At 66.9% G+C, this 223,196-nt stretch carries 228 protein-coding genes and 3 pseudogenes (2 of these 231 cut by a window edge); 120 read left to right on the forward strand and 111 right to left on the reverse strand.

Translation table 11 applies throughout. The features are described 5' to 3' along the window. From CKY28_RS05910 to CKY28_RS05920, 3 genes are all read right to left on the reverse strand, one after another. Nucleotides 1–383 carry the beginning of an IS481 family transposase gene (locus CKY28_RS05910; RefSeq protein ID WP_007406365.1) on the reverse strand. 1,279 nt of this gene lie to the left of the window's left edge, so 383 of the gene's 1,662 nt are visible here — the first part of the coding sequence; the start codon lies at nucleotides 381–383; its stop codon lies beyond the left edge, outside the window. Next, on the reverse strand, nucleotides 380–1,042 hold the full coding sequence (locus CKY28_RS05915; RefSeq protein ID WP_007406363.1) for a recombinase family protein: 663 nt from the start codon (nucleotides 1,040–1,042) through the stop codon (nucleotides 380–382). The genes CKY28_RS05910 and CKY28_RS05915 overlap by 4 nt, the downstream gene beginning before the upstream one ends. 183 nt (nucleotides 1,043–1,225) lie before the next feature. Further along, nucleotides 1,226–1,621, reverse strand: coding sequence for a MerR family transcriptional regulator (locus tag CKY28_RS05920; protein WP_007406344.1), 396 nt, complete (start codon nucleotides 1,619–1,621; stop codon nucleotides 1,226–1,228). Nucleotides 1,622–1,736: 115 nt separating this feature from the next. Between CKY28_RS05920 and merC the strand changes: the two genes are divergently transcribed. The 4 genes from merC to CKY28_RS05940 all read left to right on the forward strand — a co-directional run bounded on the left by merC (nucleotide 1,737) and on the right by CKY28_RS05940 (nucleotide 4,181). Continuing rightward, on the forward strand, nucleotides 1,737–2,162 hold the full coding sequence (merC, locus tag CKY28_RS05925; RefSeq protein ID WP_133177339.1) for an organomercurial transporter MerC: 426 nt from the start codon (nucleotides 1,737–1,739) through the stop codon (nucleotides 2,160–2,162). A gap of 77 nt (nucleotides 2,163–2,239) precedes the next feature. Further along, nucleotides 2,240–2,569, forward strand: a complete 330-nt coding sequence (locus tag CKY28_RS18560) for a mercuric transporter MerT family protein (protein WP_007406366.1) — start codon at nucleotides 2,240–2,242, stop codon at nucleotides 2,567–2,569. Then, entirely contained in the window at nucleotides 2,569–2,790 is a 222-nt protein-coding gene (locus CKY28_RS19260) for a GDCCVxC domain-containing (seleno)protein (protein WP_082450164.1), read from the forward strand. The genes CKY28_RS18560 and CKY28_RS19260 overlap by 1 nt, the downstream gene beginning before the upstream one ends. Before the next feature lie 44 nt (nucleotides 2,791–2,834). Next, nucleotides 2,835–4,181, forward strand: coding sequence for a dihydrolipoyl dehydrogenase family protein (locus tag CKY28_RS05940; protein ID WP_007406355.1), 1,347 nt, complete (start codon nucleotides 2,835–2,837; stop codon nucleotides 4,179–4,181). A 264-nt stretch (nucleotides 4,182–4,445) separates the two neighbouring features. On the opposite strand, the gene CKY28_RS05945 is transcribed toward CKY28_RS05940, so the two are convergent. The 3 genes from CKY28_RS05945 to CKY28_RS05950 form a co-directional block, all read right to left on the reverse strand. After that, entirely contained in the window at nucleotides 4,446–4,796 is a 351-nt protein-coding gene (locus CKY28_RS05945; RefSeq protein WP_095997399.1) for a helix-turn-helix domain-containing protein, read from the reverse strand. Nucleotides 4,797–5,220: 424 nt separating this feature from the next. Then, entirely contained in the window at nucleotides 5,221–5,781 is a 561-nt protein-coding gene (locus CKY28_RS18565; protein WP_176472973.1) for a hypothetical protein, read from the reverse strand. Nucleotides 5,782–5,864: 83 nt separating this feature from the next. Beyond that, entirely contained in the window at nucleotides 5,865–7,040 is a 1,176-nt protein-coding gene (locus CKY28_RS05950; RefSeq protein ID WP_095997400.1) for a tyrosine-type recombinase/integrase, read from the reverse strand. Between the two features lie 394 nt (nucleotides 7,041–7,434). Between CKY28_RS05950 and CKY28_RS05955 the strand changes: the two genes are divergently transcribed. Genes CKY28_RS05955 through arsH (CKY28_RS05980) form a run of 6 tightly spaced genes read left to right on the forward strand, consistent with a single transcriptional unit; the run spans nucleotide 7,435 to nucleotide 11,315 of the window. Next, a complete protein-coding gene (locus tag CKY28_RS05955; RefSeq protein ID WP_095997401.1) occupies nucleotides 7,435–8,010 on the forward strand; it encodes a recombinase family protein in 576 nt (191 codons plus the stop codon). A 60-nt stretch (nucleotides 8,011–8,070) separates the two neighbouring features. Next, a complete protein-coding gene (locus CKY28_RS05960) occupies nucleotides 8,071–8,403 on the forward strand; it encodes an ArsR/SmtB family transcription factor (protein WP_095997402.1) in 333 nt (110 codons plus the stop codon). Between the two features lie 11 nt (nucleotides 8,404–8,414). Then, nucleotides 8,415–8,843, forward strand: a complete 429-nt coding sequence (gene arsC, locus CKY28_RS05965; RefSeq protein ID WP_095997403.1) for an arsenate reductase (glutaredoxin) — start codon at nucleotides 8,415–8,417, stop codon at nucleotides 8,841–8,843. Further along, nucleotides 8,843–10,129 carry an arsenic transporter gene (locus CKY28_RS05970; RefSeq protein WP_095997404.1) on the forward strand — a complete coding sequence of 429 codons (1,287 nt, stop codon included), beginning with the start codon at nucleotides 8,843–8,845 and terminating at the stop codon, nucleotides 10,127–10,129. The genes arsC (CKY28_RS05965) and CKY28_RS05970 overlap by 1 nt, the downstream gene beginning before the upstream one ends. Next, a complete protein-coding gene (gene arsN2 / locus CKY28_RS05975; RefSeq protein WP_245841627.1) occupies nucleotides 10,126–10,560 on the forward strand; it encodes an arsenic resistance N-acetyltransferase ArsN2 in 435 nt (144 codons plus the stop codon). The genes CKY28_RS05970 and arsN2 (CKY28_RS05975) overlap by 4 nt, the downstream gene beginning before the upstream one ends. Further along, nucleotides 10,560–11,315: an arsenical resistance protein ArsH gene (gene arsH / locus CKY28_RS05980; protein ID WP_095997405.1), complete on the forward strand. Its 756-nt coding sequence runs from the start codon at nucleotides 10,560–10,562 to the stop codon at nucleotides 11,313–11,315. The genes arsN2 (CKY28_RS05975) and arsH (CKY28_RS05980) overlap by 1 nt, the downstream gene beginning before the upstream one ends. Here arsH (CKY28_RS05980) and CKY28_RS05985 read toward each other — a convergent pair. Further along, a complete protein-coding gene (locus CKY28_RS05985) occupies nucleotides 11,306–11,713 on the reverse strand; it encodes a MerR family transcriptional regulator (protein ID WP_095997406.1) in 408 nt (135 codons plus the stop codon). The genes arsH (CKY28_RS05980) and CKY28_RS05985 overlap by 10 nt on opposite strands. Before the next feature lie 63 nt (nucleotides 11,714–11,776). Between CKY28_RS05985 and CKY28_RS05990 the strand changes: the two genes are divergently transcribed. The 3 genes from CKY28_RS05990 to CKY28_RS05995 are packed head-to-tail and all read left to right on the forward strand — an operon-like array spanning nucleotide 11,777 to nucleotide 13,166. Continuing rightward, nucleotides 11,777–12,529 (forward strand): MauE/DoxX family redox-associated membrane protein, encoded by a 753-nt coding sequence (locus CKY28_RS05990; protein ID WP_095997407.1) that lies wholly within the window; start codon nucleotides 11,777–11,779, stop codon nucleotides 12,527–12,529. Between the two features lie 37 nt (nucleotides 12,530–12,566). After that, nucleotides 12,567–12,899, forward strand: a complete 333-nt coding sequence (locus CKY28_RS18170; protein WP_141243861.1) for a hypothetical protein — start codon at nucleotides 12,567–12,569, stop codon at nucleotides 12,897–12,899. A gap of 45 nt (nucleotides 12,900–12,944) precedes the next feature. After that, nucleotides 12,945–13,166, forward strand: coding sequence for a hypothetical protein (locus tag CKY28_RS05995; RefSeq protein ID WP_095997408.1), 222 nt, complete (start codon nucleotides 12,945–12,947; stop codon nucleotides 13,164–13,166). A gap of 32 nt (nucleotides 13,167–13,198) precedes the next feature. On the opposite strand, the gene CKY28_RS06000 is transcribed toward CKY28_RS05995, so the two are convergent. The 9 genes from CKY28_RS06000 to CKY28_RS06040 all read right to left on the reverse strand — a co-directional run bounded on the left by CKY28_RS06000 (nucleotide 13,199) and on the right by CKY28_RS06040 (nucleotide 20,047). After that, entirely contained in the window at nucleotides 13,199–13,639 is a 441-nt protein-coding gene (locus tag CKY28_RS06000) for a DUF411 domain-containing protein (protein WP_245841629.1), read from the reverse strand. Nucleotides 13,640–13,698: 59 nt separating this feature from the next. Beyond that, the gene (locus tag CKY28_RS06005) at nucleotides 13,699–14,079 is read right to left on the reverse strand and encodes a DUF305 domain-containing protein (RefSeq protein WP_095997409.1); all 381 of its coding nucleotides are present in this window, start codon (nucleotides 14,077–14,079) and stop codon (nucleotides 13,699–13,701) included. Nucleotides 14,080–14,153: 74 nt separating this feature from the next. Next, nucleotides 14,154–14,753 (reverse strand): DUF305 domain-containing protein, encoded by a 600-nt coding sequence (locus tag CKY28_RS06010; protein ID WP_217989544.1) that lies wholly within the window; start codon nucleotides 14,751–14,753, stop codon nucleotides 14,154–14,156. A 47-nt stretch (nucleotides 14,754–14,800) separates the two neighbouring features. Beyond that, nucleotides 14,801–15,538 (reverse strand): PepSY domain-containing protein, encoded by a 738-nt coding sequence (locus tag CKY28_RS06015; protein ID WP_095997659.1) that lies wholly within the window; start codon nucleotides 15,536–15,538, stop codon nucleotides 14,801–14,803. Then, nucleotides 15,529–16,665, reverse strand: a complete 1,137-nt coding sequence (locus CKY28_RS06020) for a copper resistance protein B (RefSeq protein WP_217989565.1) — start codon at nucleotides 16,663–16,665, stop codon at nucleotides 15,529–15,531. Before CKY28_RS06020 ends, CKY28_RS06015 begins: the two co-directional genes overlap by 10 nt. 65 nt (nucleotides 16,666–16,730) lie before the next feature. After that, entirely contained in the window at nucleotides 16,731–18,704 is a 1,974-nt protein-coding gene (locus CKY28_RS06025; RefSeq protein WP_095997411.1) for a copper resistance system multicopper oxidase, read from the reverse strand. A 67-nt stretch (nucleotides 18,705–18,771) separates the two neighbouring features. Then, the gene (locus tag CKY28_RS06030) at nucleotides 18,772–19,341 is read right to left on the reverse strand and encodes an RNA polymerase sigma factor (protein ID WP_041043254.1); all 570 of its coding nucleotides are present in this window, start codon (nucleotides 19,339–19,341) and stop codon (nucleotides 18,772–18,774) included. Then, nucleotides 19,338–19,778: a periplasmic heavy metal sensor gene (locus tag CKY28_RS06035; protein ID WP_041043253.1), complete on the reverse strand. Its 441-nt coding sequence runs from the start codon at nucleotides 19,776–19,778 to the stop codon at nucleotides 19,338–19,340. Before CKY28_RS06035 ends, CKY28_RS06030 begins: the two co-directional genes overlap by 4 nt. Further along, entirely contained in the window at nucleotides 19,775–20,047 is a 273-nt protein-coding gene (locus CKY28_RS06040; RefSeq protein ID WP_093008121.1) for a hypothetical protein, read from the reverse strand. Before CKY28_RS06040 ends, CKY28_RS06035 begins: the two co-directional genes overlap by 4 nt. A gap of 120 nt (nucleotides 20,048–20,167) precedes the next feature. On the opposite strand from CKY28_RS06040, the gene copC reads away from it, so the two are divergent. Both copC and copD read left to right on the forward strand, forming a co-directional pair. Continuing rightward, nucleotides 20,168–20,539, forward strand: a complete 372-nt coding sequence (gene copC, locus CKY28_RS06045; protein ID WP_095997412.1) for a copper homeostasis periplasmic binding protein CopC — start codon at nucleotides 20,168–20,170, stop codon at nucleotides 20,537–20,539. 1 nt (nucleotide 20,540) lies between these two features. Then, nucleotides 20,541–21,470, forward strand: coding sequence for a copper homeostasis membrane protein CopD (gene copD / locus CKY28_RS06050; protein ID WP_095997413.1), 930 nt, complete (start codon nucleotides 20,541–20,543; stop codon nucleotides 21,468–21,470). A gap of 36 nt (nucleotides 21,471–21,506) precedes the next feature. Here the strand turns inward: copD and CKY28_RS06055 are convergent, their stop codons facing one another. The 8 genes from CKY28_RS06055 to CKY28_RS06090 all read right to left on the reverse strand — a co-directional run bounded on the left by CKY28_RS06055 (nucleotide 21,507) and on the right by CKY28_RS06090 (nucleotide 30,431). Further along, a complete protein-coding gene (locus tag CKY28_RS06055) occupies nucleotides 21,507–21,830 on the reverse strand; it encodes a four-helix bundle copper-binding protein (protein ID WP_245841631.1) in 324 nt (107 codons plus the stop codon). A gap of 335 nt (nucleotides 21,831–22,165) precedes the next feature. Continuing rightward, nucleotides 22,166–23,083, reverse strand: a complete 918-nt coding sequence (locus CKY28_RS06060; protein WP_095997414.1) for a cation diffusion facilitator family transporter — start codon at nucleotides 23,081–23,083, stop codon at nucleotides 22,166–22,168. Then, a complete protein-coding gene (locus CKY28_RS06065) occupies nucleotides 23,080–23,688 on the reverse strand; it encodes a cation diffusion facilitator family transporter (protein ID WP_066779375.1) in 609 nt (202 codons plus the stop codon). Before CKY28_RS06065 ends, CKY28_RS06060 begins: the two co-directional genes overlap by 4 nt. Next, nucleotides 23,685–26,912: an efflux RND transporter permease subunit gene (locus CKY28_RS06070; RefSeq protein ID WP_095997415.1), complete on the reverse strand. Its 3,228-nt coding sequence runs from the start codon at nucleotides 26,910–26,912 to the stop codon at nucleotides 23,685–23,687. The genes CKY28_RS06065 and CKY28_RS06070 overlap by 4 nt, the downstream gene beginning before the upstream one ends. Before the next feature lie 3 nt (nucleotides 26,913–26,915). Then, a complete protein-coding gene (locus CKY28_RS06075) occupies nucleotides 26,916–28,088 on the reverse strand; it encodes an efflux RND transporter periplasmic adaptor subunit (RefSeq protein WP_095997416.1) in 1,173 nt (390 codons plus the stop codon). Continuing rightward, nucleotides 28,085–29,350, reverse strand: coding sequence for a TolC family protein (locus CKY28_RS06080; protein ID WP_095997417.1), 1,266 nt, complete (start codon nucleotides 29,348–29,350; stop codon nucleotides 28,085–28,087). The genes CKY28_RS06075 and CKY28_RS06080 overlap by 4 nt, the downstream gene beginning before the upstream one ends. Nucleotides 29,351–29,413: 63 nt before the next feature. Further along, nucleotides 29,414–29,749 (reverse strand): hypothetical protein, encoded by a 336-nt coding sequence (locus tag CKY28_RS06085; protein WP_141243862.1) that lies wholly within the window; start codon nucleotides 29,747–29,749, stop codon nucleotides 29,414–29,416. Between the two features lie 19 nt (nucleotides 29,750–29,768). Next, a complete protein-coding gene (locus tag CKY28_RS06090; RefSeq protein WP_095997419.1) occupies nucleotides 29,769–30,431 on the reverse strand; it encodes a cation efflux transmembrane domain-containing protein in 663 nt (220 codons plus the stop codon). Between the two features lie 68 nt (nucleotides 30,432–30,499). Between CKY28_RS06090 and CKY28_RS06095 the strand changes: the two genes are divergently transcribed. The 10 genes from CKY28_RS06095 (at nucleotide 30,500) to CKY28_RS06140 (ending at nucleotide 39,801) form a co-directional block, all read left to right on the forward strand. Continuing rightward, nucleotides 30,500–30,901, forward strand: coding sequence for a MerR family transcriptional regulator (locus CKY28_RS06095; protein WP_245841633.1), 402 nt, complete (start codon nucleotides 30,500–30,502; stop codon nucleotides 30,899–30,901). A gap of 608 nt (nucleotides 30,902–31,509) precedes the next feature. Beyond that, the gene (locus CKY28_RS06100; protein WP_095997421.1) at nucleotides 31,510–31,791 is read left to right on the forward strand and encodes a type II toxin-antitoxin system Phd/YefM family antitoxin; all 282 of its coding nucleotides are present in this window, start codon (nucleotides 31,510–31,512) and stop codon (nucleotides 31,789–31,791) included. A gap of 82 nt (nucleotides 31,792–31,873) precedes the next feature. Further along, nucleotides 31,874–32,185 carry a hypothetical protein gene (locus CKY28_RS06105; RefSeq protein ID WP_245841635.1) on the forward strand — a complete coding sequence of 104 codons (312 nt, stop codon included), beginning with the start codon at nucleotides 31,874–31,876 and terminating at the stop codon, nucleotides 32,183–32,185. A 162-nt stretch (nucleotides 32,186–32,347) separates the two neighbouring features. Further along, complete coding sequence (locus CKY28_RS06110; RefSeq protein WP_095997422.1) at nucleotides 32,348–33,118, forward strand: hypothetical protein; 771 nt, start codon at nucleotides 32,348–32,350, stop codon at nucleotides 33,116–33,118. A 27-nt stretch (nucleotides 33,119–33,145) separates the two neighbouring features. Continuing rightward, on the forward strand, nucleotides 33,146–34,108 hold the full coding sequence (locus CKY28_RS19330) for a TIGR02391 family protein (RefSeq protein ID WP_095997423.1): 963 nt from the start codon (nucleotides 33,146–33,148) through the stop codon (nucleotides 34,106–34,108). Next, nucleotides 34,108–34,590, forward strand: a complete 483-nt coding sequence (locus CKY28_RS06120) for a hypothetical protein (RefSeq protein ID WP_095997424.1) — start codon at nucleotides 34,108–34,110, stop codon at nucleotides 34,588–34,590. Before CKY28_RS19330 ends, CKY28_RS06120 begins: the two co-directional genes overlap by 1 nt. Before the next feature lie 9 nt (nucleotides 34,591–34,599). Continuing rightward, a complete protein-coding gene (locus CKY28_RS06125; RefSeq protein WP_217989545.1) occupies nucleotides 34,600–38,052 on the forward strand; it encodes a type ISP restriction/modification enzyme in 3,453 nt (1,150 codons plus the stop codon). A 511-nt stretch (nucleotides 38,053–38,563) separates the two neighbouring features. Further along, the gene (locus CKY28_RS06130; RefSeq protein ID WP_141243863.1) at nucleotides 38,564–38,950 is read left to right on the forward strand and encodes a hypothetical protein; all 387 of its coding nucleotides are present in this window, start codon (nucleotides 38,564–38,566) and stop codon (nucleotides 38,948–38,950) included. Next, nucleotides 38,950–39,405 carry a hypothetical protein gene (locus CKY28_RS06135; protein ID WP_095997426.1) on the forward strand — a complete coding sequence of 152 codons (456 nt, stop codon included), beginning with the start codon at nucleotides 38,950–38,952 and terminating at the stop codon, nucleotides 39,403–39,405. The genes CKY28_RS06130 and CKY28_RS06135 overlap by 1 nt, the downstream gene beginning before the upstream one ends. A 6-nt stretch (nucleotides 39,406–39,411) precedes the next feature. After that, nucleotides 39,412–39,801: an HNH endonuclease gene (locus CKY28_RS06140; protein WP_217989546.1), complete on the forward strand. Its 390-nt coding sequence runs from the start codon at nucleotides 39,412–39,414 to the stop codon at nucleotides 39,799–39,801. Between the two features lie 500 nt (nucleotides 39,802–40,301). Here CKY28_RS06140 and CKY28_RS06145 read toward each other — a convergent pair whose 3' ends face one another. Further along, nucleotides 40,302–40,862, reverse strand: coding sequence for a recombinase family protein (locus tag CKY28_RS06145; RefSeq protein WP_056383868.1), 561 nt, complete (start codon nucleotides 40,860–40,862; stop codon nucleotides 40,302–40,304). Between the two features lie 138 nt (nucleotides 40,863–41,000). Between CKY28_RS06145 and CKY28_RS06150 the strand changes: the two genes are divergently transcribed. Beyond that, a complete protein-coding gene (locus tag CKY28_RS06150) occupies nucleotides 41,001–43,958 on the forward strand; it encodes a Tn3 family transposase (RefSeq protein WP_056383870.1) in 2,958 nt (985 codons plus the stop codon). 172 nt (nucleotides 43,959–44,130) lie between these two features. Continuing rightward, nucleotides 44,131–45,192, forward strand: coding sequence for a glycosyltransferase (locus CKY28_RS06155; protein WP_095997427.1), 1,062 nt, complete (start codon nucleotides 44,131–44,133; stop codon nucleotides 45,190–45,192). Here CKY28_RS06155 and CKY28_RS06160 read toward each other — a convergent pair. Next, entirely contained in the window at nucleotides 45,108–45,599 is a 492-nt protein-coding gene (locus CKY28_RS06160; RefSeq protein WP_095997428.1) for a DoxX family protein, read from the reverse strand. The two genes, CKY28_RS06155 and CKY28_RS06160, sit on opposite strands and share 85 nt — an antisense overlap. Before the next feature lie 5 nt (nucleotides 45,600–45,604). After that, complete coding sequence (locus CKY28_RS06165) at nucleotides 45,605–46,345, reverse strand: hemerythrin domain-containing protein (RefSeq protein WP_095997429.1); 741 nt, start codon at nucleotides 46,343–46,345, stop codon at nucleotides 45,605–45,607. Between the two features lie 119 nt (nucleotides 46,346–46,464). On the opposite strand from CKY28_RS06165, the gene CKY28_RS06170 reads away from it, so the two are divergent. Beyond that, on the forward strand, nucleotides 46,465–46,794 hold the full coding sequence (locus CKY28_RS06170; RefSeq protein ID WP_095997430.1) for a PadR family transcriptional regulator: 330 nt from the start codon (nucleotides 46,465–46,467) through the stop codon (nucleotides 46,792–46,794). Beyond that, nucleotides 46,772–47,971: a chromate efflux transporter gene (gene chrA, locus CKY28_RS06175; protein ID WP_095997431.1), complete on the forward strand. Its 1,200-nt coding sequence runs from the start codon at nucleotides 46,772–46,774 to the stop codon at nucleotides 47,969–47,971. Before CKY28_RS06170 ends, chrA begins: the two co-directional genes overlap by 23 nt. Nucleotides 47,972–48,089: 118 nt before the next feature. Here chrA and CKY28_RS06180 read toward each other — a convergent pair whose 3' ends face one another. Together CKY28_RS06180 and CKY28_RS06185 are read right to left on the reverse strand one after the other, a co-directional pair. Continuing rightward, nucleotides 48,090–48,848, reverse strand: a complete 759-nt coding sequence (locus CKY28_RS06180; RefSeq protein WP_245841636.1) for a phosphoribosylanthranilate isomerase — start codon at nucleotides 48,846–48,848, stop codon at nucleotides 48,090–48,092. A gap of 3 nt (nucleotides 48,849–48,851) precedes the next feature. Beyond that, nucleotides 48,852–50,210, reverse strand: coding sequence for a DUF4403 family protein (locus CKY28_RS06185; protein WP_245841638.1), 1,359 nt, complete (start codon nucleotides 50,208–50,210; stop codon nucleotides 48,852–48,854). A gap of 346 nt (nucleotides 50,211–50,556) precedes the next feature. Between CKY28_RS06185 and CKY28_RS06190 the strand changes: the two genes are divergently transcribed. After that, a complete protein-coding gene (locus tag CKY28_RS06190) occupies nucleotides 50,557–51,126 on the forward strand; it encodes a DUF4142 domain-containing protein (protein ID WP_095997433.1) in 570 nt (189 codons plus the stop codon). Here the strand turns inward: CKY28_RS06190 and CKY28_RS06195 are convergent. The 6 genes from CKY28_RS06195 to CKY28_RS19340 all read right to left on the reverse strand — a co-directional run bounded on the left by CKY28_RS06195 (nucleotide 51,123) and on the right by CKY28_RS19340 (nucleotide 56,817). Next, nucleotides 51,123–51,614: a MarR family winged helix-turn-helix transcriptional regulator gene (locus tag CKY28_RS06195; RefSeq protein ID WP_245841640.1), complete on the reverse strand. Its 492-nt coding sequence runs from the start codon at nucleotides 51,612–51,614 to the stop codon at nucleotides 51,123–51,125. The genes CKY28_RS06190 and CKY28_RS06195 overlap by 4 nt on opposite strands. Before the next feature lie 106 nt (nucleotides 51,615–51,720). Then, the gene (locus CKY28_RS06200; RefSeq protein ID WP_095997435.1) at nucleotides 51,721–53,142 is read right to left on the reverse strand and encodes an efflux transporter outer membrane subunit; all 1,422 of its coding nucleotides are present in this window, start codon (nucleotides 53,140–53,142) and stop codon (nucleotides 51,721–51,723) included. Further along, the gene (locus CKY28_RS06205; RefSeq protein ID WP_095997436.1) at nucleotides 53,142–54,668 is read right to left on the reverse strand and encodes a DHA2 family efflux MFS transporter permease subunit; all 1,527 of its coding nucleotides are present in this window, start codon (nucleotides 54,666–54,668) and stop codon (nucleotides 53,142–53,144) included. The genes CKY28_RS06200 and CKY28_RS06205 overlap by 1 nt, the downstream gene beginning before the upstream one ends. Then, on the reverse strand, nucleotides 54,668–55,906 hold the full coding sequence (locus CKY28_RS06210) for an HlyD family secretion protein (RefSeq protein WP_095997437.1): 1,239 nt from the start codon (nucleotides 55,904–55,906) through the stop codon (nucleotides 54,668–54,670). The genes CKY28_RS06205 and CKY28_RS06210 overlap by 1 nt, the downstream gene beginning before the upstream one ends. Before the next feature lie 33 nt (nucleotides 55,907–55,939). Then, the gene (locus CKY28_RS19335; RefSeq protein ID WP_095997438.1) at nucleotides 55,940–56,344 is read right to left on the reverse strand and encodes a PaaI family thioesterase; all 405 of its coding nucleotides are present in this window, start codon (nucleotides 56,342–56,344) and stop codon (nucleotides 55,940–55,942) included. Continuing rightward, nucleotides 56,341–56,817, reverse strand: coding sequence for a PaaI family thioesterase (locus tag CKY28_RS19340; RefSeq protein WP_095997439.1), 477 nt, complete (start codon nucleotides 56,815–56,817; stop codon nucleotides 56,341–56,343). The genes CKY28_RS19335 and CKY28_RS19340 overlap by 4 nt, the downstream gene beginning before the upstream one ends. 54 nt (nucleotides 56,818–56,871) lie before the next feature. Here CKY28_RS19340 and CKY28_RS06225 point away from each other — a divergent pair, with 54 nt between their 5' ends. The 4 genes from CKY28_RS06225 to CKY28_RS06240 all read left to right on the forward strand — a co-directional run bounded on the left by CKY28_RS06225 (nucleotide 56,872) and on the right by CKY28_RS06240 (nucleotide 61,071). Further along, a complete protein-coding gene (locus CKY28_RS06225) occupies nucleotides 56,872–57,816 on the forward strand; it encodes an MlaD family protein (protein WP_095997440.1) in 945 nt (314 codons plus the stop codon). A 125-nt stretch (nucleotides 57,817–57,941) separates the two neighbouring features. Further along, the gene (locus CKY28_RS06230) at nucleotides 57,942–58,619 is read left to right on the forward strand and encodes a TetR/AcrR family transcriptional regulator (RefSeq protein ID WP_229664696.1); all 678 of its coding nucleotides are present in this window, start codon (nucleotides 57,942–57,944) and stop codon (nucleotides 58,617–58,619) included. Then, on the forward strand, nucleotides 58,607–60,217 hold the full coding sequence (locus CKY28_RS06235) for an ABC1 kinase family protein (protein WP_229664697.1): 1,611 nt from the start codon (nucleotides 58,607–58,609) through the stop codon (nucleotides 60,215–60,217). The genes CKY28_RS06230 and CKY28_RS06235 overlap by 13 nt, the downstream gene beginning before the upstream one ends. A gap of 176 nt (nucleotides 60,218–60,393) precedes the next feature. Continuing rightward, nucleotides 60,394–61,071, forward strand: coding sequence for a sigma-70 family RNA polymerase sigma factor (locus CKY28_RS06240; RefSeq protein WP_229664698.1), 678 nt, complete (start codon nucleotides 60,394–60,396; stop codon nucleotides 61,069–61,071). Nucleotides 61,072–61,302: 231 nt separating this feature from the next. On the opposite strand, the gene CKY28_RS06245 is transcribed toward CKY28_RS06240, so the two are convergent. Then, on the reverse strand, nucleotides 61,303–61,842 hold the full coding sequence (locus CKY28_RS06245) for a TetR/AcrR family transcriptional regulator (RefSeq protein ID WP_095997442.1): 540 nt from the start codon (nucleotides 61,840–61,842) through the stop codon (nucleotides 61,303–61,305). A 67-nt stretch (nucleotides 61,843–61,909) separates the two neighbouring features. Between CKY28_RS06245 and CKY28_RS06250 the strand changes: the two genes are divergently transcribed. Genes CKY28_RS06250 through CKY28_RS06260 form a run of 3 tightly spaced genes read left to right on the forward strand, consistent with a single transcriptional unit; the run spans nucleotide 61,910 to nucleotide 66,166 of the window. Then, nucleotides 61,910–63,577 (forward strand): MFS transporter, encoded by a 1,668-nt coding sequence (locus CKY28_RS06250; RefSeq protein WP_217989547.1) that lies wholly within the window; start codon nucleotides 61,910–61,912, stop codon nucleotides 63,575–63,577. Between the two features lie 19 nt (nucleotides 63,578–63,596). Further along, entirely contained in the window at nucleotides 63,597–64,763 is a 1,167-nt protein-coding gene (locus CKY28_RS06255; RefSeq protein ID WP_217989548.1) for an HlyD family secretion protein, read from the forward strand. Further along, nucleotides 64,760–66,166: an efflux transporter outer membrane subunit gene (locus tag CKY28_RS06260; protein ID WP_095997443.1), complete on the forward strand. Its 1,407-nt coding sequence runs from the start codon at nucleotides 64,760–64,762 to the stop codon at nucleotides 66,164–66,166. The genes CKY28_RS06255 and CKY28_RS06260 overlap by 4 nt, the downstream gene beginning before the upstream one ends. Nucleotides 66,167–66,246: 80 nt before the next feature. On the opposite strand, the gene CKY28_RS06265 is transcribed toward CKY28_RS06260, so the two are convergent. The 4 genes from CKY28_RS06265 to CKY28_RS06280 all read right to left on the reverse strand — a co-directional run bounded on the left by CKY28_RS06265 (nucleotide 66,247) and on the right by CKY28_RS06280 (nucleotide 69,506). Continuing rightward, the gene (locus tag CKY28_RS06265) at nucleotides 66,247–67,071 is read right to left on the reverse strand and encodes an SDR family NAD(P)-dependent oxidoreductase (protein ID WP_095997444.1); all 825 of its coding nucleotides are present in this window, start codon (nucleotides 67,069–67,071) and stop codon (nucleotides 66,247–66,249) included. Next, on the reverse strand, nucleotides 67,068–68,054 hold the full coding sequence (locus CKY28_RS06270; protein WP_095997445.1) for an aldo/keto reductase: 987 nt from the start codon (nucleotides 68,052–68,054) through the stop codon (nucleotides 67,068–67,070). The genes CKY28_RS06265 and CKY28_RS06270 overlap by 4 nt, the downstream gene beginning before the upstream one ends. A 70-nt stretch (nucleotides 68,055–68,124) precedes the next feature. After that, nucleotides 68,125–68,589, reverse strand: coding sequence for a DUF892 family protein (locus CKY28_RS06275; protein WP_229664700.1), 465 nt, complete (start codon nucleotides 68,587–68,589; stop codon nucleotides 68,125–68,127). Between the two features lie 242 nt (nucleotides 68,590–68,831). Then, nucleotides 68,832–69,506, reverse strand: coding sequence for a phosphoribosylanthranilate isomerase (locus CKY28_RS06280; protein WP_141243865.1), 675 nt, complete (start codon nucleotides 69,504–69,506; stop codon nucleotides 68,832–68,834). Between the two features lie 348 nt (nucleotides 69,507–69,854). Here CKY28_RS06280 and CKY28_RS18175 point away from each other — a divergent pair, with 348 nt between their 5' ends. Beyond that, nucleotides 69,855–70,076: a hypothetical protein gene (locus CKY28_RS18175; RefSeq protein WP_141243866.1), complete on the forward strand. Its 222-nt coding sequence runs from the start codon at nucleotides 69,855–69,857 to the stop codon at nucleotides 70,074–70,076. A 396-nt stretch (nucleotides 70,077–70,472) separates the two neighbouring features. On the opposite strand, the gene CKY28_RS06285 is transcribed toward CKY28_RS18175, so the two are convergent. Genes CKY28_RS06285 through CKY28_RS06335 form a run of 11 tightly spaced genes read right to left on the reverse strand, consistent with a single transcriptional unit; the run spans nucleotide 70,473 to nucleotide 79,453 of the window. Then, complete coding sequence (locus CKY28_RS06285; RefSeq protein ID WP_095997447.1) at nucleotides 70,473–71,228, reverse strand: substrate-binding domain-containing protein; 756 nt, start codon at nucleotides 71,226–71,228, stop codon at nucleotides 70,473–70,475. A 50-nt stretch (nucleotides 71,229–71,278) separates the two neighbouring features. Next, the gene (locus tag CKY28_RS06290) at nucleotides 71,279–72,241 is read right to left on the reverse strand and encodes a c-type cytochrome (protein ID WP_095997448.1); all 963 of its coding nucleotides are present in this window, start codon (nucleotides 72,239–72,241) and stop codon (nucleotides 71,279–71,281) included. Next, the gene (locus CKY28_RS06295) at nucleotides 72,238–73,125 is read right to left on the reverse strand and encodes an MBL fold metallo-hydrolase (protein WP_095997449.1); all 888 of its coding nucleotides are present in this window, start codon (nucleotides 73,123–73,125) and stop codon (nucleotides 72,238–72,240) included. The genes CKY28_RS06290 and CKY28_RS06295 overlap by 4 nt, the downstream gene beginning before the upstream one ends. A gap of 21 nt (nucleotides 73,126–73,146) precedes the next feature. Continuing rightward, a complete protein-coding gene (locus CKY28_RS06300; protein WP_245841642.1) occupies nucleotides 73,147–73,758 on the reverse strand; it encodes a DsbA family protein in 612 nt (203 codons plus the stop codon). Between the two features lie 32 nt (nucleotides 73,759–73,790). Continuing rightward, nucleotides 73,791–74,426 (reverse strand): DsbA family protein, encoded by a 636-nt coding sequence (locus CKY28_RS06305; RefSeq protein WP_095997451.1) that lies wholly within the window; start codon nucleotides 74,424–74,426, stop codon nucleotides 73,791–73,793. Beyond that, complete coding sequence (locus tag CKY28_RS06310; protein ID WP_229664512.1) at nucleotides 74,423–75,202, reverse strand: TlpA disulfide reductase family protein; 780 nt, start codon at nucleotides 75,200–75,202, stop codon at nucleotides 74,423–74,425. Before CKY28_RS06310 ends, CKY28_RS06305 begins: the two co-directional genes overlap by 4 nt. Before the next feature lie 29 nt (nucleotides 75,203–75,231). Beyond that, entirely contained in the window at nucleotides 75,232–76,017 is a 786-nt protein-coding gene (locus CKY28_RS06315) for a sulfite exporter TauE/SafE family protein (protein ID WP_095997453.1), read from the reverse strand. Further along, nucleotides 76,014–77,675 (reverse strand): bifunctional protein tyrosine phosphatase family protein/NAD(P)/FAD-dependent oxidoreductase, encoded by a 1,662-nt coding sequence (locus CKY28_RS06320; protein ID WP_095997454.1) that lies wholly within the window; start codon nucleotides 77,673–77,675, stop codon nucleotides 76,014–76,016. The genes CKY28_RS06315 and CKY28_RS06320 overlap by 4 nt, the downstream gene beginning before the upstream one ends. Continuing rightward, the gene (locus CKY28_RS06325; protein WP_095997667.1) at nucleotides 77,653–78,114 is read right to left on the reverse strand and encodes a DUF6691 family protein; all 462 of its coding nucleotides are present in this window, start codon (nucleotides 78,112–78,114) and stop codon (nucleotides 77,653–77,655) included. The genes CKY28_RS06320 and CKY28_RS06325 overlap by 23 nt, the downstream gene beginning before the upstream one ends. After that, a complete protein-coding gene (locus tag CKY28_RS06330; protein ID WP_095997455.1) occupies nucleotides 78,111–78,548 on the reverse strand; it encodes a YeeE/YedE family protein in 438 nt (145 codons plus the stop codon). Before CKY28_RS06330 ends, CKY28_RS06325 begins: the two co-directional genes overlap by 4 nt. Continuing rightward, nucleotides 78,548–79,453: an MBL fold metallo-hydrolase gene (locus CKY28_RS06335; RefSeq protein ID WP_373284572.1), complete on the reverse strand. Its 906-nt coding sequence runs from the start codon at nucleotides 79,451–79,453 to the stop codon at nucleotides 78,548–78,550. The genes CKY28_RS06330 and CKY28_RS06335 overlap by 1 nt, the downstream gene beginning before the upstream one ends. A 99-nt stretch (nucleotides 79,454–79,552) precedes the next feature. Here CKY28_RS06335 and CKY28_RS06340 point away from each other — a divergent pair, with 99 nt between their 5' ends. The 4 genes from CKY28_RS06340 (at nucleotide 79,553) to CKY28_RS18180 (ending at nucleotide 81,693) form a co-directional block, all read left to right on the forward strand. Further along, nucleotides 79,553–80,173 carry a peroxiredoxin gene (locus CKY28_RS06340; RefSeq protein WP_229664514.1) on the forward strand — a complete coding sequence of 207 codons (621 nt, stop codon included), beginning with the start codon at nucleotides 79,553–79,555 and terminating at the stop codon, nucleotides 80,171–80,173. Then, entirely contained in the window at nucleotides 80,170–80,547 is a 378-nt protein-coding gene (locus tag CKY28_RS06345; protein WP_095997457.1) for an ArsR/SmtB family transcription factor, read from the forward strand. The genes CKY28_RS06340 and CKY28_RS06345 overlap by 4 nt, the downstream gene beginning before the upstream one ends. Nucleotides 80,548–80,561: 14 nt before the next feature. Further along, nucleotides 80,562–81,107: a DsrE family protein gene (locus CKY28_RS06350; RefSeq protein WP_095997458.1), complete on the forward strand. Its 546-nt coding sequence runs from the start codon at nucleotides 80,562–80,564 to the stop codon at nucleotides 81,105–81,107. Nucleotides 81,108–81,168: 61 nt separating this feature from the next. Then, on the forward strand, nucleotides 81,169–81,693 hold the full coding sequence (locus CKY28_RS18180) for a hypothetical protein (protein ID WP_085811202.1): 525 nt from the start codon (nucleotides 81,169–81,171) through the stop codon (nucleotides 81,691–81,693). Nucleotides 81,694–82,445: 752 nt separating this feature from the next. Here CKY28_RS18180 and CKY28_RS06355 read toward each other — a convergent pair. Then, nucleotides 82,446–83,651, reverse strand: a complete 1,206-nt coding sequence (locus tag CKY28_RS06355; protein ID WP_425442488.1) for a tyrosine-type recombinase/integrase — start codon at nucleotides 83,649–83,651, stop codon at nucleotides 82,446–82,448. 351 nt (nucleotides 83,652–84,002) lie between these two features. Between CKY28_RS06355 and CKY28_RS06360 the strand changes: the two genes are divergently transcribed. From CKY28_RS06360 to CKY28_RS06380, 5 genes are all read left to right on the forward strand, one after another. Beyond that, nucleotides 84,003–84,245, forward strand: a complete 243-nt coding sequence (locus CKY28_RS06360) for an AbrB/MazE/SpoVT family DNA-binding domain-containing protein (RefSeq protein ID WP_095997460.1) — start codon at nucleotides 84,003–84,005, stop codon at nucleotides 84,243–84,245. Then, nucleotides 84,242–84,628: a type II toxin-antitoxin system VapC family toxin gene (locus CKY28_RS06365; protein ID WP_095997461.1), complete on the forward strand. Its 387-nt coding sequence runs from the start codon at nucleotides 84,242–84,244 to the stop codon at nucleotides 84,626–84,628. The genes CKY28_RS06360 and CKY28_RS06365 overlap by 4 nt, the downstream gene beginning before the upstream one ends. Nucleotides 84,629–84,667: 39 nt before the next feature. After that, nucleotides 84,668–85,960, forward strand: coding sequence for an abortive infection family protein (locus CKY28_RS06370; RefSeq protein WP_245841644.1), 1,293 nt, complete (start codon nucleotides 84,668–84,670; stop codon nucleotides 85,958–85,960). Between the two features lie 40 nt (nucleotides 85,961–86,000). Further along, entirely contained in the window at nucleotides 86,001–86,738 is a 738-nt protein-coding gene (locus tag CKY28_RS06375) for a hypothetical protein (RefSeq protein WP_095997462.1), read from the forward strand. A 135-nt stretch (nucleotides 86,739–86,873) separates the two neighbouring features. Further along, the gene (locus tag CKY28_RS06380) at nucleotides 86,874–87,704 is read left to right on the forward strand and encodes an HNH endonuclease (RefSeq protein WP_095997463.1); all 831 of its coding nucleotides are present in this window, start codon (nucleotides 86,874–86,876) and stop codon (nucleotides 87,702–87,704) included. 57 nt (nucleotides 87,705–87,761) lie between these two features. On the opposite strand, the gene CKY28_RS18925 is transcribed toward CKY28_RS06380, so the two are convergent. The 4 genes from CKY28_RS18925 to CKY28_RS06395 all read right to left on the reverse strand — a co-directional run bounded on the left by CKY28_RS18925 (nucleotide 87,762) and on the right by CKY28_RS06395 (nucleotide 90,389). Beyond that, entirely contained in the window at nucleotides 87,762–88,010 is a 249-nt protein-coding gene (locus tag CKY28_RS18925) for a hypothetical protein (protein ID WP_217989549.1), read from the reverse strand. After that, nucleotides 87,998–88,600, reverse strand: a complete 603-nt coding sequence (locus CKY28_RS06385) for a hypothetical protein (protein ID WP_217989550.1) — start codon at nucleotides 88,598–88,600, stop codon at nucleotides 87,998–88,000. The genes CKY28_RS18925 and CKY28_RS06385 overlap by 13 nt, the downstream gene beginning before the upstream one ends. Nucleotides 88,601–88,656: 56 nt before the next feature. Beyond that, complete coding sequence (locus CKY28_RS06390; protein WP_095997464.1) at nucleotides 88,657–89,673, reverse strand: SMEK domain-containing protein; 1,017 nt, start codon at nucleotides 89,671–89,673, stop codon at nucleotides 88,657–88,659. 251 nt (nucleotides 89,674–89,924) lie between these two features. Continuing rightward, the gene (locus CKY28_RS06395; protein ID WP_176472976.1) at nucleotides 89,925–90,389 is read right to left on the reverse strand and encodes a hypothetical protein; all 465 of its coding nucleotides are present in this window, start codon (nucleotides 90,387–90,389) and stop codon (nucleotides 89,925–89,927) included. A gap of 107 nt (nucleotides 90,390–90,496) precedes the next feature. Between CKY28_RS06395 and CKY28_RS18575 the strand changes: the two genes are divergently transcribed. After that, nucleotides 90,497–90,658, forward strand: a complete 162-nt coding sequence (locus CKY28_RS18575; protein ID WP_176472977.1) for a hypothetical protein — start codon at nucleotides 90,497–90,499, stop codon at nucleotides 90,656–90,658. Between the two features lie 48 nt (nucleotides 90,659–90,706). Next, nucleotides 90,707–91,546, forward strand: coding sequence for a GIY-YIG nuclease family protein (locus CKY28_RS06400; protein ID WP_095997466.1), 840 nt, complete (start codon nucleotides 90,707–90,709; stop codon nucleotides 91,544–91,546). 10 nt (nucleotides 91,547–91,556) lie between these two features. Here the strand turns inward: CKY28_RS06400 and CKY28_RS06405 are convergent. Together CKY28_RS06405 and CKY28_RS06410 are read right to left on the reverse strand one after the other, a co-directional pair. Further along, nucleotides 91,557–91,982, reverse strand: a pseudogene (locus CKY28_RS06405) (hypothetical protein); the annotation flags it as partial. 33 nt (nucleotides 91,983–92,015) lie between these two features. Beyond that, a complete protein-coding gene (locus tag CKY28_RS06410; protein WP_095997670.1) occupies nucleotides 92,016–94,985 on the reverse strand; it encodes a Tn3 family transposase in 2,970 nt (989 codons plus the stop codon). A gap of 158 nt (nucleotides 94,986–95,143) precedes the next feature. Here CKY28_RS06410 and CKY28_RS06415 point away from each other — a divergent pair, with 158 nt between their 5' ends. Next, nucleotides 95,144–95,770, forward strand: a complete 627-nt coding sequence (locus CKY28_RS06415; RefSeq protein WP_095997467.1) for a recombinase family protein — start codon at nucleotides 95,144–95,146, stop codon at nucleotides 95,768–95,770. Nucleotides 95,771–95,826: 56 nt separating this feature from the next. Here the strand turns inward: CKY28_RS06415 and CKY28_RS06420 are convergent, their stop codons facing one another. Then, entirely contained in the window at nucleotides 95,827–99,123 is a 3,297-nt protein-coding gene (locus tag CKY28_RS06420; protein ID WP_176472978.1) for a PAS domain-containing protein, read from the reverse strand. 334 nt (nucleotides 99,124–99,457) lie between these two features. Between CKY28_RS06420 and CKY28_RS06425 the strand changes: the two genes are divergently transcribed. Beyond that, a complete protein-coding gene (locus CKY28_RS06425) occupies nucleotides 99,458–100,141 on the forward strand; it encodes an NAD-binding protein (protein ID WP_245841646.1) in 684 nt (227 codons plus the stop codon). Next, nucleotides 100,117–100,791 (forward strand): OmpA family protein, encoded by a 675-nt coding sequence (locus tag CKY28_RS06430; protein WP_245841648.1) that lies wholly within the window; start codon nucleotides 100,117–100,119, stop codon nucleotides 100,789–100,791. The genes CKY28_RS06425 and CKY28_RS06430 overlap by 25 nt, the downstream gene beginning before the upstream one ends. On the opposite strand, the gene CKY28_RS06435 is transcribed toward CKY28_RS06430, so the two are convergent. Then, nucleotides 100,776–101,141 carry a PRC-barrel domain-containing protein gene (locus CKY28_RS06435; RefSeq protein ID WP_095997470.1) on the reverse strand — a complete coding sequence of 122 codons (366 nt, stop codon included), beginning with the start codon at nucleotides 101,139–101,141 and terminating at the stop codon, nucleotides 100,776–100,778. The two genes, CKY28_RS06430 and CKY28_RS06435, sit on opposite strands and share 16 nt — an antisense overlap. A gap of 319 nt (nucleotides 101,142–101,460) precedes the next feature. Here CKY28_RS06435 and CKY28_RS06440 point away from each other — a divergent pair, with 319 nt between their 5' ends. From CKY28_RS06440 to CKY28_RS06470, 7 genes are all read left to right on the forward strand, one after another. Beyond that, the gene (locus CKY28_RS06440) at nucleotides 101,461–101,943 is read left to right on the forward strand and encodes a DUF421 domain-containing protein (RefSeq protein WP_095997672.1); all 483 of its coding nucleotides are present in this window, start codon (nucleotides 101,461–101,463) and stop codon (nucleotides 101,941–101,943) included. Next, a complete protein-coding gene (locus tag CKY28_RS06445; protein WP_141243867.1) occupies nucleotides 101,943–103,202 on the forward strand; it encodes a DUF2254 domain-containing protein in 1,260 nt (419 codons plus the stop codon). Before CKY28_RS06440 ends, CKY28_RS06445 begins: the two co-directional genes overlap by 1 nt. Nucleotides 103,203–103,266: 64 nt before the next feature. Continuing rightward, nucleotides 103,267–104,208, forward strand: coding sequence for a mechanosensitive ion channel family protein (locus tag CKY28_RS06450; RefSeq protein ID WP_217989551.1), 942 nt, complete (start codon nucleotides 103,267–103,269; stop codon nucleotides 104,206–104,208). After that, a complete protein-coding gene (locus CKY28_RS06455) occupies nucleotides 104,183–105,079 on the forward strand; it encodes a YihY/virulence factor BrkB family protein (protein WP_095997472.1) in 897 nt (298 codons plus the stop codon). The genes CKY28_RS06450 and CKY28_RS06455 overlap by 26 nt, the downstream gene beginning before the upstream one ends. Next, complete coding sequence (locus CKY28_RS06460; RefSeq protein ID WP_095997473.1) at nucleotides 105,076–106,104, forward strand: potassium channel family protein; 1,029 nt, start codon at nucleotides 105,076–105,078, stop codon at nucleotides 106,102–106,104. The genes CKY28_RS06455 and CKY28_RS06460 overlap by 4 nt, the downstream gene beginning before the upstream one ends. Before the next feature lie 214 nt (nucleotides 106,105–106,318). Continuing rightward, nucleotides 106,319–107,185, forward strand: a complete 867-nt coding sequence (locus tag CKY28_RS06465; protein WP_095997474.1) for a bacteriorhodopsin — start codon at nucleotides 106,319–106,321, stop codon at nucleotides 107,183–107,185. A gap of 6 nt (nucleotides 107,186–107,191) precedes the next feature. Further along, nucleotides 107,192–108,136: a Brp/Blh family beta-carotene 15,15'-dioxygenase gene (locus CKY28_RS06470; RefSeq protein ID WP_095997475.1), complete on the forward strand. Its 945-nt coding sequence runs from the start codon at nucleotides 107,192–107,194 to the stop codon at nucleotides 108,134–108,136. A gap of 15 nt (nucleotides 108,137–108,151) precedes the next feature. Here the strand turns inward: CKY28_RS06470 and CKY28_RS06475 are convergent, their stop codons facing one another. From CKY28_RS06475 to CKY28_RS06490, 4 genes are all read right to left on the reverse strand, one after another. Then, entirely contained in the window at nucleotides 108,152–108,886 is a 735-nt protein-coding gene (locus CKY28_RS06475; RefSeq protein WP_095997476.1) for a bacteriorhodopsin, read from the reverse strand. A 492-nt stretch (nucleotides 108,887–109,378) separates the two neighbouring features. Then, nucleotides 109,379–110,593, reverse strand: a complete 1,215-nt coding sequence (gene nhaA, locus CKY28_RS06480) for a Na+/H+ antiporter NhaA (protein WP_095997477.1) — start codon at nucleotides 110,591–110,593, stop codon at nucleotides 109,379–109,381. A 362-nt stretch (nucleotides 110,594–110,955) separates the two neighbouring features. Then, nucleotides 110,956–111,354 carry a type II toxin-antitoxin system VapC family toxin gene (locus tag CKY28_RS06485; RefSeq protein WP_176472979.1) on the reverse strand — a complete coding sequence of 133 codons (399 nt, stop codon included), beginning with the start codon at nucleotides 111,352–111,354 and terminating at the stop codon, nucleotides 110,956–110,958. After that, on the reverse strand, nucleotides 111,347–111,595 hold the full coding sequence (locus CKY28_RS06490; RefSeq protein ID WP_095997674.1) for an AbrB/MazE/SpoVT family DNA-binding domain-containing protein: 249 nt from the start codon (nucleotides 111,593–111,595) through the stop codon (nucleotides 111,347–111,349). Before CKY28_RS06490 ends, CKY28_RS06485 begins: the two co-directional genes overlap by 8 nt. A 246-nt stretch (nucleotides 111,596–111,841) precedes the next feature. Between CKY28_RS06490 and CKY28_RS19060 the strand changes: the two genes are divergently transcribed. The 3 genes from CKY28_RS19060 to CKY28_RS06505 all read left to right on the forward strand — a co-directional run bounded on the left by CKY28_RS19060 (nucleotide 111,842) and on the right by CKY28_RS06505 (nucleotide 113,934). After that, complete coding sequence (locus tag CKY28_RS19060) at nucleotides 111,842–112,411, forward strand: recombinase family protein (RefSeq protein WP_095997479.1); 570 nt, start codon at nucleotides 111,842–111,844, stop codon at nucleotides 112,409–112,411. Between the two features lie 175 nt (nucleotides 112,412–112,586). Then, on the forward strand, nucleotides 112,587–113,192 hold the full coding sequence (locus CKY28_RS18930) for a type 1 glutamine amidotransferase family protein (RefSeq protein WP_217989552.1): 606 nt from the start codon (nucleotides 112,587–112,589) through the stop codon (nucleotides 113,190–113,192). Nucleotides 113,193–113,664: 472 nt separating this feature from the next. Further along, on the forward strand, nucleotides 113,665–113,934 hold the full coding sequence (locus CKY28_RS06505; protein WP_095997480.1) for an HU family DNA-binding protein: 270 nt from the start codon (nucleotides 113,665–113,667) through the stop codon (nucleotides 113,932–113,934). Between the two features lie 220 nt (nucleotides 113,935–114,154). On the opposite strand, the gene CKY28_RS06510 is transcribed toward CKY28_RS06505, so the two are convergent. Continuing rightward, complete coding sequence (locus CKY28_RS06510) at nucleotides 114,155–115,060, reverse strand: NYN domain-containing protein (RefSeq protein WP_095997481.1); 906 nt, start codon at nucleotides 115,058–115,060, stop codon at nucleotides 114,155–114,157. Nucleotides 115,061–115,469: 409 nt separating this feature from the next. Here CKY28_RS06510 and CKY28_RS18580 point away from each other — a divergent pair, with 409 nt between their 5' ends. Further along, the gene (locus tag CKY28_RS18580; protein ID WP_176472980.1) at nucleotides 115,470–115,643 is read left to right on the forward strand and encodes a hypothetical protein; all 174 of its coding nucleotides are present in this window, start codon (nucleotides 115,470–115,472) and stop codon (nucleotides 115,641–115,643) included. A 237-nt stretch (nucleotides 115,644–115,880) separates the two neighbouring features. After that, nucleotides 115,881–116,222, forward strand: a complete 342-nt coding sequence (locus CKY28_RS06515) for a YunG family protein (protein ID WP_095997482.1) — start codon at nucleotides 115,881–115,883, stop codon at nucleotides 116,220–116,222. Nucleotides 116,223–116,671: 449 nt separating this feature from the next. Here the strand turns inward: CKY28_RS06515 and CKY28_RS06520 are convergent, their stop codons facing one another. Beyond that, nucleotides 116,672–118,675 carry a hybrid sensor histidine kinase/response regulator gene (locus CKY28_RS06520; RefSeq protein WP_095997483.1) on the reverse strand — a complete coding sequence of 668 codons (2,004 nt, stop codon included), beginning with the start codon at nucleotides 118,673–118,675 and terminating at the stop codon, nucleotides 116,672–116,674. After that, on the reverse strand, nucleotides 118,675–118,884 hold the full coding sequence (locus tag CKY28_RS06525; protein ID WP_095997484.1) for a type II toxin-antitoxin system ParD family antitoxin: 210 nt from the start codon (nucleotides 118,882–118,884) through the stop codon (nucleotides 118,675–118,677). Before CKY28_RS06525 ends, CKY28_RS06520 begins: the two co-directional genes overlap by 1 nt. Nucleotides 118,885–119,023: 139 nt before the next feature. Between CKY28_RS06525 and CKY28_RS06530 the strand changes: the two genes are divergently transcribed. After that, the gene (locus CKY28_RS06530; protein ID WP_095997485.1) at nucleotides 119,024–119,413 is read left to right on the forward strand and encodes a response regulator; all 390 of its coding nucleotides are present in this window, start codon (nucleotides 119,024–119,026) and stop codon (nucleotides 119,411–119,413) included. Nucleotides 119,414–119,591: 178 nt separating this feature from the next. Here CKY28_RS06530 and CKY28_RS06535 read toward each other — a convergent pair whose 3' ends face one another. The 4 genes from CKY28_RS06535 to CKY28_RS06550 form a co-directional block, all read right to left on the reverse strand. After that, the gene (locus tag CKY28_RS06535; RefSeq protein ID WP_095997486.1) at nucleotides 119,592–121,025 is read right to left on the reverse strand and encodes a sensor domain-containing diguanylate cyclase; all 1,434 of its coding nucleotides are present in this window, start codon (nucleotides 121,023–121,025) and stop codon (nucleotides 119,592–119,594) included. A 322-nt stretch (nucleotides 121,026–121,347) separates the two neighbouring features. After that, a complete protein-coding gene (locus CKY28_RS06540) occupies nucleotides 121,348–122,178 on the reverse strand; it encodes a hypothetical protein (RefSeq protein ID WP_095997487.1) in 831 nt (276 codons plus the stop codon). Nucleotides 122,179–122,429: 251 nt separating this feature from the next. After that, the gene (locus CKY28_RS06545) at nucleotides 122,430–123,650 is read right to left on the reverse strand and encodes a serpin family protein (RefSeq protein ID WP_245841649.1); all 1,221 of its coding nucleotides are present in this window, start codon (nucleotides 123,648–123,650) and stop codon (nucleotides 122,430–122,432) included. 112 nt (nucleotides 123,651–123,762) lie between these two features. Continuing rightward, nucleotides 123,763–124,515 (reverse strand): META domain-containing protein, encoded by a 753-nt coding sequence (locus tag CKY28_RS06550; protein ID WP_095997489.1) that lies wholly within the window; start codon nucleotides 124,513–124,515, stop codon nucleotides 123,763–123,765. A gap of 874 nt (nucleotides 124,516–125,389) precedes the next feature. On the opposite strand from CKY28_RS06550, the pseudogene CKY28_RS06555 reads away from it, so the two are divergent. After that, a pseudogene (locus CKY28_RS06555) lies at nucleotides 125,390–125,740 on the forward strand (YciI family protein); the annotation flags it as partial. Nucleotides 125,741–125,862: 122 nt separating this feature from the next. After that, nucleotides 125,863–127,125: an RNA polymerase sigma factor gene (locus tag CKY28_RS06560; protein ID WP_095997490.1), complete on the forward strand. Its 1,263-nt coding sequence runs from the start codon at nucleotides 125,863–125,865 to the stop codon at nucleotides 127,123–127,125. A gap of 281 nt (nucleotides 127,126–127,406) precedes the next feature. On the opposite strand, the gene CKY28_RS06565 is transcribed toward CKY28_RS06560, so the two are convergent. From CKY28_RS06565 to CKY28_RS06580, 4 genes are all read right to left on the reverse strand, one after another. Further along, nucleotides 127,407–127,973 carry a cytochrome b gene (locus CKY28_RS06565; protein ID WP_245841651.1) on the reverse strand — a complete coding sequence of 189 codons (567 nt, stop codon included), beginning with the start codon at nucleotides 127,971–127,973 and terminating at the stop codon, nucleotides 127,407–127,409. 13 nt (nucleotides 127,974–127,986) lie between these two features. Further along, complete coding sequence (acs, locus tag CKY28_RS06570) at nucleotides 127,987–129,921, reverse strand: acetate--CoA ligase (protein ID WP_095997492.1); 1,935 nt, start codon at nucleotides 129,919–129,921, stop codon at nucleotides 127,987–127,989. 20 nt (nucleotides 129,922–129,941) lie between these two features. Further along, nucleotides 129,942–131,387: a porin family protein gene (locus CKY28_RS06575; protein ID WP_095997493.1), complete on the reverse strand. Its 1,446-nt coding sequence runs from the start codon at nucleotides 131,385–131,387 to the stop codon at nucleotides 129,942–129,944. 94 nt (nucleotides 131,388–131,481) lie between these two features. Next, on the reverse strand, nucleotides 131,482–132,435 hold the full coding sequence (locus CKY28_RS06580; RefSeq protein ID WP_095997494.1) for a PQQ-dependent catabolism-associated beta-propeller protein: 954 nt from the start codon (nucleotides 132,433–132,435) through the stop codon (nucleotides 131,482–131,484). 172 nt (nucleotides 132,436–132,607) lie between these two features. On the opposite strand from CKY28_RS06580, the gene pedF reads away from it, so the two are divergent. The 5 genes from pedF to CKY28_RS06605 all read left to right on the forward strand — a co-directional run bounded on the left by pedF (nucleotide 132,608) and on the right by CKY28_RS06605 (nucleotide 136,886). After that, nucleotides 132,608–132,997 (forward strand): cytochrome c-550 PedF, encoded by a 390-nt coding sequence (gene pedF, locus CKY28_RS06585; protein WP_342747145.1) that lies wholly within the window; start codon nucleotides 132,608–132,610, stop codon nucleotides 132,995–132,997. 3 nt (nucleotides 132,998–133,000) lie between these two features. Beyond that, entirely contained in the window at nucleotides 133,001–133,849 is an 849-nt protein-coding gene (locus CKY28_RS06590; RefSeq protein WP_095997496.1) for a substrate-binding periplasmic protein, read from the forward strand. A gap of 95 nt (nucleotides 133,850–133,944) precedes the next feature. Continuing rightward, nucleotides 133,945–135,711, forward strand: a complete 1,767-nt coding sequence (locus tag CKY28_RS06595; RefSeq protein ID WP_095997497.1) for a methanol/ethanol family PQQ-dependent dehydrogenase — start codon at nucleotides 133,945–133,947, stop codon at nucleotides 135,709–135,711. A gap of 89 nt (nucleotides 135,712–135,800) precedes the next feature. Next, nucleotides 135,801–136,448, forward strand: a complete 648-nt coding sequence (locus tag CKY28_RS06600; protein WP_095997498.1) for a response regulator — start codon at nucleotides 135,801–135,803, stop codon at nucleotides 136,446–136,448. Between the two features lie 54 nt (nucleotides 136,449–136,502). Further along, a complete protein-coding gene (locus CKY28_RS06605; RefSeq protein ID WP_217989553.1) occupies nucleotides 136,503–136,886 on the forward strand; it encodes a DUF1232 domain-containing protein in 384 nt (127 codons plus the stop codon). 7 nt (nucleotides 136,887–136,893) lie between these two features. Here CKY28_RS06605 and CKY28_RS06610 read toward each other — a convergent pair whose 3' ends face one another. The 4 genes from CKY28_RS06610 to adh form a co-directional block, all read right to left on the reverse strand. Then, nucleotides 136,894–139,119 (reverse strand): hybrid sensor histidine kinase/response regulator, encoded by a 2,226-nt coding sequence (locus CKY28_RS06610; RefSeq protein ID WP_095997500.1) that lies wholly within the window; start codon nucleotides 139,117–139,119, stop codon nucleotides 136,894–136,896. Next, the gene (locus tag CKY28_RS06615) at nucleotides 139,113–140,294 is read right to left on the reverse strand and encodes an FIST N-terminal domain-containing protein (RefSeq protein WP_095997501.1); all 1,182 of its coding nucleotides are present in this window, start codon (nucleotides 140,292–140,294) and stop codon (nucleotides 139,113–139,115) included. Before CKY28_RS06615 ends, CKY28_RS06610 begins: the two co-directional genes overlap by 7 nt. Before the next feature lie 3 nt (nucleotides 140,295–140,297). Further along, entirely contained in the window at nucleotides 140,298–140,684 is a 387-nt protein-coding gene (locus tag CKY28_RS06620; protein ID WP_095997502.1) for a DUF779 domain-containing protein, read from the reverse strand. A 109-nt stretch (nucleotides 140,685–140,793) separates the two neighbouring features. Further along, nucleotides 140,794–142,314 (reverse strand): aldehyde dehydrogenase, encoded by a 1,521-nt coding sequence (adh, locus tag CKY28_RS06625; protein ID WP_095997503.1) that lies wholly within the window; start codon nucleotides 142,312–142,314, stop codon nucleotides 140,794–140,796. Between the two features lie 158 nt (nucleotides 142,315–142,472). Here adh and CKY28_RS06630 point away from each other — a divergent pair, with 158 nt between their 5' ends. Together CKY28_RS06630 and CKY28_RS06635 are read left to right on the forward strand one after the other, a co-directional pair. After that, a complete protein-coding gene (locus CKY28_RS06630; protein WP_095997504.1) occupies nucleotides 142,473–142,907 on the forward strand; it encodes a pseudoazurin in 435 nt (144 codons plus the stop codon). 11 nt (nucleotides 142,908–142,918) lie between these two features. Beyond that, nucleotides 142,919–143,218: an EthD family reductase gene (locus tag CKY28_RS06635; RefSeq protein WP_245841653.1), complete on the forward strand. Its 300-nt coding sequence runs from the start codon at nucleotides 142,919–142,921 to the stop codon at nucleotides 143,216–143,218. 12 nt (nucleotides 143,219–143,230) lie between these two features. On the opposite strand, the gene CKY28_RS06640 is transcribed toward CKY28_RS06635, so the two are convergent. Next, complete coding sequence (locus CKY28_RS06640) at nucleotides 143,231–145,288, reverse strand: TonB-dependent receptor (RefSeq protein ID WP_095997505.1); 2,058 nt, start codon at nucleotides 145,286–145,288, stop codon at nucleotides 143,231–143,233. Next, the gene (locus CKY28_RS06645) at nucleotides 145,285–145,866 is read right to left on the reverse strand and encodes a rhodanese-like domain-containing protein (protein ID WP_095997506.1); all 582 of its coding nucleotides are present in this window, start codon (nucleotides 145,864–145,866) and stop codon (nucleotides 145,285–145,287) included. Before CKY28_RS06645 ends, CKY28_RS06640 begins: the two co-directional genes overlap by 4 nt. A gap of 66 nt (nucleotides 145,867–145,932) precedes the next feature. On the opposite strand from CKY28_RS06645, the gene CKY28_RS06650 reads away from it, so the two are divergent. Together CKY28_RS06650 and CKY28_RS06655 are read left to right on the forward strand one after the other, a co-directional pair. Next, entirely contained in the window at nucleotides 145,933–146,715 is a 783-nt protein-coding gene (locus CKY28_RS06650) for a quinoprotein dehydrogenase-associated SoxYZ-like carrier (RefSeq protein WP_245841654.1), read from the forward strand. Next, nucleotides 146,712–147,656, forward strand: a complete 945-nt coding sequence (locus CKY28_RS06655) for a quinoprotein relay system zinc metallohydrolase 1 (RefSeq protein WP_095997678.1) — start codon at nucleotides 146,712–146,714, stop codon at nucleotides 147,654–147,656. Before CKY28_RS06650 ends, CKY28_RS06655 begins: the two co-directional genes overlap by 4 nt. Here CKY28_RS06655 and CKY28_RS06660 read toward each other — a convergent pair. Further along, nucleotides 147,653–149,998 carry a TonB-dependent receptor gene (locus tag CKY28_RS06660; RefSeq protein ID WP_095997507.1) on the reverse strand — a complete coding sequence of 782 codons (2,346 nt, stop codon included), beginning with the start codon at nucleotides 149,996–149,998 and terminating at the stop codon, nucleotides 147,653–147,655. The two genes, CKY28_RS06655 and CKY28_RS06660, sit on opposite strands and share 4 nt — an antisense overlap. A gap of 168 nt (nucleotides 149,999–150,166) precedes the next feature. Then, a pseudogene (locus CKY28_RS06665) lies at nucleotides 150,167–150,532 on the reverse strand (DUF1223 domain-containing protein); the annotation flags it as partial. 518 nt (nucleotides 150,533–151,050) lie between these two features. Here CKY28_RS06665 and CKY28_RS06670 point away from each other — a divergent pair. Together CKY28_RS06670 and CKY28_RS06675 are read left to right on the forward strand one after the other, a co-directional pair. Then, entirely contained in the window at nucleotides 151,051–151,569 is a 519-nt protein-coding gene (locus CKY28_RS06670) for a hypothetical protein (RefSeq protein ID WP_217989554.1), read from the forward strand. Between the two features lie 152 nt (nucleotides 151,570–151,721). After that, entirely contained in the window at nucleotides 151,722–152,996 is a 1,275-nt protein-coding gene (locus CKY28_RS06675) for an ImmA/IrrE family metallo-endopeptidase (protein ID WP_095997510.1), read from the forward strand. A 257-nt stretch (nucleotides 152,997–153,253) separates the two neighbouring features. On the opposite strand, the gene add is transcribed toward CKY28_RS06675, so the two are convergent. Further along, entirely contained in the window at nucleotides 153,254–154,207 is a 954-nt protein-coding gene (add, locus tag CKY28_RS06680; RefSeq protein ID WP_095997511.1) for an adenosine deaminase, read from the reverse strand. A gap of 67 nt (nucleotides 154,208–154,274) precedes the next feature. On the opposite strand from add, the gene CKY28_RS06685 reads away from it, so the two are divergent. Together CKY28_RS06685 and CKY28_RS06690 are read left to right on the forward strand one after the other, a co-directional pair. Continuing rightward, nucleotides 154,275–154,835, forward strand: coding sequence for a non-canonical purine NTP pyrophosphatase (locus CKY28_RS06685; protein WP_095997512.1), 561 nt, complete (start codon nucleotides 154,275–154,277; stop codon nucleotides 154,833–154,835). Continuing rightward, a complete protein-coding gene (locus tag CKY28_RS06690) occupies nucleotides 154,828–155,643 on the forward strand; it encodes an SIR2 family protein (protein WP_095997513.1) in 816 nt (271 codons plus the stop codon). Before CKY28_RS06685 ends, CKY28_RS06690 begins: the two co-directional genes overlap by 8 nt. Before the next feature lie 197 nt (nucleotides 155,644–155,840). On the opposite strand, the gene CKY28_RS06695 is transcribed toward CKY28_RS06690, so the two are convergent. Next, nucleotides 155,841–156,974, reverse strand: coding sequence for a hypothetical protein (locus tag CKY28_RS06695; RefSeq protein ID WP_217989555.1), 1,134 nt, complete (start codon nucleotides 156,972–156,974; stop codon nucleotides 155,841–155,843). A 239-nt stretch (nucleotides 156,975–157,213) separates the two neighbouring features. Here CKY28_RS06695 and CKY28_RS06700 point away from each other — a divergent pair, with 239 nt between their 5' ends. The 8 genes from CKY28_RS06700 (at nucleotide 157,214) to CKY28_RS06735 (ending at nucleotide 164,076) form a co-directional block, all read left to right on the forward strand. Next, on the forward strand, nucleotides 157,214–157,813 hold the full coding sequence (locus CKY28_RS06700) for an RNA polymerase sigma factor (RefSeq protein WP_095997515.1): 600 nt from the start codon (nucleotides 157,214–157,216) through the stop codon (nucleotides 157,811–157,813). Further along, nucleotides 157,810–158,202: a hypothetical protein gene (locus CKY28_RS06705; protein ID WP_095997516.1), complete on the forward strand. Its 393-nt coding sequence runs from the start codon at nucleotides 157,810–157,812 to the stop codon at nucleotides 158,200–158,202. The genes CKY28_RS06700 and CKY28_RS06705 overlap by 4 nt, the downstream gene beginning before the upstream one ends. Further along, nucleotides 158,202–158,987, forward strand: coding sequence for a hypothetical protein (locus CKY28_RS06710; RefSeq protein WP_095997517.1), 786 nt, complete (start codon nucleotides 158,202–158,204; stop codon nucleotides 158,985–158,987). The genes CKY28_RS06705 and CKY28_RS06710 overlap by 1 nt, the downstream gene beginning before the upstream one ends. Next, complete coding sequence (locus CKY28_RS06715) at nucleotides 158,980–160,158, forward strand: hypothetical protein (protein WP_095997518.1); 1,179 nt, start codon at nucleotides 158,980–158,982, stop codon at nucleotides 160,156–160,158. The genes CKY28_RS06710 and CKY28_RS06715 overlap by 8 nt, the downstream gene beginning before the upstream one ends. A gap of 20 nt (nucleotides 160,159–160,178) precedes the next feature. After that, complete coding sequence (locus CKY28_RS06720; protein ID WP_095997519.1) at nucleotides 160,179–162,068, forward strand: ATP-binding protein; 1,890 nt, start codon at nucleotides 160,179–160,181, stop codon at nucleotides 162,066–162,068. Between the two features lie 382 nt (nucleotides 162,069–162,450). After that, the gene (locus CKY28_RS06725; protein ID WP_095997520.1) at nucleotides 162,451–162,717 is read left to right on the forward strand and encodes a hypothetical protein; all 267 of its coding nucleotides are present in this window, start codon (nucleotides 162,451–162,453) and stop codon (nucleotides 162,715–162,717) included. A 263-nt stretch (nucleotides 162,718–162,980) separates the two neighbouring features. After that, the gene (locus CKY28_RS06730) at nucleotides 162,981–163,778 is read left to right on the forward strand and encodes an endonuclease/exonuclease/phosphatase family protein (protein ID WP_217989556.1); all 798 of its coding nucleotides are present in this window, start codon (nucleotides 162,981–162,983) and stop codon (nucleotides 163,776–163,778) included. A 76-nt stretch (nucleotides 163,779–163,854) separates the two neighbouring features. Next, nucleotides 163,855–164,076 (forward strand): hypothetical protein, encoded by a 222-nt coding sequence (locus CKY28_RS06735; protein ID WP_141243868.1) that lies wholly within the window; start codon nucleotides 163,855–163,857, stop codon nucleotides 164,074–164,076. A 45-nt stretch (nucleotides 164,077–164,121) separates the two neighbouring features. Here the strand turns inward: CKY28_RS06735 and CKY28_RS06740 are convergent, their stop codons facing one another. The 8 genes from CKY28_RS06740 to CKY28_RS06775 all read right to left on the reverse strand — a co-directional run bounded on the left by CKY28_RS06740 (nucleotide 164,122) and on the right by CKY28_RS06775 (nucleotide 172,715). Next, nucleotides 164,122–164,748, reverse strand: coding sequence for an SOS response-associated peptidase (locus CKY28_RS06740; protein ID WP_095997523.1), 627 nt, complete (start codon nucleotides 164,746–164,748; stop codon nucleotides 164,122–164,124). A gap of 13 nt (nucleotides 164,749–164,761) precedes the next feature. After that, on the reverse strand, nucleotides 164,762–165,103 hold the full coding sequence (locus tag CKY28_RS06745; RefSeq protein WP_095997524.1) for a hypothetical protein: 342 nt from the start codon (nucleotides 165,101–165,103) through the stop codon (nucleotides 164,762–164,764). Then, nucleotides 165,100–165,357 (reverse strand): hypothetical protein, encoded by a 258-nt coding sequence (locus tag CKY28_RS06750; protein ID WP_245841656.1) that lies wholly within the window; start codon nucleotides 165,355–165,357, stop codon nucleotides 165,100–165,102. The genes CKY28_RS06745 and CKY28_RS06750 overlap by 4 nt, the downstream gene beginning before the upstream one ends. A gap of 29 nt (nucleotides 165,358–165,386) precedes the next feature. Continuing rightward, entirely contained in the window at nucleotides 165,387–168,653 is a 3,267-nt protein-coding gene (locus CKY28_RS06755; RefSeq protein WP_095997525.1) for an error-prone DNA polymerase, read from the reverse strand. Then, nucleotides 168,653–170,449: a Y-family DNA polymerase gene (locus CKY28_RS06760; protein ID WP_095997526.1), complete on the reverse strand. Its 1,797-nt coding sequence runs from the start codon at nucleotides 170,447–170,449 to the stop codon at nucleotides 168,653–168,655. The genes CKY28_RS06755 and CKY28_RS06760 overlap by 1 nt, the downstream gene beginning before the upstream one ends. Next, the gene (locus CKY28_RS06765; RefSeq protein WP_176472981.1) at nucleotides 170,364–171,134 is read right to left on the reverse strand and encodes an ImuA family protein; all 771 of its coding nucleotides are present in this window, start codon (nucleotides 171,132–171,134) and stop codon (nucleotides 170,364–170,366) included. The genes CKY28_RS06760 and CKY28_RS06765 overlap by 86 nt, the downstream gene beginning before the upstream one ends. Before the next feature lie 184 nt (nucleotides 171,135–171,318). Then, nucleotides 171,319–171,972 carry a S24 family peptidase gene (locus tag CKY28_RS06770; RefSeq protein WP_245841657.1) on the reverse strand — a complete coding sequence of 218 codons (654 nt, stop codon included), beginning with the start codon at nucleotides 171,970–171,972 and terminating at the stop codon, nucleotides 171,319–171,321. Nucleotides 171,973–172,091: 119 nt separating this feature from the next. Beyond that, nucleotides 172,092–172,715, reverse strand: a complete 624-nt coding sequence (locus CKY28_RS06775) for a lytic transglycosylase domain-containing protein (RefSeq protein WP_095997527.1) — start codon at nucleotides 172,713–172,715, stop codon at nucleotides 172,092–172,094. Nucleotides 172,716–172,844: 129 nt separating this feature from the next. On the opposite strand from CKY28_RS06775, the gene CKY28_RS06780 reads away from it, so the two are divergent. From CKY28_RS06780 to CKY28_RS18590, 11 genes are all read left to right on the forward strand, one after another. Next, a complete protein-coding gene (locus tag CKY28_RS06780; protein WP_245841659.1) occupies nucleotides 172,845–173,735 on the forward strand; it encodes a DUF7146 domain-containing protein in 891 nt (296 codons plus the stop codon). Nucleotides 173,736–173,803: 68 nt separating this feature from the next. Then, entirely contained in the window at nucleotides 173,804–178,087 is a 4,284-nt protein-coding gene (locus CKY28_RS06785; RefSeq protein WP_095997529.1) for a strawberry notch family protein, read from the forward strand. Between the two features lie 33 nt (nucleotides 178,088–178,120). After that, nucleotides 178,121–178,354, forward strand: a complete 234-nt coding sequence (locus tag CKY28_RS06790; RefSeq protein ID WP_176472982.1) for a type II toxin-antitoxin system Phd/YefM family antitoxin — start codon at nucleotides 178,121–178,123, stop codon at nucleotides 178,352–178,354. Further along, nucleotides 178,351–178,809 carry a PIN domain-containing protein gene (locus tag CKY28_RS06795; protein WP_095997531.1) on the forward strand — a complete coding sequence of 153 codons (459 nt, stop codon included), beginning with the start codon at nucleotides 178,351–178,353 and terminating at the stop codon, nucleotides 178,807–178,809. Before CKY28_RS06790 ends, CKY28_RS06795 begins: the two co-directional genes overlap by 4 nt. Nucleotides 178,810–178,889: 80 nt before the next feature. Then, a complete protein-coding gene (locus CKY28_RS06800) occupies nucleotides 178,890–181,292 on the forward strand; it encodes a ParB/RepB/Spo0J family partition protein (protein ID WP_217989557.1) in 2,403 nt (800 codons plus the stop codon). A gap of 127 nt (nucleotides 181,293–181,419) precedes the next feature. After that, nucleotides 181,420–182,340 (forward strand): ArdC family protein, encoded by a 921-nt coding sequence (locus CKY28_RS06805; RefSeq protein WP_095997532.1) that lies wholly within the window; start codon nucleotides 181,420–181,422, stop codon nucleotides 182,338–182,340. Nucleotides 182,341–182,389: 49 nt separating this feature from the next. Then, nucleotides 182,390–182,767: an antitoxin Xre/MbcA/ParS toxin-binding domain-containing protein gene (locus CKY28_RS06810; protein WP_095997533.1), complete on the forward strand. Its 378-nt coding sequence runs from the start codon at nucleotides 182,390–182,392 to the stop codon at nucleotides 182,765–182,767. 22 nt (nucleotides 182,768–182,789) lie between these two features. Next, nucleotides 182,790–183,464, forward strand: a complete 675-nt coding sequence (locus tag CKY28_RS06815; RefSeq protein ID WP_245841660.1) for an RES family NAD+ phosphorylase — start codon at nucleotides 182,790–182,792, stop codon at nucleotides 183,462–183,464. A 65-nt stretch (nucleotides 183,465–183,529) separates the two neighbouring features. Beyond that, nucleotides 183,530–184,174 carry a hypothetical protein gene (locus CKY28_RS06820; protein ID WP_095997535.1) on the forward strand — a complete coding sequence of 215 codons (645 nt, stop codon included), beginning with the start codon at nucleotides 183,530–183,532 and terminating at the stop codon, nucleotides 184,172–184,174. Nucleotides 184,175–184,402: 228 nt separating this feature from the next. Then, nucleotides 184,403–185,362: a DUF2493 domain-containing protein gene (locus tag CKY28_RS06825; RefSeq protein ID WP_095997682.1), complete on the forward strand. Its 960-nt coding sequence runs from the start codon at nucleotides 184,403–184,405 to the stop codon at nucleotides 185,360–185,362. A gap of 277 nt (nucleotides 185,363–185,639) precedes the next feature. Then, entirely contained in the window at nucleotides 185,640–185,777 is a 138-nt protein-coding gene (locus tag CKY28_RS18590) for a hypothetical protein (RefSeq protein ID WP_176472983.1), read from the forward strand. A 112-nt stretch (nucleotides 185,778–185,889) separates the two neighbouring features. Here the strand turns inward: CKY28_RS18590 and CKY28_RS06830 are convergent, their stop codons facing one another. Continuing rightward, the gene (locus CKY28_RS06830; RefSeq protein WP_095997536.1) at nucleotides 185,890–186,243 is read right to left on the reverse strand and encodes a glycine zipper 2TM domain-containing protein; all 354 of its coding nucleotides are present in this window, start codon (nucleotides 186,241–186,243) and stop codon (nucleotides 185,890–185,892) included. Between the two features lie 528 nt (nucleotides 186,244–186,771). Between CKY28_RS06830 and CKY28_RS06835 the strand changes: the two genes are divergently transcribed. Beyond that, nucleotides 186,772–187,188 (forward strand): single-stranded DNA-binding protein, encoded by a 417-nt coding sequence (locus CKY28_RS06835; protein ID WP_095997537.1) that lies wholly within the window; start codon nucleotides 186,772–186,774, stop codon nucleotides 187,186–187,188. A gap of 43 nt (nucleotides 187,189–187,231) precedes the next feature. Here the strand turns inward: CKY28_RS06835 and CKY28_RS06840 are convergent, their stop codons facing one another. Next, a complete protein-coding gene (locus CKY28_RS06840; RefSeq protein WP_095997538.1) occupies nucleotides 187,232–187,453 on the reverse strand; it encodes a hypothetical protein in 222 nt (73 codons plus the stop codon). After that, a complete protein-coding gene (locus tag CKY28_RS06845; protein ID WP_095997539.1) occupies nucleotides 187,446–187,745 on the reverse strand; it encodes a DUF6437 family protein in 300 nt (99 codons plus the stop codon). The genes CKY28_RS06840 and CKY28_RS06845 overlap by 8 nt, the downstream gene beginning before the upstream one ends. A 557-nt stretch (nucleotides 187,746–188,302) precedes the next feature. Between CKY28_RS06845 and CKY28_RS06850 the strand changes: the two genes are divergently transcribed. From CKY28_RS06850 to CKY28_RS06860, 3 genes are all read left to right on the forward strand, one after another. Next, nucleotides 188,303–188,548, forward strand: coding sequence for a hypothetical protein (locus CKY28_RS06850; RefSeq protein ID WP_245841662.1), 246 nt, complete (start codon nucleotides 188,303–188,305; stop codon nucleotides 188,546–188,548). A 408-nt stretch (nucleotides 188,549–188,956) separates the two neighbouring features. Next, nucleotides 188,957–190,156, forward strand: a complete 1,200-nt coding sequence (locus CKY28_RS06855; protein ID WP_095997540.1) for a tyrosine-type recombinase/integrase — start codon at nucleotides 188,957–188,959, stop codon at nucleotides 190,154–190,156. Beyond that, nucleotides 190,153–191,334 carry a tyrosine-type recombinase/integrase gene (locus CKY28_RS06860; protein ID WP_095997541.1) on the forward strand — a complete coding sequence of 394 codons (1,182 nt, stop codon included), beginning with the start codon at nucleotides 190,153–190,155 and terminating at the stop codon, nucleotides 191,332–191,334. Before CKY28_RS06855 ends, CKY28_RS06860 begins: the two co-directional genes overlap by 4 nt. Before the next feature lie 26 nt (nucleotides 191,335–191,360). Here CKY28_RS06860 and arsH (CKY28_RS06865) read toward each other — a convergent pair whose 3' ends face one another. The 8 genes from arsH (CKY28_RS06865) to CKY28_RS06900 form a co-directional block, all read right to left on the reverse strand. After that, nucleotides 191,361–192,104: an arsenical resistance protein ArsH gene (arsH, locus tag CKY28_RS06865; protein ID WP_095997542.1), complete on the reverse strand. Its 744-nt coding sequence runs from the start codon at nucleotides 192,102–192,104 to the stop codon at nucleotides 191,361–191,363. Next, entirely contained in the window at nucleotides 192,104–192,538 is a 435-nt protein-coding gene (arsN2, locus tag CKY28_RS06870; protein ID WP_342747148.1) for an arsenic resistance N-acetyltransferase ArsN2, read from the reverse strand. Before arsN2 (CKY28_RS06870) ends, arsH (CKY28_RS06865) begins: the two co-directional genes overlap by 1 nt. After that, nucleotides 192,535–193,602, reverse strand: coding sequence for an ACR3 family arsenite efflux transporter (gene arsB / locus CKY28_RS06875; protein WP_217989558.1), 1,068 nt, complete (start codon nucleotides 193,600–193,602; stop codon nucleotides 192,535–192,537). Before arsB ends, arsN2 (CKY28_RS06870) begins: the two co-directional genes overlap by 4 nt. Continuing rightward, nucleotides 193,602–194,027, reverse strand: a complete 426-nt coding sequence (arsC, locus tag CKY28_RS06880; RefSeq protein ID WP_095997545.1) for an arsenate reductase (glutaredoxin) — start codon at nucleotides 194,025–194,027, stop codon at nucleotides 193,602–193,604. Before arsC (CKY28_RS06880) ends, arsB begins: the two co-directional genes overlap by 1 nt. Continuing rightward, complete coding sequence (locus tag CKY28_RS06885) at nucleotides 194,024–194,554, reverse strand: arsenate reductase ArsC (RefSeq protein WP_095997546.1); 531 nt, start codon at nucleotides 194,552–194,554, stop codon at nucleotides 194,024–194,026. Before CKY28_RS06885 ends, arsC (CKY28_RS06880) begins: the two co-directional genes overlap by 4 nt. Continuing rightward, on the reverse strand, nucleotides 194,554–194,907 hold the full coding sequence (locus CKY28_RS06890; protein ID WP_095997547.1) for an ArsR/SmtB family transcription factor: 354 nt from the start codon (nucleotides 194,905–194,907) through the stop codon (nucleotides 194,554–194,556). The genes CKY28_RS06885 and CKY28_RS06890 overlap by 1 nt, the downstream gene beginning before the upstream one ends. 59 nt (nucleotides 194,908–194,966) lie before the next feature. Further along, nucleotides 194,967–195,353 carry a hypothetical protein gene (locus tag CKY28_RS06895; protein WP_095997548.1) on the reverse strand — a complete coding sequence of 129 codons (387 nt, stop codon included), beginning with the start codon at nucleotides 195,351–195,353 and terminating at the stop codon, nucleotides 194,967–194,969. A gap of 94 nt (nucleotides 195,354–195,447) precedes the next feature. Beyond that, nucleotides 195,448–195,864, reverse strand: a complete 417-nt coding sequence (locus tag CKY28_RS06900; RefSeq protein WP_245841663.1) for a MerR family transcriptional regulator — start codon at nucleotides 195,862–195,864, stop codon at nucleotides 195,448–195,450. 69 nt (nucleotides 195,865–195,933) lie between these two features. On the opposite strand from CKY28_RS06900, the gene CKY28_RS06905 reads away from it, so the two are divergent. From CKY28_RS06905 to CKY28_RS06955, 11 genes are all read left to right on the forward strand, one after another. Beyond that, the gene (locus CKY28_RS06905; protein WP_095997684.1) at nucleotides 195,934–196,596 is read left to right on the forward strand and encodes a cation efflux transmembrane domain-containing protein; all 663 of its coding nucleotides are present in this window, start codon (nucleotides 195,934–195,936) and stop codon (nucleotides 196,594–196,596) included. Between the two features lie 19 nt (nucleotides 196,597–196,615). Further along, nucleotides 196,616–196,957, forward strand: a complete 342-nt coding sequence (locus CKY28_RS06910) for a hypothetical protein (RefSeq protein ID WP_095997550.1) — start codon at nucleotides 196,616–196,618, stop codon at nucleotides 196,955–196,957. Nucleotides 196,958–197,020: 63 nt separating this feature from the next. Continuing rightward, nucleotides 197,021–198,430: a TolC family protein gene (locus CKY28_RS06915; RefSeq protein WP_245841665.1), complete on the forward strand. Its 1,410-nt coding sequence runs from the start codon at nucleotides 197,021–197,023 to the stop codon at nucleotides 198,428–198,430. An 11-nt stretch (nucleotides 198,431–198,441) separates the two neighbouring features. Further along, a complete protein-coding gene (locus CKY28_RS06920) occupies nucleotides 198,442–199,635 on the forward strand; it encodes an efflux RND transporter periplasmic adaptor subunit (protein ID WP_095997551.1) in 1,194 nt (397 codons plus the stop codon). A gap of 166 nt (nucleotides 199,636–199,801) precedes the next feature. Continuing rightward, nucleotides 199,802–203,050 (forward strand): efflux RND transporter permease subunit, encoded by a 3,249-nt coding sequence (locus CKY28_RS06925; protein WP_095997686.1) that lies wholly within the window; start codon nucleotides 199,802–199,804, stop codon nucleotides 203,048–203,050. A gap of 52 nt (nucleotides 203,051–203,102) precedes the next feature. Continuing rightward, a complete protein-coding gene (locus CKY28_RS06930; protein WP_095997552.1) occupies nucleotides 203,103–203,462 on the forward strand; it encodes a DUF190 domain-containing protein in 360 nt (119 codons plus the stop codon). A 52-nt stretch (nucleotides 203,463–203,514) separates the two neighbouring features. Next, nucleotides 203,515–204,036, forward strand: a complete 522-nt coding sequence (locus CKY28_RS06935) for an SRPBCC domain-containing protein (protein ID WP_095997553.1) — start codon at nucleotides 203,515–203,517, stop codon at nucleotides 204,034–204,036. A gap of 84 nt (nucleotides 204,037–204,120) precedes the next feature. Then, the gene (locus CKY28_RS06940) at nucleotides 204,121–204,519 is read left to right on the forward strand and encodes a hypothetical protein (RefSeq protein ID WP_342747149.1); all 399 of its coding nucleotides are present in this window, start codon (nucleotides 204,121–204,123) and stop codon (nucleotides 204,517–204,519) included. A gap of 59 nt (nucleotides 204,520–204,578) precedes the next feature. Next, nucleotides 204,579–204,992 carry a hypothetical protein gene (locus CKY28_RS06945; protein ID WP_245841667.1) on the forward strand — a complete coding sequence of 138 codons (414 nt, stop codon included), beginning with the start codon at nucleotides 204,579–204,581 and terminating at the stop codon, nucleotides 204,990–204,992. Nucleotides 204,993–205,006: 14 nt separating this feature from the next. Next, nucleotides 205,007–205,612, forward strand: a complete 606-nt coding sequence (locus CKY28_RS06950; RefSeq protein ID WP_095997555.1) for a cation efflux transmembrane domain-containing protein — start codon at nucleotides 205,007–205,009, stop codon at nucleotides 205,610–205,612. 2 nt (nucleotides 205,613–205,614) lie between these two features. After that, nucleotides 205,615–206,538: a cation diffusion facilitator family transporter gene (locus CKY28_RS06955; RefSeq protein WP_095997556.1), complete on the forward strand. Its 924-nt coding sequence runs from the start codon at nucleotides 205,615–205,617 to the stop codon at nucleotides 206,536–206,538. A 22-nt stretch (nucleotides 206,539–206,560) separates the two neighbouring features. Here CKY28_RS06955 and CKY28_RS06960 read toward each other — a convergent pair whose 3' ends face one another. Together CKY28_RS06960 and CKY28_RS06965 are read right to left on the reverse strand one after the other, a co-directional pair. After that, a complete protein-coding gene (locus CKY28_RS06960; RefSeq protein WP_095997557.1) occupies nucleotides 206,561–206,797 on the reverse strand; it encodes a hypothetical protein in 237 nt (78 codons plus the stop codon). 107 nt (nucleotides 206,798–206,904) lie between these two features. Further along, complete coding sequence (locus CKY28_RS06965; protein WP_095997558.1) at nucleotides 206,905–207,084, reverse strand: hypothetical protein; 180 nt, start codon at nucleotides 207,082–207,084, stop codon at nucleotides 206,905–206,907. Nucleotides 207,085–207,233: 149 nt separating this feature from the next. Here CKY28_RS06965 and CKY28_RS18185 point away from each other — a divergent pair, with 149 nt between their 5' ends. Further along, complete coding sequence (locus CKY28_RS18185) at nucleotides 207,234–207,479, forward strand: hypothetical protein (RefSeq protein ID WP_141243869.1); 246 nt, start codon at nucleotides 207,234–207,236, stop codon at nucleotides 207,477–207,479. 261 nt (nucleotides 207,480–207,740) lie between these two features. Continuing rightward, entirely contained in the window at nucleotides 207,741–208,502 is a 762-nt protein-coding gene (locus CKY28_RS06975; protein ID WP_095997560.1) for a hypothetical protein, read from the forward strand. Between the two features lie 93 nt (nucleotides 208,503–208,595). Here CKY28_RS06975 and CKY28_RS18190 read toward each other — a convergent pair whose 3' ends face one another. Beyond that, nucleotides 208,596–209,519 carry a hypothetical protein gene (locus CKY28_RS18190; protein ID WP_141243871.1) on the reverse strand — a complete coding sequence of 308 codons (924 nt, stop codon included), beginning with the start codon at nucleotides 209,517–209,519 and terminating at the stop codon, nucleotides 208,596–208,598. Then, nucleotides 209,516–210,223, reverse strand: coding sequence for a HipA family kinase (locus CKY28_RS18195; protein WP_176472984.1), 708 nt, complete (start codon nucleotides 210,221–210,223; stop codon nucleotides 209,516–209,518). Before CKY28_RS18195 ends, CKY28_RS18190 begins: the two co-directional genes overlap by 4 nt. A gap of 764 nt (nucleotides 210,224–210,987) precedes the next feature. Here CKY28_RS18195 and CKY28_RS06985 point away from each other — a divergent pair. The 3 genes from CKY28_RS06985 to mobF are packed head-to-tail and all read left to right on the forward strand — an operon-like array spanning nucleotide 210,988 to nucleotide 216,535. After that, the gene (locus tag CKY28_RS06985; protein WP_095997562.1) at nucleotides 210,988–211,278 is read left to right on the forward strand and encodes a hypothetical protein; all 291 of its coding nucleotides are present in this window, start codon (nucleotides 210,988–210,990) and stop codon (nucleotides 211,276–211,278) included. Then, nucleotides 211,268–213,586: a type IV secretion system DNA-binding domain-containing protein gene (locus tag CKY28_RS06990; protein ID WP_095997563.1), complete on the forward strand. Its 2,319-nt coding sequence runs from the start codon at nucleotides 211,268–211,270 to the stop codon at nucleotides 213,584–213,586. Before CKY28_RS06985 ends, CKY28_RS06990 begins: the two co-directional genes overlap by 11 nt. Before the next feature lie 9 nt (nucleotides 213,587–213,595). Continuing rightward, a complete protein-coding gene (gene mobF, locus CKY28_RS06995) occupies nucleotides 213,596–216,535 on the forward strand; it encodes a MobF family relaxase (protein ID WP_095997564.1) in 2,940 nt (979 codons plus the stop codon). Between the two features lie 191 nt (nucleotides 216,536–216,726). Here mobF and CKY28_RS07000 read toward each other — a convergent pair whose 3' ends face one another. Further along, on the reverse strand, nucleotides 216,727–217,548 hold the full coding sequence (locus tag CKY28_RS07000; protein WP_095997565.1) for a class I mannose-6-phosphate isomerase: 822 nt from the start codon (nucleotides 217,546–217,548) through the stop codon (nucleotides 216,727–216,729). 2 nt (nucleotides 217,549–217,550) lie between these two features. Then, the gene (locus CKY28_RS07005) at nucleotides 217,551–220,310 is read right to left on the reverse strand and encodes a TonB-dependent receptor (protein ID WP_095997566.1); all 2,760 of its coding nucleotides are present in this window, start codon (nucleotides 220,308–220,310) and stop codon (nucleotides 217,551–217,553) included. Nucleotides 220,311–220,501: 191 nt separating this feature from the next. Here CKY28_RS07005 and CKY28_RS07010 point away from each other — a divergent pair, with 191 nt between their 5' ends. Next, nucleotides 220,502–221,251, forward strand: a complete 750-nt coding sequence (locus tag CKY28_RS07010; protein WP_095997567.1) for an IclR family transcriptional regulator — start codon at nucleotides 220,502–220,504, stop codon at nucleotides 221,249–221,251. On the opposite strand, the gene CKY28_RS07015 is transcribed toward CKY28_RS07010, so the two are convergent. Then, nucleotides 221,242–223,196, reverse strand: the 3' portion of a protein-coding gene (locus CKY28_RS07015; RefSeq protein ID WP_095997568.1) for a beta-mannosidase. 514 nt of this gene lie beyond the right edge of the window; only the last 1,955 of its 2,469 coding nucleotides appear in the window; its start codon lies beyond the right edge, outside the window; it ends in the stop codon at nucleotides 221,242–221,244. The two genes, CKY28_RS07010 and CKY28_RS07015, sit on opposite strands and share 10 nt — an antisense overlap.

Genomic DNA, 223,196 nt, shown 5'->3' on the forward strand with positions numbered 1-223,196 from the left:
GTGAGCAACCCGGGCGCGAGCTTGCGATGGCCATCGGGCGTGTGGACCCCATGCTCCTCGACCAGCCTGAGCGCCCGCGCGGTCGAGAGGTGGCGGCCCTTCCTGTTGGTGGTGCTCTTCTTCACCGCAGCGACGATCTCGCACCAGTGTTCGATCTCGCCGTCGCCCATGACGCGCGCGTGCCCGCGATCGGAGCGGTGCGCGTCGCGGGGACGGTGCTCGCCGCGTAGCGCACGGTACAGGGTGGCGCGCGACACGGCGTAGAGCCGGCAGGTCGACGCCATCATCTCCTTGCGGTCGGGGTGCCGGGGCGGCAGCGCCGCGAGGCGTCGTTTCAGGGTCGCGAGCGCCTCGGCTGGAACGGGCGCTCGCCAGACGGTCACGCCGCTTGTCGCTCTTCGCGAGCCCGGGTGGGAGGTTTGGGCATCGCCTTCCCGTCGAGGAGCGCCTGGCCGGGGGCCTTGGGCGTGCCGTCGCCGTTGATGTAGTGGTAGAGCGTCGTGGTCGTGATGCCGAGCCGCTTGGCCACCTCAGCCGCGACCGCCTTCCGGTCGCTCATCGCCGCCATTGCCATTTGCAGCGTCGAGCGGTCCATCTTGCGCGGGCGCCCGCCCAACCGGCCCCTGGCGCGCGCTGCAGCGAGCCCGGCGCGCGTACGCTCGGTGATCAGCTCGCGCTCGAACTCGGCAAATGCGGCGAAGATGCCGAACGCGAGCCGGCCATTGGCGGTCGTCGTGTCGATCTGCGCGCCGGCACCCGTCAGCACCTTCAGCCCGATCCCGCGCGAGCGCAGATCCTCTGCGGTGATGACGAGGTGACGGAGATCACGGCCGAGCCGGTCGAGCTTCCAGATCACCAACGTGTTGCCGGGCTGGAGCGCCTTCAGGCACGCGGTCAGGCCAGGCCGAGCATCGTGCCGACCCGATGCGAGGTCCTCGTAGATGCGGCTCGGGTCGACGCCGCCCGCGAGCAGCGCGTCGCGCTGCGGCTCCAGCGTCTGGCTGCCGTCGGCTTTCGAGACGCGGACGTATCCGATCAGCATGAGAAGGCCGGTTCACCCGCAAGGAAAGACAGCTACCACCCTGCATTCTGACGCTGGTTTCCGCAACGGCTTTTCTCGTTCTGAACGGCCGCGATCGGGTGGCCGATTGCGACCACAAGGAAACCGGACGTATTTCTTGCGAGCCGCGCGCGCTGTTGGGAGAAGCGGTAATGCACTGCCGTCTTAGGCAGGAGACAGGGCTTCAAGGATGCCGCACTCGGCAACGGTGCCGTGTCCGCATCGGTCGATGATACGCGCCAGCTCGCCATCCAGGGCTGCCAAGTCGGCGATCTTGCGCTCGATCGCCGCCCTGTGCTCGCGCGCGATCGTCTCGACCGCGGCACAGGACCAATCGCTATGGTCGGCCAAGCCCAGCAGCTCTCGCACTTGGTCGAGACTGAAACCAAGGCCGCGCGAGCGGCGAATGAATGACAGCCGGCGAAGGGTCGCCGAAGCATAGGTCCGGTAGTTGCCTTCGGTGCGCGCCGGCGCGGGCAGCAAGCCGATCTCCTCATAATAGCGGATCGTCTGCACCTTTGTGCCGGTCGCCTTGGCGAGGTCGCCGATTTTCAGAGCCACGGCCCTTGACCCTACAGTTGCTGGAGGGTGCATATAAGGTTTCGACTATGATCCTGTCGAGGAGCCAAGGCGAGCGCGGTGAGTCGCTGCGGCGGAGCGGGTGAAAGGAACGGCTGTGCCTACTGAGGACTCCCTAACGCGAACGGCCGATAAAACGGGTGTGATCGGCGCGATCATCGCCTCGTTCGGCTGTGCGGCGTGCTTTCCCGCCCTTGGCAGTCTCGGTGCCGGGATCGGCCTGAGTTTTCTGAGCCAGTATGAAGGCCCCTTTATCCGATACGTTCTGCCGCTCTCCGCGCTCATCGTATTGGCGGCGAACCTCCGCACCGGCCTTCGTCACAAGACCTGGCTGCGCCTAGCGTTAGGCGTCACTGGACCTGTGCTTGTTCTCATCGCCGCCCTGCTGATGTCGCTTCGCGGCGTTCGGGCGGAATGGGTGCTGTATGCGGGGCTGGTGTTGATGATCGGGGTGTCGATTCTCGATCTTGTTTCGCCTCCGGGGCGGCGGTTCAGCAATCCGATCCCATCGAGGAACAGATAATGACGGATACCGTCGCAAGGCAACCCTCAACACCGGGTGGGCCGCCCGTCCGGGGTGTCGCATCAATAGCGGCTGCGTTGGGCCTGGGCGCGGTCACGGCCGCCGCGGCCTGCTGCGTTCTGCCACTCGCGCTCGCCTCGCTCGGCGTGGGTGCTGGGCTCGCCGGCAGCTTCGTAGGGCTGGCGAGCATTCGCGCGCCGCTTCTGGTGCTGAGCGCGGTCGCGCTCGTGGTCGCTTGGGCCATGTGGTGGCGCAAGCGCGAGACGGCCTGTGCGCCGGGGGACGCCTGTGCGGTTGATGTCAGGTCGCGCCGGATCGTCGGCCTCCTGATTGCGGCAACTGTGCTGGTCGGCCTGGCCGCTATCTGGGGCTCGATCGAGCCTATCCTCATGAATTGGGTGTTGTAATGCTGCTCACCTCCACGTTGACCTGCCCCAAGTGCGGCCACCAATCGACCGACACCATGCCGACCGATGCGTGCCAGTTCTTCTACGACTGCAAAGGCTGCGCCGCGGTGCTTCGCCCCAACGCCGGGGACTGTTGCGTTTATTGCTCCTTCGGTGACGTGCCCTGTCCCCCGATACAGGAAGCGCGCGCGTCGGGATCAACGGCGAGCTGCTGCGCCTGACGGCACGCCAGCCGGGGAACCTGAACCACGCCAAGGAGAAGCTCGTGCCCGACACCTATGATCTGGTCGTCATCGGCGCGGGAACTGCCGCGCGGGTAGCGGCCATGCGCGTTCGCAAGGCCGGCAAGAGCGTCGCCGTGATCGACTGCCGACCCTATGGCGGCACCTGCGCCCTGCGCGGCTGCGATCCGAAAAAGATGCTACGCCACGGGGCCGCTGTGATCGACGACGCGCGCCGGATGCGGAGCAACGGCGTGGTGGGAAAGGACTGCATCGACTGGCGCGAGTTGATGGCGTTCAAGCGCACCTTCACTGATCCGGTGCCGGGGAAACATGAACGAAGCTACCATGAGGCCGGGGTGGATACCTACCACGGCCCGGCTCGCTTCACCGGCGCGAACAGCCTCGTCGTGGAGGGAAAGACGCTGGTTGGCGGCCATTTCCTTGTTGCCAGCGGTGCCGAACCGGTCCCGCTCGGCTTGCCCGGCGAAGAGCACGTCATCGACAATGAGGCGTTCCTGGCGATTGAGAGCCTGCCCCGGCGCATCGTGATCGTCGGGGGTGGATACATCGCGGCGGAGTTCTCTACAATCGCGGCGAACGCCGGGGCGCAAGTGACCATCCTCCAACGCGGGCCGCGCATGTTGACCGGCTTCGACCCCGATCTGGTCGGCTGGCTGATGCCCCGCCTGCGCGATGCGGGGATCGACGTGCAGCTCGATACGGAGGTCGAGGCGATCGACAAGACAGGCGACGGCTTCTCGGTTCGCGCCTCCACGGGCGGGGTGAGCAAGAGCTTCGCGGCCGATCTGATCGTCCATGCTGCCGGGCGACGCCCGGCGCTCGAAGCACTCGACCTCGATGCGGCGGGGATCGCACACGAGCGGGGCCGCCTCACGCTCAACGAGCATCTGCAAAGCGTCTCCAACCCGGCGGTGTATGCTGCCGGCGACGCGGCCCAGATGGGGCCTCCGCTGACGCCGGTATCGAGCCATGACGGCAAGGTCGTCGCCGGCAACATGCTCGAAGGCAACCACCTCCGCCCGGACTATCGGGGTATCCCCAGCGTCGCCTTCACGCTTCCTCCCATCGCTTCGGTCGGGCTCAGCGAAGCCGAAGCGCGCGAGCGGGGCCTGCGCTTCCGCGTGAAAAGCAATCTGGTCCCCAACTGGTACTCCGCGCGGCAAGCGGCCGAACCGGTTTATGGGTTCAAGGTGATGGTCGATGAAGGCGACGACCGGGTGCTCGGGGCTCACCTGGTCGGACCGCATGTGGACGAGGTCATCAATCTGTTCGCGCTCGCGATCCGGCATGGTCTGACGGCCGACGATCTGAAATCGACCATGTTCGCTTATCCGTCCGGGGCTTCGGATATCGGCTACATGCTGTGATTAAGCGGTCCAATGAACACCAATTCAGTGGGTCCGAAGGCGATAGCCGCTAACTCGGCGTCACATCAATGGGGCTCTCACGATCGTAACATGCGCACAGTCCAGCGACGGATGCGCGTCGCCGGTGCCGATTTGAAGGTCTCACAAAGCGTGCGCTGACTGATGACCGTCTCGCGTCCGTCTCAAAGATCGTACGCTGGTTCTCGAATAACGTGCGCCCAAGCACCTCGACGGTCTCACAGACTATGCGCCAGAGTGCGCCCTTTATCTCGCGTCGAACCGATCATCATTGCAGGCCGTCACACTTAGGTAGTACTGGACCTGGCGGACGCTCTTGCCGAGCTTCTCGGCCAGCTCCTCGTTGCTCGGCCAGACGATCGGTTCGTGCGCCGCTTGCCAGTCGGCATCCTGGGTATATCCGAAGAGCACATCCACGAGCATCACGACCCTGAAGTCAATCCCGAGCGAGGACGCTGCGCCCTTAAGCGCTGCCAGGACCTTACCCCTCGTGACCCCTTCTGGCAGGCCACGAAAGCCCTGTGCGAGCTGGTCAGCAGCGACCGCGGCGGCATCGTGCCGACGCAATCCGCGGCCTGGATTCAAGGCGCGACCCATCGTTCGGTTCTCCCCAATCGGAGCCCGTTCGGACGCAACGATCGGTGGCGTGAATCACGCGTCGATCTTGCTATCTCAGGTGAGACCGACTAGCTGTTGGTTTCCTACGCCGCTGCTAGTCAGCGCCACGAGAGCCCGGCTTCGGCCGGGCTTTTTGTTTGTCCGTTCGAGCGTTCCCCTGTTCAGTGCCACCAGGCCGATCGGCGTGGCGGGGACGGCGCCGTCGACTCCATGGTCGATCGGGACGCGCTCCCGAGTGGGAGCCTACGCGAACATCGCCGCAGGCGGCGGCAGGTTTGACTCGTGCTATCGCCGACAACGTGGGTGAAAATCTCGTGCTATCGCTGACAACGTGCCTGGGTGCGGCTCGTGCTATCGCCAACAATGTCGGCTTTTGAGCGAGACTCTCCGACGCCGATGAAACTCAGTCGTGTCGATCAGGTCGCCAGCTCGCGCGCAAAGCGGCCGACTCCGCCGCCTGACGATCTCGCTCGTCACGCCACCGGTCGGTCCTAAGTTCTCTCAGGACCAAGCTCATCGCGCGCGCCTTACGAGCGACGGTTTCGCTCCACTTACCGTGAGCGTTCTTGCGGATCGTAGTCGCCGTGTCCCAAGGCAGTTTAAGCATCGCGCTCAGAAGCCATACCCATCCGGCAAGAGACGCCGGGACTATGGCATCAATCGACGTCAGACTTAGATCAGAGAATGCGCGCTCAAGCGGCTTGGCAGTTACGACGACCATTGGGATCATGATCGCCGGTGCAAGACTTGCCCAGAACACTCCCTGGTATGTCGTCGTCCTTTCTCCTAGCGCGCGAAAGCGCCCGCCGAACTCTACAGACGTAATGGTCATTGCAACAAGGCAAGTGATCAGCAGGAGAAAGCGCCACCATCCAGTTGAATGTACGGTCAGCCAAGCGAGGCACTGCAAAAATGCCAACCACGTCACAAGCATCAACATGATGCTCAGGACCCAACCGTCCATAGGCTGTAGAAAATGCGTTCTATAGAAGCGAGCGAATCGTCGCCACCTCCGTCTACCGACGATCCTGATCACCCGCGTGAAGCTCACATAAAGGCCTTTCCGGCGTGATCGCGGTAGCGCTCGGTATCGCGGACGTACTCCGCAACCATGTCGATCGATGCGTGTCGGCTGTGCTCGCGCATCTTGAATAGATTGGCGTTCTGTCGCCCTGCCTCGGTGAGAAACCCTGCGCGCAACGAGTGCCCGGAGAACGCTTCGGGCGGATAGCCTGCCGCAGCTGCGGCCGCCTTGACCACCAGCGCCACTCCCTTGGTGCTCATTGGCTTGTCGGTAAGGCGCCCCTGGGGTGTCAGCTTGCGGAACACCGGCCCCTCGGTGATCCCGGCGATCGCGATCCACGCCTCGTAATGACGAACCGGCTCTAGCCGCGGACCGTCCAGCACGGCCACGCCCTGGCCCTCGCCATATTGGTCGGTCTTTGACGATTTGACCCTGACCGTCAGTCCCTCGCGGTCTCGCGTCACCTGGGCGACGGTGATCGCCACCAGCTCCGAGCGCCGGAATGCGCCGCCCATCCCGATCGCGAGGAGCGCGCGGTCGCGGTGCGCACGGAGGTCGTCGCCGGCGATTGCGCGGAGCATGTCGCGCAGGATGTCGCCGTCGGCCGCGCGCTTCTTCTTCTTCTCCTCGCCAGCCTTGGTGCGCCGGATGCCTCCCATGACCAGGTCGAGATCGCTGGCGCCGGGTTGCGACGTCGGCGGCTCGACCTTTGCCATCCGGTGCGCGAACACGATCGCGGCGAGGCGTCGCTCGATCGTCGACCGGGTCAGCTTCCGGGGAGCGCGGGGTGCGCGCAGCTTGCCCGTCTTGGTGCGCTGCTCGGCCGCGGGGGTGAAACCGGTGGTGGCGAGCTCGCTCAGGAACGCCGCGACCGTCGCCGGCGACGCCGGCAGCGGCCGGTATCGCCGTTCGAGGCACCAGGCCACAAATAGGTCCCAGTCGGACTTGTAGGATTGGAGCGTCGCCGGCGCGCGGCCGCGCTTGGCAAAGCCGTCGACGCGCTCCTGATCGGTGGGTGCAAGCTCCGGGAGATAAAGGTCCTGCGGCTCGGCACGATCGAGGACAGTGAGTGCGCCCGCGATGATCGCGTCGAGGTCGGCCGAGCCGCTGGCGACATCCGGAACGCGACCGCCAGCCAGCTCGTCGCCTTGCCCGCCAGTCTCATCAGCCGTGACAGAAATCTCATCGTCGGTGACCATCGGCCGTTTCGTTCGTCATCGTGGTTGAGACTCGTTGCACTGGCGTGAGACTGGTCTCGCATTTCAGGCAAAATCCGTAGCCGGAACGTTGTCGGTTTCCCCAAAAGGGTGGACATTCTGCCCCGAGCGATCGTCACCTGAAACGGTGGACTTGCACCTGAAACAGTGGACGACGGAGCCGTCTAACCCACCCGCGACATGCTCGCAGTCAGCCACGGGCGCCGATTGAGCCGCGCGGCTCCCTTTGCGCGAGCGCAACCGCATTTCTCGCAAACGATCGATTTTGATGCGCTACCATGTGAGAACGTCTAGCAGGGGATACGGGCGTATCAAAACACATTCTCGATTGCAGGGGCTCGTGCTAGGCACGCGAGATGAGTTTTGAGAACCTTTCATGCTGATCGGCTACGCCCGGGTCTCGACCCCCGAACAGGATCTGACGCCCCAACTCGACGCTCTGCGCGAGGCGGGTTGCGAACGAACCTTCAGCGACAAGGCCAGTGGTGCCAAGGCGAACCGGGTTGGCTTGGCCGACGCGCTGTCGCACGCGCGCGCCGGCGATGTTCTGGTGGTGTGGAAGCTCGATCGTCTCGGCCGAACGATGAAGGGGCTGGTCGACCTGGCCGCTGATCTGGCCGAACGAGGAATCGGGTTCCGATCCCTGACCGATGGGATCGACACCGCAGGCACTGCCGGCAAGCTCGTCTTCCATATCATGGCCGCGATGGCGGAAATGGAACGCGACCTTAATCGCGAGCGCACGACGGCCGCCCTGATGGTGGCGCGGCGGGAGGGCAGGGTAGGCGGCCGGAAAACGGTGATGACGCCCAAGCGGCTCGAGGCGGCTCGCAAACTTCTGGCGTCCGGCATGCCAATGCGTGAGATCGCGCCAGCGATCGGCGTCTCGGTGCCAACCTTGTACCGCCACCTTCCGGCACCGGAACAGGAGTCCTTCGTCGCGGAAGGGTAAGGTACGGAAGCACAGACCAGGGCGACTAGCCTACCCCCATATATCCGCTATGCTCGATATATGGAAAACGAGTCGGCCATCTCCGCTTTGAGCGCGCTCGCGCAAGCGACACGCCTCGATGTGTTCCGCCTGCTGGTGCGGCATGAACCCAACGGTATGGCAGCCGGTGACATCGCCCGTCAGCTCGACGTGCCGCAGAATACCATGTCCGCACACCTCGGCATCCTTGCACGCGCGGGCCTCGTGCGATCCGAACGTCGCAGCCGATCCATCATCTACTGCGCTGACCTGGACGGCCTGCGTGCGCTCACCCTCTTCCTCGTCAAGGACTGCTGCGCCGGCAATGCCGAGCTGTGTGCGCCGCTTGTCGCGGAACTCGCCCCCTGCTGCTGAAAGGACGCTTCGTGCCTGTCGATATCGTCATTTACCACAATCCCGAGTGCGGCACGTCCCGCAACGCACTGGCCATGATCCGCAATGCCGGCATCGAACCGCATGTGGTCGAGTATTTGACGACACCGCCCTCGCGTGCCCTGCTGGTCGAGCTGATCGATCGTGCCGGCATAGCGCCCCGCGAGCTCCTGCGAGAGAAGGGCACGCCCTATTCGGAGCTGGGCCTGGGTGACACGTCGCTGTCCGACGACGCACTGGTGGACGCGATGATGGCGCATCCGATCCTCATCAACCGGCCTCTGGTCGTCTCGCCACTCGGCGTGAAGCTGTGCCGGCCCTCTGAAGCCGTTCTCGATCTGCTGCCAAGCGATCAGCTCGGCGCGTTCACCAAGGAAGACCGTGAGCAAGTGGTGGACGCTTCGGGCCAGCGCGTCGCCTGATGCTCCTGGCCGTCCTGATCTTCGCCGCCACGATCGCGCTCGTCATTTGGCAACCCAAGGGCCTTGGCATTGGGTGGAGCGCCATGGGCGGGGCGGTCGTGGCGCTGCTAGCGGGCGTCGTCACGATGTCCGACGTGCCTGTGGTGTGGGGCATCGTGTGGAACGCGACCGCGGCGTTCGTTGCCATCATCGTCATCAGCCTGTTGCTAGATGAAGCCGGATTCTTCGAATGGGCTGCGCTCCATGTCGCGCGGTGGGGCAGGGGGCATGGTCGCCGGCTGTTCGTCCTGATCGTGTTGCTGGGCGCGGCGGTGTCCGCGCTGTTCGCCAACGACGGCGCAGCGCTGATCCTGACGCCGATCGTCATCGCGATGCTGCGCGCGCTGGGAGTCAAGGACAGGGCGACGCTGGCGTTCGTCATGGCGGCCGGGTTCATCGCCGACACCGCCAGCCTGCCGCTGGTCGTGTCGAACCTCGTCAACATCGTGTCGGCCGACTTCTTCAAGATCGGGTTCGGCGAATATGCGGCCGTGATGGTGCCGGTCGATTTGGTGTCGATCGCGGCCACGCTAGGCGCGCTGCTGCTGTTCTTCCGGCGGGACATACCCGCCGACTATGACGTGGGAGCGTTGCGTGTGCCGCATGACGCGATCCGTGATACCGCGACGTTCCGCGCAGGCTGGATTGTTCTCGCGCTGCTGCTCGCCGGCTTCTTCCTGCTCGAACCGCTCGGCGTGCCCGTCAGCGCCGTCGCCGCTGCCGGCGCGATCCTGCTGCTGGTGATCGCCGGACGTGGGCACGTGATCGAGACGCGTAAGGTGCTGCGCGGCGCACCTTGGCAGGTCGTGATCTTCTCGCTCGGCATGTACCTGGTGGTCTATGGCCTGCGGAACGCCGGCCTGACCAATCATCTGGCTGCGCTCCTCGATCGCACGGCACTAGGCGGTGTCTGGGGTGCCGCCTTGGGAACAGGCGTGATCGCAGCCGTCCTCTCCTCGGTGATGAACAACATGCCGACCGTGCTGGTGGGCGCGCTGTCGATCGATGCGGCCCATGCCACGGGCGCAATCAAGGAGGCGATGATCTACGCCAACGTGATCGGCTGCGACCTCGGTCCCAAACTCACGCCGATCGGATCGCTCGCGACGCTCCTGTGGCTTCACGTTCTCGGCCAGAAAGGCGTGCGGATCGGGTGGGGCTATTATTTCCGCGTCGGCGTCACGCTAACCGTGCCGGTGCTGCTCATCACGCTTGCGGCGCTCGCAATCAGGATCAGCATCGCATGATGGCGATGACGGCTACACGTCTTGAAGCAAGTGAACTGGCAGGACTGGCGTGGTTCCTTGACAACGCGAACCTGCCGAGCGCCGATCTCGCGGAGCCTGATCGCGTGTTCTTCCGGTTCGATGCAGATAGACTCGTCGGCTATGGCGGTCTGGAAGGCGGGGGAGCCGACCGCCTGCTCCGCTCCGTCCTCGTCCTCCCCGAGCGTCGTGGTGCCGGCATCGGCCACGCGCTGGTCGCGGCGCTCGAACAAGAAGCGCACGCACTCGGCGTGCAGCGGCTGCATCTGCTGACCACGACCGCGGCCCCGTTCTTCCAAACGCTCGGCTATGCGGCTGCCGATCGGCATGCGGCACCCTCAGCTATTGCCGCCACGCGCGAGTTCAGCTCCCTCTGCCCCGCCTCGGCGAACTACCTCGTGAAAGCCCTCTGATGCCGCTTCGCACCCTTGCCGATCCGTATGTTCTGCCGGCGCTCGACCCGTCTTATATTCGCCAATATCCTGCCGAGGGTCTTGGCCCGACCGAGCCTGCCCCGCGCATCCTGTTGCTCTATGGGTCACTGCGCGAACGCTCGTTCTCGCGCCTCGCCGTCGAGGAAGCCGCCCGCCTGCTGCGGCTGTTCGGCGCTGAGACGCGCATCTTCGATCCGTCCACGCTGCCACTGCCCGACCAGGTCCAGGGCGACGATCACCCGGCCGTCCACGAGCTACGCGAGCTGGCGATGTGGTCTGAGGGCCAGGTCTGGTGCAGCCCTGAGCGGCACGGCCAGATCACCGGCATCATGAAAGCGCAGATTGACCATCTGCCGCTCGAAATGAAGGGAATGCGCCCGACGCAGGGGCGCACGCTCGCTGTCATGCAGGTGTCGGGGGGATCGCAGTCGTTCAACGCGGTCAACACGCTGCGCCTGCTCGGCCGCTGGATGCGCATGTTCACGATCCCGAACCAGTCCTCGGTCGCGATGGCCTACAAGGAGTTCGATGAAGCGGGGCGCATGAAGCCGTCGAGCTATTACGACCGTATCGTCGATGTAATGGAGGAGCTGGTGCGCTTCACCGTCCTGCTGCGCCCATATGCAACCCAGCTCGTCGACCGCTATTCCGAGCGCAGGCACGCCGGCGTGCCGGTCGACGTCAGAACCGATCTGTCGAGCATCGCCATCGCCCGAGCTGACGCTCAAGCGTGATCGAAAGCCGCCAGAATAGGGCACGGTCCCGCTGATCCGTTTCCGCACTCGTGTGCGAGATGCCGCAGTGACGCGCGTACCCGCTCAAGCTCCTCGATTTTGGCGTCCAGCACCGTAATCCGCTCGCTGGCAAGCTCGCGTGCGCGTGCGCGATCGTCGGTCGCGTCGAGCGCCAGCAGCTCGCCGATCTGCTCCAGCGTGAAGCCGGCGCCCTGGGCCGATCGGATGAAGCGCAGCCGGCGAACATCCCCCGGGCCATAGCGGCGGATACCGCCCCCGGACCCGGAGTTTATCGGCCTGTCGGGCGTGTCGAGAAGACCTCGGCGCTGGTAGTAGCGGATCGTTTCCACGCCCACATCGCCTTCTCGAGCGAGCCCTGCGATCGTCATGCCGGTCATGCCTTGACTCCGTACTATAGTACGGATGCCATATAGGTCGGGCACAGAGGCCGGAGAAGACGAATGGCGACGTTCGCGCCCAAGAAGGCGACGATCTATCGGATGGTGATGCCGACCCACACCTGTCCCTACGGGATCAAGGCGAAGGATCTGCTGCGCCGGCAGGGTTATGAGGTCGAGGACCATTGGCTACGCACGCGCGAGGAAACCGACGCGTTCAAAGCCGAGCATGGGGTCAAAACGACGCCGCAGACCTTCATCGGTGGCGAGCGGGTAGGAGGCTACGACGATCTCCGCCGGTTTTTCGGTAAGACCGTGGCCGACCCCACGGCGGTGACCTACCGGCCGGTCGCGGTTGTGTTCGCGATGACGGCGTTGATGGCGCTCGCGGCCAGCTATGCCGTGCTCGGCACACCCTTCACGGTACGCGCGGGTGAGTGGTTCATCGCTTTCTCGATGTGCGTGCTGGCGCTGCTGAAGCTCCAGAACGTCGAGAAGTTCGCGACCATGTTCCTCAACTACGACCTGCTCGCGAAGCGCTGGGTGCCATACTCCTATATCTACCCCTATGCGGAAGGGGCGGCGGGCGTGCTGATGGCGGCCGGCGTGCTGTCCTGGCTGTCAGTGCCGATCGCGCTGGTGATCGGGACGATTGGTGCGGTCTCGGTGATCAAGGCTGTCTACGTCGACAAGCGCGAGCTGAAATGTGCGTGCGTGGGGGGCGACAGCAATGTGCCGCTGGGCTTCCTGTCGCTGACCGAGAACGTGATGATGGTCGTCATGGCAATCTGGATGGTGCTGGGCGTCGCGCACTGATCTGGCGCGGCGGCCCGGCGCACCCTAGAAGACCCGCATGAGCATCGGGCGCCTTCTCCGCACGCTGACGCTTGCCCTATTGGGCACGATGCTGCTCGTGCGGATGGGGCCGATGTGCGAGGCCCTGGCGCAGGCGGCTCCGCTCGCCGAGGCGCATTCCGCGATGGCTGATTGTGATCGCGCGCCGCCCAACCCGATAAAGAAGACCCTTGCGATGGACTGCGTGGGTGCCTGCATCGCGACCGCACCCGACGTCCATGCGTCTCCCGCATCGGAACTCGCCGCGCGAGAAGACCCGCCCGCACGCGAGCATCGTGCCCTCGATGGCCGCTCGGGCGGCCCTGCGCCGCCACCTCCCCGAACCGCCTGATCGACCTGGATTCCGATCAATCAATGCATTCGAGGCCAATAAGACATGAAGACCATCAGGTTCATCGGCGCGGCCATCGCGCTCGCGCTCGTTCCCGCCACGGCCTTTGCCGCCGCTGACTGCTGCGCGGGGAAGGAGTGCTGCAAGGACGGCGCCGACTGCTGCAAAGACAAGGACGGCGCAAAGAAGGACTGCTGCGCCGACATGAAGGACATGAAGCACGGCGAACATGCCGGCCACGACATGTCGGGCATGCAGAAGAAGTAACGACGGGAGGGGAGGCGTCCGCGCCTCCTCTCTTAGTGGTGAGCAAACACCCTGCGGCCGCTCGGCCCGAACGCGATCACGTCATAGGACTGAGCCTTCATGCCCGGCATCTCCATGCCGGGTGAGCCCATGGGCATCCCAGCGACGGCGAGACCGGTGACGCCCTTCGGGTGCGTGGCCAGCGCGCGCTTCATGTCGGCGATCGGGACATGCCCTTCGAAGGTCATGCCATCGATGATGGCAGTGTGGCACGAGGCGAGGTCTTGAGGCACGCCGCGTGCCTTCATGAAAGTTGGCCGGTTCGCATCGTCGACCACGCGCACGGCACGGCCGAACTGCGCCTTCACCTGCTGCGCCCATTTCTCGCAACACGGGCAACCCGGATCGCGATGCATCAGCACCGGTCCCGCGGCGACTGCTCCCACAGGAAAAGCGAAGGCCAGCGCGGCAGCAACAAGGCGGAGGTGGGTCATGGCTATATTCCCGGGTGGCCGTCCCCCCGCAATGTGACGGGGGGAGGGACGGAAGTCGATTACTGGACGCGCTTGCCCATCTTACGAAGCATCGCATTCAGCGTCGCGATCTCGCGGTTCTGGCTGGCGATGGTCTTCTGCGCCTCGCGCCGAATTTCCGCGTTCTGGGTGCTCCGAAGCGCTGTCTGCGACATGGCGACCGCGCCACGGTGATGCTCGATCATCTGGCGGATCCACGTCTCGCCAGCATCGGCACCCTTCGCCGCCATCATGCGCTCGTGCATCTTCATCATGTCCGGGCCGTAGGGATCAGCCGCCGTCGGCTGCATCATGCCGGCATGATTCATGCCCTGGTGGTTCATGCCTTGGTGACCGGCTTGCTGCGCCAGAGCCGGCGAGGCAGCAAGCAGGGCGGCGGTCATGGTCGCTATCATCTTCATCTGGGTTCTCCACGTGGCCCCCGCCCGTGAGGATGATACGCGCCCCGAAGCGTCATCCCTCAGGGCGGCCGGATTTACCGGATCGGCTGAAGCGTATTCACGCCGACGCTTTCATCCGTTTCCGGCGGAGGGGGCGCCGCCTGCTTGTCGCGGTAAGAGGGGAGGTCGGGGGCATCGTCGCGCGTGGGCTGCGCCTCGAGCCGAGCGATGTAGCGCTTCATCTGCGCGATCTCGCGAACCTGAGCGTCGATGATCCCGTCCGCGAGTTTGCGCACCTCCGGGTCTTTGATGTGCGCGCGTTCGCTGGTCATGATCGCGATCGAGTGATGCGGGATCATGGCCCTCATATAGGCGACGTCGCCGACCGTTTCCTGGCTGCGCACGAGCCACAAGGCGCCTGCGAACACCGCGATCGATGCGGCCACGATGCCGAGGTTGGCGCGCCGGTTGGGGTACATGCCCCACATGAAACCAAGCATGATGATCGCCATCACAGCACCCATGACGATCGCCATCCACGTCCGGGTCTGGCTGTATTCGACATGGGAGAGCGCGTAGGTGTTGAGATACATGAGGCCGAACATCACGACCGTCGACGTCGCGATCATCGCGGCGAAGCGCCCGTAGCTCATCCCCATAGAGCCGCCCTGTTTGGAATTGGGGTCGTGGTCCATCTCGCGCTCTCCTGTTCGGCCCCACCCACTGAAGGATACGCGGCTCTCTAGCGGACCCCTTGAGCTTTCCTGCGGCGTCGACGGGGCCAGCGCATGAAGAGCAGGATCGCGCCGGCGACAGCGAACACGAGACCGCCCGCGGCGAAGGCGTTGAGCCATGGCGTGTTGAACCGTTCGTGCTCGGTCCAATCCATGATGTGGAGGCCCCAGAAGAAGTCGTAGAGCCGCCACGTGCCGGTTCGCACCGAGGTCAGCCGCCCGGTCTCAGCCGCCACGTAGATACGGGTCCCGTCAGCATCGGGGAAGGAAGCCCACCAGGCAGGGAGGGCACCGCGGTACTCGGTGCTCGGGCGCTCGATCCGCTCAACGACGGGCGCCGAGCCGGGATCGCCGCGATACGCCTGCCTTGCGATCAGCGCGCCGGCCGCTCGGTCGACCGCGGGCAGCGGCTTCGCGGTGCGGGCGTCCAGCAAACGCACCTTGCCGTTGTCAAGCTGGGCTTCGACTATCGGCCGCCCCAGCAGCATCCGGTGCTGGAGCTGACGCACCGGCGCTCCGGCCGATGCGAGAAGGGCAGGGACCGGCGCGAAGTCCTGGCTCGCCACCAAGGCTGGTTCGACGTTTCGGTCAATCCGGTGATCGCCGTGCACCGTGTCGATCGGCAGCAGGCTCATGATGAGCCCGCTGGTGAACCAGACGATCGCCTGCGCTCCGATCAGGAGCGCGAGCCAGCGGTGGACCTTGCTCGCACCGACATGGAGGCGGAGCCGCGGGCTCAGAACCAGGTCCTCACGCCCGCAACGAAGCTGAAGCCGCCCGTACTGTCGCCGCGTGCGCGGGTGAAGCGCGCGGTGTCGCCGAACTGCCGCTCCCAAGACACGCCGATGTACGGGGCGAACTCGCGCCGGCCCTCGTAGCGAAGCCGAAGCCCGGCCTCGAGGTCGGTGAGACCGGAGCCGGTGCCGGTTTCGGGCACGTCCTGCGCGGAAAAGTTGGCCTCCACCCTGGGCTGCAGCACGAACCAGTTGGTGATGCGCTGGTCGTAATAGCCTTCGGCACGGCCAAGCACGTCGCCCTTGTCAGAGAGAAACACCGCGCCCTCCACCTCGAACCAACCGGGGGCCAGCCCCTCGATCCCTACCGTTGCATAGGTGCGTGAGGGGTTGGGCTTGAAGTCGTAGCGAACGCCAGCTTGGAGGTTCCAGTAGGGATCGAGAGCGCGGCTGTAGAGCGCCTGCACCTCGGCTTGTTCGAGCGGCTTGCCGAACGTGCCTTCGCCCTCGGATTTCAGCGTGAAGCGATTGATGTCGCCCCCGATCCAGGCCTCTCCGTCCCAGCGATAGCCGTCGCCGCCCTTGCGTGCCTGATATTCGGCGAGGTTGAAGAGGATCTGATAGACGGTCATCCCGCCATGCTCGCGGCGCAGATCGTTCTCGCGCGAGCTGGCCATGGCGTCAGCGCCCCAGAAGCGATCGGCGAGGTGGTCGCCGGCCGGGGCGGGAGCGGGCTTGTTGCCGGGGGGAAGGTCGGTTCCGACCTTGGCAGCGGGCTGAGCGCCAGGCATCGCCATGCCCGGCATCGTGCTCATGTCGTGGCCGGCATGCGGATCCTGGCTCGCATCTGTCGATGCGGCCATGCCGGGCATAGCGGACATATCGTGCCCGGCGTGCGGGTTCTGGGTGGGCGCAGCCTGCTGCTGACCGCCCATATCCATCCCCTGCATTCCGCTCATGTCATGCCCGGCATGAGGGTCGGCAGCCTGCGCCTTCGCCGGTTGCGCGCGGCGTGGCGCGGTGCGTCGGACGGGGGCCTTACGCTTGGTCGCGGGCTTGGCCGCAGCCTTCGCTTTCGGTTTGGCCGCCGGCTTTGCCGGCATCGTCATGCCCGGCATGTTGTGCATGGAATGGTCCATGGTCTGCCCGAGTGCTGGGGTCGCAAGGGCGAGCGGCGCTATACCGGCGAGAAGAAACGCCCGGATCACGCCGCGGCCTCCCCGGCCTTGCGGACCTGGACGACACGCATCATGCCCGCGTGCATGTGGTAGAGCATGTGACAGTGGAAGGCCCAGTCGCCTTCCTCGCCGGTCACGTCCCAGCTCACCGTCCCTCCTGGCTGCACCAGCACCGTGTGTTTGCGGGGCGCGTAGGGGCCCTTGCCGGTCACCAGGTCGAAGAAGTGGCCATGGATGTGGATCGGATGGCCCATCATCGTGTCGTTGATGAGCGTTACCCGCACGCGCTCGCCGTGGAGGAGCGTGATCGGGTCGGGGTTCTCCGACAGCTTCTCGCCGTCGAAGCCCCACATGTAGCGCTCCATGTTGCCGGTGAGGTGGAGCTTGATCTCCCGCTCCGGTGCACGCGTGTCCGGGTTGCGATCGAGCGCCATCAGGTCGCGGTAGGTGAGAACGCGGTGTCCGACGTTCTCCAGGCCCTGCCCGGGATCGCCGGTGCGATCGACCGGCATCGGCGAAATGGTCTGCACGCCCGGTCCCTTCTTCACCTCGGGGGCATTGCTGAAGTCGCGCATGGAATGGCTCATGCCACCCATGTTCATCCCGCCCATCTGATCGCCGGTCGTCGTCGACATCGTGCCGGAACCGTGATCCATTCCGGCCATGGCGCCGCCCTCGGGCTGGCCGTGGTTCATGCCCGCCATGCCGCCGCCCGCAGCAGCGCCAGAGGCGCCATGGTTCATCTGGGAATGGTCCATGCCCGGCATCGTGCCGACGCTTGCACCATGCCCCATTGCAGCATGGTCCATGCCGGCCATCGATCCCGCGGCGGCGCCCGTCGCGCCATGGTTCATGGCGCTGTGGTCCATCGTACCATGATCCATCCCGCCCATGCCCATGTCCTTCATGGTCGCGAGTGGGCGCTTGCGGAGCGGGGGCACCTCGGCCGCCATGCCCTCGCGCGGAGCAAGCGTCGCGCGCGCCATCCCGGAGCGGTCGACGCTCTCACCTACCAGCGTATAGGCGCGCAGGTCGGGCGGGGTGACGATTGCGTCATAGGTCTCAGCCGGGCCGAACTGGAACTCGTCGATCTCGACCGGGCGCACGTTCAAGCCATCGGCCGCGACGATCGTCATCGGCAGGCCTGGAATGCGGACGTTGAAGGTGGTCATCGACGAGGCGTTGATGAAGCGCAGCCGCACCCGCTCGCCGGGGCGGAACAGCGCGGTCCAATTGTCCTTGGGGCCGTAGCCGTTGACCAGGTAGGTGTAGACCGAGCCCGTGACGTCGGCGACGTCGGCGGGGTCCATCCGCATCTTGCCCCATTCCACCCGCTCTTTCAGCGACTGATCCTTGCCGGCGAGAAGCCCGGCCAGGGTCTGGCGCTGGCGGTTGAAGTAGCCCGACTCCTTCTTCAACCGATCGAAGAGGTAGTGCGGGTGGTGGAAGCTGTGGTCGGACAGCACGATCACGTGCTCCCGGTCGAACTTCACCGGATCGGGGTTCTTCGGGTCGATCAGGATCGGGCCGTAATGTCCCTCCTGCTCCTGAAGCCCGGAATGGCTGTGATACCAGTAGGTCCCGCTCTGGATGATCGGGAACTCGTAGGTGAAGGTCGAGCGCGCCGGAATGCCGGGGAAGGCGATCCCCGGCACCCCGTCCATCTGAAACGGCAGCAGCAGCCCATGCCAGTGGATCGAGGTTTCCTCGTCGAGCTCGTTGACGACGTGGAGGCGGACGTTCTGTCCCTCGCGCAAGCGGATAAGCGGCGCGGGCACGGTGCCGTTGATGCCGATCGCGTGGCTCTGCCGCCCGTCGATCATCATCATCTGATGGGCGACCTTGAGCGTGATGTCCTCGCCCGACACCGTGGGCAACGGCTTGGCGATGCCGGCGGAGACGGGCTGTGCCCATGCCGGCATATAGGCCGACAAGGCGAGGCCGCCTCCTGCCAGACTGGCACCGCGCAGCACCTGGCGGCGGTCGAGAACACGCGACATGCAAGCTCCTAAGAATGGGGCCGTGAAAGGGCCGTCGCTTCTTCTACGCGGCCGATCCGTCCAGCCCTCAGCGGTTCCCTAGTTTTTCGAGCAGCCGTGCTCGCGCGCGATAGAGGCGGGTTTCGACCGCCTTCTGGCTGATCCCCAGCACCTCGGCCGTCTCGGCCTGGCTCAGGCCTTCTATCGTCCGAAGTACCAGGGGCTCCTTCAGGTTAGCCGGCAGGGTCGAGATGGCGCGGGTCACGCGGTCGAGTTCCTGCCGATCGCCGGCCGCGTCGTCGATCGGCACCTGTTCGTCAACGATGCTCTGGACCTGTTCGTCGTTCGGCAGCGCGAACGACAGAAACCGGCGCACGGCACGCTTACGCGCCCAATCGCGGCATTTGTTGACGGCGATGGTCGTGAGCCACGCCTGCATCGATCGGTTTGGGTCGTAGCGCGACAAGGCCTGATGCGCGGCCACGAACGCTTCCTGCGTCACGTCCAGCGCTTCGTCGGCATCGCCGAGGAAGGCGCGCGAAAGCCGGAACATCGGCTGCCGATAGCGTCGCACGATCTCGGCGAAAGCGGCTTGTCGGCCGGCGATGCTGAGCGTCGCCAGTTCGCCATCCGACAGCGCGGTCCAATCGAGGCTCACCCCTGGCCGTCGGTGAGCGCCTTCACCACCGCGTCATCGAATTGAGAGGTCTGATCGGGCCGGAGAAGCTGACGCATGGCGAAGATATGCGCCAGCGTCGCCTTCTGCAGCTCGCCCATCGCGGCATGGCTCTGGTCGACCGCAGCGGCCACCCGCGGACCATTGCCGTGCTCGGCCTCGATCGCCTCGGCAAGGCGGGCATTGGCGGCACGCATCTCCAGCTCGAGGGCGCGGCGTTGCACCGCGAACCGGTCTTCGAGCACCTTCAATCGGGCCTGCTGGTCGCCATCGAGCGCGAGCTTGTGGTGCAGCACCTCGTGGAGCGCCGCACCGGGTTGCTTGGGCTGCGGCAGCAGCGCGCGCCCGATAAAGACACCACCAATCGCTGCCAGGAAGGCGAGCAAGGCGCACAGGACAACCCGCTTGGTCGAGGTCATGGCTCGCCGATCAGCAACGCGGAAGGAGCGAGGGGGGAGGCTCCGCCGAGCGGCGCGAGCGAGACAGCAGGGCTTGCCGTCGCGGGCAGCTCGGCACCGACGATCCCGATACCGAGCGCCGCGGCGGTTATCACACCGATCCCGAGCCCGGCCCCGCGCACGGCGGGGCGGCTGCCGATCCGTGCGAGGATCTGGTCCTCGATACCCTCCAACGCGGCCGGAGCGGGTGCGCCCGCTAGTCGCGCCAATGCTCTGTCTAGATCGTCCATGCTTTCCACTCCGCCCCTCTATCATCGGATACGCATCGCTGCCCATCATCCCTCAACCGCTGGTGAGGGGTCGGGCAGCGCGCCGCGTAGAAGGGTGCACGAACCTCGTCGGAGTAACCCATGCATAGTCTCGCTCTTCCTGCCGCCCTCGCTCTCCTGAGCCTCGCCAGTGCGGCGCAGGCCCACCCGAAGCTCGTTGTGGCCTCCCCCGCGCCCAACACGACCGTTGCCAAGCCCGCGCGTGTCGCTTTGCAGTTCAGCGAGAAGCTGATGCCGAAATTCTCCGGCGCGGACCTGATGATGACGGGGCATGGCGGCGCCACGCACTCCCCGATGAAAGTAGCAGCCACCACCCAGGTTGCATCCGACGGTCGAACGCTGGTCGTGGTGCCCAAGTCGCCGCTCGGTGCGGGCCGCTACAGCGTCGCATGGCACGTCGTCTCGGCCGACACGCATCGGGTGTCGGGCAACTTCGCCTTCGCGGTGAAGTGAGGTGGACGCCGACTGGCCGCTGATCGGGGTCCGCTTCGCGCTTTATGCGACGTTGAGCGGGCTGTTCGGCCTGTCGGCGTTCAGCCTCTACGGGCTCAAGGCCGGGGAGCGCGCAGACGCACTCGCCTTGCGCCCCTGGCTGGTGGGGACCGGGCTGCTCGGCCTTCTGTTTTCCGGCATCGCGCTCGTCCTCCTCGCAGCGGCGATGGCCGGCGCGCCGGCATGGCCGATCGATCGGGAAGCGATCGGGATGCTGCTTACCGGGTCCGCGCCGGGCACGGCGTGGGAAGCGCGCATGGTCGCGCTGATTGTGGCCGTGATCGCGGCGCTGATCGCGGCAGGACGTACTGCGCCGCTCGGCCTGGTGGTGCTCGCGGCAGGCATTGCGCTCGCGACGCTCGCCTGGACGGGCCATGGCGCGATGGATGAGGGCGCGACGGGCTGGGTCCATCTGCTGGCCGACATCCTGCACCTGTTGGCGACCGGAGCCTGGGTCGGAGCATTGCTCGGCTTGACGCTGCTCGTGGTGCGGCCGGCAGCTCGTGTCGACGTCGCCCATCTCAAACTGACCCATCGGGCACTGCACGGCTTCGGTCTGGTCGGCACGATCGTGGTCGGCACCATCGTTGTGACGGGGCTGGTGAATGGCTGGCTCCTGGTCGGCGCCGGCAATCTGCCGAGACTTCCCACCAGCCTCTACGGCCAGCTCCTCCTCGCCAAGCTGGCGCTGTTCGGCGCGATGCTCGGGCTGGCATCCCTCAATCGCTTCCGGCTGACGCCGGCGTTCGAGCGCTCGCTTGCCGCGCGCGATCATCGGGCTGCGCTCGGTGCGCTGCGGCGCAGCCTCGCAATCGAAGCGAGCTGTGCCGTCACGATCCTGGCGCTGGTTGCTTGGCTGGGAATGCTCGAGCCTCCCGCAACGGCGATGTGAGAAGCGGGCGGCCGACCGCCGCCCGCCCGTCGCCGATCAGGCGGCCATCTTCTCGCATGCATCAGCACAGCGCTCGCACGCGGCGACACAGTCTTCCATGCCGTCGAGACCCCGGCAGCTCTCCGCGCAAGCCCGGCAGATCCGGGCGCAGATGCCGCATACGAGCTTATGCTGGTCGGACCCGCGCGCCATGAAATCGAGTGAGGTGGCGCAAATCTGCGCGCAGTCGAGCATGATCTTGATGTGGTCGGGCGCGGCATGTGCGCCGCCCACCTGAAGGCAATGCTGCGTGGTCATCGAAAGGCAGGTGACGTGACAGTGGTGACAGGCGTCCATGCAAGCCTGCATCTCGGCGCTCATATGATCGTGCATCGGTGATCTCCACGTGAGCCCCCGCTCATGGAGGAGTACGTGCGGCGCCGGCTCGTCCCTCAGCCGGATGCCTTCATTCGTCACCTTTAGCCTGATCCTTCATCGGCTTCGGCGCAGGCCCCCGCTTCACTGTTTCACGCCAGGGCCGCGTAGGAGACGGAAGAGCGACCCGCAGCGCAGCCGCCCTCCCCCGAACGCCATCCATCGTTCTATCCATCTCCCTCGCGATCGTCGCCAATGGCTGTTTCGCGACGATCCGCTGGCGAAGCTCTGCGTCGGCTTCTTCCGTCCAGCGCCGCGGCTTTCTCATGGCCACCGCGCGTTCACGGGTGCAGGTGCCCTGTGTCCTCGCACAGCTCGGCCGCTGCCTCGGTCTGGATCGTACAATGCTCGATCCCAAACCGGCTATCGAGCATGTCCGCGACCCTCTTCCTGACCGCATCGGCATCGGCACCCTCGGCAAGCGTGACGTGTGCGGTGCAGTTGATGTCGTCCGAGGCCATCGACCAGACATGGAGGTCGTGGACGCCAGCCACGCCGGACAGGCCGGCGATGCCGGCACGCAACTCGGGCAGCTTGATCCCTCCAGGAACGCCCTCGAGCAACACGTTGGTCGTGTCCCGGAGCAGCACCCATGTTCGGGGCAGCACCCATAAGCCGATCCCCACCGCGACGATCGGATCGACCCACGTCCAACCGGTGAACCGGATCGCGAGCGCACCCGCGATCACGCCTACCGACCCGATCATGTCGGCCCAGACCTCAAGGTAGGCGCCCTTGACGTTCATACTCGCATCCTTGCCCGACGTGAGCAGCTTCATGGATATGAGGTTCACCACCAGGCCGATCGCGGCGACGATCATCATCCCGGTCGACTGGACCGCCTCGGGCTGGCGGAAGCGCTGCACCGCCTCCACCAGCACGTAGATCGCCACACCGAAGAGCAGCAGGGCGTTGAAAGCAGCGGCCAGGATCTCGAACCGCTTATAGCCGAACGTCCGCTTGTCGTCGGCCGGCTTCTGTCCGAACCGGATCGCGAGCAGCGCAATCACCAGTGCTGCCACGTCTGTCAGCATATGAGCTGCGTCAGATAGAAGCGCGAGGCTGTTGAAGACGAACGCACCAACAACCTCGGCAACCAGATAGGCGGTCGTGAGCGCCAGCGCCCAGCTCAGCATCTGGGCATTCGCGCCATCGGTGTGGTCGTGGGCATGCCCCCCATGGTCATGGCCTGCGCTCATTGATTGGCTCCTTTCGTGCCCGCGTCCGAGCGAGCGTCTCGCAGGATTTCGAGGCCGCCTTTCACCGCGATAGCGGCAACAGCGATGCCGACGATAAGGTCAGGCCAGTTCTGGCCCGTCCAAACGACGATCACGCCGGCTAGAATGATGCCCCCATTGGACACGAAGTCGTTGAGGCTGAAGGTTGTCGCAGCGCGCATATTCACATCGGGCTCGCGCAATCGCTTCAACAGCCACAAGCAAAGCCCGTTAACGACCGCCGCGATGATCGCCATCCCGATCATAGTGGGGCCGAGCGGCTCGCTTCCCGAGAAATAGCGCCGCCCGGCATCGAGCAGCACACCCGCGGCAAAGAGCAGCAGCAGGATGCCCGATGTCACCGCGGCCCCCCGCTTCCACGCCTGTGAGCGCGAGAGGGCAAGCAAGCTGATGATGTAGACGATGCCATCGGAGGCGTTGTCCAAGCCGTTTGCGATTAGGGCGCTGGAATCCGCCATGACGCCGGACACCCCGAAGCCTGCCGCCAGGCCCAGATTGAGCAACAGGACTATCCAAAGCGTCCGGCGCTTCTCGGCCGTGTCGAGGTCGAAGCTCTCTTCGCTCATGCCGGCACCTTCTCGTCAGGAGCGGCAGTTTGCCGATCGCTTTCCGGGACCGGCAGCTCTCGGCTGCCGAAACGGGCATAGAGCGTCGGCAGCACGAACAATGTGAGCAGCGTCGCGGATATGAGGCCGCCAATAACCACGGTTGCGAGCGGTTTTTGCACCTCGGCGCCCGCTCCATGTCCCAGCGCCATCGGTACGAAACCGAGTGAAGCCACAAGCGCAGTCATCGCGACAGGCCTGAGCCGGGCCAGCGCGCCTCGATGCGCCGCAGCCGCGCGATCCATGCCATCGCGCATCAGGTCATGGATGGACGTCACCATGACCAACCCGTTGAGAACTGCGATGCCGGATAGCGCAATGAAGCCGACGGCCGCGGAAATGGAGAAGGGCATCCCGCGCAGCACAAGCGCGAGCACCCCTCCCACCAGCGCCAGCGGGACGCCGGTGAACACAATCAGCGCATCCCGAACGGAGCCGAGCGCCCCGTAGAGCAGCAGCATGATGACCACGAAACAGATCGGCACCACGATAGCGAGCCGATCCCGAGCGGACGCCAGGTTCTCGAACTGGCCGCCCCATTCAAGGTACGTCCCTGCCGGCAGCTTCACCTGGGCGTCGATCGCCGCCCGGGCATCGGCAACGACGCCCGCCACGTCGCGGTCACGGACGTTCGCCTGCACCACCACACGCCGCTTGCCATTCTCGCGGCTGATCTGGTTTGGTCCATCTACGACGGCGATATCGGCCACGGTCGAGAGCGGTACGAAACCGCCGCTCGCGGTCGGCACCGGCACCTGGGCGACCGCCGTCAGGTCGGACCGGGAGCTTTCCGCCATCCGGATCATGACGGGGAAGCGGCGATCTCCCTCGAAGATCACGCCGGCCTGTCGGCCGCCGATGGCGGCGGCGACCGTGTCCTGCACGTCGCCGGCGGTCACGCCGACGCGCGACATAGCGGTGCGGTTCGGCCGGATGTCGAGCATCGGCAGGCCCTCGGTCTGTTCGACCCGCACGTCTGCGGCACCCTGGGTCCGGCGAAGGATGCCGGCGATCCGATCCGCGGTCGCATTCATCTCGCCGAAGTCGTCGCCGAACACCTTGATGGCGATGTCCCCGCGCACGCCCGCGATCAGCTCGTTGAACCGCATCTGGATGGGCTGGGTGATCTCGTAGGCGTTGCCGGGGAGGGTGGAGAGACGCTTTTCCAGACGCTCCACCAGCTCTTCCTTGGAGAGACCGGGATCGGGCCACTCCGCCTTCGGCTTCAGGATAACGAAGGTGTCCGTGGCGTTCGGCGGCATCGGGTCCGATGCGATCTCGGACGTACCTGTCCGCGAGAAGGCAAAGCGGACCTCCGGTGCCTTGGCCAACGCCTTCTCAACCTGAAACTGCATCGCCTGGCTTTGGTCGACCGACGTGCCGGGGATGCGCACGGCCTGCACAAGGACATTGCCCTCGTCGAGCTGCGGCAGGAACTCCTGCCCCAAGGTGGTGAAGGCGACACCGGCGAGCGCCAAAGCGCCGATCGCGACGCCGATGGTGAGCGTCGGACGACGCATCGCCGCATCGAGCCCCGGCTCGTAGCGCTGCCGGAGGAAGATGACGACCCGGCTTTCCTTCTCCTCCACCCGCTTGCTGAGCCAAATGGCGATCGCCGCGGGCACGAAGGTCAGAGACAGGATGAAGGCGAACACGAGCGCGATGATGACGGTGAGCGCCATCGGCTCGAACATCTTGCCCTCGACACCGGTAAAGGTGAGCAACGGCGCATAGACCAGGATGATGATCGCCTGCCCGTAAACTGACGGGCGGATCATCTCGCGGGCGGACGCGGCGACCAGCCCGAGCCGCTGTTCCGTCGTCAGCTCGCCGTCCCGGCCATGCTGGGCTTCGGCAAGGCGCCGCAATGCGTTCTCGACGATGATGACGGCGCCGTCCACAATCAGGCCGAAGTCGAGCGCGCCGAGGCTCATCAGATTGGCCGAAACGCCCGCCTCCAACATACCGATGCTGGTGAGCAGCATCGTGATCGGGATGACGAGAGCTGCGATCAGCGCCGCCCGGAAGTTGCCGAGCAGGGCAAACAGGACGACGATGACCAATAGCGCGCCTTCGGCGAGATTGCGGGCGACCGTCGATATGGTGGAGTTCACCAACTCGGTGCGGTTCATCACCGGCTTCACGACAACGTCGACCGGCAGCGAGCGGCCGATCTGGGTCAGCCGTTCGGCGACCCCGGTCGAGACGGTACGGCTGTTCTCGCCGATCCGCATGACGGCGGTCCCGACGACCACCTCATGGCCGTTTTCGGACGCGGAGCCCATGCGCAGAGCCTGGCCGGTCCGAACGGTTGCGATCTGGTTGAGCAGGATCGGCACACCCTCGCGGGTGGCGACGACGGTTCGGGCAAGCTCGTCGGCGTTACGCACGCGCCCATCGGAACGGACGGCGAGACCTTCGCCGTTACGGTTGACGACACCGGCGCCGGCACTGGTGTTGTTGCGCTCCAGGGCCGTGGTGAGATCCTGCAGCGTCAGCCGCATTGCGGCCATGCGCTGCACGTCGGGGACGACGAGATATTCCTTGGTGTATCCGCCAAGGGAGTCGACCCCCGCCAGTCCCTCCGTGCTCTTGAGCTGCGGCGTGACGATCCAGTCCTGGACAGTGCGCAGGTAGGTCGCCTTGTCGGCCTCGCTGACGAGGTGATCGCCTTCCGGCGTGATGTAGCTGCCGTCGCGTTGCAGACCGGGCTCACCGTTGCGGTGATGGACCTGATCCAGTTCACGGTACTCGACCGTCCACATGAAGATGTCGCCGAGCCCGGTCGCGATCGGCCCCATTTCAGGGTTTATGCCCTCGGGAAGGTCTTCCTCCGCAGTCCGCAGCCGCTCCGCCACCTGCTGACGGGCGAAGTAGATATCGGTCTTCTCGGTGAAGACGGCCGTGACCTGGGCGAAGCCGTTGCGGCTGAGTGAACGGGTATATTCGAGGCCAGGGATGCCGGCGAGCGCGGTTTCGACCGTGAACGCGACCTGTTTCTCGATCTGGTCGGGGGAAAGGGCAGGGGCGACGACGTTGATCTGCACCTGGTTATTGGTGATGTCGGGAACGGCGTCGATCGGGAGTTGGCGCAGCGCGCCTATCCCGAGCAGCGCAGCGGCGACGGTGAGAAGCAGGACTAGCCAACGCTTCTCGACGGAGAGGGTGACGATGCGGCCGATCATGGTTCAGTCCTCGTCCCCGCCTTCGCCCTTGCCGAGTTCGGCTTTGAGCGTGAAGCTGTTGGTGGAGGCGATCCGCTCCGAGCCGGTGAGCCCGGAGGTGACGACGACCTGGCCGCCGTTGGTGCGCCCCAGTGTCACCGGGGTCGCCCGGAACCCCGTCGGGGTCCGCACGAAGACGAACGACTTGTCCTCGATCATCTGGACCGCGGCCGATGGCACGGCGACCGTGCGATCCCCGCTGGCCGGCACCAGGATCGAGACATTGACCGTCTCGCCAACGCGCCAGTTGCTGCCGTCATTGTCGAGCGTGACGATGACCGGCACCAAACGTGTCGTCTCGTCCAGAATGGGTGAAACGAACGTGACACGCCCTTCCTGACGGCGACCCGCTGCTGTCACCTCGACGCGGGCACCGGGCTTCACCCGGCCCGCATCGCTGGGCACCAGCGAGGTCGCGACCGTGACCTTGGAGAGGTTGGCGACCCGGAAAAGCTCGGCGTCGGCGGCAACCGTCTGCCCGAGCGTGGCCGAGCGCGCGATGACCTGACCGGCAATCGGCGAGCGCACTGCGATGCGGTTGAGCGCACCGCCCCCGCTGCCGGTCGCGGACAGTTGCTGCTGCGCTAGGCGGAGCGCGATGCTGGCTTCCGTCGCGGCGGTCCGCGCCGCGACAAGATCCTGTTCCGGCGAGACGCGCTCGGCGAACAGGCGCTGCTCACGACGAAGGTTCGTTTGCGCGAGGGCGGCACGCGCGCGAGCGGCCTCCACCTCTGCCTTGAGGGAGGTTGCTTCGCGGCTCTCGATAACGGCGAGCGGATCGCCGCGACCGACAGGCTGGCCGAGATTGCGGGTCAGCGAGACGAGCCGCCCGCCCACCGATGCCGATACCACCTGCACGCCTTGCGGATCGCCTTCGATCGTTGCCGAAAGCTCGATCGCACCAGCCTCCCCGCCGACCGTTGGCCGCGTGACCTCGATCCCGGCGTCCGCGATCTGCTGCGCAGACAGCGTGACGGCATCCTTCGGACCTTCCTTGGCCTCGCTGGCCTCGGCACCTTCGGCCGTCTCGGCTCCGGCCTTCTCGCCGGCGTCACCGCCGCTGCCGGTCCCGCCGCATCCCGCAAGGATGAGGGCCAGGGTCACGGGGGCCAACGCCCGCATGATGATCTTCGTCATTGGTTGTTTTCCTCAGGAGAGGGCGCGGCGGCAACGAGCCGTTCCAGGCGTGCCTTTGCGTCATGATAAATGGCGAGCGCGTCGATCGCGGCGGTGCGCGTCTCGGACAGGGTCCGCTCGGCATCGAGCAAGTCGAGCTGGCTGAACTTGCCCTCGCGGTAGCCGATCCGGGCAATGCGCGCGGCCTCAGCTGCGGAGGCCAGCACCGGACCGCTCGCATTGCGTGCGGAGGTGGCGGCATTCGCCACCTCGGCCTGGGCGTTCGCGATGTCCTGCGCTGCGTCCAGCTCGGCGGCACGCCGAAGGGCCTGCGCCTGATCGCTCTGCGCGCGCGCCTGGGCGACGGCTGCCTTGCCGTTGTTGAAGACGGGAAAGGGAATGGACACCCCGAACACCGCAGCAACGTCATTGGTCGCCTCGAGCCGCCGCGCGCTGGCGCTCAACGTCACATCGGGAACGCGCTGCGATCGGGCGAGCCGGACCTGTGCCTCGGCCGTCGTCGCGTCGGCCCGGGCGGCCGCCAGGGCGAGCGTACCACCCGGCTCGATCGGCCTTGCCGGTCCAAAGCCCTCGACACGATCATACCATGCGAGGTCCAGCGGCCCGGTTACGGACTGGCCGATCCGGCGCGCGAGATTGTCCCGCGCTACCTCGGCAAGCCGCTGCGCACGTTCCACGGCCGTCTCCGCGTTGATGCGCAGCACATCGGCACGCTGCTGTTCGAGCGGTGACGCTCGCCCCGCCTGCACGCGGACACCGGCTGCGCGTAGCGCCTCCCGCGCGATCCCGGCCTGTTCGCGGGCTGTCACGAGGCGGCGTTCCGCCGCTGCTGCTTGGATGTAGAGCTGCGTGACGGCGAGCCGGAGATCGGCCTCGGCCAACGCCGTTCCGATCCGCGCGCGATTGCCGATAGCATCGGCGACCGCGATCCGGGCCGACCGTTTGCCGCCTAGCTCGATCGGGAGCGCCACGCCGGCGGTCGTCTCCGCACTGCGCAGGCCACGATACTGGCCGCTTCCGGCGATGTTCTCGGTTTCGGCAACGATCGAGGGGTTGGGGCGGTAGCCGGCGACGGTCCGCGCCGCCTCAGCTGCCCGTACCCCTGCCGTTGCGGCTTCGAGGGTGGGCGCGGTTGCGCCGGCGAGCGCCAGCGCCTGCTCGAGCGTGAGCGAGGGACTGGTCGAGGCCGGCTCGGATGATTGCGCGTGCGCGATCGACGCGCACGACGTCACGGCCAATAAGGCCGCGAGAAAACGGGACATGGTGACGAACTCCTGACGAACCTGGATTACCGCGCGGGAAGCTTCCGGCGGATTAGGCGCTTGTCAGGCTTGGGGAGGTCGCAGAGCTGGGCCCGATGACATCCGTGCCATCGGATCGTCGTTCCACGCGGCAGGCGCCATGGGCAGCCCGCTCACGGAGGCGACACGACCAGTCTCGAACGGAACCCCGATATGATGGCCATGGCAACCGCCATGATGGTGCGGATAGGCCTTATCGGCATCAGCCGGCACCTGGTCGGCGTCGCCGTCACTATGTTCGAGCGAGCTGGCAGCGGTGGTATCGACGCAGCCCACCGCCTCGGTCGCATGCGCGACCGATCCTAGCCCAAGCGACAGCATGAGCATGAGACAGAGGAACAAGGCGGAAAGCCGGTGCATCGGCCTACGCCTTAGCATCTTACCGGCTGCCATGTAACGGCTGCCTGTAAGTGGAGGGGGCCGACGCGTAACCGGATCGCAATTCGGCCTGCGCCTGCCGCATGATCTGGAAGCCACCTGACAAACCGAGCATGGCCATCAAGGCGGCCACCGCAAGATCGGGCCACGCGCTATTCAGGCCGAACACACCGCCTGCCGCCAGCACCACGGCGATATTGCCGACAGCATCGTTGCGCGAGCAGATCCACACCGAGCGCATATTCGCGTCTCCGCTGCGAAAGCGGTACAACATCACTGCGACCACGACATTCGCGATCAGCGCCGCAACGCCCACCACACCCATGACCTCGGCATGGGGCACAGCGCCGTGGAGCGCACCCCACCCCGCCGCGAGCAGGACATAGAGCCCAAGCAGGGCAAGCGTCGCTCCCTTCAGCATCGCCGCACGCGCGCGCCAGGCTATCGCCATCCCAGCGACACCCAGGCTGATCGCGTAATTGGCAGCGTCACCGAAGAAGTCGAGCGCGTCGGCCTGGAGCGCCTTCGAGCCGCCCGTGATCCCTGCGACGATCTCGATCGCGAACATGCCGCCATTGATCGCGAGCGCGATCCACAACGCGCGCCGCCACTTGGGGTCATTGAGGGTGCCCGCCTTGTCGGATGCGCAGCTCGTGCAGGCCATTTCGCCACCTCGATAGAATCGATCTGGCAGCCTATATGCACCCTCTAGTCGCTAGAGGGTCAAGCGCTGTGTCTGAAAAACTGACGATCGGGAAGCTGGCCTCGGCGACGGGCACAAAGGTCGAGACGATCCGCTATTACGAGCAGATCGGCTTGCTGCCGACGCCAGCGCGGTCGGCCGGGAATTACCGGACCTACGAGGGCGAGCATCTGCGGCGCCTGTCCTTCATCCGTCGGGCGCGCGACCTCGGCTTCTCGATCGAACAGGTTCGGGAGCTGATGGGGCTCGCCGATCGTCGCGAACAATCCTGCATGGCCGTGGACGTGATCGCCAACCAACATCGAGATGCCATCGCGCGAAAGATCGCCGACCTGACGGCGCTTGCAAGCGAGCTGGACGCGCTGATCGACTCCTGTAGCCGCAACACCGTGGCCGACTGCAGGATTATCGAAGCCCTGGGTCCAAGCTGATTGTCTGATCCTTGGCCTCTGGCGGTTACGATAACAGAAGCCTTTCTCGAAACGCTTTCTCGAAATCGATAGTTTGTGTCGCTGCGTGGGGCAGGACACGGCAAACCCCGCGATCTGACGTGCCGCATCGATCCACCTTAGCGACCCTCAATCCGGCAGGATCCTCCACGCCTCGCGCGATCCGCTCGTTTGAAAGATTGTCCACTGTATTAGTGATCAGGCGCTCAGACAGGGGCACGGGACCAATGTCCAGCAGTTCGAGAATGCCGACAAACGTGCCCGATCCGGCTACCTTCTTTTTTCCAGGAAATAACATTACTGGAATAAACAATGTGCATCCTTGCCGGGTGAACCAGGTCTTGACGGCTTCCCGGATTATCCGCATGATCCGGCCTGTCAGCCTTTCAGGCTGGCTTGCTCCAGGTAACGCTCGGAAACAGACAAACGCAACGCAACAAGACCGCCATACACGCTGAAGACGTCCCGATGTGCAAAGAGAACGGCCGCTAGGCCAAGCGGAGATCCGCAACGCACTGAAGGACAGCCCGCGGGCAGGCGGTTCAAACAGATCCTACCACGGTAACTGCGACAAGATTGGAGCGCCGCTCATGGCGAAGAGCATGGAAATCGTGCCGTCCGGCACGCTGCAGAAGCAGTTCGGCCATTATTCCGACGAGGCGATGATCCGCCCTGTCGGCGTCAGCCGCAACGGCCGGGTGCGCTTCATCATGGTTCCTGTGGACGAATATGAGCGCCTGCGACGCCGTGAACGGGTCGCCGGGCGCACGGAGGATCTGGATGAAGAAACCCTCGACGCGCTCCGTGCCGTCAAACCCGGGCCAGGCAGCGAAGAAGCCGAAAGGCAGTTCCAAGCTGCCGGAGCCGGGTGAAGTCCTTAACTACAGCTATCTTTGGGAGCGTGAGTATCGCGAGGGTCGCGACGAAGGGATCAAGGACCGACCTGTCGCCGTCGTGCTGATGACAGTCAGCCGCGATGGTCTTCCCCTCGTCCATGTCGTTCCCTTCACGACCAAGGAGCCCGGCGCCGACGACGTCGCGATCGAGATGCCGCAAGCTGTTCGCCGGCAGCTCGGGCTTTCCGGCGAGCGGTCGTGGATCGTGGTCAGCGAGTGGAACCGCTATGCCTGGCCGGGCTACGATACGCGGCCGATCCCCGGGCGCGAGCCGTCCACCAGCTACGGCTTCCTGCCGTCCAGCCTGCTCCAGCGCGTCCTCGATACGATGGTGGCGGTCGGGATCGGTCGGCCGGTCGACCGCGACTGAATAGTCAGGTGGCTTGTCCCCGTACCGTCGAGATGGCCTAAGGCGATCCGTTGTAAATGGGCGAATAGCTTGTGTTGGGGGAAGGCACAGATGCGAACACGGAACATCGCTTGCATAGTTGGGCTGGCGGCCCTTGCGGCCTGCTCGGGATCACCGGAGTCGATGCTTCAGAGCGGTGATCCCAAGGTTTGTGTCTCTGATGCCATTCTGTCTCAGGCGTATGACGTCGTCCGAGAGAACGCGCAGGCGCCCCGCGACGAGCTTCTCGCCGAGCGATATGACGAACTTAAAGCCGGGTGGCTGGCCAAGCTTTCCTTCGTTGCTGGCGACGTGACCAGTACCTCTGTGGACCGTGCAAACCAGAGCGTCGAATGCTCGGGCACACTTCATATCTCTGCTGAAGGGGTGGAGGGTAGCGAAGATGCGCCGTTCGCATACCAGGTGAAGGCGAACCTTTCGGATCCTCGCAGCCCAATCATCTCCGTCGACGTGTCAGCACTCCGCGGCCCGCTGGCTACAATGCTTGGCAAGGTTGCTCGGCCGGACATTGTAAACGCCCAGTCGAGCCGCGACGAAAGCGATGATGCCCTGACCAAGCTGGATGAGGATGAGGTGAGGAATACGCCGGGTGCGCTCGAAAAGCTGCAGGCCCGGTCCCGAGAGAACTTGGTCCAAAACAATTTCAGCGCTTCGGAGCTGGCGCTGGTGGACCGTGTCTACTCCTCCCACATGATGTGTGCTGCCTCGGACGCACGCAATCGTGATGCCCACTGCCGCAAAGAGCGGCGTCTCGAGCAAGAAGCGAAGGCGATCGACTTGTGCCGAACCGCGGGCAACGAGTGGTATCATTGCTCACGCGAAGCCGAGCTCCAGGAACAGAGGGACGCGCTTCGCGGGACCAGAAATGATGATGTCGTCGAAGGCGCGTTCTGACCCACCGCAGGAGGCGAGGTCCAGCAAGTGTCTATAAGATCCTACGTAACCAGACAGTTCCGCGCTTATGCCTGGGCCGTTCTCGTTGGGGAGCGAGGTAACGACACCGGGCAACCCCGGTATATAGGCGGCCCTACATGCGACGAAGCTATCGGCGATCTGCTTGCTCTTCTAGGTACGTGCTCCAGGCCTCTAAAAGCTTGGATCGTCTCGGATCTCGATACGTTCGGGCACGGTGACCACGCGCTCTTGATCGAAACAACTGACGGTGCCGTTGTTGTACGCGGCGGGCTCACCTCTGGTTACAACGGCCAAGGTGCTCGAGCACTAGCGAGTTCAATTAAGCTTCTGGTCGATCGCGACTGCTACCCCGAAGATGCGGTTGTAAGGAGAGACGTCCTTTTACGCGCGAGACACTGTGCGCTCTTGGATGAGGATATCGAGCTCATTCGCAATGGTGGTGACGTACGACGGAGGCAGCACTTCACTCATTACCTCGACGCGCCTTACTTTCGTGAGAGAAGTACTTGGGAGTACGGCCGACCCGTCCTGCCCTTATCCTTGCTTCATCCTTCTCTACGCTCAACCGCGCAAGAGTTCTTTGTAAAGCCAGGCCAGGTTCTGCGTGACGTCGCTCGAGACATCGAGCATCGAGTGAAGACGCAGCTGCCCAAGGCCAGGTCAAGGGGTCAGCGCGAGGGTGCATTTTGGAACAACGCCTTTTCTGAGGACAACGCACCTCTCGTATGGCCCGACTTAGAGAAGGGCGAGGTAATCGCGCGGGTGAAGCTCTTTGAGGGAGCCTTTGGCACGATCAGGAACCCCCGTGCGCATCGACCGGATGTACCAGACGATCACGCGTTCGAAGAACTTCTACTCCTGAATATGCTATTGAGCTTTGTCGATGAGGCCGAACCACGACAGATGGACGGGACCAGCGGAACGATGGAAAACGGAGTCCCTCCCGCTTCCGAGGAACGCACTAGCTGATGCCTGACGACATCGTGCCAGCGTACCCGGGTTCGGCGGCGAGCGCCTGGCAGATCCTCAACCTCGCACACGAGTTTCGCGGTAGCTGCTTGCATCTGATGGCGCGGTCTCACGGATCGGAGCCACACCAGCTCGCTCCGGCCCGCGTTTTAGCGATCCACGCGATCGAGCTCTACCTGAACGCGCTGATGCTTGATGCTGGCGAGACACCCCAAGCAGTCCGTGGGCTGCAGCACGACCTCGGGGCGCGCGCGAAGCGAGCGGGAGAGTGCGGTCTCGTCCTGCGCCAGCGGACGGCCGATCATCTGCACCGGCTTACCAGCGGGAGGGAGTACCTGACAGTCCGCTATGGACCAGAGCTGTCAGGGACGCTGTCGCAGCTCAACAGGTTGACGGCGACGCTTGAAGAAGTCGCGCAAAAGGTCACGCAGCTTGTTAACAGGAGGATCGAGGCACGGTTCGCAAGCCGGGTGTCAGCGTGAAGGGGCAGCGTGGCGTACAATCCTGAACAGATCGCGGAGGAGTTCTTCGAGGCCGTCCGCCGGGTCCATGCTTTAGGGGCCGGCACGCCAGAGACCGCCTACTACCCTGCGCTGAACACACTGTTCGAGCGCGTGGGGGCTTCCCTCCGGCCCAAGGTGCTGCCCGTTTCGCAGCTCGCCAACACCGGCGCCGGCAGCCCCGATTTCGGTCTGTTTGCAGCGCGGCAGATTCAGAAGGGCGCACCGCGGCCGGGGCAGGCGCCCGAGCGCGGGGTGGTAGAGGTCAAGGGCGTCGCCGATGACAGCCTGTTCAAATCGACACCCAAGCAGCTGACTAAATACTTCGAAGGCTATGGACTAGTCCTCGTGACCAACCTGCGCGCCTTCCAGTTGGTCGGACGCGGACCCGACGGCCAGGCCGCACGTCTCGAAGCGTTCGCGATCGCGCAGAGCGCGCCCGAGTTCTGGTCTCTCGTTCAGGAGCCGGCTGAAGCCGCCAAGTCAGTCGGCCGCGCGTTCGTCGAGTACCTCCGGCGCGCCTTCACGCAGAATGTCGCTCTCGTTCAACCCAAGGACGTTGCCTGGTTTCTGGCATCCTATGCTCGCGACGCACTGGCGAGGGTCGAGGCCGCTGGTGATCTGCCGGCGCTCAAGACGATCCGTACCGCGTTGGAGGATGCCCTCGGGATCACCTTCGAGGGCGAGAAGGGTGATCATTTCTTCAGGTCCACCCTCATTCAGACGCTCTTCTACGGGCTGTTTTCGGCATGGGGCATCTGGGCGCGCACCACACCGCGCAACCCTGCGCGGTTCGATTGGCATTCGGCTGCATGGACCCTCCATGTGCCGTTCGTGGCGACACTGTTTCAGCAGCTCACCGCTCCAAAGCACATCAAGAAGCTGGACCTCGTCGAGGTGCTCGACTGGACCGGCGAGACGCTCAACCGGATCGACGCCAAGGAGTTCTTGAAGCGCTTCGAGGAAGGGCGGGCGGTCCAGTATTTCTACGAGCCCTTCCTCGAAGCGTTCGATCCCAAGCTCCGGAAGCAGTTCGGGGTCTGGTACACGCCGGTCGAGGTGATCGACTACATGGTCGCGCGCGTCGATCGCGCACTGAAGCACGATCTGGGCATTGCGGATGGGCTCGCTGACGAGCGGGTCTATGTCCTCGACCCGTGTTGCGGGACCGGGGGCTTCTTCAACTCCGTGCTTCGCCGGATCGAGGCGAACCTGGCGGCACATGGGCTAGGCTCTGCCGTCGCCGACCGGCTCCGAAGTGCCGCCTGCAACCGCGTTTTCGGCTTCGAGATCATGCCGGCGCCCTTCGTCGTCGCCCACATGCAGGCGGGCATCACGCTCTCGAACATGGGCGCGCCGCTACCCGACGATGCGCGGCCGGGGATCTACTTGACCAACGCTCTCACCGGGTGGGAGCCGCACACGAACAAGCCCCTGCCCTTCGCGGAGCTGGAGGAAGAGCGGGCCTCGGCCGATGCCGTGAAGCAGACCAGGCCGATCCTCGTCGTGCTTGGAAACCCACCCTATGACGGCTTCGCCGGCGTGTCCTCCAACCCGGAGGAGCGGGCGCTCTCGAATGAGTACCGTAAGGTCAAGAAGGTCGCGCCTGCTCAAGGCCAGGGTTTGAACGAGCTCTACGTCCGCTTCTTCCGAATGGCTGAGCGGCGCATTGCCGAGAAGACAGGCCAGGGCGTGGTGTCGTTCATCTCCAACTACAGCTGGCTGGACAGCTCTAGCTGTTCCGGCATGCGGGAGCGGTATCTGGAGGCATTCGACACGATCAACGTCGATTGTTTGAACGGTGACAAGTACAAGACCGGAAAGCGCACGCCGGACGGCTTGGCCGACCCGTCAGTGTTCGCCACCACGGCCAACCCTGCGGGCATCCAGGTAGGCACGGCGATCGTCACGATGGTGCGCCACCAGGATCATCAGCCGACCGATGTGATCGGCTTCCGTAACATCTGGGGCGCCGGCAAGAGGGAGGCGCTTGCCGCGACGGCGGAAGCCGACCCGGCGACCCTCTACGAGTCCGTGGCTCCGACCTTGCCGATGCGATTGCAGTTCATGCCGTTCGACGTCGATCCGGCGTACTTTGAATGGCCTCTGCTACCCAGCTTGCTGCCTGTCGGGTTTCCGGGCGTCAAGACGAGTCGGGACGAGTTCCTGGTCGACGTCGATCGGGACGCGCTTGAGCGCAGGATCGAGCGTTATCTCGACCCGAAGACGACGGACGCCGAGCTCGCGAAGTCGCACCCTGCTCTCGTGAACACGACCGAACGGTACAACGCGGCAACCACGCGCAAAGCGCTGATCGAGCGGAAATATCAACTCGGCCAGATCGTGCGCTATGCCTACCGGCCCTTTGACGTTCGTTGGGCATATTGGGACCCCGACACCAAGCTGATTGACGAGAAACGCCCCGAGTTTTTCGCCAATGCAGAAGTAGGAAACCGATTCCTCACGGCCGGCGTCCGGAACCGCATGGGGGTCTATTACAAGCCCCAGTCCGTCAGCGTTCTCGGCGATCACCACCTTGTCGAGAGCAACGTGTCGATCTTCCCGGCCCGGGTTCGTCAGGACACCCAGAATGTCGAGCCGAACCTCGCCAAGTCGGTGAAGACGATGCTGGCCGAGCGGGATCTCACGAGTGACCAGCTGTTCGACCACGTTCTCGCCACCCTGAATGCGCCGGTCTACGAGGCCCGGTACATCGATGCCCTGCGTGTCGACTGGCCGCGTATCCCGATCCCGGCGTCGAACGAGACGTTCGCGCGCTCTGCGGCGCTGGGGGCGAGACTTGCGGCGCTCCTCGACGTCGAGGTGGGCGTGGATGGGGTCAGCCGCGGGGCGCTGTTGCCGGGACTGTCCTCGATCGGATTGCCCTACGGCTCGTCCTACGAGGTCACCGCGGGCTGGGGTTCGGTACAGCGGAAGGACAGCGGAACGCGACTGATCATGCCCGGCGCGGGCATGGCGACAGAAAGGGAGTGGACCGAGGCGGAACTGGAGGCTCTGCGCCAGATCGCAAACCGGCACGGCCTTTCGTTGGCTGCATTGCTGGACGTCACCGGTGATCGAGCCGTCGATATCGAGATGAACGGGACGGCGGGTTGGCGGGCTGTGCCGTCCAAGGTGTGGAGCTACACTGCGGGCGGCTACCAGGCCCTCAAGAAGTGGCTTTCGTACCGCGAGACGGCGATCATGGGGCGGCCGCTTCGTGGTGAAGAGGTGCTCCACTTCGCACAAACGGTGCGTCGGATCACAGAGATCCTCGCTATGGGACCGGCGCTGAATGCGACGCATGACGAAGCGCGAGCGGACGCGATCGTCTGGACCGCGGGGGATGAAACGGGCCAGGTCGTCGTCGATGACAGCGAGGTGGAGCAGGTCGATGGTGAGGAGGAGGCTCTCGTCACTGACAATGCTTCGGAGGCGCCGTGAAGCACGCGCCGCTGGCCGCCCTACCGGTTGCAGCGATCCTGGTCGTGGCGGGTGTGTATGGAGCCGTAGAAAGTCGGCGCTCTGAGGCACCTTTTGCGGAAGCCCAGTCGCGAGCAAGGCAGGCGGCTCCGCAGACAATCTTCGTCAAGCCGTGGGACAAGTACATTGAGTGCGGTGTTCAGCAACGCGATTTGCGTGAGTGCCGTCGGGAATACTGGCCGGGGCAGGTCTACCCGGATGAGGCAATCCCGGGCGAGAGGGAGCCCGGTCTAGTCTGGCGATGCGAAAGCAAGCGCGGTGACAGGGGATCTCCACCCCGGAAGGTGTGCTACGCCGATGCCAGCGACGCGCGCAAGCGTGCATACCCCTGCCCTCAGACCGTCACCGGCCCCCGCCTCTCGATGGACGAGCCGGTCTGCGCCCCGGCGAAGTCCGTTCGCAATGGTGGGAAAGCCTGACGAGCAGCACTGGATAGTGCTACGCTAGGCTCGAAAAACGGGGAGACGGCAGGGTGAAGGCAGTGTTGCTGATCGCGTTGGCGGTGGTGCCGCAGCCCGCGTTGGCGAAGGCGAAATCCGATGTCACGGGCTTTACCTGTACCGCGGGTAACGGCGAAACCAAGCGGCTTAATGTGGATCTGAAGCGCGGCCGGTACGACCAGGGCGAGGGTGAAAAGCGGCTCGCGCGCGTGACCGACGGCACGATCGTGATCGACGGCCCGAACCCGGACCTGATGCGGACCCCGATGGGCCCGGTACTGCGGACCGTTTCGCTTGATCGCACGACGCTCGTCCTTACCGATGAAACCCTGATCCCCGATCGCTCCATCAACCGCACCGCCAGCTACCAGTGCGCCATGGGGCCGGCTGTCGACTTTACCGCCGGTCGACGGTTCTAATGGCTGTGGAGCAGGCGCATAGCCCCGATGGCAGCGCTTCGAACGACAGCCACACTCTCACGTGGTCCGTCGACGGCTCAAGGTTCGAGCTGCAGGTTGGCAGCGACGCGGCGCGGCTCTGCCTGCCGGACGGGCAGCTGATCGATCTAACGAACCGGGAGTGGGCGGGTCTCGCCAACGCGATCGGGATGGTCGTGAAGACGCCCAAGCAGGTCACAAAGCCGGTCGCGAAGAAGCAGTCCACCCAGGAGAAGGGGACCAACACCGGCGTCCGCTGGACCGAGGGCGACGATGCGGACCTGCTGCAGCGCTGGTCGAACGGGGCCACGCTCTCCGAGCTGATGACCCGCTTCGACCGCAACGAGGGTGGCATCACGTCGCGCTTGGTCAAGCTGAAGGCGGCACCGACCCGGGAGGACATCCGCGTCGAGGACGAAAGGCGCCGGAAGGGCTGAACCCGCGTGAACGTAATCACGCCCCCGCTTTCGCCGGCCGGACCGGTCGGAGACGCGCCGGCAGCGTCGACCTGGGCCGAGACGCGCCGCGTCGTCCACGCGCGCGACGGTTACCGCTGTACCAGCTGCGGCTGCGAAGTCGGCCGCGATGCCGATGTTCACCACTTGCTGCCGCGATCGATGGGCGGGACCGACGAGCTCGCGAACCTCGTGACGCTCTGCGACGGCTGCCACGCAGCACACCACCCGATGCTCGCCGGTGGCCTTGCGCGGCGCGTGATCGAGCGCTGGGCCGTCCGTATCGCGCGCCTGTTCGGGGGCGCACACGAGCTCGATCAGGCAACCGAGTATCTCGGCCCGGGACTTCGCCTACTAGGGGTGACTACACGAAAGTGAGTTTTACGTACGCGATATACGAACGAATGCAGTACGATGCGGGGGAAGGCTGCTGCAGGCGCCAGCGCTCCGTAACGCAGAAGGTTTTGCGGGCCAAACGAACGGTAGCGAGCCTAGGATAAAGCCCAAGAACGTTGCCTGAAGCGGCACCGAAAAGCCAAATGCCGGAATGCCTAAGGCTACCAGAGCGTAGGTGTTTGCAGCGACGTCACCGATCATAATAGACGCGGCCAAAACCAATCCTGCCCGTTTGAAACGCGAAAGAAGTAGCACAATAGCAAGCGCGTCCAAGAATATCAGTGATGTCCAGAATAGTTCGAGTTGAAACGGCCCCCAATCATAGGGCCTCCATCCGTATGCTACAAAGTCTCGCGCATGATTGAAAAAACCGAACCCAAAGCAGGCTATGTAGATTCCTATGATAACCCGAATGCGTGCGTCTGCGCGGGATCGCGCTGGTGTAACGTGGTGACGGATCTGATCGATATTTGGTGCCATAGCTATTCCGCCGTTGCGCCTTCCAACGCCTTATAAAGGGCGGTTTTCCCGATTTTTAGGCGGGCGGCGGCCTCCCGCACAGTAAGGCCTGCTGCGATGTGCGCCCGGGCCTTGCGCAGCTTGTCGGGAGTGACGACAGGGCGGCGGCCACCCTTGCTGCCGCGCTCGCGCGCGGCTCGCAGACCCGCCTGGGTGCGCTCACGGATCAGATCGCGCTCGAACTGCGCGAGGGAGCCGAAGATGTTGAACACCAGCATTCCCCCCGGCGTGGTGGTGTCGATGTTCTCGGTGAGCGAACGGAACCCGATGCCACGGGATGCCAGTTCGCCGATCTTGTCGATGAGGTGGCTCATCGAGCGGCCGAGCCGATCGAGCTTCCACACGACCAGCGTGTCGCCGGCGCGCAGATAGGCCAGCGCTTCGGCGAGGCCGGGTCTGTCGGTCCTGGCGCCCGAAGCCTGATCGTCGAAAACACGTTCGCATCCCGCCCGCTTCAGAGCGTCATGCTGGAGCGAGAGCTTCTGGTCGGGGGTGGAGACCCGCGCATAGCCGATCAGCGCCATGTGCTGCCCCGAAGTGTCCGTTTTCCCATCATCATGCGATCTTGTCCGAATCGCCATCGAAGGTCCAGAATTAACGGACACATTCCCGGTGGCCGTCCAACGGACGTCTGACGGACAGCGACATGGAGGGGTTCGACCTTGGCAAGAAGACACCTGCTGACCCGCGAGATGCTGGCTGGTCATTATGATCCTTCGCTCGATGAACGGGAGATCGCCCGCCACTTCACCCTTACCAGGGATGACCTCGATCTGATCGCGTCCCGGCGCGGCGACGCAACCCGCCTCGGCTATGCCATGCTGCTCCTCTATCTCCGCTGGCCGGGGCGCGTGCTGGAAGCCGGCGAAGCACCGCCCATGCCGATCCTGGCGTTCGTTGCCCGCCAGTTGAATGTGTCGCCTATGTCATGGCGCGACTATGCGAGGCGCGACGAAACGCGGCGAACTCACCTCGCCGACCTGTCGCGGCGCTTCGGTCATGTCGTTTTCGGCCGCGCGGATTTCTACGCGCTGGTCGCGTTTGCCATGCCTATCGCGCAGACCGTCACCCAGCCCTCGCGGCTTGCCGGCATCGTCATGGATGAGATGCGGCGCCGGCGATTGCTGCTACCGCCCGTGACAATTGTCGAGGCGATCGTGCGGCGGGCCCGACAGCAAGCCGGCGATCTGGTCCATGACGTGCTCGCCGGAGATCTCGGCGAACCTGAACGCGCACGGCTCGATGCCCTGCTGTCGCGCAGGGATGAGAAAAGCGCGACCTGGCTCTCATGGTTGCGCAACCCGCCCCTGTCGCCCGCGTCGCGCAACGTCCTGCGATTGATCGAACGGCTCGACCACGTTCGTGCCTTGGGTTTCGCGGCGACACGCGCCACGACGATCCCGCAGGCTGCATTCGACCGGATCGCGGACGAGGCGGCGCGCATCACACCCCAGCATCTGGCGGAACTACCGGACAGACGCCGCCATGCGATCCTTGCCGCAGCCGGCATCCGGCTTGAGGAAAGCCTGACAGATGCGGTGCTGACGATGATGGACAAGTTGCTTGGCAGCATGATGCGCCGGGCCGAAAACCGCACAAAGGACAAGGCGATCGGCACGATCCGATCGCTTCAGGCACAGCTTCGCCTGCTTACCGGCTCGTGCCGGACCCTGCTCGACGCGCGGGCGCGGGGCGTCGATTCCCTTGCCGCCATTGGTTCGATCGATTGGGAAAGGCTGGGGACGGCGGTCGTGGACGCCGAGCTGTTGATCGCGCCAGAAACGATCGATCGCACAGCCGAACTGATCGAGCGGCAGCGCTCGCTGCGCTCCGTGATCGGGCCGTTCCTCAACGCCTTCGAGTTTCGCGGCACCGGCGCGGTGCAGGGTTTGCTCGATGCGGTTCGGCTGATCGCTGATATCTATCGCATGGGTCGACGGCGACTGCCCGACAAGCCGCCGCTCCGCTTCGTGCCGCCGTCATGGCGCCCGTTCGTGCTGCGCGATGGCGAGGTCGTCCGCGCTGCCTATGAACTGTGCGTGCTGACACAGTTGCGGGACCGATTGCGCGCCGGCGACATATCGGTGGCGGCAAGCCGTCAGTATCGCGCCTTCGACAGCTATCTGTTGCCGCCTGCTACCTTCGATGCGATGCGCGCGCGGGGACCGCTGCCACTGGCGATCGACACCGATTTCGACAGCTTCATCGCCGGACGCCGCGCCAGCCTCGACGCCGCGATCGAACGCGTGACGGTCCTGGCCCGCCAAGGCGAGTTGCCTCAGGTGCGCCTCGACGGCAACGGCCTCGTCATATCGCCACTCAAGGCCCTCACGCCGCCCGACGCAGAGGATATGCGCCGCGTCGCCTATGAGCGGCTACCACGCGTGAAGATCACCGATCTCCTTCTGGAGGTCGATGGCTGGACCGGCTTTTCCGAGTGCTTCACCCATCGGCGCTCCGCTCGCGTGGCGGATGACCGCAACGCGCTGCTGACCGTAATCCTGGCAGACGGCATCAATCTCGGGCTAACGCGCATGGCCGAGACCTGTCAGGGCGCGACGCTGCGCCAGCTCGCCCATCTGCACGACTGGCATATCAGCGAGGCAGCCTATGGCGAAGCGCTGGGACGGTTGATCGACGTTCACCGCACCGTGCCGCTGTCCGCGCTGTGGGGCGACGGCACCACCTCGTCGAGCGACGGCCAGCTCTTCCATGCGGGCGGACGAGGCGCCGCGATTGGCGACATCAACGCGCGCAACGGCAACGAGCCCGGGGTCAGCTTCTACACCCACGTCTCGGACCAATATGATCCGTTTGCGAGCCGAGTGATCGCGGCGACCGCCGGCGAGGCACCCTATGTCCTCGACGGGCTTCTATACCATGCCACCGGCCTGTCGATCGAAGAGCATTATACCGACACCGGCGGCGCGTCCGATCATGTGTTCGGCCTGATGCCGTTCTTCGGCTACCGCTTTGCGCCGCGCCTGCGCGACCTGAAGGACCGGCGCCTGCATCTGCTACCGGGCCAGGAAGCCGGGCCGCTGCTGGCCGGCATGACCGGCGATCCGGTCGCCATCGGGCATGTCGCCGCCCATTGGAACGAACTGCTACGCCTCACCACCTCGATCCGCAGCGGCACCACCACAGCGTCGGCAATGCTGCGCAGATTGTCCGCCTACCCTCGCCAGAACGGACTGGCGCTCGCCCTGCGCGAGGTTGGGCGGATCGAGCGTTCGATCTTCATGCTCGACTGGCTGCGCGACCTCGACCTGCGCCGACGCACTCAGGCCGGGCTCAACAAGGGCGAGGCTCGCAACGCGCTCGCCCGCGCGCTCTTCTTCAACCAGCTCGGCGAGCTGCGCGACCGGCGGTTCGAGAACCAGACCTATCGCGCCTCCGGTCTCAATCTGCTCGTGGCTGCCATCATCCTATGGAACACCCGCTATCTCGAACGGGCGGTCGGGGCGCTGGCGATCCCGGACGACGTCGCGCGCCACATCGCCCCGCTGGGATGGGAGCATATCTCGCTCACCGGCGACTATCGCTGGAATGTCGAAAGCCGCCCCGATCCGGGCCAGCTCCGCCCGTTGCGCACGCCTTCATCGCTCTTGGCCGCATGATGGCGCATGCCCGCGTTCACGAGAGGTTCTCTCTTAGCGTACGTAAAATGCACTTTCGTGTAGTGACCCCTACCTGACGCTGGCCGCCAGCCTGCGCCACGGGCAAGGGCTCACCATTTTCGAGCCGTTCCTCGGCATCACCACGCGCGCGCTGTTTCCGCCGCTCTATCCCGTGCTGCTGGCGGGGTGGAGCATTGCGTTCGGCTTCTCCACGCCGTCGCTGCTCGCATTCGGCACCCTGACCGACCTCGCCACGGCCGCGATGATCGCGGCGCTGGGATCCCGCGTCGGCCGCGCCGGGGCTGGGCGGGGCGCGGCGTGGCTCTATCTGATCTGGCCGTCGGCGCTGTTCTCCGCTCCGCTCGCGCAAAAGGAAAGCCTGTGCGCGCTTCTGGTCGTGATCATCGCGACGGCGTGGGTGTGGAGCGATCTGCCCGGCTGGAAGCGTGTCTCCGTCATTGGCGTCGCCGCCGGCCTGCTGGCGCTGACGCAGCCGGGTGAAGCGCCGCTTGCCGGGCTGTTCGGGCTGGTCTTGGCGGGTCGCCTCGGCCTCGTCCGGCTGCTGCGGACCGGGGTTCCCGCAGCCGCCATCGCCTGCCTCGTGCTGCTGCCGTGGTGGGTCCGCAACTGGCTCACGTTCGGCGCCTTCGTGCCGCTCACCACGTCGAGCGGCGTGGGCCTGTGGATCGGCAACAACCCCGGCGCGACCGGCAACTGGATGGCGCCGCCCGCCTCGCTGCGCGGCCTACCCGAACTGGAATATAGCCGCCAAGCGGGGCTGATCGCGCGCGAGTGGATCACGGCCCACCCCGTCGCGTTCGTGCGGCTGACGCTCGCCAAGCTCGCCCGGTCCTGCGGCGTCGCTGACTTTGGACTGGTGCGGCTCGCGGCGATGCGCCCGGCGGTGTCTGCTTGGATAGCGGCGCTGCTGCTGCCGCTCTCCCAGGGCGCGCACCTTGTCATGCTGGGCGGCGCGGCCGTCGCTGCCCGGCTCCGCGCTGATCGTGCGCTCGAGACGGTGCTGTTGCTGGTTGCCGCGTGCGGGCTGCAGATTGCGGTGTTCGGGGTCTGGTTCGAGTTCGCGGAGCGGCATCGCGAGTTCGCGACGCCGTTCCTGCTGCTCCTGCTCTGCCTTGGGCTGGACCGCGCTCAGCGCGGGCGGTCGTCGCCCGTCGCCCCGCGGTCAAGCAGGGCATCGATCGACCATCGGCCGCTGCCGACGATGAACACGTAAAGGCAGCTCAGCAACATGGTCAGGTCGGCGCGCGCTTCGTGCTGCGCGCTCCAGAAGCCGTAGCGCTTGAGGTCAGGCAGGCTGAACGGTCCTACCCCGTGGCCGACGAGGACAGGAAGCTTGGTCGAGACGAGCGCCACGATCATGGTGATGACAAGCGGGATCGCCGCCGCCCTCGTGAACAGCCCGAGGACGATGAGCGCGCCGCAGACGGTCTCCACAACGCCGACGAACGGCCCTAGTGCCTCGGGCCAGGGTATGCCGATCTTGGCGAACCGGCCCGCTCCCAGGATGGCGGGGAAGATCAGCTTCTGGATGCCTTCGGGGAAGAATACGGCGAGCCCGACCGCCAGCCGGATCAGGATCGTCCAGGGGCTCGCATCGCTGTTGACCACCCGCCGGAGCATGACGCTCAGGCCGTCGCCGGGGGCGGGGCCGCGGTGAAGCGGGCGAGGTCGGCAAGCCCGAGCGCGCCTTCGATGTTCGTGACCTTGTCGAGCGCCATGTCGAAGCCGTCGCCCCCGAACTGCTTGCGCTCGATCTCCTCGAACTGCTCGCCCAGCTCCTTGTATTGCTTGCCGAGCGCCTTCTTGAACGAAGGGAACACGATCGTGTCCTCCCGCGCGGCATGGGCCTCATACATGCGCGAAAAGCCCGTCATCGCCTTCGCCAACCCCTCGGCCTGTCCGGTCGCGATACTGCCGCCCTTGGTCTGGTCGATGATGTAGTCGGTGAGCTGTCGGCCGCGCTCGTGCTGGGCGACCAGCAGGTCGGGATAGCGCGCCGCGTCGCCCCCCGCCTTGCGGACGGCCGGGAAGACATGGCCCTCCTCCAGCAGCTTCTCGTGATATTGCTCGCCGAACGTCCTGAACAGCGTTGCCGCCCGATTGAGTGCGGCCGCATCCACCTTTGCCGATGAAGCGACCAGCGGCGCGGCTTCGCGATAGACGATCAGGATGCGGCGCAGCACGCCATGCTCGCGCATCAGGTCTTCGTTGGCGGCAACCTCCTGCTCCTCACCGCCTTCCTTCTCGTCCTTGTCATCGCCTTCACGCGAGCACGCGGTCGCAACCAGCAGGGTGGGTACGACCAGGCCGACCGTCGCCAGCAGCGCGCGGCGGTTGACGTTCGGATCGTCCGCGGGTGAAGCCATGATCCATCTCCTGCCGGCCGGGCGCCCAGGGCGACAACGGGGCATTTTAGGAAACCGACCGGCTCACTATCGGTTCCCGATAGCGAAAGCCGTTCCTATAGTTTCGGGGATGCCGGATAATGGACCACCGCGAACTGCTGTCGGGCTTCGTGCGGCTGCACATCCTGCTCCACGCCGCCGACGCGCCGATCTACGGCCAATGGATAACCGAGGAGCTGGCGCGCCACGGCTACCGGCTTTCCGCCGGCACGCTCTACCCCATGCTGCAAGGGATGGAAAAGAAGGGCTACCTCTCCTCGCACACGGAGCGCCACGGCCGAGCGGTCCGCAAGCTCTACGTCGCGACCGACCTCGGTCGCGAAGCGCTCGCGCTCGTTCGCGACAAGGCGCGCGAGCTTTTTGGCGAACTGGTCGAGGGGCACGGGCGTGAACGCATCCCGAAAGGCTGAGCTTATCGGGACCCCGGGGGAGGTCTTCGGCGCTTTTCTGAAACTCGGCATCACCTCGTTCGGAGGACCGATCGCGCATCTCGGCTATTTCCGCGACGAGCTGGTGATCCGACGACGCTGGGTGAACGAGCCGGCCTATGCCGAGCTGGTCGCGCTGTGTCAGTTCCTGCCCGGTCCCGCGTCGAGCCAGGTCGGGTTTTCGCTCGGCCTGGCGCGCGCCGGGCCGCTCGGCGCGCTGGCCGCCTGGGTCGCGTTCACGCTTCCCTCGACCGTGCTGATGCTCGTACTCGCGCTCGTCTCCGCGCAAGTCGACGGTCCGGTCGCGGGCGCCGTATTCCACGCCCTCAAGCTCGTCGCGGTGGTAATCGTCGCGCAAGCGGTCTGGGGCATGGCGCGCAGTCTCACGCCCGACCTGCGCCGGGTGCTGATCGCCGTCGCCGCCGGGCTGATAACGGGGGTGATGGGGGGTGCGTTGGGGCAGGTTGCCGCCATCCTGCTCGGCGCGGGGGCGGGGGTCGTCGCCTGCCGCCACCTCCCGATCGCGCCCGGCGATTGGGCACCGATCACGGTCCGACGCCGGGTCGGCGCGATGTGTCTCATCTTTTTCGCACTGCTGCTCGTGATGCTGCCGCCCATCGCAGGGGCGCTGGGCTGGCGCGAACTGCGGCTGTTCGACCTGTTCTACCGCGCGGGCGCGCTGGTGTTCGGCGGCGGCCATGTCGTCCTGCCGCTGCTGCACGCCACGTTGGTGCCGATCGGCTGGATCGACGACGGTCGCTTCCTCGCCGGTTATGGCGCGGCCCAGGCGCTGCCGGGGCCGCTGTTCACAATCTCCGCCTATCTCGGGGCGTTCGCGGGCAAAGGCGTCGGCGGGGCCGTTGTAGCATTAGTCGGAATATTCCTGCCAGGGTTCCTGATCCTGGTCGGTGTGCTGCCCTTCTGGACGGCGCTGCGCCGGAACGCGCTGGTTCGCGCCGCGATCGCTGGCGTTAATGCGGCTGTGGTCGGCATTCTGGCGCTCGCGCTCTATGATCCGCTATGGACGAGCAGCGTCCGGTCCTGGCGCGATACGCTGCTAGTCGTGGTCGCATTAATCGCGTTGCTGCGGTGGCGCCTCCCGCCGCTTGCAATCGTCACCGGGATGGTGGGGGGGGCGCTCGGCCTGCTAGCTCTCTGACGTCGGTCCCGCATCGGCTCCTGCGGGAGTTGTAGGCGGCAAGACTGCCGTGGCGGCGGCCTAGCCCACATCCACAGGACACCGGCAGCAACTGGAGTTCACGCCGGTGCCAGTGCCGTCATGTCGCCCGCGCCGATTCTCCGTCGATCTGCTGGACCGCGCTGACGAAGGCGAACAGCTTCTGCGGGTCGAGATGACCGCCCGTCCGGACGCCGGAGCACAGGTCGACCCCATAAGGGCGGACCTGCCTGATCCCTCCCGCAACATTCGCGGCGGTCAGGCCCCCGGCAAGAAACACCGGTTTTTCGGTCGCCCGCACGTGAGCGGCGCTGACCGCCCAGTCATGCGCGCGGCCGGTTCCGCCCAGCCTCGCCACCGGGGCGTTGGGCCTGCCCGAGTCGAGCAGGAAAGCATGAACGCAAGGCTCATAGGCCGGGATTAGCTGTAGCGCGTCCGGCCCTTCGACGTGGATGACCTGGAGGTGGCGGTCGTGCGGCTCCAGCGCCGCCAGCTTCCGCGACTCCGCGGGATCGATGTGCGACACGATCTGGACCGCTGACGGAGCGGTCGCGCGGACATGGGCGGAGATGGCGTCCGCGGTCGTCTCGGATGTCAGCAGGAAGGTGGCTACCGGCGGTGGCACGAGCGCCGTCACCTCTGCGATCGCCCTGTCGGAGATCGGACCGGGGCCAGAGGGCATGCGCGCCACCAGCCCCAGCGCATCAGCCCCCGCCGCGATCGCGATTTGCGCTTCATTCGGGGAGGCGATGCAGCAAACCTTGATCCGCGTTCTCATTGGAACGAGACATGCCGCCATGCCGCCATGCCGACGCGAGGGCAATGCGGTCCGTGCTGGTACCGTCGCGAGGTCGGGCATTCTCTATCGTGGCGCAAGGCTGATCGTAGCCGTGCCGCGCCCCCATACGGGCAGGTAAACGCCTTGCCCGGCCGCCTTCAGCTGGCCTGTGCGCACGTCCGTGATATGGGCGCGCACGACCACATTGCCGATCCGCTTCTCGTCGATCGCACGGGTGATCTTGCCGAACAGCTTGTCGAAATCCTTTTCAAAATTCTGGGTCAGTGCGGCGGACACGGTGCTTGAAATGCCGGGGGCATTGGCGAGCTTCAGGAGCAGGCTTGTCCGCACCGAGTCGGTCACACCGGCGACGGTGAGATCGTCAAACGCGACCCGGCGATCGTTGACGGCGTTGCGCGGCGTGGCGGTAAGCCAGATCGTGCCCCGCGATGGCTCCCCACCATCGGCCGCCGCGCTGAAGCGAAGCCCGACCGCGATCTTGCCGCCGGTCGTGCCGTAGATGGTCACCTGGTGAAACTGCGCTCGCACGGCACCGACACCCGGCACCTCGAAGGCGCGGCGGGAACGCTTCACCAATGCCTTGGCGAGCACCGGCTCCAGCTGACGATAGTCGGCGATGACGGGTATGGCGAACAGGATGCGGCTGGGTCCGGGCTGCGTGCGCGTCATGTCGGGGAGCGGCTGGCGCTGCGGATCAGGGGGCCGATCGCCGACAAAGGTTTCCGTCCCCGCCGTCAGCCCCAGCGCCAAGGTCACCCGGTTGCGCGAGATGGTGTAGCCTCCGTAGCTTAATTGCCGAGGCGTGATCCGCATCCACACCGGCGGGTTCGCCCGGTTCAGTTGCACGGAGGAGAACGCCGCGCCCCAGACCTGCGCGACCTGCTCACGCAGCTGCAATTTGGCGAGCTCCTGCGGCAGCGTACGTTCCAGGCGCGCGACGACGCCGGCGAGCTTGGCGTCGGCCTTGCTGGTGAACTCGATGCGCTGGCCCAGGAAGTCGACGTGCGGCTCGTCGGTCCAGTCGTAGGCGATCGATACCGTGCCGCGCGGCGACCAGTCGCGGGCGATGTCGAGCCTGATCGCGGCCCGGACGCGGGCGTCCGCTTGCGCCGTCTCCCGGCTGAGTACGCCTCCCACGTCGCGAGCGCTGATCGCGGCGTGAAGCGGCATGGTGACAATGATCGTTTTCCCCGAGCCTTCCAGCACCAGCGGCCCTCGGACGACGGTGCCGGTGATGCGGCACTGGATGGCGGGCGTCTTTGTCTTCGCGAAGAGGATCTTGACCTTCTTCGGCGGGAGGCAGGTCTGCCCCGGCTTGTCGATCGACCAGAGGCGACGCGGAACCGCCCGTTCGAGGGTCGCCGCCAGCTTGCCCAGGTCCGCGACGATCGGCACGTCGATGGTGGAGGTCTGCGCGGGCACGCTGATCGTGTCCGTCGCTCGCGGAGGCGCCTCGCGAGGAGTTCGGTCGCAGCCACTAAGGCATGCGACGCAGAGCAGCCCGGATACGATCAAGACACTGGAGAGTTCGTCCCCGCGCAAGAGAGCCCCGGCAATCTGGCCTGCCGCTTCAGCTATCGCTCCAACCGGCCTGGAGAAGGTTGCCCGAGCCGTCGTGTTCTTCATCGCCGCGCATCTCCAGCCGTCCGAGCGGCGTCCCATCCGATAGGTTTACCAGACGAGTTTCGTAAAAGGGAACCGTTCCGTTTCCTTATCGTTCGACCCGTTGATTTCGGTCAGTGCCCGACAACACCAACGGAGGACCTCAATGAAGACCGCGATAGTTGCTGCGCTGCTCACCCTGGCGCCGGTACCAGTGTTGGCGCAGGCCGTTTCGCCCGCCACTTCGGGAACGATGACCAGCGCCGACGTCGGCGTCTCGCCGATTGCGAGCCAGAGCGGGCCCAATTACGTGCTCGCGGCGGCCGACGCCAACCTTTACCAGATCAAGGCCGCGCAGCTCGCCGCGACGCGCGCGCAGCGGGACGACGTCAAGGCCTATGCGAAGCGCGTGCTGGCTGAGACGCAGAGCAGCCACAAGGCGCTGTTGGCAGCGCTGAAGAATGATCAGCGCACAATCAAGGCGCCGTCCGCGAACCTGTCCGCAGACCGCGCTGCCCTGCTCAAGCTGCTCCAAAAGGCTCCCAGGAGCGCCTTCGACAATCTGTATCTGACCCAGTCGGCGCAGGTCCAGCAGGCCGCATGGGCGGTGAACAAGGGCTACGCGCAGGACGGGACCGACCCCGCGCTGCAGCAGGTCGCCGGCACCGCGGTTCCGATGCTGGAGAACGAGCTCACCACCGGCAAGTCTCTCACTCCCTCCGGACTTGCAGGCTAAGGTGACCCTTGTCGGACCAGGCTGCTACTCCCGTCGGCCTGGTCCGACACCCTTGTTCTCATGGCGGCCCGGAGTCGGCTGAACTGGTCGCGGGCTTCGCCGTTCATGAGGTGCTGCATCAGGATCCAGTAGCCTGTCACCGCAGTCTCACCGGCTTCGTGGTACGCCCTGGCCATGTTGCGCTTCAGGTCGTCGAACAGGTTCGCTTCGAGTTTCTGCCCTTCAGGTGTGAGTGCCAGAAGACGTCGGCGCCTGTCCTGCGTTCCCGGTCGGGCAACGATCAGTCCCCGCTCGATCAGGTCCTTCATTACACGACCGAGCGACTGTTTGGTGACCCCGAGAATTTTCAGCAGGTCGCTTACCGACAGGTCAGAGTATCTGCCGACGAAATACAACAGCCGATGGTGCGCCCGTCCCAGACCACGCGCCGCAAGTTCGGCATCCGCATGGGCAAGGTGAGATCGGCGAGCGAAGAACAGAAGGTCCATTCCGCCTCTGATCGCGTCATCCCGCAGGTACTGGGCAGGCGGGGGCCGCAGCGGCATCGTCATGCGTGTCGTGTCCTGTGACGGACTGAGCGCCAGCTTCTCACCACTATTCCCATCCCAACCCGATGGATTTCTGCAAGGCGATGAAGGCGCGATCAAGCTCGCCGGTCGCCTCCAGCACCGACTGATCGGCCGCAAGGGCCGCGCGCTCCGCATCCAGGGATGTTGTCAACGGTACGGCGCCGCGACTGAAGCGCTGCGCCGCATACGCCGCGGACTGCCTCGCTCCATTGCGGCTCTGGACGCTGGAGGCGAGGTTCTTCCGCTGGTTGCCGAAGCGCGTCAGGCTGGTCTCCGCGTCCGACAGGGCCGACAGGACCGCCTTGCGGTACTGCGCTTCCGCCTCGTCCCGGTCGGCCCGCGCCTGCTCCACCCGCGCCCGATTGCGGCCGAAATCGAGGAAGCTCCAGTTGATGCGCGGGAGCAGCAGGCTGGAGACGTTGTCGGGATCAACCACGTCGCCGATGTCGGGACCGCCGAGGCCGACGATCCCCATGATGCTGACCGATGGAAACTGCCGGGCGACGTTGACGCCGATCTGCGCGTTCGATGCCGCCAGCTGCCGCTCGGCGGCGCGGATGTCTGGGCGGCGCCGCAGCATGGCGGCGGGATCGCCGATCGGAACCGCTGCCGGGATTGTCGGAATGGGGGCGGGCGCGGAGAGCGCCGCGTCGTGTGCGCCCGGCTCGTCGCCGGTGAGCAGGGCCAACTGGTCCAGCGTGGTCGCGATCTGTCCCTCGAGCGGCAACAGTTCGGCCTCCGTGCGGGTCAGCTCGGTCTGGAGCCGGACCACCTCGTCGCGCGACGATGCCCCGCGCTGCTCGCGCTGTTGCAGCAGGGCGAGTGATCGCTGCTGAAGCTGCGCGGAGCGGCGGGCCAGGATCAGGCGCTGCTGGAGTTCGCGCAAGGTCACATAATTCTGGGCCACCTCCGCCGAGAGACGAACCTGCGCATCAGCTCTATTGGCTTCGGCTGCCTGAGCCTGGGCCTCGGCACCTTCGGCGGCGCGGCGCCGTCCGCCGAACAGATCGATCTCCCACGACGCATCAAGGCCGGCATTGTAGAATTCGGCCCTGATACGATCGGATTGCTCGCCCTGCGTCGGCAGCGCGAGCGAGCCTGCGGGAAGATCGGCGACGATCGCAGTGCCCGACGCCGATACGGTGGGAAGCTGGTTCGCGCGCTGTTCGCGCAAGCTGGCGCGCGCCTTGCGGATGCGCGCCTCCGCGATCGCCACGTCGGGATTTGAGGCAAGCGCGCGGTCGATCAGCGTCGTGAGCTGCGCGTCGCCCATGCCTTCCCACCAGCGTGCGACAGGGGGCTGCGGTACCGTGACTGCCTGATCTGCGCGGCGAAATGTCGACCCGGGACGCTCGCCGCTCGCGACGCCCGGCGGGCCTTCATAGTTGGGTCCGACGACGCAGCCGGTCAGGAGGGCGGGCAGAATGGTCCAGCTAAGTCGCTTCATCAGTGCATCGCCATCTGCGTGTCGGAGGAGATCGGGCGGAGGAACAGCGCCAGCGGTGTGGTGATCGCGATCGCGACGCCAAGGGCGAAGAACAGGTCGTTATAGGCCATGACGGTAGACTGTTCGAGGAGTTGCCTGGCGAGCTGCCGATAGGCGCCGGCTTCGCCGGACGGCATGGACATGGCCTTCGCGAACCATTCCTGCGTGGTCGCCGCGTTGGCCGACACCGTTTCGCCCAGTCGGTTGAAATGAAGAAAGGTCTGCCGGTCCTGGAGGGTCGCCATCAGCGCGAGGCCGATCGATCCGCCAAGGTTTCGCCCCGCGTTGAACAGCGCGGACGCGTCGCCGGCATCCTCGGGTGCCACGGCGCTGATCGCGGCCTGGTTGAGGAACATCATGGCAAAGATCTGCCCGAAGCCGCGGACGAGCTGTGAATTCGTCAGGTCGCCCCCGGCTGACTGCGCGGTGAGGTGCCAATCCATCGCGCAACTGACGCCGATCAGCGTCATGCCGACAAAGACAGCCAGGCGAACGTCGAGATATTTGAACGCGAGCGGAAGGAACGGCATCAGCATCAGGGCAGGGATGCCGGAGACGAAGACCACCTTGCCCGATTGCAGCGCGCTGTAGTCGGCCATCGACGAGAGGAACTGCGGGATGAGGAAGGTCACGCCGTAGAGCACGACGCCGATGATGAGGCTTAGGACGAAGACGCTGCCGAATGAGCGGCTGAAGATCAGCGATAGCTTGAGCACGGGGTGCGACGAGCGGACCTGGCCCACGGCAATGAGGGCAAAGCCGAACACCGTTGCGATCGCGAGCTTCACGATCATGGCGGACTCGAACCACATCTCGCGCTGCCCCTCCTCCAGCATGACGGTGAGGGCACCCAGGCCGATCGCGAGCCCCGCGATCCCGAGCCAGTCGGCATGACGTAGCTGGTCGAGCCGCAAGTGCTCGTGCTTGAGCCCCAGAAGCAGCAGAAGCACGAGTCCGGCACACACTGGCACGTTCAGAAAGAAGGCGTAGTGCCAACTGTAATTGTCGGTGAGCCAACCGCCGATGATCGGCCCGAGCACCGGACCGAGGATCGCGGTGCCGCCGAACGCGGCGGTCCCGATCGGCTGCTGTGACGGCGGCAGCCGTGTGGCGATGATCGTCATCGCGGTCGGGATCAGCGCACCGCCGGTGAAGCCCTGGCCCACACGGCCGGCGATCATCATTGGCAGCGTCGTCGAGATGCCACACACGACGGAAAAGCCGGTGAAGCTGACCGCCGCGCCCAGCAGAAAGTTGCGCAGGCCGAACAGGCGCACCAGGAACGGGCTCAGCGGGATCATGACGATCTCCGCCACGAGGTAGGCGGTCGCGACCCAGGTGCCCTCGGTTCCGCTCGCGCCGATCTCGCCCTGGATGGTGGGTAGAGCCGCATTAACGATCGAGATGTCGAGCAGCGCCATGAACGACCCGATCGTGCCCGCCGCAACGGCGAGCCACTCGCGCAGGCCGGCGCGTTGGGCCGCCATCAGCGCGCGCCCTGCGTCTCGCCGCGCTTCAGCCGCTCGGTTTCCTGCTTGATTTGCTCCCGGCTTCCCTTGGCGCTGATCGTGTCGACCGTGACCTCCACCGAGAGGCCGGGACGCAGCACCCGGCGCGCCTCCGGACCCGCTTCGATGCTGACGCGCACGGGCACCCGCTGGACGATCTTCGTGAAGTTGCCTGTGGCGTTCTCGGGCGGGATGAGTGAGAACTGTGCGCCCGTCCCCGGAGAGAAACTGGCGACCCTGCCGCGCAGCTCGGCGCCGTCCAGTGCATCCACCTTGATGGTCACAGGCTGCCCGACGCGCATCAGCGCGACCTGCGTTTCCTTGAAGTTCGCCTCGATGTAGAGTTGATCGACTGGCACCACCGACATCAGCCGGGTCGCCGGTTGGACATATTGCCCGGCTCGGACCGCCTTGTCGGCGACCACGCCGTCGATGCTACTGCGGATCTCGACCGCGCCGAGGTCCGTCGAGGCGCGCGCAAGCTGGGCCTGCGCGGTGCCGCGCTGGGCCTCCGCCTGGCCGATGCGAGCCGATTGGGTCGCAACCCCGCGACGGGCGGCCAGGTAGGCGGCGCGCTGCGCGCGCAGCTCCGCGGCGGCTCGATCGCGCTGCAGGACGAGGCCGGCGAGGCGCTCGCGCGATTCCGCACCGGAGCGGGCGAGCGGCTCGTAGCGCTGGACCTCCCGCTCGGCAGCGACCGCTGCTGCCTCGGCGCTCGCGACCTGGGCAGCAGCCTGTCCGACCCCGGCCTGCTGTTCGTCGAGGGTCCGCTCAGCGGCCCGGATGTTGGCGGCGGCCGCGGCGATCTGCGCCTGCGCCTGCTCCACGTTGGCGCGGTAGTCGCGTGGGTCGAGCACGGCCAGCAACTGGCCCCGGCGGACAGGCTGATTGTCCGCGACGAGAACACGCTCGACATAGCCGCCGACCTTCGGCGAAACGGTCACGAAATCCGCGCGCACATAGGCGTTGTTGGTCGACTGCAGGTATTGGCCGCTCGCGCGGTAGTTCATGTACCAGACGACCGCCGCGACGATGCCGGCAACAAGTGCGGCGATGAGGACGTAGCGGATGATCGGAAAGCGCTCGAGAAGCGACGGCTTCTTTTCGCCGCTCTGCTCCTCGGAACCGTCCTCCGATCTGGCTTCTGTCTGGGAATTCGCGTCCGGGTCGCTATGCGGCGCGTCGCCGCCTCGATCTTCAGCCTGCTCGTCAGCCACCCAGCAACCCTATCGTATGTAAACCAAGCCGTATCATAGTGTTCGGCGGTCGGCATTTCCACCCACTCTGATGGGCTCGTGCACCGCAAACTCGAGCTGCGCGAAACACACAGCCGCTGGATCTCCGCGGTGGAATGCTTCGGCATGAACGACTGCGATCCGACGTCCGACACGCCTGACCTTCGGCGTCGTGACAAGTGCATCCAGCCGCGCAGTGGCGAGAAATTGTAGGTTCACACTGATGAGCTGCGAGGGCTGCCCTGGCGAAAGTCGGCGGTGAAGCGCACGCTTCGCGGCCACTTCGAGAAAGGATGCCACAGCTCCGCCATGCAAGGCGGGAAGGAGAGGGTTGCCGATCAGGTACTCTACTGGCGCCAAAACAAAGGCGTCACCGCTCTCTGAAATCATGGGGCCTAGCAGCTGCGCGAAGCCGCTCATGGCCCGACAGCGCGATTGATCGAAAAGACGCCTTGGGCAGTCGCGATCAGGTGAGACGGATCGGTATCCCAGACTTCGGTCCGTACGAACGCACGGTGCTCGGTAGCGTCGTAACAGTGTGCCCACGCTGTCGCGGAGCATCTCGCCTCGGCAGATCGCACATGGTCCACCTTCAGGTTAAGGGTCGAGATTGCCAACCGCCTTCCCAGTCGGGACATTACGGCAACGCCGCAGGCCTGATCGATAAGGCTCGTCAACACGCCCGTTGCTAAAGTCTCGTCCTCGTCAGCCAACTCCTCACGCCAACCGACACGTAGCGAGCTGAGGCCATCGCCGATCGAAACCAGCTCCAGGCCAAGCCTGTTGCCCCACGGTATGTCGCCCGGTTGTAGGCTCCAGTTTCCAGCCACGGTTCCATCCTTGTCCTGATCAGGCCTCGCCACCGTCGAAGGTCGCCTTTGCTCCGGCCACACGGAAACGGTACGGTTTACATATAAGGTCCGGTCTCTTAATGGTTATGGTCTCGCATGGAAACGCGGTCGAACAAATTCCTGGTGCTCGTAGTGACCGGCTTTCTGCTTGGCACGCTCCTGATCTTCACCCTGTGGCTGTTCGACGCACGCGATGGAGACGGCAAACCCTATATGATCCGCTTCACCGGGAGCGTCGCCGGCCTGGAGAAGGGGTCGCCGGTGACCTTCTCGGGTGTACCGGCCGGTCACGTCACGTCGATACGGTTCGACAAGGAGGACCCGTCAGCGGTTCTCGTCACCGTCAGCCTTGAACCGCGGATCCCCATCGTCGCAGGCGTGAAAGCGTCGATTGCAAGATCGGCACTGGCGGGCACCGCAAACATCAGCCTCGACGGTGCAACATCTGGGGCGCCCCCGATCGTTGCGGCGAACGACGGGGAGGTTCCCGTCATTCCCGCCAAAGAAGGCGGGCTCCTTGGCGGCGGAGGGGACCCGGTCGCACTGGTCGAAAAGATCAGCCGCACCGTTGATTCTGTTTCTCGCAACCTTGATGCCGCTCAGCAGCAGCGGACCAGCGATCGGCTTGCGGCGCTCGCGGAGAGTTCCGCGAGCTGGGCAGACAAGGCTGGCGCGACGTCTGACGCGCTTACCGGCGCGCGCGGGCGTGTCGTGGCCGTGGGAATCGCCTTGCAGCGATCCGGCGACAGCGCCGAACGGTTGGGGGGCTCTCTGGAGGAAAGCCGCGCGACCATTCTCGCCAAGGCGAACCGTGCGTTGCTGAACGCTCGTGACGGAGCCGAGCAGCTTACGGCTCGCATCGAGGCTGTTCGACCCACGATCCGCGGCGCGACCGCGAAACAGGCCCAACTGCGTGAGACCGTTCGTTCAGCAAGGAACAAGGTGGGCGCTGTCAGAGATACGGCCGTTCGCCTCGATCAGGAGGGGCTGGGTGTGGGTGCCCCGTCCCTCCCGACCTACAAGCCGGGGTCACGGCATTGATCGACCGCGATACGATAGGTCAGCTCTTGGCCGAGAGCGGGCTGGCAGGCGAGCGACCGACCGTCCCGGCGTGATTTCTCGTCAACCGGTCCGGATCGCGCTACCCTCGATCGGGGAGAACGAGATTGAGCGATGACGAGAAGAAAAGCCGGCGCCCGGGGAAGATGGGCAGACCGACGACCGAGGACGCGCTCCGCCTAACCTCGCACATCCTCAAGAGCGCCCGCGAGCTGTTCTTCCAACACGGGTTCGACGGCGCCAGTGCCGACATGATCGCCGAACAGGCGCGCATCTCGAAGCGGACGTTGTACGCGCGCTTCGGCAGCAAGGCGCGCGTGTTCGAGGCGGTCATCCTGGACGAGATCGACACGCAGCTGCGCGCGCTCGAACCCTCCGGCAGCGACGAACCCGACATCGCATCGCGCCTTCGCGTCATCGCCGATCGCCTGCTCGAGTGGCTCCTGACGCCTCGGATCGCCTCGATGGAGCGCGTCGTCATCGCCCAAGCCGTGCGCTTCCCCGCGCTTGCGGCGAACATCCACGACTTCGGTTACCAGCGGGCCGTCCAGTGGGTGGCATCGATCCTCGCCCACGCCAATGCCAAGGGAGAGCTGTCGCTAGCCGATCCGGTGTTCGCTGCCGAGCAGTTCGTCACGCTCGTCGTGGTCGCGCCCATGCGCCGTGCAGCGCTCGGGCTGTCTCCTCCTGCGTACGATGAGGCAGCGCGCGATCGTATCGCGCGCGGTATCGACCTGTTCCTCAATGGCTGTCGCCCGCGAGAGGCGGATGGTTGCAGCGCCTGATGTCCAACGCGGTCGACGAGCCTCAAATCGGTGAGCGCACGCGCCTGGCCGAACTCATCCAGATCATGAGCCGCCACGGCCTGAACGGGCTCGCCTCGCGCCTGGGCTTGCTGCCCGGGCGCTCGGAGCAGCCCGTAGACCTCGGTACGCCCGAGCGGGTCGTCGCGCTGCTGCGGGACCTTGGACCCGTCGCGGTCAAGCTGGGGCAGGTGCTCGCCACCCGTGAAGACCTGCTCGGGCCGGAATGGGTGCGCGCGCTGTCGGCGCTGCAGGACCAGGTGACCCCGCTGCCGTTCGAGGCGCTGGAGCCGACGATCCTGGCCGCGCTCGGCTCCCCGATCGAGGACGTGTTTGCGAGCTTCGACCGCGACCCGATCGCGGCGGCCTCGATCGCGCAGGTTCATGCTGCATCCTTGCGCGACGGAACCGAGGTTGTGGTCAAGGTACGCCGGCCGGGCATCGCGGAACGCGTCGATGCCGACCTGCGGCTGCTCCGCCGCATCGCGCGGCTTGCCGCGAGGCACTCACCGGAGATCCGCCGTCTGAAGCCCGACGAACTGCTCCGGTTCTTCGCGGAGAGCCTGTCGCAGGAAATGGACCTCAGTGCGGAAGCGGCAGCCTGCGAGAGCATCGGCGCGTTCCTGCAGCCGCTCGGAGTCCGTACGCCGGCCTTCTACTGGGATCAGGTCGGCCGTCGGATCAACGTGCAGGAGCGGCTCGACGGCATGCCCGTCCGCGCGATCCTCGACGGGGCGGGTAGGGGCGGTGCGGATGTCGCCGGCAAATACGCCGATGCAGTGCTGCGGATGATCATCTTCAACGGCCGCTTTCATGCCGACCCGCACCCCGGCAACGTCTTTATCCTGACCGATGGCTCGCTCGCGTTCATCGACTTCGGCGCGGTCGGCGTACTCAGCCCCGCCCGGCGGAACGAGGTGGTCACGCTCGTACTCGCTATCGCCGGCGAGGATACGCGATCGGTGACGGACGTGCTGCTGCAATGGTCGGGCGAGACCGACGTCGATCGCCAGGCGCTGACCCGCGACCTCGACGCGCTGATCGGCCAGTTTCGCGGTGCGGTGCTCCAGCAGATCGATCTCGCCGACATCTTCGGCCGCGTCTTTACGCTGCTGCGAACCTACCGGCTGGCGCTGCCGCCCGATCTCGCCCTGCTGCTGCGCACCCTCTTGATCGCCGAGGGGTTCGTGCGACGGCTCGATCCCGGCTTCGACATCGCCGCGCGCGCCGCACCGATCGCGCGCGAACTGCTACGGGAGCGAATCGGCCCGGCCGGCCTCAAGCGGGGTGGACGGCGGCTGGCGACGAGCCTTGGCCGTCTGGCCGCGGCATCGCCCGAGTTGGTGACCTTCGCGGAGCGGGTCGCACGGTCGGGCGCGCTGCCGATCGAGTTGCAGAAAGGCGCAGTCTCCTCACCCCCGGCCTTGCTCCGGCGCGCCGATCCCAACGTCCTGTCTGCCGGAATGCTGGTCGCCGGCGCGATCCTTCAGCGCGACCATGATGTCGTCGGCACGATATTGATGGCGTCAGCGGTACTGCCCGCGGGCTGGGCTTGGTACGCCAACCGGCAGCGGCGCTGACCTCTTGTTGTCAGGCGATCAGTACCCGGTTCCGCCCTTCCTCTACCGCGCATCCGTTTCGCCACTGATATTTCATTCCCAAGGTCCGGAACAAGCCAATCGAGTTGACGTTTTGCAGAAAGTAAACCGGTCAGTACCAGAAACATCTGCCTGGTTCACTGAACGAGGAGTTATGCGTGTCCGAACAAACGGTTTACGAGCCGCGTCTATCACCTGAGGACTCGTCGGACTTCGGTGTGGCGCTCAGCAAGCTTATGCCCAGTCTGGCGAGCTATGCGCGATCGCTGGCCAGGAATCCCGATACTGCACAGGACCTTGTTCAGGAAACCGTGCTGAAAGCATGGCGCAGCCGGGCATCCTTCGAGGCCGGTACCAATTTGAAGGCGTGGACCTTCCGGATCCTTCGCAATACATTTCTGTCGCAGGTGCGTCGTCGAGGCGCGGAACAGGCGGGCGGGACGGCCGAACTAAGCGATGTTCCGGTGGCGGCAAATCAGGAATGGGTCGTGACAATGAGCGATGTCCGCCGCCTGTGGCCGCGCCTGACACCCGAGCAGCAGCGGTGCATTCAATTCGTGGGGATCGAGGGGCAAAGCTACGAGCAGGCGGCCACGATCGAGCAGGTCCCCGTCGGCACGATCAAGAGCCGCGTGGTGAGAGGACGGCAAATGCTCCGCGCACTCCTGGATCAAACCAACAGCGCACCAGCCAAGGTCGTAGCACCCCGGATCCTGTCGCTCGATACGTCACCTCGGTATGAACCATCGCCCGTCGATGATGCACACTCCAAACAGATCGAACTTCTGCGAATCTGGCGCGCGAAGCGCGCCGCTGCTCGCTGCGCCGTTGAATGACTTTCTTGTAGTCCGCCTGATCCCATTTGTGGGCCTTTCGTTTTCAGCTCTACACTGGACTGTCATGCCCCTACGAGTTGGCGATGGCACGACGAACTCTTCGTGCGGCGTCGCCAGTGTTATCGGTCCCAAACTGGCCGGACTGCCTCCAATTGAACCCCTCTGCCAGCGTTCACCGCCAATCGTTGCAACGTGGTGACAGTGGCAGAAGAGCGCGGACTGCCACGGCCTTCATCCAAAGCTTCGAAGTCCGCTGGCGACGATCCTCATGGCGCGATCCAGCATATCGTCCTGATCGCCATCGAGATAAGCGGCAACACCAGCAATCATCCTTGCCGCAAGCTGGACATCTTCAGTCGAAATACTGCTTGGAAGCGCATTACAAGCGATCGCGTGAGACAGCATGTGCTCCATGACTTCGTCAGCTTGCGATCTTAACCTCGACACTTCCCTGTCAAGCAACTCGCTGCCGATCCCTATGCTGGCTTTGGCGTGAAAGGCGGCCACTCCGCCATAGTGCTTGATGAACTCTTCGAACAACCGGGGTTCATCGGCAAGCTCCGAGACCACGGCTCTGAGTTCATCAAGGCGACTCTCGAGGACTGCCACGATCATCGCGTCGCGGTCGGGAAAGTTGCGGTAGAGCGTTCCTCGGCCAACACCGGCACGTTGTGCAATCTGCTCGAGTGCAACGCCGTACCCCTCCTCCCGGAAGGCATTCGCAGCCGCGGCGATAAGGCGGTCGCGCCGCGCTCGAGCATCTTTCCGCATACTTGTTCCGCTCCAACCTGAACGATATAACCGGACAATCAATGTCCGGTTAGGTTACGCTCGCTCGATGAGTTCGTCCACGGCACGTCCGGGGCCGGTCCTGCTGGAGCGTACGCCTGAATGGCACCCCGATGAGGTGCCGATGATTCCAGGCTCGCCGGCGTCTATCCGGCATCGGCCGTCCCTCCGTGTCGCTTACCTCATCGTCGGGGTACTCATCACGATCACCAGCGGGCTCGCCAACGCGCTTGTTTCGGCGAATCTGCCGCAGATCCAAGGAGCGCTGGGTCTGACCCCCGTCCAGGGGGCATGGCTGCCGGCGGCGTACGTGATGGTGAACCTCTCGGCGAACCTCATCCTGTTCAAGGCACGTCAGCAGTTCGGCATCCGGCGGTTCGCGGAGGTCGCGCTTGCGGCTTATCTCGCCATCACCGCGCTTCACCTGTTCGTCGATGATTATCCCACCGCAGTGCTTGTCAGAGCCGCGTCGGGCTTCGTCGGCGCCCCACTGAGCTCGCTCGGCTTCTACTACGTGATGCAGGGCTTTCCAAAGCATCTGATGGGCAAGGCGATCGTTGTCGGCTTCGGCTTGACTCAGCTGGCGTTGCCCTTGGCGTGGTTGCTGTCACCAGCCCTTCTGGACCTGGGTGACTGGCATACGCTCTATACCTTCGAGTTCGCCCTCGCGCTGTGCACGCTCGCGGCAGTCATCTCGCTCAAGCTGCCGCCGGGGATCAGGATAAGGGTCTTCGAGAAGACAGATTTCGTGACGTTCCTGCTACTGGCCCCGGCATTTGCCTTGATCGCGGGTGTTCTGGCGCAGGGACAGCTGCAATGGTGGAGCGAGCAGCCGTGGATGGCTTGGGCCCTCCTCGTCTCCCTCGCGCTGTTGCTGCTGGCGTTCTTCGTTGAGCATCATCGTGCCAATCCGCTCATCCAGACCCGCTGGATCGGTACCGGCGAGGTCATCCGGTTCGTGGTCGCAGCCCTGGCCTTCAGGCTCATTCTTTCAGAACAAAGCTACGCTGCAGCCGGCCTTCTGCGAACGTTGGGGATGGGGCCCGACCAGTTTCGGCTCTTTTACCTGGTGGTGATCGCAGGCGTCCTGTCGGGAATAGCGATCGGCGCGGCGACGTTCGGACCCAAGACGATGATGCCGATGGCGATTGCTGCGGTGGTCCTCGTCCTGATCGCCAGTCTGCTCGACAGCGATGCCACGAGCGAGACAAGGCCGAACAACATGATGGCAAGTCAGGCGATGATCGCCATGGCAGGGGCACTCGTCATGGCGCCGCTCATCCTCCATGGTGTCATGGGAGCGCTCAAGAGAGGTGCGGACCACATCGTCACGTTCGTGGTTCTGTTCACCATGACGCAGAGCGCCGGCGCCCTGCTTGGACCAGCGATCTACGGTACCTTCCAGCAATACCGTCAGCATGAGTATTCCGGGCAGATCACCAGCCACGTCGACCCGACCAACCCCGTTGTAGCGCAAAGGCTGGGGATCCAGCGCAGCATCTATGCAGCGCGTGTTTCTGATCCTGTGCTTGGCCAAGCCGGTGGTATGGCCCTGTTGCAGCAAGCCGCCACGCGCGAAGCGAGCATCCGCGCCTACAATGATGTCTTCCGGCTGAACGCAGTAATCGCCTTTGCCTTCCTTCTGTGGTGCCTATGGCGTGTCACCGTCCAGCTGCGCGCCGCTCGCCAAGCTCCCTCGCCACCTTCGGCGGCTTGATCCATAGCATGAGAACTCGATGACGCAGCCAGAGCAGACCCAGGATCGACCGCCTTCGACCGATCGGGCAGATCAGGACCCGGCAACCGATGCAGGCATTCCGGACACGCCCCCGCCCGCCAAGACCATCAAGGCCCGGCCGCGCACGCTCGCGATCATGGCAGCGATCTTCGTGGCGGGTAGCTTGCTGATCCTCTACGCGTGGCGATTGTGGCCGTTCACCAGTGCGATGGTGCAGACTGAGAACGCCTATGTCCGCGGCCAGATCACGGCCATGGCGCCGCAGGTCGCGGGATATGTCGTTGAGGCGAACGTTCGAGATTTCGCGCATGTGCGACGCGGGCAGGTGTTGCTGCGCATCGATGACCGAATATACCGCCAGCAGCTGGACGCGGCACTGGCGCAGCTCAAGGTGGCAGAGGCCGAACTGCGCAACTGGCCGCAAACGGTGGCCCAGAACGAGGCGGCGCTGCGCACCCGTCAAGCCGACCTGGCGCAAGCCAACGCTGAACGTGCGCGCGCCCGCGCCGACATCGCGCGCGTTTCGGAGCTGGCTTCCAAAGGATCGGTCAGCGTTCGCGAACGCGATCAGGTGCTGGCTACCGAACGCACGTCAGCGGCGGCTATCGAGCGTGCACAAGCTGCCATTGAAGGGCAGCAACAGGTAATCCTTGCAAACCGCGTGTCCCGCGGTGCGCTGGAGGGCCGCGTTGCACAGGCACAGGCTCAGGTCGATCTTGCCCGGATCAATCTTGCCAATACCGTGATCCGTGCACCGCGCGATGGACAGATCAGCGAAGCCTCGGTTCGTGTCGGCCAATATGCACAAGCCGGTACCCAGCTTATGTTCCTGGTGCCCGAGCAGCTCTGGGTGGTCGCGAATTTCAAGGAGACCCAGACCAGCCGGATGCGACTCGGTCAGCCCGCTACGTTCACCGTAGACGCTCTCGACGACGCCAGGTTGACCGGGCGTATCGAGGAGCTTGCTCCGGCAACGGGATCCGAGTTCAGCGTTTTGCGGCCGGACAACGCAAGCGGGAACTTCACGAAGATCGTCCAACGCATTCCCATCCGTATCCGCATCGATCCGGAGCAGCCGCTCGCCCGGCGGCTTCGTCCCGGCATGTCAGTGGTGGCACGGGTGGATACGGCCGGGACGTCATCTCCGAAGGAAGTCGCGCCATGAAGCTCGCGGGCTGCCCGGCGCTAGCGCTGCTCGCTCTCGTCGCGGGATGCGCACCTGCGTATCTGCCCGCGCCGCCACGATCGAGCGTGACACCTCCGGAGCAATGGCGCGATCGAGCGGGAATCGATGGTAGCGCGATCTCGAACGACTGGTGGAAGCAGTTCGCCGACCCGGCGCTGAGCGCTGCGATCGTCCGGGCGATGGCGAACAATGCGGACGTTCTGGCAGCCGCGGCTCGGATCGGCGAGGCAGAGGCACAGGTACGGCTTGCGAGAGCCGCCCGGGCACCCACGCTGAGCGCGGGCGCCGGTATAGCCTACGACCGCGCTCTGAGCCAGGTCACCGGGCGACCAACCGAGGTTCTTGCCATACAGCCGCAGCTCGGCGCGAACTGGACGCTCGACCTCTTCGGCCGCCTGCGGGCGCTGAGCGACGCGGCCCGCGCGAATTACGTCGCCAGTGCGGCCGACTATGGTGCCGTCAGGCTCTCTGTCACCGGCGCGACGGCGCAGGCCTATCTCACCCTGCTGTCGATCGATGCGCAGCTCGATGTGACCCGGAAAACGCTGGCTCTGCGCACCGAAGCGCGGCGGATCGCGGAGGATCGCGCGAGGCTGGGCTACAGCTCGCAGCTGGAGCTGACGCAGGCGCAGTCGGAGTATGAGGCAGTGGCCCAGGCCATCCCCCAGCTTGAACAGGCCAGGCGGTTGCAGGAGAACGGCCTGCGCTTGCTGACCGGCGACCTGCCGGGAGCGGTAGCGCGGGGCGAGCTTGCGAACCTCTCCACGCCGGGAGTTCCAGGGCTGATGCCGTCTGAACTGATGCGGCGGCGACCAGACATTGCGGCCGCGGAAGCCCGCCTGGCCGCCGCGGATCGGACTATCGCCTCGAGGCGCGCCGAGTTCATGCCGGATGTCGCGCTGTCCGCGGCTGCGGGTGCGCTGATCGTCGATCAGCTGGACTATGATCCAGTTTCCATCTGGAACATCGGGGCGAGCATCCTCGCGCCCCTCTTTCAGGGAGGCCGCCTGACCGCTCAGGTCGATCAGGCGAATGCGCGCCGCGATCAGGCGGCGTATGCCTATCGCGATGTGGTCCTGCGCGCATTCGGCGAGGTCGAGAACGCTCTCACCAGCGAGCAGCGGTTGCGGGAACAGATTGTCCACGTATCGGCTCGACGGTCGATCCTGCAGCGATCGCTGAGTCTCGCTCGCGATCGTTACCGTGGAGGATATGCCTCGTATCTCGACGAGCTTGACGCTCAGCGAAACCTCTTCGCGGTTGAGCTCAACGCCATCACTGTCCGGGAGCAGCAGCTGAATGCGCTGGTCCGCGTCTGGGCATCGCTCGGGGGAGGGTGGGGCGATCGGCCAATCGCGGAGCGTTCGGCGCTGCAACGCTAGGCACTGCTCGTCTGGCCGATGCTGCGATCGTGAAAGGGCGGGGTCCCGGCTGGTCAGGCGAGTGCTGCTTCGTGGCTGTCCTACCAGGCGACATTCTCGAGCGCGTCATGCCCCGGCGCGCCCGCCGGCTGCGGCCCCGTCCACCGCCGGGCATCCAGCCGTTTGCCCGTGACCGCCGCGGCAGCATCGGAACAGAGCCAGAGCAGCGGCGCGACCACGATCTCGGGCGACAGCAGGCCGGCGCGCGCGCCGTCCGGCAGTTTTTCGGGGATCATGCCGGTCAGCGTCGCGCCCCCTGGCAGGAGCGCGTTCACCGTGATGCCGCTGCCCTCTAGGTCCTGCGCCCAGATCGCGGTTTCCGATTCCAGCGCCGCCTTGGATGGGCCATAGGGCGAGAAGCCGCGCCGTCGCATCGTCTCGCGGTTCATCGACATGTTGACGATCCGGCCCGATCCCGCCTCCAGCATGGCGGGCACGGCGGCGCGCGCCATCAGGAACGGTCCGCTGACATTGGTGTCGATCACCATGCGCCAGGTGTCAGGGGCGACCTCCCAGAACCGGGTAGGTTCGGTCAAGAAGGTGTCGCTCACATACTTCATGCCGCGCCCGGCATTGTTGACCAGGATGTCAAGCCGGCCGAAGGCCGCGACCGCCTCGCGCACGACCGCGGCACAGTCCTCCGCCCGCGTCACGTCGGCGAGCAGCGGCCGTACCCGGTCGTCGCCGCATGCACGCTCCGCCTCCTGTGCGACCGCCTCGACCTCGGCGAGTTCGCGCGCGGCGGTGGCGACGAGCCGCACGCCGGCGTGCGCCAGCCCGAGCGTCATCGCGCGACCAAGACCGCGGCCGCCGCCCGTCACGATCGCGACCCGGCCGGCAATGCCGTGTCCGTCGCCCCCGCTCATCGGTTCAGCGCCTGCATTTGCGGCGCGGCGTAGCGCTCGCCCGCCGTTGCTCCCTTCGGCGCCGCGCGATCGAGCCGCTCCAGTTCCTCGCGGCTGAGCGTCACGTCGAGGACGCCGACATTCTCCTCCAGGTAGCCGCGGCGCTTGGTGCCCGGGATGGGTACGATGTCCTCGCCCTGCGCCAGCACCCAGGCGAGCGCCAGCTGGGAAGGGGTGCAGCCCTTCTCCCGCGCAAGCGCCTCGACTGCCGCGACGAGATCGAGGTTGCGCTGGAAGTTCTCGCCCTGGAAGCGGGGGCTGTGCCGGCGATAGTCGTCAGGCGCGAGATCCTCCACCCGCCGGATCGCGCCGGTCAGGAAGCCGCGGCCGAGTGGGCTGTACGGCACAAAGCCGATGCCGAGCTCGCGCACCGTGTCGAGGATCTCGCCCTCGGGATCGCGGCTCCACAGCGAATATTCCGTCTGCAGTGCCGCGATCGGATGCACGGCTTGCGCGCGCCTGACCGTGGCGGGCGCCGCTTCGGAGAGGCCGAGGTGGCGCACCTTGCCCTCGCGGACCAGCTCCGCCATCGCGCCCACCGTGTCCTCGATCGGCGTGTCGGGATCGACCCGGTGCTGATAGTAGAGGTCGATCGTCTCGACGCCGAGCCGGCGCAGGCTGGCCTCGCAGGCGGAGCGGACGTAATCCGGCCGGCCGCACACGCCCTTGAAGCTTCCGTCTTCGCCGCGGACGTTCCCGAACTTGGTCGCGAGCACCACCGCGTCGCGCCGATCGCGGATCGCACGCCCGACCAGTTCCTCGTTGCGGCCGACGCCGTACATGTCGGCGGTGTCCAGAAACGTCACGCCGAGATCGATCGCCCGGTGAATGGTCGCGACCGCCTCGGCCTCGTCGGCCTGCCCGTAGAATTCGGACATGCCCATGCAGCCGAGGCCCAGCGCGGACACACGTAGCTCGCCGCCCAGCGTTCGTTGCTCGACCATCAGTTGTTCCTCTGTTGTTGGATCATGCCGGTTGGCCCGTCGTCGATGGCGACGACGGGCCGGCACCGGTTCAGGCTTCCGACAGCAACTGCTCGGCGAGCTGGTTGTGCTTCTCGTCTGCCTGCTTGGCCTCGTCCGCGCACGCCTTCATGTCGCGTGCTGCATCGTCCATGCCGGTCTGCCGGCAATAATTGGCCATTGTCCCGAACGAAGCGATCCAGTAATGGAGCGCGAGCTGCCCGCTGGCGATGATGCCGAGGTCGCGTGAAGCATCGTCCGGAGCTGCTTGCCGGATTTTCTGGCTTACCTCGTAATGCGCTTCCAGCACGGGATTGCCCTGCTGTTCGGCCGGGCCCGCCTGCTCAGCGGCGCGGCGGATGCGATCCGCCCATTGGCGGGACGTCCGGTTGCCCTCCTCGAGCGCAGATCGCAGCGCCGGGTGGCGCGCGTCGTTGTTGATCTCGTCCGTCGCCTTGGCCGCAATGTCGCTCCCGGCCTGCATCGCGGATAGTCCTTGCGCGACCAGCTTCTTCAAATTGTTCTCGTTCATTGGGGGGTCCTCGTCCTGCCGGGCCTCGGGTCGGGCACGGTGAACGGTTCTAATCCTATTGCTCCGTTCGGTTCCCCGTTATGCGGATCGTAAACGGCAGTTGAGCGATGGCAGCGCGTGCTGAGCATCGCCGGCTGCTTGACAGGACCGCGCGCGAGGACGCGGGAGCCGCGTTATGGGGGCAGATATCTGCCGGCGAAGCGATCAACGGCAGCGAGGAGGCTAGATCACATTCCGCGCCCGTTCCTGATCTGCGCTCCGTGCCGCCGCCACAAAGCGGTGAGTTTCACCGGGTCGAGCCGACCATAGGTCCGCACGCCTGAGCAGACGTCCAGTCCATAGGGCTGGACCTGATCGATGGCTCGGCCGACATTGTCGGCCGTCAAGCCTCCTGCGAGGAATACGGGGCGCGGGCTCGCCTCCACGAATGCGGCGCTGATCTCCCAATCATGCGCGCGTCCGGTGCCGCCTAGTTCCGCCACGCTTGCATTCGGCCGACCGGAGTCGAGCAGGAAGGCGTGAACGTGGGGGCTGTACGTGGGGAGCAGGTCGAGCGCTGCGCGATCTTCCACGTGAATCACCTGAACCCGGCGGACATGCGGTTCCAGTAGTGCGAGTCTGGCGGACTCGGCGGGAGCGATGTGTGAGACGACCTGAACGGTACTGGGCTGCGTGCGACGAACATGCGCCGATATGGCGTCTGCGCTGATCTCCGAGGTGAGAAGGAAAGACGCCACGGGCGGAGGCACAAGGACCGCGATAGTTGCGATCTGGTCATCGCTGATCGTCCCGGGCCCGGACGGCATGTTGGCCACCAAACCCAAGGCATCCGCTCCTGCCTGGATCGCCATCCAAGCTTCGTCGGCCGAAGCGATGCAACAAACCTTGAGTCTTGTTCGCATGTCCACTTGCCTCGGGTTGGGCGAAAGTGCCGCATAGAAGCATGGATCATGACCATTGAGGCAGCGACGGCATCGCACAAGTAGAAAGCGTGCCAAAGTCGCTCGAGATCGAGGAGGCTGAGACCAGCCCAGACGAATCTCGTCAGCGCCATTTCGGCGTTCTTGACCCGGGCGAGACGTTGATGGCGAGCGTCGCTAACTCGGGGAGCCGTCATTTTTGAGTCGCCCGTCTTCCGAGCGAGCGGCTTCATTGTTTCGCGGCTCGTGCCAAGGAGCAGGGCAGTGCAACGTCGTGACTTCGAACCGCACGAGTGCCACACTCGGGTGTGTGTGGGGAAGGGGCCAGCCGTGACGAAGACGAGATCGTTGACGCTGATGCGCGAAGCTTTGGTCCTTCTGGACCGAGGGGGCAACGGAGCCACCATCGTGGCATGCCATCTTCAAGCGGCGAAAGACGCTGCTGAGGGCGCAAAGCCGCTTCGCAGAAGCGAAGAGATCGATGATGACCTGACCTGCGAGTTTGGCGACGCCGGTCATGTTGCAAGGGATAAGCAGGGCGAAGAAGGATAGCGGCTACGTTCCGAATGTGGACCCAAGCTCCCGGCGTCGCTTACTAGGTGTAGGCGCTTGCAATCGTAGCGGCGTCTGCTCGCAAACAGCCGGTTTTTCTGCTCACGCTCTCTGCCACTGGCGGGTAGCATCCTGCTCAAATTAGCTGCCAGCGTGCTCGCCATCATCCGGGGCTGCTCGCAATCGGACATGGCTGCTCACATTATCCGCTCCGGGCGGATGTCAAAGGCGGGTTCATTTCACGGGCCGGATCGTCCCATTTCTCCGTCTCCAACCGGCCATTTTGGGAATGAGCAATCGGGAACATATTTTGGGAAAACGGCTATTTCCCTGCCGTCCGGCGCGCCTTGCGACCGTCAGCCGTCTCCCTGAACCTTCCCAATCGGGAAAGGTGCCTCAGCGTGTTTCCCATCCCCATTTTGCAAAGATCGCCCGGGCAGCCGGCGTCGTGAGCCAGCCTGCAAAAGCAACAGCGTCGGGGTTAGCCTTTCCGGCGATGGTCAGCCCCGCGCCCGCATCGCGGTAGATACGATAAGGCTCTTCGACCGCAACCGTGTCGGCAAGTGTCGGATTTGCCGTCTGCCAGATGCCCCAGATGATCCAGGCATCAAGGGTTGGGTCAGCCGCCCAGGCTTTTTTCGCTTCCGCGCTGTTCTTTGCGAATACGACGATATTCGATCGCAGGGCGCGGACCTTGGCTATGTCGCCCGTGCGGCCCGCCATATCTTCCCAGAGGCCGTTCTGTCCCGCACCGTTCACGACAAGCACGCGGTGGCCGGGTCGGAACAGGTCGCCCAGCCCGCGAATCTTTCGGGGGTTGCCCGGACGGACGAGGATGTTCGACACGCGCAGATATAGCGGATTGATCGTCGAGGAATCGATCCGGTCGCCCATCGCGGCCTGAAGATCGGTCATCATCGTCTCGGAGCCGCTGTAGATCACGTCTCCCGTTTGCCTCGCGGCCTCGATCCAGTCATTCGTCGGCCCGGCCACGACGTCGACGCGCACGCCGCGCAGCCTGGAGAACGTCGCGGCCGCCTCCTTCATGGCCGGCGCGGGACCGCCCGGTCCGAACACGTGAACGGGGCCAGCCACGGCAGGCGTAACGGCGAACGTCGTTGCAGCGAGGGCGGTCAGGATGAAGGCGCGCATGGAGGGTTGTTCCTTGAGAATGAGGTGAGACACAGATGGTGTGAAGGGTTTTAGCCTCCCCCGAGAACCTTCCTTCCGATCGTCGTGCCGTAATAATCACCCTTTGCGTGGAAGCGTTTGCGGGCATCCTCGACCGTGCCGGTCTGCCGGGGATCACGGGGACGTTCCCGGCTGTCGACATAGGCTGCCACGTCCCACGCCTGCTGATCGGTCAGCGTGTTGCCCTGCCCATAGGGCATGTTGGCTTTGATGAAGCCGGCCGCCGATGCGATCCCGGCCATGCCGGCGCCCCAATTATAGGAATGCGGTCCCCACAGCGGCGGAATGGAATAGCCGCCGTCCGGGTTTGCTTGCCCTTGCCCCCCGGCACCGTGGCACGAGGCACACTGTCCGGCGAACACCGTGGCACCGCGATCCGGATCGTGGCCGAGCGGTGTCGCGGTCAGCTTCACGAAACCGCGACCGGGGAGTGGCTTGCCCGTTGGAGCGCCTGTGGCCAACCAAGCGAAGTAGCTTTGCAGGTCTCGGTAGATATCGTCGCCGTAGGGCGGCGGGGTGCCCGCCTTCGAGGCTGGCGCGTTCATTGAGTAGAGGAAGCAGTCGCGGATGCGATCCTCCATCGTGTTCACGCGACCGTTCTTCGCCCGGTAGGCGGGGTAGCTTACCCATGCCGCCCACATCGGCGAGGCATTCGCCTGGCGTCCGGCGTCGAGGTGACAATTGCTGCACGTCAGGCCGTTGCCGACATATTGGCCGGCATGGGCGGAAGTAGCGGTGAAGATCATGCGACCGTGGCGGATCGCGTCGCCGGCCGGGCCGGCGGGAATGGTGTCCTCGGCAGGCGGCGCGAACGGCGCGTCCGCGGCAATCTGGTCGACAGGCGCCTGAACCGGCGCATCCGACTGGCCGATCTTGTAGGTGACGACCAGCACCAGCAGGGCGGCCGAGATCGCGAAGATGATGCGCTGCGCGTCACCGTCGTCGCCAGGAGTCGGGGGCAGCGGCTCGCTCATTCGTCTTGTCCGAACCGATTGAGCGGCACCTTGAGGAAGGCGGTGCCGCACGGTTCCGCGTCCGGCAGCTGGCCACCGCGGATATTCACCTGGAGCGCGGCAAGCATCAGGTCGGGCAGCGGCAGCGTCGCGTCGCGCTTCTCGCGGGTCGCGACGAACTCGGCCTCGTCGATGCCGTCATGGACGTGGATGTTGTCGCGGCGCTGTTCGGCGACGGTCGCACGGCCGTTCACCTCGCGGCCGTCCTTCCCGTAATCGTGGCCGACATAAGTCGCTGTGGCCGGAGCCAGGTCGAGGATGGCGCGGATCGAACGCCATAGCGCGTGCGCGTCACCGCCCGGGAAGTCGGCGCGGCTCGTGCCACTGTCGGGCACCATCAGCGTGTCATGAACGAACGCGGCGTCGCCGACCACATAGGTGATCGACGCGAGCGTGTGGCCGGGCGACAGCATGACGCGGGCATCAAGCGAGCCGATCCGGAACGTCTCGCCGTGAGCGAACAGCCGGTCCCACTGGCTGCCGTCGACAGGCAGATCGGGCAGGCAGTATATATCCTGCCACAGCTTCTGCACCTCCACGACCTTCTCGCCGATCGCGGTCTTCCCGCCCGTCTTGCCGGCGAGATACGGGGCAGCCGAGAAGTGATCGGCATGTGGGTGCGTGTCGAGAAGCCATTCGACGGTGAGCCCGTTCGCGCGCACATAGTCGAGGATCAGATCGGCGTTGCGCGTCGAGGTGGCGCCAGCGCGCGGATCATAGTCGAGAACCGGATCGATGATCGCCGCGACCTTGGTCGCGTCGTCGACGACGACATATTGGAAGCTGCCGGTGCGCTCGTCGTGGAGCGATGCGACTGTCATGCCCTCCTGGCGGTATTCGATCATAGATAAGTCCTCTCGTATTCGTCAGTTCGCCACCCGCGCCCGCGCGAACAGTCGTCCGAAATCGCCCGCGTCGATCGCGCCCATCACCAGCATCGGTCCCGCCAGGAACCCCGGCGTGCCCGACAATCCGATCGAATAGGCTTCCTGCCCGTTGGCACGCAGCCGGCCCGCGACCAGCTCGGCGTGCGCCGCCAGCCAGCGCGTCGCGCGCGACCAGTCGCCGCCTGCGCCGGTCACGACGTCGCGCAGCATGTCGTCGTCGATGATCCGGCTGTCGGTCATCAGCCGGCGATGAACCGCCGGGTAGATCCCCTGTTCGGCACTGGCGAGCGCGATGCTTGCTGCACGTTCGGACGGCGGGCCGAAGATCGGCCAGTCCTTGTAGATGACCCGCACCTTGCCGTCGCGCCGCACCGCCTCTTCCATCGCCGGGAAGGCGTGGCGACACGCCGGGCATCGATAGTCTGTGAAGACCGCAAGCCGCAGCGTGGCATCGGCGGGTCCGTCTTGGGGCGAGCCATCACCAGCCATGATCGCGTCCGCACGCGGACCGATATCGCGACCGATCGGCGTGGTCCGGCGCAACACCTGCCCTACCGCCCAGCCACCGACGACAATGGCGCCGAGCTGCACCGCCTGTCTCCGGTTGAGCGGTCCCGGCACGGTCAGCGCGCCTCGGGCTTGGCGCGCGCAGAGGCAACGAGTTTACGCAATGATGGCAGATCGACCGCGCCCGCGACGACCTGCGACCCGACGATCAGCGCCGGCGTGCCGTTGAAGCCGATCGCCTCCGCGATGGTGTTGGTACGGGCCAGAAGCGCGTCGATCTCCGCGCCATGCGCCTTGAGGTCACGTTCAAGTCGCGGCCAGTCGACCTTCGCCCGGGCCGCAGCCGCTTTGACGCCGGCGCTGTCGAGCCGTGCCGGGGAGGTCAGCAGCGCCTCATGGAACGCGGCGTGGCGGTTCTGCCACTGGCTGGCGATCGCAGCCCGTGCGGCCTCCCGCGACGGAGGACCGAAGATCGGCCAGTCGCGATAGACGATCCGCACCTTGGGATCGGAGGCGAGCAGGGTGTTCAGCACCGGCTCCATCCGCCGGCAATAGGGGCAGTTATAGTCGAAGAACTCGACGATGGTGACGTCGTAGCCGGGACGGGCGCGCTTGGGTGCGATGGGATCGTCCGTCACCGCCTTGCGCGACATATCGGGCCGCTGCTGCGCGGTTGCGGGCGCCATCGGCAACGTGAGCGTGAGCGTGAGGGCGGCGGAAACGCCGCGAGCGAGCAGGTTTCTACGGTTCATCGGTGTTTCCTTGCGAGATCGATGCCGTCCGCCAGCGCGGCGCGCGACAGCTCGCCGAGCTGGAGCTGGACGATCGTGCCGTCCGCCGCGACGAAGGCGGTGGCGGGGTAGCCGGCGACCTGGAGGGTGCCGTTGAGCGAGCGGGACGGATCGAGCGCGATATGCTTGGCTCCGACCCCCTCACGGGTCAGGAAGCCGGCGACGATAGCCGGCGCCTCACCCTGATCGGCGAGCAGGATCGGCACCTCGCCGCTGCGCGACGCCGCGGCGTCTAGCATCGGCAGCTCGCGCCGGCATGGGCCGCACCATGTCGCCCAGAGATTGACGACGAAGGGACGCCCGCGAAAAAGATCGAGCGGCAGCGGTGCCCCCGCCGGTGTGGTCAGCATCGCATGATAGGGGAACGGGCCGTAGGTGACGGGCGGGATCAGGGCCTGGAGGACGAACCATAGTCCGCTTGCCGCCGCCAACGCGCCCCATCCGGCCAGCAATGCACGAGTACGGCCGAGCCGGATCGCCAGTGTCATCGCGGCGCCGGCGATGCCGGCAACGGCCGAGAAGCCGCCCTGCCAGACGGCCAGTGCCGACAGCGGCGCATCGGCGGAGCTTCCCCAATGCGCGGCGACATAGCCGATCCGCGCTGCCACCGGCCCGACGACGATCGCGCTCGTCGCTACCGATGCGACGCGGGGAAAACGGAAGCGCCCGGCGAGTGCGGTCAGGCCCAGGAATACGGCGATGCACAACACCGCCAAGCCGCGATCGACCGCGAACATGAGCGGCCCGATAACCACCGCGCTTCCCATCAGAGGAACGCGCCCGAACTCTTCCAGAGCATGTAGGCGGCGACGACGAAGATCAGCACGGCGAACACCGTGGTCAACGCACCCCGGCTCTCCGACAGCCGGCGCGCGGCGGCAAGCCCGACCAGACCGCCGACGATACCGCCGGCGATGAACACCCCGGCGAGCGGCCAGTCGACCAAGCCCGAGAAGGCGTAGTTGAGCGCGGTGGTTAGGCCGAAGGCGGCCACCGCGACCAGCGACGTGCCGACCGCGTTCAGCATCGGCATCCGCGTCGAGCCGATCAGCCCGGGCACGATCAGGAATCCACCGCCGATGCCGAAGAACCCCGAAAACAGCCCGGTGACGAGGCCGAACCCCATTACCTTCGGCGCGTTCTCGCGACTGCATTGTGCGCCGGGAATGCCCTCGGCCTTCCGCCCGCGCAGCATGACGATGCCGACCAGCACCATCACCAGCGCGAACAGGAACAGGAGACGGGTGCCGTCGAATGCCTTGCCCGCCGTCGAGCCGGCGAGCGCGCCGACGATCCCGGCCGCGGCGTACATGCCGCCGCAGCGCCATTTGACCGTGCCGGCGCGCGCGTGCCCGATCAGCCCGGTTGCGGCGTTGGCAGCGACCGCGAACGCGCTGGTGCCGATCGCCATATGGGCGCTCGGCACGCCGACCAGATAGACCATCAGCGGCACGGCGAGGATCGAGCCACCCCCGCCGACAAGCCCCAGCGTGAACCCGACCAGCGCGCCCGATATGCTGCCGAGCAGGTACTGGATCGGCTCCAGTGTCATGCCGCCTTGCCAATCATATGGGGTGCGGCCATCGGCTCGCGGCCCTTGAGCATACCATGCCAGTAGATCGCGGGCAGCAGCCGTTCCTTGAGATACCAGGCGGCGCGTGTCGGCTTCGACCCGTCGATGAACCAGCGCGGGAAGCTCGGCAGCAGTTTCCCGCCATAGCCGAACTCGGCCAGCACGATCTTGCCGCGCTCGACCGTAAGCGGGCACGAGCCGTAGCCGTCATAGTCGGCGACCGGCGGCTTGCCGTCGAGCGCCGCCAGCACGTTGACCGCGACCACCGGGGCCTGCTTGCGCGCCGCGGCAGCGGTCTTGGCGTTGCTGGTCGCGGCGCCGTCGCCGAGCGCGAAGACGTTCTCGTACTTCTTGTGGCGCAGTGTCGGCTCGTCGACCTCGATGAAGCCGGTCGCTGCCGCGAGCGGGCTGCTCGCGACCCAATCGTGCGATACCTGCGGGGGCACGACGTGGAGCATGTCGAACCCGCGCTCGATCCGGACCGTCTCGCCCTCCTTCTTCTGCGCGAAGGTGGCCACCTTCCGGTCACCGTCGACCGCGACGAGGTTGGATTCGAGGCACAGGTCGATTCCGTACTTCTCGATATATTCCATCAGCGCCGGGACGTAATGCGCGACGCCGAACAGCACCGCGCCGGCGTTGTGGAACTCGACGTCGATCCCCGGCAGCACGCCGGCCTCGCGCCAGATATCGCACGACAGGTACATTGCCTTCTGCGGCGCGCCCGCGCACTTGATCGGCATGGGAGGCTGGCTGAACAGCGCTCGCCCCTTCTTCAGCTCCTGGACGAGGCGATAGGTGTAGGGCGCCAAGTCGTAGCGGTAGTTGGAGGTGACGCCGTTGCGGCCGAGGGTCTGTTCCAGGCCCTCGATCTTCTCCCACGCGAGCCGCAGGCCCGGCGCGGCGACGAGGACGCGGTAGGTCAGCGTGCGGCCGTCTTCCAACTCGACTGTGTTGCGGTCCGGGTCAAAGCCGCTCGCTGCCACCCGCAGCCACTCGACGCCCTTCGGCATTACGTCGGCTTCGGCCTTGCGGGTCTGCTCGGCTGTGAAGACACCGGCCCCGACCATCGTCCAGCCAGGCTGGTAGTAATGATCCGTCGCCGGGTCCACGATCGCGATCGTCACCTTGGGCTGGCGCTTGAGAATGCTGGCTGCGGTGGCGATGCCGGCGGCTCCGCCCCCGACGATAACGACGTCGTAGGTCATGCTATGGGCCTTTCTGCGGCGCTGGAGCGCGGGTTCGAGAGCGGCGAGATTGTAATCCGCGTCAGCCGCCAACCGGATGAGATCGCCGGGCTCGGCATTGTCGGCGTTCGCCAGCGCCCACAGCGTCGTCGAACGCGCGCCGCTGCGGCAGTAGGCAAGGATGGGCTTCGGCATGGTAGCAAGCGCCTGTGCCATCGCGTCACCATCGGGGTCGCCGGCTTTGCCGGAGACGATGGGGATGTGCGCGAACGCCAGCCCGTTGCGCTCTGCTTCGGCCTGGATCGCCGCGGCCTTGGGTTGGCCGGCCTCCTCCCCGTCAGGGCGATTGGAGATGATCGAGCGATAGCCTTCGCGCGCGGCCCGGCCGATATCGGCGAGGCTTAGCTGCGGCGAAACCGCGATGCCGTCATCGAGCTGCTTGAAGGCCATCGCGTGTTCCTTTGCGGGTGGAGGAGGGCGCCGGCACGAGGCGGAACAGGGCAAAGCCCAGCACCATGCCGGCACAGAAGATCAGGGCCGGGATCGGCGCCACGCCGAGGCTGGCGATGGCGGGGCCAGGGCATAGGCCCGCCAGACCCCAACCGATGCCGAACAGGGCTGCGCCTGCGATCAGGCGACCGTCGATCGGCCGTGTCGCGGGAAGGTGGAACTCTGTTGCCACGATCGGACGGGCGCGACGGCGCACGATTGCCCAAGCGACGATCATGGGAAGTATTGCGCCGCCCATGACGAAGGCAAGCGTAGGGTCCCAGGCTCCACCCACGTCGAGAAAGGCGCGCACGCGGGCCGGGTCGATCATACCGGAGATCGCGAGGCCGGCCCCGAAGAGCGTGCCGCTTGCGAGCGAGACGAGCGTCTGCCGGTTCATGGCACCACGCCCCACAGGCGCAGCGCCGTGGCGGTGACGATACCCAGCGCCATGAACGTCGCGGTTGCGGCGATCGAACGCGGCGACAGTCGCGACAGGCCGACGACGCCGTGTCCGCTGGTGCAGCCCGACCCGAGCCGGGTGCCGAAGCCGACGATCACGCCCGCGACAGCAAGCAATACGAACGATGCCGGAAAGCGAGCTTCCACGCCCATCGTCACACCGACGACCGCGGCGCCGATCGGCAGCCCGATGGCGAAAGCAAGCGCGAGGCTGCGCGGCATGTCGCCGTTGCCGATGCCGGTCGCGCGCGCGAAGAGGCCGCTGCATCCTGCTACTCGACCGTTGGCGAGCAACATGAGGGCGGCGGCCAGCCCGATCATCAGCCCGCCGATCAGGCCGTGGAGTGGCATCGCCTGCGGAAAGCCGGGCATCAGAACGAGTCCAGCGGGATGCGCAGGTAGCGGGTGCCGTTCGCCTCGGGCTCGGGCAGTTTGCCAGCGCGCATGTTGACCTGGATCGAGGGCAGCATCAGTCGCGGCGCGGAGAGCGTCGCGTCGCGTGCCAATCGCATCGTGACGAACGCCTCCTCGTCGATACCGTCACGGACGTGGACGTTGCCGGTGCGCTGCGCGCCGACCGTCGTCTCCCACACGAACTCCTCGCGCCCCGGAGCCTTGTAGTCGTGGCACAGGAAGAGGCGGGTCTCGTTGGGCAGCGTAAGCAATCGGCGAATCGAGCGGAACAGCTCGCCCGCATCGCCGCCCGGAAAATCAGCACGTGCGGTGCCGTAGTCGGGCATGAACAGCGTGTCGCCGACGAACGCGGCGTCGCCGATCACGAAGGCAACGTCCGCCGGTGTGTGGCCGGGAACGTGAAGCACGGTGCAGGCAAGATCGCCGATCGCGAAACGGTCGCCATCGTCGAATAGCCGGTCGAAGTCCGATCCGTCGCGCGCGAACTCGCTGCCGGCGTTGAACATCTTGCCGAACGCGTCCTGCACGCGCGTGATCGCGCGTCCGATCGCGAGCTGCCCGCCGACAATGCCTTGGAGGTACGGCGCGGCCGACAGGTGATCGGCATGGACATGGGTTTCAAGCAGCCACTCGACCGTCAGCTCATGCTCGCGGACATAGGCAACGATCGCGTCCGCCGGTGCCTTGTCCGTCCGCCCCGATGCTGGGTCGAAATGCAGTACGCTGTCGATGATCGCGGCTCGGCGCGTGGCGGGATCGGAGACGACATAGCTGACGCTGTTCGTCGGCTCGTCGAAGAAGGCACGGATATCGGCCGTCTCGCTGGACCGGGCAGCCGCGATGATGCCTGCGGCCTGTTCAATATGAGAATCAAGCGACACTTACGACTCCTGCAAATTCACTGTTAAAGTATGTCTGTAAGTGTCTTGCGTCAAGCAGCGCCGAGTGCCATGTTTGAAGCAATGAACGACATCGCCCCTCTCCCGCGACCGCTCCGTCTCGGCGATCCCGCCCCAAATTTTACGGCGCGCACCACCAGGGGCGACGTCAGCCTCGATCAGTATCGGGGCCGCTGGCTTGTGTTCTTCTCGCATCCCGCCGACTTCACGCCGGTCTGCACCAGCGAGTTCATCGCGCTCGCGCACGCCGCGCCGGCGTTCGAGGCGATCGACTGTGCGCTGCTCGGGCTGTCGGTCGACAGCCTCTACAGCCACGTCGCCTGGATGCGCGCGATCCGCGAACTGGCGGGGATCGAGGTGCCGTTTCCGGTGGTGGAAGACCCCTCGATGGCGGTCGGGCACGCCTATGGAATGCTTGACGCCGATGCCACGGACTCCGCGGCGGTGCGCGCGACCTTCTTCATCGATCCCGAAGGCGTGGTGCGGGCGATCAACTGGTATCCCATGAACGTCGGTCGATCGATCGAAGAGATGCTGCGTACCGTCCAGGCGCTCCAGCGCGCCACCAAGGGCGATGCGTTGACGCCGGCGGGCTGGCATCCCGGTGACGATGTGTTGCTTCCGCCGGCGTTGCCGGTCGATGGCGAGGCGGACTGGTTCCACCGGCTGAGGCCGGACGCATGAGCCTCGACCGTCCCCAGGCCGATGCGATGGTGGAGCGGCTGCGGATGCTCGCGCAGCCGCAGCGGCTGATGATCCTCTCCGTCCTGCTGGACGGGGAGCGCGCGGTTGGCGAGATCGAGGAGGCGACCGGCATCGGTCAGCCCGCGCTCAGCCAGCAGCTCGCCGAATTGCGGCGCGCCGATCTCGTCGCGACCCGCCGCGAAGCGCGCCAGATCTACTACCGTATCGCGAGCGAGGACGTTGACGAGAGGGTGCGAGCGCTGTTCGCCGCCTTCGGCGCGACGCGGCCGGCCGCCAGATTAAAACCTGTCGCCGCCCGTGCATCCGCCCCGGTGCGCCTGACGGGCGCGGCGGCCTTTGCCCGGATCGGATGAGCGAGGAGTGTCACATGGTCTTCAAACTGGGTCTGGTCGCGGCAGCGACGGTGCTGACGTTGAGCGGCGGCGCGATGGCCGCTGATCCTCGTCATCCGGTGATCCAAGGCTATGGCGCGATTGCACCCATGCCCAATGCCAAGGAACGGCCCGATCGCTCGCTACACTATCGCGTACTGTTCAGCGTCACCAAGGCAGCCGCGTCGCCGGATCAGGTCAACCCGAACCTGGAAAAGGTCGCGCGCTTCGTGAATCTGCTCGGAGCCGATGGGGTCCGGCCCGCTGCCGGGGACGTTGCCGTCGTGATCCACGGGCCGGCGACGGCGCTGGTGATGAACGTTGTCGCTTATGGAGAGCGGACCAAGGTCGCCAAGAACCCTAACTTGCCGCTGGTGGCGGCGTTGCAGGCCGCGGGCGTATCGGTGCGGGTGTGCAGCCAGGCGCTCGTCGGCAACAAGGTCGATCCGGCCACTGTCGACAAGGATATCGAGATCGACGTCTCGGCGCTCACGACGATGGCGACGTTGCAGCTTCGTGGTTGGGCGCTGATCCCCGACTAAGCGCGACGTCCCAAAATACCATCGTTTGCGAGACCCTTGATCGGCAGTTACGATCGCAGCGATGGTCAATGTCTGGCTGCTCTTCCCACTTAGTGCTCTCGCGATGGCCGGCTGCTCGCCCGACCCTGCTCCCCAACAAAGGGTCACGGGAAGTGACGCTGCGGTAGCTGGTTGGCCGCATCAACCGACCCATGGCCGGTTCCTTATCGAGAATTGCTGCACGCTTCGGCTCGCTGCCGATGCCCGGTTCACTCAGGGGCAGGGCATTGACTCCATCATCCACGATGTATCGGGGCCAGGTTACGTGCTGAGTATCGTCTTCGGCCCGTATGATAGCGGCAAACCCCTGCTCGGCTATCAGGTTGAGAGTAAGCGCATCATTGATGGCGTAGAACTGAGCGCCTTCCGATGGGCTGATCCAACGCGTGATCCCCCAGAGGGGAAGTTGCTTTGGCTTGCGCAGGTGGGCGGGGGAATCGTCGGCGGTGTGGAACACACGCCTTGGGGCTTAAGGATGAAGGCCGATTGCACAACTCCGACCGCTTGCGGTGACAGCGCGGCGCTGGTTGGGACGATCCGCTTCTAACCTTCCCGCTTCTTGATCCCAAACGGGACGATCGAGGCCAGCGCAGTTCGACTGGTTCGGTCATAAACGTATATCTGTGCGCGTTCTATGCGTCGTCCGCTGTTCGCGAAAACCTTCCTTTCTGACGACCTTGCCGGCGGCCCATGACCGCAACGCATTTCTGCGGCCCGCTGCTTGTCAAAACTGTTCTGAAAACCTGCTTCTCAAAAGCGGCTGCCGGCGACGGGTTTGGAGAACCCATTGGCAGGAAGCGTGAGCACGACGCCCCGTTTGCAAGCAGCGCCGGATGATGGCGAGCACATTGGCAGATAATTCGAGCAGGATGCCACCTGCCAGTGGCAGAGAGCGTGAGCAGAAAAACCGGCTGTTTGCGAGCAGACGCCGCTACGATTGCAAGCGCCTACAACTAGGTGTCAGCTGGGCGGGTGATAAAGTCGCTGTGCTGGCAGCGCAGAGTAAATGCGTTACGCAACCTCCTGGGTGAGAATATACGCCTCGATGATCCATTATTTGACGAGGCGCTCACATGCAGGGCCGAGTTCCAGCCTCCGACGCAGGCTCAAGCGTTAGCCTCCTCGATTCCAGGCATTTCCCTGCGCGCTTAACATAATCTATGTTCTCGAACTCGGCACCTGTAGGTGCAAAGTAGAAATGACACTCCTCCGGTAGATAGAAAAGGCACACAGCGCGAGCGGATCGCGACGCTAGGGCCAAATGTCGATGAGCTAAAAAGATTCTGTTCGAGTGGGCGATCAGGTCCGCACGCGGGAAAGCACCCGCGCCGCGACGCCGCTCTGGGCCTGCAGCCGACGGCCGTAGCGCAGCGCGGTGGACGGCGACGACCAGCGCAGCGTCAGGGCGATTCCCGCGCCGTCCTCGCCGGCGGCAAACAGGTCCTGAGTCAGCCCGACCCGCAGCGAGTGGGTGGAGAGCGCCGCGATGGCCGCCTCCAGGTCGCCCGCCGGCAGCTCGACCAACCCTGCATTGAAGGCCGCGAGCGCGATCCGCCGATAGATGCCGGTGACGCCTTGGCGGGAGAGCGGCGCGTCACCGACCGTGTAGGTTACCAGCAGCGCGGCTGCCTCGGTGTCCTCGTCGCCCCAGCGCGCGTCGGCCAGCTCCTTCGACCGCTGCCGGCGCCGATCGACGCCGACACGGCGGAACAGCACGCCGTCCGCAATCGCGCCCTCGGCGCGCCAAGCGGCGACGCGACGCATGGTGTCGGCGGACAGCCACGCCCAGGCACCGATCCCCTCCTGATCGGTCTTTGAACGGGGCAGGTGCAGGAGTCCGGTGCCGTCGGGCTGCGGGCCCAGGTCGGTAACCGAGACCGCGATCAGCTCGCTGACGCGAAGGCCCGCATCATAGCCGAGCGAAAGCAGTGCCGCGTCGCGCAGGCCTTGGACGTCGCCGGTGCAGGCCGACAGCAGCGCCGAAAGGGTAAAACCACCCGCCTCGCCGAGCCCGCCACCGAAGCGGAGGGGCGCCGCCTGGCGTTGGGCCGCGCCCTGGCGGCGGCGATTGCCACGCAGCGCGTTGCGGACCATCGGCGCCGACGTCGGCAAGGCGTCGTCGAGGCCGAGCAGGCGGTGGACGGTAGCGAGGCTGGCGATCCGGCGGGCGAGCGTCGCGGGCTTCTTGCCGTCGGCCTCGAGCGCGCGGAGATAGCGGACCAGATCCTCGGGATCGGCCGGACACGCGCGACGACGCTCGCCGGCGCACCAGTCGAGCCAGCAATCGAGGTCGGCCGCAATCGCGAGCTTGGAAGCATCGGCCATCGCCTCGAGCGCGGTCTCGACGCCGAGCGCGCTGACCGGCGGCAGGTCGGCGGGCGCAACGCGGCCGAGTACGGTCAGCAACCGCGCGTCGGGGGTGGCGGCATCGTCGCCGCCGGCGCGCCGCGAGCGGCGCTTTGGCAACACGGCGTCGGTCCGGACCACCAGCAGCGTGGTCGGCACGGCTTGCTCGCTGGCCTCTGACACGATGGTGTCGCTTGTGTCATCTAGCGCTGCGTGTGGCACGTCGCCGAGGCTGGGGCTCGTCGGATCGGGTTTACCCTGGTCCGGCGTGCTCGGCGCGGGTGTGTTGCTGCCTTCGTACACTGCCCTGCCCCGCCATCCTGTTCTGATCAATAACGCGCCTGTTCTTACCATAAGCCACGATTATGGAAAGTGCCTGCGTACGATGTGGCAGAGGGGAGGGGGTGTGTCACGCATCGGCGTGCATGACACGTGGCTGCGCCTGTTGAGCGTCGCTGGCGACGCGCCTATGGTGTCGCCGTAGACACATACCAACGACAGGCTGCCACCATGACCGTCCAAGTCAACATCACGCCGAATGGGCGCATGAGCCTGCCGGCCGACATCCGCAAGCGGTTGGGGCTCACCGGCGGCGGCGCGGTCTATCTTGACGAGACCGCCGATGGCGTCGTGCTGCGCACCGTGCCGCAGATCGTCGCACAGGCGCAGGCGCTCGCGCGCCACTACCGCGACGCCCCCGGCGCGAGCGTCGACGACTTCCTCGCCACCCGCGCTGCGGAGAACGGCGAATGAGCGTCGTGCTCGACGCCTCGGCGCTGCTCGCGCTGCTGCGCGGCGAGGCCGGCGCCAAGAAGGTCGAGGGCGCGCTCGCCGGCGCGCGCATGTCGGTGGTCAACATGGCCGAGGTCGCCTCGCACTACCACAAGCTCGGCATGCCCGACGACGAGGTCGACGCCATGCTGCGGCCGCTCCCCGTCGAACTGGTCCCGGCCGACGCGGCGCTCGCGCGCGAGGCGGGGCGGCTGCGTCGCCATACGATCGAGGGCGGGCTGTCGCTCGGCGACCGCTTCTGCCTCGCGCTCGCCAAGCGCGACGGGCTGCCCGCCTGGACCTCCGACCGCAAGTGGAAGGAGATCGCCGCCGCGGCCGAGGTCAAGGTGGTCGCGATCCGCTGACGCCTTCGTGCTTTCGGGTAGGATATCGAGGATTACCGCGTGCAGGACCTGATCGAACAGCCGGCGCGCTATCTCGCGACGGTCGAGGAAATGCTGATTGCCGAGCGCATGACCCAGGCGGCCGACGTCGTGCGCGCCGCCACGCCGCGGATCGAGCGTACCGGCTACGACAACTGGAACGGCGGCACCGAGCAGTGGACGGTGTTCCTCTCGATCGATCCGGCCGAGTATGCGCTGCTGGGCGGCGCCAAGGACGGCGTCGAGGAGCAGATCACCCATCGCCTCAAGGCCGTCCTCGAACCGTTCACGCAGGATTGGTACAGCGCCAAGCTGGTGCCGCGGCTCGCGGCGCCGGGCGCCCCCGCCAGACCGAATGACCGGGTCCGGCGACAGACGCGACAGAACATCATCGACGGCCTGCGGATCGACCAGGTCGCCTGGTGCGGCACGCTCGACGATGTCGACTTCCTGGCCCGGCTCTACAGCCTCGATGCGCTGCCATCCTATGACTCGCGCTACAAGGATGCGGCCGGCGACATATACCAGCACCGCGTCAACAACTTCGATTGGGGCGAGGACTGGGTCTATGACGATGCCCGGTTCGGGCTGTCGAGCGGGCCGGACGAGGTCTTCCTGCGCTTCCTCTGCGAGACCGTGCACCCCGTCGTGCGCCCCGACAAGGACGAGGCGATCAGGCTGGTGGCGCAGTATAATGACCAGCTGCGCCAGGACGGCTGGGAGCTGGTCGAGGAAGAGCGGATCGCCGGACGGCCGCGCTTCGTGGCCCGGCGCGCCGGGCTTGCCGGCGGGCGATCGGTTTCCCGCGCACGGACAGTCGCGGACGCGCTCGACGCAGGCTGGATGCAAAAGGAGATCGAGCGGCTCGAGGTCGCGGTCGAGGCCGACCCCGCGCTCGCGATCGGCACCGCCAAGGATCTGGTCGAGACCTGCTGCAAGTCAATTCTCACGCGGCAGGGGATCGCGTTCTCCAAGACGGTGACGCTGCCCGAGCTGACCAAGCTGCTCACCAAGGAACTCAAGCTCGTTCCCGAGGGCATTCCCGACGAGGCCAAGGGCGCGGAAGCGATCCGGCTGCTGCTTCGAAACCTGACCACGATCACCCAGTACCTCTCCGAGATCCGCAGCCTGTACGGCTCAGGCCACGGCCGCGACGGCCGCCACCGCGGGCTCGAGCCGCGCCACGCCCGCCTCGCCGTCGGCGCAGCTGTCGCATTCATCGACTTCGTCTCTGACACCTATCACCAGCGCATCCTTCCTGGTGCGGCCCCCTCACCATCGCTAACCGACGCGCGCAGCGCGCGGCAGGGCTGACGATCATCCCTCGAAAGGCTTTTGCGTGTTCGATCATCCAATGAGCGACCAGGACCGACAATATCTGATCCGGCTCGCCCGGATCGCGGTCGCCAACTTCAACGCCGGCGACTGGAAGGAGCTCGGCGTTCATCTCGGCGCGCTTGACGTCATCACCGGCCACGATCGCCTACTGCGCAGCCTCAGCTTCGCGGATCCCGACTATTCGGGACACGCACATGGCGTGCTATTCTCGCTGGCGGAGCGCAACCCGCGCAACCTCGGCACGATCGCGTCCTTTGTCCGCGACAAATACGGTGACGACGGCGAGCTGGTGTCGACCAGCGGCGGGCGGTCTCGCACCGTGGTGTTCACTCCCAGCGTGTTCGATCTGCCCGACGGCGGCGTCGAAGCCGACCTGATCGCGGTGATGACGCCGTTCGCGCCTGAGTTCGAGCCAGTGTTTCAGGCGATCGGCCAGGCGGCCGCCCAGGCCGGCTGTCGGACGCTGCGCGCAAAGGACATCTGGCAGCACTCGGCGGTGATCCAGGACGTGTTCGCCCTAATTTTCCGGGCCCATATCGTCGTGTGCGACTTCACGGGGCGCAATCCGAACGTCTTCTACGAGGCCGGCATTGCGCACACCCTGGGCAAGCACGTTGTGCCGATCACGCAGTCAGCGGGCGACATCCCGTTCGATTTGCAGCACCATCGCTACCTCGCCTACCTCAACAACAACGAGGGGCGGCAGTCTCTCGCCGCTGGCCTGCAGACCCGTTTCGCCGCACTGCGAGGCTGACGACAACCATCAGACGCGACAACCCTGCCAGATCAGCGCGGTGAGGATGCTCGAACATGCTCACTATGTGCGGCGCTGCGGACAGAGATGGCGCCGCGGAGGTGCCGATGATTGATGAGAGGACGAGGCCGAACCATGGCGAAGACGCCGCAGAAGGTGGATCGGGCCGCCTTCATCGCAAGTAACCCGCGGTGTTGCTACTGCGCCGGAAGGCGGCCGACGACGGAGATCGATCACGCCCCTGCTCGCATCGTTTTCATCAAGAAACATGGGCCCGAAGGCTTCCTGTTTCCGTCCTGCTCGGAGTGCAACCGGATCGCGGGGGTAAGCGAGCAGGTGATGGCGTTCTACATCCGCAGCTTCGACCGGTCCGCTTGCGGCCTCGACGAAGCCGAGTTCGAAAAATTGGTTTCAGGCCTGGTCAACAACGCGCCTGAAGCGGTGCCTCGAATGCCGCCCCGGCCATCTTCGGGCCTGGCCCTACTTACCCATGGCATCTACGAAGCCGATCGCACGACGACGGTGCCCCCCGCCGCGAAGGCTCATATCGAACTGTTCGGCCTCAAGGTGCTCTACGCCTTATACTACCGGGTGACGGGCCGCTTTGCAGGCTCAAGCACTCGCTACCTCCTCAACTGGGCGCAGGCCGGCACGGATGCAGCCCGCTTAATGCACGCCGCCGCCGACAAGTGGTTCAACGAGCATGAGGTCGGGAAGCGCCGCAACGTCGATCTGGGAGATCAGTTTAGCTTCCATTATGGCTACCACGAGGCCCATGGTTTCTTCGGCGTGCGGATGAGCTTCGCAGGGGCGTTCGTGATGTTCGGCGTCATCGGTCCGGCTCGACCGATGGCGAAGCTCAAGAACCGCGATCCACTTTGCCCGTCGATTTACGAAACGGGAAAAAGGATCAAGAAACAATGGGGCAAGCGCCGCCGCGGCTCCGCGCCGGCGCTCTCCGGCTAGAAGCGGGTGCAGGGCTGCACGTCGACTGACCCATCCACCCCGCTGATCTTTCATTCTTCAATGCCCGACGATGGTCTGTACCCGCGCCTGGATCGCGGCAGCGAGGCTCCCTCGCCCCTCGCCATTATTTAGGTACGGAATATAGCGCAGGTGGCGGAGATCGAACGGAATGTCCTGGCCGTTCTGCGTGATCAGGATCACCTCGCGACCAAGCGTATGCGCAATCCCCGCCTCGTAGAAGACGTTCGGGTTGCGGCCGGTGCAGTCGCAGATCACCACCCGTGATCGGTCGATCAGCGATACCACGTCCTGGATGATGGCCGGTTTTCCCAGATGTCGTCGGCACGTCGGCACCGCAGTCCCGCTGCCTCGGTCGCCTGACGAATGCTCTCGTACACAGGCGTGAAAGCCGCGTCGAACGGCATCATCGCGGAGGCGAGTTGCGGCTCGATGTTCTCGTGGTCGGGAAGCTGGAAGACGCTTGGCCGCTGCCGCCCCGGGCGCACATTGCGCATCAGGAAGCGGTAAAGGTCTACATCCTTGACCGCCCAGTGATTGCGCGAGAACTCAAAATCGTGCGGCATGTCGAGCTGGCGACGGCCGGCGAAAATCGTCGCGTTGGTAAGCGGCGGCACCTCGCGGTCGAGTACGAAATCAAAATGGACTTCGCCATTGGCAACCCGCGCGCGGGTGATCGTGCCGATATGACAGACCTCGTCGCCCGTGCCCTCGCCCATAAACAGGCAAGGCAGCCGGGATAGCCGATCCACAAGCGGCAGCCGCTCCTGCCGGAACTGCTCGGCCACATGGTCCTCGGTGTACTCGAACATGCGGCCGACCGGCATGCTGCCGACTCCATCAGCCCAGTCGAACCAACGCATGATCAGGTTGAACATTCTGGTCGCTTTCGGGGCTACGCATCGTGGCGCTGGCGGGATGACACCATCACCGGTTAGAAGTCGGAAAAGTCCAAAGCGACAAGCGGCTTGTTCAGATTGATCCCCTTCGCCTCCGCATATTCGACGAAAATCATATGAAAATTCGTGCCCCAGCCTGGAATCATCAACCGCCAGAACGGCGCCCTGCCGTCCCCCCAATCGGTATAGTCGACCAGACCGGCGTCATCGAGCAGTTGCAGGTCTTCGGGTAGGTCCTCCCGGGGGTAGATGCGACGCAGGGTGGCATCGTGGATGAAGAAGCGGTCCGTGGAGGCGTTCTCCGACCGCCTCCGCTGGACCATCAGCCGGAAAACCTCGCGTGTCTGCCGCGGCAAAGGCGTCAGCATCTCCGACAATGCCTTGATGCTGTCAGCTGCATCCTGCCGGTCGAAGTCCACGCCCACCTGAGCATAGTAAGCGTCCATCTTGGCCGCGTCGGACAGCGTCGGCTTAGGCAGTGCCTCGACATAGGCGTCAATCGAACTTTGCGTGAGGCCGTTCTCGTCGGGAATCTCGAGTTCGACGATAACACGGCGCATCTCATCCCGGACGTACCTGGCGAGGCTCATTAGCGCGGGAAGGCCGAGAGGCATCAGCGCGGCGCAGAGATCATCGAAATCGACAATATTGGCTTTGGTGAATCCGAAGCCGGTGAACGGCTCGTCGTCGAGCGTGTAAGAGCTCTGCTTCTCCCCGATGACAAACACGCGAATGGTGTCGTACGCCGCTTTGTCAGCAACGGAGACCTTCTTCAGCGTCTCCCGCATCTTGTTGGAGGACTTGTCCGCGGTGATCTGGTACGCGATCCGCTTGGCCTTGTCGCCCAGATCGAGGCCGGGATGGTTCAAACTGTCCTTGTTGAGGTTGACCAGCGCGAGCCCGTAGATGCTGTTGAGGACCTCACAGATGAAATCCTCTACATAGGTATGGATGTCGAACAGGTGGAGCTTGCCGCGCTGCCGAGCCTGCGCGGCAACGCTTGCAAAATCATCGACGAGCTGGCCGATCAGGTGGCCTCGTGTCAGCATCATTCATCCTTCGGTTTGATCAGGCCGGCACTCGACCGGCTGTAAGTGCAGCAGATCCTCACAATCGCCCAGGCTGCGACAGCTCGACCTGACCCTTTTCGTCTAATCGGCGGAGACTCGTGACGTAGCTTATGGTACCACATGGTAGCCTACCACTTGGTACCATCGTTTTCCGGTGAGAGACAAGGAAGGTTGGAGGGAGTGCCAGTGCACTCACCGCTAGTCACCTGACTCGGAAGTGTATTGACCAATGGTCAGGCAGTGCCGGAACGGCTGAGCGACCGCGGAGTGAGCATCCGTATAGATAGTCCCCTCTTCGTGCCGAGTTGTTCGAGTAGCGCGATGCTATGTTCCTCCAGGTCTTCGGGATGCTCGAACACCTCCATCGTGTAGCAACCCCGCGCCATGTCGCAGCCGGGTGTGTCCCTCGCGACGCGCGAATATGGCTCCGGCCAGCGGCAGACCAGCACCCAAGGCCACCCCTCCTCCGGCGGCTCGTAGCGGGAGATCAGGACGTTGTCGGCGACCATTGCCGACGGGCGTCGATCGAGGAGGTCAGGCGCGACAGCGGCTGAGCGTGGCTCGTCGAGAAAGCGGTCCAGTTCGGCGCGTTCCTCGTCGGTTTCCAGGATGATTGCATAGTAGCGGCCGAGTGCCAGCCCGCCCCCGCGGTGTCGGACGGGCATGTCGATCAACATTACGCTCGGCGCGGCGATCATCGGCGGGGCATAGAGCATGCGCTCGCGCGCAAGGGTCTGCGAGAGGGGGTACATAGTGCTGATCGGCCGTTTCCAGTTTACCTGTGCGGTCGGGGAGATATGCTCGCATGATGACCGAAGCCGAGCAACTCTCCGCGGAGCAATGGCGCGAACGGATTCAATCGCTTGGCGACCGTGAGGTGATCGCGCTGTACGAGCGGGAGGAAGGTCGCGGGCCGATCGCCGACGTCGCCGCCGATGAGATGGAGCGCCGCAATCTCGATTACTAACCCTCGGTCGACCGGCGCTGCCACAACCCTGTCCGTGAACGTCAACGCATGGCGCTGACGTTCAATGCCCTGCTCGACGACGCCGGGGTTGCGCCGGCCGAGGTGAGGCTCCTCCGGCATCAGACCCAGGCGGGCGCGGGCCGCACTCCCTACTCGCTGTGGCGCGATGATCGAGCGGGCTTCCTGACCTACCAGAGCCTGCAGACGGCTCAGAACCGGCCGCGCCTCGCCGGCAGCTACTGGGCGAGCTTCGTTGTGACGCCCGCGGTCGCGACGCTCTTCGTCGGTCTGTATGAGGTGTCGCTGATCGGGGACGCTCCAGATGATCTGGTCGACCCTCTACGTCACAAGCTCGCGACGGAGGGCGGCGCGCGGCCGCTTGATCTCTACGCGCAGCGCTCGATCGCCGCGCTAGAAGACCTGGTCGGTCGCGTGACGATCGATTGGGGTGCCGGGACCCGCAGCTGGATCCAGCGCGCCGGCAGTCAATCGAAGCCGATCGTCGAACTGAGCCGGTCCTTTCAGGAGGAAGCATTCCCCGGCTACGTGCGGTTCCTCGGCAATCTGTCGACGCTCGAGGCGCTGCCGAAAGGGTGGATCGCGGCGCTGTCGGCCGCGCGCGGGGTGTACCTGCTGACCTGCCCCCGCACTCGCGAGCAGTATGTGGGGTCGGCGACCGGCGAGAGCGGGTTCTTCGGCCGCTGGCTGACTTACGCCGGCGACGGTCACGGCGGGAACGTTGGATTGAAGAGCCGTGACCCGAGCGACTATCAGGTGAGCATCCTCGAGGTGAGCGGATCGAGCGCCACAGTCGAGGAAATCATCGGCGCCGAACAGCTCTGGAAGGCCAAGCTGCAAAGCCGCGAGATGGGCCTCAACCGGAACTGATTGCCGGGTCTCAGCGGCCGGGGTGAAGCGCGCGGCGCGCCTCGTCCGTAATGGTGTAGACTGCCTGGCGCTGGGCACCGCGGTTGTGGTGGTCGACCCGGTAGCCCTGATAATGGCGCCTGACCAAACCGGCCCTGACGAGCTCGGAGACGGCACGGCTGACGTTGGTCCGGCCGGACTGGCGGACCCGCTTGCGAACCTGCGCGTCGACGATCCGCTCGGCCGCGTCGGGGTCCAGCGGAAGCGCGCGCTTCGCTTCGAGTTCCTGGCGCACCTTGTCCGCGATCGCGCGTCGGCGGGGATCGCGCTGCGCGACCGGCACGAGCGCGTCGCATAGCCAATCGCGCACCGGGATGCGCCGGCTTCCCTCGCGGATGTACGGACCGGCCGAGCCGGTTTGTGCGCTTGCCTGGGCGATCAGGTTCAGCACCATGAAGGGGGCCGGTGAGAGAAGGCCCGCAAACGTACGCTAAGCCCGGCGGTCGCCCGTCGTAACGCGGAGCGGCCTGTATCGCCCACGCGGACGGTCGATCTCACTCCAGAGATAGTCACCGGTAAGCCCGACATGCTCCCAGCCGAGCGGGGCGACATGGGCGAGCAGTTCGTCGGGAACCTCAACACCGGTCGAGCGCAGGTGTTGGACGGCGCGTTCGAGGTACACGGTATTCCAGAGCGCGACCGCGGCCGTGACCAGCGTCAGCCCGGAGGCGCGGTGCCGCTGGTTCTCGAATGTGCGGTCGCGGAGTTCGCCTAGGCGGTTGAAGAAGATGGCGCGGGCAAGCGCGTTCCTGGCCTCTCCCTTGTTGAGAATGGAGCTGGTGCGTCGCCGCTGTTCGGGATCGTCGAGCCAGTCGAGCATGAACAGGGTGCGCTCGATGCGTCCGATCTCGCGCAAGCTCCGGGCGACCGGGTTCTGGCGCGGGTAGCCCGCCAGCTTTTTCAACATGGCGGACGCGCTCACCGTGCCCGCCTTGATCGAGGCGGCGAGCCTGAGCGTCTCGTCCCAGTTCTCCTCGATCGCGCGGACATTGACCGGACCCGCGGCAAGGGGCCGGAGCGTCGGCCAGGGGTCGAGCGGGGCCAATCCGTACAGCCGCCGCTCGTTCAGGTCGCGGATGCGCGGCGCGAACCGGAACCCGAGCAGGTGGCAAAGCCCGAACACATGGTCGACGGCTCCGGCCGTGTCGGTCGCGTGCTCGCGGATGACGAGTTCGCTCTCGTGGTCGAGCAGGCCGTCGATGACGTGGGCGGCCTCGCCGGCGTTCGCGGCTATGACCTTGGTGTGGAACGGCGTGAACCGGTCGGTGACATGGGTGTAGAAGAGCACGCCCGGCTCCGAGCCGTAGCGGGCGTTCACGTCGGCACGCGCCTCGCCGCGACCGCCCGCCCGAAAGAACTGGCCGTCCGACGACGACAGCTCGCCCGAGCCCCACACCTTGCCCAGCGGGTGCGCGTTATGCGCATCGACGATGCTGGCCAGCGCCGACAGGTACGTCTCGTCGCGCACGTGCCATTCGGCCGTCCAGCGCAGGCGGGCGAGCGTCAGTCCACGCGAGCTCTCCGCCATGCGGCCGAGTCCGAGGTTGGTCGCGTCCGCCAGGATCGTGCCCATAAGCGCGGCCTGGTCGGACGCGGGCTCGCCGCTGCGCGCGTGAACAAACCTGTCCGCGAACCCCGACCAGGCGGCGACCTCGACCAACAGGTCGGTCACGCGCACGCGGGGAAGCAGAGCGTACAGCCTACTCTTCAGTTCCTCGGCGTCGTCGGGCACGGCGCGCCTGAGCGGTGACACGGTTAGCTCACCGCCCGTGATGGCGACGTCGACCAGTTCGCCGGCCGCGGCGGCGCGCTCCACCTCGTCCATGCGCTGGATCAGGGTGGCGCGGCGCTCGTCGTGCCACTCGGCGAACCCGGACGGAACGGCCAGCCCCAGCCCACCTTCTTCGCGCATCGCCGCGTACGCCGGCTGGGGCAGGATGTAGTCGTCGAGCGTACGGTAAGCGCGGCTGCCGTCGACCCAGACGCTTCCCGACGCGAGCCGCTCGCGCAGGTGGACAATAACGGCGACCTCATAGGCCCGGCGGTCGATCGCACTCCCACCCGGGAACACCACCTTGCGCCAGCGCGGGCGAAGGAACGCGGTCGGCACGCGCTTGGGCAGTGCTGCGCGGCCGTCGCGGTACATGCGCCGGAGCACGTCGATGGCGCCGAGCAGCGGATCGCCCGGACGCGCGGCGCGGAACGTAAACGCACGATAGAGCACGGGCGCAAAGCGCCGGACCTCCGGATAGCGCTGCACTACCTCGTCCAGCCCGTCCTCGTTTCCACGGGTAAGCTCTTCCGCGAACCGGACGCTGCGCTCCAGCTGTTCCCAGCCGATCCGGTCGTCGATGGCCCGTAGCGGGTCGCGGCCGCTCGCGCGCGCGTCGATCAGCAGGCGGCCGAGCCGGGCGTGGACACGCGCCGTGTCCTTGAGCAGCCGCGCCTCGCCCAAGAGCCGCTCCGACCGGGTCCGGTCGGCGCGCCTGAACAGCGAGCCGACCATCTTCTCGACCATGAGCAACGCCGCGTCGGTGAGCGCGGCTTCCAGTTCAATCGCGAACGCGACCAGCGTTGCCAGCCGGCGACGTCGCTCCATGCGGCGCAGCGCCTGCGCGGTCACGATGCCGGCGACGCGGGCGATGACGGCGTAGCGCGCCGCGTGGATGCGTCGCGCCCGGTCGGGCTCGACCTCAAGCGAGCGCATCTGGTCGAGCCGTTCCACGACCGTCTTGAAGTTGGCTGCCGTGGGCGCTTCCGACCAGTCGCGAACCCAACCCAGACCCGTGCGGCCCTGCTCGCCGGGATCGACCAGGCCCATGAGCGCCGCTTCCTGCTCGGGCGTGAGATCCCGGATCAGCCCGGAATGGGCGACCCGGCGCGCCTGGGCGCGGGCGATCAGCGCCACGCGCTCCAGCGTCGAGGCCGCGGGCACGACCACGCGGGCGTGGCGGAGCCGCTCGACCATGGCGGCGACGATCGGCTCGCCGCGGTCGGTCGAGGTCGCGACCTCTATCCCGAGCGCCAGCATGGCGCGCAGGTCGGGTCGCTCGAACGGGCGCAGGCCAAGGTACGTCTCGATCTCGGCCCGATGCTCGCGCAAAGTGGGCGCTCGCTCGGCATAGCGGTCGAACTCGTCGGCTGACCCGCCCATTTGCTCGCCGAGCAGCTCCAGCATGGCCGCCGGAGGCGCCTCGTCCGGGCTCAGCGCCCGACCGGGATGACGCAGGTAGCAGAGCTGGACGGCGTAGCCGATGCGGTTGGGCCCACGGCGTCGCCGGCAGACCTGGACCAGGTCGTCGGGGCCGAGCGTGTACAGCCGTTCGGTAGCAGCGCGGTCGCCGGGTGGATCGAAGATCGCGGCCCGCTGCCCGGCAGAGAGGATCGTCTTAGCGGGCATGGTCGACCCCTCCTGCTGCAAGCGTCACGAATCCAGGCACCCTGGTCCTTCACGGAGCATAGACAGGAACACGGGTTAAGTGACAAAGAAGAAGCGCGTGACGGACCGGATCGGGATTGTCACGCGAACGAGCGTATAAGTGACAGAGGAGAAGGCGGGTGCTGGTCGGCTACATGCGGGTGAGCAAGGCCGATGGGAGCCAAGCCACCGACCTGCAGCGCGACGCGCTGGTCGAAGCCGGCGTCGATCCCGAGCAGCTTTATGAGGATCAGGCCTCCGGCAAGCGCGACGACCGGCCCGGGCTCGACGCATGTCTCCGGGCGCTCAGGGCCGGCGACACGCTGATCGTCTGGAAGCTGGACCGGCTCGGGCGCAACCTCACCCACCTAGTCGAAACCGTGAACAAGCTGAACGCGCGCGGGGTGGGGTTCAAGGTGCTCACCGGTCAGGGCGCGTCGATCGACACAGCGACGGCCAACGGCCGGCTCATGTTCGCCTTCTTCGCCGCGCTCGCCGAGTTCGAGCGCGAGCTGATCGTGGAGCGCACCCAAGCCGGTCTCGCGTCTGCCCGGGCTCGCGGGCGGCATGGCGGCCGCCCGTTCAAGATGACCGCCGCCAAGCTCCGGCTCGCTCAGGCCGCGATGGGCAAGCCGGAGACCAAGGTCGCCGAACTCTGCGCCGAGCTTGGCATCACACGGCAGACGCTCTATCGCCACGTCACCCCTGACGGGCAGATCAGGCCGGATGGCGAGAGGTTACTCAGTCGGCGGAACAAGACGGCGTAAGGGGCGCGAATGCCAGACGAAGACTAAGCCCGTCAGAGTTTACAACCGGGTGGTGCTCAAGAATCGGTCGCCGATCTCGTGGTGCCGCCGCGTCGCCCAAGCGTGATCGCCTCGCTCTCGCCGGTCAGTACATCAATCCGGCTAGCGAGCTCGGCGGCGCGGAACGGCTTGGCGAGCCGCGGCAGCCCGCCATCGGCACCTTCGGGCAGGTTCGCGTAACCCGTCATGAGTAGGATTGGCAGGTCCGGCCGCACCCGCTTGGCGTCGCGCGCCAGCTCGATCCCGGTCTGTCCCGGCATGAGGTAATCCGTCAGCATCAGCTCGATGTCGGGCCGAGCCCGCAGGTGGTCCAGCGCGCGCGGCGCGCCCGCCGCCTCGATCACATCGTGACCCATGTCTTCCAGCATCGAAACGGTGAGCGCGCGGACAAGCTCCTCGTCATCGACAACGAGAACGGTCAACCGGCGCATCGCCGGAGCTGCGTCGGCCTTGGCGTCCGCGAGCGCGCGTGCGGTGGCGACCGTGACGGGAAGCCACAACTCGATCGCGGTGCCTCGGCCGGGCTCGCTCTCGATTCGCAGGATGCCGCCGGACTGCGCAGCGAGCCCGTGCGCCATGGACAGTCCCAGACCCGTACCCTTGCCCACACCCTTGGTCGTGTAGAAAGGCTCCACCGCCTTTCGCGCCGTTTCCGCGTCCATGCCGTGACCGGTGTCGATCACCCGGAGCCGCACGTACTCGCCCCCAGCAAGGCCAAGCCCGTCATCCGCCTCGACCTGCTTCGTCCGCGCGGCGATGGTCAGGCGGCCGCCTTGGGGCATGGCGTCGCGCGCATTGACCGCCAGATTCAGGATCGCAAGTTCGAGTTGGCCGGGGTCGACGAGCACAAGGTCGAGGCTCGCCGGTGCGTCGATCACCGTTTCGATCCGACTGCCAAGCGATCGGCGCACGAGGTCGTCCATGCCCCGCAGGAGTGCCGCCACGTCCACGGCTTGCGGCTCCAGGTGCTGCTTACGGGCGAAGGCGAGCAATCGCTGGACAAGCGTCTTGGCGCGCTCGGCGCTCTCCATCGCGCCGGTCACGATCCTGTGCAGCCGTTCGTCGGATCCGCCGACCTTGCGCTCGATCAGATCGAGTGCGCCCATAACGGGAGTTAACAGATTGTTGAAGTCGTGTGCGACGCCGCCCGTGAGCTGGCCCAGGCTCTCCAACTTCTGCAACTGCGCGACCTGTTCATGCGCGGCCTGCGCCTCGGCGGTGCGCTCGGCCACGCGCGTTTCGAGTGTGGCGTTCAACCTTCGGAGTTCGCGTTCGCTGTCCTTCTTCTCAGTGAGGTCGCGCGTGACGGTGGCGAAATGCGTAATCCTGCCGTTCGCCTCGCGGACGGGAAAAAGGTTGTAGAGCACGGGGAAGGTCCGGCCGTCGTCGAACCGGCGGAACATCGCCTCGCCTTCCCAATAGCCCTTGTCGCGCGCCGTTGGCAGCGCTTCGGCGCGGATGCGCTCTTGGTCGGCCGGCGCGAAATAGTCGAGCATCGTGACGCTCAGCGCTACCTCCAAATCAGGCAATCCGGCCATGATCCGGCCCGCCTCGTTGACGTAGACCGGGCGGCCGCTTGGGTCGGCGACGCCAACGAAATCGCGCGACTGGTCGACCACGGCCGCGAGCTGCGCGAGCCGCGTCTCTGTCGCCTTGCCGTCATGCACGTCGGTGCAGGTGCCGTACCAGCGTTCGATCCGACCCGCCTCGTCGCGCACACACTGCGCGCGGCCGATAACCCAGTGATATTCGCCCGAGCGGTGCCGCAATCGGTACTCGATATGATAGGGCTCGCCGGTCTCGAGACTGCGCCGCCATATCGTCCAGGCGCGCGCCTGGTCGTCCGGGTGGAACATGCCGTTCCACGCCTCCCCATCGGTCGAGCCGGGAGGAACGCCTGTGAACTCGTACCAACGGTCGTTGTAATAGTCATGGAAGCCGTCAGGCCTCGTCGACCAGATCATCTGGTCGACGGAGTTGGCGATGGCCTGGAACTTGGCCTCGCTCTCCCTGACTGCCGTCTCAGCGCGGCGCTGCGCCGTCACGTCCCGGAATGCGCCCACAAGACGCCTGCCGCTGCCGCTGTCCTCGACCTGGCCCGTCGCAGCGATGACCCGCTCGGCCCCGTCCACGCCGGTAAGCCGGAACTCGTTGGAGTAGCGCCCGCCATTCCGGCCAGCGAACGCCGCCTCGACGCGTGCGCGATTAGCACCGCGGTCGGCGGCGTCGATCATGCCGAGCCATTCGCCGTATCCGATCTCCGTTGCCCGAAAACCGTTCAGGTCGCGGCACGCCTCGGTAGCGACCATCCTGTCGGCGTGAGGTTCCAGCCACCAGAGTCCGAGCCCCGCCGCCTCGACGGCGAGCGACAGGTCGCGCTCGCTATCGCGCAAGCGCGCTTCGGCGCGCTTGGTGTCGGTGACATCCACGGACACGCCGACGAAGCGCCGTGGCCCGCCGTCGTCCTCCATCAAGCGCGAGCGCGACAGGACCCAGCGTTCCTCGCCCGTATCGGCGCGCCGAATGCGGTACTCGCGGCTGACGCTGATGGCGCCGTCCTCCGGGCGAAAGGCATGGGAGCGATCGTCGGGATGGATTAGCTCGGTCCAAGCGGCGACGCTCGGGTCGCCGCGCAGCGGGTCGAGCCCGTAAAGGCCGAACAGGCCAGGCGACCAGACGAGCCGGTCTTCGTCGGGTCGGTACTCCCAGGTGCCCAGGCCCGCCATGTCGAGCGCAAGCGCCGCCCGCTCGGCGTCGTCCCGCCGATCACGGCGCTCTCGGCTGCGCTCGATCGCGAAGCACACGGCGCGGGAGACGAGCGCGATGGCTTCAACGTCGGCGAGCACGGGCTCGCGGGGCTCGCCATAGTAGCAGGCGAAGGTGGCGACCACGCGACCGTCCGCGGCGCGGACCGGCTCGGACCAGCAGGCGCGGATCCCGTGCGCGGTCGCCAGCTCGCGGAAGTCGGTCCAGAGCGGGTCGGTGGCGATGTCCGCCACGTGGACCGCCGTCCCCCTGTGTGCGGCCGTGCCGCACGAGCCCACGCCCTCGCCGACCGCGATGCCGTCTATGGCCTCATTATAGGCCTGGGGGAGGCTCGGCGCCGCGCCATGCCGAAGATGACGACCGGCTTCGTCGAGGAGCAGCACCGAGCAGCGCAGGCCATCCGACGAGGACCGTTCGACCGCGTGCAGAAGGCCATCCAACACATCGGGAAGCGGTGCGTCGCGATCGATCAGCTTGATCGCTTCGCACTCGGCGGCGACCAAGGCCAGGATGCGGCTGGCCTCGGCGGCCGGTTCGGGTGATGTCATCAGCGTCTCCGACGCCGGCCCCCTCCGCCCGACGATCAGGGGTGGATAGCACGGCACATCCACTTGGGCGAGAGCGCCGGTCGGATCAAAGGTGCGGTGATCGGAGCGTCCGACCATCGCGTCGAGCGCGCTCAGCATAGCCTTGATGCCGACTGACGCACCTTTAGAACGGCTTGCGCTCCTTAATAGGCCGTTACGTCAAACAGAAAGCTCCGGCCCAACTCGGCACAAATGATCTAAGCGTACGTTTTTGGGCCTTCTCTCACCGGCCCCCATAGGGCCGGTGGCGAAGCTCCTCGGGTTGACCTCGCCCGGCGGCCGGGGCGTGCTTATCGTGGGTTCCACACCGTGGGGATTGCTGCTCGCGCGGCAGCTCAAGACTTTGGACGTGCCGGTGGTGGTCGCCGACACGAGCTGGCAACGCCTGTCGGGTGCGCGCGACGGCGAGGTCCCGTGCTTCCACGGCGAAATCCTGGCGGAGGCGACGGAGGAGCGGCTAGACTTCGCACAGTTCAAGATGCTGGCCGCGGTCACCGACAATGAGGCGTACAACGCGCTCGTCTGCAATGAGTTCGCGCCCGAGATGGGTCGCGACGCCGTGTACCAGCTCGGGGATGCAGCCGGCGACGACCCGCGCGCGCTGCCCGCGGCCCTGCGCGGACGAGCCTTGTTCGCCTCAGGTCACGGCGTCGAGGAGGTACACGCTCGGGTTGCGTCCGGTTGGACGCTGGGCAGCATGCGCTTCGAGCATGCACAGGATTTGGCGACGCTCCAGGGGAGGGTGCCCGACAGTGGCGACCCGTTGCTGCTGCTGCGCGCCAACAGGTCGGTGCGCTTCTTCACCCACGCTTCCAAGCCGACGCCGGAAGCGGGCGATACGGTGGTCGCGTTTGCACCCGCAGCGGCGCTGGAACGGGCGAGTTGGACGATCGCGCCCGGGTCGCTAGCCGAAGAGGCGGCTGCACCCGCGTTCAGTCACGATAGGACCGACCCATGGCCGTCCCCCGCCACCTCCTGATCGCGCTACTGCTTGCGTCGGGCGCTTGCCGCGAACGTCCCGCAGGCGGGAACGCGACGGCGAGCACTGCCGAACCCGCACCAATCGTCGACGCATCACCTACCGCCGTCGCCGCCGCATCCAACGGCTCGATCATGCGCCCGTCCGTTGTCGAGGAAGTCGAGAAGGCTGCGCCCGCTCCGCCCTCGCCGCCGCGGCCGATCCGCGCAACGATCGGCTTTCCGGACGGAGGCGCGCGCCTAGATGAGGCCGCCCGCGCCACGCTGGACGCGCTGGCCTCGCGACCAGAATTCGCCGGCGTCGGTCCGATCACGCTTCGCGGCCACACCGACTCGGAGGGCGACGACCAGGCGAACTTGCGTGCGTCGCGCCGCCGGGCGGAGACGGTACGGGATTACCTTGTTGAGAAGGGCGTGGCGGCTGAGCGCATGACCGTGATCGCGCTCGGCGAACGCCGGCCGGTCGTGCCGAACGCGGAACTCGACGGTTCCGATTCGGAGGAAGGCCGCCGTCGCAACCGACGCGTGGACGTCGAGGTCTCGCCCTCTATCGCCGCCACTGCCGAGGGCGACGCTACGGGTTCGATCGGCCCGCAATCACCGGCCCCGATCGAAGTCGGGGCCGGCGGACGCGGTCAGCGCGTGCCGTAGTAGCCGGTGATCCGGTCGTCGTAGGACCGGTCCCAGGTCGGTTCCTGGTCGCGCTGGTAGCGCGGTCCGCCCCGCAGATGCTCCGCGTCGCGGTTCACGACATAGCCGCCGCGGCCTTCGTCATAGGTGAGCTCGTTCCAAGGCAGGGGAAAGTAGTCCTCGCCTAGTCCCAAGAACCCGCCATAGCTCACGATCGCGTGGCGGACCTTGCCGTCGCGCTTGCCGATCATCAGGTGGTGGACCGATCCGATCCGCTCGCCGTCACGGCCGTAGACGGCGGTCCCGTCCACCTTCTCCGACGAGATCATGTCCTGCGTCTCGTCCCGGTTCATCGTTTGCGTGGTGTCCATATCGCATCTCCTTGGGTTTGTTGTTCCCTTTTGGGCAGTTCCCTGAACCGGCCGATGGCGCTCCCGCGCCGAGCGCGCGTCCTGGCGCGCGGCAATGCCCGGCGTACCACGCGCATCTCGGATCATCGCTCAGGCTGTGATCCATCAACGGGTTGATGGTGCCGATGTTCCGGCCAGAGAAGCTGGCCCGCTGTTGGTCGGCTCGGCCCAAACCAACTCCTATCGTGCCCGGAATTGAACGGCCCGGGCTGTCTGTCGTTCACCTACTGCTTGCACCCGATCATGGTGTGGAGCGCCGGGCGGCACGGCGGGAGAAGTGATGTTCTTTTCAGGAGTGGAGGGCGTCTGGCGCACCCTGATCGTGGGTGCACTCGCTTACGCGGTTCTGGTGATCGTGCTTCGGTTGACCGGCAAACGCACGCTGTCGAAGATGAACGCGTTTGATCTCGTCATTACGGTGGCGCTGGGCTCCACGCTTGCGACGATCCTGTTGTCGAAAGACGTGGCGCTCGTGGAGGGCGTTACGGCGTTCTTGTTGCTCGCGGGAGCGCAGTATGCGGTCACGTATACTTCGCTGCGGTCGGCGCGCTTCCGGCGCTGGATAAAGGCGGAGCCCCGCGCCCTACTACGCGATGGATGCTACCTTGAGGCGGCGTTGCGCACGGAGCGGGTCACACGCGACGAGGTGGACGCCGCCGTGCGACAGGCCGGCTACGCCGACCCGTCCGGCATCGCATTGGTCATGCTGGAGACGGACGGCAGCATGAGCGTGGTGCCGGTCCGGTGCCGGCGCGACGCCTGATGTGGCTGCGTACCCGCTTGCTCGGCATCGCCGCCGAGATCCGCGACAGCTATTGGTTCGTGCCGGCGCTGATCGCGATGATCTGCTTCGCGGCGGGGCTAGGGCTGATATACGCCGACGCCGTGCTCGGCGACGCTTGGCTTGGGCGGTACGAGTGGCTTTACGGTAGTCGGCCGGAAGGCGCGCGCGCCGTGCTGTCCACGGTGGCGGGCTCCACCATCACGGTGGCGGGCGTGGTGTTCTCCATCACGCTGGCCGCCGTGACCTATGCGTCGGGCCAGTACGGCCCACGCCTTCTGAGCAATTTCGCGCGGGACCGCGGCAATCAGGTCACGCTGGGCGTGTTCATCGGCACCTTTCTCTACTGCCTCGTGGTGCTTCGCACGATCCGGAGCGCGGAAGAGGCGAGCGCGGAGACGGCGGGCGCAGTTCGCGACGCGTTCGTGCCGCACCTGGCCATGTTCGGCGCGCTGGCTTTGGCGGTCGCGTCCATGGCGGTGCTGATCTACTTCGTCCACCACGTCACCGACGCCATTCATGTCAACAACCTGATCGCGCGGATTGGGCGGGCGCTGCTCCGCGATGTCAAGCGTTACCGCGACGACTCGGCCAAGCACGGCGCGCCGGTCACGCCGCCCGGCCCGGACGCATGGGCGTGCGGGGCACCCGCCACCGGCTACCTCCGGTCGATCGACGCCGACAGCTTGCTAGAGTCGGCCGCCCGACACGAGGCGCGAGTCACGCTGCTCGCGGGACCAGGCGACTTCGTCCATCGCGGTCGTCCGCTGCTGCTCGTCGAGGGTCCCCGCACTGCGGAACTGCGTAAGCTGGCGGGCGCGGTCGCGGTTGGACGCAAGCGGTCGCCCGACCAGGATCTGCGGTTCCTTCTCGACGAGCTGGTCGAGATCGCCGCGCGCGCGCTGTCGCCGGGCGTCAATGACCCGTTCACGGCGGTCGCCTGCATCGACTGGCTCGGTGCGGCGCTGTCCGAACTCGACCGGCTGCCGCCGCTTGGCGGCACGCGCAAGGGAGAAGGCGGCCGCGGCGCGCTGACGATGCCGGCCCTAGGATTTGTCGATTTCCTGGACGTGGCGGCGGGACGGCTGCGCCACTATGCGGCGCGCGACCCCATAGCCGGCGCGCGGCTGCACTCGGCGTTGCGGACCGTTGCGGCGGGCTCGACCGAAGCGGCGCACCGGGCGCTTTTGGAGCGGGAGATGGCGGCGCTTCGAGACGCTATGGACAAGGGGACCGACTAGCGTGACTGCCGCTCCAGGCTCTTCGGATCTGATTGACGCCAACACATCCGTAATCTGGCGCACGGTGGACCGGCTGCTCGACGACTTCCTTGCTATGCTGCCCCTATTGTTTGCGGGCCTGCTCGCATTCCTGCTGCTCTGGCTTATCGCTAAGGTCGTGCGAGCTGGATTGGAACGCGTGCTGGCGCGCTCGTCGAACCGCAGTGCGGCGACCGCGATCGGGCGTATCGCTTACGTGCTTCTGCTTGCACTGGCGGTGCTGATCTCCGTCACAGTGGCGTTCCCCAGCATGACGCCCGGCCGGCTGATCTCGGTGCTGGGGGTGGGTGGTATCGCGATCGGCTTCGCGTTCAAGGACATCTTCCAGAACCTGCTCGCCGGCATCTTGCTGCTGCTGCGCCACCCGTTCCGCGTCGGTGACGAGATCACCACGGGCGAGTTCACCGGAACCGTGGAGGCGATCGAGACGCGCGCTACGCACATCCGTACTTACGACGGTAAACGGGTCATCACTCCGAACGGCGACGTGTACACCAAACCTGTCACCGTGATCTCCGCCTACGACATGCTGCGCAGCGAGTACGACGTCGGCATCGGCTATGGTGACGATTTGGGGAAGGCCAAGGAAATCGCACTGGAGGCGATCCGGAGCGTCGAAGGCGTGCTTGAGGACCCGACACCCGACGTGTTGGTGTGGGAGCTGGCCGGCTCGTCCAAGAACCTGCGATTGCGCTGGTGGACCAGACCGCAGCGTGGCGAGGTGCTGCACGTTCGCGACCGGGTGTTGCGCGCCGCAGCTGAGGCGCTGTCGGGCGCGGGCGTAGACTTGCCTTTTCCGACGCAAGTCGTGCTGTTCCACGATCAGACGGAGGCGACCGACGGCGACCGTCGTCGCCAGCGGGAGGGCTGGCCCGCAGGCGACAGCCCGCCTGAGCCTCGGCCGCTGAGCCGGGTGGAACTGGTCCGGTCGGACGGCGAGCGTGGCGACGGCGATGGTAGGAGCTGACGTCCTGCTCGGACGCGCGAGCCGTGGCGGCCTGCGGACAGCCGGGCGGGCAGTGCGGGCCGGGTGGACGACTGCGCGAGGCGCGGCTTACGACGATTTCGGCATGGTTGCGAGTTCCATCGCCTTTTCGACCTTTCTGTCGTTGCTTCCGTTGCTGGCGCTCGTCGCGCTCGGTTACGGCGCATTCACCGAGCCGCGGGAGGTCGTGGCCGACCTGCGCTCACTGACGCGCGTCATGCCCTCCGAGGCGCGCGGGTTGGTCAACTTATGGTTGGGTGAGGCTCTCCTATCGCGCGACGGGCGGGGTGCCGGGCTCGTCCTATCAACCGTCCTAACTCTGCTGAGCGCCAGCCGGGCAGGGCGCTCGCTGTTATTCGGCTTGAACGTGGCATGCCGCGTAGAGCGTCGCCGCGGCTTCATCACCCGCCGTCTCACCGCCATAGCGATCGTGCTGGGGGCGGCTGCGCTACTCATAACCGCGTTGATGGCCGTCTCCGCTTTCGCCGTCCTCGCCCGGCTGCTCCCCGCCTTACCGTTCGCCTCTGAACTCGCCCGCGCACTCTTCTGGTCGGCGACCGCAGCCGTGACGGCGGCGATGCTGACCGCCATCTACCGTTACGGGCCGGCGCGCGCGGCACCGCCTTGGCGCGACGTGGTGCCCGGAGCGGCTGTCGCGACGATGTTGTGGCTCGCCGCCACCGGCCTGTTCAGCCTATACCTGACGCGTTTCGGCGACCTCGGTCGGGTGTACGGTTCGCTGGGCGCCGTCATCGTCCTGCAGCTCTGGCTTCTGGGTTCCGCTCTGGCGTTCCTCCTTGGTGCGCGGTTCAACATCGAGTTTGCGGCCGGTGGCCAGGCGCTCACAGAATGAAGCGCGCGATCGGCAAGCCTCGTTTCTACCGCCGGAGCGGTTTGTCCCAGCGGTTCGCGCTTGGTCTCCGGGTGGGCGCGGCCCTGCTGTTGGTCGGCATCGCGCTGGCGGGTCACTGGCTCGACCGCGAAGGCCTGCGCGACAATGCGGACGGCAGCGTCTCGTTCCTGGACGTGCTCTACTTCACCATGATTACCGTCACCACGGTCGGCTACGGCGACATCGTGCCGGTGACGGATCGCGCGCGCATGTTCGACACTTTCGTGGTCACGCCCGTGCGCGTCTTTGTTTGGCTGATCTTCTTGGGTTCGGCGTACAACTTTCTTCTCCGAAACACTTGGGAGCGATGGCGCATGGCGGCCATTCAGCGGCAACTGGACGATCACACGATCATCTGCGGTTACAGCGCCACCGGCCAAGAGGCCGCCAACGAGCTGATGCGACGCGGCTGCCCGCCGGGCGAGATCGTCGTGGTCGACGAGGCGGAGGACGCGCTGGAGGTCGCTGCCGAGCAGGGCTTGGCGACCGTGCATGGTGACGCCACGCACAACGCGGTTCTGGCGGCGGCGGGTCTCGCACGGGCGCGGTCGCTGATTGTGACGCCGGGCCGCGACGACACCGCCATCTTGATCGCGCTCACTGCTCGCCGGCTCGCGCCGCAGGTTCCGGTCGCGGTTGCGATCCGCGCGACGGAGAACGAGGTGCTGGCGCAGGATGCGGGCGCGGCGGTGATTGTCAATCCGATCAGCTTCGGTGGGCAGCTCCTGGCCGGGTCGAGCGTCGGGCCGCACTTGGCCGACTATGTTTCCGATCTCGTTACATCCCACGGCCGCATCGCGATCCGCGAGCGGACAGCCGCGCCGGACGAGCTGGGCCGGCATCTGCGTGATGTCCGGCCCGGCCAGGGCCTGCGCATCTACCGCGGCGGCCAAGCGATCGGCTTCTGGGAGGACGAGGCGGTGCTGCGTGAAGATGACGTCGTGATCGAAGTGGTGCCGCAAGGGGTGGTCGGATCGCCTCAGTAGGCACGGCAACTCTGTCGAACCTGATTTACGCGCCGACCGCAGCTGACCCGCCTTGACGCGGGCAGGTGACAAAAGCGGCTTCTACTCAGAACTCTGAGCCGCTGGTGACGTTGACCGGCATGAAAGAACGCCCCGTCGCTTCGAATGGCGGGCTCACGCTCTCGCCGTACGTCCCCGCGCCCTGGGGGCTCAAGCCGACCAGGAGATACAATCCATGCCCAACCTTGAGAACTTCATCGCCTTCGAGAACTGGCAGTACGAGGTCATTCGGCACCTGCTCCAGCTCACGGTGGCAGCGTTCGCGGCGGGGCTCGTGTACTTCCTAGCAACTTCGCAACAGGTGTCACCGCGCTACCGGCTAGCATCCACAATCTCGGGCGTGGTGATGGTCTCGGCGGTGCTGGAGATCGGGCAGCTCTACATAGTGTGGTCGTCGGGCTTCAACTATGTCGACGGGCTGTGGCGGCCGGCCGAGGGCTATCTGTTCTCCAACGGCTTCCGCTACATAAACTGGTCTATCGACGTACCTATGCTGCTGACCCAGCTGCTCGTGGTGCTGGGGCTTACGGGTCGGCCCTTCTGGTCCGAGTGGTGGAAGCTGACCATCGCGGGAGTGCTGATGGTCTGGACCGGCTATGTAGGCCAGTTCTACGAGCCAGCGGTCGCCGGGTTAACGCCAGATGTGTCGGGCGCGCCCTTCTGGATCTGGGGCGCGGTGTCGACCGTGTTCTTCGTTTATCTGCTCTACAAGGTGGGCATGCTGGTCGGACGGCCGCCCGAGCCGCTGGATGAGGACTCGCGACGCAATCTGAAGTACTGCTGGTGGATCCTGCTATTCTCCTGGACACTCTACCCATTCGCCTACGGCGTGCCTGCGGTCTGGGCGAACGGCAACGGCATGGTCGCGCGGCAGATGCTGTTCACGGTCGCCGATATCACCTCCAAGCTGATCTTCGGCGTGGTGCTCGGCCGGGTCGCGCGGTTGCGCTCCAAGCAGCTGGGTTGGGAGCCCGCGCTGCTCGTCGACGCGGAAGTGCCGCCGCCTCGCGCGCCGGTGCAGGCCTCGGTCGACCGGGCCTGAAGCGACGTGGCGATCCGCGCATGTGACCGGCACCGCGCGGTCGCGGTGACCCTGCTGGTGGCGGCTGCGCTCGCGGGCGCGGTGCTGCCGACGCCGTCGGTCACGGTTCAGCTCTGGGCGCTCGTAGTGGGAGTGGCAGTCGGGTTGCCGCATGGCGCGCTCGACCAGCCAGCCGCAAGGGCTGTACTCCAGGGCCGGTTCGGTCAGTGGTGGCCTGCGCCGTTCATCGGCTTCTACCTGGGCCTAGCCGCGCTCGTGCTGCTGGTCTGGTCCGTCGTTCCAGTGATCGCTCTTGCGCTGTTCCTCTCCCTATCGGTCGCGCATTTCGGATTGGGCGATGCGGAGCCGGACGGTGCTCTCCGACCAATGGCGGCGTTCGCGCACGGCGGCGCGGTCGTGATTGCACCCGCAACATTCTACCAAAAGGAAGTAGCGAGCATTTTCGAGGTGCTCGCTTCGGGTGGAGGCGAGCTCGCCGCGTTTTTAGCGGGCCCGATCGCCGTAATGTGGATAGGCAGTATCGCTGCGCTCCTTATGGCAAGGCGAACACCCGATTGGGCGTCGAGCATCGAGCTGCTGACAGTGGTGGCCGTCTTCGCGGCGCTGCCGCCTCTAATGGCGTTCGCGCTCTACTTCGGCGTGCTGCACGCGCCGCGCGCTACGTTAGCCGAGACAGCGAGCGCGGGTGAGGCGACCTGCGCCACCCTAGGTCGGCTGCTGCGGACGGCCGCGCCGGCTAGCCTCGCCGCAGCGGCGGCAGGCGGGGTCGCGTTCATGCTGCTGCGGGACGGGATGAGTACGTCGGTGGCGGTGACGTCGATCATCTTCATCGGCCTCGCGGCGCTCACTGTACCGCACATAGCGCTGGGCGTCGCGCTTCGCTGGACGGAATCCCGGCGATCGTCTCATTACCGCTCGCTGTTGACCGGAGCGGCCGCAGCGCGGCGTTGACCGGGCTGGCCCCGGTCACGCCGGCGCGCCGCGCTGTCTCGCCTGCGGATCGTGCTGATCGAAATGCGGGTAGCGGGGCGCGAGCTGGCGCAACTCATGAAGGTCGTAGATCGAGAAGCCCACCTTGGAGAAGATTGGCAGGATTACGAACAGCGCAACGTCCGTTGTTCTATCGAGCAGGCCGAGCCCGGACGGCCCGAGCGCCCAGACCAAAGGGTAGCCGAACCACAAGGTAGTGAAGTACGCCGTGACGCGCGTATAGGCGCGGCCGATATCGTCGTTGTGCGCGTAGGCCTCGCGCCGGATCCGGCCCCAGAGCAGCGTCAGGATCAGCGCCAGGCACACGCAACCGACGATGTACCAGAACCACTTCACGCCCGAGCGTACGGTCAGGTCGGCGATCAGACCCGACATAATCATGATGACGTCGAGCCCGATCAGCGTGGCGATGGTGGACTTATCGAGCGGGCGGAAGAACATGCCTGTAGAGGCGAGCGCGACGAGGAGTAGCGGTGTCGTGACCAGCCAATCCAAATAGCGCGCGACATGTACGGTGCGCCCGGCTACCTCGACAATGCCCTGGTCGAACGCCATAGCTGTGTAAGCGAGCCCTGACCAGACGGGGATGAAGATCGCGATAACGTATTCGTACTGCGGCACGTGGCGCGGGTTGCGGCTCCAGGCGGTGAACAGCAGCGCACCTGCCGCCATGCAGGCGACGTAGAACCATAGCCAAGCGGTCTCGGTCATGAGCGCTTCTCCTTCGTTTCAGATCGAAAGCGAGCGCTCCCGTAGCAAACTGAACAGGTGAACGGCGCGAAGGTTCTGCTGCGGACGCGCAGACGAACGTTCTAGCGACATCGCTGCTCGGGCCTCCTCGACGTAGTCTCTGTATTTCTGCACCCTCAGCGCGCTTCAGCCACGACGCATGAGTCGAACTGACCGCCGTCGGCACCGACGAGTACACCTAGGTCCTCGTCGCGTATGAATGCGACGCTTTCCGACCCGTAACGCTCGAGCGAGCCGCCTCGCCGCGGCAAGCGGTACAAACCTGCGACGGTTCGGATCACAACACCTTCAGGCGAGAAGGAAGCTGAAAAGGCGTCGCCGGAAGCACAACGGTACTGCGTCGTTACAGGGCTTCCAGAAGTCGGCGTGACGCAGCCGGCCAGTCCGAGGGCGAGCAGGCTAATCCAGCATCGCAACCCGCTCACCCCAATTAACGCTTTCCGGCACCGGCCGTCATCGGGCTGGCTGCTGCTCATCAGCCAAGGCAAGGTGCCGCTTTGCTGCTGGCGCGAACCGAAGGAGCAGGTATCCGGACAAGGCCGAGAGCACGGACCCGCCGAGCACGCCAATCTTCAGCTCGGCGATCAGGACAGGGTCGCTGAACGCGAGCCCGCCGATAAAGAGGCTCATCGTGAACCCTATCCCGCACAGGAGTGCCACGGCGTAGACCTGTAACCAAGTCGCACCTGTCGGTCGGCAGGCCCAACCTAGCGCCACCGCCCCACGCACGGCCGCGAAGATGCCGATCTGCTTGCCGAGGAACAGGCCAGCGGCGATGGCGAGCGGTAAAGGCGCGAACAGCTCGGAAAGCCCGATCCCATCCAGCGACACGCCCGCGTTCGCGAAGCCGAATAGCGGCACGATGCCGAACGCAACCCAGGGGTGGAGTGAATGCTCCAGCTGATGAAGCGGCGAGTTTGGCGAGTCCGGCGCTCCCGGGGTCCGCACGATCGGGATCGTGAAGGCGGCGAGCACCCCCGCAACCGTCGCATGGACGCCCGAGAGGAGCACCGCTAGCCAAAGCGCAGCCGCGAGCGCCAAGTACATCCAGAGCCGGCATTCGCCGCGGCGGTTCATCTGGGCCATGAGAAGCAGGAGTAGGCCGCCCGAGACGAGCGCAACGAAGTTCAAGCTGGCGGTGTACGCCAGCGCAATGATGACGACCGCGCCCATGTCGTCGACGATCGCGACCGTAGTCAGGAACAGCTTGAGCGAGGTCGGCGCACGGCTGCCGAGCAAAGCGAGAACGCCGATCGCGAACGCGATGTCGGTGGCGGCCGGGACGGCCCAGCCCCGCACCAGCGCAGGATCATTGCTCGCAACCGTCAGGTAGATGGCCGCGGGCACGACCATGCCGGCGAGCGCGGCGATGAACGGCAGCCGACGGTCCGCCCAGGTCGCGAGCCTGCCGTCGACCAGCTCGCGCTTGATCTCAAGTCCCACCAGCAGGAAGAACACTGCCATGAGGCCGTCGTTGATCCAGTGCAGCAGCGAGAGCGGCCCCAGGTAGGCGTGGAGCACGCGGTCGTACGTCTCGCCAGCCGGGCTATTCGCAACTGCCATGGCGAGGGCTGCGGCGGCGATGAGGAGGACGCCGCCTGCGGCCTCGCTCGCGAGAAAGGAACGCAAGGCCGAGATTGGGCCACGGCGTTCGGGGCGCTGAAACATTGCTACTCGCTGCTCGTGGTTGGGGCCAAGCCTATCCGTGTAATCCAGAGCGGATTCAACAGGTTTGGCGCTGGAAAATCATCTGACTCCGGGAGAGACGACCTACAGCTCGGGTGATCAGCACTGGCGCATTGCAAGGCGTCAAAAGCGGGATCGGGCAGCACCGGCTTGAAATTATTCGGCTCGCATTAGCCAGATTGAACCGGAAATTGAGCCTGAACGAACGGCTGAAAGCGGGAGAAGGCGCTTGGCCCAGGAACGGCCGGAGATGGGTCTTCAGTGCTATCTCGCTTACTCGGAGCTACCTGTCTGCTGCCGGCGGTTGCGCAGTTTGGTGTCGCTCGCGCTTTAGGTGATCTGCCCTACGCCGTGGGGCGACGCAGGTGTGTTATGCTGATCCCGACGTCGACGCTTGCGAGATCGCCGTCCGTCGTGAACATCTCCGCGTTCAAGTCGATAGCCAAGGCAAGACAGGCCCGGTCACCTAAGGACAAGCCCAGCTGCTTCGTCGAGGGACGCAGGTCGCCGATGATCAGCGCCTGAGCAGGCGACAAGGGGCGAATGTCGAGATGCAACCCCCCGAGCGCCTCACGTACCTCATCGAGCGGCAAGCCTCGCTCGCGAAGCTTCGACACTACCTCGGCAAGGTTCGTCGTTCCAATGACGCATCGCGTTAGCGCATTGACGACCTGATCGGCGCCCGGCTCATTATTGAGCAAGCAGAGCAACGCGGAAGCGTCGAGTACGACTTTGCTACTCACGCTCAGCCTCGCGGCGGCGCTCTGCGATCAGCTCATCGGACAGGCCTACGCCCTCGGGAACGTACTTGCGCAGGATCGCTCGCGCTCGTTCAACCGCGCGGCCGACAGACCGGACCCGTAGCTCGCCCTCGTCTATATCAACGAGAACGGTATCACCGGTCGCGAGCCCGAGCTCGCGTCGCATGGAGGCAGGAATGACGAGCTTGCCGCCATCTACTATCTTTACGCGCTGCGCTTCCATCTGCACCGATCCTCCAATCTTGCCCGATTTTGCATCTGATACCAAAGTGGTGAAGCCGATTCTAACACAATCTAGTGCGGCACGGAGCATATGAGACCGGCGCCAACTCCAAGCCGACCGATAAGGGTATACCCAAGCGGGACGGATACTCGAAGCAGCTACTCGCGTCCGATTAGGGTTGCTACTCGCGTTTTCGGACGCTAGCTGTCGTGTGTCTAGACCCACACGGGACAGTTAGGGATCAACATGGCCGTATACGGCTACGCGCGCGTGTCCGCGACCGACCAGGACTACTCGATCCAGGAGCACGCACTGCGTGCGGCTGGCTGCCAGGTGATCCGCTCGGAGAAGCGAACCGGCACCAAGCTTGAGGGCAGGGCCGAGCTCGACCTGCTTCTTCAATTCCTCCGCGAGGGCGACACACTGGTCGTGACCCGGGTGGACCGGCTCGCGCGCTCGCTGCGCGACTTGCAGAACATCGTGCACGAGCTGAAGGGCAGGGGAGTGGCCCTGAAGGCGACCGAGCAGCCGATCGACACGAGCACCGCGGCAGGCAAGGCGTTCCTCGACATGCTGGGCGTCTTCGCCGAGTTCGAGACCAACCTGCGCCGCGAGCGGCAGATGGAGGGCATAGCAGCCGCACGTGCGCGCGACGTGTACAAGGGCAGGCCACCCACGATCGACGCTGCCGAGATCAGGCGACTGCACGATGAGGAGAAGCTCGGACCCGCTGCTATCGCACGGCGGCTCGGCATCTCGCGATCGTCGGTGTACCGCGTCGTGCCTAATCTCGTAAGCAAAGTCGAACGGGGCTAAGTGGAGCCGGACGTTAGTGCTAATCCTCCATCGCCGGGTGCAATCGATCTCGCACGCGACGGCGTAGGAGATCGCTGGCCAGCTCCGAACTTAGAGAGCCGACCGAGCCCCCGGCAAACGGCAACCCCGAGATTAGCGCGTGCGCAGGATTTTCCAACTTCGCCAGCTTTGCGGGTTGATCGTTCCTCGCCGGCTCGGCCTCAGCCGCGCCGAGGAGGATGCGATCCATGCGGCGGAACCCGCCTTCACCACGCCGCGGATGATGGAGGACGAGTTCCCCGCGCTCGGCGCCACCTACCGCAAGGCACCGCCCCAGGAGCCGATGGTGGTCGTCAGCGGAGGGGGCCGATTGGTGACGGGCCAGAACCCGGCGTCCGGGACGGCGGTCGGCGAGGCGCTCGTCGCCGCTCTCGACCGGCGTGGGGCGTCGCGCAGCCCCGCCCCGGGCAACGGGCGTACCGTGAAGGTCCTGGCGCTCGACCGGATCGTTCCTGGTCGGACGCGGGCGGACGCGATGCCGCACGTCAGGGCAGAGGCGGCTCGCGCCTGGGAGTTGATGAAGGCGGGCGTCATCCGGGAGAACTACCTCCGGGCCGACGGAAGCGGAGCCGTATGCATGCTCGAGTGCTCGGGCGTCGAGGAGGCACGCAGCATCATGGAGGCTTTCCCGCTCAGCACCGCCGGCGTCATCGGGTTCGACTTCATCGAGCTGAGGAACTTCGACGTGCTCGAAATCCTGTTCGACGAGTCCAATGAAGGTTCTTCTTCAACATCGCATTGAAGGTGGGCGCTGTCGAAGATCAGGCAGGATCGCGGCGCCGCGCAAGGAGCTTTTCACCGTCCGGGCGGAGCCGCCCACCCGAACCGTCGCAAGCGGCCTAGGACAGCTCGGGTTATCGGAGACCGGCATCCTACATAGCGGGCGTTCAAGGAGGCGGCAGGCGGTGCACATCTTTTCCGACGCGCTGTTCGCGCCCGAGCTGGTGTCATGCGTTTCGGCGGGAGGCGACCCGAGCGTGACCGAGCTTTTCTTGGTCGCGCGGCGGGTCTGATTAGAGGGGGCGTCCGATCGCTCCGCGTTTGCATGGGGTCGATTGTCGCCGGCGGATCCGCAGCGGGTCTGCGCGCTTCGCGTGGCGCATGCTGCGATGGCCGGAAGCCTGGATCGCTTACTAGCATGCCCGGTCCGCTTGCCCGGCACCGGCCCGTCGCTATGCTGGCCGGCTTCTGGATCAGCGGAGAGCAATGAAGCGATGAACACGAAGGATCTCGCCAAGCACGTGGCCGCCAAGCACGGCATCACAGAGAAACAGGCGCGCGAGGTGATGGACAGCCTGCTCGATGGCATCGGCGAGGCCGCCGCAAGGGGCGACGAAGTCTCGCTGCCTGGTTTCGGCAAGTTCAAGGTGAAGGACACGCCCGAGCGCTCCGGGCGTAACCCGTCCACCGGCGAAGCGATCACGATCGCGGCGTCGAAGAAATTGACGTTCACGCCGGCCAAGGCGCTCAAGGACAAGCTCTGAGCGGACGTGGTAAGTGCGGGAGGGGCCGCAACCGGCCCCTCTCCTTCGTTACGCTATCAGAACGATAAGAACGGTTATGTTAAATTGCGGCTAGTCGAGCCGGTCCGCCATTCACACGAGGAAGACGCCTCCTTGCCTGACAACGTGCCGGTCAACTCGAAGCGCGTGCAGGTAGCTCGTCCGATTGAACGAGCAGGTTCTGCCCTGCCGCGCGTCTTGATCAACCCTGGATCGTGGACAAGCCTGCGATGTCCGGTACCGCGCTAGGCAGCAGCGCGGTATCGTCCATCGTCTCGGGTGCCTTGTGCCGTTGGCCATCCCAAAGCATGTGCTGCGAGAAGCGGACGTTCGGCAGGAACAAGCCCTCGAGAGCCTTCCGGAAGGTGCCTTTCCCGAACCACTCGCTCGACTTCGCATTTGGGATTTCGCGGCGTACCTCGTGGGACAGGGCGGAAATGTTAAGCGGCCTAAGCGCCTCGTCGTAGCGACGCCGGACCAGCAGTGCGAAGCTTTCCTCGTCGCTGGAGGACGGTTGCTCGCCCTGTTCTCCCCCGCCTTCGAGCGGTTCACGTGGCTGGTGGCGGGCGCCGTCCAGCAGCGCGGCGATCCGGTCAAAACCCATCACATGCTCAGCCACCGCCGCGTAGGCGCTTGAGAGGTGACCCGGCGAGATGATCGTCGTCCGGCGGTCCTCGGCCCTGAGGCGATGCAGAAGCGGCGTGAAATCCGAGTCGCCAGACACGAACACGAACTCCTCGAAGCGGGTACGATGCCCCAGGAGGTCCAGCACGTCGATGACGATGCGGATGTCCGCGGCGTTCTTCGCCCCGCGCGCCAGCGTCGGGCAGTCCACGACTTCGAAGCCTGCCTGCACGAAGCACCCCCGGAACTTGTAGAACCAGATTCGATCCCTCTGATCGCCCGGTGTGCTGACGCTGCCGGACGGGTTCATATAGCAGCGTGCCACCAGCCAACGCCGCGGCGCATCGCCCGCACCGGTTCCAGCCAAGCCGGCGAGCCAGTCGGCCGGATTGGAGGCGAAGCGCATGGCTAGGTCCTCGTCGAGCCCCCACAGCGCGGTGAACACGTTGTCAAAGTCGACGAAGATTGCGCTTCCGGTGTGCATGCTTCCCCCTCTTTCCCTACCTGAACGAGTACACGCAGCGCGTGTGAACGTGAACCGGAATAGAGACAGAGGATGGTGACCAGAACGCAGCCGATGCTTCCCGGTCGGCCTGTAGCGGCAATCTTCGACATGGACGGCGTGCCGTTCGATACCGAGCGGCTGTACCAGTAAGCGGCACCCCTTGCGTGCGCCGACCTCGGTTACACCTTGCCTTCGCGCGTCATCGACGTGACAGTCGGGCTGTCCTGGCCAGGCACACGAGCACTGTTTGCTGACAGGTTCGGGCCGGACTTCCCGCTAGACTTGTTCATAACATACTTTGAGGCGCCCTCGTCTATGTTGTTGATGCTTTTCGACAAACGATGTGCCAGCGTCGGGGCAGCGCAAGAGAGCTCCAAGGAAGCGACCTATGGAGGACGAATACGACGACGAAGATCAGCCCGAGGTCGTGCTGACTAAATGCGATGCGCCAGGATGCGATGAGGTCTTCTACGTCATGGAAGGGGCAACCGGCCCCGACTTCGATTTTTGTCCCAAGCACGCCGTACCGAACTTCAACAGCTCTGGGCCGCTAGATCGGTAAAAATGCCACCTAGGCCTCAGAATTGAGGGTGCGCGTCCCCCGCTCGAAGCAGCAACGGCATCACATCGTCCAGGCGAATAGCTGCAACCGCAACACTCAGCCGGTTCCTGTTGGCCTCATGCTGCCCCGGCGCATAGCGCCGGGAGTGAGCAAACCGTTGGCGCCGTGCGGCCGCCTCTCATTCATCGCGGGATCTGTGGAATGCGAAGACAGGTAGGTTCGGGCCAGGAGGTCGCGATGGATACAGAAGTAGCAGCCTTTGCTGCGCGGGTTCGAAATTGCTGGTCGCGACAGACCGCCACGACCTACAGTGCCGAATGCCCGGCCAGGGGGCAATGCAGCGTTACCGCCCTACTCGCGCACGAAGTGCTTGGGGGCGAGCTGTTGAAAACCAGGGTAGGCGAGGCATGGCATTTCTATAATCGCATCGGGGGCGCACCGGTGGACTTCACCAGCGAACAGTTCGACCACCCCGTTATGTACGATAACGTTCCGGCGACCCACGCCGAAGCCATGCGCGATACCAGCCCCAAGCAGCTCGCCGCGTTGCGTCGCTCGTTTAAGAGCCGGTCCGCCTAGCTCAGAACAGGATCATACCGTCGGGGTGTTGCACCCTGTGGTGTGCGAAACGGGTTTCCAGAGAGCCGGCGTGCAACTCCAGCTCATGTCCGTCCGGATCGAAGAAGTAGAGCGACGATCCCGCCGAGTGATCATCCCGGCCAGGGGAGCCAACGCAGTAACCCGCCAGCTCAGCATCGCAAAATCGGCCGCGCTCGCATCGAACGCAAGGTGGGAGTAATCCGCTTGAGGCCGGGAGGCCGGGGCCGAGTCGACCGATACGCGATGCCAGAGCGGCCCAGCTTAAGGGATCAGCAAGGGCCCGAAGACGTATGCTAGGGCCGTCGCACGATTGAGGTGGTTTTCGGTGCCCTGGATCACCATCGGCCCAATTCGCTTGTCGAGGCAGTCATGGGTGAGCTCAACATGCACTAAGCCGAGCTCGCCGACTCAAACGAGCGGTCCGCTCCTCAATCGCTGCCGTCGGCCACTTGCCTCAATACGCGCGACAGCGCCTCGACCGAGTAGGGCTTGTGGAGCAGCCGGAACCCGTGCGTGCCTTCCTCGGCCAGCACATGGGCGTAGCCGGACGTGAGCACCACGGGCAGGTCGGGCCGCTCCTCTCGTAGGCGCTGCGCCAACTCGACGCCGCCCATGCCCGGCATCACCACGTCGGAAAACACCAGGTCGAAGCGGTCCGGTTGCTCGGCTACAAGATCGAGCGCGGCCTGCGCGCTCTCCGCCCATCTGGTCGTATAGCCGAGGTCCTCGAGGAGCTTGGCCGCGAACCCGCCCACGGCCTCGTTGTCCTCGACCACGAGCACGCAACCCTTGCCCGGCGTGAACTCGACGGCAGCGGCGGGCGTTGCGGCTTCGCCCGCGCCCTGCTCGGCCCGCATGTGAGGCAGGTAGAGGGTGAACGTCGTGCCGCGCCCGACCTCGCTGTCCACGACCACGTCGCCGCCCGACTGCTTGGCGAAGCCGATCACCTGGCTGAGCCCTAGCCCGGTGCCGCGTCCCACATCCTTGGTCGTGTAGAACGGCTCGAAAATGCGGCCGATCCGATCGGGCTCGATGCCCGTCCCCGTGTCGGTCATCGACACGGCGATGAAGTCGCTCGCCTCGAACGCGTGGCCCCTACGGCTGGGCAACCCGGACGCGAACGCGACCCTGATCGTCAACTCGCCCTCGCCGTCCATCGCGTCGCGCGCGTTCACGGCTAGATTCAGGACGGCGGTGTCGAACTGGTTGGGGTCGGCCCTGACCGTGCAGTCCGCGCACGTGACCTCCACCTGCAGCCGGATGCGCGAGCCGAGCGTAGCCGTCATCAGCGAGGCGATCTGGCGGACACGCTGGTCGGCGTCGAACAGCTCGGGCTGGAGCAACTGGCGGCGCGCAAAGGCGAGGAGCTGGCGCGTGAGCGCCGCCGCCCGGTCCACCGTATCCGAGATCGCGTCGATGTACTGGCGCCGCTTCTCCGCTGGGAGCTCGCGCCGGCGAAGGAGGTCGACACCGGAGCGGATGATGGTGAGGAGGTTATTAAAATCGTGGGCGACGCCGCCGGTGAGCTGGCCGATCGCCTCCATCTTCTGCGCCTGCCGGAGCGCGTCCTCGATCTTGGCCCGCTCCGCGATCTCGTTCTCCAGGTTCTCGACCGCGGTGTTGAGGTCGGCGTCGCTCCGCGTCGCGCGGTGCTCCAGGCTGACCGCCAGCCGCTCGATCGCGGCTCGCGCGCGCGCCTCGTTCTCGACGTCGATGCAGGTGCCGAGCCAACGCGTGATGCGCCCCGCCTCGTCGCGGTCGGGCACGCCCCGGCACGCGAAGCAGCGATACTCGCCGTCATGGCGGCGGAAGCGGTAACGCGCCTCATAAGGCGCGCCCGTCTCGACCGCGGTGGCCCATATCTCGGCCGCACGCGCCCGATCGTCCGGGTGCAGCACCTCGAGCCAGCGGTTGCCGTTCAGCTCGGCCTCGCTGCGGCCGGCATAGGCTCGGAACTGCTCATTGGTCTCGGTGTTCGCGCCGTCCGGGTCGGTCACGAACACGAAACCCGGCAGCGCCGCCGTCATCGCATGGTAGCGGCGCTCCGCGTCGCGCTCGGCCGTACGGTCGCGGATGATCTTGACGAATCCGCGCAATCCCCCGCCGTGCAGCGGCATCACGAGGCCCGACCCCCAAAAACGCGAGCCGTCGCGGCGCACATGCCAGCGCTCGTCGATGCCGCGCCCCTCGTCCACGGCGCGGGTCATCTCGTGCTCGGGCGCACCCGTCTCCCGGTCCTCGGGCGTGAAGATCTCGGCCAGATCCATGCCGATCGCCTCAGCCGCTTGCCAGCCGAACAGCTTCTCGGCTCCCGCGTTCCAGCTCGTGACCCGGCCGTCTATGGCGGTGGTGATGATCGCGAAGTCGACGGCGCTCTCGACGATATGGCGCGCGAGCTCGGGGTCGAGCCGGTTCGGGTTCGGGACCGGCATCAGCCGTTCCGCACGGTGGTGACGAGGGGCTCGGCGGGGATCGGTTCGGCGACGAGCGCCGAAGACGGCGCGCTCGCATCCTGAAGCTGGCGCAACCCGGCGCGGATCACCTCGCTGGCGCTGCGGAAGCGCCCGGAGGCGACCTGGTGCTCCACCCACGCGATGAGCTCGGGCGTGAGGGAGACGTTGAGGCTAGAGCGCGATGGCATCGCCTCGCTTAACGATGCCGCGTCTCGGGTGTCAAAGCCTGTGGTGGACGGGTCGCCGCGCGTGAGCGCGATTCGTGCTAATTCTCTGGAACGACGGGCGAGTTCGGCTATTCTCGGCAACATGGATCAATGTCGATCGATGTCCGCCCGCGGCCCTGATAATGCGCCGGCGATCCTGGTCGTTGACGACGAGCCGCTGGTCCGCTTTCTCGCGGCCGAGATTCTGGAGGAAGACGGGTTCCGGGTGGTCGAGGCCGGCGACGCGCACGAGGCGCTGGCGGTGCTGAGAACGGAAGCCGTACCCGTGCATCTCGTATTCTCCGACATCCAGATGCCGGGCGGCCTCGACGGCTGCGACCTGGCGCGCTGGGTGCGTGAGAACCGCCCCGGCTTGCCCGTCATCCTCACCTCCGGCCGGATCGGCGACGACGCGCTCCCCGGGGAGCTTCGCCAGCTCGCCCCGATCGTCGGCAAGCCGTACAGCTTCGACCACCTTACCTACTGTATTCGCGCAGCGCTCGGCCGCTGATCGCGAGGCAAGCGCGTTCTCGAGCGGCTCACGGCCAAGCCGGATGGATGTCGTCCGAGCGGTAAGGCGCCGAGCTTACACCAAGTCCACGTGTGATCGGTTGCGCGCCCTTGAGGTCGGAACCTCGTCACGCCAGCGCCACGGGATCCGACTGTTCCAGAGCGCCCCGCCGGCCGAATTACGCCGCCAGCCGGACCCGGTTCCGGCCGCTCTCCTTCGCCGCGTAGAGCGCGGCGTCCATGCGAGACATCAGCTCGGTCGCCGGCTCGCCGACAACCGCCTTGGCGAGGCCGGTGCTGATCGTCACCCTGACCACCGCACCGCCTCCGACGACAACGTGGTGGCGTGCGACCGCGATGCGCAATCGCTCAGCCACCAGGGCAGCGTCACCCTCGTCGGTGTCGGGCATCAACACTGCGATCTCCTCGCCGCCGATCCGGCCTACAAGATCGGTGATCCGCACCGTGGCGTTCGCGACCGCGGCCACGGCGCGGAGCACCTGGTCGCCGGCTGCATGCCCGCGCGTGTCGTTGACGCGTTTGAAGTGGTCGATGTCGAACAGCGCGAGCGTGAGCGGGCGACCATGGCGCGATGCGCGCTCCAGCTCGGCCGTCAGCCGCTCGGTGAAGTGGCGGCGATTGGCGAGCCCGGTCAGCTCGTCCACCGTCGCCCTCTGCACCAATTCGGCCTCCAAGGCCTTGCGGCGGCGAATGTCGCGGAGCGCGCATACCACGTCGACGCGCCCAGCATCGGGCGAGACGACACGGCGCATGTTCGCTTCGAACCATAGCCATGATCCGTCACGGTGCCGCGAGCGGAACTCCACGCGGGAGGCGTCCGTCACGCCATCCCGTACCGCTGCCAGAGCGGCTCGTGCTTCCGCCTGGTGGTCGCGATGGATCGTCACCATGACCTGCTGACCGAGATACTCCTCGGGCCGAAAGCCGGTCAGCTCGAAGGCGGACGGCGAAACGTAGGCGCAGACTTCGTTCTCGTCCAAGCGCATCACCAGATCGGACGCGTGAACCGCGAGCAGGCGGTAGCGCGCCTCGCTGTCGGCCATATCGGCTGCGGCGGCCTGGGCACGGACATAGCCGCGAAGGGCAGATAGCAGGCCGAAGCCCGTGGCGACGAGCAGCGCCGCACCGAGTGCGAGCAGCGCCCGGATGTTGCGGCCTTGAGCAGCCTGCATCGCCCCCTCCCGCGCGAGCCGCTGACCCAGCAACCGGCGCTCCTCGGCGACGATAGACGCCAGCTCCTGCTCTACCTGGCTAGGGTCGGACCTCACGCTCTGTTGGATCAGCATCCGCCGGAATCGGGCGATACGGCGCTGCTGCGCGGCATTGTCGATAGTGAGGGTTTGTAGCCGGTCGACCTTCGCCAGCGCTTCCTGGGTCGCCACCGCACGGCCTCCGCCGTAGAGCGCCGCATCGACCTCGCCCGCGGCGATAATCACTTCGAGTGTATGGTCGTGCCAGCGCTCCGCCACCCCTCGGGCTTCGTAGGCCCGCACCGCGCCGATCGCCAGGTAGGAGAACAGCATGACGAGCGCGCCCAAGGCGACGACCGACGCCGCCAGCGATCGGCGAACGAGATACTGGCCCTTGATCACCGGCGCACCATCATCAGCCGCCGATGTAAACCTTATCGGGTTAAGGATGGATTAGGCGCGTTGCGTCCAGAGGATCTTTCCCGGCCAGGAAACGACCGCCTTCATCGCGTCGACGCTCAGGCCGTGTTCGTCCGGTACGGAAGACGGTGCTGGCCGATCGAGGGATCAAGACGTGCATCGGGCTTAGGACGAGAGGACGGCGCGACATGCCGCCCACAACAGACAGGAGCGGGGTTCGTTTCGGTCGCGCTTTAGATAACATCATCGAGGATGCCCGAAGCCCGATGCTAAGCCGCTCCCCCTCTCGCGTGGGAGGCACCAACTACCGGATGCGCGGCGCACCGTCCGGCTCGCCCACGGCGACTATCGGACCCGTGCCGCACTTCACCCGGAGCAGCTTCACGTTCGGGTCGGTCTCAGAGAAGCCCTGCGGCCCGCCCCACGTCATCCGCTCGCCGATGCGCGGCATGGCGCGGCCGGAGCCGGTGTTCTTCAGGGCCATGTAGCCTTCCGCGTCCAGCCCCAGCTCCACGTCGCGGCCGAAGATCACCAGCGGCTCGCTACCCTCGACGTGTTCGGTCAGGCGAAAGCACCCGTCGCGAAGGATGACGCGCCCGCCAAGTAGCGCCTGGTTGATGATCGCCGGCCGCCGATCCTGTCGCGCAAACATGCGCACGTAGCGGGTCAGCGCCGGGTCGATCGACCGCGGGTTGCGCGGCCGGGAGAAGTTCAGTTCAAGCCTCTCGGGCAGCACCCAGCACTCGCGCGCGGCGATCTCCCGAAAGCCCGCCTCGTCTATGTTCATGTCGAAACGGACCACGCCGTCGAACTCGTACACTGCCCCGCCGCCGACCAGGCGATACGGCTCGAACCGTCTCCACCACTCGTCGAAGATGGGCTGGAGCTCCGCCGTGGTGAGCCCGCCTTCGCGGGACGTGAAGCGCGGGTCGCGCGTGTAGCGCGCGAGCGTCGCCGCGGCGTTGCGGCGGAACTGGAAGGCGAAGCGGGGCTTGGGATCGCGGACGACGCGCATGCCGACATAGTTGCCTCGCTCGGCCGTCCTGAGACGCCGGTTGAGCGCCTGCGCGGCCTCGCGCGCCGCGTCGTCCGGGTTCGCCATGCTCTCCCGGGCGGCGATCGCCTCCTTGGTCATCGGCAGAGGAGTAGGACGGCCGTCGGCAGGAGGGGGCGGAGGTGCTACGGGCGGGGCTGTTAAAGACCCGGTAGGCGGCGCGGAAAGGATGGTGGCGTAACCGGACGGGCCGATCGTCGCGCCGCGGGGAACGGACGACGCGATTGGAGCGGCGTCGGTTGCACGGCCGCCGCTGATCGACTGGGTGGCAGGAACGACTTGGTCCGTGCACGCGGCTATGAAGAGGACGATGCTGCTCGATACGGAGGTTCTCATTGGACGGCCTCCGGATCGGCGATGCGCCCGAAGAACAGCACCGCGCCGCTCTTCCGATCCCGCAAGGTGGCGAGGAACGGACGGTCGAACACGATCTCCGGCACCTTGGGCTCGATCCGCGCGGCCGTCACCACGATCTTGACCGCCGTGACGGCCGCCGCCTCGGTGCCTTCCTCGTCCACGCGCAGGAAGGTCGCGTGCGCCACGTCATCAATCGCCAGTCGCGGGCCGCTTGCGATGCCGGAGAAGTCGGCTCGCGCCCGGTCCAACGCGGAGGGCATGCCGGCTGCAATCAGCGCCGCTTTCACGCTCTCGTCGAAGCGCGCCTCGAATCGCGGCAGGATCACGCGCACGTCGCGCTCGGGCTCGGCCGACAGGTCGAACCTGGACGTGCCGCCCTGCTCGCCGGCGAAGAAGTCGACACCCCTCACCTCGCGCTCCCATCTGCGCAGCGTCGCCGTGTCTCGGGGCAGGAACAGCTCCATGATAAAGCGGCCGTCGCGGCCGTAGGGCAAGGTGATTGCCTGGCCCTCGCGGGTCTCGCGGTACTGAAACCGGCCTGTCCGCTTCATCATCGTGATCGGCGCACGAGACCCGTCGCCGCGCGTGACGGTGCGGGTCTCGGTATCCTCGAACGGTGTGGTCCACTTGGCCTTGAAGTGAAGCGCGTTGGTCAGGACCGCGGCCGTGTCGGCGTTCAGGCCCGAGGCGGAGACGATCTCCGTGATTTGGCCCTTCGTCTCGCGCGAGACCCAGCCGTTGATCCTGGCCGCGGCACCGCCGGGATCGCGAGCGTAGTCGACCGTTTCGGGAACGGATCCGAAAGCGGAGCGCGCCTCGGCGACGTACTCGCCGCGAACCGGCAGACCTTTCGCCAGCCAGAGCGCGTTCGCAATGCCGAGCGCTATGTCGGCATCGCCGGTGTCGGTAAGCTGGGCGTTATAGGCCCTGGTTAGCGCGGCGGCGTTCGACACTGGGCTCCAGCCCAGCACGCGGCCGATCTCGGCGCGCGTCTCGCCGCGCGCGCCGATGAATGCGAGCCCGAGACCCTGTGACAGGCTGACGGGCGAGACGAACAGGTTGGCGTTCGAGCCGGCGGCAGCGGAGAGCTTCGGGTAGACCGTTGCGGCCATGTGCGCCGCACCAAAGGTGAGGTCGTGCGGGGTGGCGGCTTCCGCGACCCCGCCCGGCCCGGCCGCGGCCCTCTCCGACGCCACGCGCCGTCCGTCATCCCGGGCCGACATGCACCCGCAAGCGGCCAGAGCCGTCGCGAGGAGGATCAGTACGCGACACCACATCAATATCCTACTCCCACCCGAAGGCACCGGCCTAGAGTATCAACTCCAACCCGGCGCGCGACCCGTCCGCAAAGGTGATCCACAATGTCCCGCCATCACGGGCCCAAGTTCGCGCCTGCCTCATGCGGCTCCAGAACTTGGCGCCGACCTCGCCAATGCTGGGCTCGGGACAGCCGATCACCGTCGACAACGGTACGGCGTAGGCGTCGGCCGGCCTCTCGAACCAGCCCCTATGCCAGCGGCTGCCGCCACCCACGTCGTTGCAGGCGTTTGTGCCGCCGAACGTGCCGCTCTCGCGGAAGGTCAGCGTGGCAGCCGGGTACGGGCCATCGGGCGCGCGCTGTCGGTCCAGCTCGCGAAGCGCCCACGTCGTGCCGGCGATCGCGGCGGGCATGATGCGCGGCCCTCCGCACCCGCGGTACAGGTGGGGCGGGTAGCTCGTCGTCAACCGGTCCGGCCGCGCGGCGTTGCCTGAGCAATCTCCCGCCTCGATCGTGAGGACCATGTCGCCGATGCGGTGCGTTCGCGCCGTCCCGTTTTCCTGCCGCGCGTCGATGGTCGCCTGAAACCATCCTGCGCTCCCGGGCGTGCGGAAGGTGATCCGGTCGCCGGAAATGATCCCGCGTCCGTTGCGCGTCCTGCCCGGCTGGCCGGGCATGTCGAACTGGTAGGTCGTCCGATCCAGTTGCGCCGACGGATCGGCAGCCGGCTGCGAGGAGCAGGCGCCGAGCATCGCCGCGCCGAGGACCGCAGTGCTTTTGAGGCTGACCCTGACGATGTTCATCTCGGATTCGGTACCACCGCCCGCCGCCGCGCATCCAGTCCGCGAACACGGCCTGCGTGCAGACGTCGAGGGGCTCGAACACGCTAGGCGCGACGCGGCCGAGCAGCACGGGGCCGGTCCGCCCCGGCCGAATGCCGATCTCACAGCTAGCCATCCGGACGGAGCAGTAGCCGTTCACGCTCTCCATCGGGTTGTCGCGAAGCAGGATAGACCGGTGTGAACGACCCATTATAACCGAGAGCACGCGCGCCGGGTAGTCGCGGTCGACCCTCATCCTGGGCCGAACCATAGGCGGGCGCGTCCGTCCGCGTGACAGTAGCGATTGACCGCAAACGATGCCTGGTCGATCACCAGCTCCGCAACCAAGTCCGCCCTGGCGAGCGCCGCCCGACCCTCTCGTTCCAGATCGGCAGGCGGGACGCAGGAACAGGCAGAGGCGGGCGAGGTCATGCTCGCGAGCATGCCAGCGAGTGCCGCACCGACCGCGCGTAAGGACCGAAGCGTCGTCACGGTAAAGGAATGGACACGAGTGCCTGAACGACTCATTTCGCCTGCTCTGGCATGCGGGCGATCTTAGTGCCCCTGCCCAACAGCCTCTCGCCACCGAGCCGGATCTGCCGTTCAAGCGTGACATACGGCATAGCGTCTGCTTGACAACGCTGGGCTCGGTGCAGAGCTCGCCTTCCGCAGGGTAAGTTCTTGGTCGTCGATAGGCCCGCGCGCATACCCGCCAAGCAGCAAGACGGGTGGTGTCATAAGCGGAGTGCGCGGGTCGCAGAGCAAAAGTTTCTTCTGCGACGTTGTCGAATCCTGAGGGCCTCGTTCGTCGTAGGAGCGGCCCGACGGCAATGGCGGCCTCGCAAGGAGAATGATGATGCGCGTGATGGTGTTCGTGAAGGCGACCGAGGACAGCGAGGCTGGCATGAAGCCCTCGCCCGAGCTCAGCCAGATGTTCGTGGACATGGGCAGGTTCAACGAGGAGCTGGTCGCTGCCGGCATCATGGTTGCCGGCGATGGGCTCAGGCCCTCGTCGAGCGGAAAGCGCGTGGCGTTCGACGGTCCGAGCCGCACGGTGATCGACGGCCCGTTCGCCGAAACTCGCGAGCTCGTGGCGGGCTACTGGCTCTGGGAGGTCAGGGACATGGACGAGGCGGTCGAGTGGGTGAAGAGGTGTCCCAACCCGATGTTCGGGCCGAGCGAGATCGAGATCCGCCCCCTCTACGAGGCCGAGGACTTCGCCGATCTCATCCCGCCCGAGGCCGCCGCAATCCACGACGGCGTGGGCGAGACGCTGGCGAGGCGCTGACGAGCTTGCCCGCCGCGGCCATGGTCTCGTAACCTTCGCCCATGGCGGCGGATGCAATACAGCGCGCGATCGAGACGGTGTTCCGGATGGAACGGCCCCGCCTCGTCGCGAGCCTCGCCCGCATGATCCGCGACGTCGATCAGGCCGAGGATCTGGCCCAGGAGGCGCTTCTGGCAGCACTCGCCGAATGGCCCGGGAGCGGCGTTCCGCGCTCTCCCGTAGCCTGGCTGACCGCCGTGGCCAAGCGCCGCGCCATCGACAAGATGCGACGCGAGCAGATGCTGGAACGAAAGCATGCCGACATGGCCCGCGAACTCGGTGAGGAGCAGGAAGGCTTCGGCGAGCGGATGGAGGCGGCGCTCGACGACGAGATCGGCGACGAGTTGCTCGCGCTCATCTTCACGGCCTGCCATCCGGTGATCCCGTCGGACGCGCGCGTGGCGCTCACGTTGCGCCTCGTGGGCGGGCTGACGACGCAGGAGATCGCGCGCGCGTTCCTCTCGTCGGAGCCGACGGTCGCGCAGCGGATCGTGCGCGCCAAGAAGGCGATAGGCAAGGCGGGTCTAGCCTTCGAGGTGCCGCGTGGCGTCGAACGGACCCGCCGGCTGAACTCGGTACTCGAGGTCGTTTACCTCATCTTCAACGAAGGCTACGCGGCCACGGCGGGCGATGCGCTGGTGCGGCCGGTGCTTTGCGCCGCGGCGCAGCGACTGGGACGCATTCTCGCCGGCCTGTTGCCCGACGAACCCGAGGTGTTCGGGCTGCTTGCCCTGATGGAGCTGCAGGCCTCGCGCTTAGCCGCACGAGCCGGGTCGAACGGCGCCTTCGTGCCGATCACCCAGCAGAACCGCGCGCGTTGGGACCAGCTGCTGATCCGGCGTGGGCTGCAGGCGCTCGCCCGGGCTGAGTTGCTGGACGGGGCCAACGGTCCCTATGCTCTGCAGGCAGCGCTCGCCGCATGCCATGCACGGGCGGTGAGGGCCGACGATGTCGACTGGCCGCGGATCGCCAGCCTCTATGATCGACTGAAGGAGGTCGCACCCTCGCCGATCGTGGATCTCAACCGCGCCGTCGCCTACGGGATGACCTTTGGACCGGAAGCAGGTCTGCGGCTTGTCGAGGAACTCGCCGGAGAGGCGCTTCTTCGGAATTATCCGCCTCTGCCCGCGGTGAAGGGTGATCTGCTCTTTCGGGCGGGTCGCCGGTCGGAGGCGCGCCCGCACTTCGAGGCCGCGGCCCGACTGACCCGCAATACGCGAGAGGCATCGTTCCTACTCGCCAGGGCACAGGCCTGCGATAATTAAAGCTCTGGCTTAGGAAGCAGTGGGCCGATGCGGATGTCCGTGTGCCTATACCAGCTCTGCCGCCCGGCGATATAGCGTGAGAGTTCTCCGGCCACCCGCCTCAGCAAGCGGCTGCCCGGACCCACTTCCGGTCGCTCGCCGCACCTGAGCTGCGCCCCGGAACCGGACGTTCGTTCATAGTGCTTCGCGGGCAAGAGCCGGAAGTTCGGATAGGCGTTTCGAGATCGCCAGACAGCGCGGCGCGGGCCTCAGCCGGTGCCGCGCCACGTCCGTTCACAGCATCAGATCGATCGCCGAGCCTCTCTTACCGTCGGAAGCATCCGATCTAGGATCAACACGCGGTCGAGCAGCTGGTGCTTCAGCGCGCCCGCGACGTGTAACGCGATCAGCGCGAGCATGCAGTAGGCGAGCAGGGCGTGCGCGCTCCGGACGTCCGCGTTGACCGCCGCGTCCGCGCCGACGGGAAGCGGAGGCACGGCGAACAGGCCGAAGGTCGTCGGCCGCGGCGTGGCGCTGGCGGACGTGAACACCCAGCCCGTGAGCGGAAGCGCCACCATGAGGCCGTACAGCCCCCAGTGAACGCCGTGCGCCAGCCTTCTCTGCCATTCCGGCACCTCGGACGGCAGCGGCGGCGGGCGGTGGCACAACCGCCAGGCGAGCCGTGCGAGGCTGAGCGCGAGCACGGTAAGGCCGATAGATTTGTGCAACCAAACCCAGCCGTCGAACAGCGTATCGTGGCCGAGCCCGATCGCCAAGTTGACGCCGATCAGCGCGGCGATCGTCCAGTGGAACACCATTGCGACGCGGCCGTAGCGCGCCGTCGCCATGTCGCCGCGCGCCATCCGCATGCCCGTCTCTCCACTACGCTGAGCCCCTGTCCGCCACAAGCTGCGCTACCACGGCCGGATCGGCAAGCGTGCTCGTATCACCGAGCCCCGACGTCTCGCCTTCAGCGATCTTGCGCAGGATGCGCCGCATGATCTTGCCCGAGCGCGTCTTCGGCAGTGCGGGCGTGAACTGGAGCGCATCGGGCGTGGCAACAGGGCCGATCTCGCGCCGCACCCACTGGCGCAACTCGTCGCGCAGGCGCTCGGTCGCTACCTCGCCCGCGTTTAGCGTCACGAATGCGTAGATGCCCTGCCCCTTCACGTCGTGGGGCATGCCGACCACCGCGGCCTCCGAGACCTGGCGGTGCGCCACCAGCGCCGACTCCACCTCCGCCGTTCCCATCCGGTGGCCCGACACGTTAATGACGTCGTCGACGCGGCCCGTGATCCAGTAATAGCCGTCCGCGTCGCGGCGGCAGCCATCGCCCGTGAAGTACTTGCCCGGGTAGGTCGTGAAGTAAGTCTGGAAGAAGCGCTGGTCGTCGCCCCACACGTTGCGCATCTGGCCCGGCCAGCTATCCGCGATACACAAATTGCCTTCTGCGGGACCATCCAGTTCGTCGCCGTCGGCGTCCACGATCACTGGCCGGACACCCGGTAGCGGGAGGCAAGCAGAACCAGGCTTCAGGTCGGTGGCGCCCGGCAGTGGCGAGATCAGTATGCCTCCTGTCTCCGTTTGCCACCACGTATCCACGATCGGGCAACGACCGTCGCCGACGATGCGGTGATACCAGTCCCAAGCCTCCGGATTGATCGGCTCGCCGACGCTGCCCAGCAGCCGCAGCGACCGTCGTGAGTGACGCGTCACCCATTCGTCGCCCTCGCGCATCAGAGCCCGGATCGCTGTGGGCGCGGTATAAAGCGTGTTCACGCCCAGCCGGTCCACCGTCTCCCATAAGCGACCATGATCGGGGTAGCTGGGAACTCCGTCGAACATGACGGTAGTGGCGCCGTTCGCGAGCGGGCCGTAGACGACATAGCTGTGTCCGGTCACCCAGCCCACGTCGGCCGTGCACCAGAATAGCTCACCGTCGCGATAGTCGAACACGTCACGGAACGTGCTGGTCGTCCACACCGCGTAACCGCCCGTCGTGTGTAGGACGCCTTTCGGCTTCCCCGTGGAACCGGACGTATACAGGATGAAGAGGGGATCCTCAGCCCCCATCGGCTCGCTTGGGCATTCCGGCGACGCGTCGGCGACGAGCCGATCGTACCAGAGGTCGCGGCCGGGGGTCATCGGCACGTCGGCGCCCGTCCGGCGCACGACCACCACGCGCTCGACCTCCGGGCAGCGTGCGAGCGCCTCGTCGACATTGGCCTTCAGCGGTATTCGCTTTCCTCCGCGGCAGCCCTGGTCGGCGGTCACGACGACCTTTGAGCCACAGCCCTGGATGCGCCCCGCCAGCGCATCGGGCGAGAAGCCGCCGAACACGACCGAGTGGATTGCGCCCACCCGCGCGCAGGCAAGCATGGCGACCGCCGCCTCGATGATCATGGGCAGGTAGATGGTCACCCGGTCGCTGCGGCGGACGCCCTGCGCTTTCAGGACGTTCGCGAAGCGGCAGACCTCCGCGTGCAGTTCGCGATAGGATATGCGCCGCTCGTCACCCTGCTCGTCGCCTTCCCAGATGATCGCCACCTGATCGCCGCGTTCGGCCAGGTGGCGGTCCAGGCAATTGGCCGACAGGTTGAGCTCGCCGTCTGGAAACCAGCGGATGCGGAAATCGACTTCGTGGAACGAGACGTCCTTCGCGCGGGTGTAGGGGCGGATCCAATCCACGCAGAGCCCCTCGCGCATCCAATACGCTTCGGGATCGGTCGCGGCCTCTGCATAGCGCCGCAGATAGTCGGCGCGCGTGATCCGCGCGTCGCTCGCCGCATCGCCCACGGGATAGAGCTTGCCCGTCACCTGTCCTCCGGGGCCGCGCGTCAGAAGAACAGGATGGCGCCGGCGGCCAGCGCGTCCGACTTCGCGTCGTTGCCGTTGTGCGCCTCCGAACGCGTCCGGGTGTACTCACCTATCAAGGTGACCCATCCGGTGAGGCCGTAACGCACCTGTCCCACATAGCTGGAATTGGACCGCACAAGCGTCGAGACCGCTTCGCCGTCGGCGAGTTCGAGGTTGCTCTCGCCGTAGCTGCCGGCCAGCGTGAACTTGCCGAAGCCCGCCGTGCCCTGGACATAGAAGCCGTCGCTGTCGCGCCTGCGGCCAAGCGCGTCCGTAGAGAGCAGGAACAGACCGGTCGTGCCGAGCCCGGTGCCAGCGTAGTAATAGCCGAGCAGGCCGAAATTGGCGTAGGAGAGCTTGGCGCCGAAATCGATGCCCTTGCCTGTGTACTCCGGCAAGCCGTTGATGCTGTCGTGCCGCTGGACGATGCCGCTGACCCAGGCGTGCGCGCCGAGCCCGCCATCCGTCGGCACCAAATCATAGGTGAGTTTCGCCTGAAAGCCGGGCGTGCCGTTCACCTCGTCGTCGCCGATCGTGGTCAGGGGCTGGAATACGCCGACCGCGACCTGGAAGCCGCCGAACTTCGGGCTGGCATAGCTGATCTGCGGCTGGAAATCGGTGTAGATGTAGCCGGTGCCGATCCGGCCGAGCGACGTGTTGGACGGCGCCGCATTGCCCGCCGCGGTGCCGACGGCGAGCAGGGTGATATCGTTCAGGATCGCTTCGGAGGCGAACAGCCCGATGTCGCGGCCGATCTTGAATTCACCGAGATCGGGCCGACCGACCGTGATGTAGGTCTGGCGGAAGTCGATGCCCGACGTGGTGAGCGCGGTAGGCTGGCCGGGTGAATTGGCGTTGAACACGACCGGGTTCACACTGTTGATCCCGGGATAAATGCCGAAATGCGCGCCCACGTCGAAATCCGCCTGGTTGGTCGTAACGTCCACCTTGAGGAAGCCCGGAAGCAGGCCGTTGCGGATCGCCGACGAGCTGTCGCCCACCGTGGCGACGCCGCCGGCAACCAGGTTGCCCGGCACCGCATCGTCGCCGTTGTCATGGACGTAGAAGCCGTTGATCGAGCCGGACAGCTTAACCGCGACCTCGCCGATTTGCAGGCCGACGCCGGAGTCCATCATCCGCACCAGCTTCTTGTCGTCCAGCCGTTCGGCCGCGGCCTGCTGCGCCGATTCGGACGAGGCGACCTGCGGCGGCACCGTGGGTTGCCCCTCCGCGACGGGTGCGGCCTGAACGGGCTGCGACTGCTTCCGCGCGACGAGCGCGTTGTACTCGTCGTCGGTCAGGATGCCTTTCTCCTTCAACCGCAGCAGCAGCTCGTCGGTCGCGTCCTGCGCATGCGCGGGCGTGGCCCCCACCCACAAAAGCGCCGCGGCTGCGGCGGCGCCCAGAAGCTTGCCCCTACGAGTCATCCGATCCTCCCCTATTGCGGCGGTCGTGACCGCGCCTTGTTGCCTCAGGCTGGGGGAGTCGGAACGGGTACGAAATTAGACGTTGGAAGGAAGACTAAGGTGCAATGGCGACGCCCCATGGGGCGCGTCCGGCAGGTATCGTCGCGACCACTTTCGCATTGACGATGTCGATCACCGATACGCTGTCGCTCAAGCCATTGGCCGCGAATGCGCGCTTGCCGTCCGGCGTCACCGCAAGGTGCCATACGCGCCGGCCTACCGGCACCAACGCGGTGACCTTGCGGCTCGCCCGGTCGATGATCGCCACGTGGTCCGCGCGGCCCAGCGCGACGAGCACTTGGCGCTGATCGGGGGTGAAGCGCACACCGACGGGCAGCACCTTCTCCGGCGCGACGCCGGGCACCTCGAAACGGATCGTGTCCGTGACCTTGCGGGTCGCCGGGTCGACCACCTGGACCGTGCCGCCGATTTCCGCCGACACCCAGAGCTCGCGACCGTCGGCGGTGAACTCGGCGTGGCGAGGACGCTCATCAACGGCGGTGGTGCCGGCCAGCGCCCGCGTTCCAATGTCGATCCAGTGCAGCGCGTGGTCCGTCTCGGACGTGGACACCGCAAAGCGGCCGTCCGGGCTCACCGCCATGCCTTCGGGCTCCACGCCCACCACGACCTGAAACGCGACCGCGCGCTTCAAAACGTCGATCGCCGTCACCGTCGAGTCCCGCTCGTTCGACGCGAAAAGCAGCCGCCCATCGGGCGACAACGCGAAGGTTTCCGGGTTCTCGCCCGAGGGCAGATCGTGGAGCACTTCGCCCGTGGCGCGGTCGACGACCTGCACCGAATTGTCGTCGGACGCGCAGATGTAGAGGTGTCTGCCGTCCCGCGACAGCACCACGCCGCGCGGGCGTTTGCCGACGGTCCAGGTAGCGGTGGGACGGAGAGTCTTCGCGTCGATCACGGTGACGGACGAACCACGCTCGTTGGTGACGTAGATCGTCTGTCCGGCGGCCGGCGCGGTGAGCAGAAGAAGTGGCGGGAGCAGCTTGTACATGGGCGGGGAGATTAGCCGCGCACGCGCGCGAGGCACGTCGTACCAAAGTGCAATAGGCCCTCCTCACCCGCCGCCTACCATCCCTGCGCCGCCTGTGGACGATTGTCGGCGGCCGGTTGGAGGGAGTAGCATGGCGATTACCGGATCCCGATTGATGCTCGCGTTATCGACGATGCTCTTCGTCGGAGCCGTGGCGAGCAGGCTTCCCGCCCATGGTCCGGTGACGCCGCAAGCCGTGGACACGAGCAAGCTGCCCGACATCGGCGAGGCGATCCTGACAAAGAACCCGTATCGCGGCAATCCGGTCGCCATCAAGATCGGCGAGTCGGCATACGGCCAGAACTGCGCGCGCTGCCACGGCCTCGACGCCGTCTCCGGCGGCATCGCGCCCGACCTACGTTACATGGACAAGGGCGAGGCGGGCGACGAGTGGTACATGGAGCGGTACCACAAGGGGGCGGTGCGGGACGGCAAGGTGTACATGCCGCCCATGGGACCGATCCTGGGCCAGAAGGCCGGCTGGGCCATCCGCTCCTGGCTCGACACCAAGCACCAGGAGTAGGAGGTGGTCCTCGCCCGCCGCGCCTTCATCGGCGGTGCGCTCGCCGCGCTCGCCCTTCCCCGCCCCGCCCTCGCCGCCTCCCTCGACAAGGTGAAAGCCAACGGCGTGCTCCGCGTTGCGGTGTACCGCGACTTCGCGCCTTGGTCGTGGCGCGACGCGGCCGGTAAGCTGCGGGGGATCGACGTGGAGCTGGCGGAGGCGATCGCCCGGCGCCTAGGCGTGCGCTCGGAGGTCGTCGACTTCATGGCCGACGAGAGCGTAGACGACGACCTCAGGAACATGGTCTGGCGTGGCCCGCTGATTGGCGGCCAAGTCGCCGACGTGATGTTCCACGTGCCCGTCGATCCGCGCTTCTCGCGTCAGAACGATCGGGTCGCGATCGGCGCAGCTTACTATCGCGAGAGCTTCTCGATGGCGTGCGCGCTCGACACGGACTGCGAGGTCGCGCCGCCCCAGCTGAAGGGCAAGCGGCTGGCGGCGGAACTCGACTCCATCCCCGACTTCTATTTGTCCGGTGGCTTCGGCGGCGTGTTGCGCGGCGACGTCGCGCACCTGCTCAGTGGTTCGGCTGCGATCGACCAAGTGGCGCAGGGCAAGGCGGATGTGGTGCTCGCCACGCGTGCGCAGGTCGAGCATGCCCGCACCACGGCGGGCGACCGGCTCAAGCTGCGGCGGGGCCCGCTACCCGCGCTGCCGAGTCCCGGCTGGGACGTGGGCATAGCCGTCAAAGACGACAGCCGCGATCTGGGCGACACCATAGAGGCATTGATGGGAGAGTTGCGCGGCGACGGCACGCTCGCTGCCATCTTCGGTCGGTACGGCGTCACGCCGGCCGCTCCGCTTTCGGCTTGATCCAAGGTCCAATTCAGCGGGCGCGCGTCCGGGCGTAGCTTGCGCCGACAAAGCCTCGGCGACCTCTCGCCGCCGAGCAGGAGGGGAGAAGAAGCATGAGTAAGCTTTCGCTTGGGGCCGTCCTGCTGACGGGCGCAGCCTTCGTCACCGCGGCGCCGCTGGCCGCCAGAGACAAGGACGAGCAAGGCGCGGCGGTGGTGGCCGCGGCGGCGGGTCCGTCCGATGTCGACCTGATGAACGACGAGCGGTCCACCGGCGACGTGCTGACCTATGGCATGGGGCCCCGCGCCCAGCGGTTCAGCCCGCTCCAGACGATCAACGCGTCCAACGTGGCGCGCATGGTGCCTGCCTATTCCGCGTCGCTTGGCGGCGAAAAACAGCGCGGCCAGGAGGCGCAGCCGATCGTCTATGACGGGATGATCTACGTCACCGGTTCGTACAGCCGCCTGTTCGCGTTCGACGCGAAGACGGGTGAGGAGGTGTGGCAGTACGACGCCCGCCTGCCCGACGGCATCATGCCGTGCTGCGACGTCGTCAACCGCGGCGCCGCCATCTACGGCGACAAAATTATCTTCGGCACCCTCGACGCGCACCTGGTCGCGCTAAACCGCAAGACCGGCAAGGTGATCTGGAACAAAAAGCTGGCCGACTATTCCGCGGGCTACAGCTTCACCGCGGCGCCGCTGATCGTGAACGGCAAGGTGCTCTACGGCAACTCCGGGGGCGAGTTCGGCGTGGTGGGCAAGGTGGAGGCGCGCGACGTCAACACCGGCGAGCTCGTCTGGTCCCGACCCACGATCGAGGGCCATATGGGCATGCTGAACGGCAAAGAGTCGACCATGACCGGCAAGCTCAACGCGACCTGGCAGGGCGACCAGTGGAAGACAGGCGGGGGCGCGACCTGGCTCGGCGGCACCTACGATCCCGAAACCAAGCTCGCCTATTTCGGCACCGGCAACCCCGCGCCGTGGAACAGCCACCTGCGCCCGGGAAACAACCTTTATACCTCGTCGACGATCGCCCTCGATCCCGACACGGGCGAGGTCAAGTGGCACTACCAGACCACGCCCCACGACGGCTGGGACTTCGACGGAGTGAACGAGTTCATCCCCTTCGACCATAACGGGCGCAAGCTGGGCGCGAAGGCCGACCGCAACGGGTTCTTCTTCGTGCTCGATCGCACCAACGGCAAGTTCGTGTCCGCCACGCCGTTTGTGTCCAAGGTGACCTGGGCCAAAGGCTTCGACAAGCAGGGCAAGCCCATCTTCGTGGCGGAGAACCGGCCGGGCGCGCCGACCGCGGAGAAAGGTCCGGCGGTCTTCTCCGCCCCTTCGTTCCTGGGCGGCAAGAACTGGATGCCGATGGCGTACAGCCAGCAGACTGGCATGTTCTACGTCCCCTCCAACGAATGGGGCATGGACATCTGGAACGAGCCGATCGCGTACAAGAAGGGCGCGGCCTATCTGGGGGCGGGCTTCACGATCAAGCCGCTCTACGACGACCATATCGGCGTGCTCCGAGCGATCGACCCTGCCACTGGCAAGATCGCCTGGGAGTACAAGAACAAAGCGCCGCTCTGGGGCGGTGTGCTGACCACGGCAGGCAATCTGGTCTTCACCGGCACGCCCGAAGGCTTTCTCAAGGCGTTCGACGCGAAGACAGGCCAGGAGCTCTGGAAGTTCAACACCGGCTCGGGCGTGGTCGGCTCGCCCGTAACCTGGGAGCAGGACGGGGAGCAGTACGTGGCCGTGATGTCCGGATGGGGCGGCGCGGTCCCGCTATGGGGCGGCGAGGTTGCCAAGGCGATCCAGAACATCAACCAGGGCGGCGCGCTCTGGGTGTTCAAGCTGCCTAAATCGTGATCGGGGCGATTGGGGCGCGGATCTCACCCGAGTCCCTTTCCTCGCCGCCGGTCTGCACGCTAGACGCTGGTCCGGGGAGGGGCTCGGGGGTGGAACGCGTTCTCATCGCGGACGATCATCCGCTGGTGCGCGACGGATTGCGCACCGTGATCTCCGTCGCGTTCGACGGCACGGAGCTGTTCGAGGCGTCTTCGGTCGCCGAAGCGGTCGGCATCATCGAACGGGAAGGCGACTTCGATCTGGTGCTGCTCGACCTCAACATGCCGGACGCCAACGGCTTCTCCGGCCTGGCGACGCTCAGGGATCGTTTCCCCTCAATCCCTGTCGTGGTCGTCTCGGGTGCCGTCGAAGGCGGGCTCGTCGGCGAGGCCGTCGCGTGTGGGGCCGCAGGGTTCATTCCGAAGTCGCTGAAGCGCAGCGCCATCGTGGACGCGATCCGGCGCATCCTCGCCGGCGACATCTACACGCCCGAGGAGTTCCTGGCCGTTCCCGACGCAGAAGCGGAGGAGATCCGCCGACGCATCGATACGCTGACGCCTCAGCAGCGCATCGTCTTGGGGCTGGTGGTCGCGGGGAAGCTCAACAAGCAGATCGCCTACGAACTCGACGTGTCGATGACCACCGTCAAGGCGCACGTTTCCGCAATCCTGGCGAAGCTGAACGTTTATAGCCGAACGCAGGCGGTCATACTGGCCAACAAGGTGCGCTTCGTCGGCGCGACCGCCCCACGGCATTGAAGACCGGTGGCGCAGGCGGGCGGACGAGCCCATAAAGCGCGGGGAGCGTTGGCGATGGGCGGCTGGCGGCGGATCAGGGCCTGGGCCGCATCGATGAAGCGGAACACGCTTGCGCTCTGGATCGCCGCCCGCGACCCCCGCACGCCGGCGGCCGCGAAGCTGGTCGCCGCCGTCGTGGCCGCCTACGCGCTCAGCCCCATCGACCTCATTCCGGACTTCATTCCCGTTCTGGGATTGCTCGACGAGCTCCTCCTCCTGCCTGCCGGGATCGCGGTGGCTCTGCGGCTGATCCCGACAGTGTTGATGGAGGAATTCCGGGCCGCCGCGGCGCAAAGGATCGCCAGGCCGAGTAGCATCGTGGCAGGCACGATCATCGCGGTGCTTTGGATGGCCGCTGCGGCGCTCGGAACGGCGTGGTTGCTTGACCGGCTCGATTGAGTACGGCTCAGCTCCCCAACCGCGCGAGCAGAGCGCGAAGCTGCGCAGGCTTGACTGGCTTCTGAAGCACGTGGAACCCGTTGGACGTCAATTGGTCACGGAGATCGGGCATTCGATCCGCTGTGATGATGACGGCGGGCACCGCACGACCGAGCAGCTGGCGAAGGCTGGCAACCACCTCGTCACCAGTGGCCCCATTATCGAGATGATAATCGGCTAAGATGACATTCACCGCCTCATGCGCACACGGCGGCGCGGCGCGCACCTCCGCCTCTCCCAACGCGGTGAAAACGCGGCACCCCCACCCTTCGAGCACCGCACGCATGCCGTCCAATATCGATTGCTCGTTGTCGACCACCAGCACGGTGCGCATGCCGAGCCCTTGGCGCATAACCGGAACAGCGGGCGCCCGGCAGCGAAGGCCCAGCGCGGCGATCGGCACGGCCACTGTGAAGACGGACCCCTGGCCCGGAGCGCTGCGGAGATCAATCGGGTGGCCGAGCATCCGGCCAGCGCGCTGTACGATCGCCAGCCCAAGTCCTATACCCCGCGCGCGACCATCGTCGAAACGTCGGAACTCCTCGAAGATCTCCCGATGATGCGCGGGGTCGATGCCCGGCCCCGTGTCCGTCACCGCAATTACTGCGCACTCGCCCTCGAGCCGCACCGACATTGTGACCCCGCCTTCCCGCGTGTAGCGAAGGGCATTGGACAGGAAGTTCTGGAGGATGCGGCGCAGTAGCCGGGGGTCGGACCGAACCCAGGCATCCGTCGAGTCCACCTGGAACCCAAGGCCGCGCTCGTCCGCGATCAACGCGAACTCGGCCCGAAGAGCCTGAAACAATTCGCCCAGCGGGACGTCGCCGATCTCCGGCGTGATCGCCCCGGCGTCGAGCTTCGAAATCTCCAGCAACGCCTCGAGCAGATCTTCGATCGAATCCAGCGCCGACGCGGATTGCGAAACCAATTGCCGGTTCTCGGGCGCGAGCCGGCGGCTCGCGAGCGCGGACACGAACAGGCGCGCTGCGTTCAGAGGCTGTAATAGGTCATGGCTCGCAGCGGCGAGAAAGCGCGTTTTCGACAAATTGGCCTGCTCAGCCGCGGTCTTGGCGTCGCGCAACGCGGCCTCGGCGGCGACGCGGTCGGCAATCTCCCGCTCAAGCTCAGAGGTGCGCTCGGCGACGCGCGCCTCCAACGTCTCGTTCGCCTCGCGCAGTGCCTCCGCTGCGCGGAGACGGCGGGTGACGTCATGGAACGTGATCACCATGCCACCCTCCGGCATGGCGCGCCGTCGCACCTCGACGCTTCTCCCGTCGGGCTCGGTACGGATCACCACGGCCTCGCCTGCGGACAACCAACCGAGCACTTCCTCCGCATCCGTCCACAACCGGCTTTGGCACCAGCGTACCAGAGACTCGTGCTCACCCAGCCGCAGCTTGGCCGTTGCGGGATTGAGCCTCAGAAGCGCCAGAAGAGGATCGTTCCACGCAAGCAGTCGACGCTCGCGATCAAAGACGCAGACACCCTGCGGAATTGCGTCGAGCGTGCCCTGGAGCACCAGCGCCCGCTCCGCCAGCTCAACGGCGCGTCGACGCGCATCTTCCGCGCGGATGTCAGTGATATCGGTATAAACGCCGACCACGCCGCCCTCGCTGGTGCGACGCTCGTTGACTTGGATCCAGCGCCCATCAGCGAGCGCGATTACCTGACCGCCGCCCGCGATCTGGTGCTGCGCCACGCGTTCGGACACCCAGCGGTCGGGGGCGACCATCGCCCCCAGAGACGCGCCGCTGTCGCCGATCGCGCCGGCTATGTCTTCGAACCGAGCGCCTGGCACGATGCGGTCGGCGACGTCGGGCCAGAGTGAGAGGTAAGTCTGATTGCAGAGCACCAAGCGATCCTCCGCGTCGAAGATCGCGAACCCTTCGTTTATGCTTTCCACAGCGTCCACGAGGCGCCGGCGCGCGCTGTCCGCCGCGTCACGGGCATGAGCTAGCGCCGCATTCGATCCGGCGAGTTCATCGAGTGTGCGCTCCAGGTCCGCGGTGCGCTCGCGCACTTTGCCTTCCAGAGATATGGCCGTCTCGAAGACGGAGAACGCGTTGCCCTGAAGGTCCGTCGAGCGTTCCACGCGGCTCATCAGAGCGGCGTTGATGCGCTTGAGCTTGGACAGTTCGGCCTCGAGCGCGGCGACCCGAGCGTCGACGCCCTGATCGTTCGCCGCCGTTAGCATCCCCGACCGATCGCCAGGCCGGTGAAGGTTTGGTTGACGTGGAGCGCATGATACTGCTCGCCATAGGTGTTGAACCCGATCACACCCTGCTTCGCATAGATCGCCGACACGGTTCCACGAAGCTGCCGTTGCTCAATCTCGACGGAGTTCAACACGCAATCGAACCCGATCACGCGGTCGACACCGCCTACGTCGCGGTCGAGGCGATCGAACAGGGTCTCCAGCCCCGCGACGATGTCGTTGCCTTCCCCGAGAGTCAGGACGACTCCCTCATCGATCGCGCAGTAGAAGGTCAGGCTGCCGTCCGGATTGGCCTTCTGTATCGACCGAACGTAATGCTCGCCGCCCGCGCGAACCATCGGCGGGTGGGCGGCGAAAATGGCGGGCCCGAGCTCGTCGGGCTGGGCGCCGACCAGCCGCGCATACTCGACCGCAGCGGGTTCGGCGTTGATCTCGTGAACGACGCGCGTCATCGGGTTGGCCGCCGTAATGACCATCTTTGTCGCACCCGGCACGTGATGCTGGGTGCGGAACACGCGCATCGGCCGCTCGGCCGAGAGTAGCGCGACTACCGCTGCGTCGCGCCGAAATTGCGTGCCACAGAAGATAAAAGTTTCTTTGAAGTCGAGCCCGTCGCCCGACGAGCCGCCGATCAGCGGCACCTCACCAAACGCATCCTGAAGCGCCAGTGTCAGCATCTCCTCGCGATGTGACAGACCGTCGACCAGGAAGATAGCGGCGTGGCTGGGTTGCGCGTCGATGCGGCGCGCCCACTCGTTGGCGTCGGCAACCAAAGCGCGGATCCGGCCTTGCGCGTCCGCCGCTTCGAACCGGTCGAGATCGGCGAAGCACTCCACGGCGAGCCGGAAGCCCTCGGCCGGAAAGCCGACCGCTGTGATCGTGCCCTCGGCCATGCCCTCAGGCGTGATCTCGCCCGACGAGGTGCAACCGACGACGACGAGATCGCCCGCACGCGCCGCCAGCGCATCCGCCAAGCGGTCGAGCGGGTATCGGCTGGAGCAGAAGAGGATGACGCCGGCGAGGTCGGACGCGCCAAGCTTCCCGAACAGGTCCTGCACGGCCAGTTCGGGATCGTCGACGCGCGTGCACGCCACGCGGATCGGTTGCCTCCCCTTCACGTCTGCGATCATGTCATGGTCGAGCGCGCTCGTCATGCCCTATTCGCCCCTGGGCGGAGGCCCCGCAGCGTCTAAGGCCGCGGCCTCGCCGTCGGTGAAGACGCGGCTTCTGATAATGAAGCGAACGCCCAGCGGCCCCTCTAGCGAGAAGCCCGCACCACGACCCGGGACCACGTCGATGGTCACCTGCGTGTGGCGCCAATACTCGAATTGCGCCGCACCGATCCAGACCGGCACGTCTTCCGCGATATGGCCGAGCAGGACGTCCTGGCTGCCCACCCGGAAATCGCCGAGCGGGTAGCACATCGGTGCGGAGCCGTCGCAGCACCCGCCCGACTGGTGGAACATCAACGGCCCGTGATGCGCCGCTAGGGCTTGCACGACGAGGTCGGCTTCGGGCGTGGACAGGATGCGCCGCGGTGGCATGCTGGGCTCCAAACAAGGGCGGCGGACCCGAGGGCCCGCCGCAGTTCATTCACCGCGAGTTTCAGGAGAGAGGATGCGGAAGTCGCCTCGCGGAGAGCAGATGGAAGGGTCAGAAGAAGCCCAGCGCCTTGGGGCTGTAGCTGACCAGCAGGTTCTTGGTCTGCTGGTAATGGTCGAGCATCATCTTGTGGTTCTCGCGCCCGATCCCCGACTGCTTGTAGCCGCCGAAGGCCGCGTGGGCGGGGTAATGGTGGTAGCAGTTGGTCCACACCCGCCCTGCCTTGATGGCTCGGCCGGCGCGATAGGCGGTGTTGCCGTTCCTGGCCCACACGCCCGCACCCAGTCCGTAAAGCGTGTCGTTCGCGATCGCGATCGCGTCGTCATAGTCCTTGAACGGCGTCACGGCGACCACGGGGCCGAAGATCTCCTCCTGGAAGACGCGCATCTTGTTATGGCCTTCCAGAATTGTCGGCTGGACGTAGTAGCCTTCGTCGATCTCACCGCCTGGCCGGTGGCGACCTCCGCCGGTCAGGACCTTGGCGCCCTCAGCCTTGCCGATGTCGATGTAGGAGAGGATCTTCTCTAACTGGTCGTTGGACGCCTGTGCGCCGATCATCGTGGAAGGGTCGAGGGGATGGCCCATCTTGATGGCCTGAGTTCTCGAAATCGCGCGCTCCATGAAGCGGTCGTAGATTGACTCGTGCACGAGCGCGCGGCTGGGGCAGGTGCATACCTCGCCCTGGTTCAGCGCGAACATCGCGAAGCCCTCGAGCGTCTTGTCGAAGAAGTCGTCCTCCTCGTCCATCACGTCGGGGAAGAATATGTTAGGCGACTTGCCGCCCAGCTCCAGCGTCACCGGAATCAGGTTCTCGGTCGCGTACTGCATGATCAGGCGACCCGTGGTGGTCTCCCCGGTGAACGCGATCTTGGCGATGCGGGGCGACTGGGCGAGCGGCTTGCCCGCCTCGACACCGAAGCCGTTGACGATGTTCAGCACGCCGGGCGGCAGCAGATCGCCGATGATCTCCGCGACCACCATGATGCCGAGCGGCGTCTGCTCCGCGGGCTTCAGGACGACGCAGTTGCCCGCGGCGAGCGCGGGAGCCAGCTTCCACGCCGCCATGAGCACGGGGAAGTTCCAGGGAATGATCTGCCCCACCACGCCGAGCGGCTCATGATAGTGATAGGCGACGGTGTCGTGGTCGATCTCCGCGATGGAGCCTTCCTGGGCGCGGAGAACGCCGGCGAAATAGCGGAAGTGATCCACCACCAACGGCATGTCGGCGTGGGTGGTCTCGCGGATCGGCTTCCCGTTGTCGATCGTCTCGACCAGCGCAAGAAGGCTCAAGCGCTCTTCGATACGATCGGCGATGCGGTTCAGGATCAGCGCGCGCTCGGCCTGAGAGGTGCGGCCCCAGGCGTCCTTCGCCTTGTGCGCGGCATCCAGCGCGAGCTCGACGTCCTCGGCGGTCGAGCGCGCGACCTCGCATATCTTTCTGCCGGTCACAGGTGACGGGTTGTCGAAATACCGGCCGCGCACGGGCGCGACCCACTGCCCGCCGATGAAGTTGTCGTAACGCGGACGGATCGCGATCGAGCCGTTCAGTTCGTCCAGAGCCTGTTGAAGCATGGCGTACCTCCTTCGGCCGTGCGTTGCGGCCTTTCTTCCCGGACCGCTTTTCCTCCTGCGCGCGGCACGTCGCCATTGCACCAAAGGTCGATTGCGCGGATGCGCTGAGGGCTGCTCATCGGTCGCCGGAGTGAAACGGGCTGAGTAGGAGAGCATCGATGAAGGCAGCGTATCTGATCGCGGCGGCGGCTCTGGCGACCGCGACGCCTGTCGCGGCGAAGGATCATGTGGTGCAGATGAGGAACATGGGGAAAGCCGGCGCGATGGTGTTCGAGCCCGCTTTCGTGAAGGCGCAGCCCGGCGACCGCATCCGCTACGTGCCGACCGATCCGTCGCACAACGCGGAGACCATTCCCTCCATGCTGCCCGCGGGCGTCACCTCCACCAAAGGTGCGATGAACAAAGAATTCGTACTCACCGTCTCCAAACCCGGCCTTTACGGCATCAAGTGTCAGCCGCACTACTCCATGGGCATGGTGGGGCTAGTGCAGGTAGGCAACGGTCCATCACTCAACCTTGCCCAGGCCCGGGCCGCCAAGCTGCCGCCGTTCGCCGCCAAGCGCATGAACGCTATGCTCGCGCAGGCGAAATAAGGGAGATCGCCGTGGCGATACTGTTGGTGAGCTACCCCGCCGGGGACGGAGCGCGGTTCGACCGGAGCTACTACGTCGCAACCCACCTGCCGCTGGTGCGGCGCGTGCTGGAGCCACACGGATTGGTCGGAGCCGAAGCTTATTTTCCCGATGATCAGGTCGCACCGATGTTCGCGGTCGCCGTGCTGCGCTTCGCCGACGCGGCCGCTCGGGACGCCGTGCTCGGCCACCCGGACGCCGGCCACGCGTTCGCCGACATCCCCAACTTCACCGACGTGCAGCCTGCCGCCACGCGCATGTCGGCCGCGTAGCGCCCGCTCCGGTCACCCGCCCCTGAACCGCAGCCCCACCCAGATCGTGCGGGGCGTCGCACGCTCGACCACTTCCGCACCGGTGTTGGCGGTCTCGACGCGCTCGTCGAGCAGGTTCTCGGCGCGCGCCTCCAGGCTCAAGCCCCGCGCGAGCGGCACGGAGGCGAAGGTGTCGAGCGTCGTCGCGGACGCCAGGTCGCGCGTGTTCTGATCGTCCTCGAACTGCCGGGCGGCATGGCGGATGGTGCCCGACACGACCATCTGCCCCTTGCGCCAGCCGAACGTCGCCGAGAGTAGGTCGCGCGGAGTCTGCGCGGGACGCAGCCCGTCCAGCGCCGCCGCCGCGCCCGACGCCTCGACGCGCGGGTCCACACGGCTCCAGGACGCCTGCGCGAAGACGGGGCCGAGCTCGGCGCGCGCGTCGAACTCGACGCCGGTCGAGACGATCGCGTCCAGGTTGCGCCTGACGCGGTAGACGCCTCCGGCCGCGACGAAGCCGACGCCGGGGAACACGCCCGGCCCGCGCCCCGCGGTCACGTTGGCGACCGCGCCCTCCAGGCGGTTGTGGAATACGGTCGCCGCCAGCGTCACGCCGCGCGCGGGCGCGAGCGTGACGCCGCCCTCCACGCCCTCCAGCCGCTCGGGCGCGAGCTCGGCGTTGGCGGCGACCGCGTCCGCGCCCACGCGGAACGGGCGGTACAGCTCGTTCAGCGTCGGCAACCGCCAGCCGCGATAAGCGGCCGCGCGCAGCGTCAGCGCGTCGGCGGGCCGCCACGCCAGCCCGGCGCGGCCCGTCAGCTCCTCGCCCGACCGGTCGCGGAACTTGAGATCGGTCAGCGCCGCGCCGCCCGCCAGCGGCCGCTCGGAGAGGAACCCGTCCGCGATGCGCCACCGATCGACGCGACCGCCCAGCGTCACCGTGAACGCGCCCAGCTCCGCCGCGCCGTCAGCGAACAGGCCGACCGTGCGGTTCTCGCCGCCCGCGACGCGCCGCCGAGTCGGCCGGGCGTTCACGAAGGTGAAGTTCTCCTGCGTCCGTCCCTCGACGTCCCGCCAGTCCGCGCCGAGCCTGAGGTCGACCCCGCGCCCGAGCGGCGGGGCGATCTCGACCCGCGCGCCCAGACCGGTCGCGGGCGTGCCGTACTGGTCCAGCGTCTGCGTGGCGGTCGTGCGGGTCGCGTTCACGCCCGCGAAGCTCGACGCGAACGCCCGCGTCTGGAGATAGGCCAGCGCCGACCAGCCCCAGCGCCCGCGCCCGACCACGCGCACGCTCACGTCCGCGCCCTCGCTCCTGTTGCCCGTGAACACCGTGCCGCGCTCGCGTGTGTCGGTGAAGACCGACATGTTGGCCTGGAGCTCGGTCGCCGGCGCGACCTCCACGACGCCGCGCACCGCGGCCGACGCCTGCTCGTACGGCGCCCGGCGGTCGACGGACCCGCGGTCCTCGCGCACGATCGGCACGAAGCCGTTGCCCCACGCGTACGCCGCCGACAGCGTGGCGAAGCCGCCGGGGCGCTCCAGCGTCGCCGCCGCTTGCGCGTCGACCGAGTCGCGGCTGCCGTAGAAACCTGCCGCCTCGACGGCCGCGAGCTGGTCGGGCGCGGCGCTCTCCAGCTCGACGATGCCCGCCAGCGCGCCCGGCCCGAAATAGCCGGAGCCGCCGCCGCGCGTCACGCGTACCTCGCCCAGCCGGTTGGTCGCGTAGGCCGGGAACGCCACCCATCCGCCGAACGGGTCCGCCTGCGGCACGCCGTCGAGCACGAGCAGCGCGCGGCTCGACGCGTTGCCGCCGATGCCGCGCAAGCTGATGCCCTGCGCCGTCGGGTTGGCGCTGCGCGAGTCGGCGCGGCGGAACTGTTGCAGTCCCGCCACGTCCGCCAGCACGCTCTCCAGCCGGTTCGCGGCGTTCGCCTCGATTCGCGCGCGGTCGATCGTCACGACGTCGAGCGCCCGGTCGGCCAGCCGCTCGTCCAGGCCTCGGCCCGTCACGACGACATCGCCCGGCTGGGCCTGTTGCGCGACGGCGGGAACGGCGGCGGACACTAGGAGGAAGGCGGAAAACCGGGTCATCGCGTACTCGAACCGAAGGGGGCGGCGGTGACGAGCGGGCGACCGAGATCGCGCCACCCGTCCGTGCCTTCCCCGAACCAATGGACGCGGGGGTAGCCCGCCCGCGTAAGACGCAGGGACGCGTTCCAGCTCATCCAGCAATCCGCAAGGCAGAACAGCACGATCGGCCGACCGGGCTTGCCGCGCGCGAGCTCGGCCACGCCGTCCAGGAACCATCGCTCCACGCCGGGATTCACCCGACCGCGCCCGGCTTCCGGGAACCAGGCCGCGCCGGGGATCGTCCGGTGCGTCCGCGCCAACCGCCAGCGGCCGGTCGCCGGATCGCGCACGCCGCCCTCCGCCGGGAAGACGTCGATCAGCACCGCGCCACCCTGCCGGAGCATGCGGGCGACCCCGGCCGCGTCGACGCGCGGCACGCCCGGCGGGGTTCCGGGCACCACCGCGCGATACTGGCCGATGCGATAGCCCGTCGCGGGGTCGAACGGCGCGGGCGCGTCCTGCGCGCTCAGCGCGAACAGCGACAGGACGGCGACGGTCGTCCGGATGACGCGACCCTGCTTTCCCGTTTCCGCCCGCATGCTGCACCCCGCCTTCTACCAAGGTGTGATGGCCGCTCGCGGCCGCCCGGCGTACTGGACTTTGGGATGAAACGGATCGCCGCCGCCCTCGCGCTCGCCGCGCCGTCCGCCGCCGTCGCGGGCCCCTTCCCCGCCGATCCGCTGAACTCGCCCATGTGGGAGTTCGTGGCGGACAAGTATCTGGGCGAGGGCGCGGCCGTCCGCTTCGACCCGCGCGTCAAGGTGACCTTCCCGGAGGTGGCCGAGAACCAGCGCGTCTTCCCCGTCCAGGTCGACGCGCGCGGGATCGCCGACGTCGCCCGCGTCATGATCCTGATCGATCTCAACCCCATCCAGCTGCCGATCGACTATCGGCTGGGCGACGCGGAGGCGTTCGTGTCCACGCGCGTCAAGCTCGACCAGCGCACGCCCGTACGCGGGCTGGTGCAGCTGAAGGACGGGACGTGGCTCGCGTCGGGCGGCTGGATCGACGCGGCGGGCGGCGGCTGCTCCGCCCCGCCCGTCAGCCGCGTCAAGGGCGACTGGGCGCAGCATCTGGGCGAGGTGCGCGGCCGGCTCTGGAGCGGCGCGTCGGGCGCCCGCGTGCAGCTCGCCTTTCGCCATCCGATGGACACGGGGCTCGTCGACAACATCGCCATCTACCATATCGACGACCTCAGGCTGACCGCCGCCGACGGCCGGATGCTGGGCGAGGTCAAGATGCAGGCGGCGGTCGCCGAGGACCCGGTGCTGGCCCTGATGCCGCGCACCCGGCCCGGCGAGGCGGTGCGCTTCGCCGGGCGCGACACCAACGGCGTCGAGTTCGCAGGCACGCTCGAGGCCGGCGGCGGCGCGGTCGCGAGCCGCTGACGACGCGCCGCGCCTTTCTCGCGGGCTCGGGCGCGACGCTCGCCGCGGCCGCGCTGGCGCAGCCGCTCGCCTACCGGCTCCTGCCCGAGCAGGTGGCCGACCGCGCCTGGGTGATCCGCGGCGCCGACACCTATATCGCGCGCGACAACGGCGGCGCCGTCGCCAACATCGCGCTGTTCGCGACCGAGGCGGGCGCGGTGCTCGTCGACGCCGGCCCGTCGCTCCGCTACGGCCAGGCGCTGGCCAAGCTGGCGCGCGAGCTGACGGGGGAGCCGGTCGCGCGCGTCTACCTCACCCACCTTCACCCCGACCACACCTATGGCGACGCGGCGTTCGCGCCCGGGACCATCGCCGCCACCCCCGCGCTCGCCGCCGAGCTCAAGCGCGAGGGGCCCGGCTTCTCCGACGGGATGTACCGCATCCTGGGCGACTGGATGCGCGGCACGGAGCTGCACATGCCGGGGCACGCGGTGACCGCCGAGCGGGAGACGCTGGGCGGCCGCAGCTTCCGCCTGCTCGCGCTGTCGGGCCACTCCGCGTCCGACCTCGCGGTGCTCGACGAGCGCACGGGCACGCTGGTCGCGGGCGACCTCGTCTTCCACGACCGCGCGCCGACCACGCCGCACGCCGACCTCCCCAAGTGGCGCGCCGCGCTCGACACGCTCAAGGGGCTTAGTCACCGGCGCGTGGTGCCAGGCCACGGCCCGCTCGACCCGACGCCCGCGGCAGCGATCGACCAGACGCGCGACTGGCTCGACTGGCTGGAGGGCGCGCTGACGGCGGCGGTGCGCGACGGGCTGGACATGGTGGACGCAGGCCTCATGCCCATTCCCGACCGCTTCGCCCGCCTGAAGGTCGCCCGCTACGAGCTCCAGCGCTCAGTCGCGCATCTCTACCCCGCGCTCGAGGCGCGCGAGTGGCCGAGGGTGGACGGGCGCTAGAAGCGCGCCCTCGCCCCGACACGCACCGAACGCGGCGCGCCGGGCGCGAAGAAGGTGGAACTGCGCACGGGCGCGTCGCCGTCGCCGGGCGGTGCAGCAAACGGACGCTGCACGAAGCGGCCGTCCGCATCGAACGCCGCCGCGCCCAGCTGCGCGCCCGTCGCGTAGTCGCGGTCGAACAGGTTGTCGACGCGCGCGTGGAGCGACAGCCAGCTCGCCGGCCGCATCTCCGCGCCGAGCCCAACGACCGCGTAGCCGCCGCTCCGGCCCGGCCCCAGGTAGAAGACGCCGTCGGGCCGGTGCGCGTTGTTCTCGTTCCCGCGCGCGAACGCGCCGGACGCGGCGTAAAGGTCGGCGGTTAGCGTGAGCGGCGGCGCGGGCGACCAAGCGAGGCTCGCCTTGAACTGGTGACGCGGGATGAGCGGGATGCGGTCGCCGCGCGCGACGTCAATGTTCCCCTCGAAGCCCGGCCCCTCGTCGTTCGCGCTATTGGCCGCGCCGTTCACCGTCTCCGGGCTGCGGAAGGTCGCGTCGAGCAGCGTGTAGTGCGCGGACGCGCTCCACGTCCGCCACTCGACGGCGAGGTCGAGCTCGACCCCCTGCCGACGCGTCCGGCCGAAGTTGCGGAAATAGCCGAAGCCCGACTGCGGCGCGGCGACGAACAGGATATCGTCGCGGTTTTCGGTGCGGAACGCGCCCGCGCGCGCCCGGACGCCGCCCGCGGCGTAGCCCAGCCCGACCTCCAGCGTGCGCGCGACGACCTGGTCGAGCGGCGGGTCGCCCGCCAGCGCGTTGGGCAGGCGGCACGGGCTCTCCGGATCGGCGCAGCCCAGCTCGATCGCGGAGGGGGCGCGGCTCGTCTGCGCCAAGCTCGCGTCGGCCGACAGCGCGGCGGTCGGCGTCCAGCGGACCGACACGGCCGGGTTCAGCCGGTGGAAGTGGTGGTTGCCGTCGAGCGACCCCGGTCCGCCGCCCGGCTGGATCCGGTCGCGGTTGCGCACGACCGTGCGGTCGAACCGCGCCGCCAGATCGACCGTCAGCGCTCGCGAGAGCGTCGCGGAGTCGAGCAGATAGGCGCTCAGCACGCGCGTGCGGCTCCTCAGGTCGACCAACGCCTCGTCGTTCTCCGCGTCCACGCCGTCGACCCCGCGGTCGGGCCGCAGGACGCCGAACTGCGACGACTGGCCGAACCGCGCCCGCCCGTCGACATAGCCCGCGCCCATCGTCACGCGGTGCCCGGGGAACGTCCCGTCCAGCGTCAGCTCGGCCGTGCCGCCCCATTCGCGCTGCCGCGTGCGCGAGCGGTTCAGCAGGCCGTCGCACGCCTCGTCGGCGTCCTCGCCCTCCGCGACCGCCTCCAGGCACGCCTCCTCCGTCGCGTCCTCGTCCTCGCCCAGCACCTCCTCGTTCAGGTCGCCGTTGAGCGTCCGCGTCGTGATCTGGCGACGGAACAGGCCCGTGGACAGCGTCGCGCCCTGACCGAGCCGGTGACGCCCGGTCAGGTTGAGGAGCAGCGCCCGGTTCCGCGTCTTGTCCGGATAGGTGTAGACGCTCTCCCGGTCGCGCCGGAGCAGCGTGAGCTCCTGGAGGCCGTTGCCCGTCAAGTCCGTCGCGGCGTAGGCGGCGGACAACGCGACATCGTGGCGGCCGTCCTCCCAGCCGATCTTACCGAACGCCTGCCCGGCTTCGGACGGCGAGCGGTCGCGCCAACCGTCCTCTCGGAACCCATCGCCGGACGCGAACCAGTGGACCTCGCCCACAGAGCCGCCGGCGCTCGCGCGACCGATCATCCGGTCGAAGGATCCATAGGCGAGCTCCGCACCGAAGCCGGGGTCGGAGCGCCCGTCCTTGGTCCGGATCGAGAGCGCGCCGCCGAGCGAGTTCCGCCCGAAAAGAGGATTGGAGCCCGGCACCAGCGTCAGCGACCGGATTGCGGAGAGCGGGATCAGATCCCAGCTGACGACGTCGCCGAACGGCTGGTTCACGCGCACGCCGTCCAGGTAGACGGACAGACCCTGCGGGGTGCCCAGCAAGGGCGAAGCGGTGAAGCCGCGATAGTTGACGTCGGGCTGGAGCGGGTTGCCCTGCACCTCGTTGACGAACACGCCGCCCACACCGCGCTTAAGATAGTCCGTCAGATCGATGGCCGGGGCGCGGGCAATCTGCTCGTCGGATACGGTCCGCGCGGGAAAGACGAGCGTATCCTCGCCTGGCTCGAACAGCGGCGTCGCGGTGACAACGACGTCCCCGCCCCCATCGCGCGGGTCCTCCACCTGCGCCTGCGCCGCCGACGACGCGATCAGCGCCGCCGCGCCGACACTGAGCCATCTCCCGTTCCTCATCGCGAAGACGCTAACCGGGCGGAACGGGCTTTGCGCATGATACCTTGGTGGGGCTGGACTTCAGGGGATCACGCGCCCGGCAATGATCGCGCCGCCGTCGGCGCCCTTCGCCAGTACGGCCTGACGCAAGCCCGGCCGCACCAGCAGGAAAGTCGCCGCCGTGCCTATCTATCCGCCGAGCCTGCGGAGGGCGCACGCGGCGCTGCGGTCCGCGAGCGCGCGTCCGCCGTTCCGCCCAGCGTGCACGGGCGTGCGGATCGTGCGCGGATCATGTTCGACCAGCCACACCGCCACGTCGCGTGCGCTGCGCGCGTCCGCCCCGATCACGACGCCGCCCGCCCGCAGCGAGATCGCCGGCCCGGCTGCTTGCCTATCGGCGCTGTCGATCGCGCGCGCGAGCGCCGCGTCACCGCGGTACGGCGTTGCGAACCGGCCGTTCACGACGAATTGCGGCGCGCCCGCCTCGCGCTGTCCGGTGCGCGCGTAAGCATATTGCCGCTTGGTCAATTCGGGCCGCGCAAGCGGGTCGCGCCAGCCGAACCGATCTCAATAAATCACCGAGAAGCTGAGCGGCAGTCCGTACGCATCGCCAGCCTTTCCGGCGCCGCATCGGCCGGAGAGAGGCAGCGCAGCCTTGTGCGTGAACAGTTCGACGACAGTGGGATGTCCGCGGTCCGCAGCCGCGACCGGAGCGACACCTGCCGCCCGGCTGGTCAGCACGACGGCCAGAGCGAGGTGCAAACTTCTCATCGAACCTGAGTGACTGAGAGATCACGGGCGGCCGATTAGACCCATCTCTGGACGTTCGAGCCATTGTCGCGGCTGCCTGGAACCGGACACTCGTTCAGCGTCAGGTCTGGGCGACTCTTGGCCGCTTACAGCCGGGCAAAGGAAGGTCGCGAAGGCTAGGTGAGTACATTGTAGGATTATAGCGGATGCGCCTCGCTGGTCCGTCTAGGCCGAAGCGCCCACGAGGCAGCGACTGTAACCACACTTGATCGCTTCGCTGGCGTTGGGCAGGGACGCTCATACGAGGGGGAGCCGGTTTATATATGTCGAAGACCGCCGCTGCGTTTGATCGCTTTCGTAATCAGTACCCAGCTAAGCCGTGCAACATGGATCGTGTCGCCAATGCCGGCGAACTCGTTCAGCTCGGCGAGTTAGACGGATTGCAGCTCTGGAAGGACGGACTGGGGGCGATCAAGGGTGAGCTTCCGATAATCGATCCTAAACCATCGGCTTCCCATCTGTGGGTAGTGCGAACCGACGATGTGGTTCATGCAAGCGAGAATACCCCGTTCGGAGCGAGTCTCGAAAGCAAGGTGATTAAACACAGCAACCTGACCGGCGGCGCGAATGCGCATTGTGGAGGCGAGCTGCTGTTCCTTTGCGATAACGTTATCGCCCTGACCGGCTCGTCCGGGCGTTATGGGCCAAACTCGGCTGCAGAGATGACAGCTGTCGCCCGCGCGTTCCGCGCCTCTGGTTACGGCGTGTGGTCGTACGGCTTCAGCGAAGAGACGATGACTGCTTATAGGTTCGGAGACAAAGATCCGGAGTGGGTGGGTTGAACGATATAGTGGATCCGAGCGAATTGGATCGCGTCTTTGGAGCATCCTCGTCGGGGGCTACTCCTTTGGCGCGCGCGCTTTCCTCGGACAGGCTCTATGTTCGAGGGCAGGCTCAGGTTGCGGAAGATAGACCAGAGGCAACTGGGCTACGAATGAATGCCACTCAGGTGCTGCGGAGCTTCGGCTACGAAGCACTGCGTGCAATCGCCGAGGATGGAGCGTTCCAAATTACATCTGCACGAGAGGAACCCGCTCGTACGCTTCTGGCACGTCGGGAGCAGCTTGGACTCGATCATCGTCAAGTGGCCCGTGCGGCCGATCTCACGCCAGCCAAGGTAGCAAAGGCCGAAACGCCCGGGCAGGTCACGCCAATACGTGAACTGCAGCGATTGGGTCAGACACTTGCGTTGGACGAGCAAGTTCTAGGCTTCATTCCGGGTGCCGGCGGTGACGAGGAACTGGGAGTGCGTCTTCGCACACTGTCGCGCAATCGAGAGGATGCGCCGGTTCTATCGGTTAATCTTGTCTTGCAACTTGCCGAAGCCGCGTGGGTAATTGCACGCGAGCGTGAATTGGCTGAGCTGCTGGGCGATGTTCCCGAGGTTTATCTTGGTGAGGAGTGGGACGATGACTATTATGCCCCAGTATTCGAGAAGGGTTACAGACTAGCAGAGCGAACGAGATCAGAGCTAGGTTTGCCGGAGCATGAGCCAGTTCGAAGTCTTCGTGAAATTCTCCGTCGACTCGACATCCCTCTTATACAGGTTGAGATGGGTGCAACCTTCGCGGGTGCAACGGTTTCGAACGGCGCTTCGCGTGGTGTCATTGTAAATACCCAGGGTGCTAATCAGAATGTCTGGGTGCGTCGCATGACAGCAGCCCATGAGCTTGGGCATATTCTTTGGGATCCGCCGTCGCGCCTTGGCCGGGTCCGGGTAGATACCTTCGACGAAATACAGCAATTATCGGGCGATCAGGTTGAGACGCGAGCCAATGCTTTCGCAATTGCGTTCCTTGCTCCCCCACGTGCGGTCGAGCGGCTCTATGATGAGCTAAGCGATTACGCGACAATGATTGCAGTACTGATGGACCGGTTTGGCCTGAGCTTCACCGCAGCGCGACTTCACCTGGCAAACGTGATCAAGAACCGACGCGGCGTTGTTCTGAACCTTCAGAATGTGAAGGGCGGGAAGATGCCGAGGCCGTCGGAGGATTGGCAGATTCGTGAAGACTGGACTAATGACTTTTATCCTGTCGCGACTGTTCCGATAACTCGGCGAGGAACGTTTGGCGCTCGTGTTGCAAGGGCGGTGCGCGAGAGGCTATTGACGCTCGACATCGCTGCCGAGTGGCTGCGTTCAAGGCCCGATGACATTTCTGGTAAGATCGAGGAACTTGTCAGTTTAGAAAGACAGTCTGCGACTTGAGCCAAGATCGACCCGCCACCTTCAATTCTATAAGCGATGAAGATACTTCAAGCATTAGTGTTCGGTGTTGGAAAGATGTATTAGATCGTGGTATAGCGAGGCATATCGCGCTCAAGAGCATTTCTTTCCTCTCACCAGCAACTTGACCCAGAATCGGTCACTGAGATTGCCATTCTGCTCATCAAGCTTCGGCCGTTCGTCCAAATTGGTCGTCTCAGCGCCGATTGGCCGCTTCACAAGGACGCCCTTCGCCCGCCTCACAAACGGCCTAGAAGCCTCGCCTTCGTTGTCTCATCGCAAAACGCCGCCGCGATAGCGGCGCGGGTGATCCTCGCCTCGATATTCGGGTCGCTAATCGCGCGCTTCGCCAACTCGTATTCTCTCGCAGGCGTAGTTGAAAAGAACCCGGGATCATCAGTCCCGAGCGTTAATACGCAGCCCGCCTCCGCCAGTGCCGCAATTGGATGCTCGCCGATGTCTGAGCAGACGCCGAGCGCGATATTGCTTGTAAGGCAAACTTCCAGCGGGACGCCGAGCCGGGCCAAGGCAGCCATCACCGCTTGAGACTCGGCCGCGCGCACGCCATGACCTACGCGGTCAAGGCCGAGCGCCTCAATTGCAGGAAGGATTGTCTCTGGCCCGAGGTGCTCGCCAGCGTGGGCGGTCGCCTTGAGACCTTCCGAGCGCGCGATGGCGAACGCCGGGCGGAAGTCCGCCGCATCATGCATCCGTTCGTTGCCGGTCAATCCGAATCCAACCAATCGTGGCGACCGGCACGCGATGGCAATCTGCGCCGAGTCGATCGCCGCATCGGGCCCAAGCTGTCGGACGGCGGTCGCGATCACGCAGCATTCAATGCCGGTCAGCTCGCGTGCCCGGTCAGCGGCGCGATCGACCGCTGCCAGCTGGTCGGCGAAGGAGATGCCGACACGCCGTTCGTGCGGCGGCGAGAGCATAAATTCGACATAGGCCGTGCCGGCGCATCCGACGCGGACGAGGTGCTCATACGTGACCTCCTCAATATCGCGAGCGGTGCGGATTGCGGCCGCTACCTCGTCGTAGACTCGCAGAAAGGAGGGAAAATCGTGCCAGCCGTAGCCTGGCGCGCGAAGCGTCCCCTCGCGTATCGCCACGCCGTTCCGCCGCGCCAAGCGATTAACGGTGGCCGGGGCGATGGTGCCGCGAAGATGGACGTGAAGATCGACGTACATGGGCGAGGCGACTAGGGTAGGTCGTCCTTAATTGTAACCGGCGCCAAGCGCTGCGCGAAAGCCGATTATGACGCCGATCCGATTCCTTTCCAGGAACGAGCACAAGACGGCCGAGGCCGCCCGAATACTTGCTGGCGCGGACGTGAAGGTCGTCCCTATACACTTCCCTCTAACCGAGCTCCAGACAGACGACGTGGCCGCGCTCGTACGGGACAAGACGCTCAAGGCATTCTACAAGGTGGGTCGCCCGCTGTTCGTTGAGCAAACCGGTCTTTTCCTCGACCGGCTTGAGGGCCTGCCTGGTGGCCTAACCCAGGTCTTCTGGGACGCGCTCGGCCCCGATCGAGTCAGCTCGCTGTTCGGCCAGGGCGAGGGCACGGGCGTGATCGCACGCACCCGGATCGGCTTTTGTGACGGACGCACGATACATCAGTTTGAGGGCGAAATCCGTGGGCGGATTGCCGCCGAACCCCGAGGCGACCGAGCCTTCCAGTGGGATTGCGTCTTTATTCCGGACGGCTTCGAACAAACCTTTTCAGAAATGGGTGAGAATAAGGATGAGATCTCGATGCGCAGACGCGCCCTCGACGCCTTCGTGCAATTCCTGAAGGGGGGCACACGTGCTTGAGGACCTCGCCAGGCAGATCCGCGATCGCAAAGTTGTCTTATTTGCCGGGGCCGGCCTGTCCGCCCAGCTCGACCTGCCTACCTGGAGCGGTCTTATGGCTCATATGGCGAGAGAACTGGGCTACGATCCCGACGTCCTGATTAGACCGGGTGCCGACTATCTCCAGATTGCCGAGTACTATCGCTTGGAGAAGGGCAGGCTTGGTCCGCTCCGAAGCTGGATGGACCGGAGCTGGCATGTAGAGGACGACCGTCTTCGGTCGTCCCGTGTCCACAATCAGATCGTCGACCTAGACTTCCCCTTCATCTACACGACGAATTACGACCGCAACATTGAGCGAGCGTTCGATCTTCGGGGCAAAAAGTATTCCAAGATCGTCGCTATGCTCGACGTCGCAGAGGCTCAGGCCGAACTACCCCATATTGTAAAGTTTCATGGCGACTTCGATGATGACGAGTCGCTCGTGCTAACCGAGTCGGATTATTTCGAGCGGCTCGACTTCGACACCCTTCTAGACGTCAAATTTCACGCAGATGTGCTCGGCAGGAGTATTCTATTCGTTGGCTACAGTATTTCCGACCTTAACCTCAGGCTGCTACTTTTCCGGTTACAGCGCCTCTGGAAGCGGTCCGGCCAGGCAGAACGCCGCCCAAAGTCGTATATATTCCTGATGCGCCCCGACCCGGTACAGGAAAGCGTGTTCGCGAGTCGTGGCCTCACGCCGCTGATCTACGATGGCGAAGCTACGTCTGACCCGCTCGCCGACTTGTTCGACCAGCTACTTCAGATCGTGCGCAACAAGGTGTGAGGTACTGTATTTGATTGAGGAACACCTGCTCGTCAGAGATACGTGAACCTCACGCAACCGCGCGCGGAACCATGATAAGCAACCCCATTTTTAGACGTCCGGGGCAGCTAGACTGTAATCTGAAACCGGCCATTCGTTCGCGTGAGGTACTGAATGTGTCCGGCACTTACCAATCTCACGTGCCGACGCGGCCCGGCTCAGTTCGGGCGAAGCGACATGATCGTCTCGGTCCGCATGCGTTTGGAGAGGGTTCCGGCGCTCAGGGGTAAGTAGCGGTGCTGCGGCGGAAGATCTCGTTCGAACCGCTCGACCACCTCTAAACCGGCGAGCCGACCCGCCGCCGCGAGGGCCTCGGCGTTGTTGACGTACACACCCCTCAGGCACGAGTTCCCCATGACAAACGTTGCCTCGCCGCTCGTCGTGAGCACGCGGCGTACCTCGCGCATCATGCCGCGCAGGTCGGTAGCATAGCGATCGATCATGCGTCGTTCGCGTCTAGGAAGCTCATGGACGGGTCCCATCGCCGTCCGGATCGGGTCGTCCTCGCGGTTCTGCTCCGCTCCGCGCTCGGTTCCGACCGAGGTGCCGCGCACCCCGCGCAGGTCGGAGATGCGATGGCCAAACCAGACCAGGGACATGCGATGGCCGCGCATGTAATCGATTGCGTTCAAGTAAGGTGGGGAAGTGAGGACGGTGCTGACCGATGCATCCGCGATGTCGAGGTTGCGGCAGTCGCCCTGTATAACTTGCGCAAACCGACGTAGCGGACGTTCACGGAGCCGGCGTCTAACCCAAGCGACGGAACGGTCGAACTGCGCCACTACGTCGAAGTCGTTGTCGAGCGCGACGCGATGCGGCCGGCTGTGGGCGGTGTCGCGCGCGAGGGACGCCCCGTTCTCCTTGACGATGATAAGGCGGCTGAGCGCCAGGCGCAGGACGTCCAGCGCCATCGCGCCGGGCGTCTCTCTTTCTAGATCGGCGATGACGCGGGCGAGGCGGCGCAGGGCGTCGCGCTGCCTGGGCGCGAACCAGAACTCGACGAAGCGCGTCGTCTCGGCATCCTCGTCGATCCACTCCAGCGTCTCCGGCGCGCCGATCCGCCGAGCGACCGACGCGACGTGCCCGCCCGCGAGATCGACCGACCGGTCGTCGACCGCTCCGGCGGAAACGCGGCTCAGCATAACTGCAAGGGGATCGACGTCCACGCCGATCGCGCGGTGCCCGGCCGCGCAGGCCTGCTGGATCACCGTCCCCGATCCGGTCATCGGATCTAGCACGATGCTGTTCGGCTGCAGGCGCACCAGCCTGTCGAGCGCGAGGTCGGGCGCCATGCGCGCCGGAAACGGATGAAGCGGACGCGGCACCTTTTCTTTCCCCCCAATGATCACTCTTGGTGACAACCGGACGAATGGCAACGGCCTCAAGGTGACGTGCCTGCGTGTGGGGTACGGGAACGGCGTTCCGCAAGATTTTTTTATCGGTCGCGTCCGAGAACGTCGACGAGCGGTGGATAAGTACAGGAGAAACGATCGCGGGCATCGACGGACTGGAGCGCCATGGAGATCAGCGGATGACGAACGACGAGTTGCTCACCCTCCACGGTCGCCTGGTCGGAGGTGAACTCCAGGTCGCCTCCAGGATCGTGGAGCGAGTGCTGCCTCGCCTGGTCGCGACCGTGCGGAGCACCGTGCCCGAACTGCACGACCGGCAGGATGCGGAGGAGGCCAGCCTTGAGGCCCTGCTCCGCTACCTCGAAGCCCCGCAGCGCTATCAGCCCGGCAAGGCCCAGCTCACCACGTGGCTGGCGCATGTAGCACGGCAGTATGCGCTCAATCTGAAACGCGGGCAGGCGCGGCGCCACGGGCACGAGTCGGACGCCGCGGCGACGTTCGCCGCCCAGCGTGAGGTGGACGATTTGCGGCCTGCGGAGGAGCGCATGCTCCAGGATCTGGAATGGTCCAATCTCCGCGACCGCTTCCACGCGCGGCTGTTCAAGGACGAGGGCGATCGCGACGTGTTCGCGCTCATGTCCAAGGGTGAAGTCGATCCCGCGCTCCACGCCCGCATGCTCGGGCTGCCCGACGACGAGAGCGGATGGAACGAAGCCGCGACTCGGGTCGAGCGGATGCGGGGCCGCATACGCCGCATCGGTAGGGAGAACGCATCATGAGCGAGAATGAGGACGTGACGATGGAGGTTCCGGCCGAGGTGGAGCGCTTGGGCGGCCTGCTGGCACGGGCGGCCCGGTCCCGCTCCGGCCTGATCGCGAGCGCGCTCGCGGTCTGGGAGCGCGCAAACCCGGACCGCCCCGTGGCCGCGCTGCTGGGGTGCGGCGACGAGGCGCTGTGGCGCGTGGCTGTGACCCCGCGGCCGGGTGGGCGGGATATGGCGGCGCAGGCCCAGCGGATCGCCGCCGAGCTCGGCGTCAACGTCATGGGCCTTCTCAACATCCTGCGCTTCGCCGAGACAACCGCGCGCTTCGAGACGGCCAACGACGATGGCGAGCTCTTGATGGCGGCGCTTGACGCCGAGGACGACGGCGAGGGAGACGACCGCTGATGCGGTTCGACGCCGCTTTCGTGGCGGATCGGATCGTGGAGGGTCTGCAGGAGGCGCGGGGCGTGTTCCCGCGCGACCTCGAGCGCGCTGCCCTGTTCGGCTTGCCGGTCAGCGTGCTGACCGTCGCCGAACTTACCACCACGGCAATCGAGAACCGCCTCGGACGCGTCCTCGCGCGCCTGGGGCGGGGCGTGGCGAAGCGTCGGCTTCGGGGCTGCCTGGTGGCCCTGGGCGGAATGGGATACGTGTTCCTGGACGAGGACGACCCCGCCGCCATGCGCTTCGCGCTCGGGCATGAGCTCGCCCATTTCGTCGGGCACTACCAGGATCGCCGGAACGAGGCGGTCGCCAGGCTGGGCGAGGGTATCCTGGAGGTGCTGGACGGCGCCCGCGAACCGACCTGGGAGGAGCGGCTGGGCGGCCTGCTGGCCCATTGTCCGCTCGGGGTCTTCGGGGACGCGATGGTCCGAGACGGTTCGCAGGCGGTCGACGCGCTCACCGAGCGCATGGAGGCGGAAGCGGACGAAGCGGCTTTTCTGGCGCTGGCTCCTCCGGGCCGGGTGATCGCCGCAGCGGTGAGGGCGGAGGGCGTCGCCGACCGGCAGGCCGTTGAAGCCGCCCTCGCCCGTGACTTCGGGCTGACCGCGGCCGACGCGGTGCGGCACGCGCCTAGAGTCCTGGCCGTCGTCGCGCGCAGCCGGCCGACGCTCGTCGGACGTCTGCGGCAGGCCGCAGGCCGGGCCGGGGCGGCCCATCGCAAAGGCGAGGAGGCATCTCATGGCTGATCGCGACGAGTCGCCGTCCGGCGCGCGGACGGCGACGTCGGCGTCTCCCGCCGGGCGGAGCTATCTCGAGGCAACGGGCGAGCGGATCGAGCAGACGCTCGACATCGACTCCTGGGATCCGGCGCACAAGGTGGCCGAGCAGTTCGACCGCCTCCAGAATGAGATCGTCCGCGCCCAGATCTCGGAATTGGAGACCCGTCGGGACATCCGGGCGCGCATCTTTCCACTCCTGGGCGACCAGCCGGGCGCGCCCGCCTGCGCCGGCGTTCACGGTGTCGCCCTGGACGACCTGCGCCAGGTGCAGAGGCAGCTGCTGTTCAGCGGGCACGTCCAGGCCGTCGACGGCGCCTCGGTAGTCCACGAGACGCTGCCGATCACCATCGTCCAGACGGCCGTCGCGCTCGCCAATTACTTGGGCGAACACGGTACGTGGGGTCATCGCATCTTCCAGAAGGATCTAAAGGTGTCGGGGCAGGACCCGATCGAGCGGACCATGGCGCTGCTCGAGCGCAGGGCGGAGGCGGATGAGGCGGACGGCTCCGGCATCTCGGACATGCTGCGGCGCGGGCTCATGGCTAACGCGGAGCTCGCGGTGCTGGCCTCCAAGGCTAACGCGCCGTGGCGGATGGGGCATGGGCACCCGCTGCCCAAGGAGCTGCTCACGGGTGCCGGCATGCCCGAGCTTATCGAGTTGTCGGTGCCGCTCTTCCGCAAGCTGCTGCTTGAGCACCGCCGGTTCGTCTACCTTCCTCGTGGAACACGGAGCAGGCTCCTGCAGACGATCGGCGACGCGCTGGTGCCGCTGGAGTTCGCCATCGTGGAAGACGTGTCGGGCTATCTAAACGACGTGATCGAGGGCGGCCACTACGGGCAAGGCAAGTTCCAAGCCGCCAAGCGGCTGCTCGACGACTTCAAGGCGGAGGCGTCCGCCCGGATCGTGGTGGGCGCGTTCCGCGTCTCTCCGCACTCGTCTAGCCAAATCTTCTACGCGCACGCCGACTTCGCGGCGGAGGCGGCCGTGGTCGCGATGGCGGACGCGATCCTGGTCGAACCGAGGGGCTTCCCCATGCTCCTCGATCTGGCGGGCGGCATCTGCCGCGATCTCTTTCCGCCCGACGCGATCTTGCGTCCGGCCGCGGCGCTTTACGCGCGCGCGACCATGGGCGTCTGAACCGAAGCGAGGAGACGAAGATGGGCACGATGGTACGCGGAGGCGCACCGGTCGCGGTCGGGACCGACGGCGCGGAGAAGCGGGCGGTCCCGGTCGAGCGGTCGTCGTTGGGACAGGAGGCAGTCCGTCGGCTGACGGAGCTTGCCGAGGACCTGGGCGGCGTGCGCGAGCTGCCCGCGGCGTACGACGGTTCGTTCGGGCGGACGCTGTTCGACACGCCGGGCAGCGCCGACGGAACAATTACGGTGGTCATGGGGCCTGCGGAGATCGAGCGGATCACGTCGCAGGCGCTGGTGCGGATCAGGAGTCATCCGGACGGGCGGCGGTATGTCGGCACCGTGGCCGCGGGCCCGTTCTACGACCCGGACGGCATCAGCGCCGAGTCGACCGCGATGGTGATCTCGGCGGTGAACGGCGCGATCGGCATGCCCGGCCATCACGGACGCATCGTGGTCCACATCCTGGGCGAGGAGAGCGAGGGTCGGATCGGACCCGCGAACCGGCGACCGGTACCCAACTCGCCCGTGTTCACCGTAGGCGACGAGGAGATGGCCGAAATCCTCGGGCTGGAGGGCGACTTCGCGATCGGCCGCGTGATGGGGCACGAGTCCGTCGAGGTGCCGATACCGGTCCACAGGAAGTCGGTCCTCTATCGGCACACGGGGGTGCTGGGCACGACCGGAGGCGGCAAGTCGACCACCATCACCAACTTTGCGGCCGGGCTCTCGGGCCAGGGCGCGGCGGTGATCCTGCTGGACACTGAGGGCGAGTACACCACCATGTACGAGCGCACCAACGACGCGGACATGCTCGCACTCGCAGAGCGCCAAGGGATCAGGGGCGGGGGCGTGGAGAACACGCACGTGCTTACCCTAGTCGGCAGGGAGCCCAGCAACCCCGAACATCCGAGCTCGGCCGAGTTCGCGCTCGACTTCTCCGTGCTCTCGCCGTGGGCGCTGATCGAGATCCTCGGGATGAACGACGCGCAGCAGGGCCGCTTCCTCGCCGCCTACGACATCGCGCGGCGGCTGCTGAACGAACTCGGCATCTTTCCGGAGAAGAGGAACGGCGCTGAGGAGGAGGCAGCGATGGACTGGGACGAACTCGACTCCGGCTATCCGCGGCTTAGGCTCGACGTGCTCATCGACGTGGTCGCGGCCTGCATCGGCAGCGTGTCGAGGACTCCGAACGAGTTCTGGGCGAGCCCGACGTTCAGGAACAACTCGAAAAACCAGCGCGTCCTGGACGATCTGGTCGGCCGCGCCCAGCTCGAGACGAACGCGGCGAGCTGGAAGAAGGTGTCGGGCCTGCTGTGGCGCCTGCAGCGGCTGAAGATCTTCGATCGCGCACCGGCCCTGAACCTAGACGTGCGCAAGATGCTCGAGCCCGGCCGGATCAACATTGTCGATCTGTCCGACCTGGACAGCCCCGTCCTGCGCAATCTCGCGATCGCGCAGATCCTGCGGCAGCTGCAGGCGGTACAGGAGGCGGCGTACGCCGCGGCCACGGAGGAGGGGCGCACGCCCACGCCCGTCAACGTGATTGTGGAGGAGGCGCACGAGTTCCTGTCCACGTCGCGGATCAAGCAGATGCCGATCCTCTACGAGCAGGTGGCCCGCATCGCGAAGCGTGGACGCAAGCGCTGGCTGGGGCTGACCTTTGTGACTCAGCTGCCGCAGAACCTCCCAGACGAGGTCCTGGCGCTCATCAACAACTGGGTGCTGCACAAGGTGCAGGATGAAAGCGTTGTGAGCCGCCTGCGGCGCACAATTCCCTCGATCGACCAGGCGATGTGGCGCGCTCTGGCCTCCCTGCAGCCGGGTCAGGCCGTGATCAGCCTCGCGCACATGCGTCGCCCGATCATGACACAGATTCTGCCGTCAACCGCGAGACTGCGCCTTGAAAGCTGACGCGCGGGCGCGAAGTGTAGTTGTTTTCATGAGCTTGAAGGGTGCATGCCGGAGCTGTGAACTCCAGACCGGGCCGAAAGTCCCCATCAGCGACATGCGTTTACGCCATTCGCCCGATGTATGAATGAAGGGCAGCTAACCGTAGTCCCCTGACCGAAAGCGGTCGGGCGGGAGTCCACCAATCCTAGGCTTAACTAGCGCGGTGCACATCCTGCCTTTTCCGAGCCGGTCTCTCCCGACGCACCATCCTTCCCCGGCGGGGAGTTCTGCGTGTGAGTCATGCGCCTTTCGTCGCCGACGAGACCGCAAGCCGTCGGAACCCTACACCGCTCCTTTGCGCTTACCCGGACCTAGCCGTGAAGGCTGGACGTTGGAGGACGACATGGCGGAAGCGACCTGGGGTGATGCGAACACGCCGCCGGACATCGACTGGCGGATGAGCGCGTCGCTTCAGAACGTGCCGCGCGGCGGCGAAGAGGTAGCCGAGGTGACCAGCCTCGAATCCGCCGTACGCGCATGGCTCGAGCTCGATGATGAGCACCAGGTAGCCGCCCTACTCACGCCGGAGCACCCGATTCGGCTGAATGAAGGAGCTCCGCTCGCGCACTTCTCCGGAGAGGGCATTCGTGCGCTGGCAGATCGCCTGTAGGCGGCCGGCTAGCTTCGGACATGGTGTCTAGCGGCGTGATCACCCGAGTTCACCCGACGCCGACCTGATCGGGACCTCGCGGCAGTCACTAGCCAGTCTCGGTCGGAACGTGAAAGGAGGAGGCCATGCTTCGCGTTCCTGAGCTCACGACCGCACTCGCTCTTATCCTCACTGGCTGTACCCCACCTGGCACTCCGTCCGGCGGCGGGACGTCTGCTAACGGCACCGCTACGCCGGCCCGCCTCAAGGTCGCGAGCTGGAATGTGGAACACCTGGCCGAGCGCGACGGCGAGGGCTGCCGGCCCAGGCAGGAAGCCGACTACGCCGCACTGCGCGGCCACGCCGAGGCGCTCGGCGCCGACGTGATCGCGTTCCAGGAGGTCGAGTCCAAGGCCGCCGCCGAGCGGGTGTTCACGCCCGACAAGTACGAGGTGGTGATCGAGGAGCGCGCCAGCGCGGGCGCACAGGGCGGCTGCTACGGCATGCCCGGCCAGCGGCTCCGCCCGCAGAAGGTCGGCTTCGCAATCAGGCGCGGGGTGCCGTTCACGCGCAACCCCGACTTCACCGCACTCGGGCTCGGGAACGACAACCTGCGGACCGGCGTCGACATCTCGGTCGGGGCTTCGGCCCCGCTCCGCATGCTCGCCGTGCATCTCAAGTCGGGCTGCAACTCGGGCCGGGCGCCCACCGACCGCGACTGCGACACGCTGTTCGCCCAAGTGCCCGTGCTCGAGCAATGGATCGACACGCGGGGCCAGGAGGGCGCGCCAGCGCTGGTGCTCGGCGACTTCAACCGACGCCTGGCCAGCCGGAACGACCTCGTCTTCACCGACCTGGACGACGGCGAGCCCGCGGCCTCCGACCTGTCGCTCGCGAGCGGCACGGCGGGTGCGACGTGCAAGTCCAAGTATCGCGAGTTCATCGACTTCGTCGTGCTGAACAAGTCAGCCGCGGAGCAGGCAGTCGCGGGCAGCTTCCAGGAGTACACCTACGACCTGCCCGAAGAGCAGCACCCGTCCGACCACTGCCCAGTGTCCGTGTCGCTCCGAACGGCGTCGTGAGGCGTCCGGAACGCGCGCACCTCCATCCATCAGAACCGTTCAACGCTTGAACCGCCCCCAAGCGGCTGTGGAGACCATGATGCGCTTCGTGCAGATCGACATCCTGCCCTCGGGCAAGGCGCTCGTCGACATCGACAAGCTCACCCACGCGGTGCCGGAGGGCGAAGGCACCCGCCTCTTTCTCGGCGCGCAGCATCTGGACGTGCTGCACACGCTTGAAGAGCTGGAGAATTTGCTCGCGGGACGCGAGCGGACCGACAACGGCGAGACCAGTCGGGCCGGGTTCGGGCTGCGTTAGCTATCGCCGCAGCCCAACTGCGGTCTCGGCCCAGTCGATCGTTGCTTAGGCGACCGACATCAGCTGGGACGGGAACGCGGCCTGCAGCGCCAGCACGTCTTCCATGCTCCCGCGCAGCCAGCGGTCATGGTCCTCGGGCAGCAGGATCACCGGCATGGCTTTGGGGTGCTTGGGCGCAACCAGCGGATTGGGCTCGGTCGTACAGAAAGCGTATACCCGGTCGTGGTCCTGGTCGACCTTCCACACGCCCGCGAAGCAGGGCAGCTCCTGGTCGGCGACCGAGAACCACCAGTTCGTGTCGCCGGGAGCGGCTCGGTCCTTGACCGCCTTCGGCTCGGCGAAACGGGCGAAGGGAACGAGGCAGCGGTGCTCGGGCTTCAGAAGCCACGACCGCCACATGTTGTTCTCCAAGTTTCGGGCGTTCGTCCACCAGTCATAGAGGAAGGGCAGCTCTCCTTCCTTGGCGGGGCGCTTGCGCGGCTTCCTGGTCGGGAACCCCCACTTCATGGTGCTGAGCACCCGCTCGCCGTCTTCCAGCCGGACGACGTAGCCGGGCTTGCCGGGTGCTGCGTAGTCCTTCTCCACGTCGAGCTCATTCCGCTCGTCCCAGCGCGCTTGGAAGTAGGTCAGATACTCCCAGCGCTCGACCTTGAGGTTGTACAAGTTGCACATGCGCGCGATCCGATCACGACCGGTAGCGCGACACAAGCCTTCGCCACTCGTGCTTGTCGGGATAGGGTGGCTGCGGCCCTTCCGGCATCTCGCGGGTTACCGTCCAGCTCGGGCGGACGACCCGGTCGTTTTCGTCGCGACACCGCTCGCAGCAGAGCCGCTTCGCCACCTCACCGAGCGCATTGTCCCATCCCTTGCGCCGGAACAGCCACCAGAGCGCGGCCGCGTCCATCACCCGCGACCGTTCGCAGCCCGGACAGGTCAGCCGAAGCGTCCGCTTGTGGAGCGCGCACTGCTCCAGCGTCCGGAGCTTGCGGCCGACATGATCGACGTCGGCGGACGGCGCGGCGCTCACGAGCTCGTCCCCTCAGGGTAGCGGTCCGCCGCCTTGAGCTGGCGACAGATGCCGTTGAACCCCGCCGTCGTCCCCTGGGCCCGACCAATGTCGTTGTCCGCACCGGCCGCGTCCCAGAACGCCTCGAGCGGCCATTTCTCCGGGCAATGGTGGAGCAGGCAGCGGAGCGCGAGCCTGACCTCGACCGTGTTCACCTTCGCCTCGCCCGAACGCGCCATGGCGGCGCGCAGGATGCGCAGCGACAGGTCGATCACGACCCGCTGATGCAGCCCCCAGGAGATTCTCACCGGAAGTCATGGCTCTTCACGCGGATCACGTCCTCGGGATCCATGCCGTCGGCGTGCGGCGGCCAGTAGCAATCGCGCGGGGATGGGCTCCAGCCGGCGTCGCCGCGATCGGGAGATCCCGCATGGCGCGCGCCGTCGCCGCGCCCGGTCCGGTGCGGGAACGACATCGCGCCGACCTGGGCGAGCAGGTCGCCGCGGTCGACGATGCGGTCGCAGATGACGTGGATGACCTCGCCCTCGCGCTGGACGCGACCCTTCATGCCGATCATCGGCGCGCTCATCACCGTGCGCCGCTGCGCTTCGAAGCGATCGGGCCATAAGATGCCGTTGGCGATCCCGGTCTCGTCCTCGATGGTGATGAAGAGGACGCCCTTAGCGGAGCCGGGCTTCTGACGGACGAGGATGACGCCTGCGACCTCGACGTGCCGCCCATCACGCATCTGCTCGAGATCGGCGCAGCGGGTCACCCCCTGGCGGGTCAGCTCGTCGCGAAGGAAGCTTAAGGGATGCGCGCGAAGCGACAGCTGGAGCGACCGATAGTCCTCAACTACCTCGCGCCCGTCGGTCAGCGGCCGAAGGACGACCTCGGGCTCGAGCCCTTCGACCGAGAAGTTGCTCTCCCGCTCGTCGGCGGCCGCGAACAAGGGCAGCGGCGCCTCGCCGAGCCCCCTCACCTTCCACAGCCCCTGACGGCGATCATGCCCGAGCGAGTGGAAGGCGTCGGCTTCGGCCAACCGCTCGATCGCGGCGCGGGGCACGCCCGACCGCCGCCAGACCTCCTCGACCGAGCCGAACGGCGCCACGCCGCGGGCGACGACGATCGCGGCGCCGTGGATGTTGGCGAGCCCGCGCACCTGACGGAAGCCGAGCCGCACCGCCAGGTGACGGCCGCGGGTCCGCTCCAGGGTGCAATCCCAGCGGCTCGCGTTGATGCACACCGGCCGGACCTCGACGCCGTGTCCTTGCGCGTCCCGCACGATCTGGGCGGGTGCGTAGAAGCCCATCGGCTGCGCGTTCAGGAGCGCAGCGCAGAACACGTCCGGGTGGTGGTGTTTCATCCATGACGACGCGTATGCGATCTTGGCGAAGCTGGCCGCGTGGCTCTCGGGAAAGCCATAGGAGCCGAACCCCTCGATCTGCTTGAACGTGCGCTCGGCGAAGTCGCGGGGGCACCCGCGCTCGACCATGCCTTCGACGAGCTTGTCGTAGAAGTGGCTGACGCCCCCGGTGAACTTGAACGTCGCCATGGCGCGCCGGAGCTGGTCGGCCTCGACCGGCGTGAACCCGGCACCGACGATCGCCACCTTCATCGCCTGCTCCTGGAAGAGCGGCACGCCCAAGGTCTTCTCGAGCACACCGCGGAGGTCGGGATGCGGGTACTCCGGCTTCTCCAGCCCCTCGCGCCGGCGGAGGTAAGGGTGCACCATGTCGCCCTGGATGGGACCGGGACGCACGATCGCGACTTGGACGACGAGGTCGTAGAAGCGCGCCGGCTTCATCCTGGGCAGCATCGATATCTGCGCCCTGGACTCGATCTGAAAGGTGCCGAGCGTGTCCGCCTTCTGGATCATGGCGAAGACGTCCGGGTCGTCGTCCTGGAGGTCAGCCAGGCCGATCCGGATCCCCTTGGCCTCCTCGAGCAGGTTGAACGCCCGGTTCATGCAGCCGAGCATGCCGAGGCCCAGAACGTCGACCTTCATGAACCTCAAACAGTCGATGTCGTCCTTGTCCCACTCGATGATCTGCCGATCGTCCATCGCCGCGGGCTCGATGGGGACCAGGTCGTCGAGGCGGTCATGGGTGAGCACAAAGCCGCCCGGATGCTGCGAGCTGTGCCTGGGCGTGCCGATCAGCTTGCGCGCGAGATCGAGCGTCAGCTGCAGCCGGCGGTCGCTCGCATCGAGGTTGAGCTGCTCGACATGTTTCTCGCCGACGCCCTCGGCCGACCAGCCCCAGACCTGGCCGGCGAGCGCGCCGGTCAGGTCCTCAGGGAGGCCCAGCGCCTTGCCGACGTCGCGCACCGCGCCGCGCGCGCGGTAGCGCGTCACCACGGCCGTGAGCGCCGCGCGGGTGCGGCCGTAGGTCTCGTAGATCCACTGGATGATCTCCTCGCGCCGCTCGTGCTCGAAATCGACGTCGATGTCGGGCGGCTCCCTCCTCTCGCCCGACACGAAGCGCTCGAAGAGGAGCTCGTGCCTGATCGGATCGATGCTGGTGATCCCGAGCACGAAGCAGACGCACGAGTTCGCGGCCGAGCCCCTGCCCTGGCACAGGATGCCGCGCCGCCGCGCCTCGGCGACGATGCTGTTCACCGTCAGGAAGTAGGGCGCGTAGCCGAGGTCGCCAATGAGCCGGAGTTCGTGGGCGATCTGGCTGCGATACGCGTCAGGCACGCCGTCGGGGAACATACGCTCCGCGGCTTCGCGCGACAGCTTCTCCAGCGCGCCTTGCGCCGTCATCCCCTCGACCACGCGCTCGTGCGGATATTGGTAGCTGAGTTCACCCAGATCGAAGCGACAGCGGTCCGCGATGTCGCACGTTGCTGCGATCGCGTCCGGATAATCGGCGAAGCGGCGCACCATCTCCTCCGGAGATTTCAGCGCCCGATCGGCATGCGCCTCGCGCCGGTAGCCCAGCTCGTCGACGGTGCACTTCTCCCGGATCGCGGTGACCACGTCCTGGAGCACGCGCGCCTCGGGTGCGTGATAGAGCACATCGCCGGTCGCGACCGCTCGAACCCGCGCCGCGCGGGCCTGGGCGGTCAGGCGATCGAGGCGAACGGCGTCCTCAGGCCGCCGACGATGGCTCAGCGCCAGATAGGCGCGATCGCCAAACAGGTCGGCGAGTTCGCCCAAGTGGAACGCATTGGTATCGTCGGGCTCATCCGGTACCAGGATCGCGATTAGGCCTTCAGCCCAGGCCGCCACGTCCGCCCAGCCGAGCGTGCATCCACCCTTCCCCGCCCGTGCCTTGCCGATGGTGAGCAGCCGGGTCAGCCGCGACCAGGCAGGCCGGTCGGTCGGGTAGAGGAGCAGCCGCCAACCATCGTCGAGATCAAGGCGGGCGCCTGGGATCGAGCGGACGCCCGTGGTCTTGGCCGCCTCGTAAGCTCGGACCATGCCGCCGACGGTGCCCAAATCGGCGACACCGAGCGCGTCATAGCCGAGCAGCGCCGCGGCCGCGAAAAGCTCCTGCGGATCGCTGGCACCGCGCAGGAAGCTGAAATGCGTGAGCATCTGCAGCTCGACATAGGGCGCTGCCATCAGCCGAAGACCCCGTGGAGCCACCAAGACAGGTTGCCGGTGGCGGCGTCCACGCCGTCGCCGCGCCGGAACACCCAGAAGCGCTGCCCGGACACGTCTTCCAAGCAGAAATAATCCCGCACGCCCCACACCTCGTTTTTGCTGCGCCACCATTCGCCGTGGATGCGCTCGGGCCCGTCGGCGTTCGCCACGCGGTAGATTTGCCCGCGCCATTCGAAGCGGCGGGGCGGCTGGTCGGGAAGCAGCGCCACCACCTGCGCCAGCAGCTCGGGCCGCGCGAGCAGGCGGGCAGGCCGCCTCCAGGCCGGCCAGCCGTCAGGCCTCGCCAGCGGCGCCGCCCTCGCCACCGCGCGTTCGGGCACATGGCTCTCGACCGAGCCGATCCGGAACAGCGCGTCACGACCCGCCCGGCCCGCGAGCGTGTCGACCAGCTTCGGCACATCGACGGCCTGAGCATCCCCGGCCAGGATCGTAGCCAGCGACGTGGCCCCGAGCGGTTCGGTGTGCGTGGCCGTCAGCGCGAACTTCTCCAGCCCCAGCCCCGGATCGAGGCGCTCGATGCGCATCGAGAGAAGGCGCAAGAGGTGCTTGGGGTCGCGGTTCGGGCGCGAGGTGCCGATCGAGACCTTCTGCTCCGCGCCGTCCACCCGGTCGCACGCGAACTGCAACGCGCGCGCGCCGAGCCCGCGCGCCCGGAGCAGCTCGACCAACTCGTCGAGCAGGTCCGCCATGACCTGGCCGATCTGCTCCGCCGCGCCGATCGGCTCCAGCAGGCGACGCTCGACCGCGGGCGGCGCCTCGTCCACCACGGGCACGATCGGCTCAGGCGTACGGCCGAGCGCCTCGTCGAGCCGCTCGACCGTCACCAGCCCCAAGCGCCGGGCGAGCGGCCCGCGCGGCATCGAGATCAGGTCGCCTATTCGCTCGAGCCCGAACCGGCGCGCCGCGGTGAGCGCATCATTTGGAACGCGAAGCGCCGCGAGCGGCAGCGGCAGAAGTGCTTCAGCCGTCTGAACCGGAGGCACGAGGCTGATCGGCTCGGTGCCGTACCGGGCGATGGCGTGCGCCGCGCCCGGCGTGTCGGCGACCGCGACGCGCGCGGTGAACCCCGCCCGGCGGCAAAAGGCGACGATGCGGCGGCAGAGCCGCTCCTCGTCGCCGAACAGGTGCGCGACGCCGGTCAGGTCGAGCCAGAGCCCGTCATGGCCCGAGACGCTGGCTACCGGCGTCCAGCTCCGCACCGCGCGCAAAGCAAGGCGCTCAAGCAGGTGTGCGTCGGCTTCCCGGTCGGCCGGACGCACGTCCAGATCGGAGACGAGCACGCGCGCGTGCGTCGCCGCCATGCCGACGCCGATACCCAGAGCGAGCGCGGCCGGGCACGCCGCCGCGACCTCCTGCCGACGTCCGACGACGTCGACGAGCACCAGCGGTCGCCGGCCCTGCGCCTTGACGACAGGAGACTGCTCCGAAACGCATGCATCACCGTCCGGCATCCGCCGGAACGGATGCTCGGCTGCCTCCGATCGCCGCCCGAGCTCCCGGATCGAGGGTTGCCGATGCGCCGGTAACGCCGCGATCTCCGCCTCGACCGCGCCGCGCGTGCAGGCGTCGTCCCGCGCCCAGCGCGCGCCCGGGCGCCAGCCGCCGCCGCGCGGCACCGAGCAGGCGCCGGGATCGTCGTCGACCGGCGGCTCGAAGCGCCGCCGCGCCTCAGGCCGCGAGATGCTGGGACGTTCCTGCCTGCGCAGCCGCTCGATGGCGAGCTGGGGCAGGAACAGCGAGGCGACCCGTCGCATCGCAGCCCTCCACGATCCAGGAACAAGCCTCGCCGCCCCGCTGGCGGACGAGGTCGACCGCCCATCGCGACCGGCCGACGCCGGCCACGCGGAGTGGGGTCGAGGGCGCACAGCCCACGCGCCATCGCGTCGAGGCCGCCGAGGGCTCCTCGAACGGCTCGCGCCCGAGCTTGCGCCAGCGACGGAACAGGATGACCGGCACGCCCCTGGCGGCGGCCGCGAGCTGGAGCCGGCGGGTGGCGACCATGGAGGCGCGCCGCACTTCGCCGATCACGACCGCGGGCGAGCCGTCGCGCACCGCGTCCTCGATCAGCGCGAGCAGCGCATTGTCGTCCCGGAGCTCCGCGTAGAGCACGTCGGCCGGCCTCAGCCCCGCCTGTTCGAGACCCGGCGCATAGAGGTCGAAGCGAGTGGTCGCCCACAGCGCCTGGCCAGTCGAAGCGGCCACGAAACGCGCGGCCACGCCGGCGATGAACAACGTCGCGGCCGCATCGTCGGCGAGCGATGTCGACGCGCCAGCGACCTCGTGCATTCCGCCGACCGCCAAGCCACCAGCGGCCAAGCGGTCGTCGACCGCGTCGATGCCGAAGGCGAGCACGCCGTGATCGACGTTCCGCTCGGTGACGGCGTCAACCTTGGAGCGGAGCTCGGCGAGTCGGTCGGCTTGGGCGGGTACGGTCAGCATGGAATTACGGCTACTCTCGTTCACTTTATGTTCCGTTAGCGAACCGACCTCGTCAACGCCCGATCGACTCCGTGCGCGACGAAGCTGGGGATAACTCCAGCATGGGCTGCCCCTCCGCGACCGAGCAGGATCAAGGATGGCGAACCTATCGAGGCGGTGACGTCGAAAGCCCCACGCCGCGCCATCAGTGCCGCCCCGCCGACCACACGACCCGCCCGATCACCGCGATCGTGGACACGTCCACATCCTCCCAGCTCGGATAGGCCGGATTGTCGCTGCGGACCGAGATACGGCCCTTCACGGGACTGCAGGCGATCCGCTTCACATGGAGATCGTCCCCGCGCCGAAGGACGTAGATGCCGTCCCGGAGACGCGATACGCCGTCGTTGCGATTGACCATGATGTCGTCGCCGTCGCTCAGCGTCGGCTCCATCGAGTCACCTTGCACCTGGATCAGCGATAGCCCGTCCGGGCTCCCATGGGCGAGGTCGCGCAGCCAGCGTTCGCTGAAACCGAACGTGTCGGAGGCGAACTCGGAGAACGCCGTGGCTCCGGGACCAGCCGAGGCGCGGACGTCGAGACGCGGCACCTTGCGCAGCTTCTTCTTGTCGTCGGCCTGCGGATCGGCGCCCAGCATCGTCTCGGGTACGCCGAGCGCCGACGCGATCACGCGCCGGTCGCGTTCGTCGAGCCTGCGGGGAGTGCCGCGATGGATGAACTGGCTGATATAGGACGGGTTGCGCCTGATCATCCGCGACACCGCGGCATAATCCCAGCCGCGCTCGCGAATGACCTGATCGAGATAAGCGCGGGGGTCCTGGACGACGGGCGTTTGCACGAGCCACCTCTGGCTGCTGAAAGGTTCGGATCGGAGGGTACACCGGATCTCAGGCGGGTCCGTCGTCCTCCGCCGCATACGCGCGGCGACGGAGCGGCGCTGCCGCTCGGTGCTAAGCATCAGAAGCTCTCCCGCGACGACAACCAGCGGCCGATCACCCGGCTCACATAGACCGGCGTCTCACGATTGCCGGGAATGCCGCCGGCCTTAGCGACTGCCCCTGGCCCGGCATTGTAGGCTGCGAGCGCCAGCGATACCGAGCCGAACCGGTCGAGCATCTGGCGCAGGTAACGCGCCCCACCCTCGATGCTCTGGACGGGGTCGAACCGGTCCGTGACGCCCAGATCCACGGCCGTTCCCGGCATGAGCTGGGCAAGCCCCGCGGCACCGGCGCGGCTGACCGCGAACGGCAGGTACGCGGACTCCGTCGCGATCAGCGCGTCCAACAGCCCCAGCGGCAGACGGTGACGGTTCTCGGCGCTGTTGATCCAGGGAAGCACGCGCTCGCGCGCCAGCGACGTCGCCGGTCGCCTCGCCGCCACATGCGGCCGGAGCGCCGACATCGAATGGACCGTCGCGGCGGGCGCGAGCGTCGGCTGACGAATTGCGATCCGGTGCTCGATCAGCGCGAAGCCCGGCGCGTCCGGCGCGAAATCGGGTTCCGGCTCCGCCGCGTGCGCGGCGGACCCGAGCAGTGTCGCAACGGCCAGAGCCGTTCGACCTAAGCGATTGGGCGTGAACATGATGGTCGTCCTTGCTCGCATTCTGCCCTTCCGCATAGAACATAGACGGAACAGACAAGCGGATGACAGCGGCCGCGGGAGGTGAGGCGGCGGGGCAAGCTGACGGAAGCTCGCAGCAGGAGAAGGCCCGTGGGCACCTCACCTCACCCTTTCAGTCTCGCCGATGAGGGCCGATTCATCGTCGAGCATCTCGGCGGGCGCTGGTCGCACGGCGGCGGGATGTGCCGCTGTCCCGCCCATGCCGACCGCTCGCCATCCTTGAGCGTCCGGGTCGGGACGACGCGTCTGCTCCTCCACTGCTTCGCCGGCTGCGCGGCGCCGGACATCCTGCGCGAGCTCCGGCGTCTCGGCCTGCTGTCCGGCCGGCCGGCCGTTCATGGACGCGCGAACGATTTCGCGGGCCACGCGAAGGATTTCGCGCGCGCCGCGACGCGCGTCTGGCGCGACGCGCGAATCATCGCGGGAACGCCAGCGGAGCGCTATCTGCGGAGTCGCGCGATCACCCTGCCCTCGCCCGAGCTCCGCTACCATCCGCGAGCACCCCACGGACCCAAGCCGTTCACGCAGTTCCGCCCCGCGCTAGTGGCCGCGGTGCGCGACGACACGGGCCTGGTCGGCGTTCACCGCACCTTCCTTGACCGGCGCACCGGCCGGCTGGCGCAGCTGCCCGAGCCGAAGCTTGGGCTCGGCCGGTTCGGCGGCGGCGCCGTCCGGCTTGGCGGGTCAGGTCCACGGCTAGGGCTGGCCGAGGGTCTGGAGACGGCGCTGTCCGCGGCCATGCTGTTCGGCGTGCCGTGCTGGGCCACGCTCGGCACCGAGCGCTTCCGTCACGTGCGACTGCCGGGCGGCATCGAGGAGCTCATGCTCTTCCTCGATCACGACGCAGGCGGCAGGCGCGCGGAGCGGCTGGCGCGCGACGCGCACGCCGCCATCCCGGTGATCACCACCTACTTCCCGCGCCGCTGGAGCTGCGACTGGAACGACGTGCTCCGCGCAAGCGTGCAGGCCGACGCGGCCTGAGAGGAGAGGGATCGGCAGGTCTCGCGACCCGACCGCGGCGATGGAGCCCGGCGGGCCGGAGACAGACCATGGCCAGCCTCGCCCTCGACCTCCCCTCTGCCCCGCCACCCCATGTCGCCGTCGCGACGCGCCTCGCCGACTTCCTGCGCGCCGGCGAGCCGATCGACGCCCGTCTCCTCCGCCAGCTGTTCGAGGCCGCCACCGGCCGCTCGGACGCGGACGCCGGCTGGTCGATGCGTCACGCCTATGACGCGCTCGAGCTCGCCCAGGCCAAGCTCGCGAGCGATCCTGCGTCCGGACTGCTCGCGGGCAGTCCGCGCACCGTGCTCGACAGGCTCGCCCGGATCACGGCCTCGCTTCCTGTCCAGAGTCACCGGAGCGAGGATCAGGTCGCTCTTCAGCAATTCTCGACGCCGCTGCCGCTCGGCTATCTAGCGGCCCTCGCCGCGGCGCCGCGCGCGGGCGAACTCCTGCTCGAGCCCTCGGCCGGCAACGGCCTGCTCGCCGGGCCCGCATCGGCGCGAGGCGTGACGCTCGTCCTCAACGAACTCGATCCGCACCGCCGGTCCGGGCTCGTCTCCGTCTTCCCCGAGGCACCAGTGTTCGGTCACGATGCCGAGCTCATCGACGACCTACTCGCGCCCGGTCTCCGGCCGAGCCTCGTCCTGATGAACCCGCCTTTCGCGCGCTCCAGCGGGCGCGGGAACGATCGACATGCCGCCGCACGGCATCTCCGCGCGGCTATTCGGCGGTTGCGACCCAATGGGCGGCTCGTGGCTTTGATGCCGGAGGGCTTCGATCTCCGCGCTTGGTGCGCCGCTTACCGGGGCGACGTCGCTCCCAGGCTGGACGCGTTCATCGACCGTGGCGCGTTCGCACGACATGGGACCGGGGTCGCGGTGCGCCTTGTCGTCCTGGACAAATTCGCCGGACGGGAGCCTGCCCAGCTGATACGCGCGACCATGCTCGGCGACCTGATCAAGCCGCTGCTCGCGCTCGCGGCCGATCGCGGCGGGGGATCGGCCGTTGTGGCTCCACGACCGGCAGCGCAGCCACTGCCAACCCAACGCGCCTCTTCGCTGTTCGGCCGAACGGCGCGGCCAACCAAGCCTTCACCCCTCCTGCCCCGGTCGCCCGCAGCGGCATCTGCCGACGCCGAACCGGTCCTGGTCGAACCGCTCGACGAGCCGGCACCGGCCGACGCCCAGGTCGGCATCTACCTTCCCTGGCGCGCCAGCCGCTTGAGACTGCCCGGCGCGGCCGACCACCCGACGCCGCTCGTCGAATCGCTCGCCATGGGCTCGATCGCGGCACCCAAGGTGGGACACCGCCCCCTGCTCCCGTCCCGCCTCGTCGCGGACGGGCTGCTGTCCGAGGCCCAGCTCGAGACGCTCGTCTATGCCGGCGCCGCGTTCGAGCGCGACCTGCCCGGCCGCTTCGTCGCGGACGAGGAAGGATGCGGCCTCAAGGTGTCCGAGGCCGGCCAGTCCTATCGCTGCGGGTTCTTCCTCGGCGACGGTACGGGTGCCGGCAAAGGACGCCAGATCGCGGGCGTGATCCTCGACCATTGGCTCCGGGGCCGCCGGCGGCACATCTGGATCTCGAAGAATGAGACGTTGCTCGAGGATGCTCGCCGCGACTGGACGGCGCTCGGCGGGCTCGCGCTCGACATCCAACCCCTGTCGCAATGGAAGCTGGGCGTGCCCGTCGAGCTCGACACCGGCATCCTGTTCCTCACCTATCCGACGCTGCGCTCGGGCCGCGAGGACGCGACGCGCCTCGCCCAGATCCTTGCCTGGGCGGGCGAGAGCTTCGACGGCGTGGTCGCGTTCGACGAGAGCCACGCCATGGCGAATGCGCTTGGCGGCGAGGGCTCGCGCGGCCGGGTGAAGGGCTCCGAGCAGGGCATGGCGGGCCTCCGGCTCCAGAACAACCTGCCGCGCGCGCGCGTGCTCTACGCGTCCGCTACCGGCGCGTCCGACATCGCCAACCTCTCCTACGCGGCCCGGCTCGGCCTCTGGGGGCCAGGTACCGCCTTTGCAGACCGCGAGGCGTTCATCGCCGGGATCCGCGCAGGCGGCATCGCCGCGATGGAGCTGGTCGCCCGCGACCTGAAGGCGCTGGGCCTCTACCTCGCCCGAGCGCTGTCCTTCGCGGGCGTCGAGTATGACCTGCTGGAGCATGCGCTCACCCCCGATCAGGTCGCGACCTACGACGCTTATGCCGACGCCTGGGCCATCATCCACCGAAACCTGGAGGAGGCGCTGGAGGCGACCCGCGTCGTCGACGGCGAGAACGGGGCGACGCTCAACAGCAACGCCAAATCGGCCGCGCTGTCGCGGTTCGAAGGAACCAAGCAGCGCTTCTTCGCGCAGCTGCTCCTCTCCTGTAAGCTGCCCAGCCTCCTTCCCGCGGTCGAGGCCGACCTCCAACGCGGCGACGCCGTCGTCGTCCAGCTCGTCTCGACGGCGGAGGCGATGCTCGACCGCAGGCTGGCCGATCTCGACCCGCTCGAACGCGAGCTGCTCGAGATAGACCTCAGCCCCCGCGAATATGTCGTCGACTATCTCGTAAGCGCGTTTCCGACGCGTCAGATGCGCGTCTTCACCGACGCGGAGGGCAACAGCCGTTCGGAGCCGATGAGCGACGAGGAAGGTCGCCCCGTCCACTGCCACGCCGCGATGGCCGCGCGCGACGCGCTCGTCGAACAGCTCTGCGCCCTGCCTCCGATCGGCACCGCGCTCGACATGATCATCGAGCGTTTCGGGACAGAACAGGTGGCGGAGGTGACCGGCCGGACGCGGCGACTCGTCATCGGCGCTGACGGCAGCCAGAAGCTGGAGCGCCGCACGCCCCGCGCCAATATCGCCGAGGCGCAGGCCTTCATGGATGGGGCCAAGCGCGTGCTCGTCTTCTCGGACGCGGGCGGGACGGGCCGCAGCTATCATGCGAGCCTCACCGCCCGAAACCAGGCGCGACGCATCCACTATCTGCTCGAGCCAGGCTGGCGCGCCGATGCCGCGATCCAAGGTCTCGGCCGCACCCACCGGAGCGCCCAGGCGTCGGCACCGCTCTTCCGGCCGGTGACGACCGATGTGCGCGGCGAGCGGCGGTTCATCTCCACGATCGCGCGCCGGCTCGACAGCCTGGGCGCGCTCACCCGCGGCCAGCGCCAGACCGGCGGGCAGAACCTGTTCGACCCCGCCGACAATCTGGAGAGCGACTACGCCAAGAGCGCGCTGACGGCCTGGTACCGTCTGCTCTTCGACGGCAAGCTCGGCTCGACCACCTTCGAGTTGTTCCAGGAGCGCACCGGCCTGCGGCTCGAAGCCGAAGGCGGAGGATTGCGCGAGGACCTGCCGCCGATCCAGCGCTGGCTGAACCGCATCCTGGCGCTGCCGATCGCGCTTCAGAACGCAATCTTCGATGAGTTCATGGGGCTGGTCGAGGCGCGGGTGTCTGCCGCGCTCGAGGCGGGCACGCTCGATCTCGGCGTCGAGACGCTTGCCGTCGAGCGCTTCAACATCGTCGACGACGCGGTGATCCGGACGGACGCGGTGAGCGGCGCGACGAGCCATCTGCTCAAGGTCGAAATTGAGCGGCGCGGCAAGCCGATGCGTCTCGACGCCGTCCGGCAGTTGGCGGCCAAGCGCCCGGACGCGCAGTTCGTGCTCAACGCCCGCTCGGGCAAGGTCGCGCTTCGCGTCAACGCGCGTAGCCTACTCGACCAGGAAGGCAGCTCGATCGGGCGTTACGAGCTCATCCGGCCCGGCAAGCGCGAGCACGTCCGGCGCGATCAGTTCGAGGAGTCGAGCTGGGGGCCGATCGACCGCGACAGGTTCGGGGCCGAGTGGGTGCGGGAGGCGGACGAGATCGCCGCCACGGTTGATCACGAGACCCTTTACCTCGCGACCGGACTCCTCCTGCCGATCTGGGACAAGCTGCCCGCCGACCATGTCCAGGTGGTCCGGCTCGTCGACACCGAACGCAAGTCATCGCTCGGCAGGTACGTGCCCGTTGACGCCGTGACTTCGCTCGGGCGAGCGCTGGGCGTCGGCTTGGACGTTAAGCTCGATCCTCGTCAGCTCGTGAACGTCATGTTGAAAGGCGGCAAGCCGGTTGTGCTGGATGTTACCGGCCTCACGGCCAAACGGTCGCTGGTCAACGGTTCGCAACGGGTCGAGCTGCTCGGCTTCGAGCCCAAGCGGCTGCCCGAGTACAAAGCGCACGGATGCTTCGTCGAGATCATCCGATATCAGACCCGGCTCTTCGTCCCGCTCGACCGGGCGAACGCAATCCTGACGGCGCTGACAAGCTGGCGGCCAGCCGGCTCGACACGCGCGTCCTCATGATCTATTTAGGTGTTACCACTAGAAGGGACCGACGTGGAACGCGCGATCACAGCAAGCGACGCCAACCAGCGCTTCTCCGAGCTGCTGCGCGAGGTGCAGGACGGCGAGACCTTCGTCGTCACCTCGCGCGGCCGCCCCGTCGCCAAAGTGGTTCCAGTCGATGATCTCGACCGGCAGGCGCCCGCGATCGACGCCCTGCTCGCGCATGTCGAGACGCTGCCCCGGCGTTCGCTGGCCGGCTGGGCGCGCGCGGATCTCTACGAGTGAGCCGCGTCGCGCTCGACACCAATATACTCGCCTATGTCGCCGGCGTGAATCGCCACCCGGACGACGCCGCCAAGATCGACGCATCCCGCACATTGCTGAAGCGGCTGCGCGGGCGCGCGTCACTGGTGGTCCCGGTCCAGGTCATGGGCGAGCTGTTCGTAGTGCTCACCCGTGCCGGCGCCAGCCGTGGCGACGCGCGTGCGACGGTTCTGCGCATGACGGAGGCGTTCGGCGCCGCCGACAGCAGCGCGTCCGCGCTCTTCTCCGCGCTCGACCTCGTCGCGGCGCACCAGCTTCAGTTCTGGGACGCGCTGATCCTCAACGCCGCGGCGGAAGCGGGCTGCACGCTTCTGCTGTCCGAAGACATGAGCAACGGCTTCAGCTGGCGCGGCGTGACCGTGCTGAACCCGCTCGCGGCGACGACCGACGATCGGCTGGCGCGGCTTTACGCCTAAGCGCTCAAGGAGAGGAAAGGCTGGCGCCGGGCAGGTGAGCCTCGGGCGCAATCGGGCGTCCGGGCTCAGGAGCCTGACCGATGATCCAGACGATACCGCTCAACAAGCTCGTCGCGTCCAAGCGCAACGTGCGCCGCCAGTCCGACCCGCTCGCCGACGCCCAGCTCAAGGCCGACCTCCAGGGGCGCGGCCTGCTCCAGAACCTCGTCGTGACGGTGGCGGCGAAGCCGAAGGGCAGCTTCGCGGTCGAGGCGGGCGGCCGCCGCCTGGCCGCTCTCAAGGCGCTCGCCGCCGACGGTGCGCTGCCAAAGGATCACGGCGTGCCCTGCCTCGTTCTGACGGATAGCGGCACCGACGCGGCCGAGGCGAGCCTGGCCGAGAACTTCCAGCGGCTCGCCATGAACCCCGCCGACGAGTGCCTCGCCTTTCAGGCGCTGATCGAGCTCGGCTCGGATGTCGACGGCATCGCGCGCCGGTTCGGGCTGACGACCCGCTTCGTCGAAGGGCGGCTCCGGCTCGCTAACCTCGCGCCCGTAGTCTTCGAGGCGCTGGGTCGCGGCGAGATCAGCCTCGATATCGCCAAGGCGTACGCCGTCACCGCTGATCGCGAGCGCCAGGCGCTCGTCTTCGAGCAGATGGCGCGCAGCTATTCGTCGCCCCACCCCGACAGCATCCGGCGCATGATGACGCAGGCGACCGTGAGCGGGGCCGATCCCCGCGCCCGTTTCGTCGGCGAGGACGCGTATCTCGCGGCGGGCGGCCGGGTCGAGCGCGATCTCTTCTCCGACGAGGCGTCCGCCCGCTGGCTCGACGTCGCGATCCTGGAGCGATTGGCGACCGAGAAGCTCGACGCTGCGGCGGCCACGACGGCGACCGAGACCGGCCTCGCCTGGGTCAGGCCCTCGCTCGACGAGCATGTCGGCTGGGAGCGGACGGAGGGACTCCGGCGACTGGTGCTCGACGCGCCCGAGCCGACGGACGATGAGAAGGTCGAGATCGAGCGGCTCGAGGCCGAAGCGACCGACTGTCAGGGCGTGCTCGAAGACGAGGAAGCAAGCGACGAGGAGCGCGCGGCGGCCGACACGCGTCTGGACGAGATCGAGAGCCGGATCTCGGCCCTGGCCGAGAAGGCCCCGGTGCTGGCCCCCGAGCAGCGCGAAACCGCCGGCACCTTCCTCGTACTCGGTCGCGACGGCGTGCCGCGGCTGCACAGCGCCTTCTACGCAGGAAAAGCCGAGACCCCGCCCGAGCCCGCTGTCGGGGACGCGGCGGCAGGAGAGCCGGCCGAGACTGATAAGCCGGCCGCGTTGTCGCAGCGGCTGGTTGAGGAGCTCGCGATGCAACGTCGCGACGTCCTGGCCGCACATGTCGCGGCCGACCCGGATTTCGCGCTCGACCTCGCGATCTTCCTCATGGCCGACCAGCAGACCGGCTACCGGTCCGAGCGCGTCGGCTCGTCGCTGCGAGCGGCCAAGCCGCAGGATCCGGTGATCGGGTTCAAGACGCCCGACGCGGCCGCTTCGATCGAGCGTGACCGGCAGCTCGCTGCGCTGGATCGGTCCTGGGCCGACGGCGAGTCGCTCGCGGCGCGCTTCGACGCCTTCCGGCAGCTTCCGCCCGACGCGCGGGCGGCCTGGCTGGGCGTGCTCGTCGCCGGGACGTTGGAGGCGAGCGCCAATCTGCCTGGCCAGCACCTCTGCCGGTTCCACGATCACCTCGCAGGACTGCTAGGCATCGACGCCGCCGCCTGGTGGCGCCCGACGGCGACCGGCTATTTCGACCGGGTCACCAAGCCCGTCATGTTCGACGCGCTTCGCGACGTCGGCGGCCCGGTGCTGGCTGCGCGGTACGTGTCGTCCAAGAAGGCCGATCTCGCCGCGACCTGCGAGAAGATCTTCTCGGGCGACTTCATCGGTGAGGTCGAAGTTAAGGCGGCGGCGGTCGCCTGGGTGCCGGATGCGATGCGCTTCGGTCCGATCTCGCCGGTCGAGATCGGCGAGCCGCAACCGGCGACGGAGCCGGAGGCGGCTGCTCGGGTCGGCAAGACGACGAGCTCGACCATGTCGCAGTATCTGGCGCTGAAGTCGGAAGCAGGCAACGCACTTCTCCTCTACCGCATGGGCGACTTCTTCGAGCTGTTTTTCGAGGACGCCAGGGCCGCGTCGCAGGTGCTCGACATCGCGCTCACGACGCGGAGCGAACCCGGAGGCGACCCGGTGCCGATGTGCGGCGTGCCGGCGCACGCCGCGACCAGCTACGTCGCCCAGCTCATCAAAGCCGGCCACCGCGTCGCCATCGCCGAGCCGACCGAGACGCAGGCGGAGGCTGAGGCTGCACGCGGCCCGGGAGCCCTGGTCGGGCGCGGGATCGTCCGCGTCGTAACGGCGGCCTCGACTACTGACGAGGTCGGGGACGACGGGTCCGAGACCGGCGGTGGCGACGGCACTGACCAAGCGGAAGCGCAGGATCGCGAAGCCGCCTGACAACTTCTGAGGACGGCCGGCCTGGGGCGACTTCCCGATCGGGAGGTCGCCCCTTTTCGTGCCCGATCAGAGGAGAGCGGGCCCGGACGGGCACGAGCCTGAAGGCTCGTCGATCAGGAGAACCGTCATGCACTCCCAGACCAACCCTCGGCCCAACCCGGCCGAGACGATCACCCGCGCCATCATCGAGCGGCTCGAAGCCGGCGTGAAGCCCTGGGTTCAGCCCTGGACCGGGGCGTCCATCTCGCGACCGTTGCGCGCCTGCGGCACGCCTTATCAGGGCATCAACGTCGTATGGCTCTGGATGACGGCCCAGATGGGCGGCTTCGCCTCGCCCTACTGGATGACCTATCTTCAGGCCCAGAAGCTCGGCGGGCAGGTGCGACGCGGCGAACGAAGCACGATCGCCGTCTTCTATAAGAGCTACTCGGCCGAGGTGGAGGACCGCAACACCGGCGAGACCCAACAGGAGGCGCGGCGCGTCCTGAAAAGCTTCCCGGTCTTCAACGCGTCGCAGGTCGACGGGCTGCCCGAGCGCTTCTCCCCGGCCCCGCCCGCGCCCGTGCAACCGGCCGACCGCGACCCCGCGCTGGCCGCCTTCTTCGCGCAGGTGCCGGCCTCGCTCCGCAACCAGGGCGTCGAGGCCTATTACGAGCCCGGCGTCGACCGGATCACCATGCCGCCCGAGACCCTGTTCCGCGACCTCGACCATTACTGGGCGACGCTCGCCCACGAGCTCGCCCACTGGACGGGGCACCGGACGCGGCTCGATCGAGACCTGGGCCAGCGCTTCGGGACGAGCGCCTATGCGATGGAGGAGCTGGTCGCCGAGCTCGCGTCGGCGCTCATCGGAGCCGATCTTGGCCTGCCGGTCGCGCATCTCGACCACCACGCCAGCTACATCGCATCGTGGCTGAAGGTGCTCCGCAGCGACAGCCGCGCCGTGCTCACCGCCGCCGCGAAGGCCGAGCAGGCCGCCCAGCTGATCCTGTCGCTCGGACGCCCGACTGCGGAGCACAGGTTCGAACCGGAGCTTCTCGCTGCCTGACGTGTTGTTCTATGGAACAGAACTGCTATATCTTGTTCAGGAGAACAACATGGCCACCGTGCTCACGACGAGACAGGACGACCGGGAACGCGCGCTGAGCACGGCGGTGGCGCGCATCGCCGAGCACTGGAAGCTAACGAACGAGGAGCTCGGCCTCATACTCGGCATATCGCATCCGAGCGCCTCGCGCCTGCGTGCGGGCAAGCTCCAGCTTGAGGCTCGGTCCAAGTCGTTCGAGGCGGGGCAGTATCTGCTCCGCCTGTTCCGCAGCCTCGACGCGCTGATGGGCAGCGACGATCAGGCGAGCCGCTCATGGCTCCGCACGCCCAACCTCGATCTGGAGCGCGCGCCCGTCGAGCTGCTGTCCACCTTCACGGGCCTGTCCCGGGTCTGCGACTATGTGGACGCCTTCCGCGCTCGCGTCTGAGTTCCAGGCCTATAGGGAGCGGGTGTGGCGCGTCGTCGAGGCGCAGCACCGCATCTCGACCAATCGTCTGGCCTCGAGCCTGGAGGACCAGCGGATCCTGGAGGAGCTCGCGGACGCGGTGAAGCCTGAGCTGCCGCGCGACGCGCGCCACCTCCACTATCTCCTCGCCTCGCCGTTCCGCTACGGGCACCGCAGCGCCTCGCGCTTCCGCCGCGCCGATGAGCGGCCGGGCATCTTCTACTCGTCCGAGCATGAGGCGACCGCGATCGCCGAGACCGCGTACTGGCGGCTTCGCTTCCTGTCGCGCTCGCCTGGGCTCACGCCGCCGCGCACCGTGACCGAGCACAGCTCCTTCTCGGTCGCTCTCCGCCTCGACCGGCTCGTCGATCTCACGCGCCCGCCGCTCAACCGCGACGCGGATGCGTGGGTCTCGGACGACTATGCCCCCTGTCAGGCGCTCGCCGCGTCGGCGAGGATGGCCCAGGCACAAGCGATCCGCAGCTTCTCCGCTCGCGATCCCGCCGGGCGCTGCAACGTCGCCCTGCTCGACCCCGCAGGGTTTGCGGACCGGGCGCCGCGCACCGGCAAGACCTGGCACCTTCGCATTGAGGGCTCGCCGCTGATCGCATTGGCGGCCTTTCCGTCCGACCTGCAGGCGCGCTTCACCGCCGAACAGTTCGGGCTGACGATCGGCTGAGGAGGAGAGCCGGCTTGGAGATGGGCGGGCGCGGAACGGCGCGCCTGACCTCCCGGAGACCGGCCATGATCTATGACATGCCCCACCGCCACGCCCAGGCGCTCGACCCGAGCGGCCTCACCACCATCGCCGCCTGCCTGCACGCGATCCAGGCCGCGGCGAAGGACTGCCTGAACGCGGGCACGTCGTTCGAGCACGATCCGGCGGTGATGCTGCTCGCCCAGCATCTCGGCGCCGTGGCGACGCTCGCCTACCCGGACCGGCCCACGTTACGTGGCCTATGCGCCACCGCCATCGCCGACCTGCGCGAACGTCCTGTGCTCGCCACGCTCGCAGCCCGCGGCGTCGCCTTCGACGCGGATGCCAAGCGGCTCTTCCACGCAGAGGCGCGACGCGCGCTCGGGCGGCTGGCCGATGCGCTCGGTCTCGCCCCGGACAGCTACGACCTGCGAGTGAACGCCGGAGGTCCGGTCGTGTCGGGCGAGGTCACTCTTCACACGGATCGCGTGTACGTCCAGGTCTCGATCCGCGGCTACGGCCCGGACGACGTCCTGTTTCGGTCGGTGCGCGGGCGGCGCGACTATTGCGGCGGGCGGAACCACTGGGCCCGCGTCGACGAGCTGCTCTCGCCGCAGCGACTGGCGGAGCGGATCGCGCAGGCGATCGGGCTCGAGATACCGGCTAGCAGCGAGCTGCGGCTGGTCGCCTGACAGCCTCTCGCTCGCGCCGTGCCCGCCGGGAGAGGCCCTCCTGCCCGGCGGCGTCCGGCCCGCAACCCGCACGCCTGCGGCCCGTGTTGCCCCTTCGGGGCTGCCCGCGCCGGCCTTGGCGTGGGGTCGAGCCGCCGCGGGAGCGCGGCGGTGCGGACCGGCCTCGTGCCGCCGGGCCTCCTGGGCTCCCGGCGCCGGAGCACCGGCGCTGCCCAAGGAGACCTGATCATGCCGTCCACGCTATCGGCCCAGCTTGCCGCCCTCGAACTCGGCCACCTCTCGATCGCGAACCGTCCCGAGGTCGACCGGTCGCTCGTCGCCCCTGACCCCGAGGCGGTCACGCATACGCTGACCGCCGTCTGGTCCGACCTGTTCGCGCTCCTTACCGACACGAACCTGGAGCCAGAAGCCGAGGAGCTCGCCTGGGGTTTCGTCAACCTCTTCCACCGCGCCGCAACCAAGAAGGCGGGCCTGATCGACCGCGCGACCGACGAGATCCGGCTGCTCGTGGCGAGCGGCGACGGCTCGGAGGTGCATGCGTCGGAGCTCGAGAAGCAGGTCGACCGGGCGCAGGCGGCTGAAGCCGCGATGATCGCCCTGGAAGGCCTGCGCGAGACCGCGGCGCAGCTCTACATGCACGAGACCGGCCACTCCTGGCGTCCGGCCGGCGGGTCCCGGCTGAGCCACGACGCGAACGCCACGTCCGCGGTCGTGCAGGGCCGCGAGTTCCTCCGCGCCCGGGCGGAGTCGAAGCGCAAGGCCGCCATGCCCGCCGGCAAACCGGTCGTCTTCGCGGGCGGTCGCCAGTCCTTCCCGACGACGGACGAAGCCAAGCAGTTCGGCGAGAATATCTGGGCGACGCTCGACAAGGTCCGTGAGCATGTCGCCGAAATGGTCCTTGTCCATGGTGGCGACAGCAAGGGCGCCGACCGGTTGGCCTCGGCCTGGGCCGAGGCACGCCGCGTGCCTCAGATCGCCTTCGGACTCGATACCCGGCTCGGCCAGCGTGCGGGGTTCCGCCGCAACGAGCAGATGCTCTCGCTCGATCCTCGCTTCGTCGTCGCGTTCCCCGGCAACGGGGTGCTCGAGCGGCTGGTGATCCAGGCCAAGGAGCGCCGCATCCAGGTGGTCGATCGTCGCGGTCCGCTCGGCACCAATCCGAAGCGCGCGGCGGCGCCCGCAGCTTGACGCCGCTATGGGCCGGCTCGCCGGGCCGGCCCTCCCCTCAGCCTTCCCAAACCCGCTCGGCTTTGCTCTAACGAGCCGCAGCCCAACACCGCATCAGCGGCCAGGGCGAGGGGGAAACATGCACCGGAAGCTCTCCAGGGTCACGCCGGCTCGGCGCGTCCGCACTCGGCTCGGCGGCGGTAAGCGTTTCCGGAGTAGCTCCCCCTTCGGCAGGTCGCGCACTAGGACGGCGATACCGGTGGGGCGATCGGTTCGACCTCAGACCGCGGGAGCGATAATGGCTGACGAATGGTACCGCGCGTGGCGCGCGCATCCGCGGGTGACGCCTACTGCAACGAGCCGGCTGATGCGCACCTTCATGACTCTACTCGCGACGGCGTTCCTGGCCGTCCTTATCGCAGGTCCATTCTTCTGATCGACGCGGTAGGGTCGATCACTCAGCCCTGGCAAACAAGGGGCCTGACCTCCCCGAGAGGAGATCAGGCCCCCGCTCCCGAAACGCTACGCGGGAGCTGAACACACTGCCGTCAGCGGCAGTAACCGGGCCGATCCGAGCGATCGATCGCGCGGCCGGCGAGCGCGCCCGCGCCTGCGCCCAGCACGGTGCCGAGCAGGCGATTGCCACGAGTGTCGATGGTGCGACCGAGCAGGCCGCCGGCGATCGCGCCGACGATGGTGCCGCCGTCGCCATCCGCGCACTTCTGCTGGGCCCGGTAGCTGTTATAGCCGCGATAATCGCGGTACTGACGATCGTAGCCGGCGTACTGACGGCTGTGCGTGTGGCGGTAGCCCGTACGGTGGGCATCGGCCGCGGTTGCCGGCAGGACCGCGCCCGCCGTCATCGCCAGGGCAGCGCCTGCTATCGAGAGCTTCTTGAACATCGCTGGTACTCCTTGAACACGGTGGCGGCACCGCCGCCTTCCTTGACCGCGCTTATGGTGCATCGGCATTGAGCCGGGCCTGAATGTCGCCGTTATCGACCGTTCAGACCGGAGGCGGAGAGCAGCGCGGACGGATCCTCTCGACTTGACCTCGCCGGCTGGACGGCGGGACTTCCCCTTCACCCCTGCTGCCCCGCCCCGGCCTGTCGTAAGCGGCCGGACCGGCTCCCCGGCGGGGCGGATCGGGCCGCCCGGCAAGCACGACGAGGGAGGCCTGGGGTGAGCGTCTCGTCCGGTCTCCCCGCCGGACCGATCCCTTCGACTTCATCAGCCCTATGGCTCGAGGCGTCGACCCCGCAACCCGCTTCGCGTCGGCCCGTGTTGGCCCCTGACGGGGCCTGCCCGCGCCAGCCTCGCTCCGGGGTAGCCTCGTCGCCTCTGGCTCCTCGGTGCTGGTCCGCCGCGACCCTCGCCATGCCCGGGCTTCAGTCGATCGGGACGGTCCCGACGACGACCAGGAGAAGCGTCATGACCAACACCGTTCTGCTCGTCGGCAATCTCGGTGCCGACCCCGAGACCCGCTCCACCCGGGGCGACACCCGGATCACCAACTTCAGCCTCGGCACGAGCCGCCCCAAGCGGGACAGCGAGGGCAAGGTGATGAAGGACCCGTCGACCGGCTACACGCTCAAGGACACGGAATGGCACCGCGTGACCTGCTTCAACGGCCTCGGCAAGACGGTCGAGCAGTACGCCACCAAGGGCATGATGGTCTCGGTGCGCGGCCGCATCCATTACTCGCAGTACGAGAAGGACGGGATCACCCGCTACGCCACCGAGATCATCGCCGAGGACGTCCAGTTCCTCAGCCGCGGCCGGCAGGGCTCGGACCAGAACGGCGGCCGCGGCGGCCAGCTCGACCTCGACGACGACATTCCCTTCTGACGGGACGACCGGCTCCGGCGACCTCCGCCGCCGGAGCCGCTCGCTATTGCGGTCGCGGGTTCCCGAAATGCCGCGCGACGATGGCGTCCACACGCCGGGTAAGCAGCGTCGAGAGCAGGATCGCGTCCCGCTCAGCGTCGAACGGATCGCGGTCGAGCGCGGCCGCGAGCGCCTGCTTCAGCCAGTAGCTGACGCTCGGATCGGCTACGATCGCGACGATCTCCGCGACGTCGCTCGGGAGCGGTTTGCGCGTGGTCTCAGCCATGCTGAGGCTCCTCGCTCAGGGCGTGAGAGTTGCCGCCGCTCTGCTCGGGAGCAGCGCCGCTCGCACTCATGACCGCCTGCCGGTCGACATTCTTCTTCCCGCTCCCCAACGCCGACGAGATCGCCTGCCGGACCTGGGTTAGACTGAGCCCGGCGCCGCCCGCGTCGAGCACAGCGAGCCCAAGTTCCAGGGCCGCTGCCCTCTTCAGTTCCGCGCCACGATCCTCCATCGCACGACGCTCGTCATTGTGTCTCGCGAGCGCGTCGAGCGCGCTCGGCTTCTTCTTGGCCACGACCTGTTCTCCTTTGCTGGTCGAAGCCCCTTCCGAGCAACAGGAGGACACGATCCCGGGGCCGCCTCAACTGTCCTGAGGCTGGAACCGACGATCGCAGCAGCTGCACGACATTGAACGCCTATTCAACAGAGTAACGGGGCCGAAACCTCGCGCGCGGCGCGATAGACAGGCGACATCGCGCAACCGGTTTTAGCGCCGGACGCGCGAATCAGCGCGCCGTCCGCGCACGGAAGTTCGGGTGCGATCTCGACCCGCCAACGGCATCGCTACCATCGCCCGTCACGGGCATCGAGCCCGTGACGGGCGAGCTCTTCTGCTCGCTCAAGCACCTCCATGATGACGGGGCGAGAAGCCGGGCCTCAAGGACGACGGGGCCCCACCATTTTTCCGGCCGATCGAAGGTCAACCCGCACGAACCGGCGACAGCGCACGGCCGGAAAAATCGTGACCCCCATCGCCGCTGACGCGGCCGCGCCAAGGCGCGGTCCTTGACCCCCGGCTCCTCGCCCCGTCGCAAGCCCATGCCGTCTTTCGATTGCATGGAGGAGACGGTCATGACCTACTTTGCCCAAATCACCACTCTGGACGCGGCACCCTACGATGCGGCGGAGCACGAGGCCTACCTGGAGGCCCTGCGGAGGGCGCAGGCGAGAGCGCGGCACAGCTACTTCGACCAGCACATCGTCAGGATGGACGACGGCACCTACTGGGTGGCGGACGAGGGCGCGTACGAGACGCTCATCGAGGACTTGGTGGACCGCATCGTCCACACGGTCGACGCCGGCCAATCGGACGAGTGACGACGGCGCGAGGGGCTCCGGCCCCTCCCCTTTCTCGTGCTCGCGAAGAGCGCACAGGACGACCGAAAAGAGGCCCGGCCGGACCGTTGATCGGACCAGGCCTGAAGATCGGAACCTCCGACTCGGAAGCCCCTCGGGTCGCTCGATGTTGGTACCGCAGCGTTCATGCGTAGTCTCGCGGGATAACGTACAAGCGATACGACCAACGTGCTCGCGTCAGCGTCCCGCCGGTACGCCGTCACTGGCCGAACGACAGGATCACATCCGCAACCTCGGCACCATGTCTCAGCTGGGGAAAGAACGGCACACCCTACGCGGCAAGCCGCAGCCCAGAAGAAGAAAACCGCAGAAATCCGCCACTCCCACTGCCGCAAGTGGGCGAGCGTTCCGCCTTCCGTAAATGGCCCCATGCCCGCCCGATCGGCCGCGGAAGCGGGGCCGACTCGCGGCAAGCGGAACGTCCCACCAGTCCGCCTGAACGGCCATGTCGCGCGGCGGAAGTGCCCGCCCGAGCCGTGCGTGCTGTGGGACAGCGAGCTTCCGGGCTTCGGCCTGCGCATGCGCCCGACCGGCTACAAGTGCTGGATCGTCACGCACCGGGAGCGCGGCATCAAGCGCACGGTGACGCTGGGCAGCGTCGCCGAGGTCAGCGCCGACCAGGCCCGCCAAGCGGCTAGGCGGCGGCTGGCGGCGAACCGGCTGGACGGCCTGCCCCGCCCGGCGGCGCCGCGGAGGAAGGAAGACCCGCCGCTCTTTCGCGATTACGTCGAGGGGTTCTGGGCCGACTACGCCCGGCACTGGAAGCCCTCCACCCAGAAGCGCAACCGGTGGCTGATCGCGAAAGAGCTTGTGCCCGCGTTCGGCGACGTGGCGCTCGACGCGTTCACGCGCGCCGACGTCGTCTGCTGGCGTGACGGGCTCGCGACGCGGCCGTGCGCGTTCAACCGCGCCCTCCCGGTTCTCGCCGTCATGCTCGCCTATGCCGAGCAGCTTGGGCACCGCCGTCGAGGGTCAAACCCGTGCAGGGCCATGCCGCGCTACAAGGTCAAGGAGCGCGAGCGTTACCTGTCCGCCCCCGAATACCGCCGCCTCGCGCGTACCATCGACCAAATCGAGCCCGATTGGCCCAACATCGCCGCGGCGATCCGGATGCTGATCTACACCGGCGCGCGCATGGGCGAGGTGGCGTTGCTTCGATGGGAGCACGTCCACCCGCCCCGCTTGGCGCTCCCCGACAGCAAGACGGGGCCGAAGACCATCTACTTGAACGCGCCCGCCATGGCCGTGCTCGACAGCCTCCCGCGACGCGCGAGCGGCTACGTGTTCGCCGGCCCGGACGACCCGGAGCGCCCGCCCAGGGTGGACAACCACTGGCGCAAGGTCCGCAAGCTGGCGGCGCTGCCCGACGTGCGGTTACACGACTTGCGCCACAGCTTCGCGTCGGTGGCGATCATGGACGGCGTGTCACTGGGCCTGATCGGCAAGCTGCTGGGTCACGCGCTTCCCGAAACGACGGCGCGCTACGCGCACCTAGCGGACGAGGCCGTCATGGACGCGGCCGAGCGGGTCTGTTCGTCGCTCGCGAATGCGCTGGGGCTGTCGGCATGACCGCGCAGAGCCTGGCCCGCATCGTCGCGGAGGAACTAGCCTGCGTCGGCATCGGCGCGGAGCGTGGGCTTGGCGCCTGGGGCAGCCCGCGCCGCACCACATGGTCGCAAACACTCCCCGGCTTCGGCATACGCCACTATGGCGGCGGGCGGCGCGTGTACGTCGTCCAGTCGTTCATGGGCGGGCGGACGCGGACGGTGACGATCGGCAACGCCGCCCTGTTCACCGACGCCGAGGCGGTCGCGGTCGCGCGCCGTATTCTGCTTCGCGCCCAAGTCGGTGGTAACCCGGCCGAGCAGCGTAAGCGCACCCGCGCCGCCCCACTCTTCGGCGAGTTCGTGTCGCTCTACTGGCAGAAGGTAGCGCCCACCTGGAAGCCGAGCACGCGCGACCGCTACGAGGACTACCGGCGGAACCACATCGACGACGCGTTTCCCAAGCTGTTCATCGATGAGATCGAGCAGCCCGACATCCTGCGCTGGTTCACCGCCGTATCCGACCGGAGCGGACCGGGGGCGGGCAACCGCTGCTTCGAGATCATGCGCGCGCTGTTCAACAAGGCCGAGGCCTGGGGCGTGCGCGAGGAGAACACCAATCCCTGCACGGGCGTTCGCCAGAACCGTCGCCGCAGGCGCGAGCGGTTCCTGTCCGGGGACGAGCTTGCGCGGTTGGGCGCAGTCCTGAACGCGGCGCGGCAAACGCACCCACAGCACGCGACGGCGCTGCTGGCACTGCTCCTGACCGGCTGCCGCCGCGGCGAGATCGTGAACCTGAAATGGACCGAGGTAAAGGGCCAGCGCTTGCTGCTCACCGACAGCAAGACGGGGCCGCGGACGGTTTGGATAGGTGCGCAGGTGCGGGCCTTGCTGGACGCCTTACCGCGCCAAAAGAACCGGGCCGAGGTATTCTGGGACGAGGCGCGGGACCAGCCCTTGTCGCTCGACTATCAGTGGCAGCAATGGCGTGACCAGGCGGGCTTGGCGGGCGTGCGAATCCACGACCTGCGCCACAGCTTCGCGAGCCACGCGGCGGGGTTGTCCGAAACGCTCCCGATGATCGGCAAGCTGCTCGGGCATGCCAAGATCACGTCCACGGCGCGCTACGCGCACCTGGACGACGCCGCCGTGCTGGAAGCAGCCGAGCAGGTTGGGCGGGCGATCACGAAGCAAATGGCGTGACGGCCGGGATGCGAAGGCTCCCGGCGTTACTCCGCCGCCGTTGCCATGCTCGCCAGATCGACCGCGGGTTCGACCGGCACCCCGGCCGACTTACGTTCGGAGTAGCGATCCACGAGCTGACCCGCGTGGGGGCGCAGCAGGACCGTGAACCGCACCAATTCCTCCATCACGTCCACGATCCGGTCGTAATAGCTGGACGGCTTCATGCGCCCGTCCTCGTCGAACTCCTTGTAGGCCATCGCCACCGAGGACTGGTTCGGAATGGTGAACATCCGCATCCAGCGGCCGAGCAGGCGCAGCGTGTTGACGGCGTTGAACGACTGCGACCCGCCCGAAACCTGCATGACGGCGAGCGTGCGCCCTTGCGTCGGGCGCATCCCGCCCATCTCCAGGGGCAAGTGGTCGATCTGCGCCTTCATGATCCCGGTGACTTGCCCGTGGCGCTCCGGCGAGCACCACACATGCCCTTCCGACCACATCGACAGTTCGCGCAGCTCGCGCACGGCCGGATGATCGTCGCCCTTCACCTGATCGGGCAGCGGCAAGGTGGAGGGATCGAAGATGCGGGTTTCCGCCCCGAACAGCCGCAGGAGCCGCGCGGCCTCCTCGACAGCCAGGCGGGAGAACGACCGCTCGCGAAGCGAGCCGAAGAGGAGCAGGATGCGGGGCGCGGGATCGAGCGGCCCCAGCCCTAGCGCAGGGCGCTGACGGACATAGGCGGGATCGAGCGCCGGCAGATGGTCAGGATCGGGGACCGGACGGAGCGGCATCAGAGGGCTTTCACGAGGTAGGCGGCCGAGGCGGGGCAGAGCGCGGTGAACTCGCGCGAGGCGGCGATCGGCGCAGGAGCCGTGGCGCGATCGGCGTCCGCATAGCCGTTCGCGCGGAAGAACGGCGCGGCCGTGGTGGTGAGGAGGTGGAGCCGTTCGACCACGCCGGCAACACAGCCCTCCAGGCGCTCGACCAGCTCCCGGCCGTGACCGAGGCGGCGACGGCTCGGGAAGATCACGAGCGAGCGGAGCAGGCGATCCGGCCCGTCACCTTCGAGCCCGACATAGCCGATGATCCCCCGATCGTCCGACAGGCCGAAGAACAGCCGGCCGGGCTCGTCCAGGTCCGATGTTGGCAGGCCCGCTTGCTCAAGCGCGACGCGGAGAGTGTCGTATGCCCCTTGCGGCACCTCGTAGAACACTTTCCCGCTCACGCGGCAGCACTCCGCTCATACCAGCCGCGCGTGCGCTTCACGATCGACACGACCGAGAGCATCACCGGCACCTCGACCAGCACGCCCACCACCGTCGCCAGCGCCGCGCCCGAGTTGAGGCCGAACAGCGAGATCGCGGCGGCGACCGCCAGTTCGAAGAAGTTGGACGCGCCGATCAGCGCGGCCGGAGCGGCGACGCACCACGCCACCCCGAACCGGCGCGAGAGCCAGTAGGCGAGCCCGGCGTTGAGGTAGACCTGGATGAGGATCGGAACGGCGAGGAGCGCGATCACCAAGGGCCGCGCGAGTATCTGTTCGCCCTGGAACCCGAACAGCAGCACTAAGGTCGCGAGCAGCGCGACCAGCGACACCGGGCCGAGCTTCGCCAGCAGCCGATCGAGCGCGGGTTGCCCGCCGCTCGCCAGCACGCCGCGCCGGATTACCTGCGCGACGATCACCGGCACGACGATGTAGAGGCCGACCGAGATCAGCAGCGTGTCCCAGGGTACGGTGACGGCCGCGACGCCGAGCAGCAGCGCCACCAGGGGCGCGAACAGGAACACCATCAGCACGTCGTTCAGGGCGACTTGCGACAGGGTATATGTCGGCTCCCCGTCGCAGAGGTTGGACCACACGAACACCATAGCCGTGCAGGGCGCGGCGGCGAGCAGGATCAGCCCGGCGATGTAGGACGGGCCTTCCCCGGCCGGGAGCAAGGGCGCGAACAGCCAGCCGATGAAGAACGCGCCGAGCGCCGCCATCGAGAACGGCTTGACCGCCCAGTTGATGAACAGGGTGACGCCCACCCCCTTCCAATGCTGGCGAACGCTCCCGATCGCACGCAAGTCGATCTTGAGCAGCATGGGGACGATCATCAGCCAGATGAGCACGGCGACGACCAGGTTGACGCGCGCCAGTTCCGCCGCGGCGATGGTGGCGAACAGGCCGGGCATGAGCGACCCCAGCCCGATCCCGGCGACGATGCACAGCGCCACCCAGAGCGTCAGGTAGCGCTCGAACGTCGACATGCCGGGCCGCTGCGCTTCGGATGCGAGCGTCGCCATCAGCGCACCCGTTCGCCGGAAGCGTCGACCACCAGCTCGCCATCCTCCTTCGCGAACGCGCCCTGTTGGGGCGCGGGCAGCAGATCGAGCACGGCTTCCGATGGGCGGCAGAGCTTCACGCCAAGCGGCGAGACGACGAGCGGCCGGTTGATGAGGACCGGATGCGCCATCATCGCGTCCACCAGCGCGTCTTTCGACAGCGAGGCGTCGCCCAGCCCCAGCTCCGCATAGGGCGTTCCCTTCTCGCGCAGCAGCTCGCGCGGGGTGATCCCGGCGCGGTCGATGAGCTGGACCAGGAGCGCGCGCGAGGGCGGGGTCTTCAGATACTCGACCACATGGGGTTCGATGCCGGCGTTGCGGATCAGCCCGAGGACGTTCCTCGACGTGCCGCAGTCCGGGTTGTGGTAGATGATGACGTCGATCATGCCCGTCCTCCCGGCGCGTCCGCCGCTTCGAGATCGTCGTGGATCGCCTGGAGCCGCCGCCGGAGCGCCGGGGCCGGCACTTGCCGGTCTAAGATGGGAAGCTGGACCAGCTCGCCCATGCGCTTCGACAGCGCCGCGTGGACGGCCTCGAAAGCGGCGTCGACCGCGGCCTCGTCGCCCTCGACCGCGGCCGGGTCGGGCAGGCCCCAATGGACCGTGACCGGATGACCGGGCCAGATCGGGCAGACCTCGCCCGCCGCGTTGTCGCAGACGGTGACGACCACATCGACGGGCGGAGCCTTGGGGCCGGCGAACTCGTCCCAGCTCTTGGAGCGTAAGCCTTCGACCGGATAGCCGTGGCGCTGGAGGAGGCGCAGCGCGCCCGGGTGGACCGCGCCCTTGGGAGACGAGCCGGCCGAGAAGCCCCGGAAACGTCCCTCCCCCAGCCGGTTCACGATCGCTTCGCCCAGGATGGAGCGCGCGGAATTGCCGGTGCAGAGCACCAGCACGTTGACGGGCCGGGGCATCACGCCGTTCCCGTCGGGCCGCAGCGGCTCCGCAACGCCACGTCGGCGAGCGGCGCGCATATCTCGGGCGAGCCCGCGCAACAGTCCTGGATCATGAACTCCAGCAGCTCCGTCATGTTCTCATACCGCGCCGTGTAGATGACCGACCGGCCCTCGCGCCGGTTCTCGACCAGGTTAGCATGCGAGAGGATGTTGAGGTTGGACGACAGCGTGTTGGGCGGCACGCCGAGCCGACGCGCGATCTCGCCGGCCGCCAGCCCGTCGCGCCCGGCCTGGACCAACATGCGGAACACGGCGAGGCGCGCGTCGTGCGCGAGCGCGGACAGGGCCGCGACGGCTTGCTTCATTTCCATGTTTCGCATGTAGCGGAACCGTCGCGGCGAGCAACGCCGCGCCGGTTCGGCCGAGGCCGTCACTGCGCCAGGTCCCGCCGCGTCACCTCGAACTGCCCCGAGCCGCCGGCGGGGATCGTCTGCTCGCACCCCTTCCGCGTCTTGGTCGCGAGCGGGCAGCCATACAGGCCGCCGCGCTTCGTGATCTCCAACGGCTTGTCGGGCGCGGCTTGGTACGAGCACGATCCGCCGCGGGCGTCGAGCATGGTAAGGCGTTGCCAGCCCCGCCCGCGGCCGACGATCTCGCGCGTGACCGTCTCGCCCTTCCTGTCCTGGAGCTGGCACCGAACGACCCAGGGGCCTTCACCCCGGGCCTGGAGCACCAGCACTTCGGACGTGGGTTCCCACTGCCCGAGCGCGGCGCTCGGCAGCATCACGATCGCGGCGGCCATCATCCAGCTTTTCACGTCGGCGTCCCTTCCCGTAACGGCGAGCGCTCGATCGCGACTCGCTTCCATTATTCTACATTACTGGAAACGAGGAGGGGTGAAAAGAGAACCGCTACTCCGCTTGCGCCGTGGACGGCCCGAACGCTTCGAGGATGCGGCAGTCGGACACGGTGCCGCCCCGGCACGAGGTCAGCAGTATCGCCAGCTCGCGCCGCAGCGCCGTGAGGTCCGCTATCTTGCGGTCGACCTCGGCCAGGTGCCCCGTCGTAAGTTCATCGACCGAGCCGCAGTCCCGCCCCGGATCCGTCGCCAGGTCGAGCAGCGCTCGCACCTGGTCGAGCGAAAACCCGAGATCGCGCGCCCGTCGGATGAAAGAAAGTCGCGCCAGATCGTCGGGCGAATAGGCCCGATAGTTGCCGCCCGTGCGCGCCGGGGGTGCGATAAGCCCGACCTTCTCATACCAGCGGATCGTCTCGACCTTGGTGCCCGTCGCTTCCGCGAGCTTCCCAATTTGCAGTTTTTCGGCCACGGCCCTTGACCCTCTAGCGACTACAGGGTGCATATAGGGCGTCGCATCGAGTCGTTCGAGGTGACATTCATGGCTTGCACCAGTTGCGCATCCGACCAGCGGAGCGCCCTTAACAGCCCGACTTGGCGGCGCGCCCTGTGGGTCGCGCTCGCGATCAACGCCGGCATGTTCGCGGTCGAGATGGCCGCGGGCATCGCCGGCGGATCAAAAGCGCTTCAGGCGGACGCGCTCGACTTCTTCGGCGACGCGGCCAATTACGCGATCAGCTTGGGCGTCGCCGGCATGGCGCTCGCGTGGCGTGCGCGGGCCGCGCTTCTGAAAGGTGCCACGCTGGCGTTGATGGGCCTGTATGTGTTCGGCGCGACCCTGTGGGCGGTGTTTCATGGAACCATGCCCCAGGCCGAGATCATGGGAGCGATCGGCGTAGCGGCGCTGCTCGCCAACGCCTTTGTCGCATTGATGCTCTACCGCTTCCGGGCCGGCGACGCGAACATGCGCTCGGTCTGGATTTGCTCGCGCAACGACGCGATCGGCAACGTCGCGGTCGTGCTTGCCGCGGCCGGCGTGTTCAGGACCGGCACCGCATGGCCCGACCTTGTCGTCGCCGGCATCATGGCCGTGCTCGGCCTCTGGGGTGGACAACAGATCATGTCGCAAGCATGGCGGGAACTGAAAAACAGCGCGTCATCTCGCTCGAATAGTAATCTTGATCGGTTACACCGGGCCGGATAGCTGCTAGAGGAACGCTCGCATGCGACCGCTGCTGCGCCTTTTCCTGTTCGCGATGCTGGCCTTGGGGCTTAGTCTTGGCTCGACGGCCCATGCCCGGGAGGCGGTCAACTGCGCCGACGTGCCGGTGGCGTCCAAATCTTTCGCGTCCGATCATGCTCGGGATGAAGGACAGAAGCAGAAGACGCCGGACAAGGCTTGCCTGGGTTGCTTGGCCGGCTGCCACGGCCACCACGTCGCGACGTCCGCGGGCGCCGAGCCGGTGCCCGAGACGCTCGCGCTCACGCCCGCGCCGCCGATCTGGTCTCCCGGTTTCAGGGCTGCGATCGAGCCCGACTCGGCGCTGAGGCCGCCGCAAGCCTGACGACCCTCTCGACCTGCGCTTGGTGAAGCGCGGGCCGTTCCAGATTCGTCAGGAGTTCATCGAATGTATCGTGTCATCGCGGCCGTCATGGCCGTGGCGTCCAGCGCGACGATCGCGCAGGCGCAAACGGCGGGCGTAGGCGCGGCCGCCGCCCGGTTTCCGGGTTCCGCCGGCTCCCTCCTCCCGATCGCCGCGTCATCGGCGCAGGCGGGCGGCTCCGTCACGGCTCCGATCGCGCAGCCCGCGACGACGCCGACCGCGCCTCAGCCGTCGACGGTCTCGGGCCCACCATCGCCCGCCGCTCCGCTCGCGCCCCGGACGGGTCCGTTACCGCAGGCGCTGACGCTGGAGCAGGCGCTGGACGAGGCTCTCGCGCGCTCGCCGACGGTGGTCGCCGCGCAAGCTGATGTCGAGGCGAGCCGGGGGCGGCTTCGCCAGGCGGGGTTCCGGCCCAACCCGCAGCTCAGCGTCGACGTCGAGAATTTTACCGGCAGCGGGGTCTATTCCGGCCTGAACTCGGTCGAGACCACCGTCACGGTCAACCAGCAGCTCGACCTGTTCGGCCGTCGGTCGGCGCGCGTCAACGCCGCGCAAGCGGCGCTCGCGGCGCAAGAGGTGCGGCTCGCTATCGCTCGCGCGGACCTCGTCCAGGCGGTCCGCACCCAGTTCGCCGGCGCGGCCGCCGCGCGCGATCGGCTGCGGCTGGCCATCGACAACGCCGAACGCGCGCGCGAGCTCGCACGCATCGCCGACGAGCTCGTCGCCGCCGGTCGGGAGCCCCCGCTTCGCGCGCTGCGGGCGCGCGCCAACTTTGCCCAAACGGAGGCGGCGCTCCGCGCGGCGGAAGCGGCGGACCTGACGGCCCGTCGCCTGCTCGCCGGTCTGTTCGGCGTCGCGGGCGAGGTGCGCGCGGTGACCGGCCCCCTCGCGCCGGTGGCGCTGGGCGTGATCGAGCCGCGGGCCACGCTGGAGGTACGGCTGGCCGAGGCCGAGCGGCTCCAGGCGCAAACGGCGCTCCGGCAGGAGCAGGTGGCCCGTCGATTGAACCCGTCGGTCGGGGTCGGCGTGCGCCGGCTGGAGCAGACCAGCGACACCGCGTTGGTGGCGGGCGTGTCGGTGCCGCTGCCGCTGTTCGACCGCAACCAGGGCAACATCGCCGCCGCGAGCGCCGCGATCAGGGCCGCGGAGGCGCGGCGCGACGCAGCGCTCGCACTCGCGACCGCCCGGATCGGCAACGCGCAGACCAATCTTGCCGCGGCCCGCGCCAGGGTCGACGCGCTCGAACGCGCGGCGCTCCCCCAGGCGACCGAAGCGTTGCGGCTGGCGAACCTCGCCTACCGCGCCGGCCGCTTGACGCTTCTGGAGCTGCTCGACGCGCAGCAGGCGCTCGCAGCCGCCCAGGGTGAACTGATCGACGCGCGCGCGGCGCTGGCGGAGGCTTCCGCCACGCTCGTCCGCGCCGCTGCCCAATAAGGATGAACGCAATGGATCTTTCGAACAACAGGAAGCAACTGCTCGCGGCCGCAGGCGGGCTGGCGCTGGTCGTCGGCGCAGGCGGCGTCCTTCTCGGACGCACGGTGTTGGCCCCCGAGCCGGCCGCGGCGCCGGCCGCCGCTCCCGCCGCCGCGGCGGAGGAGGGCGAGGAAGCCGAGCACGGGCCGGAAGGGTTCGTCGCGCTCGATGAGTCGAAGCTCGCCGCCGTCGGCATCCAGACGGAGACGGTCGCGGCCGGAACGCTCGGCTCCGAGATCATCGCGCAGGCGACGGTGGAGCCGTCGCCGCAGGGGTCGGCATCCTTGGCCGCCCGCGCGGACGGCGCGGTGAGCCGCATCCTGAAGCGCCTCGGCGACCCGGTGCGGGCGGGCGAGGCGGTCGCCTATCTGGAGAGCCGCGACGCCGCCGCGTTCGCGGCCGAACGTGCGGCCGCGCGTGCGCGCGCTCAGCTCGCCCGCGCCGCCGCCGCCCGCGAGAGCCGGCTCTACAACGCGCGCGTGACCGCGCGCCAGGACCTGGAGGCGGCCCAGGCGGCGCTCGCCCAGGCGGATGCGGAAGCGCGGCGCACGCAGACGGCGGCGTCCGCCGCCGGCATCTCGGCGGACGGGCGTTACCTCATCCTGACCAGCCCCATCGGCGGGCGCGTGACGGCGACGTCGGCGCAGCTCGGGGCGTTCGTGTCGGCGGGCACCGAGCTGTTCAGGATCGCCAATCCCAACCTCATCCAGATCAACGCGGCCGTGCCCGCGATCGACGCGCGGCGGATCTCGATCGGCGACCGCGCCGTGATCGAGCTTCCGGGCGGCGGGACGGTCGCCGCCACCGTGCGGTCGTCTACCCCGAGCCTCGACGCGGAAACGCGCACCGCGACCGTCGTGCTGGCGCCTGCGGGAACGCCCGCGGGGCTTCAGCCCGGCCAGTCGCTCAGGGTCCGCCTGTTGCCTCGCGACGCGCCGGGAGGCGGTCGGATCGTCGTGCCGGAAGAGGCCGTCCAGCAGATCGAGGGACGCGATCAGGTGTTCGTACGCCGGCCGAACGGCTTTCAGGCGCAGCCGGTCACGGTCGGTGCGCGCAGCGGCGGCCGCGTGGAGATCGTGGACGGGCTTGAGCCCGGCGCGGTGATCGCGACGCGCGGCGCCTTCGTGCTCAAGTCGCAGCTCGGCGCAAGCGAGGAGGAGCATTGAGCGTGAGTTCCTCGATCGGGCCGCGCGACCGTCGCGGTGCCACCGAGCGGGCCGGCATGTTCACCGCGGCGACGCCGCGCGAGATGATCGGTCGCGCTCTCAACCATTCAAGCGTCCGCGACACGCCTAGCGCATGCGTCGCGGCACGCAGCCCGGGACTTCTTTCATGATCGACCGCCTGATTTCCGCCTCCGTCCGGGGGCGATGGGTCGTGCTCTTCATCACGCTTGTGGTCGCCATCTACGGCGCCTTCCAGCTCACCCGCGTGCCGATCGACGCGGTGCCCGACATCACCAACAAGCAGGTGCAGGTGAACACGAGCGCGTCGGCGTTCGGACCGCTCGACATGGAGCGGCTCGTCACCTTCCCCGTCGAGACCGCGATGGCCGGCATCCCCGGCATCGCGAGCACCCGGTCGATCTCGCGCAACGGCTTCAGCCAGGTCACCGTGATCTTCGACGAGGACGTCGACATCTTCTTCGCCCGCCAGCAGGTCGCCGAGCGCCTGACCCAGGCGCGCGACGCGCTGCCCGACGGCGTGGAGCCGCAGCTCGGCCCGCTCAGCACGGGCCTGGGCGAGGTGTTCATGTACGGCGTCGAGTTCGCGCCGAGGCCGGCGCCGGGCGCACGCAAGGACGGCCGGCCAGGCTGGCAGTCCGACGGCTCCTATCTCACGCCCGAGGGCGAGCGCCTGACCGACGAGGTGTCGCGGCTCGCCTATCTGCGCACGGTCCAGGACTGGATCATCCGTCCCCAACTCCGCTCGGTGGAGGGCGTGGCCGGCGTCGACTCGATCGGCGGCTACCAGAAGCAGTATGTGGTCCAGCCGGACCCCGCGCGCATGTCGGCGCTCGGCGTGTCCTTCTCCGACCTGGCCGACGCGCTGGAGCGCGCCAACCTGTCGGTCGGCGCCAACTTCATCCAGCGAGGCGGAGAGGCCTTCCTCGTCCGCGCGGACGCCCGCTTCCGTTCTTTCGACGAGATCGGCCGCGCGGTGGTCGCCACGCGCGAGGGCGTGCCCGTCCAGGTCCGCGACGTCGCCCAGGTCGCGATCGGCGGCGAGCTCCGCACGGGCGCGGCGAGTGTCAACGGACAAGAGGGCGTGGTCGGCACCGCGCTCATGATCGTCGGCGGCAACAGCCGGATCGTAGCGCAGGCGACGGCCGATCGGCTCAAGGTGATCGAGAAGTCGCTGCCGCCCGGCGTGCAGATCCGGGTGCTCCTCGACCGCTCCAAGCTCGTCAACGCGACCATCGGAACCGTCGAGAAGAACCTGACCGAGGGCGCGCTCCTCGTCATCGCCATCCTCTTCGTGCTGCTCGGCAACATCCGGGCGGCGATCATCGCGGCCCTGATCATCCCGCTGTCGTTCCTGCTGATGGCGATCGGCATGAACCGGTTCGGCGTGTCGGGCAATCTCATGAGCCTGGGGGCGCTCGACTTCGGTCTCATCGTCGATGGCGCGGTCATCATCGTGGAGAACTCGCTCCGGCGACTGGCCGAACGCCAGCACCATGAGGGACGCCTCCTCACCCTTCGCGAGCGGTTGGAGGAGACGATCGCGGCCTCGCGCGAAATGATCCAGCCGACCATCTACGGCCAGGCCATCATCTTCCTCGTCTTCGCGCCTCTGCTCACCTTCGAGGGCGTCGAGGGCAAGATGTTCTCGCCCATGGCGACCACGGTCATGCTGGCGCTCGCCGGCGCGTTCGTGCTCTCGCTTACCTTCGTGCCGGCGATGGTCGCGGTGCTTATCCGGGGCAAGGTGTCGGAGAAGGAGGTCAAGGTGATCGCGGTCGCGAAGGACCGCTACGACCCTTGGCTCCGTCGCGCGCTTGCGCGCCCCTGGCCGTTCATCGGCGCAGGGGTCGCGATCTTCGCGGTCGCGGGCCTGGTGTTCACGACGCTCGGCCGGACGTTCATACCGACCCTGGACGAGAAGGACCTGTCGGTCGCGGCGATCCGTATCCCGTCGACCTCGCTCGACCAGTCGCTCGCCATGCAGCGCCGGATCGAGCGCGAGCTGTCGGCGTTGCCTGAGGTGGCGGTCGTCTACGCCAAGACCGGCACGGCCGAGGTGGCGACCGACCCCATGCCGCAGAACATCTCGGACGGCTTCGTGATCCTCAAGCCCGAGGATCAATGGCCTGCCGGCGTGGAGAGCAAGGAGCAGGTCGTCGAGCGTGTCCAGAAGAGGCTCGAAGGCCTGCTCGGCAACGCCTACGAGATCAGCCAGCCCATCCAGCTCCGCTTCAACGAGCTGATCGGCGGCGTGCGCGGCGACCTCGGCATCAAGGTTTATGGCGACGACCTGGACGCCATGGGTCAGACCGCAAACCGCATCGCGGCGGTGCTCAACACCATCCCGGGCACGGCCGACCTGCGCGTCGAACAGACGGCGGGTTTTCCGACGCTCAACGTCGAGTTCGACCGCGACGCGATCGCGCGCTACGGCCTGTCCGTCCAGGACGTCGCCGACACGGTGGCGGCGGCGCTCGGCGGGCGCGAGGCGGGGCTGCTCTTCGAGGGCGACCGACGCTTCGACGTCGTGGTGCGGATGCCCAACGTAACCCGGGACGACCTGGCCGCGGTCGGCGCGCTGCCGGTCCGGCTGCCCGCGTCGGGCGCGGGGCTAGCCTCTTCCGTGCCGCTGAGCTCGCTCGTGCGCTTCAACTTCTCGGAAAACCTCAACCAGGTCAGCCGCGAGAACGGCAAGCGTCGCGTGGTCGTGTCCGCCAACATCCGCGGCCGCGACATCGGCTCCTATGTCGAGGAGGCGCAGGCCAGGGTCGGCCGCGAGGTGCAGTTGGCCACCGGCTCCTACCTCGAATGGGGTGGCCAGTTCGAGAACCTCCAGGCGGCCTCGCAGCGGCTCTCGATCGTGATCCCGGCGGTGTTCGTGCTGATCTTCGCGATCCTGTTCATGGCGCTGGGCGGAGCGGCGCCCGCGATCGCCGTCTACTCGGCGGTGCCGTTGGGGCTTGCGGGCGGCGTGTTCGGGCTGGCGCTTGCGGGGCTCGACTTCTCGGTGTCGGCCGCGGTCGGGTTCATCGCGCTGTCCGGCGTGGCGGTGCTGAACGGGCTGGTCATGATGACCAGCATCCAGAAGCGGCTGGCGGGCGGACATCCTCTGGAGGAAGCGATCCATGAGGGTGCCATGGAGCGTGTCCGGCCGGTGCTCATGACCGCACTGGTGGCGGCGCTCGGCTTCGTCCCCATGGCGGTCGCGACCGGGACCGGCGCCGAGCTCCAGCGGCCGCTCGCGGTCGTGGTGATCGGCGGGCTGATCACCACCACCCTGCTCACGCTGCTGGTGCTCCCGGCGATCAGCCGCCTGATCCTGGCCCGCACCAAGCGTCCGCGCGCGGAGCAGCACGACGAGGCGCCGCTCGGGGCGGCGGTGCCGGCCGAGTGACGCGGCGGTACGACCGGCGTGCGGGCGCACGCCGTCCAGGCAAGGAGAGCGTATGACGACCATCACCGATCCGGCGCTTCTGAAGGTCTACACGGACGAGGACGCCTCGTGCGGCGACGAGCGCGTCGCCGACATGATCGTGCAGAAGGCGCGGGCTCGCGGGCTCGCGGGCGCAACCGTGCTGCGCGGGCTCACAGGGTACGGCCAGGGCTCGCGGATCCACGCGCATCACCTGTTTGGGATCAGCGACAACCCGCCCCTGGTGATCGAGATCGTCGACGCCGAGGAGCGCCTGCGCGCCTTTATGGCCGAGCTCGCCGACCTGCGCGGCATCGGCCTGGTCACGCTGGAGCGCGTCGAGGTGCTCTCCCAGCCCGGGCACCGTCCGACGCGCGAGCAGGACCGACCGTGAGCGATCGGTCGCCAATCGGAAGCGCGGCGGAAGGAGGCGCGGGAGCGAGACTATGCTGAGCATCGAGAACAGCATCGAGCTCGCGGCACCGCCCTGGCGCGTGTGGGCGGCGCTCACCAAGCTCGACGCCTATGCCCGCTGGCACCCGTACGTCACCGCCGCCGGCACACCGGAGGTCGGACGCGACGTCGATTACAGTATGCGGAGCCGGATCTTGCGGCGGCCGATCACCGCGCCCGCGACGGTCACCTGCTTGTCGGAGCCGGAAGCATTCGCCTGGAGGGTCGGCGTCGGAGGCCTGCTCCGGTTTGACGAGAGCTTTCACATCGAAGCGAGCGAGCATGGGGCGACGCTGCGGCACGTGATGGAGTGCCGCGGGGTCCTGACGCGCGTCATCCCGGGATTGGACAGGCGGCTTCGCGACTTCGTCGGGGGTGCCGACCAGGCGCTCGACCGGCACTTGCGCGGGGCGGCCAGCCCGCCCCCGCGCCAGGGCAATCGTTCAAAGCGCCGCGCCGACCTAAGCCGCGCGCGGAACGCGCCCTCCGGGAACTCCACCGGGAAGGATCGCTGATGCACGGTCATAACGATGGAGTTCCCAAATCTTTGCCCATTCCATATTTTGGAAGACCCGGACCTTGCTTCGGGAGGCGCGCGGATGAGCGGCATTGAGCGAGGCACGACCGTCATGCGCGCGCGAACCAGGGCCGCCACGCTGGCATTGACTGGAGCCGTCGTTCTCGCGGGATGTGCCGAGGAGAAGAAGCCCCGCGCCCCGACAGAGCAGGAGATCCACGCGCGTGACTTCGAGACGGCGAGCGGCGTGCGCGGACGACACCTCTACACCTGTGGTGACGGCGCACCGCTATTCGTAGACTTCAAGGACGAGGGCTTGTCGATCGAGCTTCGGCAAGCGGAGCAGGAACGGCCCCGAGTCCTGACCGCACCCGCGCAGGGCCTCCAATTTGTCGGCGACGACGGCAGCGCCACCATGAAGGGCAACGAGCTTCGAGTCACAAACGCGCAAGGCAACACGCGCGTTTGCCGGAAGCAGTAAGCCTGCCTGTCCCGTGTCCGCCCCTGATAGCACGTGGCTTGGCGATGAAAGGAGAGACGATGATTGCACTGACGATGGGATTGGCCCTTGCGGCGGCTGCTCAGGCACGGACATCATCGGGAGAAGCAAACCCAAGGTCGATATTTGGCATCTGGAGCTTAGGCGAGACAAAGAACTGCTCATCGGGTCCGGCCTGGGTGTTCCTCGCCGACGGCTACTACGCTGAGGTGCAGCTCCCCGACCGCGGCCCGTTCGCGACCGGCCTGTTCCGGGACGAGGGATCGGCGATCGCCTACACCCACAGCCATATGCCTTTTCCCGACATGATGAAGGCGAACGAGTTGAAACGTCTGACGGTGGTCGAGCGCACCGCGGACCGGATCAGCACCACAAACTACCGCGGGGTGCCGCGCGTCTTCCATCGCTGCCCGGCCGGTTCGCTGAAAGCGCCCGCCGGCCAGCCGACTCACTGATCGGGAGCGCGCGAATGGCCGAGAACGCGACGCCCGGGCAAGGCGACAAAGCCGAGCGGCGCACGCTTTGGATCGTGCTTCTGCTCAATATCGGGCTCGCCGCGGCGTTCGGCGTCGCCGGCGTTCTAGGCGACTCCAGTGCGCTGATCGCAAACGGTCTCGACAACGCGTCCGATGGGATCGTCTATGCGATCAGCCTGCTCGCGCTGAGCCGACCGCCTAAATGGAAGGATATAGCGGCAGGCGTGTCCGGGGTCTTGCTCTTGCTCTTCGCGGCGGGCGTGCTGTTCGACGTGGGACGCCGTTACTTCCAGGGCAGCGAGCCGATCGGCCCGACGATGATGGGGATGGCCTTCGTCGCCGCTATCGTGAACTTCATCTGCCTGCGGCTTCTGCAACGCCTCAAGCAGCCCGACGTCAATCTCCGGGCGGCGACGACGTTCAGCTTCAACGACTTCATTTCGAACGGGGGTATCCTCGTCGGCGGGGCGCTGGTGCTCTGGACGGGGCGGAACTGGCCCGACCTGGTGGTCGGGCTCGCAACGGCGCTAATCGCATTCAAGGGCGGCATCGAGATTTTGCAGGACGCACGACGCGACGCGCGATCACGGGAGAGTTGAACATGGGTGCAGGACACGACCACGGAGCAGGCGGCCACGCCCACAACCACGCGGCCGGCGCGAACGCGAAGATGCTGGGATGGGCGCTGGCGCTGACCGGCACCTATCTCGTCGCCGAGGTGATCGGCGCGTTCGTGTTCAACAGCCTCGCGCTGCTGTCCGACGCCGCGCACATGCTGACCGACGTAGCGGCGCTGGTGATCGCGCTGCTCGCCATCCGCATCGGCCAGCGTGCGGCCGATGATCGGCGGACGTTCGGCTACAAGCGGTTCGAGATATTGGCGGCGGCCTTCAACGCCATGCTCTTGTTCGCGGTCGCGATCTACGTCGTGGTCGAGGCGGTCCAGCGCTTCCGCGAGCCCGAACCCGTGCAGTCGATCGGCATGTTGATCGTCGCCGCGATAGGGTTGGCGGTGAACCTCATCTCTATGCGACTGCTGACCGGGGGCAAGGAGACCAGCCTCAACGTCAAGGGTGCCTATCTGGAGGTGTGGGCCGACATGATCGGCTCGGTCGGCGTCATCATCGGCGCGCTCGCGATCCGGTTCACCGGATGGACTTGGGTCGATCCCGTGGTGGCGGTGCTGATCGGGCTATGGGTACTCCCGCGGACTTGGGTGTTGCTGCGCGACACCATCAACGTGCTGCTGGAGGGCGTGCCGGGCGGGATCAAGCTGGCGGAGCTGCGCGCGGCGATCACGGCGACGCCCGGTGTCGCCGGCGTTCACGACCTGCATGTCTGGTCGATGACGACCGAAGAGGTGAGCTGCACCGCGCATGTGACGCTGGCCGAGGGAGCGGACTCCGATAGCGTCAGAAAGGCCGTCGCGGGCACGCTTGATGAGCGGTTCGGGATCGAGCACACCACGATCCAGACCGAGGGGCCGACCGAGGCTTGCGAGGACGACGAGCACCTTCACCCGTGAGGGCCGAGGAAGGCGCGACCGGTCAACCCTTCCAGCGGCGCTGCCGGCTGGCGAGCCACAACCCGGCACCGGCCTCCGCGGCTCCGAGCGCGGCCGTCAGCATCGGGCGGCGTTCGAGCACCTTCATGCTATCGCGCCAGGCGGTCGGGCCGAAGCGCCACAGCGCCGCATGACGCCGGGGTTGAAGCAGGGTGACGATGCCGTCGCCCACTAATCCGATCGCGAACGCTTCCGTCGCCAGCTTAGCCGCTCTGCTCATAAGACCTCGCTATCGGACAACGCCGAGGCGGGTGCCAGGTTCACCACCGGCGCACTCCGATCTCAACCGTGAAGATGGAGGCGGTCGCCCGCCCCCATCCCATCGGCTTACTTGTGGTTCATGCCGGCATGGTCGGCGTGCTCGCCGTCCTTGCCCTTGGCATGATCGCAGCAGTCAGCGCCTTCCTTGCAGCACGCCATGTCCGGGCAGCAATCAGCCGCAGCGGCGAACGTGGCGGTGGACATGGAGAGCGCGAACGCGGCGGCAACAAGCTTGTAGGTGTTCATTGGAAATCTCCGTCAAATGGACTGTGAAATCGAGTGTCGATCACGCCATTCGTGGAGGGGGCGGGTCCGGAGCCCGGCTTGTTCCGTCGAACGGCATGTTCACCGCGGGCCAGGGCACTATCGCCCCATAGCTCGGAACATCGGCATAGGTGACGACCTCGCCGCAAGCGGCCATGCACGACATGGCGCAGGCGGCCGGCTGCATCTTCTTAGCCGGAGTATCGTGCGGCTGGTCCGCGCATCCGGGCATCGCCGAGGCCACCGGGCTGGCCGCCATCGCGGCGGTTTCGCAAAGTGGTCCCAGCCGGACAAACAGCAGCGCGGCCAAGAGCAACGTCGCGAGCGTCCGAAAGCTGAAAAGAGGAGCCACGCGGACCACCATAGACCCGACCTAATATCACAACGCGGCCGGCGCAACGCGTAGCGCAGAAGGCCTCCCTTCGGGGAACAAGGTAACAACCAGCCTTCCCGAAAACGACCGATTGCGGGAGGGGTCGAGGCCCTCGCGGTTAGGCCCACGTCGGGCGGCTTTTCGGTTCCCAGAACGCTCGCCCGAAACGACGCGATCCGGGCCGTGCATCATTTGGCAGCGGCACGCCTCGATCCTTGAGAGCGGGTGGTGGTCAGAAGCGTTGGGCCGCCTCTATAACGGGCTGATGGACTACTCTTTGCTCGATATAGAGGATTACGACGGGCCGCCTAATGAGCCGCATCGTAAGTTCGCTGCGCTGGAACAGAAGGCCCGGCGTAACATGAACGAGATCATGGAGAACACCCAGTCGGGCGATCTCTCCACCGAGCTGCGCAGCCAATATATGATGCTTATGACATCGGCAGCGAGGGCGCTTGGCGTGCCCGGTTTAGAGCTGCCGGACGAAAGCGAGTATCGAAACGAATGGGAAGCCTACCAGGCATTCTCAATTCGCATTCGTGGGCTCGTCGCGGAGATCATGCTCAACGACACCTTGGTCGCCAAGCCCCATTCTGTTCGACTATCCACCTCGACCAAATCGAAAATCGAGTCTCAGATCATCGTTCTCAGGGGAATGATTGAGGACTCCGATATGGAGCCGAAACGCCGCAAGCGTCTGATAGAGCAACTTGATGACTTCTCGGCGGAGCTTAACCGGCCGAGGCTTAACTATGCTGTCGCAATGTCCGCTATGGCGCTATTTCTCTCCGGGATCCAAGGTACTACATCGACCTTAGCCGACGCTCCAAATGCATACCAGACGGTCGGCACCATCCTAAAGTGGATCGGCGCAGACAAAGAGGCGGAGGAGAGAGAACGTGAGCGCCTGACAGCTCCAGCCCCGGCCTTACCCGCGCCGAAGCCGAAACCGAAGCTCCAGCCGAAAGCTCCGCAGCAATCACCTGGGGACTTCGGTGATGACTTCGACGATGACGTGCCATTCTAGAAGCGCGAGCAAGAACAGGTAATTCGGCCTTCTTCGGAGGTGCTACGGACCTCGCGGTCGAAATCCAAAGGGCGGACGGGCGGCACCAAGAACCTAGGCCGCCCGACGCTCAAACTCTATCAAGTGATCACCAATCTGAGGAACGGCCGTATAAGGCCGCATGGCGAGATCACGCAGGCGAGCTTGCTCACCAAGTTCGTCGAGCACTTCGAGTACAGTCTCGTACTGTCGCGCGGTGATCTGCGGATCATCCCGACTCTGATGCTGGACGATCATCTCGAACCGCCGTTGGGCTCCATAGTGATCCCGAGCCCTGCCCTGCTCCAAGTCCCATATCAGGCTCTTAACGTGCTCGATTTTGACCTTGGACGGCCTCGCCGGAAGGGTCGCGAAATTGGCAACAAGAACTGACCCTGAGAACGCAATTCGCACCTTCTGTGCGGGCGTCCGCACCTTGCGACCAACGGCCTGAAACTCCGGACTGAACGCCTGGGCAAGGCCAGGTCGCCGATGCTCAACGTACTCCCTCACCAAGATCGGCAAGCGATCACCTTTCACCGGTTTGACCGATTCATCCGCGTCCTGACTGGCGCTCGCAGCGGCTCGCGCTGCTAGGTCGGCGTCGAACAAAGAGGAGGTGTTAGCAAGCCACGCTTCGGCCAACTCGCGCTCCGACCGAGCCTCCCCTATCCGAGCTTCGCCAAGCGATATTCCAGTGAACGGAGGCCGGAATTGCGTCAGACCTTCCACGCCAACCTTAGCAAGCGTTTCCCGCATCCGCTCGAAAGCGACTTGGATGGCAAGCTGGGCCGTTTCCGCGTCCGCCTCGAAAAGGCAATGAAGCCGCCGCCAGGCGTTCGCCTCAGCCAAATGGTGACCAGTTGCGGAGACCGCGACCACACCCACCACGATCCGCTCTGGCGAGTCCGGACGAGGCGAAAAGAGGATTGGTGCCCAATGTGCACGGAGGTTTTTCGCCCGCGACGGGAAGCGCAAGGCAGGGCTTTTCACCGTCATGCCAACATCCCCAAAGCGCGAGTAGCGAGCCGAGGGACGTGCGGAACACGGTCGGCCAAAAACGCGAGCAACGCTTCTAGGTCTCCCGCACTAAGCAGGTCTGCCACGTAGCTGATGGCCGCCAATGACGGCAGTTCGGAGGCATTTATGCGATCGCATACGTCTCCTACATCCCTGGCGAGTTCGATCCTCCGTTCATCCGTCAGCATCGGCGTAAACCAGCCTTGAAGCTTGTTCACGTACTCGGCCGCTGGTTGGAGCGCCTCTGCGCTCCAGTTAGGGCCGGTGAAACCCTGTCCATGATCAATCAACCAGATATCGCGCTCACCTGCAAAAAGCAGATTTCCTGCATTTCTGTCGACGTTCGCGATCCAACTATCGAACCCGTAAAGCCGGCCCGCATCACTCCATTGAGACAGTCGCTCGCCGATCAGCGCCTCCGTCGCTGAGGTTCGATCAGCGAGATAAATCTGCCGGACGGATGCCCCGCCGATATCGGCGGAGGCGAACACTAACCCTCCCTTTTGGTCCGGCAGGCGGCAGCCCGCTCCGATACCTGTATCAGGCTCTGCGACCGCCAGTATAGGCATTGGGATCGGCAGGCCTGCCGCATAAGCCAGCGTTGCGGCCAGGAGTTCGTTCGCGAGCTCGCGCGGGGGCAAGTCCTTGATGATTGCGAATACCGGGCCATCGGTCAGGTCCACACGTCCGCGGTAGGTCGCACTTACGTTATCGACGTTGAACGGGGTAGCTCCTGCCTGAACGGACCCTAGCTGCACGGGCCCGCTGGGCGGCGCACCCGGCGCGACTTCATCGTCTTTCAAATTGCCGCCTCCCCACCTTGTCGCCCACGCTATGGAGAGGCGGTCGGCGTCGCAAGGGCGTTTAGGTGTGCAGCGTCGATTGGGCCACTCGCGGTTCAAACTTCACCAAACGATAGCGGGCCAGACCCCTTCCGGTGTTCGCAATGGATCGGGTCGCCGGCGCTGCTAAACCGACTTCGGTTGCGTCGTCCTGCTCTCTCACGGGTCCTCGGGTTCGTGGAGCAAGCAATGGCTATGTGGTCACCAGGGGCGCAAACGACGCCTGTGACTCTCACCCGCGAGATACATTCGCGCTGTCCATCAAGCGCCGGGAAGGCTAGGAAATCCGCGCGTAATCCGGTCACGAACCCTGATAATCCTGGCCTGACCCTCGCGAACGAGAAACGTCCAAATCGGGAACATTTCATGGCACACCCTACGCGGCGAGCCGCAGGCTAAGTAACTGTAGGAAATAGCTAATTCCGGTCCCACGGAAAGTGCAGCTTTGTCCCACGCCGTGGGACCGGGCTAAGCCGTTGATTTGGTTAGCTAGACGAAGTGCAGGCGCTGAGACGGGCGCTTTACAATCGCCATCCCGTGTTGCTACTATGTTCCGGCCTTGCGAAGAGCGGCCATGCGCCTCCGGACGAACACGGAGACGTGAAGTGTCGTACAAGAAGTACATCACCGTCCGGATGGACGGCACCATGCACGCCGACCTCATGGCGCTCGTCAATGAGCGCCAGACGGATGTCGGCAAGCTCATGCGCCAGCTGATCGCGCGCGAGCTTCTGGGGACCAGCGACCGCATCGCGGAAGCGCTTGACCAGGTGCTCTTCACCGCGATCGCGATGGAGGGTCTGCTCGACCGGCACACCGACCCGAACCTGCGTGGCCAAGTGCTCCAGGTCTGGCGTGATCGCCTCGCCGCGGAGGGCCGTCCCCATGCGGCGTGACCTCGTCAACTTCACCCGCGGCAGCCAGCTGATCGGCCATTTCGGCTTCATGTTCGCGGCCGGCCTGAAGGCGCCCGCGATCTGCGCCGGCATGCTCTTCAGCGGGCTGATCTGGTGGCAGCTGAGCGCCGCGCTCACCGGCCATGAGAGCTATCTGTGCTGGATGCGGCTCTACGTCCGCATCTATCTCTGGTTCGAGTTCGACCCGACCCGATCGGTGAACCTGGAGACGGCGTCGGGCGCGCGTCTCATCGTCCCCATACAGGCTGCCCCCGGCCACCCGATGATCGTCGCCGCCTGGACGAAGTTCATGGCCGCCGTGCGGGAGGGCGCGCTCGTCGCCAGCATCATCGTCGTACCCGCGACGATCGCGTTCGCCTGGATCGCCGCTTGGTTCGGCCGGCGCTCGAAGGAGAGCCGTCACGAGCGCGGCGCGACCCTCGCGACGTTGCCTCAGCTTGCGTCCGAGATCGACGCGCACAACCGGGTCGAGCGGGCCACGGAGTATCGCCGGCTGCTTGGGCCGGGATGGCGACTGGCCTCCCCCGCCGAGCGGCGCGCGGCCAATCTCTACGAGCCGTATGAACTGGCCGGCGTCTCCTTTCCCTGGCGGCTCGAACAGAGCCACGCCATGCTGATCGGCACCACGGGGACGGGCAAGACGGTCGCGCTCCGCGATCTCCTCGCCCAGGTCCGAACGCGCGGGCAACGGGCCGTCATCTTCGACCTGACCGGAGCGTTCATCGAGGCGTTCTTCGAGCCCGAACGGGACGTGATCCTGAACCCGCTCGACGCCCGATGCCCGCAATGGTCGGTGTTCGAGGATTGCGCCGACGAGGCCGCGTTCACGGCCGCCGCGGATGCGCTGGTACCGCATGACGGCGGCGGCTCCGAGCAGTTCTGGGTGCTCGCCGCGCGCATGCTCTTCGTGGAGATGTGCCTCAAGCTCGTGGCCGAGGGTCGGGCCACCAACTCAGCACTTTCGGCTGAGCTGATGACGGCCAGCCTCGCCCATGTTCACAAGCTCATGGAGGGCACCGTCGCCGACCCGCTCACCGCCCCCGAGGCGGCGCGCATGGCGGAGTCGATCCGGGCCGTGTTCAACGCCAACGCTAAGGCGCTCCGCATGCTGCCCACCACCGGGCCGCGCTTCTCGGTGCGCGACTGGATCGACGGCCGGGGTGAGCCCGGGGGGTTCCTGTTCGTGTCCGCCCGCTATGTCGACATGAGCATCGCCTCGCGGCTGCTCACCGTCTGGATGGACACCGCCATGAACACGCTCATGGCGGGCCCGCGGACCTCCGACCTCAAGGTCTGGTTCGTCTTCGACGAGCTCGGCGCGCTGCATCGCCTGCCCGCGCTGGAGAAGGGCCTGCAGACCGCGCGCAACTATGGCGGCGCGATCGTCATGGGCGTCCACGCTTATGCCAAGCTCAAGGAGACCTATGGCGACAACATGGCCATGACCCTGGCCGCGCTCGCCCGAACCAAGCTCGTGCTCGCGACCGCCGATCGGGAGTCCGCGACCTGGTGCTCGGACTTCATCGGCCATCGTCAGTATCGCGAGATGGAGGAGGGCTACAGCTACGGCTACAACAACGCCCGCGACGCCGTGAGCCTCACGCCGCGCCGTCAGATCGAGCCGCTGCTGCTCCCCGATCAGCTCATGAACCTGCCCCGCCTGCAGGGTTATCTGAAGTTCCCGGACGGCTTCCCCGCCGCGCCGATCCGGCTCGAATACCGTGCGTTCCCGGACCGAGCCGAGCCTTTTGTCCCGCGTCTGCCTGTGCGTCCGACCGCGCCCGACCAGCGCGGCACCAGCGCTTCGGATACCGAGGATGCAGCGTCCACAAACGGCGCGGCCGATCAAGGTCCGGGCCCGGCGAACGGCGACCGCACCGAGCTTCGCGTCCGCTCACCGGAAGCGCCCCAGGAAGCCGAGGCCGAGGCGGCGGTCGCGGCTGACGGAGCGCGGACAGAAGCTGCGCAGCGCGCCGGGGTTCCGGACAGGTTGAATAGTACGTTCGGCCCTCCGCCGGTTCAGCCTCGTCCCGATCGCGTGCCGCGGACCGGCGCCGAAGGTGCCCCCGATCGGTCGCTTGATCGGCAGGAGACCCAGGGCAATTTCCAGGGCACGCCAAGCGATAACGGGTTCGGTCAGCCGCCCGTCGGACGGCCCGGAACCGTCGATCCGGCGCGCGGCGTCATCTCGCTCTCGCCAGGCGAGAGTCTTTCCCGGCGAGAGCTGCGGGAAGGCCCTGCGGCGGGCGATCGCGACGGCCCCGACCAGCATGACCTCGGCCTCTGAGCCGCGGTCATGCTGTCCGTCGCGAGCGTGCGCTCGGCCAAGGGGGCGAGCGCCTATTTCGCCGCCGACAACTACTACACCGCGGGCGTCGACGCGCCCGCGGGTGAGTGGTTCGGCAAGGGAGCCGAGGCGCTCGGGCTCACCGGCGAAGTCGACCAGCAGCGCTTCGAGGCGCTGCTGAAAGGCGAACTGCCGGACGGTTCGCGTGTGGGCACGCCCGACCGCCACCGGGCCGGCATCGACCTCACCTTCTCGCTGCCCAAGAGCTGGTCGTTGCTGGCGCTCGTCGGTGGCGACCGGCGCATCGTCGACGCGTATCGCGAAGCCGTGAGGGACACGCTCCGCTGGGCCGAGCGGAACGCGGCGGAGACCCGGATGGAGGTGCGCGGGCGCGAGCGCGTGGTGTCGACGGGCAATCTCGTGACCGCATTATTCGAACACGACACCAGCCGGGCGAAGGACCCGCAGGCCCATATCCACGCCGTGATCGCGAACGTGACCCAAGGACCAGACGGGAAGTGGCGCGCGCTCCACAACGAAAAGCTCTGGAGCCTGAACACGCTCCTGAACTCGATCGCGATGGCGAGCTTTCGCGAGCGCGTAGAGGCGCTCGGTTATGACGTCGGCGACCGGTCGAAGCACGGCAACTTCGAGGCGGCCGGCTTCACGCGCAACGCCCTCATGGCGTACTCCACCAGGCGGCAGCAGATCCTGGCCAAGGTCGCCGAGATGACAACGCGATCGCCCGCAGCATACGACGCGGCCACGCTGATGACGCGGCCCAGGAAGGAGCCCGCCGGGGACCGCGTGGCGCTCGTCGAGGCATGGCGGGCCAGCGCCGCCGAGGCCGGTCTCGACCTCCCCGCCAGGGTCGCCGAGGCGACCGCGCGCATGGCCGCCCCGCCCTCCCCTTGGGAACGACTGGCGAGCGCCGCGGGCGCCGTCGCGGAACGCGGGCGGGCGCTGTTCGAGCGGCTGGGCGAGCGGCTCGGGCTGGCGTCCTCTGACCCGTACCTGCCGCGTTCGATGCAGGGCATGAGCGCGTTAGCGGTCGGCGCGGCGCACGCGGTCGCGTCCGCGCTGCGTCACCTTGAGCAGCGCGAGGCGGCATTCCTTCGGACTGACATCCTCAAGGCGGCGCTCGACACGGGACTGCCCGTCACGATCGACACCGTCGAGAGCCGTGTGGCGACGCTGGAGCGGTCCCGCCAGCTCGTGCGCGGCGATGGGCGGCGCGGCTCGATGATGACCACCGCCCAGGCGCTCGACGTCGAGCGGCGCATTCTCAGCGAGGTGGATATCGGGCGTGGGTCGGGCCGAGCGTTCGTTTCCGCCGACGGCGCCCCGTCGCTGCTCGCCGAGGCGGCGCGCGAGCGATCCGGAATCACCCTCAACCCCGGACAGAGCGCGGCCGGCCTGATGCTGCTCGCCTCGCCCGACCGCATCATCGCGATCCAGGGCGTGGCCGGCGCAGGCAAGAGCAGCGTGCTGGCGCCCGTAGCCGAGATCATCACGCGCGATGCTGGGAGGGTGCTCGGCCTCGCGGTCCAGAACACGCTTGTCCAGATGCTCCAGCGCGAGACGGGCATCCCGTCCATGACCGTCGCCCGCTTCCTGAAGGCCCACGAGAGGCTCCTGGGCGATGCTCCGGATCGCGCGGCTCTCGCCGCCGCCGCGCGCCGCGATCTCGGGGGTGCTGCGATACTCGTCGACGAAGCCTCCATGCTGTCGAACACCGACCAGGAGAAGCTCGTCCGGCTCGCCAACCTGATCGGGGTCGGGCGCATGGCGTTCGTGGGCGACGCGCGCCAGCTCGGCGCGGTCGACGCGGGCAAGCCGTTCTCCGTCATGCAGCAGGCAGGCGCGCCCACCGCGCAGATGAGCGAGAACCTGCGCGCCCGCGGCGACGCGATCCGGACTGCGGCGGCGGCGGCGCAGATCGGCGCGGTCGACCGTGCGATGGAGGCGCTGAGGCCCTTCACGGTCGAGGCGCCCGGGCGCGGCAGCCAGGAAGCGGCGGAACGCTGGCTGGCGCTTCCGCCCGAGGAACGGGCGAGCACCGCGATCTACGCGTCCGGTCGGCGGCTTCGGGGCGAGGTGAACCGGGCCGTGCAGGACGGGCTCCTCGCGCGCGGCGAGATCGGGCCGGGCAGCATCAAGCTCCAGGTGCTCGATCGGGTGAGCCTGACGAACGAGGAGCTACGCTACGTGCAGAGCTATCAGCCGGGCCAGGTAGTCGAGATCGCGCAGGCGCAACGAGGACAGCGGCTGCCGCGGGCGAAGGCGACGGTGGAGCGCGTCGACGGGAAGCGCGGGACGGTGACGCTGCGCTTGTCGGGCGGGCGCGAACGGACCTTCCGGCCCGCCAAGCTTCGCGCCCGCGATGGTGAGACCCCGATCCAGCTCTACGAGCGCAAGGAGCTGGAGCTGCGCGAAAAGGACCGCATCCGCTGGACGGCGAACGACCACGATCGCGGCCTGTTCAACGCCGACCAGGCGCGGGTGCTCGCGATCGGAACGAGGCGGGTCACCGTCGAGACGTCGCTCGGCGTGAGGGTCGCCCTGCCCCGCGACGATCCTATGCTCCAGCGGCTCGACCTCGCCTACGCGCTGAACGCCCACATGGCCCAGGGGCTCACCTCCGATCGCGGCATCGCCGTCATGGAGACGCGCGACACCAAGCTCGTGAACCAGCAGACATTCCTGGTCACCGTGACGAGATTGCGCGACGCGCTCACGCTCGTGGTGGACCGCGCCGGCAACCTGGAGCGGCAGCTCGCGCGCAATCCGGGTGGGAAGACATCAGCGCTGGAGACCACGGGCGACATCCGGGAAGCGCGGCTGCCCGGTTCCGGGCGAGGAGATCAAGCCAACCCAAGGCGGTTGCCACCGGAGAAGGCGATCGACCCGGACCAGGGTCGGTCGAAGCCGTACGAGATCGGCATCTAACGTGGGCGGATCGCGTCGCGCATTCCACAGGGCCACAGTGCCAAAATTCGTACAGCGCCATCTCCGCAAATTTTTAGCTGACAGACCCACAATCAGCTGCTTTCGGCTTCTTCTTGCTTTTCCCAGACTAGACACTCGTTCAGCTTAGCGCACAGACCTACGGATGAGCACTTGCTCCGCGATTTTCTCGATCAGAGCCGCCTATCGCCCGAATAGGCAAACAGCAGGTACGCGTCTCCGTCCGCCTCGACGCGCTCGCTGCCGGTCACCGTCACGCACTCGCCGGCCTGGAAGCGCACGCCCGCGACCTTGCCCTCGCCGGTGATCGGGACGAGCCACGCCGTGGCATCTTCCGGCAACGTCACCTCACGCCCGCCGCGCCAGCGTTCTAGGACGAACTTCGGCCCTTCCACTAGGATCGTGCGGCCAGCCTCCACCTCGCCGGGCGCGGTGATAGGCTCGTAGGGCACGGGATCAGACACTGCGATTTCGTCGTCCAGGTGCAGCTCGCGCGGTCGACCATAGTCGTAGAGACGGTAGGTCGTCTCCGAGTTCTGCTGCACCTCGATGAGCGTAATGCCCGCCCCGATCGCGTGGATGGTGCCGCTCGCGGAGTAGTAGAAGTCGCCCGCCTTGACCGGCTTCCAGTCTAGCAAGCCTTCGATCGACCCGTCCAGCGCCGCCGCTCGCAAGGTGTCGCGGTCGACGGGCTTCTTGGTGCCGAGCGCGATCGTCGAGTCAGGCTCGGCGGTCAGGATCGTCCAGCACTCGTCCTTGCCGCGCGAGAGGCCGCGGGCGTGCGCTTGTTCGTCGTCGGGGTGGACCTGCACCGACAGCTTCTCGCCCGTGAACAGATACTTGATTAAGAGGTCGGGTGCGCTGTTGCCGGGCTCCTGGAACCACACTTCGCCTACCGGCTCCGCGTCCGGCGCGGAGTCGGGGAAGCCGGGGAACAGCTGGTGGCGCCCCCAAAGCTTCTCGACGCGGTGGGTCCGGAGCTTGACGGCGGGCATTCTCAGAACCGGACCCGCACTCCAAGCGCATAACGGCGTTCGTTAATCTGCAGGTCCCGCAGACGGCTTGACACATCCGTGTACCGGATCTCCTTGGTATTCAGAAGGTTAGCCCCTTCCAGCACGAGCGTGAGGTTACGGTTGAACTCGTAGCTGATCGACGCATCGAGAAAGCCGTTGGCCGCGATGTATTCGAACAGGCCGATGCCCTGAACCGAGTTGCCGCCCTCGCCGGTCAGGGCATAGCGGCTCCGCCAATTATACGCCGCCCGAGCGGAGAGGCCGTCGCGCTCGTAGAAGCCAACGATGTTGTACTGATGGCGCGAAAGGCGGAAGATCGGCGTTCCGCTGTCAGTATCGGCGTCCGAAAAGGTGTAGTTGGCGATCACGCCGAAGCCGCCGAGGAATCCCGGTAGGAAGTCGAACCCCTGCTGGACACCGACCTCGAAACCCTTGATCGTTGCTCCGCCGGCGTTGAAGGGCCGTGTGATCAGGAAATCGGTTCCGCCGTCGAAGCGCACCGCGCCCGGAATCTGGCCGACCGACGTCTGCAGCGAGACGAAGTTGGCCACGTCCTTGTAGAAGCCTGCGATTGACAGGAGGCCCGTCCTCGACGTGTACCACTCCAATGAGACGTCGTACTGGTCCGCGCGGAACGGATTGAGCTGCGGGTTGCCCGTCGTCGCGGTACCCGACGATTGGTTGATGACCGCGCCCGCGGAGAGCTGGCCGATGTCCGGCCGCTCGATGACCTTGGCGCCCGCAAAGCGGAGCACCACGTCCGGCGTCAGGCGGAACTGCAGGTTCACCGCCGGCAACCAGTCCTCATAGTCGTTCTCGACCGTGATGGGCGTGACAGTCGTTCCGGCGGTCACCAGTCCGGAGGAGTCGAGACGCGTGCGGACATAGCGCACGCCGATGTTGCTCTGCACCGCGACGGATCCGATCGCGCCCTCCAGCTCCGCCAAGGCGTAGGCCGCGTCCGTGTCTTCCTTGATGTCCGACTGCTCGGGGTTCGAGTTCACGCGGCCACCGAAGTCGCGCGTGTTGAGCAGGTCGATGAACTGGCTGGAGCCGAAACGGGGATCGCCCTCGTCGTAATCGGCCACAAGCCACGAACGAGGAAAGTTGCCCCCGAAATTCGCGAACACGCCGTCGCCGAACGGGAAAGGGGCGAGAAAGGTAGACAGAGGCTCTTCGGCTACGGTCCGGCGTCGCCCGGTCGCCTGGTCGAAAAAGGCCGGGTTTCGCGCGTTGGTGGCCACATTGGCCGCCTGCAACACCCGATAACGGATATCACGCCGGGTGAGGCGCGCACCGCCCGCGATGCGGCGAAAAATGCCTGCGTCCAGATCGTAACCAACATCCACCTTTCCCACATATTCGCTGGTATCCTGGTCGAACACGCGGTCGAGCGTCAGGTCCGAGACGAAGAGCGACGGGGTCGTGAGATCGTACGGCGTCCCGTTCGGGTTAGTCAGCACCACTTCCGGCGGAACGTCGTTCCCGCGGAAGCGGTACGACACCGTGGCGTTCGTCGCCCCCTGGAACCGGAAGAACTGGGACGTGAAGCTGCGATCGGCGTAGGAGTAGTTGCCGTCCACCTCCACGGTCAAACGGTCGTTCAACCAGCGGGCGTTACCGCCGATCAGGTAGGTTTCGTTGACGTCCGGCTCGTAGCGCCCGTCCACCCGAACCGCCTGGTTGTTGTAGGTGGCGCCGAGAAGCGACCCGTTCTCGTCGATCTGCAGGCTGCCCGGCACGAACGCCGTGGCGTTGTTGGTAAACAGCGTCTGGAAGAAGTGGTTGCGGATCACGTTTTCGAAGCGGCTGTAGTTGCCGTCGATCCGCAACTCCAACTCGCTCGACGGACGCCACTGGACAGTACCGTCGACGCCGTACCGCGTGCGGGTGTCGTTGGAGGTCCGGAACCGGAGGTCGACCGGGCGCAGCACGTCGGTCGTGACGCCATCCGCGTTAAAATCGAACCCGGTCTGGCGATTGACGTTGAGCCGCTGCCAGCCGCCGAGCGACTGGAAGAAGTCGGTCCGGGGACGCCGCTGGGAGAAGTTGGCCGCGACGGAAACGCCCAATGTGCCGTCGGCGAACTGGTCCGCGAAGAACAATGACGCGCGCGGGTCAGCACGCTCGGCATACTCGTTCAGCAACAGCTCGCCCGCGACGGAGATGGTCCGCTCCTTCAGATCGAGCGGCTTGCGCGTGACGAGGTTGACATAGCCGCCGAGCGAGCCTTCGATGTTCGACGCGACGGGCGTCTTGAACACCTCCACCGCCTGAAAGAACTCGGCGGCGAGATTGCGGAAGTCGACATCGCGCGCGGAGACGCCCTCCGTACGCGTACCGAGCCCGAGCCGCCCGTTGATGGACGTCTGCGAGCTGAGGCCGCGGATGTTGATGCCGAAGCCTTCACCGCGATCGCGGGTGATCTGGACGCCCGTCACGCGCTGCATCGATTCGGCAATGTTGTCGTCGGGCAGCTTGCCGATGTCCTCCGCGGTGATGACGTCGAGAATTTGGCTGGCCTCGCGTTTCCGCGCGACCGAACTCGCCAGGCTCTGCCTGATGCCGGTCACGACGATGTCGCCCGGCACTGCACCGCCCGGATCCTGCGTGGGATCGGCAGGGCTCGGCTGCGGATCAGCCGACACTTCCTGCGCGAAGGCGAGTTGCGGCGCAGCGACTGCCGATAGCGCGAATAGGCACACTGACACGGACAGGCGGCGGACGCGCTGCGGCTTCATGGAAACCTCCCCTAGGACTGAGAGCCATTGACGGCCCTTATTGGCACTAAATCAGCGCCATTCTAACGACCTTGTCAAGTGGACAAAGCAGAGGAACTCCCAAGTCGCGATTCAACGGCGCTTTCTAAGCGCCAGCGCCGCTAAGTTAGGGTCCGCTTGGCAACAAGCCGCGGTTCCGACATGGTGAGAGGATGCAGTCGCTACCGGCGCAACCGAACAACAGCCTGATGCTTGGCATGGAGTGCCTGCGCGCCATCACCGACGCGCGGCGGCCGATCGGGTCGCGCGAGGTGGCGCGAAGGATGGGCCTGACGCACACGCGCGTGAACCGGCTACTCGGCACGTTGGCCTATATGGGAATGTTGGAGCGCGACGCCGAGCGCCGCTACCGGCCGGGGCCGGCGCTCCACATGCTGGCCGCGCAGAGCATCATGGCGTCGCGGCTGCTACCGGCGGCAATGCCGGTGCTGAAACGGCTCAGCCGCCAAGGCCACACCGTCGCCCTCGGTACGTTGTGGCAGGGCCGGATCTGCTACTTGTTTCATGAGCGGCCTGGCCAATCGGTGGAGGACGCTATCCTGCGCCACGAGATCTGGCCCGCGGATCAGTCTTCGCTCGGCATCGCGCTGCTCGCGGCGGGCAAGGAGCCGTTAGACCCGGCCTCGGTACCGTCGGACCCGGTACGCGAGCGCAAGCTCCCCGGCCAGTCACTCTCCGAACTGGTCGAGCAGGCCAGGGAGCGCGGCTATGCCGAGCTCCGCTTCACCGACGACACCATATCGGTCGGCGTGGCCGTCGGAGCGCCGCCCGTGGCCGGGCTCGGCATCTCCAGCCAGCACCTCGGGCACGAGTTCGTGCCGCGCATCGCGGCGACGCTTCACGAAGCGGCCGCCGAGATCCTGGACCGTATGAGCAGCGACGACGGCGAGCCTCAAGAATAGCTGTCGACGAGGGACATGGGAGTGACCTCTCCGGGAAGCGCGGCCGGCCTTCCGAGATGATCGAGCAGCGAGATCAGCCGTTCCTCGCCGGGGAAGAGGTCGAACCAGTCGAGGCTCCAGCGCCGGTCACCCGGCTGGCCTAGATGTACGGCGTGCTGGAACGTCTCAGAGCGTACGGACAGCATATCGCCGTCGCGCGTCACCTCGATCGGCGCGCGGGCTAGGCGCAACGAGCGAGGCGGCGCGAAGAAGCCGGTCGCCTCGCACGCCCGTCTCCCGCCGACGAACAGCTCCGCACGCAGTACGGTGCGATCGCGACCGATCCGCTCCACCGAGCCGCGCAAGTCGAGCACATCCAGCATTCGCGACGAGCCGGCGTTCATCGCGACTTCGAGCGTACCGCCTTCCAGCCGCTCCCCCGCGAAGTCGATCAAGCGCCAATCAATGCGTCCCCGCAGCGGCCCCGGCCCGTCATGTGCGACGTGCAGCTCGACCAGCCCCGAGTCGTTCTCGCGGTAGTTGCCGATGATGCGACGCTCGCCGCCGAGTTGGCGGAGCGACAGAAGGGTGGGCGCGAAGAAGCGGCGAGCGTGGTGGTGGAGCGCCTTCCACCCGCCGCCGAACTCCAGACTGCTCCACGACGCGACGGGCCAGCAGTCGTTCAGCTGCCAATAGAGCGCGCCGAGCGTGGTCGGCGACGAGCGGCGGCAGTGCTCGACCGCCGCGCCGACGGCCCAGGCCTGATGCAGCTGCGACAGATAGGCCAGCGATGCGTAGTCGCGTGGGAACCGGTAGCGCTGGCCCACATAATCGAGGACGACCCCGTTGCCGTTACGGAACTTCTGGTGCGAATCGAACACGGGAGAACCGATGTTCAGTTCCTCCTCTGGGCAGAAGCTGCGGGCGAGCTCGACCGACGGGTAGCTCTGCATCCCGAACTCGCTGAGGAAGCGGTGACGCGTCGTCCCGAGATGCTCCACAGGCGCGCGGCGCGCCCATACTTCCCAGTCGTGGGCGTCCTCGCTCGGCGCGGGCTCGCGACCGGGCGGCGTCATCAGCGGCGAGCTGTGAATATAGGGCGTCTCAGGAGACAGCGCGGACACCGCCCCGGGCAGCGCGTCGAGGAACACCCGCCGGTAGTTCTCGCCATGTTCGGGCTCCGCCAGCGCCTCGCGGTTCAGAAGCACGATCTCGTTGTTGCCGCACCACAACGCCAGCGAGGGGTGGTGGCGCAGGCGGCGCACTTGGTCCTCCGCCTCGCGCCGGACGGACGCGACGAACGCGTCGTCGCCCGGATAGAGCGTGCACGCGAACATGAAGTCCTGCCAGACCAGCAGCCCCAGCTCGTCGCACAGGTCGAAGAAGGCGTCGTCCTCGTACACGCCCCCGCCCCAGACGCGCAGCATGTTCATGTGCGCGTCCGCCGCCGCGCGGACGAGCGGCTCCAGCTCGGTGCGACCCAACCCCGCGACGAAGCTGTGCGCGGGGATCCAGTTCGCCCCCTTGGCGAAGACGAGGCGGCCGTTCACGCGGAAGCCGAACCGGCCGATCGACCGTCCGTCCTCCGCGGCGACCTCGGCGCCGTCGGAATCCATGTCGAGCGACACCGTGCGCAGGCCGATGCGGCGTCGCCAGGCGGGTGTCTCCGCGCCCTGCAGCGAAACTACCACCTCGTACAGAGGCTGATCGCCCTGCCCCGCCGGCCACCAGAGCCGTGGGTCCGCGACGTTCAGCTCAAGCTCGGACCCTTCCGCCTCCGCGACCACTAGATCGTCCAGCGAAAGGGTCGCGCGGAACCGCGCGCCGGGATCAAGGCGGTCGAGTTCGGGATGGAGCGCGATCCTGACCCGGCCGGCCTCATGCCGCTGCGCCACCCTCACGCCCGCGATCCGCGCTCCGTTCCACGCCTCGATCGCCGCCGGACGCCATAGCCCCGCGGTGACGA

The organism is Sphingomonas lenta, assembly GCF_002288825.1.
Taxonomy (GTDB): domain Bacteria; phylum Pseudomonadota; class Alphaproteobacteria; order Sphingomonadales; family Sphingomonadaceae; genus Sphingomonas; species Sphingomonas lenta.

Bases quoted from the DNA above. Each gene is read 5' to 3' on its own strand.
- CKY28_RS05915 (WP_007406363.1), bottom strand. From the start codon at position 1,042: ATGCTGATCGGATACGTCCGCGTCTCGAAAGCCGACGGCAGCCAGACG.
- CKY28_RS19260 (WP_082450164.1), top strand. From the start codon at position 2,569: ATGCTGCTCACCTCCACGTTGACCTGCCCCAAGTGCGGCCACCAATCG.
- CKY28_RS05945 (WP_095997399.1), bottom strand. From the start codon at position 4,796: ATGGGTCGCGCCTTGAATCCAGGCCGCGGATTGCGTCGGCACGATGCC.
- CKY28_RS18565 (WP_176472973.1), bottom strand. From the start codon at position 5,781: ATGGACGGTTGGGTCCTGAGCATCATGTTGATGCTTGTGACGTGGTTG.
- CKY28_RS05950 (WP_095997400.1), bottom strand. From the start codon at position 7,040: ATGGTCACCGACGATGAGATTTCTGTCACGGCTGATGAGACTGGCGGG.
- CKY28_RS05955 (WP_095997401.1), top strand. From the start codon at position 7,435: ATGCTGATCGGCTACGCCCGGGTCTCGACCCCCGAACAGGATCTGACG.
- CKY28_RS05960 (WP_095997402.1), top strand. From the start codon at position 8,071: ATGGAAAACGAGTCGGCCATCTCCGCTTTGAGCGCGCTCGCGCAAGCG.
- CKY28_RS05970 (WP_095997404.1), top strand. From the start codon at position 8,843: ATGCTCCTGGCCGTCCTGATCTTCGCCGCCACGATCGCGCTCGTCATT.
- arsN2 (WP_245841627.1), top strand. From the start codon at position 10,126: ATGATGGCGATGACGGCTACACGTCTTGAAGCAAGTGAACTGGCAGGA.
- arsH (WP_095997405.1), top strand. From the start codon at position 10,560: ATGCCGCTTCGCACCCTTGCCGATCCGTATGTTCTGCCGGCGCTCGAC.
- CKY28_RS05985 (WP_095997406.1), bottom strand. From the start codon at position 11,713: ATGACCGGCATGACGATCGCAGGGCTCGCTCGAGAAGGCGATGTGGGC.
- CKY28_RS05990 (WP_095997407.1), top strand. From the start codon at position 11,777: ATGGCGACGTTCGCGCCCAAGAAGGCGACGATCTATCGGATGGTGATG.
- CKY28_RS18170 (WP_141243861.1), top strand. From the start codon at position 12,567: ATGAGCATCGGGCGCCTTCTCCGCACGCTGACGCTTGCCCTATTGGGC.
- CKY28_RS05995 (WP_095997408.1), top strand. From the start codon at position 12,945: ATGAAGACCATCAGGTTCATCGGCGCGGCCATCGCGCTCGCGCTCGTT.
- CKY28_RS06000 (WP_245841629.1), bottom strand. From the start codon at position 13,639: ATGACCCACCTCCGCCTTGTTGCTGCCGCGCTGGCCTTCGCTTTTCCT.
- CKY28_RS06005 (WP_095997409.1), bottom strand. From the start codon at position 14,079: ATGAAGATGATAGCGACCATGACCGCCGCCCTGCTTGCTGCCTCGCCG.
- CKY28_RS06010 (WP_217989544.1), bottom strand. From the start codon at position 14,753: ATGGACCACGACCCCAATTCCAAACAGGGCGGCTCTATGGGGATGAGC.
- CKY28_RS06020 (WP_217989565.1), bottom strand. From the start codon at position 16,665: ATGGACCATTCCATGCACAACATGCCGGGCATGACGATGCCGGCAAAG.
- CKY28_RS06025 (WP_095997411.1), bottom strand. From the start codon at position 18,704: ATGTCGCGTGTTCTCGACCGCCGCCAGGTGCTGCGCGGTGCCAGTCTG.
- CKY28_RS06035 (WP_041043253.1), bottom strand. From the start codon at position 19,778: ATGACCTCGACCAAGCGGGTTGTCCTGTGCGCCTTGCTCGCCTTCCTG.
- CKY28_RS06040 (WP_093008121.1), bottom strand. From the start codon at position 20,047: ATGGACGATCTAGACAGAGCATTGGCGCGACTAGCGGGCGCACCCGCT.
- copC (WP_095997412.1), top strand. From the start codon at position 20,168: ATGCATAGTCTCGCTCTTCCTGCCGCCCTCGCTCTCCTGAGCCTCGCC.
- CKY28_RS06055 (WP_245841631.1), bottom strand. From the start codon at position 21,830: ATGAGCGCCGAGATGCAGGCTTGCATGGACGCCTGTCACCACTGTCAC.
- CKY28_RS06060 (WP_095997414.1), bottom strand. From the start codon at position 23,083: ATGAGCGCAGGCCATGACCATGGGGGGCATGCCCACGACCACACCGAT.
- CKY28_RS06065 (WP_066779375.1), bottom strand. From the start codon at position 23,688: ATGAGCGAAGAGAGCTTCGACCTCGACACGGCCGAGAAGCGCCGGACG.
- CKY28_RS06070 (WP_095997415.1), bottom strand. From the start codon at position 26,912: ATGATCGGCCGCATCGTCACCCTCTCCGTCGAGAAGCGTTGGCTAGTC.
- CKY28_RS06075 (WP_095997416.1), bottom strand. From the start codon at position 28,088: ATGACGAAGATCATCATGCGGGCGTTGGCCCCCGTGACCCTGGCCCTC.
- CKY28_RS06080 (WP_095997417.1), bottom strand. From the start codon at position 29,350: ATGTCCCGTTTTCTCGCGGCCTTATTGGCCGTGACGTCGTGCGCGTCG.
- CKY28_RS06085 (WP_141243862.1), bottom strand. From the start codon at position 29,749: ATGCACCGGCTTTCCGCCTTGTTCCTCTGTCTCATGCTCATGCTGTCG.
- CKY28_RS06090 (WP_095997419.1), bottom strand. From the start codon at position 30,431: ATGGCCTGCACGAGCTGCGCATCCGACAAGGCGGGCACCCTCAATGAC.
- CKY28_RS06100 (WP_095997421.1), top strand. From the start codon at position 31,510: ATGGCGAAGAGCATGGAAATCGTGCCGTCCGGCACGCTGCAGAAGCAG.
- CKY28_RS06110 (WP_095997422.1), top strand. From the start codon at position 32,348: ATGCTTCAGAGCGGTGATCCCAAGGTTTGTGTCTCTGATGCCATTCTG.
- CKY28_RS06120 (WP_095997424.1), top strand. From the start codon at position 34,108: ATGCCTGACGACATCGTGCCAGCGTACCCGGGTTCGGCGGCGAGCGCC.
- CKY28_RS06135 (WP_095997426.1), top strand. From the start codon at position 38,950: ATGGCTGTGGAGCAGGCGCATAGCCCCGATGGCAGCGCTTCGAACGAC.
- CKY28_RS06145 (WP_056383868.1), bottom strand. From the start codon at position 40,862: ATGGCGCTGATCGGCTATGCGCGGGTCTCCACCCCCGACCAGAAGCTC.
- CKY28_RS06160 (WP_095997428.1), bottom strand. From the start codon at position 45,599: ATGCTCCGGCGGGTGGTCAACAGCGATGCGAGCCCCTGGACGATCCTG.
- CKY28_RS06165 (WP_095997429.1), bottom strand. From the start codon at position 46,345: ATGGCTTCACCCGCGGACGATCCGAACGTCAACCGCCGCGCGCTGCTG.
- CKY28_RS06170 (WP_095997430.1), top strand. From the start codon at position 46,465: ATGGACCACCGCGAACTGCTGTCGGGCTTCGTGCGGCTGCACATCCTG.
- CKY28_RS06180 (WP_245841636.1), bottom strand. From the start codon at position 48,848: ATGCCCGACCTCGCGACGGTACCAGCACGGACCGCATTGCCCTCGCGT.
- CKY28_RS06190 (WP_095997433.1), top strand. From the start codon at position 50,557: ATGAAGACCGCGATAGTTGCTGCGCTGCTCACCCTGGCGCCGGTACCA.
- CKY28_RS06195 (WP_245841640.1), bottom strand. From the start codon at position 51,614: ATGGACCTTCTGTTCTTCGCTCGCCGATCTCACCTTGCCCATGCGGAT.
- CKY28_RS06200 (WP_095997435.1), bottom strand. From the start codon at position 53,142: ATGAAGCGACTTAGCTGGACCATTCTGCCCGCCCTCCTGACCGGCTGC.
- CKY28_RS06205 (WP_095997436.1), bottom strand. From the start codon at position 54,668: ATGGCGGCCCAACGCGCCGGCCTGCGCGAGTGGCTCGCCGTTGCGGCG.
- CKY28_RS19335 (WP_095997438.1), bottom strand. From the start codon at position 56,344: ATGAGCGGCTTCGCGCAGCTGCTAGGCCCCATGATTTCAGAGAGCGGT.
- CKY28_RS06225 (WP_095997440.1), top strand. From the start codon at position 56,872: ATGGAAACGCGGTCGAACAAATTCCTGGTGCTCGTAGTGACCGGCTTT.
- CKY28_RS06245 (WP_095997442.1), bottom strand. From the start codon at position 61,842: ATGCGGAAAGATGCTCGAGCGCGGCGCGACCGCCTTATCGCCGCGGCT.
- CKY28_RS06250 (WP_217989547.1), top strand. From the start codon at position 61,910: ATGAGTTCGTCCACGGCACGTCCGGGGCCGGTCCTGCTGGAGCGTACG.
- CKY28_RS06255 (WP_217989548.1), top strand. From the start codon at position 63,597: ATGACGCAGCCAGAGCAGACCCAGGATCGACCGCCTTCGACCGATCGG.
- CKY28_RS06260 (WP_095997443.1), top strand. From the start codon at position 64,760: ATGAAGCTCGCGGGCTGCCCGGCGCTAGCGCTGCTCGCTCTCGTCGCG.
- CKY28_RS06265 (WP_095997444.1), bottom strand. From the start codon at position 67,071: ATGAGCGGGGGCGACGGACACGGCATTGCCGGCCGGGTCGCGATCGTG.
- CKY28_RS06270 (WP_095997445.1), bottom strand. From the start codon at position 68,054: ATGGTCGAGCAACGAACGCTGGGCGGCGAGCTACGTGTGTCCGCGCTG.
- CKY28_RS06280 (WP_141243865.1), bottom strand. From the start codon at position 69,506: ATGCGAACAAGACTCAAGGTTTGTTGCATCGCTTCGGCCGACGAAGCT.
- CKY28_RS06285 (WP_095997447.1), bottom strand. From the start codon at position 71,228: ATGCGCGCCTTCATCCTGACCGCCCTCGCTGCAACGACGTTCGCCGTT.
- CKY28_RS06290 (WP_095997448.1), bottom strand. From the start codon at position 72,241: ATGAGCGAGCCGCTGCCCCCGACTCCTGGCGACGACGGTGACGCGCAG.
- CKY28_RS06295 (WP_095997449.1), bottom strand. From the start codon at position 73,125: ATGATCGAATACCGCCAGGAGGGCATGACAGTCGCATCGCTCCACGAC.
- CKY28_RS06305 (WP_095997451.1), bottom strand. From the start codon at position 74,426: ATGAACCGTAGAAACCTGCTCGCTCGCGGCGTTTCCGCCGCCCTCACG.
- CKY28_RS06310 (WP_229664512.1), bottom strand. From the start codon at position 75,202: ATGTTCGCGGTCGATCGCGGCTTGGCGGTGTTGTGCATCGCCGTATTC.
- CKY28_RS06315 (WP_095997453.1), bottom strand. From the start codon at position 76,017: ATGACACTGGAGCCGATCCAGTACCTGCTCGGCAGCATATCGGGCGCG.
- CKY28_RS06320 (WP_095997454.1), bottom strand. From the start codon at position 77,675: ATGGCCTTCAAGCAGCTCGATGACGGCATCGCGGTTTCGCCGCAGCTA.
- CKY28_RS06325 (WP_095997667.1), bottom strand. From the start codon at position 78,114: ATGAACCGGCAGACGCTCGTCTCGCTCGCAAGCGGCACGCTCTTCGGG.
- CKY28_RS06330 (WP_095997455.1), bottom strand. From the start codon at position 78,548: ATGCCCGGCTTTCCGCAGGCGATGCCACTCCACGGCCTGATCGGCGGG.
- CKY28_RS06340 (WP_229664514.1), top strand. From the start codon at position 79,553: ATGAACGACATCGCCCCTCTCCCGCGACCGCTCCGTCTCGGCGATCCC.
- CKY28_RS06345 (WP_095997457.1), top strand. From the start codon at position 80,170: ATGAGCCTCGACCGTCCCCAGGCCGATGCGATGGTGGAGCGGCTGCGG.
- CKY28_RS06350 (WP_095997458.1), top strand. From the start codon at position 80,562: ATGGTCTTCAAACTGGGTCTGGTCGCGGCAGCGACGGTGCTGACGTTG.
- CKY28_RS18180 (WP_085811202.1), top strand. From the start codon at position 81,169: ATGGTCAATGTCTGGCTGCTCTTCCCACTTAGTGCTCTCGCGATGGCC.
- CKY28_RS06360 (WP_095997460.1), top strand. From the start codon at position 84,003: ATGACCGTCCAAGTCAACATCACGCCGAATGGGCGCATGAGCCTGCCG.
- CKY28_RS06365 (WP_095997461.1), top strand. From the start codon at position 84,242: ATGAGCGTCGTGCTCGACGCCTCGGCGCTGCTCGCGCTGCTGCGCGGC.
- CKY28_RS06375 (WP_095997462.1), top strand. From the start codon at position 86,001: ATGAGCGACCAGGACCGACAATATCTGATCCGGCTCGCCCGGATCGCG.
- CKY28_RS06380 (WP_095997463.1), top strand. From the start codon at position 86,874: ATGGCGAAGACGCCGCAGAAGGTGGATCGGGCCGCCTTCATCGCAAGT.
- CKY28_RS06385 (WP_217989550.1), bottom strand. From the start codon at position 88,600: ATGTTCAACCTGATCATGCGTTGGTTCGACTGGGCTGATGGAGTCGGC.
- CKY28_RS06390 (WP_095997464.1), bottom strand. From the start codon at position 89,673: ATGATGCTGACACGAGGCCACCTGATCGGCCAGCTCGTCGATGATTTT.
- CKY28_RS06395 (WP_176472976.1), bottom strand. From the start codon at position 90,389: ATGATCGCCGCGCCGAGCGTAATGTTGATCGACATGCCCGTCCGACAC.
- CKY28_RS18575 (WP_176472977.1), top strand. From the start codon at position 90,497: ATGATGACCGAAGCCGAGCAACTCTCCGCGGAGCAATGGCGCGAACGG.
- CKY28_RS06400 (WP_095997466.1), top strand. From the start codon at position 90,707: ATGGCGCTGACGTTCAATGCCCTGCTCGACGACGCCGGGGTTGCGCCG.
- CKY28_RS06410 (WP_095997670.1), bottom strand. From the start codon at position 94,985: ATGCCCGCTAAGACGATCCTCTCTGCCGGGCAGCGGGCCGCGATCTTC.
- CKY28_RS06420 (WP_176472978.1), bottom strand. From the start codon at position 99,123: ATGACATCACCCGAACCGGCCGCCGAGGCCAGCCGCATCCTGGCCTTG.
- CKY28_RS06430 (WP_245841648.1), top strand. From the start codon at position 100,117: ATGGCCGTCCCCCGCCACCTCCTGATCGCGCTACTGCTTGCGTCGGGC.
- CKY28_RS06435 (WP_095997470.1), bottom strand. From the start codon at position 101,141: ATGGACACCACGCAAACGATGAACCGGGACGAGACGCAGGACATGATC.
- CKY28_RS06440 (WP_095997672.1), top strand. From the start codon at position 101,461: ATGTTCTTTTCAGGAGTGGAGGGCGTCTGGCGCACCCTGATCGTGGGT.
- CKY28_RS06445 (WP_141243867.1), top strand. From the start codon at position 101,943: ATGTGGCTGCGTACCCGCTTGCTCGGCATCGCCGCCGAGATCCGCGAC.
- CKY28_RS06460 (WP_095997473.1), top strand. From the start codon at position 105,076: ATGAAGCGCGCGATCGGCAAGCCTCGTTTCTACCGCCGGAGCGGTTTG.
- CKY28_RS06465 (WP_095997474.1), top strand. From the start codon at position 106,319: ATGCCCAACCTTGAGAACTTCATCGCCTTCGAGAACTGGCAGTACGAG.
- CKY28_RS06475 (WP_095997476.1), bottom strand. From the start codon at position 108,886: ATGACCGAGACCGCTTGGCTATGGTTCTACGTCGCCTGCATGGCGGCA.
- nhaA (WP_095997477.1), bottom strand. From the start codon at position 110,593: ATGTTTCAGCGCCCCGAACGCCGTGGCCCAATCTCGGCCTTGCGTTCC.
- CKY28_RS06490 (WP_095997674.1), bottom strand. From the start codon at position 111,595: ATGGAAGCGCAGCGCGTAAAGATAGTAGATGGCGGCAAGCTCGTCATT.
- CKY28_RS19060 (WP_095997479.1), top strand. From the start codon at position 111,842: ATGGCCGTATACGGCTACGCGCGCGTGTCCGCGACCGACCAGGACTAC.
- CKY28_RS06505 (WP_095997480.1), top strand. From the start codon at position 113,665: ATGAACACGAAGGATCTCGCCAAGCACGTGGCCGCCAAGCACGGCATC.
- CKY28_RS06510 (WP_095997481.1), bottom strand. From the start codon at position 115,060: ATGCACACCGGAAGCGCAATCTTCGTCGACTTTGACAACGTGTTCACC.
- CKY28_RS18580 (WP_176472980.1), top strand. From the start codon at position 115,470: ATGGAGGACGAATACGACGACGAAGATCAGCCCGAGGTCGTGCTGACT.
- CKY28_RS06515 (WP_095997482.1), top strand. From the start codon at position 115,881: ATGGATACAGAAGTAGCAGCCTTTGCTGCGCGGGTTCGAAATTGCTGG.
- CKY28_RS06520 (WP_095997483.1), bottom strand. From the start codon at position 118,675: ATGCCGGTCCCGAACCCGAACCGGCTCGACCCCGAGCTCGCGCGCCAT.
- CKY28_RS06525 (WP_095997484.1), bottom strand. From the start codon at position 118,884: ATGCCATCGCGCTCTAGCCTCAACGTCTCCCTCACGCCCGAGCTCATC.
- CKY28_RS06530 (WP_095997485.1), top strand. From the start codon at position 119,024: ATGTCCGCCCGCGGCCCTGATAATGCGCCGGCGATCCTGGTCGTTGAC.
- CKY28_RS06540 (WP_095997487.1), bottom strand. From the start codon at position 122,178: ATGACCAAGGAGGCGATCGCCGCCCGGGAGAGCATGGCGAACCCGGAC.
- CKY28_RS06550 (WP_095997489.1), bottom strand. From the start codon at position 124,515: ATGAACATCGTCAGGGTCAGCCTCAAAAGCACTGCGGTCCTCGGCGCG.
- CKY28_RS06560 (WP_095997490.1), top strand. From the start codon at position 125,863: ATGGCGGCGGATGCAATACAGCGCGCGATCGAGACGGTGTTCCGGATG.
- CKY28_RS06565 (WP_245841651.1), bottom strand. From the start codon at position 127,973: ATGCGGATGGCGCGCGGCGACATGGCGACGGCGCGCTACGGCCGCGTC.
- CKY28_RS06575 (WP_095997493.1), bottom strand. From the start codon at position 131,387: ATGACTCGTAGGGGCAAGCTTCTGGGCGCCGCCGCAGCCGCGGCGCTT.
- CKY28_RS06580 (WP_095997494.1), bottom strand. From the start codon at position 132,435: ATGTACAAGCTGCTCCCGCCACTTCTTCTGCTCACCGCGCCGGCCGCC.
- pedF (WP_342747145.1), top strand. From the start codon at position 132,608: ATGCTCTTCGTCGGAGCCGTGGCGAGCAGGCTTCCCGCCCATGGTCCG.
- CKY28_RS06595 (WP_095997497.1), top strand. From the start codon at position 133,945: ATGAGTAAGCTTTCGCTTGGGGCCGTCCTGCTGACGGGCGCAGCCTTC.
- CKY28_RS06605 (WP_217989553.1), top strand. From the start codon at position 136,503: ATGGGCGGCTGGCGGCGGATCAGGGCCTGGGCCGCATCGATGAAGCGG.
- CKY28_RS06610 (WP_095997500.1), bottom strand. From the start codon at position 139,119: ATGCTAACGGCGGCGAACGATCAGGGCGTCGACGCTCGGGTCGCCGCG.
- CKY28_RS06615 (WP_095997501.1), bottom strand. From the start codon at position 140,294: ATGACGAGCGCGCTCGACCATGACATGATCGCAGACGTGAAGGGGAGG.
- CKY28_RS06620 (WP_095997502.1), bottom strand. From the start codon at position 140,684: ATGCCACCGCGGCGCATCCTGTCCACGCCCGAAGCCGACCTCGTCGTG.
- adh (WP_095997503.1), bottom strand. From the start codon at position 142,314: ATGCTTCAACAGGCTCTGGACGAACTGAACGGCTCGATCGCGATCCGT.
- CKY28_RS06630 (WP_095997504.1), top strand. From the start codon at position 142,473: ATGAAGGCAGCGTATCTGATCGCGGCGGCGGCTCTGGCGACCGCGACG.
- CKY28_RS06640 (WP_095997505.1), bottom strand. From the start codon at position 145,288: ATGACCCGGTTTTCCGCCTTCCTCCTAGTGTCCGCCGCCGTTCCCGCC.
- CKY28_RS06645 (WP_095997506.1), bottom strand. From the start codon at position 145,866: ATGCGGGCGGAAACGGGAAAGCAGGGTCGCGTCATCCGGACGACCGTC.
- CKY28_RS06650 (WP_245841654.1), top strand. From the start codon at position 145,933: ATGAAACGGATCGCCGCCGCCCTCGCGCTCGCCGCGCCGTCCGCCGCC.
- CKY28_RS06660 (WP_095997507.1), bottom strand. From the start codon at position 149,998: ATGAGGAACGGGAGATGGCTCAGTGTCGGCGCGGCGGCGCTGATCGCG.
- CKY28_RS06670 (WP_217989554.1), top strand. From the start codon at position 151,051: ATGTCGAAGACCGCCGCTGCGTTTGATCGCTTTCGTAATCAGTACCCA.
- CKY28_RS06675 (WP_095997510.1), top strand. From the start codon at position 151,722: ATGAATGCCACTCAGGTGCTGCGGAGCTTCGGCTACGAAGCACTGCGT.
- add (WP_095997511.1), bottom strand. From the start codon at position 154,207: ATGTACGTCGATCTTCACGTCCATCTTCGCGGCACCATCGCCCCGGCC.
- CKY28_RS06685 (WP_095997512.1), top strand. From the start codon at position 154,275: ATGACGCCGATCCGATTCCTTTCCAGGAACGAGCACAAGACGGCCGAG.
- CKY28_RS06695 (WP_217989555.1), bottom strand. From the start codon at position 156,974: ATGGCGCCCGACCTCGCGCTCGACAGGCTGGTGCGCCTGCAGCCGAAC.
- CKY28_RS06700 (WP_095997515.1), top strand. From the start codon at position 157,214: ATGACGAACGACGAGTTGCTCACCCTCCACGGTCGCCTGGTCGGAGGT.
- CKY28_RS06705 (WP_095997516.1), top strand. From the start codon at position 157,810: ATGAGCGAGAATGAGGACGTGACGATGGAGGTTCCGGCCGAGGTGGAG.
- CKY28_RS06710 (WP_095997517.1), top strand. From the start codon at position 158,202: ATGCGGTTCGACGCCGCTTTCGTGGCGGATCGGATCGTGGAGGGTCTG.
- CKY28_RS06715 (WP_095997518.1), top strand. From the start codon at position 158,980: ATGGCTGATCGCGACGAGTCGCCGTCCGGCGCGCGGACGGCGACGTCG.
- CKY28_RS06720 (WP_095997519.1), top strand. From the start codon at position 160,179: ATGGGCACGATGGTACGCGGAGGCGCACCGGTCGCGGTCGGGACCGAC.
- CKY28_RS06725 (WP_095997520.1), top strand. From the start codon at position 162,451: ATGGCGGAAGCGACCTGGGGTGATGCGAACACGCCGCCGGACATCGAC.
- CKY28_RS06735 (WP_141243868.1), top strand. From the start codon at position 163,855: ATGATGCGCTTCGTGCAGATCGACATCCTGCCCTCGGGCAAGGCGCTC.
- CKY28_RS06740 (WP_095997523.1), bottom strand. From the start codon at position 164,748: ATGTGCAACTTGTACAACCTCAAGGTCGAGCGCTGGGAGTATCTGACC.
- CKY28_RS06755 (WP_095997525.1), bottom strand. From the start codon at position 168,653: ATGGCAGCGCCCTATGTCGAGCTGCAGATGCTCACGCATTTCAGCTTC.
- CKY28_RS06760 (WP_095997526.1), bottom strand. From the start codon at position 170,449: ATGCGACGGGTCGCCTCGCTGTTCCTGCCCCAGCTCGCCATCGAGCGG.
- CKY28_RS06765 (WP_176472981.1), bottom strand. From the start codon at position 171,134: ATGCTGACCGTACCCGCCCAAGCCGACCGACTCGCCGAGCTCCGCTCC.
- CKY28_RS06775 (WP_095997527.1), bottom strand. From the start codon at position 172,715: ATGTTCACGCCCAATCGCTTAGGTCGAACGGCTCTGGCCGTTGCGACA.
- CKY28_RS06785 (WP_095997529.1), top strand. From the start codon at position 173,804: ATGGCCAGCCTCGCCCTCGACCTCCCCTCTGCCCCGCCACCCCATGTC.
- CKY28_RS06800 (WP_217989557.1), top strand. From the start codon at position 178,890: ATGATCCAGACGATACCGCTCAACAAGCTCGTCGCGTCCAAGCGCAAC.
- CKY28_RS06805 (WP_095997532.1), top strand. From the start codon at position 181,420: ATGCACTCCCAGACCAACCCTCGGCCCAACCCGGCCGAGACGATCACC.
- CKY28_RS06810 (WP_095997533.1), top strand. From the start codon at position 182,390: ATGGCCACCGTGCTCACGACGAGACAGGACGACCGGGAACGCGCGCTG.
- CKY28_RS06820 (WP_095997535.1), top strand. From the start codon at position 183,530: ATGATCTATGACATGCCCCACCGCCACGCCCAGGCGCTCGACCCGAGC.
- CKY28_RS06825 (WP_095997682.1), top strand. From the start codon at position 184,403: ATGCCGTCCACGCTATCGGCCCAGCTTGCCGCCCTCGAACTCGGCCAC.
- CKY28_RS18590 (WP_176472983.1), top strand. From the start codon at position 185,640: ATGGCTGACGAATGGTACCGCGCGTGGCGCGCGCATCCGCGGGTGACG.
- CKY28_RS06830 (WP_095997536.1), bottom strand. From the start codon at position 186,243: ATGTTCAAGAAGCTCTCGATAGCAGGCGCTGCCCTGGCGATGACGGCG.
- CKY28_RS06835 (WP_095997537.1), top strand. From the start codon at position 186,772: ATGACCAACACCGTTCTGCTCGTCGGCAATCTCGGTGCCGACCCCGAG.
- CKY28_RS06840 (WP_095997538.1), bottom strand. From the start codon at position 187,453: ATGGCTGAGACCACGCGCAAACCGCTCCCGAGCGACGTCGCGGAGATC.
- CKY28_RS06850 (WP_245841662.1), top strand. From the start codon at position 188,303: ATGACCTACTTTGCCCAAATCACCACTCTGGACGCGGCACCCTACGAT.
- CKY28_RS06855 (WP_095997540.1), top strand. From the start codon at position 188,957: ATGCCCGCCCGATCGGCCGCGGAAGCGGGGCCGACTCGCGGCAAGCGG.
- CKY28_RS06860 (WP_095997541.1), top strand. From the start codon at position 190,153: ATGACCGCGCAGAGCCTGGCCCGCATCGTCGCGGAGGAACTAGCCTGC.
- arsH (WP_095997542.1), bottom strand. From the start codon at position 192,104: ATGCCGCTCCGTCCGGTCCCCGATCCTGACCATCTGCCGGCGCTCGAT.
- arsB (WP_217989558.1), bottom strand. From the start codon at position 193,602: ATGGCGACGCTCGCATCCGAAGCGCAGCGGCCCGGCATGTCGACGTTC.
- arsC (WP_095997545.1), bottom strand. From the start codon at position 194,027: ATGATCGACGTCATCATCTACCACAACCCGGACTGCGGCACGTCGAGG.
- CKY28_RS06885 (WP_095997546.1), bottom strand. From the start codon at position 194,554: ATGCCCCGGCCCGTCAACGTGCTGGTGCTCTGCACCGGCAATTCCGCG.
- CKY28_RS06890 (WP_095997547.1), bottom strand. From the start codon at position 194,907: ATGGAAATGAAGCAAGCCGTCGCGGCCCTGTCCGCGCTCGCGCACGAC.
- CKY28_RS06905 (WP_095997684.1), top strand. From the start codon at position 195,934: ATGGCTTGCACCAGTTGCGCATCCGACCAGCGGAGCGCCCTTAACAGC.
- CKY28_RS06910 (WP_095997550.1), top strand. From the start codon at position 196,616: ATGCGACCGCTGCTGCGCCTTTTCCTGTTCGCGATGCTGGCCTTGGGG.
- CKY28_RS06915 (WP_245841665.1), top strand. From the start codon at position 197,021: ATGTATCGTGTCATCGCGGCCGTCATGGCCGTGGCGTCCAGCGCGACG.
- CKY28_RS06920 (WP_095997551.1), top strand. From the start codon at position 198,442: ATGGATCTTTCGAACAACAGGAAGCAACTGCTCGCGGCCGCAGGCGGG.
- CKY28_RS06925 (WP_095997686.1), top strand. From the start codon at position 199,802: ATGATCGACCGCCTGATTTCCGCCTCCGTCCGGGGGCGATGGGTCGTG.
- CKY28_RS06930 (WP_095997552.1), top strand. From the start codon at position 203,103: ATGACGACCATCACCGATCCGGCGCTTCTGAAGGTCTACACGGACGAG.
- CKY28_RS06935 (WP_095997553.1), top strand. From the start codon at position 203,515: ATGCTGAGCATCGAGAACAGCATCGAGCTCGCGGCACCGCCCTGGCGC.
- CKY28_RS06940 (WP_342747149.1), top strand. From the start codon at position 204,121: ATGAGCGGCATTGAGCGAGGCACGACCGTCATGCGCGCGCGAACCAGG.
- CKY28_RS06945 (WP_245841667.1), top strand. From the start codon at position 204,579: ATGATTGCACTGACGATGGGATTGGCCCTTGCGGCGGCTGCTCAGGCA.
- CKY28_RS06950 (WP_095997555.1), top strand. From the start codon at position 205,007: ATGGCCGAGAACGCGACGCCCGGGCAAGGCGACAAAGCCGAGCGGCGC.
- CKY28_RS06955 (WP_095997556.1), top strand. From the start codon at position 205,615: ATGGGTGCAGGACACGACCACGGAGCAGGCGGCCACGCCCACAACCAC.
- CKY28_RS06960 (WP_095997557.1), bottom strand. From the start codon at position 206,797: ATGAGCAGAGCGGCTAAGCTGGCGACGGAAGCGTTCGCGATCGGATTA.
- CKY28_RS06965 (WP_095997558.1), bottom strand. From the start codon at position 207,084: ATGAACACCTACAAGCTTGTTGCCGCCGCGTTCGCGCTCTCCATGTCC.
- CKY28_RS06975 (WP_095997560.1), top strand. From the start codon at position 207,741: ATGGACTACTCTTTGCTCGATATAGAGGATTACGACGGGCCGCCTAAT.
- CKY28_RS18190 (WP_141243871.1), bottom strand. From the start codon at position 209,519: ATGACGGTGAAAAGCCCTGCCTTGCGCTTCCCGTCGCGGGCGAAAAAC.
- CKY28_RS06990 (WP_095997563.1), top strand. From the start codon at position 211,268: ATGCGGCGTGACCTCGTCAACTTCACCCGCGGCAGCCAGCTGATCGGC.
- mobF (WP_095997564.1), top strand. From the start codon at position 213,596: ATGCTGTCCGTCGCGAGCGTGCGCTCGGCCAAGGGGGCGAGCGCCTAT.
- CKY28_RS07000 (WP_095997565.1), bottom strand. From the start codon at position 217,548: ATGCCCGCCGTCAAGCTCCGGACCCACCGCGTCGAGAAGCTTTGGGGG.
- CKY28_RS07005 (WP_095997566.1), bottom strand. From the start codon at position 220,310: ATGAAGCCGCAGCGCGTCCGCCGCCTGTCCGTGTCAGTGTGCCTATTC.
- CKY28_RS07010 (WP_095997567.1), top strand. From the start codon at position 220,502: ATGCAGTCGCTACCGGCGCAACCGAACAACAGCCTGATGCTTGGCATG.